Origin of the sequence: Glutamicibacter sp. NPDC087583 (assembly GCF_044743685.1) — a bacterium.
In the GTDB taxonomy this organism is placed as follows: Bacteria; Actinomycetota; Actinomycetes; order Actinomycetales; family Micrococcaceae; genus Glutamicibacter.
In genome coordinates, this window is record NZ_JBIUWY010000001.1 from 1,077,641 (window position 1) to 1,303,922 (window position 226,282).

The window sequence follows — 226,282 nt, forward strand, 5'->3', positions numbered from 1 at the left end:
TGAGCTGCGAGCCGTGGCCGGCCATGCCCTTGGATTCCAGCTTCAGCCAGGCGATGCCCTTTTCCGCAGTCTGCAGCATGTAGGCCCGGCGGCCGTTGATTTCGACCGAGAACCCGCCGACTTCGCTAATGGCCTCGGCCGCCCCGGCGAAGAGTTCGGGATGGTTCTGCACCATCCAGCCGGAACCATAGTCCCCGCCAGCTTCCTCATCGGCGAAGAAGGCGATGACCAGATCGCGCCGCGGGGTGATGTTCTCGCGTTGCAGGTGGCGGATGGCGGCGATAATCATCGCGTCCATGTTCTTCATGTCCACCGCTCCGCGTCCCCAGATCATCCCATCGATGATCTGGGCCCCGAAAGGATCCACGCTCCAGTCTTCGGCGATGGCCGGCACGACATCCAGGTGGCCGTGCACGACCAGGGCCGGCAATGACGGATCGGCCCCCGGGATGCGGGTGACCACGTTGGCCCGCCCGGGAGCGGATTCATAGATCGTGGCTTCCAGGCCGACGTCCTCGAGCAGCCCAGCGACATAGCGGGCGGCGTCAAGCTCCCCCGCGCCCTTGTTGCCTCCATAGTTCGTCGTGTCGATCTGAATCAGTTTCCTGCAGATCTCTACGGCTTCATTTTCCATGAGTGGAATGTCGCCAGCAGTGGACATCGCCAATGATCCTCTCGTAGCAGTGCTTTGCAATACACACTAGTGGGCAAAGCCCTCACCGTCGTGTGCGCACGTGCGCAATTTCTAGCCGTGAAGTTCCTGGTAGGCCTTCCTCGCGCCCGGGTGCAGGGGCTGGCCTCCGGTGCTGACCAAGGTTTCGGGGGTCAAGAACTGGATGCCGGCGCTGGATTCTGGCACCAGCCGATCAGCGTGGGCGACCAGGAGCTTGACGACGGCTCCGGCCAGCTCCTCGGGCATGTCCGCGCGCGCCATCAACAGGTTGCCAACCCCGATCGTCTCCACGGCCTTGATTCCGCGGTAGGTTCCCTCCGGGATGACTACCCCGTCGTAGAGATCCGGGTACCGCTCGCGCAGCTGCGGCAGCACCGCTGATACATCGAGCAGGCCCAAGTCCATGGTTGAAGCGAGCCGGCTCAGCGAAGCAACAGGCAGGCCGCCGAAAAGGAATAGCGCGTCAATGCTTCCCTTGCCCAGCGCCTCCAGCCCTGCCGCGTACCCGTACTGCAGCTCCTTGGGCGCGATCCCGCGATTCTTCAGCTTCGCTGCCCGCAATATGCGCTGGCCGGTCACCCACGTACCTGACCCTGGCGCACCGGTGCCGATGGTGCGTCCTGCCAGATCCTGCAGCGAGCTAATCCCGGCTGCTGTGCGGATGATGCAATGGAAATAGTTCTGGTACACGCGGCCCAGGGCCAGCGGCTGCGCTTGTGGAGCGCTGTCCTTCCGGTACTGGTCCACCGTATCGGCCAGGGCAAGAGCCAGCCCGGCCTTGTTTTCTGCGAGCATCGCCAGATTCTGGGCGCTGGCCTGGGTATTGAGGGCTGCTGAATGCTCGGCGACGCCGTGGTCCACCAAGGCGTTGGAGAGCAAGGAGGCAAATTGGAAGTACATGCCCCCGTCTTCACCGGAGGCGATATCCAATCGATGCGCAGTGGGCAACGAGCTGCAGGAATTCAGTGCTGGCAGTCCGGCGGCGACTGGGGCTGCCAGGAGATATCGAAGCAAGTTCCGCCGGGACGGCATGGGCTCAGGATTCATCGGGCACCTCGGGCTTGCTGCCATGCAGGGGCAGGCTGATCGTTGCTTTGAGCCCTTCGCCCGGAGCCGATTCAAGCGTGAGCTCACCGGCATTCGCGCGCGCCAAGCGATCCACGATAGCCAGTCCCAAACCTGTTCCCGGACTGTGCCGCACACGTTCTGCACGCCAGAACCGCTCGCCTGCATTCGCGAGTTCAGCAGCGTTCATGCCGGCTCCGTGATCCTGTATTTGGATGCTGGCAGTTCCCGGGTTGAGCCGCAGGCCCAGGACGATCTTGCTGCCAGGGGCGTACTTGAAGGCGTTTTCCAGTAGTTCCGCGAGCATCTGCTGCAAATCGAATCCGTTGCACCACACCATGGCGGTCTGCCCCGAGGTGGCGCTGCCATCGAGCACCAGCTGGTTTCCCCGTTGCCGGGCAACCTCGGATTGGCGTTCGACTTCCTCGGCGAGCATCTGCCCGACGTCGACTTGTTGGCCGTGCACGGCTGTCTCGGGCAAGGACTCCCCCGCATTTTGCTCGGCTAGCCGATGCTCGGCGCTGGCCAAGCGCATGACGCCGTCCAGCAGGGTTTCCACCCGATGCAGTTCGTTTTCCACCGCGTGCACTCCGACGGGATCCGCTTGGTCGCCCATGCGCATCTTCAAAAGATCCACGCGCAACCGCAAGGCGGCAACGGGGTTCCGAAGCTGATGGGATGTTTCAGCAATGAGCTCCTGCTGCTGCTTCAGGCTCTCGGCCATAGTTCGGGCCATGCTGCCCAGCGACCGCGATAGTCGGCGCAGTTCCGGTGGGCCTTGCTCTTCGAGGAGAACTGGTGCCTGATGCCGCGCAATGTCATTGACGGCATCATTGAGCCGGTGCACCGGACGGAGCACCCAGAAGGTCAGGCGGTCGGCCAAGAGCAGGAGTCCAGCGCCAATGGAAATGACAACAAGCCACAGCAGGCTGGACTTTTCCAGCACCTTGGCGCGTGCAGTTTCCAAGTTCACTTGCATCGTGACAGAGCCGAGCACTTGAGCAGAATTGCCGAACGGCTGCGAGAGGAAGGCGGTGGCATCCGAGAGAGGATCGATCGGCGGGATCTGGACCAGTCCCAGATTCAGCTCTGAATTGCGCACGGTGCCAGCGACCTCGGGATCCGCAGGATCGATACTGCCCGAGACCAGTTGCCGCTGGCCCAGATTGATCAGCAGCCCTTCGCCATAGAGGTCGCTATAGGTGTCCATCTCCAGCTGGAGCAGCGACATGTCATTTGCCAGATCAGCATGGGCGGCAAGCTGGACAAAGCGGTTCAATGCCGATAACCGGTTCAACTGGACTTCAGCGGTGGCATCACGGCTGACGCTCTGCAACAGCATCGCGCTGACGATGGCGACGATTGCAAGCAGCAGCGTGCCCAGGATCCCCAGTACGCGCAGCCTCACGGGCTTGGCGTCTCTAGCCGGTAGCCGACTCCGCGAACGTTCACGATCATCCCGGGCGCAGCAAGCTTGGAGCGCAAACCGGTGAGGTGCACATCCAAGGAGCGCGACACCGCCACGAACGCGTCGCCCCACAAGCGATCAAGAATCTGCTCCCGGGTTACCACCGCTCCGTCATGCTGGGCCAGCAATGCCAGCAGCTCGAATTCCTTGGCGGTCAGTTGGAGGTGCCGTCCATTCAGAATTGCTTCGTGCTTCCCGGTGTCCACACGCAGTCCGCCGGCGATGAGCACACCGCCATTGTCATTGGATTGGACCTTGGCGCGGCGGGCCACCGCATCGATGCGGGCCAGAAGGACCGCCAGCCCGATGGGCTTGACCAGGAAATCGTCGGCGCCCTGGCGCAGTCCCCGGACAACGCTCCGCTCGTCATTGCGCGCCGAGAGGATGACCACGGGGACTTCACTGATTTGGCGCAGTTTGCGCAGGACTTCCAGTCCATCCATATCCGGCAGGCCCAGATCCAGCAGGATCATCTGTGCATTGTGGTGCTTCAATAGCGCGTCAGCACCGCGGCTGACATGCTCGGCCTGATGGCCTGCGGCGCTCACGGCATCGATCAGGGCGCGGGCGACGGCGTGGTCGTCTTCGGCGATCAACAGCTGCACGGCATCATCCTCGACGTTCAGATCCGGGCTCGGCGCCCATGGGTAACTGATCAATTCTAGCAATTCGGAACACGCAGTGTTCTCCACGTCACTGCATTCCTAAGAAAGTGTTAGTACTTGACTGAGAGTTTGCCAGTAAGAAAGATCACTACCAAGATTGAATACGATCTCACACCCCCGTGGTCCGCGTCACTGCCGATGCGACTCTGCGGCGGCATCGCACTGTGTCAAAAGGAAAATCAAATGAGCGAGAACATCCAGGCGCAACGCGCCGACCTAGACGGTGGCGGCCCGCCGCGCTGGAAAGTCATTGGCCCGGGACTGGTCGTTGCGGCGACCGGCGTTGGCGCAGCTGACATGGTTGCCACACTAGTAGCAGGCAGCCAGTACGGCTATGCGCTGCTCTGGGCAGTGATTGTCGGCGTGATCCTGAAGATTGTTCTGGTTGAAGGCGCCGGCCGCTACACCCTGGCAACTGGCAAAACCATTTTCGAGGGCTGGAAGACCCTGGGCAAGTGGACCACCTGGTACTTCGGTCCCTACATCATCATCTGGGGCTTCGTTTACGGCGCTACGGCGATGAGTTCCGCTGCATTGCCGCTGGCCGCCTTGATGCCGGCAGTGGATCTGAAGATCTGGGCAGTGCTCATGGGCCTGCTGGGCTTCGTGATGGTCTGGTTCGGAAAGTACAGCTTCTTCGAGAAGATCACCGCTGTACTGGTGGGCATCATGTTCGTGACCGTGGTGGGCTTGGCTTTCATCGCTGTGCCAAATATTCCGGAAATGCTCAAGGGCCTGATCCCGATGATCCCGGAAGGCGGCGTGGTCTACACCCTGGCGTTGGCTGGCGGCGTCGGCGGTACCATCACCTTGGCCGCTTACGGCTACTGGCTGCGCGAGAAAGGCTGGTACACCCCTAAGTGGATGCGGGTCATGCGCATCGACAACTCCATGGCTTACGTCATGACCGGCATCTTCGTGTTGGCCATGCTGATCGTTGGCGCGGAAGTTGTTCGCGCCGCCGGCGTGACCATCTCCGGTGGCGACAAGGGCCTGCTGGAACTGGGCGACGTGCTGAAAGCCGAATACGGCGATGTCGTAGGCAACGGCTTCCTCATTGGCTTCTGGGCCGCGTCCTTCTCGTCGATCATCGGCGTATGGAATGGCGTTTCGCTGATGTTCGCCGACTTCTGGGGCCATATGCGCAAGAAGCCGGCAAACCACCCGGATACGCTGACCGGTGGCAAGTACTTCAAGTTCTATGTGCTGTGGCTGACCTTCCCGCCAATGGTGCTCTTCTTGCTGGACAAGCCAATTGCCCTGATCCTGGCCTATGGCGTCCTCGGTGCGCTGTTCATGCCATTCCTGGCGGTCACCCTCCTGGGCCTGCTCAATGGCAAGCGCATCCCCAAGGAATGGGCCAACCGCTGGCATACCAACACCGCGTTGGCGATTACCGCAGTACTGTTCATCATCTTGGGTGTACAGCAGCTGTACAAGTCCCTGGCTCCGCTCTGGAGCTGATGGCCTTTCACTAGGTCCAGAAGCCATGGTGGCATGCAATGAATTGCATGCCACCATGGCTTTCGCGTTTAGGCTGGAGGTTATGAGCATCAAGCGGATTGGAATCCTCGGAGCGGGACGAGCCGGTACAGCCCTCGCCCGCGCAGCAGCATCGGCCAGAATCGACGTACGCATCGCAGGTTCCAGGCCGCCACGGATGATGAAGTACCACCTGGCACAGTACGCATCGCATGCCACCGCCGTACTGGCCGAAGACATTGCCGAGGATGCCGATTTGGTGGTGCTCATGGTGCCCCAAGAGGAACTCGACGACATTGATGTCCCATCCCTGGCTGGCATCTTGCTGGTGGATGCGACCAATCGCTGGGAAGACGAGCCGCTTCCCGACTGGCTGGAAACATCACTTGACGCTGGCTTGTCCAGCTCCGAAGGCATTGCAACCCATTTCAAGAGCTCTCGCGTGGTCAAAGCCCTCAATCACATCAGCCATTGGGACATGGACGCGGATCAGGCAACCAAGCAATCCGCGCAACGCGCCTTGGGCGTCGCCTCGGATAACAAGCAGGATGCCCAGACGGTTTCGGAACTTACCGTCGCCCTGGGTTTCTCTCCGGTCCTCCTGCCCAACTTGGCCGCGGGCCGCGGCTTGGAACCCGGTGGCGCGATCTTCAACGAAGTTCTCGATGCGGCAACGCTGTCCGCCAGGCTCGGCCCATCTTCGCAGTAGAGCCGCTAAACCCGCGTTTCACTAGGCAAATCGCATCATATTCCTGTGACGCTCGACACTGATTTTCTGATTTTTTGCCTTAAACCTCTACTCAATCCCGGTTTTCCCGCGGAATTCCGGGGTTTTCACCCTCCAGTTGCGAGGAGTTTCCCGATTGGAAATCCCCTGCTGGGGGTGGTAAAGTTTTACTTCGTTGCCAGCGATAACAACGCGAACAACAGACAACCTGCGCGGGTGGCGGAATAGGTAGACGCGCTAGCTTGAGGTGCTAGTCCTCGCAAGAGGGTAGGGGTTCAAGTCCCCTTTCGCGCACAGGTAGAATCCCCGGTTGACTTCGGTCAACCGGGGATTTCTTTATTTAATCCGAACGACTCCCCGCCCTCGATTGAGGATGCGGCGCATGCCTCCGCCGCGCTTGCACGTGCGCTGTCGTAAAGTGCTTATATGACTGATTCTTCCCCGGGCAACGTCCCCGCCCAGCAGGGGCTCATGCCAACTGATGACGGCCACCAGCTGTACTGGGAAGAGTTCGGCAGTCCCGGGGGAATCCCGGCACTGCACCTGCACGGTGGACCAGGAGGAACACTCGGCGCGAGCGGCTACCGGAACCGCTGGGATCTGTCCCGTACTCGCCTCATTGGTTTTGAACAGCGCGGTTGCGGACGTTCTCTCCCCTCGGCAGCCGCTGCGGATACGGACATCGGAGAATTCACTACCCAGCGGCTGATAGCCGATATCGAAACGCTGCGTGTCGGGCTGGGTATCGAGAAATGGATTATCAATGGCGTGTCCTGGGGCTCGACCTTGGCTCTCGCCTACGCACAGGCCCATCCCGAACGCGTCGTCGGCATGGTGCTTTTCGCCGTCACGACAACGAGCCGTGAAGAAGTCCAATGGATCACCGAAACTGTTGGAGCGCTCTTCCCGGAAGCATGGGACCGCTTCTCGCGATTCGCCAGCAGCCACATTCCGGCCTACGCGGCGGGTGAACTGCGACTGGTCGAGGCCTACGCGCAACTGCTCGGCTCCACCGATCTGGAACTTCGCGATGCGGCGTCCCGCGAATGGGCGCTATGGGAGGATACCCACATTTCCCTCGGATCGGAGCAGGTAATCCGCGATCCGCGCTGGCATGACCGCCGCTTCCGGCATTCGATGGCACGGCTGACCACTCATTTCTGGGCCCATGATGGTTTCTGCCAGCCGCCGATCATCGAGAATATGGCTGGGATCCGGCACCTGCCGGCCGTTTTGATCCACGGACGAGCCGATGTTTCCGGACCGTCAATGACGGCATGGAAACTTCACCAGCTCTGGCCAGCTTCCTCACTGGTTATCTGCGAGACCGATGGCCACGGCGGAGCGGAGATGGTCGATCACTGGACGTCGGCGAACGCGAACATGCTGGACCTGGCTTCTTGATAGCATCAGAGGCGGAGTTTTGAACGAAAAATTCCGTCACTAGCACAGCACTACTGGAGTACTGAACATGCGCATAGCCATGCTTTCCCTGCATACCTCACCGATGCAGCAGCCGGGCTCCGGCGATGCAGGTGGCATGAACGTGTACATCCAGAACCTTTCCTATGCGCTGGGCGCCCTGGGCCACGAAGTCCACATGCTCACGCGCACCGCCAACGAATCCGAGTCGCTCCAGGTCAGCGAGGGCGTGTGGATGCATCAGGTGCAGATCGCTGCCCATCGGAACCTTGCCAAGGAACAGCTCCCGGCGATCATCGACGAGGCCGCGGAGGAAATCGCAACGCACTTGCACGGCATGAAGTTCGATGTCGTCCACGGGCACTATTGGCTCTCCGGAATGGTGGGGCTGCAACTGGCGCAGCGCTGGTCCGCTCCCTTGCTGGTCTCGATGCACACCTCGGCCGCGGCCAAGGAACACGAATCAGGTCTCCCCGAGCCTGGGAAGCGAAAGGAAGCAGAGAAGCAGCTGCTCGCCGACTGCGCGCGCATCATCGCGAACACGCCCGTCGAGGCGAAACAGCTGCAGCGCTTCTACGCCGTGGACTCGAACAAGCTCGACATCGTCCTGCCGGGCGTCAACCACCGCATCTTCCACCCGGATCAGGACAAGCTGCGCCGGCCTCTGGGAGACGATGACTTGCACCTGGTCTACGCCGGGCGCATGCAACCGCTGAAGGGAGCCCATCTTCTGCTCGAAGCCATGGGCATCGCGCGTCGCGAGGATCCAGCCCTGCGCATTACCGCATCGCTGTTCGGTGCGCTGTCCGGGGCAACGGACTACGACCTGCCAGCGCAAGTCCAACACCACGGCTTGGAGGACGTCGTCCGGTTCTTCGATCCGCTCTCCCCCGAGAAGCTGGCGCTCGTCTTCGCCAATGCCGATGTCGTCGCGGTGCCCTCGCTCTCCGAGACTTTCGGATTGGTGGCCGCCGAAGCGCAGGCCTGTGGCACGCCGGTGTTGGCCAATGCGGTGGGAGGGTTGGCCTACGCCGTCAATGACGGCGAATCCGGTTGGCTCATGACCGAGCCTGATGCCCAGCTTTGGGCCGCCAAGCTGCTTGAACTGGCCCGGGATCCTGAACAGATTACCGCTGCCGGACATGGGGCGCTGGAACATTCGGCCCTCTTCACCTGGGAACGCGCGGCCGTGGCCACCCTGGCCAGCTACCGTGTCGCCCAGTCCGAGCGCCAAGTACGTTGAACGCAATAGTGCCTTGGCCTTCAAGGCAATTCCATTGAAGGCCAAGGCACTAGCGGTGGAGCCTAGCTGCGCACCAGATCCAGCTCGAAGTGGGGCTTGGACTTGCGTGCATTCCACGCGTGGACCTTGTACCCATCGGCTTGCGGCTGGAAGGCCAGGTCAACCGATGCCGGAAGCACTACCGGGGACTTGAACTCGATGCTCCAGTGGTACGTTCCGTTGGCTGGTTCGATCCCCGCCAATGCCCGGGCTGCCAGGTAGATGCCGTGGGCAATAGCCGCTGGCATGCCCAACGCCTTGGCGCTGAGCGCGGACAGGTGAATCGGGTTGTAGTCGCCGGCTACTGCGGCCCAACGACGTCCCGTTCCCTGATCCAGTTTCCAGCTCGCGGTACGCTGCGGTGCAGCAAAGGCCGGATGCGCGCTCTTCTCCGGTGTACGGCCCTCGAGCCGCACGCCTTTGGCCAAGAACGTGCTGCGCAGCAGCACCCGGTCCTGCCCGTCCACGACGAGGCGCATCACCAAGTCGGAGGTCGCCCCATGGGGATGGGCCGATAGGTTCTCGCTGTGCACCTCGATGTCAAAAGCCTCATCCTCAGCCAGCGGCGCAACCACATCGACCTGGTTGGACAGGTGGATCATGCCCAGCAGCGGCAAGGGGAAATCATCTTGCACCATCAAGGACATAGCCAGCGGGAAAGCCAGCGAGTGCAAGTAGAGGCTGGGCAGCACGCCGTTCATCGGCGCGCCTACGGCCTGGCGGAACTCGGCGAGTTTCACCGGATCGGCCTTGGCACCCTGGAAGACCAGGACGGTTTCTGGCAGCACCGGGTTCTTCGGCTTCCGCTTCAGGGTCTTCACGGCCTTGGCATAGACCGAGGCCATCGAGGGAATCGAGGTGACGATCTGCGCACCCATCTAGGCACCTACCAGCGATTGGCCGCAGACCCGCAGCACCTGGCCGTTCAACCCGGCTGCGGCATCGGACCCGAGGAAGCTAATCGCCTCGGCAACGTCTACCGGCAGACCGCCTTGCATCAGCGAAGGCAGAACCATGCGGGCAACGGTGCGGGTACCCAGCGGGATCTTCGCGGTCATCTCGGTCTCGATGAACCCCGGAGCCACAGCGGCGATGGAGCCGCCATTTTCTGCAAACAGCTTGGCGCTGGCGTGCACCATGCCGATCACCCCGCCCTTGGAGGCTGCATAGTTGGTCTGGCCGCGGTTCCCGGCAATGCCGGAGGTGGAAGCCAGCGAAACGATGCGCAAACCGGGCAGCTTGGCTGCCAGGAAGGCCTCATTCATGCGCAGCTGCGAAGCGATGTTCACGGCAATCACCGAGTCCCAGCGGCCGGCATCCATATTGGCCAGCAGCTTGTCCCGGGTGATACCGGCATTGTGGATCACCAGATCCAGCGAGCCATGGCGGCCGATCGCATGGTCCATGATCTGCTGGGCGGCATCCTGGGCGGTGACATCCAGCTGCAAGGCGGTGGCGCCGATGGAGTTGGCGACCTTGGCTAGCGATTCGCCGGCAGCAGGCATATCCACCACAACCACCTGCGCGCCGTCGCGGGACAGCGTCTTGGCGATGGCCGCGCCGATGCCGCGAGCGGCACCGGTCACCACCGCGACCTTGCCGGCCAGCGGCTTGGCGAAGTCGGCAGGCAGCACGCCATCATTGGTGCGCACAGAAAGGAACTGGCCGTCCACGTAGGCGCTGCGCCCGGAGAAGAAGAAGCGCAGCGCGGCCAGCGCACTAGGGCTGGCAACGCTGGTGCCTTGGGCAAGCACGATGCCGTTGGCGGTGGCTCCACCGCGCATTTCGCGGCCCATCGAGCGCACGATGCCGTCGATGCCCTGGCACACGGCGGAAAGCTCCGGCGCATCGTCATCGCTGGCGGGACGGGAGAAGGCCACCACGCGGCCACCTGGCAGCAGCTTGCGCAACGCCTGGCCGGCCGCCAGCATCAGCGGCGACAGCTCGGTGGGGTGCTCGAGTTCATCGAGCAGCAGCACCAGGCCGCCGAGCTTGGCATCGCCGGCGTCGTGCCGGCGCACATCCAGCCCCCAGGCGACCAGGGTGTCGCTCAGGTCCTGGGCCTTGGACGAGGCACCGAGCACCAGCACCGGGCCGGGCAGCAGTGGCGCATCGGGGCTGTAGCGGCGCAAGCGCGGAGGACGCGGCAAGCCCAGCAGGGTGGCCAGCTTCTTGGTGATCCCGGAATTAACCAGTTCCATGTACTTGTCCGCCATTAGCTGCGAGCCTCCAGAATTGCGACGACGCCCTGGCCACCTGCGGCGCAGACCGAAATCAGCGCGCGACCCGAGCCCTTTTCATGCAGCATTTTCGCGGTACTGGCGATGATGCGCCCGCCGGTGGCGGCGAAGGGGTGCCCTGCGGCCAGCGAGGAGCCGTTCACGTTCAGCTTCGACCGGTCGATGGCGCCCAGCGGGGCATCCAGCCCCAGCTTCTCGCGGCAGAATTCCTCGTCCTCCCACGCCTTGAGCGTCGAGAGCACGGTGCCTGCGAAGGCCTCGTGGATCTCGTAGAAATCGAAGTCCTGCAAGGTGAGGTTGTTGCGCTCCAGCATCCGGGCGGTGGCGTAGGCCGGAGCCATCAGCAGGCCCTCGGCACCGTGCACGAAGTCCACTGCTGCCGCTTCGAAGTCCACGAAATTGGCCAGCATCGGCAGGTCGTTGGCTTGCGCGTACTCTTCGCTGCCCAGCAGCACGGCCGAGGCGCCGTCGGTCAGCGGGGTGGAGTTTCCGGCGGTCATGGTCGCCGCATCGCCCAGGTTCTTGCCGAAGGCGGGCTTGAGCTTGCCCAGCTTTTCCATGGTGGAGTCGGCGCGCAGGTTGTTGTCCTTGGACAGGCCGTTGAACGGGGTGACCAGGTCGTTGAAGAAGCCGCGGTCGTAGGCGGCGGCCAGGTTCTGGTGGCTGGCCAGGGCCAGTTCATCCTGGGCCTCGCGAGTGATGCCCCACTTCTTGGTGGTGATTGCCTGGTGGTCGCCCATGGACAGGCCGGTGCGCGGTTCGCCGGTGCCGGGGGCTGCGGGGGCCAGATGGCCTGGGCGCAGCTTGGCCAGCGCGGCGAGCTTGGCCTTGGTGCTGCGGGCGCGGGAAAGCTCCATCAGGATGCCGCGCAGCGCATCCGAGACGGCGATCGGCGCGTCGGAGGTGGTGTCCACGCCGCCGCCGATGGCGGAATCTAGCTGGCCCAGCTTGATCTTGTTGGCCAGCGAGCCGATGGCTTCCATGCCGGTGGCGCAAGCCATCTGCACGTCATAGGCCGGGGTGGCGTGATCCAGCGAGGAGCCGAGCACCGATTCGCGGATCAGGTTGAAGTTCTTGGAATGCTTGAGCACCGCGCCGCCGGCGACGGCCCCGATGCGCTGTCCCTGCAGGCCGAAGCGGGCGACCAGGCCCTCGAGTGCTGCAGTGAACATGTCCTGGTTGGACGCATTGACGTAGGCGGTATTGGAACGGGCGAAGGGAATGCGGTTGCCACCGATGATCACGGCATTGCGCACAGCGGGCTGGCTCATGTTCGTTGAACTCCTACAAATATTCTGGTGTGACAAGTATTACTGTAACCAAGAGTACATGATACTGTGAGTTACGTGAACAAGATCACTGGGGAAATCGACCGCGAGACCGACGGCCGGGCAGCTCGCTGGCAAGCGCATCGCACCGCGCGCCACGAAGAACTGCTCAAGCTGGCGCGCAAGGCCGTGCACAAGCTCGGCCCGCAGGTCTCCATGGAAGACATCGCCAATCACGCGAAAACTTCCAAACCGGTGTACTACCGGTACTTCGGCGACAAGGAGGGCCTGCGCCAGGCACTGAGCGCCATGGTCATCAACGACTTCCGCGAACGCGTCATCGCCGCAGGCCTGGCCAAGGAAGACGAAATCAGCGCCCTGCACGCCATGGTTTCCTCCTACCTGGAGCTGGCAGCCAACAGCCCGAACCTGTACTTCTTCGTGACATCGGCCCCGCGCTCGGCCGATGATGAATCGGCCGGCGCCCTGAGCACCTTCTTCGAAGAGGCATCCAGCTTGATGAGCGAACGCCTGCTCAAGCTCTATGACCAGCGCGCCACTTCCGCGACCCTGGAGTTGTGGCCGCGCGCGGCGCTGGGCATGGTCCGCGCGGCCGGCGAACAGTGGCTGCGCCAACCGGATTCCGCCAACAAGCCGGCATTGCCGTCGCTGGCCACGGAACTGACCAATTGGCTGGCCTATGGCATCGCCTCCACCCGGACCCCGAAAACCAACTGAAGCACCCAGGTGCACTCCCAACCCGACTCACCACCGAATAGAAAGACACGTCATGAGCGAGAACCGCATCAACGTCAACGCCCTGTCCGAACAGCTCTTCGGCCCCTATGCCGAAATCCGCAAGGCCTCGCGCGCCCGCGCCGCCGATCCGCAGCTGCAGCGCGACCCGCTGCTGGGCATGGACGAGCACCGCGAACGCGTACTGGGCCAGCTGGGCATCCTCGTTGAGCAAGAAGCCGTCCAGCGTGCCTTCCCCAAGGAATTCGGTGGCGCCGGTGACCATGGCGGCTCCATCGCGGCCTTCGAGGAACTGGTGGCCGCGGACCCTTCGCTGCAGATCAAGGCCGGGGTGCAGTGGGGCTTGTTCGCAGGAGCCATCTTGCACCTGGGCACCGAGGAGCACCACCGCGCCTGGCTGCCAGGGGCCATGAACCTCGATACCCCCGGCGCCTTCGCCATGACCGAGATCGGCCACGGTTCGGACGTGGCCGCGGTGGCCACCACCGCCACCTTCGACGAGGCCGCCGGCGAGTTCGTCATCCACACCCCGTTCAAGGCAGCCTGGAAGGAATTCCTGGGCAACGCGGCCCTGCACGGCAAGGCCGCCACCGTCTTCGCCCAGCTGATCACCAAGGGCGTCAACCATGGCGTGCACTGCTTCTACGTCCCGATCCGAGACGAAGCCGGCAACTACCTTGATGGCATCGGCGGCGAGGACGACGGGCTGAAAGGAGGGCTGAATGGCATCGACAACGGCCGGCTGCACTTCACCAACGTGCGCGTTCCGCGTACCAACCTGCTCAACCGCTATGGCAACGTGGACGCTGATGGAACCTATTCCTCGCCGATCCCTTCGCCGGGCCGCCGCTTCTTCACCATGCTCGGCACCCTCGTCCAGGGCCGCGTCTCGCTCGATGGCGCCGCCACCAACGCCTCGAAGATCGCCTTGCAGATCGCCGTGACCTACGGCAACCAGCGCCGCCAGTTCAACTCCACTTCCGACACCGAGGAAACCACGCTGCTGGACTACCAGCGCCACCAGCGCCGCCTGATCACCCGGCTGGCCCGCACCTACGCTTCCTCCTTCGCGCACGACGGCCTGCTGGACAAGTTCGACGCGGTGTTCTCGGGCCGAGCCGATAGCGACGACGACCGCCAGGATCTGGAAACCCTTGCCGCCGCGCTGAAGCCGCTGAGCACCTGGGACGCCCTGGACACCTTGCAGGAGTGCCGCGAGGCCTGCGGCGGTGCCGGTTTCATCGCCAAGAACCGCTTCACCCAGCTCTATGCGGACCTTGATGTCTACGTGACCTTCGAAGGCGATAACAATGTGCTGCTGCAGCTGGTGGGCAAGCGGCTGCTCACCGACTACGCGGCCGAGTTCCGCAAGCTCGACACCGGCGCGATGGCCCTGTACGTAGCCAAGCAGGTCGGTGCCACCGCCCTGCACCGCTCCGGTCTGCGCGGCGTGGGCCAGGCCTTCGCGGATATCTCCGATGAGCGCAAGAGCGCCAATTTCTTCAAGGACCCGGAGAACCAGCGCGCTCTGTTCACCGACCGCATCAACGCCAAGGTCGCCGAGGTGGCCAACGCCCTGCGCGGTGCCGGGAAGAACAAGGCCAAGGCTGCCGCCGCATTCAACGAGAACCAGGACCTGCTGATCTCCGCGGCACGCGACCACGGCCAGCTGCTGCGCTGGGAAGCATTCACCGCGGCATTGGAGAAGACCGGGGATCCGACCACCAAGGAGGTGCTGACCTGGTTGCGCGATGTCTTCGCCCTGAGCCTGGTCGAAGACGACCTGGGCTGGTACCTGGCCAACGGCCTGCTCTCGATGCAGCGTGCCCGCACCCTGTCCGGCTACATCAACCGCCTGCTTGCCCGCCTGCGCCCGCATGCCCAGGACTTGGTGGAAGCCTTCGGCTACACCCAGGACCACCTGCGTGCCGATATCTCCTCGGGCGGCGAAGCCGAGCGCCAGGATGAGGCCATGGAGTACTTCCGCAAGCTGCGCGCCAGCGACAATGCGCCAATCAGCGAGAAGTCCTTGCAGAAGGCCAAGCGCTAGAGCCAACGAGCAGGTGCCCGGACCAGGGGGATTTCCCCCGGGCCCGGGCACCTGCTGGTTAACGACTGCTTCGCCTAGTTTCCCAGCCGCTGGGCCAGGGCTACCGTCAGCCCTTCGGGGCCCCGCACATAAGCCATTTTCCAGGCGCCTTCGTATTCCCCGACGCCGCCGATCAGTCCATAGCCCTGGGTTTCAAGGCCGGCGACCATCCCCTGGAGGTCATCTACCTCGAAGGCGATCGAGCGCAGTCCCAGTTCGTTGGCCATGGCGTGCGGGTTGCCCGGTTCATGGGCAGGCTTCTCGAAGCTGGCCAGCTCGATGCCGACCTCCGAATCCGCGGACTTGAGCATGACGACATTCGTGCGCGAGCCCTTGACCCCGCACACGGTTTCCAGGAACTCCCCTTCCATCCCGTCGACCCTGCCCTCGACACTCAAGCCCAAGCCGATGAAGAAGCCAGTCACCAGCTCAAGGTCTGCAACGGTGACGCCGATATGGTCAAAACGGATGATTCGCGGCATGGTGGTAGGCACCCTTTCGCTCCTAGATGGCCAGGCAAAGATGGCCAAGTTCGCTGGTTAGCCACAGGGTACGCCCACCGCGCGCCCGGAACCAGCCCGCGAAGAAGACTCCATGGAACTTGGAATCCGGCCAGCAGTGCGATCCCTAGTGGTGCCAATGCCAGTACTTCAAGGATGAAGAATGGAACCTCGGGGCGGAATCCGCCTGGGTGCTGATTTGTCTCGTGATCCGCCCCGCATTCCGCGGGCGGATCATTTCAGGGCAGTTGCCTGCTGCCGCGGTCGAGCATGCCCGCCCCACCGATACCGGAATCACCTACAAGGGCAGAGAGGGCCTATTTTCCGGCATCTTGGCCAGTTTCGAATCTGCCGGCTTCACGATCATGAATCGAAATCGAAGCCTCGCACTGGCCGAACAGGGCCGCTGGCCACCCAGCTAGAGACTTGCCTGCCCCAGTCCATCGAGCACCAGCGCCACCCTTGCCCGCTGCTCCCGGTTAAGTCCCTGGACCGGCAAGGGCAGGCAATTGGGTGCTGCCAGGCCCAGGTGCTCGGCAATGGCGGCACTGACGCGCAAGCTGCCGCCGCATTGCGCCATCAGGTCCCACAACGGCCGCAGATCCTCGGAAACCGCTAGCGCCTTCTGATGGTCTCCGGCCTGCACCGCACGCGTAATTCCAAGCATCGGGGCCGGGATCGTTCCGCCCACCGCGGTAAACCACGCGTCGCATCCTGCGATGAGTCCGGCTACCCCGAACGCATCGCCCGATACCCCGATGCCTACGTGATCGGGAAGCACCGCCCGAATCGCCGCGACATGCGCCAGCGCATCCACCGGATCGGCCGGAACCCCCGGAATCTTGATGGAAATGATCCCCGGCAACTGCGCGATGCGCGCATAAAGCCCGGTGCTGAAGGTGAAATGCGTTGTCCCAGGGTTGTCATAGACAACGACCGGCAAGTCGCTGCGTTCGGTCGCCGCCCTGAACAGTGCGAAGACTTCATCATCGTCCAGCCGCTGGTAGCCCACCGGGGCGAGCAGAACGCCGGCCGCACCGGCGGCCTTGGCGTCGTCAATATGCGCCAGGACGTGGGCCGTGCGCATGGCGCCGACTCCAGCCAGCACCGGGATCCCCGTTGCATGCTGCACCGCCAACCCGATGACGCGTTCGCGCTCCGCGCGGTCCAGGTACATGTACGAACCGGTCGAGCCCAGGACGGTAATTGAATCCACCCCGGCCGCAACCAGTCGCTGCACCAATCCGATGAATGCAGGTTCATCGAGTTGGTCATCATTCATTGGGGTCAGCGGGAAGGCGCTGAGCCCGGTCAAAGCGGTGACTGGCAGTGCGCCAGTTTTCGTTGATGATTTCATGATGCGCCATCCTGTCTCATGTGCTGGTTCCTCGATCTTACGGCCAGCAGGGCACAGGCGATGACCGCGCAGCCGCCAACCACGGTGGGCCAACCGATTTGTTCGTGCAGCAGCATCCCGGCCCAGCAGATCGTCATCACCGGCTGCGCCAGCTGCACCTGGCTCACTTGCGCCATCGGGCCGATGGCCAATCCGCGATACCACGCAATGAAGCCGAGGAACATGCTCACGACGCCAAGATAGGCGAATGCCGCCCACTCGCTGAATGTTGCCGTGGGCGGATGCTGGAGCGCCGAGACGGTCGTGAGGGTGATCATTACCGGTGAGGCCAGGACCAGCGCCCATGAGATCGTTTGCCATGAACCAAGCTCCCGCGAGAGCAGGCCGCCTTCGGCATAGCCGATAGCGCAAGCGAGCACCGCCCCGAAGAGCAACCAGTCGGCCCCGTGCAAGCTGCCCAGCCCGCCTCCTTGCAAAGCGGCAAACGCCAAGGCTGCCAATGCCCCAGAACCAGCCGCGATCCAGAATCTGGCACTGGGGCGTTCCCTGGTTCGCAGCACAGCGGCTGCGGCCGTCACTGCAGGCAGGATGGCGATCACTACCGCGCCATGGCTGGCCGGAGCCGTGGTCATCGCAAAGGATGTCAGCAGGGGGAAACCTGCGATAACTCCCCCGGCGACGACCAGCAGCCGCCACCATTGCGACCGTGTCGGAAGTTTCTGGCCGGTGCTCCAGAGCACGGCAACAGCCAGCATTGCGGCGATAACGGATCGCCCCGCGCCGACGAACAGCGGTTGCAGATGGCCGCTTTCCACGGCGATGCGGGTGAAGGGCACGGTGAAGGAGAAGGCGAGCACGCCCAGCAATCCCCAGATCAGCCCGGTAACGCCCGAGGATAGCGGTTGCCGCGAAATGAGAGTAGCGGTACTATCTAGTTTCATGTTTAACAGTAGCAGTGAGCGCCTGGTTGCGGTACTGCGCGAATGGATTGCGACAGCCCCCGCCGGGAGCCAGCTGCCCTCCACCCGTACTCTGGTGGCGGATTATGAAGTCAGCCCGGTCACCGTGCAGAAAGCGCTGCGGATCCTCACCGGCCAGGGCATCATTGAATCGCGTCCGGGTATCGGCACCTTCGTTCGCAGCCACCCGGTGGCCCGGGCGCACGACCATGCCTGGCAAACCGCGGCCTTGGGCGTTGTGCAACGGCCCCTGCCTGAACTCGCCTCCGCCCAGCGCGCTACGCCCAATGACGTCATATCCCTGCAGTCGGGCTATCCGGATCGAGACTTGCTGCCAGAACGACTGGTGCGCAGCGCCTTCTCGCGGGTCGCGCGCAGCGACGCGGTGCTCCAGCGCACCCCGGCCGCGGGGCTGCCTGATCTGCAGAGCTGGTTCGCATCCGAGCTCGGCGCCATCACCGCCCCTGGGCTGAGCGCGCCGGCGGCCAGCGACGTCGTCGTCCTGCCCGGCAGCCAAAGCGGGCTGGGCTCGATCTTCCGCTCACTGGTTGGGGCCGGCAAGCCGATGCTCATCGAATCGCCCACCTACTGGGGTGCTATCCTCGCGGCCGCGCAAGTCGGCGTGCAGCTCGTCCCCGTTCCCGCCGGTCCCCACGGCCCGGACACCGGGCAGTTGGATCGCGCTTTCGAGCAAACCGGGGCCCGCGCCTTCTACGCCCACCCGAATTTTGCCAACCCTTCCGGGGCCCAGTGGTCGCCCGAAGTTTCCCAGCGGGTGCTGGAAATCCTGAAGAATCGTGGCGCTTTCCTGGTGGAAGATGACTGGGCGAAGGATTTGGGGATCAATGCCGAGTCTTCACCGATGGCCGCCAGAGATGACAGCGGCCATGTGGTGTATCTGCGCTCCCTGACCAAAAGCGTGTCCCCGGCGGTCCGTGTTGCCGGCGTCATTGCCAGAGGGCCAGCACGGGAACGGATCTTGGCCGATAACCAGGCCCAATCCATGTATGTCAGTGGTGCGCTGCAATCCGTCGCGCTTGACGTGGTCACCCAGCCCGGGTGGCGCACCCACTTGCGCTCGGTGCGCCAGCAGCTGGCAACGCGCAGGGATCTGGTGCTCGACGCCCTGGCGCAGCATCTGCCCGAAGCACATGTCGAGCAGGTCCCGCTGGGCGGGCTGAACCTCTGGGCAAGGTTGCCGGATGCCACTAATCTGGTGCAGCTGGTCCGCGACTGCGAAATGCGCGGCGTGGCCATCTCGGCCGGAGACAGCTGGTTCCCCGCGGAACCGACCGGACGCTTTCTGCGGTTGAACTTTGCCGGCCCGAACCCTGGAGCCTTCAACCAGGGCGTCGAGATCATCGGCCAGGTGCTGCGCGCCTAGGTCCAATGCGAAGGGCTAACCAACATACCTGGTCTTCGTAGGGCTGTGCGAGGGCCGTGGGGTGCCTATAGGGCTCCAGCGATCATCAAAGCGACAAGTCCTGCAAGGCATTCGCCACCGTTGCAGCATTCAGATTGATACATAAGTGTTGCATTTCTGGTTATATATGAATATTCCAGCCGTCAATTAGCTTGAAAATAACACAATATGAACTGAAAGCATTTGTTTCGATGCAAGAAGACAAATTCTCTGACAAAAAATAAGCCCAGAGAAGAGACTCGACCGCGAGAAATCAGATACGTAAATCTCAAATAAACCAATCTAGTGGTATGCATCGGAATAATGCCGTGATGTTTTAGGAATTTATTAATCAGAATATTTCTTTAGCCTAGGATTATCGATTAGAATCGACACTAGACTCCAACTACTTTCTTACCTGTGATAACTACCTGCCTGGCGCAACGTTGAGCTACTCGTTCACTATGGGTTGCAATAACGAGCAAACTTCCACGAGCGCGAAGAATGTCGAATAGATCCAACACTTCATTTTCCGTCTGCTCGTCGAGCGCCCCGGTTGGCTCATCCGCAATTAGAATTGCTGGAGATTTAACGATTGCGCGGGCAATCGCCACACGCTGAGCTTCGCCACCTGAGAGTCTGCCGACTCTATGATTTTCGTACTTACTAAGACCTACATGACCGAGTGCGTCTGCTGCCGGGTCGCGGAAGGCGTTCTTATTCCCGCCTAGTCCCAACATGACATTTTGCAAGGCGGTCCGCTCAGGTAGCAGATCATAGCGTTGCGTAATTACGCCGACATTCGCCTTGCGAAAGGCCGCCATCCTCGATTCCTTATGCTGGAGAATTTCTTCGTTAAAGCGAAATTCCCCCATATAATGAGTATCAAGACCGGCCAAAATTTTAAGTAAGGTACTTTTTCCCGAACCACTGCGTCCGAGGACGGCAATTGAAGCATCGTTCTCATCTGCTTCAAAGTTCGTGTTCTGGAACAGTGTATGGGGTGTGCCGTTAGCCTCACGAAACCCTTTGGATAGGCCTCGAAGTTCGATTCTTGTCATGTCTCTATGCAATCTTTCTTTGAAAGTACAGTTTGGTCGACCTGGTAGCAGCAGCAATATCAACACAAGCAGCAACGGCAAAAATCAGAATAATCCAGCCGACGGCTGATGAACCCTCATTGGGTAAAACTTGATAAACAGTGAGGAACAACAGTCCGATTGCGGCCCATTCGATGAGCACAATCATCCCCATCCACTTCTGCAACTCCAAACAAGAAGTTCCAATTATCCACCGTAAATTGAGGACAGTACGCCGACGACGGAAATTGAATGCACTCAGCGCGCACAACACGAGTCCGCCAACTATTCCTAAAGCAACTTGAAGGAAGGCGACTAGCCATACATTATCAAATAGCATTGTTCGCATCAGGGAATATTGAGTTAAATATTGAGGCACACCTATAAGTGCATAGTTCGTGAATCCAGTTTCCCGCCCGATCTGGTCAAGATGCTTGAGGATATCGTTACCGGACATGTCTTTCGAGGCAGTAAAATCGCTGTTGATCATTGCGAAGGACAATATCCCACCAAAATCTAGATTCGTCTTCGCTATCCCACGTAGTGTTTTTGGATACGGGATGACAATGGTGTCATCAAGGAAGTGGTCTATATCGTCTTGGTAGAACATCGAAGAGTGCGGCTCAAGGAATCCAACAACTTTGAGTGAGAACGGTTCCATGTAGAACATGCCGTCAAGTGTGTCATTGACACTGTAAATACCCCTGTAGTCCGCACCAAGCAACACTGGGATCTGGCCAGAACTGTAGTCAATATTCTCCCAATCAGGAAGTTGCCCCTCGTCGACCGTCAAATGCGAAAATTCAAACGCTTCCTTACTCATCTGCATTGACCGAACCTCCAGTGTCTCGCGCCCTGTCAGCTGATCGACGTAAACGCCGCCATTAACATAGTCTCCCCCAGCCCAAGCATCGAAAGACTCACTGCCTTTAAAATCAGCAATCGGTATAGGTTGATTGAAAGACGACAATAAGTTCACGAGCTTGCTCTCATTGAGTTTCTCGTAAAACTCTCCAATTTGATCTAGTTTTTCTGGGCTTTGACGAACTTCTGTGAACTCATTGGCATCGATAAAAGTATCTGTCACACGGTAGAGATCTTGATTGTTTCCATCACTAAAGCTTTTGATAATCGCGTTCTGCGTTGACGCTGAGAAACTGATAGTGCTGTATAAACCCGTTAAAAACAGCACTACGATAACAGCTTTTGTTGCAATAGCAAGCCAGTTTCGACGTAGATCAAAAATGAACTCGTTCATTTCATTCCTCCGTTCCTAACCACAAACGACGTCGTGAAAGAGAGAATGAACATAGATGTCAGAAGCACATGCGAGTAGAGAAAATCTTGAAACAATAAGCTAGCTCGACCCGCACTAAATAGAATTAGCGTCGGTACTATTGCCGCCACGATCCAGACTCTCGTGTACGAGAGAATATGTCGTGACAACAAAAATGCGCGGGTGCGTCCCCACAACCGATCTACCGAATCACGCGCTGCACCCCAGGTATGCGTTAGATACCCTAAAATACCTGTCCCAGTGATTAGCAAAACCACAGTAAGCATATTCATGATGGGAGAAATGAAATCAATATTAGTTCGCCTGGAGAGACCTGATTCAATCGCACGCGTATTCTCGAAACGTTCAGTAATCCGATCGGCGTCTGGTCCGTCAACGACGAATCGACGCTCACCTGGCTCCTCAAACAACTGTGGATCGTAAATAACGATTTCGTCGGCTAACAGGCTCTTGTCCCGTGCCCCTAATAAACCAGCAACTTCATATTCTTTTCCCAGTATTACGATCTCGGCGCCCACAGCTTGGAGGTTGGCCCCTACTAATGCCCCCGGACGACTATCGGATACATTCCAACGGAGATCGTGCAGTGGTAAAGATCCAGACACGTCCGTTGTCGAAAATACGGCACGAATATGATCATCGTCAGCGAGCGGTTGGAAGATGGTTACATCCAACCCATCGCCCCGAGCGTAATCGATTGCTGTCGATGGATCACCGCTCAACTCGATAGCTCTGTTCGTATATAGTGAGTTTGCCTCCTGTAGGGTGGTAGCCTGTATGGCGCGATAAGACAGCATCGCTAGATCCAACAACAGCAACAATCCGGCAAACGCGAGCACCAGAATTATGGGTTTTGATCGCAAGGTACACTTTCACATTTGGCAGGTGGGGAGATGTACTCATATCTCAACCCACCTGTGTCGCTTATATCTTCCGGAAGATGTTATCTACCATAGTAAGTTCTAGCGGTGCCTGGGTCTATAAGAATCCCGCTTGAGACGGCATACCGCCGCCAAGGCAAATTGACCCCATTACCATGGGAGCCACAGATACGACCTGAAACACCATCGATAGTGCTGCCCTTCTCCTAGTCGTGCACGCGTGGAGTGATAAATGCCGGACCAAGTCGTACAAGGCGGGTTCTGACGGTCGTTGCAACTCCTGTTTGATCAAGGTGTTGCAACGACCGTGAGAACCCGCCTCCTTTCCGGAAGTAGAAAGAAGGCCCCGGTGAATGAAAAATAATCTCATCCACCGGGGCCTGTTGAACTCTTTGCTGGCTACAGTCCGTCTACCTCGATCAGGCCGCGGCGCGTAGGCACCGGGGCAACGTGCGTGCCGTTGGCCGCCACGCGCTGAACCGACAGCAACCGCGGCGGCGCGCCGTCGGCGGTTTGCAGGATCCACGGACCGACCATCAGGTAGCCGCGATCATTTTCGGCCTCGGTGACCACGCCGGTAATCACGAAATCACCGTAGGGTTCCTGGCTGAAGGATGCGGCAACCAAATCGCCGTGGGACAGCTCGGAAACTTCAACGTCTTCCGGGGCGAACTCGCCTTCGAAGACTGCGGGGAAGGCGCGCACGTCCTTATCAGGCTGGCGGGCCATGGTTTCGCCGCCGTCGGCGTCTTTGGCTTTCTTCTTGGCAGCGGCCGCGTTCAGCCCGCCAACCATGACGTCGTCGAGCACCGTGGCGTGCGCGGCGCCGGTGATCAGGAAGTTGCCGAAGCGGGCGGTCTTGTAGAGCACCGAGATCACGTCTCCGGCTTCCACCTCGCCGAAGGCCGCTTTCATGCCGGCTACATCGCGCTTGGAAGGGCCCTTGATAAAGACGTCCACGGGGTGATTCTCCGATTCTGCAGGAATTAGGTTCTGCGCTTAAGCGTAGGCCAGTTACCAGCCACGAAGAAAACGCCTAGCCTCGCAGGGCGGCGTCGAACCATCCGGTAATGCTCGCCGGATGGGTGATCGCGGTGCCCACCACCACGGCGAACGCGCCGGCATCCAGCGCGGCTTTGGCCTGCGCCGGGGTGTGGATCCGGCCCTCGGCAATCAGTGGCGGCTCCAGGCCCGCTGCTGCGATCTGTTCCAGCAGCTCAAGGTCCGGCCCCTCGGTCTTGTCCCGTTCCCCGGTGTAGCCGGCCAGCGTGGTGCCGATCAGATCGGCCCCGGCCTGCGCGGCAGCCAGCGCGTCGTCCAGCGACCCGCAGTCGGCCATTACCAAGGCGGCAGACCGTTCGTGGACCGCGCTAATGGTTTGTTCCAGGCTCTTGCCGTCGGGCCGTTCGCGGCGGGTGCCGTCCAGGGCCACGATGTGCGCCCCGGCGTTGGCCACCGCCAAGGCGTGGTGGATGGTGGGGGTGATGAACACGCCCTCATGGCCGTCCTTGAACAGCCCGATGACCGGCACCTCGACGGCCGAACGAGTGAATTGGATATCCGCGATGCCCTGCACGCGCACCGCGCCGGCGCCTCCGATCACCGCCGAGGCCGCCACCTGCGCCATGGTCTGCGGGTGGCGCATCGGCTCCCCCGGATAGGCTTGCGCCGAAACGATCAGCCGTCCGCGCAGGGCTTGCAGTGCTGCTGCCGAAAGCAACATGTCTTTCTCCTCTTAGTCTTGTGGCCAGAATAGGCTGGCCGCCCCGATCAGGGCGGCATCGGTTCCCAAACGGGCAGGTTCCAGCGCGGTGCCCCGCACCAGGTCGATGGCGCTGGCGGCGAAGCCCTCGCGCAGACCCTCCCACCAGATCTTCCCCGCCCCGGCCATCCCGCCGGCAATGACGATTTTCTGCGGGTCCAGCACGTTGGCCAGCGATCCGGCGGCGGCGCCTGCGGCCAGGCCTCCGGTATGCAATGCCCGATAGGCCAAGGCGTCGCCGGCTTCGGCCAGCGCGGTCACCGCCTGGGTGTCGCGCACTTGCGGGTTGCCGGCCAAGCGCTGGTAGTGCCGGTGGATCGCGGGCCCGGCGGCGATCGCCTCCACATGCCCGGTGCGTCCGCAGGAGCATTCCAGCCCGGTGGCGTAGGCCGAATCGATGTGCCCCATATGCCCGGCCACGTGGTGGAAGCCGGTGACCAGCTGGCCGCCGTGCAGGTAGGCTCCGCCGATTCCGGTGCCGATGGCCAACAGCATCACCTGGCCGGTTCCCCGGCCCGCGCCGAAGCGGGCCTCGCCCAAACCGTGGGCGTGCACGTCATTGACCGCGCGCACCGCTAAACCGGTGAGCCGTCCCAGTTCGGCCGCCATGTCGGTGCCGGCCCAGCCCGCCAAGGTATCAGTGGCCGATACCACCTTCGCGGTTTCCGGGTCGATGACCCCGGCGGCGCCGATACCCAATCCGGCCGGCTGCGCCGAGCATGCACCGCGCAGCTGCTGCACCACGCCGGCCATGGCCGCGATGATTGCGGCGGCGCCTTCGCGGGCCGGTGTGGGTGCTTGGCTGCGCGCGGTGATGGTGCCATCGCGGCGCACTACGGCGCCGGCGATCTTGGTGCCGCCCAGATCCAGGGCGAGCACCTCGCCGGCGCCTGCTAGTTGTTCTTGCACTGGGCCAGGGCCTACTTGGCGGCCACCGGCAGCAGGCCGGTTTCGGCCAGGATCCCGCGGATCGAGGCGGCCTCGGAGGCATCCAGCGACGCCATCGGGGCGCTCATGGCGTTATTGGAGATGATGCCCAGTTCCACCAGGGCGGTCTTGAAGGCGCCCAGGCCCGCAGCCCCTGGCGACACCCGGGAAGCATCGGGGGTGTAGACGATGTCGAAGACGCGGGCCAGGCGGTCCTGCTCGGCCGCGGCGCCGGCCCAGTCGCCGGCCACTGCCTTCTCGAACAGGCGGCGGTAGCCGGCTGGGTCCACGTTGCCCAGGCCCGGGACCACGCCGTGGGCTCCGCCCAGCAGTGCCCCGTCGACGACGACCTCATGGCCGGTGAACACCGAGAAGCCCTCGATGTCCTTGGTGGCCAGCAGCAGCTGGCGGAAGGACACGTCGTCGCCCGAGGAGTCCTTCACGCCCACGATGGCGCCGGACTGCGCCAGCCGGACGGCCACATCCAGCGGCAGCTTGTGGTGGGTGCGCACCGGCACGTCGTAGGCGAAGATGTCGATCTGCAGGGCGTCGTGGATGGCGGTGAAGTGCGCTTCGATCTCCGGGCCGTTGGAGATGGCATAGAACGGGGTGGTGACCACCAGCGCGTCGGCGCCCAGGGCGATCAGGCGCTGGCCCTCGTCGATGACGCGGGCGGTGGTCTGCTCGCTGGCACCGACCAGCACCGGCACGCGGCCAGCGTTGGCGGCCACGATCCGGGCGAGTACCGCGTCGCGTTCGGCATTGGCCAGGTAAGGCACCTCGCCGGAGGAACCGAGCACGAACAGGCCGGCCACTCCCCCGTCGATCAGGTGTTCCACCACGGCATCCATGCCGGCGGCGTCAATGGCGCCATCGGCGGTGCGCGGGGTGATGACCGGCGGGATGACGCCGGAGTACTTCGGGTTGTTCGTGTAAGCCACGGGGATTCGGTCTTTCTCTAGGTGCCGCAATTGCGGCGATTGGTTAGTGCTCCAGCAGTGCCGGGGCAGCACCCAACAGGGTGCGGGTGTAGTCATTGGTGGGCGCGTCGAATACCTGTGCGGCATCGCCTCGCTCGACGATTTGCCCGGAGTTCATCACGCAGATGGTGTCCGAAACATAGCGCACGGTCTGGATATCGTGGGAGATGAACACCATGCCCAGGTTCAGCTCGGATTTCAGGTCGGTGAGCAGGTTCAGCACCTGCGCCCGCACCGAGACATCCAGCGCGCTGGTGGGCTCATCGGCCACGATCACCGCAGGTTCCAGGGCCAGCGCCCTGGCGATGGCCACGCGCTGGCGCTGGCCGCCGGAGACCTGGCTGGGCAGGGCCGAGGCCGCCGAAGCCGGCAGGCCCACCACCTCAAGCAGTTCCAGCGCCTTGGCCTTGCGCGAAGCATCGCTGCCGATGCCATGCACGCGCAGCGGGTCGGTGAGCGTGTCCATGATCGACATGCGCGGATTCAGCGCGGTGGCCGGGTCCTGGAAGACCACGCCCACGCTGCGCCCGAACTCCTTGCGGCCTGCGGCGTTGCGCTTGCCCACCGGCTTGCCGTTGAACAGCACCTGCCCGCTGGTGGGTTCCTGCAGTCCCACCAGCACCGAGGCCAGGGTGGACTTGCCGCAACCGGATTCGCCCACGATGCCCACGGTCTGCCCGCGGCGCACCGCGAAGTCCACCCCGTTGACGGCCTTGATCAGGCGCGGGGAGAACAGCTTGCCGCCGCGGATCTTGTGGTGCACGTGGATATCCTGCAGCTCGATGATCGCGTTGCTCATTTGCTGGCTCCTTGAAGGTGGCTGCCATTGCCCTGGTGGCTGGCCCAGCGGTGCTCGCTGCCGGCGTCCACCGGGACGAAGGACAGGTGCTGGTCCGGGTCGGCGCCGGCACGCTGCGAACGCTCGGCGAAGCGGTCGCCGGCGGCGAAATCGTACGGGCTGGGGACGGTGCCCGGGATCTGGTGCAGGCGTTCAGCCTTCGACTCGATGGAGAGCACCGCGCCGAGCAGGCCCTGGGTGTATTCGTGATGCGGGTCAGTGAGCACCTCGCTGATCGGACCGGACTCCACCACCTGGCCGGCGTACATCACGGTGACCCGGTGGGCCAGCGAGGCCACCAGTGCCAGGTCGTGGGAGACGAAGACCATCGCGAAGCCCAGCTGCTCGCGCAGCTCGTTGAGCAGGTCGACCACCTGCTTCTGCACGGTGACATCCAGCGCGGTGGTCGGCTCGTCGCAGACCACCAGCTTGGGGCTGCGCGAGAGGGCCATGGCGATCAGCACGCGCTGGCGCTGGCCGCCGGAGAGCTCATGCGGGTAGGAGCGCAGGGTGCGCTTGGCGTCCAGCTTGACCAGGGCGAGCAATTCCTCGGGGGTCTTGCGTCCGCCGCGGCGGGTGAGCTGGCGCAACTGGTCGCCGATGAGCATCGAGGGGTTCAGGCTGGAGAGCGCGTCCTGGTAGACCATCGCGATCTGCTGGCCGCGCAGTCCCTTGTAGACCTTGTCGTCCCCGGCCCGGGTGCCGCCATCGGAGGTGGCCGGCAGCAGTTCCCTGCCCTCGAAGGTGATGGAACCGGAGAGCCGGGCGCTGCCCGGCAGCAGCCCCATGATGGCCAGCGAGGTGATGGACTTGCCGCAGCCGGATTCGCCCACCAGCGCCATGGTTTCGCCCTCGCGCACCGCGAAGGAGACATCCTGCACGATCGGGGTGTCCCCGTAGCGCTCCGGGAAGCGGATGGACAGGTTCTTGACCTCCAGGATAGTGCGCGGCGCGCCCCGGGAGGTATCGAGCACCAGGCGGTCGGTGCGCTGGGCCTCGGCCGCTGCCAGCAGGTCCAGTTCCCCGCGCAGCCGCTCGGCGGCCTGCGGGTCCGCGGCCGCCTTGGCCTTGGCCAGCGCAGGCTCGCCGTTCTTCTTCGCCTGCTTCCTGGCCGAGCCCTTGGTGTTCACCAGCGCATCGGTCATGCCTTCGGCCAGCATGTTCAGCGCCAGCACGGTCAGCAGGATCACCAGGCCGGCGAAGGTGGTCGCCCACCACGCGCCGTTGAGCACCAGGGTGCGGCCGTAGGAGATCACGTTGCCCCAGCTCGGGGCCGGATCCTGGATGCCTGCACCGAGGAAGGACAGGGATGCTTCGAGGATGATGGCGTCGGCCACCATCACGGTGGCGAAGACCATCACCGGGGCCGCGCAGTTGCGCAGCACGTGGGTGCCCAGGATGTAGAAGCGCCCGGCGCCGATCACGCGTTCGGCGCGCACATAGTCCTCGCCCCATTGGGCCAGCACGTTGGCACGGACCACCCGGGCGATCTGCGGGGTGTAGATGATCGCGATGGACAAGATGATCACCGGCAAGGTGTTGCCCAGCGAAGCCAGCAGCGCGGCGGCCAGGGCGATGCCCGGGAAGGCCATCACCATGTCCATGATGCGCATGATCGTCTCATTGGCCCATTTGGCGCTGGTGGCGGCCAACGCACCGAGCAGCCCGCCCATGACCAGTGCCAGCGCCACCGACCCCAGGCCGACCAGCAGCGAGGCTTGGGCGCCGAAGAGCAGGCGCGAGTAGATGTCGCGGCCCAGCCGGTCGGTGCCGAAGAAGTGCTCGGCGCTCGGCTTCTGCGCCGGGATTCCGGTGGCCAGCGGGTCGTGCGGGGCAATCAGCGGGGCGAAGAGGGCCACCGCGGCGATGGCCAGCAGGAAGGCCAAGGCGATTTTGGAGCCTGCCGGCAGCGCCTTGAAGCGGGCGCCGGACTCGGAAAGGCGGTTCACGAGGTTGTTGCGTGGGGCCATGATGCTCATCCCTACACCGTCCTAATTCGCGGGTTGATCAGCAGGTAGAGCAAGTCGACGATGATGTTCACGAGCACGAAGGTGATCGCGATGGTCAGCGTGACGCCCTGGACCAGGTTGGTGTCCTTGTTGGTAATGCCGTTCATGATCAGCTGTCCCATGCCGGGCAGGGAGAAGATCATCTCGATGACCACTGCACCGCCCAGCAGGTAGCCGATGCGCAGCCCGAGCACGGTCACCGGGGTGACCAGGGCGTTGCGCAGCACGTTCTTGGAGATCACTTCGCCGCGCGGCACGCCGTTGCCGATGGCGGTGCGCACGTAGTCGCGGTCCAGTTCCTCGACCATCGAGGTGCGCACCACGCGGGTGAGCGAGGCGGAGACCGGGATGGCCAGGGCCAGGGCCGGCAGCGCCATATGCAGCAGCCAGGTGCCCGGGCCCGATCCTTCGGGGGCCGCTCCCCCGGAGGGGAACAGCGGGCTGGAACCCAGGGCGAACCACTGGATGAGCAGGATGCCCAGCCAGAAGGACGGGGTGGCGATCGCCGCGATGGAGAAGATGCGGACCAGCTGGTCCGGCCAGCCATCGCGGTACAGCGCACCGAGCAGGCCGAAGGCCAGCGAGATGACCACGGCGATGACCACGCCCAGGAAGGTCAGCTGCAAGGTCAGCGGGAACGCGCCGGCGATCATCTGGGAGACCGATTGGGCCGGCGGGGTGGTCAGGCCGAAGTCCAGGCGGATGAGCCGGCCGATGAAGCTGATGTACTGGACCACCAGCGCGTCGTTCAGGCCGCGTTCCTCGCGGTAGGCCTCTTTGGCGGCCTCGGAGGCGCCCTCGCCCAGCGCGGAGGTGGCTTCATCGCCCGGGGCCAGCTTCATGATGATGAAGACCATGGCGGAGATGCCAAGGACCATCACCGGCAGCGCGGCCAGGCGGCGTAAGAGCAGGTTGAGGAAATTCCCCATGGAGTAGCTCCGTCGAGTATCGAAGTGTGCAGGTCATTGCGCTGTGCGGGCCGGGCGGCACGGCGTGGGTGCCGTGCCTCCCGGCCTGCTGCGCGGGGCCGGGGCCAGCTAGGCCTTGCGGTTCACGCCGACAAAGGAGATGCCGGTGGTTGGCAGCGGTTCGAAGCCTTCCAGCGCGTTTTCGTCCCAGGCCGATGGCAGCTGGCGGTGCAGCACCGGGTAGAGCGGGGCCTGGTCGGCGACGATGTTGATCGCCTTGCCCCACGCCGCCATGGCCTTGTTCGAATCATCGGTCTGGATGGCCGCGTCCAGCTGCTTCTGCAGCTCCTTGTATTCGGGTGCATCGTTCCAGCGGAAGCGGTTCTTCGGCCAGACATCGCCTCGGTAGAACCAGCTCATCAGCAGGTCCAGGTCGTTGCCGAAGACCGATGGGTCGCCCGGGGCGGCCACCACCGAGAAGGTGCCACTGTCCACGTTGTCGGTGTACAGCGCGCCGGACTGCAGGTTCTTCATGGTGACCTTCACGCCCGGGATCTTGTTCCAGGATTCGAGGATCAGCGGGGCGATGTCCTTGACCCACGAGGTGTCGGTGGTCAGCAGCTCGAATTCCAGCTTGTCCACGCCGGCTTCGGCCAGCAGCGCCGCGGCCTTCGCCTCGTCGTAGCCGTAGACCGTATCCGCCTTGATGTACTGCGGGTGGCTTTCTTGCACATAGGAGCTGGCAGCCTTGGCGTTGCCCAGCAACGCGGTGCTGATGATCGACTCGGTGTCCAGGCCGTAGTGCAGTGCCTGGCGGACCAGCGCGTTGTCGAATGGCTTCTTGGCGCAGTTGAACATCAGGAACAGCAGGCCGAAGGAATCGGCGCTCTTCACCGTGGCCTTCGAAGCCAGGCGGTCCATATCCAGGTACGGAACGTCCTCGATGGCCTGCACGCGGCCCGATTCCATGGCGGTCACGCGGGCCGCCGCATCGGAGAGCAGGAACCAGGTCATGCCGCTGGCGGTCGCCGGGTACTTGCCGTTGTAGTCCTCGAACTTCTCGAAGACGATCTTGTCGTCCTTGGTGGCCGAGACCAGCTTGTACGGGCCGGTGCCGATCGGTGCGGCGTCGAAGGCGGCCTGGTCCTTGGAAGCCACGGCCTTCGGCACGATCTTGACCACCGAGATGCGGGTCGGGAACAGCGGGAAGGCGTAGTTCAGCGTGAACGCCACGGTCTTCTCGTCCTTGGCCTTCACCGACTTGATGAAGGGGATGAACTGGGCGAACAACGAGGCGTTGCCGGTGTCCAGCACCCGCTCGAAGGAGTAGACGACGTCCTGGATGGTGACCGCTTCCCCGTTGTGGAAGGTGGCCCCGTCGCGCAGGGTGATTTCCCAGCTGGTGTCGTCAATCTGCTTCGGCTCCGCCGCTGCCAGCGCCAGGTACGGTTCACGGGTGGCCGGGTGCAGGTCCACCAGGCCTTCGAAGATGTGCATGTTGGCCGCGAACGGGGTCGCGCCGGAGGAGGTCATCGGGTCGAAACCGGTGGACAGGGCGTAGGAAATGCCTGCCTCGATGGTGCCCGTGCCGGCAGCTGCGGTGCTGCCCGCGCCACCGCTGGCTCCTGGGGAGCAGGCGGCCAGGCTGGCCGAGAATGCCGCAGCAGCGCCAACCATGCCGGTGATCTTCAGGAAATCTCGTCGTGCAAAGGGCTTGTTGGCTACTTCGTTCAAAGCCATTCTTGCCACCTCCAGGAAAATGAGTGAGTGTTGTAGGACGTAGGATGTCCGATCTATGGTCTAGACTGTAGTGGACGTCACGCCGCATGGTCAACTGCGTCACATGAACTTCTCCGCCCGCCGAGGAAAGCAGGATCCGTTGAGCACGATGCCAGCCCGCCGATCAGATGCCCGTGCCCGCCTGCGCGCGCTGACCAATGACATCACCGCGCTGATCCTGGAACGCGGATTGCTGCCCGGGGACCCGCTGCCCACCGAGCAGGAACTCATGGCCGAGCTGGGTGTGGGGCGCAACTCCCTGCGCGAGGCGATCAAGGTGCTCCAGGCCCTGGGCATCATCGACACCCGCCACGGTTTCGGTATGTTCGTGGCCCAGGAAAACCTCAACGCCCTGCATGACTCCCTCGCCTTCCGCGGGCAGATGTCGCTGCGCCACCATGGTCATGAGGCCAGTGAGCTGGTCGATGTCCGCCAGGCACTGGAAACCGGCCTGATCGGCCTGGCCATCCGCGCGGTCACCGACGAGCACCTGGAGGCCTTGGAGCAGTGCGTAAGCCAGATGGAGCAGCACGCGGCGCGCGAGGAGACCTTCGTCGAGCAGGACAAGGCCTTCCACCGCATCCTCTTCGAGCCGCTGGGCAACCAGCTGCTGACCAACCTGCTCGGAGTGTTCTGGGATGTCTACCGCACCATCTACGATGCGATCGACTCCGATCTGGAAATCACCCAGCCGGCCAAGACCGCCCAGGACCACCGCGATATCCTCGACGCGGTACGCGCCAAGGACGTGGAAACCGCCCGGCAGCTGATCTCCGAGCACTTCCACGGCATTCGCGCCCTGCTGGCGAGCCGGGAAGTTTAGCAAAAAGAACCCTAAAGCATTCCTTTCACAGCTAAGCTGGGGTGGTGGACACACTTCAACGCTATGCACCCAATGAAAACCTCAGGCGCGACGAAGCGGCCTGGCGCGCACGGAATATCGAATGGCACTTCGCCGAGGTCCAGCTCGATCTTTCCAATGCCACCGATCGCACAGCCACCAGCTTCAGCTCGATCACCACGCTGAACTTCAGCTCCAAGGATCCGGCAGCCTTCATCGACTTCATCCACGAATCCGTGGACGAGGTACTGGTCAACGGCACCGCGATCGACCTGGAATCCGCAGTGCTCGATGCACGCATCTACCTCGATCAGCTGCGCACCGACGTGCCGAACACCGTGAAGATCACCGGACGGGCGATCTACTCGCGCTCCGGCGAGGGCCTGCACCGCTTCGTGGATCCGCAGGATGGCCAAACCTACCTCTACACCCAGTTCGAGCCTTCCGAGGCGCGCCGGGTCTTCGCCTGCTTCGAGCAGCCCGACCTGAAGACCAGCTACCGCTTCACCCTCACCGGCCCGGCAGCCTGGCATCTGGCCAGCAACCAGCCGATCGTCGATGAGGTACTGCACGATGACGGCACCAAGACCGTGGCCTGCGCCCCGACTCCCCCGATCTCCAGCTACATCACCGCGGTGCTGGCCGGACCGTACCACGTGGTGCGCGGCGAGCATCTCCAGCGGCTGGATGACGGCGAAGAGCTGAGCATCGAGATGGCCGCCACCTGCCGTGCCTCGCTGGCCGGGCACTTCGACGGCGACGAGATCATCAAGCTGACCAGCCAGGGCCTGGACTACTACCACCAGCTGTTCGACTACCCCTACCCGTGGGGCAAGTACGACTCGGCGTTCGTGCCGGAGTACAACCTCGGCGCCATGGAAAACCCGGGCCTGGTCACCTTCACCGAACGCTACGTCTTCACCTCGCACGCCACCGAAGGCCAGTACGAGCAGCGCGGCAACACCCTGATGCACGAAATGGCGCACATGTGGTTCGGCGACCTGGTCACCATGAAGTGGTGGGATGACCTGTGGCTCAAGGAATCCTTCGCCGACTACATCGGCACCCTGGCCAACGACGAAGCCACCGATTTCACCACCGCGTGGACCACCTTCGCGGCGCGCCGCAAGGCCTGGGCCTACGTGGCCGACCAGATGCCCACCACCCACCCCATCGTGGCCGACATCCCGGACCTGCTGGCCGCGGACCAGAATTTCGATGGCATCACCTATGCCAAGGGCGCCAGCGTGCTCAAGCAGCTGGCCGCCTTTGTCGGCGCCGAGGCCTTCCGCGACGCCGCCCGCGCCTACTTCCGCAAGCACGCCTACGGCAATACCTCGCTGGATGACTTCCTCGAAGCGCTCGAAGCGGCCAGCGGCCGCGATATGGGCCAGTGGGCGGATGCCTGGCTGAAGACCAGCGGCGTGCCGAAGCTGCACGTCGAGTACACCACCGATGCCGGCGGCACCATCACCGCGGCATCGCTGATCCAGTCGGGCACCGATCCGGTCACCGGGCAGAAGATCGCCCGCCCGCATGTGCTTTCGGTCGGCGCCTACCAGCTGGACGGGAGCCAGCTGGTGCGCACCGACTCGGTGGACGTGGAGCTCTCCGGCGAATCGGCGGCCCTGGACTTCCTGGTCGGACGCCGGATCCCGGATCTGCTGCTGCCCAACGACGGCGATGAGACCTATGCGCTGATCGAATTCGACCCGGTTTCGCGTGCCACCTTGCTCGGCCACCTCTCGGGCCTGGGCGACTCGCTGCCCCGCGCCACCTGCTGGGCGTCGCTGTGGGATGCGGTGCGTTCGGCCACCTTGGATGCGCAAAGCTACGTGCAGGCGATCCTCGATCACGCGCACGCCGTCACCGACGCGGGCGTCTTCGGGGTGCTTACCGACCAGTTGGCCACCTCGATTTCCAAGTACGTTGCCCCCGAGCTGCGCGCGGAGCTGCGCCAGAAGGCCGCCGCAACCCTCACCGGGTGGCTCACCCGGTTCGAGGCCGGCGGAGACCAGCAGACCACCACCGCGCGCACCCTGGTTCGCCTGGCCCGTGCCGGCGTGGCTCCGGAGGTGCTCGACGCCTTCCTGGGCGAGCAGCCCAATGCCTACCAGGTCACCGTCGATGAGCAGCTGCTGTGGGGTTCCTACATCGCGCTGGCCGCTTCCGGCCGGCTCGACGAGGCCGCCGAGGCGTCCATGCACGAAGCGGCCAAGGCCAACCCCACCAGCGTGGCGCAGAATTCGGTTCGCACCGCGCTGGCGGCGCGCCCGGACCCGCAGGCCAAGGACACCGCTTTCGACACCGTGCTGATGGCGCGCGATGAACACGGGGAGCTGTCCAACGATGCCCTCTCGGCCACCGCGCTGGGCTTCACCATGGGTTCCTCCGCCCTGCTGGCACCGTTCGAGCAACGCTACTGGGCCGCGATCCTGCCGGTCTTCGAGACCATGGGCATGGAATTCGCCACGCGCGTGATCGAGGGGCTGTATCCAGGGCACCAGGATCTCCAGGGCGCCATCGAGCAGAACCATGCACTGGCTACCGCGACCAGCTGGCTGGAACGCCATGAGAGCGCACCGGCCGCCCTCAAGCGCATCCTGCTTGAGGAACGCGCAGAACTGGAACGCTCGCTGAAGGCCCAGGCCTACAGCCGCACCAGCCGCTAGGCGCTGGCCCTCCGAAGCCGGCCCGCTGCTTATCCACGCAGCGGGCCGGCCAAGAGCCGCAGGCCGTTGCCGGTGGCGCAACTGGTTCCAGTGCGGGTCTGCCCTGCGGCCGAACCCGGCCGGCCCAGCGGAGATGGCAGGGCCACAGCAACCATGGCCTCAAGCAAAACAAGGGCCTGGCCTCGAACTTGATCGAGAACAGGCCCTTGGATCTTGGCTCGCTACGGAACCCGCGCGGTCCATTGCGCGGTAGCGAATTTGGCCTCGGCCAATTCCTTCGCCGCCAGACGGGATTCGGCATCCAGCTGTGCCGGCTTGGCCCCGGTGCGCTTGGCGAAGGTGTCCATCATGACGTTGATGATCTCCATGCGATCCAGCTTTGTCTGCGACTTCAGCGGATCCACACGCTTGACCGCTGAGGTGATCCCCTTGTCGGAGATCTTCTCCCGGCCAATGCGCAGCACCTGGGTCATCTTCTCCGCGTCGATGTCGTAGCTCATCGTGACGTGGTGCAGCATCGCACCGTTGGCCAGGCGCTTTTGCGCTGCGCCGCCGATCTTGCCGGCAGGGGTCGCGATGTCGTTCAGCGGCTTGTAGTACGCTTCCAGGCCGATGCTTTCCAGCGCTTCCATCACCCAGGCGTCCAGGTACGGGTAGGAATCGGCAAAGCTCATGCCGTCCACCAGGGATTCAGGAGCGTAGAGCGAGTAGGTAATGCAGTTGCCAGCTTCCATGAACATCGCGCCGCCTCCGGAAATGCGGCGAACCACCTGGATGCCGTGCTTTTCGGCTTGCTCCATGTCCACTTCGTTCTTCAGCGACTGGAAGGAGCCGATCACGACGGCGCCTTCGCTCCAGTCCCAGAAGCGGATGGTCGGCTTGCGGGTCCCCTTGGCGATTTGCCGGGTCAGCACCTCATCCAGCGCCACTTGCTCGGTGATTGGAATGATCTCCGGGCCCAGGACTTCCCACTCGTGGTCTTCCCACTTGGTGGCGTGTCCCAGCGCGCGGCGGACGACGCGCGCGATGGCGTCTTCGTCAAAACCGAACATCACTGCGCCTTCACGCAGATTGTCGGTTACCGCATTGCGTATGGTGCTGTGGCTGGCGTCCGCTGGCAAACCGCGTAGCGCATCATTCAAGTCATCGAGTGCATCATCTGGTTCCAGGAAGAAGTCGCCATTCAATGACACTTCGGTGATCACGCCATCGGAAGTATCCAGATCTACAACGACTAATTTGCCACCGACTACCTTGTATTCACCATGATGCTTCATGGTTTCATTCTATCCCCGGCCACCCACTAGTCGAATCCACGCGCCCCCGGATTCGGTGGTTCGCAGTGGCAACATTCGACGCCGGATAACAATCGAATAAATATTCGAGAATACTTCCACATTCCGCGGATTTCCGGGCCAAACTGTCTGTTGCCGGCAGGATAATTAACTATGGCTATACCCGATTTCATCCATGACGACGATGATGAACATCGTCTACCGTTGCCCCCAGCTGGCACTCGCACAGAATCCCACAAGGATTCGTTATTCAGCGACCATCTCGAACATCACCTGTTCCATGGTCCGCTGAAGCAATTGGCAGATGAGCTCTACGACGCGGGCCCGCTCAATGGCCCCGACGACGCCCTCGAACGGCTGAAGAAAATCCAGCGCATTCAGAGCACCCTCGATGCAATGACATCTGTGCTGCTGGCCGATTCAGTAGAACAAGTCAGTGAATCATTTGCCGATATGATCGCCACCGCGGGGACCACTACCGAGGAGGAGGAACGCGAGGCTCGGAAAAGTGCTCAATACTATGGCGTTGACCGCGGCAGTGACCAGGTCATCAACTCCAACTTCATCGCAGAAGCGGCTGTCGCGCTGCGTGAGACCCCTCGCATGGTAGGCAAGCGGATGTTCTATGCCAAGGGTCTTCGCTACGCCTGCAAGGAAACCCTCACGGCTCTGGCTGCAGGAGAGATCACGCCCAAGGCAGCGCATGACATCGTGAAGTATTCGCAGGACTTGCTCCCCGAACAAATCATGCAGATGCAACGCGTGCTGTTGCCCATGGCGAAGACTGCGTCTGATGACGCGATATACCAACGCGCACGCCGGTTCCATGACAGGATGTGCCCGGAGGCCGCCGAACAAAGGCACAAGAAGTCTGAAAAGAATCGCAAGCTCACGCTATGGGATAACGAAAATGGCATGTCCACCCTCAAGTACTACAACAGTGCCGCAGTGATTCATTCCATCAAGAACTCCGTGAAGTGGCTAGCTGATCAGCATAACGATCCGCAGGATCCCCGCACCCGGGAGCAAATAGAAGCGGACGCCTTTGCAGACATCATCCTCAACGGCTGGCCGGACCGGGAAGGCACGCCCCTCAAGCCACGGGTATCCATCACGATTCCCGCGGTGGAAATGCTGGCGGATCCTACAAGGACCGTGGCTGACCTGGAAGGCTACGGCCCCATCCCACTGGGGGTCGCATTGGTGTTGGCAAAGGATGCGCCTTCGTTCCAGCGCGTGCTGACCGACCCATGGACTGGCGCCGCGATAGATGTCGAGCGAAGGCGCTACCGGCCCTCGCAGAGCCTCAAGGATCTGTTACGGCACCGCGATGAGCATTGCTGCTTCCCCGGCTGTCGCCGTCCAGCTGACCGCTCCGAGATTGACCATATAAATGGCTGGGCTCACGGAGGGCATACGACCAGGGACAATACGCATCTGCTGTGCAAGCAGCATCAAATGTTCAAGCATGCATTGGGTTGGAAAGTCGTTCCGCGTCCTGACGGATCCAAGATGTGGGTGACTCCACACGGGCTGAGCGCACTCGTTATTCCGGAAAGCGTCAAGCGTGTGGACCAATTCGATCATGTAAATGATCATTGCCCAGAGCGCCCTAAGGTCATTCCTTTGCCGCATATTCGACTCACGGCAGAAGTACGCAGGGTACTTGGGCTCAAGCCTCGCGTCGACATTCCAGACGAGGATCCCGGTCCTGAATCGCCGCCAGATGACGGCCAGAAGGAAACAGGCTGAGGACGCTATCCCGATTGACCGGTTTTTGGGTGACAGAATTTTTCAGTCACCAGCACCTCCACACCACCAATAACACCATTCACGCAACGGCGATGGAGCCAGTTGCTCGGAGCAGTGCGGCCAAGACGTCTGCTTCGACGAGTCAGCGAATCCTTATTCAGCCGCCACTGGAAACCCCGACGGCTATAGCACCGAAAAGCTCTGGGCAAACGCTCCTGACAATATTTTTCAGTCAATGGCGCCTCCAGGCAACTGCCAAAATGCCCGATGCGCACCGCTGTGCCAAAAACGGGACCTCTACGACAGTTCCGTGAAAACATTTTTCAGTCATCCCCGGCTGCCCCGACGGCTATTGCGCCGAACGACCCTGGGGCGAACGCTGCTGACAATATTTTTCAGTCACTGGCGCATCGAGACGACTACCAAAATGCCACTAGCGCATCGCGGCGCGAAAAAGGAATCCTCCTAGTCAGTTAAGTGAGAGCATTTTTCAGTCATCTCCTGCCGCCCCGACGGCTATTGAGCCGGAAGACGCTGGGGCGGACGCTGCTGACAATATTTTTCAGTCACTGGCGCATCCAGTAAACTGCCAAGATGCCGCGATGCGTATCGTGGCGCGAAAAACGAATCCTCTTAGACGGTTCCGTGAAAACATTTTTCAGTCACTGATGGACAGGTGTGCTGTTAAAGCAGCAGCGGCGTGTTTCCAAATACTGGAAACACGCCGCGAAAGCTTGCTAGGGGCGAAGTATTACTTCTTGCCGCCGAAGCCCTTGAAGCGGGCGTTGAAGCGCTCGACACGACCAGCGGTGTCCATGATGCGCTGCTTGCCGGTGTAGAACGGGTGCGAAGCTGCCGAGATTTCGACGTCGATTACTGGGTAGGTGTTGCCATCTTCCCATTCGATGGTCTTGTCCGACTTAGCGGTCGAACGGGTCAGGATCTTCTCGCCGGATGCCAGGTCGTTGAAGACAACTGGGCCGTACTGTGGATGGATATCAGCCTTCATAGCTATACACCTTTTTTGTTTATGGCCACTGGATTTTGCCAGTAGCTACTTACTCGGAAATTGTGTCCCGCATTCAGGGCTCCATGAAGAGACCTCAATGCACAGACAGTCCATCCTATCGCAAAAGCGGCGGCGGCAGAAACCTTCTTAGCGTGGCGCGGAGCACAAATGCCAGAATGCAATTGCGCTAGCGGCACCAACATTCAGGGAATCCACTTCGCGGTACATAGGGATGATCACGGTCCGGTCAACGGCGGCCAGAGCTTCATCGGTAACTCCCCTGCCTTCGTTGCCCAAGATCATGGCGACCTTCTGGCCAGACTTGATCTCTACTTCGTTTAGCGGGATCGCGTCCTCGGTCAGTTCCATGGCGAGCATCTCGTAGCCATGCCTCTTCAAGGTCTGGATGTCCTCTGGCCACGACAGCATGCGTACCCAAGGAAGGTCGAAGACCGTCCCCATTGAGACGCGGGCGCTGCGACGGTACCAGGGGTCCACGCATTTGGGGGTGAGCAGCACGGCGTCAACGCCGAGCCCTGAAGCCGAACGGATAATTGCGCCGAGGTTAGTATGGTCGGCGATGTCTTCCAAGATGGCAACGCGCGAACTGGCTTCAAGCACTTCGTCCAGATCCAGCGGTTCGGGACGATTCATCGCTGCCATGGCGCCGCGGTGCAAGTGGAAGCCGACCAGATCCTGGAGCTGCCGATCATCCCCAATGAAAATCGGCGCGTCTGGGAAACGGTTGAACTCCTCGGTTAGCTGGTCCAGATGCTTTTCGGCGAGCAAGAAGCTGCGCGGCACGTGGCCGGCGTTGATCGCACGCTGCACCACTTTGGTGCTCTCGGCAATGTAGAGCCCGTTTTCCACGTCAGTGCGCATACGCAGGTTCGCTTCGGAGAGCCGGAGGTACTCGTCGAGGCGGGAATCGGCCAGATCCGCGACCGGCAGGATCCGTTCAGGGTTGAGAATTTCAGCCACGAAGCTACACCAACTTGTAGAGCATGTTGCCCAGGGCGACCAGGCCCAGGATGACGATGACCAGGCGCAGCAGCCCAGGCGAGAGCTTGCGGCCAATCTTGGCGCCGGCAAATCCGCCGATCAGCGAGCCGACAGCGATAAGCAGGACGACGAGCCAATTGATGCGTTCCGGCGCAATGATCAGGTACATCGCGGCCGCCACGAGATTCACGATCAGGGAGAGGATGACCTTGATTGCATTGGACTGCTGCAGGGATGCTTGCAAGAACACGCCGAATACCGCCATCAGCAGGACTCCCTGCGCGGCGGTGAAGTAGCCGCCGTAGACACCGATGATGAACACCAGGATGTAGAGGACCATTGGAATCTGGGCGCGATCGGCATCATCCGGGTCGGTGCCGCCGGAAGCGGCCTGCCGGGTCTTCGCCCACTTGGCAAGACGGGGCTGGAAGATCACCAGCACCAGCGCGCAAACCAGCAGCACCGGCGCAACGATGCCGAAGACGGACTCCGGCAGGTTCAGGAGGAGCAAGGAACCGATCAACCCGCCGACCAGTGAAACCGGCACGAGTTTGAGCAGCGTCTTCTTGACGCTGGCAGCTTCTCGACGGTACCCCCAGGCACCGGAGAAGCCACCAGCAACCAGACCCATGGCGTTGGAGACGACGGCATTCACCGGAGCCATGCCCAACGCCACGAGAATGGGGAAAGTGACCAACGTGCCCGAACCGACGACGGTGTTGATAGTTCCGGCCCACAGTCCGCCAATGAAGACCAGGGCTTCGCGCCAAAATTCGATCACGTGGAATTTTCCCCTTTAGTTATTGCTGTTAGCTGCGTGCAAAAGCAGAGTAGCGTCCACCTTCACGGCGCAGGCTCAGCGGCATGCCGTAGGTTGCTTCCAGGTTCGCTTCGTTCAGCGTGGATTCGATCTCGCCGGCAGCGACAACTTCGCCGTCGCGCATCATCAGGATGTGGGTGAATCCCGCTGGCACCTCTTCAAGGTGGTGGGTTACCAGAACCAGCGCCGGGGCATCCTCGTCGGCTGCCAGTTCCGCCAGCTTGCCAACCAGGTCTTCGCGCCCGGCAAGGTCCAAGCCTGCTGCAGGCTCATCGAGGATCAGCAGTTCGGGATCGGTCATCAAGGCACGGGCGATCAGCACGCGCTTGCGCTCGCCTTCGGAAAGCTTGCCGAAAGGCTGGTTCATGAAGGTGGACATGCCCCAGTTGTGGAGCAGATGGAAAGCACGGCGCTCATCGAGCTTCTCGTACTTCTCGCGCCAGCGACCGGTCATGCCGTAAGCCGCGGTGAGTACTACGTTCAGCGCGGTTTCGTTGGCTGGAATGGAGTTGGCAACCAGGGCTGAGCTCAGGCCGATCAACGGACGCAGATCGAAGACCGACACCTTGCCCAAACGTTCGCCAAGGATATCCGCGGTACCGCGGGTTGGGTGCAGCCGGGTGGCCGCAATGTTCATCAAGGTCGACTTGCCGGCGCCATTGGGGCCGATCACAATCCACCGCTGTCCTTCTTTGACTTCCCAGGACACGTCCTTGAGCAGGTCTTTTCGCCCGCGTACAACGCTGACATCTTTGAAAGTTAGCACTTCGCTCATGGTATTCAAGATTAGACTTTTCGCCCCTGTTTCACTAATTGGAAATGCCGAACGGGGCCTGAGATCGCCGGATTGACCTGTATTGCGTCCAACGGCAATACTAGTTCGCTCCCCCAGGCCTGGTCAGCGACTTTGCGCCAACACGTCATGTTTGGTCGTAAACACCGAAGCAATGAAAAATGGTTGCATGGCTTCATCATTGGTTTTCGCATCCCGCCCCGCTTTCTCCCGCACAGACTTCAACGCTGTATTGCAGCAAGCGGCCGCCGCCGGGCTCATTCCCGCCGCGGACGAGAGCCAGATCAAAGCCAGCGAAGAGCGGCTGGTCGCCAAGTTCCGCCTTGAACAGGCCGATCAGGCGAAGCTGCAGCAGGCCGCTGCTGCATTCGTCGATGCGCAGGTCGCCGACGGCGCACTGGAATACGCGGACATGTGCGTAGCGGTGGTACCGGCCGAACTCGTCGATGCTCCGCAGCTGCTCTTGCTGATGGATGTCGATTCCACCTTGATCAAGCAGGAAGTCATCGAACTGCTCGCCGCTCACGCTGGACGGGAAGAAGAAGTGGCTGCGGTGACCGAAGCCGCGATGCGCGGTGAGCTGGATTTCGCCCAGTCCTTGATCCAGCGCGTAGCTACCTTGAAGGATCTGCCAGATACTGTCCTTGCCGAGGTAGGCCAGCGCATTGTCCTCTCGGACGGCGCCGAAGCCCTGGTCAAGCGGTTCCACGCTGCTGGGCACAAGGTCGGCGTAGTTTCCGGCGGGTTCCAGCAGATCCTGGATCCGTTGGCTGCCCATCTGGGCCTGGACCATGCGCTGGCTAACACCTTGGGCATTTCCGAGGGAATTCTTGACGGAACCGTTCACGGCCAGATCGTCGATCGCGGCATGAAGGAAACGATGCTGCGCGCCTGGGCCGAGGAACATCAGATCCCGATGACGGCAACCGTCGCCGCCGGTGATGGCGCCAATGACCTGGCCATGGTTGCTGCCGCGGGTTTGGGCGTCGCTTTCAATGCGAAGCCTGCCCTGCGCGATGAGGCGGACGTGCGCCTGGACTTCTCGCGCCTGGACGTCATCGCCGACCTAGTACTCAATGATTTGGCTTAGCGGAATCCAACAACTGCATAACAATTCTGCCGATAGCGGCTTTCGGTAACTTGATCGGTTGTTCCAGCGGTTAGTATTTCTATTGACGCGTTTAACGGCTGGCGGCATAAGTCCTAGCCGCGCGCGTAGCCCCTATCGCTTTCGAAAGAGCTACCAGACCAGTGCAGACCCCCTCCCCGGACAGTTCCTCAACTACGCCTACGCACTCCGCACAAGACAAGAAGAAGCCGAAGAGCAAGGCCAAGCCTTGGATCATTACCGGTTCTTGTGTTGCAGCCGTAGCCGCAGCATATTTCGGCGGAGCCGCCTATGTCAGTTCCCAGGTTCCAGCCAACGCGTCAATTGCGGGCGTGAACATCGGATCCATGAACAAGGACCAGGCTCGCGCCGAATTGGAACGCGAGGTACTCCCCCTGGCTGAAAAGCCAATGGATGTCACCGTCAACGGTGAAAAGTACACCCTGGATCCGGCCAAGGCCGGCCTGGAACTGAACGTTGATGAAACCATCAACGAACTGACTTCCTACGAAATCAACCCCGCCAAGCTCTACGAGCGGCTCACCGGCGAATTCCACGTCACCCCAGCGGTCGACGTGGATCAGGAAAAACTGGGCGCGCAGCTTGAAGCGCTGGCCAAGAAGGCCAATGCCGAGGTCGCCGAAGGAACCATCGATTTCAAGGATGGCACCTCGAAGCTGACCAAGCCCGTTGACGGCGTAGCGCTGAAGACCGAAGAAGCCGCCACACTGATCAGCGAGGAATGGGAAATTGCCGGCGCGGCGATCGACCTTCCTGCCGAAGTCAGCAAGCCGGCGATCTCTGCCGACGCCCTGCAGGCGTTCTACGACAAGGACGTCAAGGCGCTGCTGAAGGACGAGGTCATCCTGGCATCGGATGACAAGAAGGCGTCCATCTCGGCCGCGTCTATTGCCGCGGCGGCAAAGTACGCGCCCAAGGATGGCGCCCCAGCGATCGCATTGGATGACGAGAAGCTCTACAAGGCTGCGACGAAGAATTCAGATCTTTCCAGCACTGCCAAGGATGCGCAGATCGTCTTGAAGGACGGCAAGCCGTCCATCATCAAGTCCTCCAAGGGCATCTCGCTGGAGACCAAGGGCCTGGGCGCCAAGGTCCTGGCCGCCACCGCTGCCAAGAACCGCACTGCCGAAGTTGAGATGACCGAGAAGGAAGCCGACTTCACCACCGCAGATGCGAAGAAGCTCGGCATCAAGGAACCGATCGTCACCTTCTCCACTCCCTACCCGGCTTCCGATACCGTACGCACCAAGAACCTGCATGCCGGTTCGGCGCGCGTCAATGGCGATATCATCAAGCCCGGCGAACGCTTCTCGCTGCTGCAGGCCTTGGGCCCGATCACCGTGGCCAACGGCTATTACAGCTCCGGGGTCGTGGAAAGCGGCTTCAGCACCGAAGCCGTAGGCGGCGGACTCTCGCAGATCTCCACCCAGATGTACAACGTCGGCTTCCTGGCCGGATACGACGACATCACCCACAAGCCGCATTCGCGCTGGTTCGAGCGCTACCCCGCGGGACGCGAAGCCACCTTGTGGGAAGGCCAGATCGACATGATCTGGGAGAACAACACCCCCTACGGCGTGATGATCCAGGCCTGGGTTTCGGGCGACAAGGTCAATACCCGCCTGTGGTCCACCAAGTACTGGGATGTCTCGCAGAAGAGCTCGGGCAAGTACAACCAGACCAACCCCGAAACCAAGTACAACCCGGCCGAAAAGTGCGTCTCGGAATCTGGTGGCAAGAAGGGCTTCAGCATCGATATCACCCGCTACCGGGAAGCCTTCGATGGATCCAAGAAGCTGCCAGCTGAAACCAAGAGCTGGACCTACAGCCCATGGCACAAGATCGTCTGCGGCGACAAGCCCAAGGACTGATCCAAGCGAAATCGCCGGGCGCCTCCCTTTCGGAGGTGCCCGGCGATTTCGCTTAACCCTGCGCATTTTGCCCCAGGCACGGAAAAGCTGGCGGTCGGAACCCCTGCACGGGGTAACTGCCGCCAGCTGATGCGCGCTGCTGCGGGGCTTACTTGCCCGACTGCTCCAGGAAGTCGCCTGCGCCGCCAACCAGCTCGGTGTGGCCGGTCTCGACGTCGGCGAAGACCATCTTGGCTACCTCGGCGCCGAACTCCTCGACGGAGTACAGCTTGCCGGCAGCTTCGCGGCGGGCGTCGATAGCACCTGGCTCCATGCGGTTGAGCAGGGTTGCGGTGATGGTGCCTTCGATCATGTCACCGGAGACCACCACGAAGGTGATGTTCTTCTCGGCCAGCTTCGGGATCATTTCACGCAGTGCATCTTCGCCGGCGCGCTTGGACTTGGCCACAGCGTCGTAGGCATCCATGGTGGTTACTTCGTTGATGAAGTGCGCCTGGTGGCTGGTAACGAAGACCACGCGGCCGCCCTCGCTCAGCTGGGGCAGCGCGGCTTCCAGCATGGCCACCTGCGCGTCACGGTTCAGGCGCAGCGCATAGTTTTCGCCCATGGAGGTTTCCATGCCGCCCGAAGCGTTGAGCACGACGACATCCAGCGAGCCGAAGTTCTCAACAGCCGCGTCAACCAGAGCCTGCGGACCCTCAACGGTGGTCAGGTCGGCGCCCACGGCAACGGCCTTGCCGCCCTTTTCTTCAATAGCGGCAACAATCTTGTTGGCGCGCGGGGCCTTGGCGCGGTAGTTGACCACTACGCCAACGCCCTGCTCGGCCAGCAGCTGCGCGGTCACCGCACCGATGCCGCGCGAGGAACCGGTTACAACGGCACCTTTGAATTCACTCATGGTGGTACTCCTTTGGATTTCTTGCTTAAATCTTCTAGTGGCCCATGCCCAGGCCGCCATCAACCGGGATCACGGCACCGGAGATGTAGCCTGCTTCGTCGCTGGCGATCCAGCGGACCACGTTGGCAACCTCTTCAGGCTCAGCAAAGCGGTTGGCCGGGATGCTGGAGAGGTATTCCTTCTGGGTGTCCTCTGGCAGAACAGCGGTCATCTCGGTGTTGATGAAGCCCGGAGCCACAACGTTGGCGGTGATGCCGCGTGAGCCCAGTTCACGGGTCAGCGAGCGGGCGATGCCCACCAGGCCGGCCTTGGACGCCGCGTAGTTGATCTGCCCTGGCGAGCCGTAAAGGCCGACGACCGAGGAAATCAGCACGACACGGCCGCGCTTGAGCCGGATCATGCCCTTGGACGCGCGCTTGATCACGCGGAAGGCGCCGGTGAGGTTGGTGTCGATCACCGAGGTGAAGTCGTCTTCGCTCATGCGCAGCAGCAGGGTGTCCTTGGTGACCCCCGCATTGGCGACGAGGACTTCTACCGGACCGTGGGCCGCTTCAACTTCCTTGAAGGCCGCGTCGATCGATTCGCCGTCGGTGACATCGGCCTTGACGCCGAGCAGTCCGGCGGGAACCTCGCCGCTGCGGTAGGTAATGGCCACTTTGTCGCCGTTGGCTTCGAATGCGCGCGCAATAGCAAGTCCGATGCCGCGGTTGCCGCCGGTCACGAGGACACTGCGGCCAGTGGTTGGTTCCGTAGTCAATGTATTTCTCCGTTCATGCGCTCGCTGTCCTGGCATGGTAAATCTCTCCAAGGGCCAGCCGAAAAGCGCACTTTGCCTAGTTAAGTAGCTACTCCGTGAACAATCCTATTAGTTACTACCCAGTTTTACCGCTTCGACAGCGCGTAGAAATTACACTCTTCGTGCCGCAGGTGAGACAATGGGAGCAGATCCCGTACTGCGAAGCGAAGTCTTTTACATGTCCCCACAGCCCACGAATCACGGTTCCAGCCAACCGGAAGTTCACCGCATTACCGAAGCGCGCGAGTCCCATACCACCGAGCGCGATTCACGTGTGCGCAAATACACGATTTCCATGACCGTGCGCCTGATCTGCTTCGTTCTCGCTTTCTTCTTCGATGGCTGGCTGCGCTGGGTCTTGCTCGCGGGAGCAATTATCCTTCCCTATATCGCAGTGGTGATCGCCAACGGCGGTGCGGATCTGACCAAACGCGAACCGCCCGCCGAGTTCTACAAGGCTCCCGGCGCCGAGGCTATCGCCGCACCGGACGAAACCGCGCCGGCCGCGCAGCAGGCACCGGAACCAGAAGTGATCGACGGAAGCTTCGCCGAAGAAGCTGAACCGGTGCAACAGCCAACAACTGCTCCCAAGGAGGACTAGTGGATCTGCTAGGTTCGCTCGGCGGCTCCCCTGCCGCCGCCGAAATCCAGTGCTCGCGAAAGGGCTGCCGCAACGCCGCCAGCCACCAGCTGCTGTGGAATAATCCGAAGATCCACACCCCGGACCGGCGCAAAATCTGGCTGGCCTGCGAAGAGCACCGCGACTGGCTCGAAACGTATCTGAAGGAACGCCTGCTCTACAAGGAAACGCTGCCGATGCCGGGCAATGAAGGAGAAAGCAAGTAGATGTATCGTTTTCTGGCCAGTACCCGGTGGGTCGGCTGGCTCATTCTGGTGGCGATCTTCGCCGCCGCCTGCATTGGCTTGGGCAATTGGCAAGCCGACCGCCGTGCCGAAGTCCTCGAGGGCATCGAACGGGTCAACCGCAACTACTTCGCAGAGCCGGTCACCGGCACGCAGGCCCTGGAGAATTTCCAGGACCTGGACGAGGACAAGACCTGGATGACCGCGCAGCTCACCGGCCAATATCTGCCCGCGGATACCATAATCGTGCGCAACCGCATCAAGGCCGGCAGCCCCGGCTACGAGGTGCTGGTGCCGTTCAGGACCAACGAGGGCGGAACTGTCGTCGTGAACCGCGGCTACCTGCCGATCGGCAACCAGGAAGACGGCCACCCGGATGCTGTTCCAGCGCCACCTGCCGGAGAAGTCACTGTGGATGTGCGCTTGAAACCATCGGAAATCCGCTTGGACCGCGGCGCCCCGGAGGGCCAATTGGCTTCGATCCAGCTCGAAGACTACGCCAAGCTCCTGGACTACGAGATCGCCCAGGGCGCCTACGGCCTGATGTATGAAGAGGATCCGGCCCCGGCCACTGCGCCACTGCAGCTGGACGCTCCGGATATGGATGAAGGTCCGCATCTTTCCTACGAGATCCAGTGGTACATCTTTGGCGTGCTGGCCTTCATCGGCTTCTGGTATGCCGCTCGCCAGCAGAAGAAGCTGAACGCCGAGGATGCCGCCGAGCAAGCCGAAGCCGAGGCGCTGGGCCTGGACGAGCCGCTGCACAAGGTGCGCAAGATTCGCGCCAAGCCGGATAAGAAGTTCCGCCGTGACGGCACGCCGACCGATGAAGCCATCGAGGATGCGTTGCTCGACCAGGCCGACCACACGCCAGGGGGCCTCCCGAAGTAGCTGCGGGAAACAAGGGAACCGCGCGGCAGCTGGAATATTCCAGTTGCCGCGCGGTTCTCTGCTTAATGCAGTTTTCTTTCAGCTGCCGTTGGCCGGCGGCGTCCAGCGGATCCCGCTGTCGCTGCACCCAGGAGTCTTGTGCCACTCGCCTTCGAGGCAGGAGGCATCGATGAGGGTGCGGTCCCCCACCGGCTCCTGCAGTTCCAGCGTGTAGGGCGCGGTCTCGTTGCCCTGGCAGGCATGCGCTTCGCCTTCCAGCGGTTCAACCACGATCCCGATGGCGATCTGGTCATTGGACAGCTCCACCTGGGTGGCGGTCACCTCGCCGGTCACCCCGGAGGAACAGGCAAGCCGCATGACCCCGAGGTCGAGGCTGGTGCTCGACGCATTCACCCCGGCAGGGTCCAGCAGCGTCCACTGGGCGTTGACCTCATCGGAAACCTGTGCGGCGCAGCCGGCCAGCGCGCTGGCAAGCAGCAGCCCAGCGCCTGCGATCCGCGGTAATTTGCGTCCAAAAACACTCATGGCTTGGCAGCTCCCTTTGAAGATGGTGATCTGCCAAGCCTACGAGAGCTATTGCGCGTTGTCAGGATTTAAGTCAGCGAAACCAATTCCAGGTAATCCTCGTTGAAGAGGTCCTCATCGCCATCAGGCAGGATGACCACGCGCTCAGGCTGCAACGACATCACTGCGCCCTCATCGTGGGACACCATGACCACGGCACCCGGGAAGGTGGACAGCGCGCCCAGCACCTCGGCGCGCGAGGCAGGGTCGAGGTTGTTGGTCGGCTCATCAAGCAGCAGCACATTGGCGCTGGAAGCCACGATGGTGGCCAGGGCCAGACGGGTCTTCTCGCCGCCGGAGAGCACGCCGGCCGGCTTGGTCACGTCGTCGCCGACGAACAGGAACGAGCCGAGGATCGAGCGGACGTCGGCATCGTTCAGGTGGTCAGGCGCGTTGCGGCGCATGTTCTCCAGCACGCTGGCTTCCGGATCCAAGGTGTCATGCTCCTGGGCGAAGTAGCCGATCTTCAGGCCGTGGCCCGGAATGATCTTTCCGGTATCGGGTTCGGAGACACCGGCGAGCATGCGCAGCAAGGTGGTCTTGCCGGCACCGTTCAGGCCCAGGATGACAACCTTCGAGCCGCGGTCGATGGCCAGCGAGACATCGTTGAAGATCTCCAGCGAGCCATAGGCCTTGGACAGGCCTTCGGCCATGAGCGGGGTCTTGCCGCAGGGAGCCGGATCCGGGAAGCGCAGGGCTGCAACCTTGTCGGAGGAACGCTCTTCCTGCAGCCCGGAAAGCATGCGATCCACGCGCTTGAGCATGGACTGCGCCGCCGAGGCGCCGGAGGCGCGGGCCTTCATCTTGTTCGCCTGGGTCAGCAGGACCGAAGCCTTCTTCTCGATGTTGGCGCGCTCGCGCTTGCGGGCACGCTCATCGGTTTCGCGCTGGATCTTGTAGCGCTTCCAGTTCATGTTGTAGACATCCACCACGCCGCGGTTCGCGTCGAGGTTCAGCACCTTGTTCACGGTGGATTCCATCAGGCCGGTATCGTGGCTGATCATCAGCACGCCGCCGGGGTAGTTCTTGATGAAGTCGCGCAGCCACATGATCGAATCGACGTCCAGGTGGTTGGTCGGCTCATCGAGCAGCAGGGTCTCGGCGTCCGAGTAGAGGATGCGGGCCAGCTCGACGCGGCGGCGCTGTCCACCGGACAGGGTGCGCAGCGGCTGGTCCAGGATGCGGTCCGGCAAATCCAGGTTGGCGCAGATGGCGGCCGCTTCGGATTCGGCAGCGTAGCCACCGGCAGCGATGAATTCTGCTTCCAACCGGTCGTACTGGCGCATGGCCTTGGCGGAGACGGCAGCGTCCTCGCTGGCCATGTCCTCGCGGTTCTGGGCCAGCTTGGTGACCACCACGTCCAGGCCGCGGGCGCCAAGGATGCGATTGCGCGCCAGCTGCTCCATGTCAGGGGTCTTGGGGTCCTGCGGCAGGTAGCCGATGGAGCCCTTGAAGGTGACCTCACCCGAGGCTGGCTGGGTCTCGCCGGCGAGGACCTTGGTCATCGTCGTCTTGCCGGCACCGTTGCGTCCCACCAGTCCGATCTTGTCGCCCTTGTCGATGCGGAAGTTCACTTCGTCCATCAGCAAGCGGGCGCCGACGCGTAGCTCAAGGTTGGCTACGGAAATCATATGGTGTGGCCCTTTCATGCGGGTACAAGAATTGTGCGGCCCACAAATTGGGCAACTTGACTATTCTACCGGCCAACCACGCCGTGGCCTGCGGAACGTGCACAAACTAACAGTTTGGGGTTGAGCTGGCTAAAGAATCGAAGCCCGCACTTCCACCGCAGTGGAAATCCGGGCTTCGAATCGAAATTATTCCTTGTCGCTGGGTTGCGATCGGTAATCCATCATCTGGATCAGGCGGCGGCGCAAGGAGGCTTCGCGGCGCAGGTCCCCGCCGCTGGTCTTGTCGATGTGGTCCTTGCCGAAGCGCCAGAGCAGCACGTCGTCCAGCAAGCGGTCCGGACCCGGCGAGTACCGGTGGTCCAGCGCCGCACGCACATCGGTGACCACATTCGCATCCAGCAGCTGCGCCAGCTGCCAGGTCTGGTCGATGCCGTGGGAGCCGAGCAGCTCGGCGGCCCAGGACCAATCGTCATCGCGCTTGCGGTCGACGTGCGGCAACAGCGTCTGCCATATTTCGCCGATCTTCTCGCCGGTCAACGGCTCGGATCCGGCGCCCTGCTGGTCGTGGTAGCCGTTCAGGCGGTGGTACAGCTCGTCGATGTCCGTGAAGTAGTCCTCCACGGTTTCCAGCATCGCCGCGGTGGCGGTGAAGTGGCGGTCGATCTGCGGATTCCAGGCGGCCTCGCCGGGATGCTTGAAGCGGATGTCGTGCTCCATTTCGGACCAGGCATGCTGCAGCACGGTGCGGATCTGCACTTCGAAAACGAAGTTGCCGCTGGCTACCACCGGCTTGCCCAAAGCCTCCTGGAATTTGCGCACGATCGGCTCGCTGCGGGTCTTGAGCAGCAGGTGGCGCGAGGAGTAGCCGTAGGTGCCGGACTCCACCGAGCCGATGTCCTTCTCCCGGTCGCTGCGGCAGTCGAAGGAGTCGCGGTGCGACTTGATCAGGCTGGCCACCTGCTGGATTTCATGGGGCAGCATCACGATGATGCGGATGCCCACCATGTCGTGGATTTCGCGCAGCGGGTTGGGGAATTCCAGCACCGGGGCGGTCTCGGAACTTTCCTGCAGCCGGCGCGAGGCCTTGGCCGCGAAGGACTGCGGCGATTTCACCCGGCCGGTAATGAACAGCGGTTGCACCTCGGAATTCGCGAACAACCGGCGGATCTTCGCCTTCATGGCCGACATGACGGTATTGAGTTCGCCGGTCACAGACTTGTACTGCTCAACGGCGGCCGCAATCTGTTCGGAGAACTCGTCGTTCGCCTGGCCCTGCGCCGGATCCATCATTGATGCCTCCTGGATGCTAAAGCGTTCCTGAAAATGCTGTCCTCATGCTCATGCCCTGGCGCCAGCCGGGTGCGGCGACGGCCCTTATGGGCGGGAAAGGCGCTTAGCCATGTCGTCGAACAATGGCGCCTTGTCCTCGGTCTTCTTCTGCGCGGCAGGCTTGGTTTCCTTGGCTGGCTGCGCGTTCTGCTTGATCGGGGTGACCTTCGAGTCCGATCGGCCGGCCGCGATGCCTTCGGCGCGGGCTCGGGCCAGCGCGTCCTGGTGATCCTGTTCCAGGACCGATAGGCGTTCTTCCTCGGCGGTCTTGGTGTCGGTCAGCGCAGCGTTGTAGCCATCATCATAAGCGACGCCGTACTTCTCGGCGTTTTCCCGCTCTTCGTTGTATTCCAGCTCAGCGCGCAGCTTCGCGGCCTCGGACTTCTTCTGGTACATGTGCACGGTCAGGTGGGTGATGGCCAGCAAGACGATTGGCGGCATGGCGGCAACCAGCGCGGAAACCAGCGGCGGGACTCCGTTTTCGATCGAGTCCACGGTCAAGATTGCGTGGGTGGAGTTCGCCGCGGTGGAAACGATCGCACCGAAGAACAGCAGCGACCACGGGTAGATCATGGCCTTGCGATGGAAGCCGTTCAGGGCCACGATGGCCACGGTGGCGGCCACGATCATGCCGTCAATGATGATTGGCCAGATCCAGGCCAGGCGCGGGCTGATGCCCGAGCGCTCGGCCAGGTCGGTCAATGCAGCGAACGAGAGCACGAATGCGCCGATGGCAATGAGGACCGTCGCGCCTACGGCCGTGCCTAGGACGGCGCGGTGCGGTTCGGCCGGGACCTCTGGTTTGTTATCTTCCATGCTGCTGAGCAGACCTAACTTTTTGGGAATTATCGGTATGTCTTCAAACGCGAGTTTGCTGGACCGCACCCGAGGCGCAGACCACCGCGTTCCATTTTAGCGTGCGCCTTGCGGTGCTGGGGTGCCTTGGCTCAAAGGGCGCGACGGTCGATGAAACCGGTACCGCTGATTTTTCCGGCCAGCCCCCGGTGATTCGCCTCGAAGATGAAGTAGAAGGCGCTGATCGCGATATAGATCACAACGAGCATGTTCAGCAGCGGGTAGGGCGTGAAGTCGACCATGCTGGTGGAAATCTGGAAGAGGAAGTTAATCCCGCCGAATCCGAGCAGGCTGCGCAGCAAGGCCCGGCCGGCCGGAGCCGGTTGCCCCTGCCCGTCGGTGAGCATCAGCCAGGCACAGCGCTGGCCGAGGGTAGCCCGTCCCGGCGCCAGGCTCGGCAGCCAGAAGACGCAGAAGACCACGATCAGCGGAAGCCAGAAGTTCATCCACTGTTGGCCGAACTCCGGGGCACCCAAGCGCTCCAGCAGTTCAAGGGCAGCACCGATGACAAGGAGCGCTCCGGCGGTGAAGCCTGCATCGAAGATGTTGGCCAGTGCACGGCGGGCGCGGGTCACCGGCCGCGCCGGCGCATTGGCCGCGTCCGCTTCCACCGGGCCGGACAGGAAGCGGAACATCGGCAGGTAGGCGATCATCGCGCCCAGCAGCGCGCCGGCAGTGTTAGTGATCAGGTCATCGACGTCGGCCACGCGGTAGGCGCAGGTGTACAACCCCCAAATAGCGGTGTACTGGGTCAGCTCGATGGCCAGCGAGGCCGCGAAGCCGAGCAGGACACCGGTGAAAATGTTGCCGCGCAGCCAGCGCACGGCCAAGATGCCCAGGGGCATGAACAAGATGATGTTGAACAGCACCTGCCACAGGGTGAAGCTGGTGGCGAATCCGCTCAGTCCGCGTTCCACGATGGCCAGCCTGAAGTCATCGACGAAACGGCCGGGCACCAGTTGCGGGATGGCCACCCCGGGACGGCAGAATTCGTCGCGCGTGGACGGCAGCGGAAGCATGGTGTAGCTGAACAGGCCGAATCCGTAGACGGCTGCGGTTGTGGTGGTGATGGTGCGGCGCCAGGACAACCGTCCATGCCGGCGGTATTGCACGGCCAGCAGGAAAACGCCGGCGGACGCCAAGAAGAGGGCGCCGCCGAGAATGGCGATTGCCGCTGGCCAGAACATTGTTTGCATATTTCTATCTAAGCGGAATTTTCCGGGAGAAAGCTGGGCTGCAGAATGTGACCTTGGCTATGCTTTCGGCCCGCGCAGCACTTGCCTGGTTCTGGCATCGGCAGTGAAGAGGCCGATGAACAAGCCCGCTACGAGCACGCCAGCCAGGGTCTTCATCAGCCAGGCCGAGTGCCACTGCTCGATGGAGAGCTGGTCGACGAAAACCGCCACCAGGATCAGGCTGGATGCATAGATCATCAGCTTTTCCGATCCCCAGGACACCTTGTGCGAAATGGCGAACAGCGCCATCAGCCACAGGATGTACCACGGCTGGATAATCGGAGCCAGTAGCACCACCGCCGAGAGCGCCCACGCCGCTAGGCGCACCGGGCTGGAGGTGTCCTTGGCCAGCGCCAGGCGCGCCACAATGGCCAGCGCGATGACCTGGAAGACGCCCACCACGATGGCATTCACCAAGGAGATATCGGCGCCGAATATGCCAACGAGATTGCTCAGGGACCAGCCGATCAGTCCCACGGGAGCGTACGGGAACGCCGCATCGCCCGCGGTGAACATGGCAAGCAGCCAGCCGAACCAGAGGTTGGTGACCGCACCGATCAAAAGCAGCCAGGTCAGGGAGAGGGCCGCGACCTTGGCCCAGATTTTCCACCTCTCGCGCATCGACGGGCTCCTGCCCAGCAGGACCAAGCCGATAAAAGGCAGCGCCAGCAGCACGATCGGCTTGACCGACACGGCTATGGCCAGCGCCATCGTGGCGGCCATGGGACGGCGGTCGTAGGCATAGGCGAAGGCGCTGAAGACACCGGCGATCATCAACGCGTCGTTGTGGACGCCGCCGATCATGGTCAGCAGGAACAGCGGATTGCCCACGATGGCCCAGTTGGCCCAGTTGGCGCTCTGCCCCATTTTCTGCGCCAGCTTCGCAGTGAAGTGATAGCAGCCCCAGACACCGAGCACGGCAATGACGCGCAGCAGGCCCACGCCGATTTCGGGAATGCCGTTGGAGGCGAAGTAGATGATGCGGGCGAGCACGAGGAAGAACGGACCATAGGGCGAGGGCGATTGCGCCCACAGGCTGTCGGATCCGCCATCGAACCAGCCCGGAAGCGCGGACACGCCTTCGGCATACGGGGATTTGCCGGCGTGCAGCATGCGGCCCTGGGCCAGGTAGGAGTAGACGTCGCGACTGAGGATCGGGAAGCTGAGCATCAGCGGAGCAGACCACATGGCCAGCACGCGGGCCAGTCCCCGCCCGGTGATCTCACCGGCAGCCTGGACCCATGGCCGGGCCAGGATCCAGGTTCGGGTCAACCAGACAATTCCCACGGCCATCAGCACGATGCAGCTGATGACACCTGGCACTTCGGTTCGGAATTCTATGAAGAAGCCGCTGCGTGCCAGCGGGGACAGCTGGTTGCGCGGGAACCAGCCGATGCCCCAGGAGGCGACGGTGATCATGGCCGAGGCGGTGAACCCTTGCCATGATAGTGACCGCAGGCTTGCGCGCTGCGGTGCCAGCTTCGGCTGCTCCACTGCCACTAGGCTTTCTTGCTCTTCTTCAGCCAGTTGGTCGAGCTGAGCAGATCAGCGCAGATGTTCTTGGTCTTCGGATCGAAGAAGACAAGGTACAAGGCGCAGGCGATGGAGATGCCCCAGGAAATCAATTGGACGCGTGGCACCAGGGAGTCCTGCAGGAACTGCCAGACGAAGATCTGGTCAGCGGCCTGGTAGGCCAGGAAGAAGATGGTGGTCAGGTGCAGCCAGAGCATCTGCCAGTCATCGCGCAGGCCGGTCGCGGCGAAGAACGGCAGCAGCCACAGGAGGTACCACGGCTGGATCACCGGGGAGAGCACGACAATCGCCGCGAAGGCGATGGCCAAGCGCTGCACCAGGTGCGAGTGCTTTCCGCGGAAGATCAAGACAAAGGCGATGGCTACGCCGACCAGGCGGCCGAAGAGCTTGGCCGCGGGCAGGATCCACTCGGTGGACAGCCCGATGGCGGAGACCAGCCCGCTCAGCGCGATGACCGCAATGCCTACCGGGGAGAAGATGGAGTATCCGGTACCGGTGAAGAGCATGACCTTCAGCCAACCGAACCAGTAGCCATTGAGCCACCCAACCACGGTCATCAGGGCCAGGAAGATCATGCCGGTGTAGAACCAGTAGAGGATGCGGCGCGGCCAGGCAGCGTTAGGCCCTGCCCAGAGCAGGCCGATAAACGGCAGCAGTACCAGGGTAATCGGTTTGACCCCCACCGAGGCCGCCAGCACCACGATGGCCCAGAAGCCGTAGCGCTTGCATGCCAGGTAGACAGCCCAGACCGACAGGCCGGTCATCAGGGCATCGTTGTGCGCACTGGCCACGAAGTTCACCAGGAACAGCGGGTTCGCCACGGTCATCCAGGCGGCTTTGGCCCCGGGGACACCGTGCAGTTCGGCAAGCTTGGGCACGTAGCGCAGGCAGAGCAGCACGCCGATGAATGCAATGGCGCGGAAGGCCAGGACCGCCGCGTCGGTCGAAGGGCCAGTCAGCTTGACCACGAGGAATTCGATGCTCAGGTAGAGCGGGCCGTAAGGGGTGCCGTCCTGCGCCCACATGGTGTCGGCACCGAGCTGGAACCAGTTATTCAGCGAGGATATTCCGTCAACATAAGGATCCTGCCCGGCATCCACCAGCCGGCCTTGGCCGATGTAGGCGAACACGTCCCGGCTCATGATCGGCAACGTGACGAACATCGGGATGCTCCACAGCCAGACCGCACGGCGGACCACCTTCAGCGAACCCTCGCCCCAGCCCTTGAGCTTCTGGCCCAGGCGCCACCAGGAACGGAAGAGGACCCAGCAACCCAGGGCCAGCAGGATCACGCAGGTGATCACGCCGGCGGGTTCGGTGCGCAGCATGATGAAGAACGGGTCGCGGTTCAGCGGGGATACGCTGGCCAGCCACCCGGTACCGAAGGATCCGAAAAGGATCAGGGAGGAACCGATGACGCCGCTGAGAAGGGTCCTATTCACTCCAGCGTAGGGCGGGGAGCTCACTGCTGCTGGCTTGCTGGCTGACACACTGACACCTCGGGCTGTAACGGACATGAGTTCGAGAGTAATTAAGCCAGCGTCGCATGTGCCGCGCCCTTGCAAGCAGGCAATTCAACAGCCGGAAATCTCAGACGATTTTAGCATCGAGCACGCGTCCAGGCCGGTTGAAACACTGTCCTTCCGCCGTGCGACGAGGGTGCGCTCCCCCACAGCGCTGCTTGAAGTGTAGATTGGTTACGTGGCTAGTAACTCAGAAAAAATTGTATGGATCGATTGCGAAATGACCGGCTTGGATCTGGTTAACGACGCATTGATCGAAGTAGCAGTGCTCATTACCGACTCCGATCTGGAGATCGTCGACGAGGGCATCCAGGTAGTCATCAAGCCCGAGCCGGCAGCTCTGGCGCAGATGGATGATTTCGTTCGCAATATGCATGTGGTTAGCGGCCTGCTGCCCGAGCTGGAGAACGGCATTTCCATGGAGGAAGCCCAGCGCCTGGTGGTCGACTACATCAAGAAGCACGTTCCGGAGCCGAACAAGGCGTTGCTGGGCGGCAACTCGGTGGGCACCGACAAGAACTTCTTGGCACGCGATATGCCCGAGGTCATTGAGCACCTGCACTACCGCATTATCGACGTGTCGACCTTGAAGGAGCTGAGCCGCCGCTGGTTCCCGAAGGCGCACTACGGCGCTCCAGCCAAGACCGGCAACCATCGCGCACTGGGCGACATCCAGGATTCGATCAACGAGCTTCGCTACTACCGCGACGCCATCATGGTGCCGGCGCCGGGACCAACCTCCGATGAGGCCAGGAAGATCGCCGCCGGGATCACCGAAAGCGCCGGCTAACCGCTAAACGAAGGCCCCGGCGCATTGGTGATGCACTGCACAGTGCCCCAGGGGCCTTCCGATTGGCATCAAGCGCGGAATTGTGTGTATAGTATTTCTCGTTGCCAGATACGGAATCGGTTCGCAAAAGCGTTCTGACTAGTAACGAAGCAAACATGGTGGGTATAGCTCAGTCGGTAGAGCGTCTGGTTGTGGTCCAGAAGGTCGCGGGTTCAAACCCCGTTACTCACCCCAGAGACAAAGACTCGATCCAGAACGAAAGTTACGGATCGAGTCTTTTGCTTTACCCGCACGCCTGGCAACGCCGCCGCTCAGCTGACGAGCCGCAGAATTAGACCGTGCGCACCACCCTGGCTGGCGAGCCAACCACAACAGCGCCGGCAGGTACGTCTTTCGTTACGACCGCGGCGGCAGCGACAACTGCGTTCTCGCCGATCGTGACACCGGAAAGTATGGTCGCGTTCGCGCCAATCCAGACGTTGCGCCCAATGATCACTGGAGCCGGAATCATATCCGCCCGCCGAGCAGGTTCAAGATCGTGATTAAGTGTTGCCACAACGACGTTGTGCCCAATCAAGCACTCATCCCCGATACTGATGCCGCCTTGGTCCTGGAATTTGCAGCCAGCATTGATGAAGACGTTTTTCCCCAGTTCGATATTGCGGCCAAACTCCGAGTTGAACGGCGGGAATAGCACCACCGAGTCGTCAACGTTCGTTCCGGTCAGCTGCCGCAGCAAATCCCGCACTTGCCCTGGGCTGCGGTAGCCGTCGTTCAGCTCCGCGCAAATGCGCAGCGCGTCCTGGCTTGTGCTATGCATGAGCGCATGCAGCGGCGAACCGGCGGTAATTCTCTGGCCAGCATTCAAGGCTTCCAGAAGATCGTCAATGCCCAAGAATCCCCCCCCATCATCAATTCTTCACGGTGGCTCGAACTATATCGGCTTCCACCGTCGATGCCTAGCGCAGCTGTGCCCCGGACCCGCGGCAAAGCCATTCCCTAAGGTACTGCAAGCAAAGGGATGATCACGGCACGGGGATTCATCTCATGAGGCAGTTCAGCGGCGAGCAACAGCCCCACGGCCATGAATAATGAGCATCCCGTCACAATCCCGGAAATGGCTCCATGCGAATTGGTATTTCCGGCCTGGATACGTGTATAGTATTTCTCGTTGCCCGGTACGAAATCATGAGCACTACAGCTTCTGACTAGTAACGAAGTAGACATGGTGGGTATAGCTCAGTCGGTAGAGCGTCTGGTTGTGGTCCAGAAGGTCGCGGGTTCAAACCCCGTTACTCACCCCAGATCGAAAGACCTGGTTCGGAATGGAAATTCCGAACCAGGTCTTTTCTCGTTTCCGACGCCTTGAAGCGCAATCAGCAAGGCACCGGGCCTCGTTGATTCCAGACCGAACATCTGGAATCCAGAGGCACTCGCCACCAGTCCCCGCCAGCGAATCCGACACGGCGTTCAGCATCGCGCCGCTAGCCGCCAACCCGCCTTCACCGCCGGCAATGGCCACCGAATGGAACCACCAGATGCCCAGGCACCCTGCCGACGCCGAAAAGATCGCTTCCATGGCACAGGTCGGGCGCCTCGACGCGATCGCACGCAACCCTGCCAGCAGTCTCGAAACAAGCGGATTCCATCAAGCGGCAACCGGGTCGATTTCGCGTGGAGTGATCCGCAACCCGCGGGACAGTCCAGGGTTGCATCATTGGCACTGCCCGCCCCTGCACAACGGACCACTAGTCTTCCCCAGGGCACGATCCGAAGTATCACTGGCTCCGGTGAAGCCAACGCCATCGTGCGCGGATGCGAGCTGCAGATTCGTCGCCGACAGGACCGATTGAACAGGCAGTTCGAACCTGCCGGCGAGCGCAGTGCTGCCCGGATGCGGTGTTAAGTCATATTTCGGTGGCTAGGAACACGGATTCGAAACTATGTTCGAATGCGTTGTGCTTTGGGGTCTATCCCCGTGTTTTTCGAGACTTTTTGCGTTATCTAGTGACTTGAATCGTTGTTTGCCCTGGCGAGTAGGCACGAATTGGCTTGAGCAACCATAATGGATGATGTACTTCGGCAAGCCAGTGAGCTTTATGCCTTCGTTCCATCCACCGAAAGGTACTCCCCCTGTGAAACGCGCGCTCTTTGAAGAGGACCACGAGCAGTTCCGTGAACTGGCTACGGAATTCAACGCCCGGGAGATTTCCGGTAAATACGCTCAGTGGGAAAAGGATCATCAGATCCCCCGCGAGGTGTGGCAGTCTGCCGGTGAAAACGGCCTGCTGGGTCTTGCAGTGCCTGAGCAGTTCGGCGGCATGGGCATCGATGATTACCGCTTCCGTGTAGTGCTTGATGAGCAGCTCGTGCGTTCGGGGCATCTGTCCGTAGCCTTGGCCTTCCACCTGCACGACGACCTGGTGCTGCCGTACCTGCTCTCCTACGGCTCTGCCGAGCTCAAGGCCAAGTGGCTTCCACGCATGGTCGATGGCTCCACCATTACCTCCTGCGCGTTTACCGAGCCTGGAGCGGGGTCCGACCTGCGTGCGGTGCGCACCAAGGCGGTCCGCGATGGGGATGACTGGCTGATTAGCGGCCAGAAGACTTTCATCGGCAATGCTGCGTTTGGCGATGCCGCTCTGGTGCTTGCGCGCACCGATGGCGAAAGCGGACGGGCGGGCGAGCAGTCATTCTCGCTGTTCATGGTCGAGCGTTCCGAGGGGTACACCAACGGCAGCCCCTTCGACAAGATTGGGCTGCGGGCTTCTGATACCGCTGAGCTGTTCTTCGACGATGTCCGCGTCTCAGCTGCAGATCTTGTTGGCGAGGCTGGACAGGGCCTGGCCCATGTCAAGGCGCAGCTTCCCCAGGCCCGTCTGGCTATTGCCGTGGCTGCCTCGGCGATCTGCACCGCGTCCTTCGAGCAGGCGCTGGAACATGCGAAGAACCGCTCGACCTTTGGCCAGGCGCTGACCGAGTACCAGAACACCCGTTTCGAACTGGCTAACCTGAAGACTGAGGCGCATGTCACCCAAAGCTTCGTGGACCGGGCCGTCCTGGCATTCAACGACGGCGAGCTGGATCCTTCCGAGGCTGCCGAGGTCAAGCTTTGGGCTAGTGAGAGCGCTAAAAAGCTTTCCGATCAGGCATTGCAGCTGCATGGCGGCTATGGCTACATCATGGAGTACCCGATTGCCCAGTCCTTCACTGCCTCCCGCTTGCTGACCATCTTCGGTGGCACAAGCGAGATCATGCGTGAAACTATTGGACGAGCACTCTAAGCACTTTTGAAAGGAACCGATCACGTGCCTATTCGGCAGATCACTGTTTACGGAGAACCTGTACTTCACAAGCGTGCGGTGGAGGTCACCGAGTTTGATGGCGCCTTGCGCGAGCTCGTTGCCGATATGCACCTGACCATGGATGAAGCGCATGGCGTGGGCCTGGCGGCTCCGCAGATCGGTTTGGGCCTGCGCATGTTCACCTACGTCTTCGCGGACCAGGACGATGCTCCCGAGCGGGGCGTAGTGATCAACCCCAAGCTGACGCTTTCAAAGGTGTCGCAGGCTCCTGCGGATGCTGATGACGACTCCGAGGGCTGCTTGTCCGTGCCCGGGCTGAACTACCCGCTGCAGCGTGCCGACTATGCGAAGGTGGAGGGTTTCGACGAGTTCGGCAATCCGATCTCTTTCGAAGCGCACGGCTGGTTCGCGCGCATCATGCAGCACGAGTACGACCACCTTGACGGCTACCTCTACGTGGACAAGTTGCAGCCACGCTGGGAGAAGAAGTGGAAGAAGGCCAAGAAGGCTCTGGGTTGGGGCGTGCCTGGCAACACCTGGTTGCCGGGTACCGATGAGGATCCATTCGGCCACTAGGCCTCCCGCCGCCTACCGGGCAGTCTTGAAGTCCAGATACCGCTGATGCAGCGCCGCACCGATTTTGCCGGTGGGCGCTGTTTCTGCGTTCCAGAGCTTCGAAGCCCTGCCTTGTTCTAGCCAGAAGGGCAGGAACATGCCGTTCTTGCCGGGCAGGATCTGCGCGGCCATCTGCTCGTCGGCTACCAGCGTGCGATTCGCGTAACCCAGGTAGTACTCGTCAAAGGGACCGAGCAGGCGCAGTGGCAGCCCGGTGGGCTCCATCGCTTCAAGCTCCCGGTGGGCGCGGCTGCCGGCGATGACCCAGTAGCCCTCCCCGCGCTCATCGCTTCCTGCGCTGGACAGCAAGCCACCGAGTGCTTCTGCGGCGGTTCTCATGGTGGTCAGCGTCTGTCCCGTGTACCAGGCTGCGTCGCGAAGGGTAGCTGGCCCATGCGAGTGCAGGTACCGGCGCAAGAGTTGCGCCAACGGATCTCCTGGTTCCCGGTGACTTGCAATCCATTCATCCACGAGCACGAAGTCCTGCGCGATGAGCTTCGCGTCTTGTGGAATGGGCCCCTGGCAGATCAACCCGTCCAGGACGAGGACCTGCAGGATAACCAGTCCCCGCTGCTGGCCGGTCTCCATTCCATTCTGGTTCAGTGCCTTGAAGAGCGCGGAGCGGCTGGCTTGCCCGTGCTCCTGCAGATGCGCGCTGATGATGCCAGCTGCCTGGTCAATGTCCTGGGTGCCGATCTGCAGTCCCCGCATCCGTGTGGCCGAGGAGCGCAAGGTGCGTTCACGTGTTGCGCGAGTCATCCAGCGCGCATCTTCGGCCAAGCAGATATGCAGCGTGCCCCGCATGGTCCATGACCGCACGAGCCGGCCTTCGCTGAAGAGCGCATCGACTTGCTGGCGGGATTCTTGCGCTGCGGAGCGCTGAGCCAGCGCGTAGCGTCCTGCAGCGAAGTCCTGGGACTGGAACGCGAGCATGTGTTCTGCGGCCTGCAGTACGGATTCTGCCGGCTCCAGTAGCAGCTGGCTCGCCATGCGCGCCGCCAGCGTCCGGGTACTGTCCATTAACCAACCTCGATCCAATGCTTGATGGCCTAAAGCCTAGCAGTGCGGGGGTCCAGAGATGCCCGCGAAGCGGCGCACCTGCAGCCGCCGTTGACGCAGGGACGGCGCAGGCTCAAGCGGACCTCCACGCCCGGATGCGCGCAAAGGTCGAGACCTGCCTGGACTTTGCTGGAGAGGTGCTGGCCAGGTACTGGTTCTCGTTGGCCCCCTGGACCCGGAAGGTCCTTTGGAGGGCTTCGTGCCACCCGGATGGAATAGCAAAAGGGACCATCCCAGCGCGCAATGCGTTGGGATGGTCCCTTCAGCTGCAAGCAGCGAGGTCCTAGGCGGTGACGGCTTCAGCCTTCACTGCAGGCACTGCAGCCGGGTGGGTGCCGGCCATCGATTCGATGACGCGCACAACCTGGCAGGAGTAGCCGAACTCGTTGTCGTACCAAACGTAGACGACAGCGTTCTTGCCGGACACGATAGTGGCCAGGCCGTCAACGATGCCGGCGCGGCGCGAGCCGACGAAGTCGGTGGAGACAACCTCAGGCGAATCGATGTAGTCGATCTGCTTGTGCAGGCTGGAGGTCAGCGAGGTTTCACGCAGGTAGGCATTGAGCTCTTCCTTGGTGGTCCCGTTCTCCAGGTTCAAGTTCAAGATCGCCATGGAGACATCCGGGGTCGGTACACGGATCGCGTTGCCGGTCAGCTTGCCTTCGAACTCCGGCAGGGCCTTGGCCACTGCCTTGGCGGCACCGGTTTCGGTAATCACCATGTTCAGCGCTGCCGAACGGCCGCGGCGCTCGCCCTTGTGGAAGTTGTCGATCAGGTTCTGGTCGTTGGTGAACGAGTGAACGGTCTCGACGTGCCCGTGGGTGACACCGAACTTGTCGTTCAGGGCCTTGAGCACTGGGGTGATGGCATTGGTGGTGCACGAGGCAGCGGTGACGATCTTGTCTTCTGCGGTGATCCACGAATCGTTGATGCCGTGGACGATGTTCTTCAGATCGCCCTTGCCCGGTGCGGTCAGCAGCACGCGGGAAACGCCCTTGGCGGCCAGGTGCTGGGACAGTCCGGCCTCATCGCGCCAGCGGCCGGTGTTGTCCACCACGATGGCGTTGTCGATGCCGTGTTCGGTGTAGTCGACGGTGGTCGGGTCATTCGAGTAGATGACCTTGATCAGGGTGCCGTTGGCGAGGATCGTGCTGTTTTCCTCGTCGACCGTGATCGAGCCTTCGAAGCGGCCGTGCACCGAGTCGCGGCGCAGCAGCGAAGCGCGCTTGACGATGTCGTCATCCGAGCCCTTGCGGACCACGATGGCGCGCAGGCGCAGGCCGTAGCCGCCACGCTCGATCAGGATGCGGGCCAGCAGGCGTCCGATGCGGCCGAAGCCGTAGAGGACAACGTCCTGGGGTTCAGCGTCGGTTGCGCCGGCCTGGCCAACCTTCTCGCCCAATTCATCAGCCAGGAAAGCGTTCAAATCAGCGGAACCGGATTCCTTGAACTTCTTGTTCACGCGGCCGAGGTCAACTGCTACCGAACCGACGTTCAGGGCCTCGATGGCATCCAGGATGGCCTTGGTGTCGTTCAGGTCGAGCTCTTCGCCATCGATGCGGCGCACTACGCGGTGGGCCTTGATGATGTCGATGGCGGACTGGTTGATCAGCTTGCGGCCGTAGACGGAGGTCACCACATTGTTCTTGCGGTACAGACGTCCGATCAGTGGGATCATGGCCTCGGCGAGCTCTTCGCGCCCGCTCCATTCTTGCTGGGCAACGACAGACTGCTGGGTCACAGAAAATCCTTCCAATTCAGCCGACTCGCAGATCCATAAAGTCGGTTGGCACCGTGGGAAGCACCATTGCTTTTGCGGTGGCACGAGGTAACAGGATCATCCTCGTAAGTACATGATCCATTCTAGACCGTGCGCAGAAAAACTGAGGATCGGGGACTGTGAATCATCTCACCAGCGCACTAAAGGCTGATGCCGGCGCAATCGCAGGGAGGAAGAGTGTGAATGGGATGGCCGATACGCCGGGTTTTGTCGCGCCGAAGCGGGACGGTCATCTATCTACGACTGCCGTTGCCGGCAGCCTCTAGCGGTCCACCCGACTGCATGGGGCGAACAGCCCTCATAACGCAGTCTGTCTGACCTTGCTCCGAGTGGGGTTTACCTAGCCACCCCAATCGCTTGGGGTGCTGGTGGTCTCTTACACCACCGTTTCACCCTTACCAGGAAAACCTGGCGGTCTATTTTCTGTGGCACTAGCCTGCGGGTTACCCCGAGTGGGCGTTACCCACCACCCTGTTCTGCGGAGCCCGGACGTTCCTCGGGGCAATTGCTTGCCACGCGACCGTCTGGCCATCCCATTCACTACCAGTCTAATGCGTTGGGCGCGGCCTGCAGACCACTTCCGAACGCTGATTCGGTCACAGCCAGGTTCACCCGAACCGCAGCGCCTCAAGCAACCGCAACCAGATTTCGCTGATCGTCGGATAGGCGGGGACCGCATGCCACAGCCGGTCCAGGCTGACCTCGCCGACGATCGCAATGGTGGCCGCATGCAGCAGTTCCGCGGCATCCTGGCCAGCGAAAGTGGCGCCGACGATCACCGAACGCGCCTGGTCTATCACCAGCTTGGCCCGCCCGGAATACCCGTCGGCGTGCAGGCTCGCCCCGGCCACCGCACCCAGATCGTGCTCGATAACCGAAATCTGCAGACCGGCGTCGCGGGCCTGGCGTTCGGTGAGTCCGACCGCGGCGATCTGCGGATCGCTGAAGACCACGCGCGGCACCGCATGGTGGTCCGCCGTGGCCGCATGCCTGCCCCAGGGCGCATCGAGAACCCCGGTTCCATTGATCCTCGCGGCAATGGCCTCGCCCGCGGCCCGGGCCTGGTACTTGCCCTGGTGGGTCAGCGGGCTGCGCCCGCTGGCATCTCCCACGGCGTAGAGCCAGTCGGTGCCCGCCACGAGCATCGTGTCATCGACCTGCAACCGCCGGGACGGGTCCACCCCGAGTGCTTCGAGTCCCAGGTTCCCGATGTCCGGCCGCCGCCCGGTGGAGACGAGCACTTCCTCGGCTTCCACGAGGGATCCTCCGGGCAGCTGGAGGCCGGCTATCCCGTGCTCATCGCGGTGGACCTGCAACGGAGTGGTGTCCTGGTGCACCACTACCCCGGCCTCGGCCAGCGACTGGGCCACCAGCTCGCCGGCGAACGGCTCTTCGCGGCCCAGCAGCGACCCGCGGGCAAGGATGGTGACCTTGGACCCGAGGGTGGCGAAGGCGAAGGCCAGCTCCACCCCGGCAACTCCGCCACCGATGATGGCCAGCCTTGGCGGGATCGCCTTGGCCGCAGTGGCCTCCCGGGTGCCCCACGGCTTGGCTTCAGCCAATCCCTCGATCCCCGGCAGAACCGGAGTGGATCCGGTGGCCAGGACTACGGCCCGGGCCGAGTACTCGCGATCCGCCACCTGCACCAGGCCGCGCCCGGAAAGCTGCGCCCGGCCGCGGATCAACTCGATGCCGGCCGAACGCAGCCACCGTTCCTGCCCGGCATCATCCCAGTTGCTGGTGAAGGCGTCCCTCCGCGCGAGCACCGCCTCGGGATCCAGCGCACCAGTCACCGCTTCGCGGGCCCCGGGAACCCGGCGTGCCGCGCGCAGCGCATCGCCGCTGCGCAACAGGGCCTTGGAAGGCATGCATGCCCAGTACGAGCATTCCCCGCCCACCAGCTCGGATTCGACGATGGCCGCTTTCAGGCCCTGCCGGGTGGCATAGTCGGCGGCGTTCTCCCCGGCCGGCCCGGCGCCGATCACGATCACGTCGAAGTCGCAGTGCTGCCCGGAGGCAGTTTGGCTAGCTCTTGAGTTCTGCTGGGGCATGCTCTGTCCTTGCTCTGCGTGAAGCGCTGCTGGGTCGTGGGTTCAGCCTAGCCAGATCTGCGCTGCGGGTACATGCCCTGGGCAGAAGATCAGGTGAACTCCGATAAGCTGGAACGCGTGCTTATTTTGTTGCCGCCTTCCGAAGGCAAAACCGCCCACGCCGAAGGTTCTCCGTTCGAAATCGAGGATCTGTCTTTTCCGGAGCTTTCCGGGGAACGCCGGCTGGTGCTTGACGCCCTTGCTGAAGTCTCAGCCCGCGAAGATGCCATGGACCTGCTGGGAGTCGGAGCCTCGCTGGCCAAGGAAGTAGCGCGGAATATCAATCTGCACACCGAGCCCGCAGCCAAGGCGCACGATATCTACTCGGGGGTGCTCTTCGAGGCCCTGGACTACGCAAGCCTGGATGAAGCAGCGCAGCGTCGCGCCGATGAATCCATCATCGTGGTCTCCGCCCTGTGGGGTGCCGTGCGTTTTGGCGATCGCATTCCGCCCTACCGCTTGTCGATGTCGGTCAAGCTCGAGCCGCTGGGCAAGCTGGCCACCTGGTGGAAGAAGCGTCTGGCTCCGGTGCTGGATGCGGTCTCCGGCGACCAGCTGATCGTGGACGCGCGATCGAGCACCTATGCGGCCGCCTACAAGCCGGCCAATGGCAACACCGTTGCGGTCAACGTCTTCCAGATGCGCAATGGGGTCCCGAAGGTGGTCTCGCACTTTGCCAAGCACACCCGTGGCGAGGTCGCCGGTTTCCTGGTCCAGCAACCGGTCGCACCGAAAAACCCTGGAGAATTGCTCGAACTGGTCCAGACCAAGTGGGAAGCGTCCCTCATCGAAGACAAGAAGGGCTTGGCGCTGAACATCCTGTTGCCGGAAGACCACCAGTTCACCACCGTGAATTAACGTCCTTGGGCAAGTCGCCAAAGGCGGCTGGTGCTCTGCCGATGAAGGGTGCTGGCATGGCTAATGCGGCTTCGTCAAAGCGCTGCGACTAGTTCAATCTCGAATCCGGCAGCATCTTCCAAATACGCCGCGTAGTGCTTTGGTCCCCCGGCGTACGGGTGCAGCTCCGGGAACATCAGGGTGAATCCGTGATCCAGCGCCTGGGAAGCCAACGTTTCCACCGCCTGCCTGGTGCCAGCATGGAAAGCCAAATGATTCAGCCCGGGACCCAGGCGGTCATGCCGTTGCTTTTTGGCATCCGGTCCGGATTCCAGGACTATATAGAATCCGTCGCGGGCATAGCTGATGCCGTCAGCCCATTGGGAATCCACCACATAGCCAAGGCGAGTGAGCAGCCAGCCCAGGGAAGCTGTGCTGGCTGCCAAATCCTCAACCCATATTTCCAGATGATGCAGCATGGAATTCACTGACTAAGGAGTCAGCACGAAGTCCCATGGATCGGAATTCACTTGGGAAACCTCGATCTCCACGGTGTGCCCAAGATCGTTGAGCACGTTGCCCAAGGCGCGGGCACCAGCCGACAGCCAGACCCATTCCGAAGCGAAGTGGGAAACATCGATCAGGTAAGGGAACCCGCCGTTGGCAGCTTCGCGTGCTTCGCTTGCCGGGTGGTGGCGCAGATCAGCAGTCACGTAGACATCGGCCTGGTGCGAGCGCACCGCGTCAAACAGGGAATCGCCGGCACCGCCGCAGAGGGCGACCTTCCGGATGATGCCCGTTCGGTCTCCGGCGACACGTACACCGCCAGCCACCGCTGGGAGCACGGTGTAAACGCGTTCAGCGAAATCCTCGAGCTTCATCGGCTTCTCCAAGAAGCCAACTCGTCCCAAGCCTTCTTCTGGCAGTCCGTCCTTGGACTCGATCAACGGCACGCAGTCCTTCAGCCCGAAGGCATCGGCGAGAGCATCGTTGACTCCCCCGATGGCGCTGTCGGCATTGGTGTGCGCCGTAAGCAATGCGGTTCCGGATTCGATCAGGCGGTGAATGGCTTCGCCCTTGAAATTGGTGCCGGCAACCTGGGTGACTCCGCGCAGGAGCAACGGGTGGTGAGTGATCAGCAGATCGGCCCCACGCTCGATTGCATCCTCGATCACCTCCAGCGTTGGATCAACAGCCATCACGATCTTGGAAATCTGCTGGCTGGTACGTCCGGTCACCATGCCAACGGCATCCCAATCTTCGGCCAATGATTTTGGCCAAAGTTCCTCAGCTGCTTCAAGGACGTTACCCAAGGTGGTCTGCGGAACCGAGGTGTCTTCCACCGGTTGCTCTGGTGTTTCTCCGGTAACGGGCTTGAGCGTCGAGGCGTCCAGGGAATCACTGCTCTTCCCCAGGTCTTGCGAGTTATCTGCCTTGCTCTGCATACCCACCACCCTACGCGGTGAGTATGGGGATGGAACAGAATGCAACGCCGCAACGTTGTGAACTGTGTGAGTATTCCCAGCCTTCAGTCCCCTCATCAATTCAGCCCGTTCCTGGAAGTCCAGGACACCAAGCTGAGCACCTTCATACTAGCCGGCGGCTGCTTCTGGTGCTTGGATGCCGTGTACCAGCGAACCCGTGGCGTCCACGCCGTGATTTCCGGATACATCGGCGGCCACACCAAGGATCCGGCCTACCGCGAAGTCTGCAGCGGCACCACTGGCCATGCCGAAGGTGTCGCCGTGATCTTTGACCCGCAAGTGGTTCCGGCCGAAGTCATCTTGGACATGTTCTTTACCGTGCACGACCCCACCACGCTGAACCGCCAAGGCTACGATGTGGGCACGCAGTACCGCTCGGCGATGTTCCCGCTCGATGACCAGCAGCGCGGCCTCTTCCAGGACGCCATCGAGAAGTTCTCGCGCGTATACCCCAATCCGATCGTCACTACGCTGGAAGAGTCCAAAGATTTCTATCCTGCCGAGCAAATCCATCAGGATTATTACTCCGAAAACCAGGAAGTCGGCTATTGCCGCGTGATTATCGATCCAAAGATCGCGAAAGTCAGGAAATATTACGCTCAATGGCTAAACGAAGCCTAGTCGCGCTTTTGGCCTACTAGGGTTAGTTGTGAACCTCATAGGTCTCCGGCGGTTACGCCAGATTCCGGCAATTATTTCGCCGCAACTAAACTGCGGCCGCATAGAGTCACGTAAGGATTGCATACAAGATGGGCAAGATCTACAACAACGTCACCGAAGTCGTCGGCAACACCCCGCTGGTGAAGCTGAACCGCGTCGGCGAGGGCCTGCCAGGGAACATCGCTGTGAAGCTGGAATTCTACAACCCGGCGAACTCCGTCAAGGACCGCATCGGCGTGGCCATCGTTGATGCAGCCGAGGCCTCTGGTGCGTTGAAGCCAGGCGGCACCATCGTTGAGGGCACTTCGGGCAACACCGGCATCGCGCTGGCGATGGTCGGTGCAGCCCGCGGCTACAAGGTCATCTTGACCATGCCTGAAACCATGTCCACCGAGCGCCGTGTGATGCTGCGCGCTTTCGGCGCCGAGATCGTACTGACCCCGGGCGCCGACGGCATGCGCGGTGCTGTGGAGAAGGCCAAGGAAATTGTTGCGACTTCCGAGAACGCTATCTGGGCGCAGCAGTTCGCCAACACCGCCAACCCGCAGGTCCACGCAGAGACCACCGGTCCGGAGATCTGGTCTGATACCGAAGGCAAGATCGATATCCTGGTTGCCGGCATCGGTACCGGTGGCACTATCACCGGTGCAGGCCGCTACCTGAAGGAAAAGAATCCAAACCTGAAGATCGTGGCCGTTGAGCCCAAGGATTCCCCGATCCTCAATGGCGGAAAGCCCGGCCCGCACAAGATCCAGGGACTGGGAGCGAACTTCATCCCCGAGGTGCTCGACACCGAGCTGTACGACGAAGTCCTTGATGCCAGCATCGAGGATTCGGTATCGACCGCTCGCGCGCTGGGCGTCAAGGAAGGCATCCTCGGCGGCATCTCCGCTGGCGCAGCCGTTTGGGGTGCGGTACAGATCGCCGCGCGTGAAGAGAACGCCGGCAAGCAGATCGTTGCGATCATCCCGGACTTCGGTGAACGCTACATCTCCACCCTGCTCTTCGACGACATCCGCGGCTAAGTAAATTTGCAGAAACAGAATAAATCGGCGCGAGCCACTGTTGGGTCTATAGAGAGACCTGTATCGGTGCAGCTCGCGCCGATTTGCTGTGTGACATCTGCGGATTGTCCCCGAGCGAACCGCAACCCCTAAGGTAGTATTCATGAGTTTTTTCTCCCGCCTGCGTGAGGATTTGGCCAACGCACGCCAGCACGATCCGGCAGCGCGAAGCGATCCGGAAAACTTCTTCGTGTATTCCGGACTGCACGCGATCTGGCTGCACCGGTTGGCCCACAAGATGTGGCAGAACCCCTCGCTGAAGTGGCCAGCGCGTTTGCTATCCCAGGCGAACCGCGCCCTGACCGGGATCGAGATCCATCCCGGCGCCACCATTGGGCGCCGCTTCTTCATCGACCACGGCATGGGCATCGTCATTGGCGAGACTGCCGAAATCGGCGATGACGTCATGCTGTACCACGGGGTGACCCTCGGCGGCCGTTCACTGGCCAAGGTCAAGCGCCACCCGACCATCGGTGACCGCGTGGTCATCGGTGCCGGAGCCAAGGTGCTCGGCCCGATCGTCATCGGCGCCGATTCCGCCATCGGTGCGAACGCCGTGGTCGTCAAGGATGCTCCGGAAGGCTCGATTGTCACCGGAATCCCCGCACAGAACCGTCCGCGCAGGCCTGAAGAACGCAAGCCTGCTGTAGACCCGGCCGAGTACATCGACCCGGCCATGTGGATCTAGTTCTATTCCTCCTGCCACTGCGGCAGAGCAAACCCGCCCAGCGCACGGACCGGCCAAGGTCCGCCAGCTGGGCGGGTTTTCACTTTGGCCCCGATCCTTGCGGGCGAAGCAAAACATCGATGCCCGGTACCATTGCGAGTCTGGTACCGGGCATCGATGCCTATGCGAGTGATGAAAGCCGCTTAGGCCAGCTTGTGCTCACCTGATTCGCTGCCATCGGCCAACTCAACGATCTCAGCCTCGGGATCCTGGGGCTGGGCGCCGAGCTTTCCTCGGGTCAGCTTGTGCATGATCATGGCCAGCGCGCCGTCACCGGTCACGTTGGTTGCGGTGCCGAAGCTATCCAGCGCAATGTAGGCTGCGAACATCAGGCCGACTTCGACCTCGCCGAAGCCCAGCATCTGTGCGAGCAGTCCGGCAGCGGCGGCGATAGCGCCACCTGGCACGCCTGGTGCTGCAATCATCATGACGCCGAGCATCAGGATGAATGGGAAGTAGGTGCCGAAGGAAACGTCGCCACCGGTCAGCAGAAGTACTGCGATGGAGAAGCAGGTGATCTTGACCATCGAGCCTGAGAGGTGGATGGTGGCGCACAGCGGGACGACGAAGCCGGCTACCGTATCGGAAACACCATTCTTCTTGGCTGATTCCAGCGTCACCGGAATGGTTGCAGCCGAGGAGGAAGTACCCAATGCGGTGAAGTAGGCATTGCGCATCCCCCACAGTGCGGCCAGCGGGTTGCGCTTGTTCATCGCCCCAGCGATGGAGTACTGCACCAGCAGGACAACCAGGGTCAGTGCGAAGGAGACCACGGCGACGAAGAGGAACTTCTGCACTACGGTGACGGCGTCCCCGGCAGCGGACAGATCCAGGAAGATTCCGAAGATGAACAGCGGCAACGCGGGAACAATCACACGGCGGATCACCATCTCGATAATGCTGCGGAACTCCACTGTCCCACGGAAGATCACGGTGGATCGGAAGGCCGTCAGGCCCAGGCCCAGCATGAATGCCAGAACCAGTGCAGTCATGACGCCCATCAGCGGAGTCAGCACGATTTCGGTTGCCGCTTCGCCCGCACTGCCGACCAGGGAAATATACGGTTCGAAACCTGATCCTTCGCCTGCGCCAACTTCCTCGACGCCTCCGCCGGAAAGCGACTTGGTGAATAGCCAACGGCTCACGAAGTACGCGAGCAGTCCCGCGCACAGGGTGGAGGTGTAGGCGATAACCGCGGTGATGCCCAACCACTTTCCTGCGCCCTTGCCGAGTTCAGCGATAGCCGGTGCCACCAAGCCGAAGATGATCAACGGCACGATGAACCCAAGGAATCCGGAGAAGATCGAGTTGTAGGTCAGGAATACGCTTCCTAGCCACACCGGCATAACCGGGCCAAGCAGAATACCCAGCAGGATGGCAACGAGCACCCAGCCAAGCAGTGGGATAGATTTCAGCAGCTTCATGAATGTCCTTTAAACGGTTAGGGATCGGAGCGCACTGTTGGACGGGCCACAAGTGTGTCGTGGCGCACGCCTCAATCATGATAGACGTAATTTTTGTTACACCGAAATCCTGTGAATGGATTGAGTGTTACGAGAATACGCCCTTCTGCCGAATATTCTCTACCGTAAATCGCAACACGCTCAATCAGGTTCGATCCCTGGTGCAGCAGGGGTTCGTGAGTTGAATATTCGGCGATTTTAACGGCAGCAAGGCGGGTCTGCCCCATTAAGCAGTCTCGCCCTGGCTTGGATTCATTGACTATTCGAAGTTCGCTTCGACTACGCCTTGCTCCTGGCCCTGGCCCTGGCCCACCATCTGGCTTTGCACGCGGAGGTTGAGCACGGATCCGCCATCGGCATTTTCATAGCTCACGAAGACCGACCCGGCTCCGGCATCGCTGCCCGTTTGCGACCAGTTCGGTCCGCCCGCCGCCGAATGGCCAGTGAGCAAGTCGACCACCTGAACGGTGGCCAGCTGCTTCATCTGGGCTTCATTTCCGTTGCCCCAAGCAACGACCAGGGCATCTGCATACTCCGTAGCACTCGATGGGAGCTTGCCCAGCTCTTGGCCCCCGATGGTTTCGGATTGCTCCGACTCCCCGGCATCCCCCGAAGTGGATGCCGTTGGCGACGCGGACTGCGTCGGGCTGGCTTCAGGAGTTGACGGCTCCTGGCTTGCGGTGCCACCTGCAGTGCTGCCGCAACCGGCGAGCGCAAGGCAGCCGGCCAGTGCCGCCACCGAGCTGAACTTGAGTAGTTTCGTAGTTCTGTCCGGCATGGATTTCTCCGCTCTCGCAGGGGGTCGCTGATTCCTTGTGGGTTCGATACTCCACCGGAATCGGCAGCGTTTGCAAGTCCGCTATCCTACGGCAGGTGTCGGTTGGAGCATTTCTCAGTAGGCTTGGGGCATGAGCCAGCACCCTGCCGATAGCCATGACACCATTCGAGTACGCCAAGCCCGGGAAAACAACTTGCGAGGTGTTGACGTCGATATTCCAAAACGGCGCATTACCGCGTTTACCGGTGTTTCCGGTTCGGGCAAGTCCTCCCTGGTGTTCGGCACGATTGCTGCAGAGTCCCAGCGCCTGATCAATGAAACGTATACGACCTTCATCCAGAGCTTCATGCCCTCGATGCCCCGGCCTGATGTAGAAGTGCTGGAAAATCTCTCCACGGCCATCGTGGTCGACCAGGAACGCATGGGCGCTAATTCGCGTTCTACCGTGGGCACGGCGACCGACGCCTACTCGCTCTTGCGCGTTCTGTTTTCGCGTTATTCCACTCCGAGCGCCGGCGGCGCTGGCGCGTACTCGTTTAATCTCGGCCAGGGCGCGTGCCCTGTCTGCGAGGGTTTCGGCACCGAGGCGAGCATCGACCTTGATGAGCTGCTGGATTGGGACAAGACGCTGAACGAGGGAGCCATCAAGGCACCGAACTTTGCCCCGGATTCCTGGCTGTGGCAGACACTGACTGCCGGCACGCAGGCAGATCTGGACATGAAGCTCAGTGACATGCCCAGTGCCATGCTGGACCGCTTGCTCCACGAGGAAGCAGGCAAGGTCAAGCTCAATGGGGCAAACATGAGCTACTCCGGTTTGGTCACGCGCATCAAGTCCAATTACATCCATTCGGGCAGGGAGATCAAGCAAGCCCATATTCGTGCCTGGATCGAACGCATCTCCACGACCGCACCGTGCTCTGCCTGCACCGGATCACGACTCGGCCAGGCCGCTCGCGCTTCGAAGATCAATTCCTTGGGAATCGCGGACATGACTGCCCTGCAGGTTTCCGAGCTGCTCGAAACCCTGGAGAAGATCCAGATTCCGGATGCCGCGCCGCTGATAGCCAATTTGAAGGCCGTGCTCAAATCCATGGTGGATTTGGGGTTGGGCTACCTGTCCCTTGACCGTCCGGCGGGGACCCTTTCGGGCGGCGAAGCCCAGCGCGTGAAGATGATCCGGCATCTTGGATCAGCGCTCAGTGATGTCACGTATGTCTTCGACGAGCCCACCGTTGGATTGCATCCCCATGACATCCAGCGGATGAACGGGTTGTTGGCTGGCCTTCGGGACAAGGGCAATACCGTGCTGGTGGTGGAGCACAAGCCCGAGGTCATCGGCATCGCGGACCACGTGATCGACTTGGGCCCGGGCGCTGGTACCCATGGCGGCACCATTTGCTACAGCGGTCCAGTGGACGGCCTGCTGTCCAGCGATACGCTGACCGGAAAGCACTTCACCACGCGTGCTGCGCTCAATGCGAACCCGCGCGAGGCACAGGGGTCCATGCAAGTGCGCGGTGCCTCCTTGCACAACCTGAAGAATGTTTCCGTGGATATCCCTACCGGCGTGATGTGCGCAATCACCGGTGTCGCCGGTTCCGGCAAATCCACGCTGATCCATTCGACAATCGCCAAACGTGATGACGTGGCGGTGGTGGACCAAACCGCCATCCGAGGCTCCCGGCGTTCGAACCCGGCCACCTATACCGGGATCATGGATCCGATCCGTGCGGCGTTTGCGAAAGCCAACGGCGTGAAGCCTGCCCTGTTCAGCGCCAATTCGGCCGGAGCGTGCCCGGGGTGCAGCGGTGTCGGGTACACCTATACGGATTTGGCTTCCATGGCCGGAGTGGCCTTGCCTTGCGAGCAGTGCGGCGGCAAGCGATTCACCGCTGATGTGCTGGAATACACCCTGGATGGGTTGAACATTGCCGAAGTCCTGGACTTGAGCATGGAAGAAGCATTGGAGCAGCTCAAAGTGCCCAAGGCGAAGGCCGTGCTTGCGCGGCTGAACCAGGTGGGGCTGGGATACCTGAAACTGGGACAACGGCTGAACACGCTTTCTGGGGGCGAACGGCAGCGAATCAAGCTGGCTATCCATCTGGGCCAGGGCGCCGGTACCTACATCCTTGACGAGCCAACCACAGGATTGCACATGGCTGACGTGCAGAACCTGCTGCGCCTGCTGGACGAGATGGTCGATGAAGGCAATACCGTCGTGGTCATCGAGCATCATCTGGCGGTGGTTGCCCACTGCGATTGGGTCATTGATTTGGGTCCCGGGGCAGGGCACGAGGGAGGAAGCATTGTCTTCGAAGGGACCCCGGCTGACCTTGCCGCCTCCGGCACGCTGACCGGAGTTCATCTCTCCGACTACATCAAGGGATAGGAATGGCCCAGAAGCTCAGGAAACCGCTGCCTGCCGACGCGCAGGAGCTTGCCAAGCTGCATGTCGAATGCTGGAAAGAAACCTACACGCAGCTGCTGCCGGATGGATTCTTCGACCCTGCCCACAGTGAGCAGCGGCTGGGCATGTGGACTCGGGTCCTGGATGACCCGAATCCGCTCTTCAGGATTTCGGTGGCGGAAGATGAGCACGGGAAGCTTGTCGGCTTCGCCCTCAGCGCACCTCCCACCGGCAATACCGACGGGATACCGGAGAACGTCTCTCGCCAGCTGTACAACCTGTATGTGCTGGAAGACTTCCATGGCGACGGAACAGGGCAGGCGCTGCTGGATGCAGTCCTTGGCGATGAGCCGGCCGTGCTGTGGGTGGCGGCCCAGAATCCGCGTGCCATCCGATTCTACGAACGCAACGGATTCGCCTTCGACGGCGTGAGCCAGGACGACCCGACTGCTCCGAAAATTACCGACGCAAGAATGATCCGGTAGCTAGCAAGCGGAGAGATCCCGACGATGTCCGGATCGCTCCCAAAGCCCAGTTCCGCGTCGATCTGCAGCACCAGCTGCGCCTGGCGAATCAGCGCGCCGTATTCGGGGCCAGGGGTTGGGCGAATTCCTGAGTTTGCGCGATTTGTCCATGGCTTCGGGCAGCTCGCCGAGGCCTTGCAGCCGGTCGAGCATCGAAGTACCGACGTTCTGCTCGATGATGCCAAGGGACACCTGCCGGGCAATGGGGTACTGCACGCGCAGCGACCATTGCCCGGCGGGTATCCAGCTTCGAGCGAGAGCAGGGTTCCCAGCCCCGCGCCCCAGCCACCACCTTAACCGTTCCTGCTCCGGTCCTAGCCCCTGAATCGGGGGTCGGGCCGGAGCAGTGACAGGATAATGAGTCGGAAAGACTAATAGCACTTGCCTATCCATTAGGATCGGCATTCGTCGTTATGCCACGTCGTTCGGATCTATCTAAAAGAAGTTGCTACTGGTTCCAATAAGAACAAACACGATTCCTCTTCGAATTCTTGGACTTCAGCAGTAATGGTCAGTTCATCCCCTACACCAATCGAGTCCGGAACATCCTCGGCTCCAAAATGAAGATCAAGAGTAGGCGATACATCGCGGAACTGAAAGTTAGGACCCGAAATACCTTCCTCAGTGAAATCACCATAGGAAACCAAAATATCGTAACGGGTGTGGTAATCGTCATGTTTATTCAATGCCCAAACAGCAGCGTCAAATTTGATTATCTTCCCTCGATAATCTTTAGCGAACTGGGCCACTAAAGGTCCACAGCCTTGAGTAGTTGCCATCAGCTCTGCAACTCTCTTATCACTATCAACAGTTAACGCTCTAACGCTCGTCTCAGCTTCTTTCATTTCGCTTAACGATCGGTCAGGTGCTTTCTCTTCTGCGCGTTGCTCAACCAGAGAGGGTACCGAGGCACTAGGTGCCTCTGTACCGCTTAAAGATTCACCAGCAGGTTCATCGTCAGTAGAATCTTCAAGAACAGCTCCCACTCCGATAATCAATGCAAGGCATCCAAGGACACTACCGGCGATGATCATAGACTTCTTGGAAATCCTCTGTTTCTTTTTACGGAATCTCAGTTCCACTCTGCCCATTGACGCCGGCGTTTGAGACACCAGCTCCCAGCCAAGGGACTCTTTTTTGAAACCGTTCGCGATTCAAACCCTCGAACGACTTTAACGGATTCATAAATAAAGTCCTGGCCGTCGACCAATGCGCACCCCATTGCAATAGTGGTATTCAAATTAACGTGCGGATCTATACCAGTAACTATTCAACTACCGATCGCACACTGGCCACTATATACATTGGTCAAAAGGAAAAGAATTTAAACCTGAAATACTTCAGAGCCACCAAATCTGTCGTTGGCGTCAAATCAACTTCGCTCCCTAGATGCGCACCAGCATCTTGCCGGTGTTCGCACCGCGCATCATGCCAAGGAAGGCATCCACGGTATTCTCGATGCCATCCACGATCGTCTCGTCGTAGGCGATTTTGCCTTCGGAGAACCACTTGCCCATGCGCTCGCCGAACTCCGGGGCGAGGTCAAGGTAGCTGGAGAGGGTGAATCCCTGCAGTTTCAGGCCGCGGGTGATCAAGTTGGCCATGTTCTGCGGGCCAGGAGTCGACTCGGTGGTGTTGTAGCTGGCGATAGCGCCACACAGGGCAGCACGACCGCCATCGTTGAACGCTGCCAGGGCGGCTTCAAGGTGGTCTCCGCCCACGTTGTCGAAGAAGACATCGATGCCTTCCGGGGCTGCGGCGGCCAGCTGCCCGCGGACATCGCCATCCTTGTAGTTGAAGGCGGCATCGTAGCCATACTTGCTGGTCAGCAGTTCAACCTTCTCTGCACTGCCGGCCGAGCCGATGACGCGCTTGGCACCCATGAGCTTGGCGATCTGCCCGGCAGCCGTACCCACGGCACCTGCAGCGCCGGAGACGAAGACGGTCTCGCCCTCGGCAAGATTGGCGACTGCGCTCAGGCCTACATAGGCGGTCAAGCCGGTCATTCCCAAGATGTGCAGGCGCAGCGACGAGGAAACGCCGGGCAGATCAGGTGCGGACTTGAAATTGGCAGAGTCAGCCTGCACGGTGTCAGACCAGCCCAGCTGATGCTGGACCAGGGTACCTGCCGGGAACGCTTCGTCCGCGGTCTCGATGACACGGCCGATTGCGCCTCCGAGGATCTGCTCGCCAATCTTGAATGGCGGGATGTAGGAACGGGTGTCATTCATGCGTCCGCGCATGTACGGGTCCACGGAAATGAACTCGTTGCGCACCCGGATTTCACCGGTCTTCAGCTCCGGCAGCTCAACGGTCTGGACGGTGAAGTTCTCCTGCGTTGGCCAACCGGACGGACGGGAGGCGAGCAGGATCTGCGTGCTGGTTGCTTCAGTCATGGTTACCAGTTCTTTCAATTCTCGGTGATATTGGAAACTCTCGGTGTCGTTCTAGTTGCCCAGCGCCAGGCCGAGGACCAGCAGCGCAACTGACAGCAGCGGGAACATCCCCTGCTTGACGGCCAGCTTGGCTTTGCCCGGGCTTCCCAGTGCCAGCACCAACGCAGCGGCCAGCATGGAGCCGGCTCCGGCGAAGACCAACGTGGCACCCGCAGCCAAGTGGCCCATACCCAAGGCAATCACCCCGGCAAGTGCGGCAACTGCCAAGAAGAGGTTGTAGAACCCCTGATTGAAGGCCATTTCGCGCGTTGCTTCTGCTTCAGCCTCGCTGGTCTTGAACAAAGCGCGGGTTTTTCCAGTGGTCCAGGTGATGGACTCCATCGAGAAGATGTAGATGTGGAGCAGGGCAGCGGCGGTTGCGAAGATCTGCGCGGCGATGATCATGGCTTGTCCTTGGTGTTGGGAAGGCAACTATTCTGTAACGTCCATTTCAATATATACTGGAATGGTCGTTACGAAAAGAGGAGGTGGGTGTGATGGCGCGTACATCTGCATTCGACAAGGAAACGGCTATCCAGAACGCCCGCTCGGTGTTCTGGTCCAAAGGCTTCGAGGCCACGTCCATTCCCGAACTTGAAAATGCCACGGGCCTGAGCCGTTCAAGCATCTACAACTCCTTCGGCTCCAAGCGCGGACTGTTCGACGCCGCAGTGAACAGCTACCTCAATGAAATTGTCCGCCCGCGGTTGCGTCCGCTGCTCCAGGACCCAGTACCTTCACAGGCGTTGGGAGACTATCTGCGTGGGCTTGCTTCCGTTTTCGCGAAGCCGGAGTCCCTGCCTGCAGCCCATGGGTGCCTGCTGATCAACACCGCCAGCGCACCGATTGCAGCAGAGAACGAAATCGCCGCCATCATTTCCGCGTACCGGGAAGAACTTGATGAAGCCATGGGCCGTGGCTTGCATGCCCTTCGTCCGGATCTTTCAGTAGAACGCCATGCCCTGCTGAGCGACACCATTACCGGCCTGGTGGTAGCGGCCTTCGCACTGGTGCGCATCTCCCCCAGTGAAGCTGTTCGCTTGTTGCAATGCGCCGAGAACTTGCTGGAAGACTAGTACCGGCCTTCTGCACCTATTCCTTTCCGGGATTAAGGCGCAAGCCCTGGGGCACCTGTTGTCCGGATTGCTTCTAGCCAGGCGCTGATCCACGGATCCATTCAGTGAATGCATCGCGGAGGGCTGCCGGCTCGATGCGCGGGGGCTCCGCCGACTGCCGCCAGCTGCAGATCGTTCTGCAATCACCGGCGCATGCTTGGCAGATGAGTTCGCACGCAGGGGGCCTTATTCGTCGCGCTTGCCGCAGAAAACCCAACTGGCTTTGGCTGCCGCACCGATTTTCCGCGCCGCTAGGATCCGTTCTCCCCTGAGCGCATGGCGCTGGCCGGGACCTGCGCCTATCCCACCCAGCATTCTGCTGAGCACGCCCCACGGCTGCCAGTTCCAGCTAAGCGGGACAGCGCGCAGAAGGGCCCAAATGGCAAAAGCCCACCAGTTCAATCGAATTGAACTGGTGGGCTTCGGATCAGCCAGCTGCTGCTAGCGTCAAATCACTCCGCTTAGTGGGTGTCCTCGGCAGCGATTTCGGTACGGTCACCGCTCCACTGCGTGTGGAAGGTGCCTTCCTTGTCGGTGCGACGGTAGGTGTGCGCACCGAAGTAGTCGCGCAGGCCCTGGGTCAGGGCTGCTGGCAGACGGTCGCGGCGCAGGCCATCGTAGTAAGCCAGCGACGAGGAGAACACTGGTGCAGGGATGCCCAGCTGGACAGCAACGGAAACCACGCGGCGCCATGCTGGAACTGCCTTGTTGATGGCTTCAGCGAATGCCGGAGCGAACAGCAAGTTCGAAGGCTTCTCGCCTGCCGAGTAGGCAGCGGTGATGTCCTTGAGCAGGGCTGCGCGGATGATGCAGCCTTCACGCCACAGGCCAGCGATCTCGTCGAGCTTCAGGTCCCAGTTGTATTCGCCGGCAGCCGAAGTGAGCATGTCGAGGCCCTGCGCGTAGGAGACGAGCTTCGAAGCGAACAGCGCCTGGCGCACATCCTCGACGAAGTTCTCCGGCAAGGTGACCTCGGCAGTTTCGCCGGTCAGCACCTTCTGGCCCACGGCGCGGATATCGCGCTGCGAGGAAAGGGAACGGGCGAAGACCGACTCGGCGATGGCCGAAACAGGCGAGCCCATATCCAGGCCGGACTGCACGGTCCAGCGGCCGGTGCCCTTCTGGCCTGCGGAGTCCTGGATGACGTCGACCAGCGGCTTGCCGGTGGAAGCATCGACGTGGCCGAGCACTTCAGCGGTGATCTCGATCAGGAAGCTGGACAGTTCGCCCTGGTTCCATTCGTTGAAGATCTCCGACTGCTTGGCTGGCTCGATGCCGGCGGCGCTGCGCATCAGATCGTAGGCTTCGCCAATGACCTGCATGTCGGCATATTCGATGCCGTTGTGCACCATCTTCACGAAGTGGCCTGCACCGTCGGTGGAGATCCAAGCGCAGCACGGTGCGCCGTCGTCGGCCTTGGCGGAGATCTTTTCCAGCATCGGGCCCAGCGACTTGTAGGATTCAGCGGAACCGCCGGGCATGATCGATGGGCCGAGCAGTGCGCCCTCTTCGCCACCGGAGACGCCGATGCCCACGAAGTGCAGGCCCTTTTCAGCCAGGGCAGCTTCGCGGCGGCGGGTGTCGGTGTAGTGCGAGTTGCCGGCGTCGATGACCACGTCGCCCTCTTCGAGCAGCGGCACCAGCTGGTCGATGACCGAGTCCACTGGACCGCCGGCCTTGACCATGATCAGCACGCGGCGCGGGGTTTCGAGGTTCGCTACCAGCTCTTCCAGGCTTTCGGTGCGAATGAAATCGCCCTCATCGCCATGTGCTTCAAGCAGCGCATCGGTCTTGCCGACCGAGCGGTTGTGCAGGGCGACGGTGTATCCGTTGCGAGCGAAGTTACGGGCAAGGTTTGCGCCCATGACGGCCAGACCTGTGACACCAATCTGTGCAGGCATAAAAATAAGTCTCCATCGATTACGGGGAGTTGAACCGCCAAGCAGAGACCGGATGAGTCACGATCCCTGTTCACGGCCACGTGACCTTTCCATCCTACAAGGGCGACGCCCGTGTTTTACAGAGGATCGCGTAAATTAAAGCATATTTATTTCGCGGATCGACTCGCCATAGTCCGATTTGGCGCAAGTCATTGGCTAAACTGACCCCATGGCAACTAGTCTGCACGCTCATGTGGTTGAGCACCTCGGCTCTCGCATTATCAGCGGGCAAATTCCGCGCGGCTCCATTATCCTCGCCGCCGACCTCGAGCAGAAGCTCCAGGTCTCGCGTTCGGTGATCCGTGAAGCCATCCGCGTTCTGGCCCAATGCGGCCTAGTCACCAGCACCAAGCGCGTGGGCATCCGCGTGCTGGGAGCGGAGCGCTGGAACCCCTACGACGATCATGTCATCCGCTGGCGGCTGGCCAGCGACCAGAAGGGCGCACAGCTGCGCTCGCTGACCGAGCTGCGCATTTCCGTAGAGCCGATGGCCGCGGAACTGGCGGCCGAGTTCGCCCCCGAAGCGATGCGCAAGGAGCTGATGATGCTCTCGGCGCAGATGAACCATTACGGGCGCCAAGGCGATTTGCGACGTTTCCTGGAACTGGATGTCCGATTCCACGCTGTGGTGCTGGCCGCCTCCGGCAATGAGATGTTTGCGAACCTCTCCACCCCGATCGGTGCGATTTTGCGCGGTCGTACCGAATTGGGCCTGATGCCTGAACGCCCGCACGAGGAAGCGTTGCTCTGGCACCAGTCGGTCGCCGATGCCATCTCCAATTCGGACTCCGCCAGCGCGCGGAAGAACATGGAAAGCATCATGCGCCGGACGCACAACGAGATCTGCAGCCTCTGGGACGGCGCGCCGCGCTTGTTCGTGGACCCGGCCAAGAGCTCCCAGTAACCCGGCGTTCCCTTCTTAAATGCGAATCCGCCGGGGCAGCGATCTGCTGGACTGCTCCCCAGAAGTTGGACTGAGAAATCAGAACTACTTCCGGGGAGCATTTTCATGCGCGCACGCAGCACATTAACCGAGAACCAACGAGAACGGCTCGTTGAACTCTTCGAAGCAGGCCTGGGGGCGACCGCCGCATCCAACCGACTAAACGTTGGCTACGACGCCACCGAGAGGCTTTACAATCGATGGCGATTACATGGCAGGCTTTGTCTCATGGAAAAGCCAACCAAGACTGCGCATTCCTTTGAGACCAAGAAGGAAGTCGTCCAGCGGCACCTCGCCGGTGAAACTGGCATGGATCTCGCAGCCGAATTCCACCTCAGCTCAAAGGACCTGGTGAAGGTATGGGTACGAGCATGGCGCCAAGGCGGAGACGAAGCACTCATGCCCAAGCCCAAAGGACGACCCAAAGGCACCGCCAAACCCAAACCATTAAGCGAAGAAGAGAAGCTCCGCCGGGAGAACAAACGCCTGCTCGCCGAGGTGGCCTACCTGAAAAAATTGCGGGACTTAAGGGAGCAGGGACGCGCCTGAAAACCCAGGCGATCGTCACCCTCAAGTCAAAGCACGACCTCGATGACCTGCTCAGCGTAGCCGGCCTAGCCAGATCAACCTACTACTACCAGCTCAAGTGCCTGGACAAGCCGGATAAGCATGCTGATCTCAAATCGAACATCGCCGATTCCTTCAAGGAAAGTAAAGCCTGCTACGGATACCGGAAGGTCAGGCTGGACCTGCAAGCCCAGGGATGGACGGTCAGCAAGAAACTGGTCCTCAAGCTCATGAAGGAACTGGGGTTGAAGTCCAAGGTGCGGCGCCGGAAGAAATACAGTTCCTACCAGGGCGATACTGGAAGGACAGCACCGAACCTGCTGGACCGCCAGTTCGACGTTGCTCAGCCGGATACGGTGTACGTCAGTGACGTGACCGAGTTCGCCGTGGCAGGATGCAAACTCTATCTCTCGCCAGTGATGGACTTATTAGACCGCAGCATCCTCAGCTATACGTTTTCAACCTCGCCAACCACAGCATTCACTGCTCGGAGCTTGGAGACGGCGTTGGGCAATCGCCAGTTCAACAAGAAGCTGCTGGTGCACACCGATCAGGGACTGCATTATCAGCATTCCTCGTGGAGGAAGCTGCTTGCAGAGCATGGTGCGGTGCAGTCCATGTCTCGCAAGGGCAACTGCTATGACAACGCGGTCATGGAGAACTTCTTCGGCCAGCTGAAGACTGAGGCGTTCTATGGTGAGCGCTTTGAGAGTGTTGACGAACTGGCTGCAGTGCTTGAAGCGCATATCGGCTGGTACAACTTGAAACGACGCCAAGAACGGCTGAAGGGCATGGCACCGATGGAATATCGGCGCTATGCCCTTGCAGCCTGAGGCTGGCTTACTATTTAGTTAGTCCAACTTCCGGGGACCAGTCCACTGCATCGCTGCCCCGGCGGATTTTTTGTCCTGCTCGCTGCCCCTTTTTAGGCCAGCGCGCTCGCCAAACCGTAGAGCACCATGACGCAGGCGAAGCCGACCACCGATACCAGCGCCTGGCCAACGGTCCATACCTTCAAGGTGGTTGGCACATCGATGTCCAGGAAGCGCGAGATCAGCCAGAAGCCCGAGTCGTTGACGTGGCCGGCGAAGACCGAGCCTGCTGCCAGCGCGAGCACCATGGCGGCGACCTGGAATGCGGTCAGCGAGGCATCCGCCAGCACCGCCGGCTGGACAATGGCCGCCGCAGTGGTCAGCGCCACTGTTGCCGAGCCCTGGGCCAGTCGGACGATGGCCGCGATCAGGAAGCCGGCGACGATCAGCGGCATGCCCACCGATTCAAGCGAGGTGGCAATGGCGTTGCCGATGCCGCTGGCACGCAGCACTCCGCCGAACATGCCACCAGCGCCGGTGATCAGGATGATCGAGCAGACCGGGCCCAGCGCGGAGTCCACGATGGTCTCGGTCAAGGTCTTATCCTTGCCCTTGCGGAAGCCCAGAAGGAACATTCCCAGCAGCACAGTGATCAGCAGGGCCACCGGAGTTTCACCCAGCAGGCGCAGCCAGCGCACCCAGGAGGTTTCCGGGTCCACGACGCCGGCTGAGCCGAGCATATTCAGCCCCGTGTTCATGAAGATCAGCAACAGCGGGAGCAGCAGCAGGCTGAACACCGTGCCCACGGAAGGAGAGGACTTGAACTCGTCCTTAGATGCGCCGTTGCCCAGTGCCGCATCCAGGATATTCGGTACCGGGATGTTGAACTTCTTGCCGACAAACTTTCCAAAGAGATGGCCTGCAACGAACCAGGTTGGAATCGCGACGACCAGGCCGAGCACCAGCACGAGCCCGACGTTGGCTTCCAGCAGGCCGGAGGCGGCCACAGGGCCCGGGTGCGGCGGAACGAAGACGTGCATCACCGAGAATGCGGTGGCCGATGGGATGGCGTAGAGCAGCAGCGAGCCGCCCAAGCGGCGGGCCACGGTGAAGATGATCGGCAGCATGACTACCAGCCCGGCATCGAAGAAGATCGGGAAGCCGAAGAGCAGCGAGGCAACTGACAGTGCCAGCGGCGCGCGCTTCTCGCCGAACTTGGAGATCAGCCAGTTGGTCATCACATCGGCGCCGCCACTGGTTTCCAGCATGCGTCCGAGCATTGCGCCAAGGCCGACCAGCAGGGCCACACTGGCCAAGGTGGATCCGAAGCCTCCGGTCAGCGTCGTGATGACCGATTCAGCCGGGATGCCGGAAGCGACCGCGGTCAGCAAGCTGGTGAGCACCAGTGCGAGGAACGCGTGGACGCGGAAGCGGATAATCAGCACCAGCAGCAGCGCTACCGCCGCGACCGCCAGCGTCAGGAGCCCGGGCGTACTTAACGTCCAGTTCAGTTCAAGCTCAGTTGTCATTGTCATCCTTGATCAATGGGAGGCTTATGCCATAGGTGGTCTGTGGATTGCTGTCGGCGCACTGCACTAGGACAGTTTGGCGATCAGCTGTCGAACGATGTCCTCGGGGCTATCGGCAATATCGGCGCTGAGCACCGGCTCGTCCGCATCGGGAGCCTCAAGCGTGGCCAGCTGGCTGTCAAGCAGGCTGGTGGGCATGTACTCATGCGAACGCGCGTTCATCCGGTCCCGTATCAGCGTCGGGACACCGGTGAGGTGGATGAAAATCGTTGCTGGCTCCAAGCTGAGGATGAGATCCCGGTAGCTTCGCTTGAGTGCAGAACAGGCAATAACCAGCGGCGCTTGGTGCCGATTGCTTTCGGCCAGTTTGGCGCCGATCAGCTGCAGCCACGGCTCGCGGTCAGCGTCATCCAGAGACTGTCCGCCGGCCATTTTTTCCTTGTTGGCCTTGGGGTGCAGGTTGTCGCCATCAATGAATTCATGATGCAGCTGATCAGCCAGCATCTTTCCGATGGTGGTCTTGCCGCTGCCCGAGACACCCATTACAACAAGGGGCGGGACCTGTTCACTCATCCATTTACTCCGTCGTACGTGAACCTAATATATGACTTATGTTGTAGCCAAAGTCATAAAGTATGATTTAACTAGAGTAGGAGCGGCGGCGGACGCTGTCAACAGGTTGCACCTGGTTCACCAGGAAGATTCTGCAAAACATGTGGCCAGATGGGGAATTCCCGGATCAATTGGCCCGAGGTTCAAGCATGGCTTGAACCTAGCCTTTGAAAATGCTGAATTTCTTCGAGGTCGTTGTAGAACCCCAGCTCAATGCCATGTACTCTCGGTTTTTAAGTGGATCGAACCCGACCACTGCACAGTCTGACCATTGGAGCGAATCATGGGATTCATTGGATGGATAGTTTTGGGCTTGATTGCCGGAGCGATCGCAAAGGCCATTCTGCCCGGCAAGCAAGGTGGCGGCTGGATCGCTACCCTGATTCTCGGCGTCGTAGGCGCCCTACTCGGAGGCTGGATCGGAAGTGCTATCTTCGGTGAGGGCGTGGATGAGTTCTTCTCGATCTCAAGTTGGCTTCTTGCCATCGGTGGCGCCCTGATCGTCTTGGTCATTTGGGGCTTCATCACCAAACGACGGGCCTAAGGCACCTCCCGAGGGACCATTGTCCTGCGGATCTTGAATTCCCGCCGAGCAGCAGTACCAACTGCTGCTCGGCGGGTTTTTCTCTTGTCTTGGCTACTTCACCCGCAGCAGCTCAGAGCCCACGGATTCCCTGCGCAATTCGAAAAGCAGAAGGCTCCCGTCCGTGTCCGAGGCTTCCCCAAGCGCGGTATGGAACACCTTGAAGCTGAGTACCGAGGGGCAGTTGCGTGCGAACATCTGGGCCACGGCGGCTGGCCGGGACCGCTGGCCCGGGGCGTCGAAGACCATATCGGTAAATCCTTCGGGAACCCAGCGTGCACCAAGGTTGTCGTCGCCATCCAGGGAAGCTTCCTGCTGCTTTTCCCAGCGTTCAACGATCCGTTCTTCCGAGACATCCTGCGGCGCGTACGCCTCCACGATCTGAATCTCGTATCCGGCCTCCTGCAGCTGAGCTGCCAGCTTCTGCGCTGAATCCTCGGACGCAAGGACCTTGTCAATGACGACATTCAGTCCTTGCTCGAAGCATGCGGCACGCAGGTTCTCGCTGAGCATGGAAGATTCCTCATGCACCAGGCTCGCCATGTCCATCGGGAAGAACTGCTCACCGCGCTGCTCGCGCTCTTTGACTTCCCGAGGCTTGAAGAATCCTTCGTAGGTTCCGTCGTCTTGCGCTTCGCGCATCAGATTCGCCTTGAATTCATCGGCATCGATCACCACATAGTCATCTTCATGACCGCCAAGCAGTTCGCGCAGCAGGCTGCTCTTGCCGGCTCCCGGAGCTCCGGCAAGCACAACAGCCTGGCGCTGCGCTTGGGCGCCGCCCGCTGCCCGCAGTTCCTGGTCGATCAACCGCCGATGCAACTGGTCGCGTTCCCCGATCGCCTTCCACGAGCCCGGGGCCACTTCTTCGAACCAGTCAGGGTTGCGCACGGAGATGAACGGTGAATCATTGGCCAGCACTTCTCCGGGCTCATTGAGTTGAGCAATAGTCTTCAGGTGGTCGGTAATTTCTTGGTCATCTGCCATATTCGAATCCTAATCGGGATTAATCGCGATGACCCCACAGCACGCTGACAGCCGATTATCGTATAGTTCGATGATGGGCCCAGTGCCCGCGCACGACGTTAAGGAGACCCATGGCTACCGCACCGCTACCATCTGCAGGCAAAGGCCGAGCCGGGCGAACCTTCGCGCACATCGGCACCGAGCGTACTCGCTGGCGCGGGCTGATCCATGCCTGGTCCACCCCGGGCATTATCATCATGAGCCTGGTGCTGGTCGTACTGGCCAACGGACGCTTGGCGGAATGGACCACCGCGGTCTTCGCGCTCTGCTCGATCCTGCTCTTTGGCACCTCGGCGCTTTACCATCGTGGCAACTGGACCGACAAGGTCATGGGGCTCTTCCGCCGGGCCGACCATGCGAACATCTTCCTGCTCATTGCCGGCACCTACACTCCGGTAGCAGCATTGACCTTGCCCGGTCCGCAGGCGATCATCGTGCTGTCCGTCATCTGGGCCGGTGCACTGGCCGGCATTGCCATCAAGTCATTCTGGCCCGCGGCACCCCGCTGGGTTGGAGTCAGCCTCTACATCCTGCTCGGGTGGGGCGCATTGATGCAGTTGCCAGCGTTCTGGGCCGCGAACCCCGCGGTGATGATCCTGATTCTCGCTGGCGGCTTGGCCTACACGATCGGCGCGGTTTTCTACGCCACGAAGCGGCCAAATCCGCTGCCGAGCATTTTCGGATTCCACGAGCTCTTCCATGCCTGCACCGTCATGGCCTTCCTGTGCCACTGGACGGCTGTGCTTCTGGTGGCTCTGTAAGGGCGCACCCGCTGGAAAAAGCGATCGCCGCAAGCTCCACGAGGAAGCTTGCGGCGATCTTTGGCTGAATCCCAGGCTGGACTAGCGCTGGCCGTAGCGCTTTCGCACGACCACAAGGCCGATCAGCGAAATCACGGCGATTGCCATGTAGTACAGGCTCGGTGCATCCAGCGACCCGGTCAGGTCCAGCAACCAAGTCAGTACCAGCGGGGCAATTCCGCCCAAAAGGGTCACGCCCACGTTGTAGGCCACCGACAGGCCCGAACCACGGATGGCAGCCGGGAAGAGGTTGGAGAGCAACGCCGGCAGCGGACCGAAGTAGAAGGACATGATCACGCCGAGAACCGCGATCACGATCACCATCACGATCACGCTCGGGTTCGACGTCATCAGCTTGAACAGCGGATAGGCCAGCACGAACGCCGCGACCGCGGCGTAGGTCATCACCCGGGCCGGGCCAATGCGGTCGGCCAGATGGCCCACCAGCGGGACGCCGCACAACGTGATGATGCCCGCCGAGATGCCGCCCAGGAAGGCCGCGTCGGCAGGGATCTTCAGGTTCGTGACGGCGAAGGTCGGCATGTACAGGATCATGTACACCGAAATCGTGGCCACGCCAATGGTAGCCGCCGCGGCCAGCAGGCGGCCGTAGTGCTGGGTGAACAGCGTGCCCAGTGGCGATTTCTCCTTGGCGGCGGAAACGAACTCGTCGGTTTCATCCAGCTTGGCGCGGATGTACAGGCCTACCGGCCCGATCAGCAGGCCAACGAAGAACGGCACGCGCCAGCCCCAGCTCTCCAGGGCTTCCGGGCTCAGGCCGGTGGTCAGGAAGTAGCCGAAGGCAGAAGCCAGCAGCATGGATGCACCCTGGCTGGCGACCTGCCACGAAGAGTAGAACGCCTTCTTGTGCGGTGCGGTTTCGATCAGGAATGCAGTGGCCGTGCCGAACTCGCCACCGGCAGAGAAGCCCTGGATCATGCGCGAGAGCAGGATGATCAAGGCACCGGCTACGCCCGCCACCTCATAGGGCGGCGCCACGGCCATGATCAGCGTACCGAGCATCATCAGGCCCAGCGTGAGCGTCAGCGCGTTCTTGCGTCCCTTGCGGTCGGCGTAGCTGCCCAGCACCATGCCGCCCAGGGGGCGTATCAGGTAGGAAATCGCGAAGGTGGCGAAGGTGAGAATCAGCGCGAACGTGCCGTCCGATTCCGGATAGAACACCTTTGCAATGGTGGTCGCGAAGGTGGCATAGACAATGATGTCGAACCATTCCAGCGCCGCGCCAATGGAACTGGAAATGACCGCCTTGCGGGCTTTGACGATCTGCTCGGGTGTCGCCTTCACCTCTGCGCTCACGAGCTGACCTGCGCAATCAGCGAATCGATGAAGTTCTCGCACGCCACGATCTGCTCCAGCTCGATGTATTCGTCCGGAGCGTGGGCCTGGGCGATATCGCCAGGACCGCACACCACGGTGGGGATGCCGGCCGCGGCGAACAGCCCGGCCTCCGTGCCATAGGTGACCTTTTCATCGGTGGCAATGGCGCCGCAGGCGGCCGCGAAGGACACAATCCCTTCCTCCGCAGCGGTATCCAGTCCCGGAGCGCCCGCCTGCTGGGAGAACTCCACGGAGCAGCTCGGGTTCTGCTCGCGCATCTGGGCTTCCAGCTTGGCCGCTTCTTCGCGCAAGCGCGCGGTCAGCGCCTCGCGGTCCACCACCGCGAGCGAGCGGTACTCGAAGAACACCACCGCCTGCGAGGGAATGGTGTTCACCGCGATGCCGCCGTCGAACTTGTTCACGTTCATGGTGGTGGTCGGTTCGATGAATGCTTCATCGCGCGGGCCATGGTTGCGCAGCTCGGTCGAAACCTCCTCGACGAAATTCGCGAAGCGCAGCGCATAGGAAATTGCGTTGACCCCCTCGGAAGGCAGCGAGGAGTGCGCTGCGACGCCGTTGAATTCGGCGCGGAAAACGTTCATCGACTTGTGGCCGCGGATCGCCCGCATGCTCGATGGCTCCCCCACGAAGCATCCGCGAGGCGCCAGCTTCTCGTCAACAATTCTCTGCACCAGCGACACCGCGCCGACGCAGCCGACTTCTTCGTCATAGGACAGCGCCAGATGGATTGGTTCGGCAAGTTCTGCGCCGGTGAACTGGTCCAGCTTGGCCAGGATCACCCCGAGGAAGCCCTTCATGTCGCAGGTGCCGCGGCCATAGAGCTTGTCTGCGCGCACCTGGGCGTCGAATGGATCGCTGCTCCATTTCTGCCCGTCCACTGGCACCACGTCGGTGTGCCCGGAAAGCACAATGCCGCCGGTGCGGGTTCCATCGGCGGCGGGGATGGTGGCCAGCAGGTTGGCCTTGGTGCCCTCTTCGTTGTGGATCAGCTGGGAGCTGATGCCATAGGCGTCCAGCTTCTTCACGACATTCCCGATCAGCGCAAGGTTGCTGTCGCGGCTAGTGGTGTCCACGGCGATGAGCTCGTGGATTTCTTTCATGCTTGCTTCGCTGGGCGCGGGCATTTCAGCTCCTGGTTCTAGGCGATGATGCTATGGATTCATGTTTCCATATTGCTCCCGCACCACCTAGAAGATGTCAAAGAATGGCCACTGGCTAGTTGGGAATAACACCGGCACCACGCAGATAGTGCATGATCGCGTTCACGAAGGCCTCTTGCTGGTCCACGGGCCTTGCCGCTTGGCCCAGCGCGGCCGACAGGTGGGGGTAGCGGCCTGTTTCCAGCTGGGCGAACAGCGCCGCCGGGTCTTCGGGCCGCTGCTGGCTTTGCTCATTGAGCGCGAATGCTGCGGTGATGGCGTTGAGCATCGCCAGGCAATGCAGCTTGGCCCCTGCCTCCAGCCCGCTGCCTTCCAGGGCCGCTAATCCACGTTCCAGGTAGGCCAAGGCGTTCGGCCCCATGGACGCCTTGCCCATGGCCAGCGAGGGCACCCAGGGATGCCTGCGCATGATCTGCAGGCCCTGGGTGGCCAGGCCGAGCAGCTGCTGGGCAGCCGAACCGGCCAGCGATTCCAGTTCATATTCGGCGCTGATCTGCTCAACCATAAGGCCGGTGAGCTCCTCATGGGACTCAACGTAACGGTACAGGGAGGCGGCTCCTGCTCCGATCTTTGCAGCTACGGCTCTGATGGATACCGCTCCCATGCCTTCTTCATCGGCCAGCGCGATCGCCGCCTGGGCGATCTTGGCCCGGGAGTGCCGGGGCCTGGGCCCGGTGCGAGGCTGGTTGCCGGTCATCGCCCGTCCTTTCCCGCAGGGCGCGTCACGCGCCGTGCTCTGGCTGTATAGTTAACCGCGAACACTGTTCGCATTTAACTCTACAGGAGGAACCATGCGCTTGCTGATGATCGCACCGGGAACACGAGGCGATGTCGCGCCGATGGCCGGCCTCGGCCAGAAGCTGGCGCTCCATGGTTTCGATGTATCCATTGCGGCAAACCCGGCATACAAGGACCTTGCGGTTTCCGCAGGCTGCCGATTCCGGGAGCTCCCCGGCGACATGGGCGCCTTGGTCAAGCCGGCAGCTCCGGGCGCTAAGGCCAGCCCCAAGGATCTGCGCCGGTACCTCCGGGAGCTCCGGGACTATTTCGAACTGGCAGCTACCGGAACGATGGCCGCAGCCGAGCGAGGTGCCGATATCATCATGACCAATGCGGTAGCACCCTATGCCTACGACGTGGCCGAGGCCATGGGCATCCCCGCGATCGGCGCGCACCTGCAACCCATTGAACCCAGTGCAGCGTACTCGCCCATGGCTTTGGGTGCATCGCGCAGCTTCGGGCCACTGGGCAACAAGCTGCTCGGCCAGCTCTTCGCCGCTTCCAAGGCGCCCTACGACCTCCCAGCAAAGCGGGTACGCGAATCCCTGGGATTGCCCGCGCGCAGCCGTATTGCCTCCGAACGCCTTCGCCGCCAGCACCGGAGCCCCATTCTCCACGGCTTCAGTTCAGTTATCGTTCCACGGTCCGCTGATTGGCATGAGGGGATCGTCAATTGCGGGTACTGGTGGCCGCCAGCCGATCCGGCATGGACACCGTCGCAGCGGCTGCTCGACTTCATCGACGAGGGGCCGGCTCCAATCTTCATTGGCTTCGGCAGCACGCAGGCGCTGGAACCGGACTTCATCACGGATGTTGCCCGGCGCACCGGAAGACGGACTATCGTGCAAGGGGAACCGGAAATCGACGAACCTGGCATCCTGGGCATCGGCGCGGTACCGCACCACTGGCTGTTTCCGCAGATGGCAGCCGTCGTGCACCATGCCGGGGCCGGCACCACGGCCGCTGGCCTGCGGGCAGGCGTCCCCGCAGTTCCGGTTCCGGTCTTCACCGACCAGCCGTTCTGGGCCCAGCGCATCCACCGGCTCGGCGCGGCTGCCGAGCCCATTGCCTACAAGCACTTGACTGCGCAGCGGCTCGCGTCCTCAATTACCGGAGTCCTGGCCAATGAGGACCTGGCCGATGGCGCCCGGCGAATTGCCCGGCAGCTGGCAGCCGAAACGGACAGCTCGATTCCAGTGATAAGGATCCTCGAACAGCTGGTCGCCAGGCACCGGCCCAGCTAGCCTGGCCGGGACCGGTAGAATTGGAACTCCAGCCCCTCGCAACAGAACAGCTCATGCGCGGTTGCCATGCGCTTGAGCAACGCTGATCGACAGGGCCATCCCATCGCTTCCCATTCCGCCACCGCCCCTGTGACCGTTTCCTGGGACCACGAAGGAACCAGCACCACAGCCATCTGGCTGTCCGCCAATTCCCGCCGGGCACCAGCACACATCGTGGTGGCCGATGACCGCTTGAGCGCGGATGCGGCCATGCGCCACGCGGCCCGCGGCACGGCCATGCTGTGGACCGGCGACTTCCACAACGCCAAGCAGCTGCTTGCCGCCATGGACCGGCGCATGGCGGCCGCCAACGCGGCCAAGGCCAGCAGCGCGAAGGCCAAGAAAAAGGTCCTGGATGATGCGCAGAAGTTCTACGCCATCCGGCAGGCCCGGGCCCAGCGTTCGCGGATGCTGTCGCTGATCCTGGTTCCCTTGGATTTCCAGGCCGAGGACGGCCTGGCCGTCCTGGACTTGCCCCGGGCGCCGATCGTCGGTCCGGCGGTGGCATTCGGCTACGAGCAGGCCGCGGACCTGGCAGGTCACCGGGCTGTGGCCAGCCTGCAGGAACTAGCTGGCATGCTCAGTGCCCACCAGTGGTTCCTGAAGGGTGTGGACGTTCCGGCCCTGGGAGCGAAAATCCACCCGGCCTACGGGACGTTCATGCCCACCCGCCAGGAATATGTGGATTTGGTGGCGGTGGCTCCGCTGGAGGACCTCTCGCTGGCTTTCGACATCGGCACCGGAACCGGAGTGCTCTCGGCCGTGCTGGCCCGCCGCGGAGTCAAGCAGGTCATCGGCACCGATATCCACCAGCGTGCGGTGGACTGCGCCAACGACAACTTCGCGCGCTTGGGCATTTCCGGTGCCGCCCGTGCGCAACTGACCAGCATGTTCCCCGAAGGCCGGGCCCCGCTGGTCGTGTGCAATCCCCCGTGGCTTCCGGGCAGCGCGCCGAGCACCCTGGACGCGGCTATTTACGATCCCGAGAGCAAGATGCTGATGCAGTTCCTGCGCGGATTGCCCGGTCACCTGACCGAGAACGGCGAAGGATGGCTGATCATCTCGGATCTCGCCGAGCTGCTGGGCTTGCGTACCCGCGCGCTGCTGCTGGAGGCCATCGAGGCGGCAGGCCTTGAAGTCATCGACAAGATCGACACCGCGCCAAGGCACCACCGCGCACAGGATGCCCAGGACGTGCTGCATGCGGCCCGTTCGAAGGAAGTCACTTCATTGTGGAGGCTCAAGGCCAAGTAGCCCCGAGTGCGTTCCATGCAGAAACGGCAAAGGTGCCCGCGGAATTCGCGGGCACCTTTGCCGTTTAAGCTCCTGCGTGCCTGTTGCTACTTGTCCAGGCCGTCGCGTACGTCCTTGGCCGCATCCTTGACTGACTCGCCGGCCTGTTTGGCTTTCGCAGCGGCTTGGTCCTTAACGCCTTCAGCCTGCAGGCGTTCATTGCCGGTCGCATCGCCTACGGATTTCTTGGCCTTGCCCGAAACTTCTTGCGCCTTATTCTGGATCTTATCGCCTAGGCCCATTGGAAAATCTCCTTCTGCAGTTGATTCGATAGCGTACCTTCTCCAGCCTAATGGGCCGCGCAGATGATTCACCTGTCCCGGGCCTCTGCATTAGCTGGCAGATTTTCCCGGTTCCTCCCCGGCTGCGCAATTGCGTGTATCCTTGCACGTTCGTCCGGCGATCACACCGCATCCAGCAGTGCGCGAAGCTGTTCCTTGTACTCTTCGAAGGCGGTTCGCCCAGCGCGGGTCAAGGCAATGTAGGTCACTGGGCAGCGCCCCTCCAGGATCTTGTCCACCTTCACGTAGTCACCGTCTTCCAGCTTGCGCAAATGCGTTGCCAGATTACCCGAGGTCATCGACAGCAGGCCCTGCAGCTTGGGAAACGAGATGCTGTCCCCGGCCCGCAAGGTGTCCAGGACCGTGACGGTCCTCAGCCGTGCCTGGGCGTGGATCAGCGGGTCAAGCTCCTGCATGCCCACCCCGGATCAAGGCTCCTGAGACCAGTTCCGGCTTGCTGCCGTGCAGCAGGCCCAGCACGATGAATCCCAGCCCGCCAACTGCACCGGCCAAGAGGTTATGCGGTGCCGGCGCGGCCAGTGAGAGCAGGGCAATAGCCAGGATCCAGGACCCGAAGACCAGCTGGGCCCGGTCGTTGAAGAGCACCGAGCCGGCAACCACGAGCACGCCGATCACCAGGCACAGGCCGGTGAGGGCAAAAGTCGCCATGCCCATTGAGCTCAGCCCGTCGGCATGCAGCCGCCAACCGAGCAAGGCGGTGATGATCATGCCCAGACTGAAAGTGTTGCCGTAGATCGCCCCTTGCGCCATCGACGGACCTTTGGTCCCCGAACCGCGCTTGGCCGAATGCACGCCGGAAGTCACGATCGCGATGAGGAATGAGGCAACTGCGGTGCCGATGCCAACCGCCGGCGGCAGCAGCGGCGAGCCCTGCGGCGCGAGTGCCAAGTAGAGCCCGAGGAAGGCAATGATCCAGGCACCGCCCCAGATGGAGAACAGCAGTTGCTGGTTCGGGCTCATGCCCTCGCGGGCTTGCTGTGCATCCGATTCGATTCCACGCAGAATGCGAGCCGGGTCGATGTCATTGCTGTTCGTGTTGTCCATGGCGCACTGCCTCCTTCGGCGATCACCGCCTCCGAGCCGCAAAGCAGTACGTGATGAAAACCACTTTGCATTACAAAGTTCAAGATAGCGCTAACGACGGCTTACCGCAAGAGGCGCATTCTGGCAGCTGCGCCTAATCGCACCCCGCCGTTTTCGACCCACGGCAGAAGCCGCAGGCCAGAGGCCTTTCAAGAGCAATTGCACGTCGCATGGAAGCGAAGTGGATTTTTCCTGCAGCGCTCGGTTTGCGCTTGGCGCTATTTGCGCCCGAGCACGGCCACCAGGAAATCGGCGGCAGGCAAATGGAAGTTCCAGGTCGAATAGCGTTGCTGCAGTGCCAGCCCCGCCTCCAAAGCGTCGGCCTCGAAGTCATCGAACCCGTAGCCGCGTCCCGAGCCGAAGCCGATGATCATGCGCCCGTCTGCCGCCAGATGCCCGCGCAGTTGCTGCAGCGCCGGGCGGCGTTCGGACTCGGAGAGGAAGGTGACGACATTGCCGGCAGAAACTATCAGGTCGAATTCCTGGTTCTCCCCCGCTGCGTCAGCGATGGTGAAGTCAGCCAGATTGCCGACCTGCCATTGGGCTTTGGGGTAATCTGCCCGGGCAACATCGATTAAATGCGGGTCGAGGTCCACGCCAACCACTTGGTGCCCTTGCTCGGAAAGCCAGCCGCCGATCCGCCCGGTCCCGCATCCGGCATCCAGAATTCTGCTGCCCCGGGCAACCATCGCGTCAACGGCGCGAGCTTCCCCGAAAATATCCTGGCCTTCGGCGGCAAGCGTGCGCCAGCGCTGGGCAAAATTCTGCGAGTGGTCCGGGTTCTTGCGAACGGTGGCGAGCCAAAGGTTTTCTTCTGGTGCAGTCATGCATCCAGTTTCGCACTTTCGCTGGCATTCGGCGATTGGCTGGCGCCGGCCGGGAATACGAAGAAGACCGCTTCAATCACTCTTTCCAGAGTGATTGAAGCGGTCTTCGTTTTGGTGGGCCCTACCGGGATCGAACCGATGACATTCACGGTGTAAACGTGACGCTCTACCAGCTGAGCTAAAGGCCCTCCTGCAGTGTGTGAAATCGGGAAGTTTCTTTCCTTCAGTCCTTCGCTGCAACAAGTAATAATCTAATGCATCCCGAACTGACTTGGCAAATTGAAATGGAGGTTTTCATAAAAGAGTGCCGAGCGTCACCACATCGCCTGATCTTGGAACATACTCTCCACTGGCGTTGCCGGCAAGTTCGAGGCTGTTCGCATGCACGGGTAATCCGCAATCGCCAGCATCGCCCCCACACCTGCTTATTCCACGCTGCACCACTGGGACCAGCGCCACCGAGGCGCGAGCTCAGTCCAGCGCGGAAGAACACGAGGCGCCTGGATCTGCGGACTTGCCCCGCAGGTGGAAGCGAAGCAGCTCGATGAGCGATAGCACGTACCAAGAAGCGGTGATCGAAGACGACGCCGCCACCCTCCACGGGGCATTGGAAAACAGCGATACCAGATCGCTGTACCGGGTTCGCAGATTCGAAGCACCCTCCGGTGCCGCGCAAGGGCCACCGGCTCAGCCACGCTGGCTTCGGACGACAATGCCAGGAGTCCAGCGTCATCGAGGATCAAATATTCCATGAAGCCGGCACTATGGGCACCGCAGGACTTGCCCGAGTGGAAAAATCGCCTCAAGGAGACAAAAAATCCCCGATCCGAATGGATCGAGGATTCTTATTTGGTGGGCCCTACCGGGATCGAACCGATGACATTCACGGTGTAAACGTGACGCTCTACCAGCTGAGCTAAAGGCCCTTACCATGTTCGCTTTTGCAAGCCAACGAGGAATAACTCTACACAGGTTTCTGCGTCCGGGCAAATCGGTGAGCCGAATTTTTTCGTGAACTGGAGCACAGCCCATATCGGCACGCTAAACGGCGCGTTCCACTGCCGCCTTGTAATCATCAATGCTTCTTGGCTGCGTCATCTCGCTGCGGAAAATATCGCGCACTTCACCGTCAACCAGGTACAGCGTCAATCTGGCCGCGACCCCACGCTCAGGGTCAAAGGCGTCGGCCTGTTGCGCCACCGCCCCATGAGGCCAAAAATCGGCCAGCAGCTCGAAGTCCAAGCCAAGCGACTGCGCATAGTTGCGCAGGGTGAATTTATGGTCCACCGAAATGGCCACGATGCGCACCTGGTGCTGCGTGAAGAATTCGTAGTGATCTTGGAGTGTTGCCAGTTCCGACCCGCATACCCGCGAAAATGCCCAGGGATAAAAGACAACCAGCACCCGGCCGCTAGACAGCCCGGTACTGGTTATCGTTTCGCCGTACTGATTTTCCAGCGAGAAGTCGAACAGGCGTGAACCTGTTTGAATCATTAGTTCTTCTTACGCGGGGCGAGGCGGATTGCGGACCAATCCTCCGAAACGCCTTCACTAGTAGTTACATGCAGGCCAGCGGTTGGCGCCTCCTGCTGGATAAGTGCTGGGGATACATGTCCCTCGCGGCCCTGCTTAGGAGTAAGCAGCCAAACGATGCCACTCTCGTCCAAGCAGTTCAGCGCGTCCATCAATGCGTCAACTAGATCTCCATCGCCGTCGCGCCACCAGAAAATGACTGCGTCGACAACGTCATGGTCCTCTTCGGTGAGCAGCTCTGAACCAATCAGGTCCTCGATCGATTCGCGCAGATCGTAGTCCACGTCATCGTCGTAACCCAGTTCCTGAATAAGGTCTTCATTAGCGAAGCCCAATTTTTTGGCGGGCTCCAAGTTTGCCGATACGGCGTCGCTCACTTCATTCCTCCTGCTGGTGCAAAGCGTTACTACCAACGAAACACGGTTTTGCCGCTCCGTTCAAGCGCTACAGCGATAACACGCCGAACAAATATAACCCACATTCCAGTGACCCGCACCATATTGACATGGCCATCGGGAAGTTAGCTCCCGTACCAAGTTGCGCAAGTCACTTCAAATATCTGATTTAAACCGGTTTTTGCTGGAAAACGCGCCACAAAACTGGATCGTTTAACACTAGAGTTGCATATGAACCGGCAGTGCACATCATTCCAGTGCTACTGCACCCGTTGTCCCAATACCGATGCACCGCAGCGCAAAACTGCACAGCGTCGGAGCCGCAATTCAATCAAGGAGCTTCCGTGGCTGTAGAGGAACACATCTCCCAGATCCGTAGCGGGTTGACTTACCAGCTGTCCGATCGGGATCCTGAGGAAACTCAGGAATGGATGGACTCGTTTGACTCCCTCGTAGAGACCCAGGGCACCGAGCGTGCCCAGTTCATTATCCGCTCGCTGCTGCAGCGTGCAGGTGCCCAGTCCGTGGGCGTGCCGCACGTGACCACCACCGACTACGTGAACACCATTCCTGTGGACCAGGAACCAGAATTCCCGGGCGACGAGGCCATCGAGCGCCGCTACCGCGCCTTCATGCGCTGGAATGCCGCCATCATGGTGCACCGCGCCCAGAACCCTCATATCGGCGTTGGCGGGCACATCTCCACCTATGCCGGTGCAGCGACCCTGTATGAAGTAGGTTTCAACCACTTCTTCCGCGGCAAGAACCACCCAGGCGGCGGCGACCAGGTCTTCTTCCAGGGCCACGCCTCGCCAGGCATGTACGCCCGCGCATTCCTCGAAGGCCGCCTGTCCGAAGAGGACATGGACGGGTTCCGCCAGGAAAAGTCGAAGGAAGGCCACGCGCTTCCTTCCTACCCTCACCCGCGTTCCCTGCCTGACTTCTGGGAATTCCCAACCGTCTCGATGGGCATCGGCCCAGCTAACGCCATCTACCAGGCGCAGCTGAACCGCTACCTGCAGAACCGCGGCATCAAGGACACCTCGGACCAGCAGGTCTGGGCCTTCCTGGGCGACGGCGAAATGGACGAGCCGGAGTCGCGCGGCTTCCTGCAGCTGGCCGCCAACGAAAAGCTGGACAATCTGAACTTCGTCATCAACTGCAACCTGCAGCGCCTTGACGGCCCGGTTCGCGGCAATGGCAAGATCATGCAGGAACTGGAAGCCTTCTTCCGCGGTGCCGGCTGGAATGTCATCAAGGTTGCTTGGGGCCGCGAGTGGGATGCCCTGCTCGAAGCAGACAAGACCAACGCGCTGGTTGACATCATGAACCAGACCCCGGATGGCGACTACCAGACCTACAAGGCTGAGTCCGGCGCATTCGTTCGCGAGCACTTCTTCGGCCAGCGTCCGGAAACCAAGGAATTGGTTGCCGACATGAGCGACGACGAGATCTGGAACCTGAAGCGTGGCGGCCACGATTACCACAAGGTCTACGCCGCCTACAAGGCTGCTGCGGAGTTCAAGGGCAAGCCGACCGTCATCTTGGCCAAGACCGTCAAGGGCTACGGCCTGGGTTCGCACTTCGAGGCTCGCAACGCGACCCACCAGATGAAGAAGCTGACCATGGAGGACTTGAAGAAGTTCCGTGATCACCTGCGCATCCCTATCACCGACGAGCAGCTCGAAGCGGACCTCTACACTCCTCCGTACTACCGCCCAACCGAGGATTCGGCTGAGTACAAGTACATGATGGAGCGCCGCGAGGCCCTGGGCGGTTCGGTGCCTACCCGCCGCCAGGAAGCTTCGAAGAAGCTGGCCCTGCCAGGCGAGAAGACCTACGCGATCGCCAAGCGCGGTTCGGGCAAGCAGCAGGCGGCCACCACCATGGCCTTCGTGCGCCTGCTCAAGGACCTGATGCGCGACAAGGAATTCGGCCACCGCATCGTGCCGATCGTGCCAGATGAGTCCCGTACCTTCGGCATGGACTCGTTCTTCCCGACCGCGAAGATCTACAACCCGGGCGGCCAGAACTACCTGTCCGTGGACCGCGATCTGGTCCTGGCCTACAAGGAATCTCCTCAGGGCCAGCTGATCCACCCGGGCATCAACGAGGCCGGCGCCGTCGCAGCCTTCACCGCTGCCGGCACCAGCTACTCGACCCACGATGAACCGCTGATCCCGATCTACGTGTTCTACTCGATGTTCGGCTTCCAGCGCACCGGCGACCAGTTCTGGGCAGCCGGGGACCAGATGACCCGTGGCTTCATCATCGGCGCTACCGCCGGCCGCACCACCCTGACCGGTGAAGGCCTGCAGCACGCAGATGGCCACTCGCCAATCCTGGCCTCGACCAACCCTGCTGTGATCACCTACGATCCGGCCTACGGCTACGAAATCGGCCACATCATGCGCTCCGGCCTGGAACGCATGTACGGCGGAACCCACGCCGATCCGAACGTGATGTACTACCTGACCGTGTACAACGAGCCGATCAGCCAGCCAGCTGAGCCGGAGAACGTTGACATCGAAGGCATCATCAAGGGCATCCACCTGCTCAAGGAAGCTACCACCGACGGCCCGCGCGCACAGCTGCTGGCCTCGGGCGTGGCCGTGCCATGGGCGCTGGAAGCCCAGGCCATCCTGGCCGAGGAGTGGGGCGTTTCGGCTGATGTCTGGTCGGTCACCTCGTGGAACGAACTGGCCCGCGACGGCCAGCGCGCCGACGCCGACGTGCTCGTGGATCCATCGAAGCCGCGCCGCACCCCGTACGTGACCTCGAAGCTGGAGTCCACCCCGGGCCCAGTCATCGCGACCACCGACTACATGCGCGCCGTGCCCGAGCAGCTGCGCCCGTACGTGCCAGGTGAATTCCACACCCTGGGCGCGGACGGGTTCGGCTTCTCGGACACCCGTGCCGCGGCCCGCCGCTTCTTCAAGATCGATGCGCACTCGCTGGTCGTGCAGACCTTGCAGTCGCTGGTTGAGCGTGGCGAAATCCCTGCGGACACCGCAGTGAAGGCGCACGCCAAGTACGACCTGAACAACGCCAACGCCGGCCAGTCCGGCAACGCTGGCGGCGACGCCTAGGCCCCAGGGTCCAGGTGCCCGGAGCTTGCTCCGGCGCCGCATTGAGCAGCTGCCCGATGACGAGGTTTTCCTCGTTGCCGGGCAGCTGGCTCATTTAATCTCACCTTTACCTGCTGTGCCGGGCGCGGGGGAAGAAAAGAAACTAAGCTGGAACCCATGAGTCCTGAAATGGATGCCGCCGCAGCTCCGAAGAACCGTCCCAGCCGATCCCAGGCACCCAGCAGTGAAACGCTCAAGCGACTCAAAAGCCATATTGGCGTCCTGTCCACCACCGCGCTGAAGTACCTGGACCAGCAACTGCCCTGGTACCGATCGCTGGCGCCCAATGAGCGCGCCGCCTTGGGACTGATCGCCCAGAAGGGCATCTCCACCTTCGTTACCTGGTACGAGGATCCCTCCTCCACCCCGTCCTGGGTGGTGACCGACGTCTTCGGCGCCGCTCCCACGGAGCTGACCCGATCCATCTCCCTGCAGAAGGCCTTGGGCCTGTTGCGCACCATCGTGGAAGTGGTCGAATCCCAGGTGCCCGACATCGCCGCCGAGCATGAGCAGGCAGCCCTGCGCGAAGCGGTGCTGCGCTATTCGCGCGAGGTCGCTTTCGCCGCCGCCGATGTCTATGCCCGCGCCGCCGAAACCCGCGGCGCCTGGGACTCGCGCTTGGAGGCCCACGTGGTCGACGCGGTGCTGCACGGCGAGGCCCACGACTCGCTCTCCTCGCGCATTGCGGCCATTGGCTGGAAGTCGCAGAAGAATATCCGCATCCTGGTGGGCACCACCCCTTCGTCCAACCCGGCCACCTTCGTCTCGGCCCTGCGCCGTATTGCCATCCGCTACTCGCGCGATTCGCTGGTGGGCGTGCTCGGCGACCGCTCGGTGCTGATGCTTTCGGACACCAAATTCGAAGAAGCGGATCTGAGCCGGCTGACCCGGTTCTTCGGGCCCGGCCCGCTGGTCTACTCCCCCATGGCTCCGACGGTGAAGGAAATGCACCACGCCGCGGTGGCAGCCGTGGCGGGATTCAGCGCTGCCAAGGCCTGGCCGCAAGCGCCGAATCCGGTCGGTGCCGATGACCTGTGGCCAGAACGCGCCTGCAACGGCGATGAATTGGCCCGCACGGCGCTGGTGGACCAGGTCTACATTCCGCTGCAGCAGGCCTCCAATGGCCTGGCTGAAACGCTCTCCAGCTACTTGGCGCTCGGCCACTCGCTCGAAGGCACCGCCCGGGAACTGTTTGTCCATGCAAACACGGTGCGCTACCGGCTCAAGCGGGTCAGCGAAGTGACCGGTTGGGATCCACTGGTTCCCCGGGATGCCTTCGTCCTGCAAACCGCGCTGCTTTTCGGACGGCTCCACGAATCGAACTTGTAGGCTTCAACCAAAGAGCGTCGAGCTCCCGACACCGATAATTCCGAGTTGATCGCGCATTACAGCGGAATTCAGCTTCTGGATACGCTAGGCTTTTGTAGAGATCCTACAAACAGTCACCACGAGCTTGGTACTCAAATGAAGCGCCAAAAGCTCCCAACATTTGGAAAGCTGTAAGAGTGTTAGCAATCGTTTGCCCCGGACAGGGCTCCCAGACCCCAGGTTTCCTCACCGAATGGCTCGACGTCGATGGCGTGCCCGAGCATTTGCAGGCGCTCAGCTCGATCACCGAGCGCGACCTCACCGCCCACGGCACCACCTCCGATGAAGAGACCATCAAGGACACCGCCGTCGCCCAGCCGCTGATCGTCGCTGCCGGCCTGGTCACCGCCCGTGCGCTCTTTGGCAGCTCGCTGCCGGCAGGCGCCGTTGTGGCCGGCCACTCGGTTGGCGAGATCACCGCGTCGGCCCTGGCCGGCGCGCTGGACGAAGCTGACGCCATGAATTTCGTGAAGGTCCGCGCCAACGCCATGGCCGAAGCCGCTGCGGCGACTCCGACCGGCATGGCAGCAGTGCTCGGCGGCGACCCGGATGAGGTCCTGGCCATGCTCGACGAACTGGGCCTGACCCCGGCCAACGCCAATGGCGGCGGCCAGATTGTGGCCGCAGGAACCATGGAGCAGCTCGCGGCCCTGGGCGAGAACCCGCCGGCCAAGGCTCGCGTGATCCCCCTGAAGGTTGCCGGCGCATTCCATACCGCGCACATGCAGCCCGCAGTTGGCATCCTGGAGGAACTGGCCGGAACCATCACCCCGAAGGAACCAGCGGAAACCCTGCTCTCGAACTTCGACGGCAAGGCCGTAGCCGATGGCCAGGCGAACCTCGATTCGCTGGTCGCCCAGGTATCGCGTCCGGTCCGCTGGGACCTGTGCATGCAGACGCTGGCCGAAGCTGGCGTGACCGGTGTGCTGGAACTGGCACCGGCCGGAACCCTGGTGGGATTGGCCCGCCGCGGGCTCAAGGGCGTGAAGACCCTGGCGGTGAAGAGTCCAGCGGATCTGGAAGCTGCCAAGGCGTTCATCGCCGAGCACACCGCCAACTAGGCTTTTGCGCCGTTCACAGATTGTGCACGCCGGGAACGTCATGTTGCGTCCGCCGAGCGCGTCTCTGGCCTAAGCTTTAAACCGACGAAACGTGCCGCGCATTCTTGATGCGCCACCAAAGTTTCATTAAGCCGGCTGGAACCGGTTCCTGGAAACAGGATCTGCGCCCAGCCACAAAAATGACCGGAGTCCTCCGGCTAAGAAGAAAAGGAGCCATCCATGGCTAGCAACGAAGAAATCCTGGCGGGCCTCGCCGAAATCGTCAACTCCGAGACCGGCCTGGACGAAGCAGACGTGCAGATGGACAAGTCCTTCACCGAGGACCTGGACATCGACTCGATCTCGATGATGACCATCGTCGTTGAGGCTGAGGAAAAGTTCGAGGTCAAGATCCCTGACGAAGAGGTCAAGAACCTGAAGACCGTCGGCGACGCCGTCAACTTCATCGCTGCGGCACAGGCCTAAGCTTCCCGGCGTTTTTTCGCCACACCGTTGTGCGGGCAAGCCGCGCACACCGGCCGGTACGTCAAGCCGGCCCCCTGAATTTCCAAGCACAGTTCTTATTCGCACAGTAGAGAGTTTGATGATGGCGCGCAAAGTAGTGATCACCGGTCTCGGAGCCACCACCCCAATCGGCGGGGATGTCCCCACCCTATGGGCAAACGCCCTCAAGGGCGTCTCCGGCGCCGTAACCCTGGAAGATGACTGGGTTAAGGAATACGACCTGCCGGTCACCTTCGCCGCCCGCGCTGCTGTGCAGCCGACCGAGGTACTCTCCCGCCCGGAGACCAAGCGCATGGACCCATCGACCCAGTTCGCTGTGGTTGCGGCCCGTGAAGCCTGGGCCGACTCAGGCCTGGTCAAGGAAGAGATGGACCAGAACAAGCTGGCCGTTGCCTTCGCTACCGGCATCGGCGGCGTCTGGACCCTGCTCAACGCCTGGGACACCCTGCGTGAAAAGGGCCCACGCCGCGTCCTGCCCATGACCGTGCCAATGCTGATGCCTAACGGCCCAGCAGCTGCCGTGTCGCTGGACCTGGGTGCCGCCGGTGGCGCGCATACCCCGGTTTCGGCTTGCGCTTCGGGTACCGAAGCGATGCACGTTGGCCTGGAACTGATCCGTTCGGGCAAGGCCGATGTGGTCATGGTCGGTGGCGCAGAAGCCGCGATCCACCCCATGCCGATGGCCGCCTTCGCGTCCATGCATGCACTCTCCCGCCGCAACGATGATCCGACCAAGGCTTCGCGTCCCTACGACACCGACCGTGATGGCTTTGTCATGGGCGAGGGCGCTGGCGCGCTGGTACTGGAAGCCGAAGAGCATGCAATCGCCCGCGGCGCACGCATCTACGCCGAGCTGGCAGGCTCCTCGGTCACCTCCGATGCGCACCACATCACCGCACCGGATCCAGAAGGCATGGGTGCAACCCGTGCGCTGAAGGCTGCCATGTTCGATGGCCGCATCCAGCCAGAGGACGTGGTCCATGTGAACGCCCACGCAACCTCCACCCCAGTTGGCGACAAGCCGGAATACGCTGCGCTGAAGAACGCCCTGGGCGATCACCTCGAGAACGTGTGGGTATCCGCGACCAAGTCACAGATGGGCCACCTGCTGGGCGCTTCCGGTGCCGTGGAGTCCGTGCTGTGCGCACTGGCCATCTACAACCGCAAGGCCCCGGTGACCATTAACCTGGACAACCAGGATCCAGAGATCCCGTTGAAGGTCGTCACCGGCCAGCCTGCGCAGCTGCCTGCAGAGGGCTCCATCGTTGCGCTGAATAACTCCTTCGGCTTCGGCGGCCATAACGCCGTGGTCGCCATCCGCAGCGTCTAGCCGTTCCGGCAGCTGCAGGCGAGCGCGCCACTGGGCTAGTTGAAGATTACTCTTCAACCAGCCCGGTGGTCTTTAACCCCGAAAGAATTGGCTCAGAGCCATTGCTTCGGTCCTGACATGTTCGTTAAGCTCAAGTACCGCCTCATGTCGGAGGCAACTGACGGTACTTGCCACGAGCAAAGGATCCCTTCCCATGCGCACCCTGATCGCCACTTCCTTCGTCTCCTTGGACGGTGTCGTCCAAGCCCCGGGCGGCGAACCCGGCTACCGCAATTCAGGCTGGACGATGAACTCGGTCGAGTTCGACCCCGCCGCCTACGAACTGAAGGGCGCCGAGCAAGAAGAAGCCAGCGCCATGCTCTTGGGCCGGCACAGCTACGAGGCCTTCTGCGCGGTGTGGCCCTCGATGACCGAGCAGTTCCCGCAGTACAACGCGATGCCCAAGTACGTGCTCTCCACTACCTTGCGGGAGAAGGACTTGGCCGGGAACTGGGGCGAGACTGCGATCTTGCGCTCGGTCGCCGATGTGGCGCGGCTTCGAGCCGGCGACGGCGGCCCGATCAGTATCCATGGATCGGCAACGATGGTCCACTCGCTGCAAGAACATCAGCTCATCGACCAGTACAACCTGCTGGTCTTCCCGGTTTTGCTTGGTGCAGGCAAGCGCCTTTTCAGCGACGCGAGCCTGGACGCGCAGAAGCTGGCCCTCATTGATTCGCAGGTCTACTCCAACGGTATCCAGAAGAACGTGTTCAAGGTTCAGCGCTAGCTGGTCCTAGCTGGCTGCGGGCAGGTAAGGCCGGGTGATCAATTCCAGGTAGTGCCCGGAAGGATCAAGCAGATAGACTCCCCGGCCGCCGTGTTCATGATTAATCTGCCCTGGCAGCTGCCGTTGGGGATCGGCCCAATGCTCCATTTTCCCCTCGCGGATAGTCGCGTAGGCGCGGTCGAAATGCTCGTCATCGAGCAGGTAGGCATAGTGCTGCGCTGGGAAGTCCATCAGTGGTGCAGCGAATTGAAGCAGCACCCCGTGGGCCAGGCTGATGTTGGTAAATGGTCCCCAGCTTGATTCCGCGCGGGCTTCGAGCAGCTCAAGATAGAACTTTGCCATGCGTTGCGGGTCGAGTGAAGCGATGATGGTGTGGTTGAACTGTGCGGTCATGTCTCCCTTTCGTGGTTCAGATGTGCTGTTCTTTGGTGGAATGCATCTGGCACGGGAGGGCCGCGGATCAGGGAACGACCAGTTTGCCGTTCCGGGAGTGGCCGCATGCGGCCTGACTGGTCTTCATCGCCATCGAGCATAGCACTGCGCTTCGGCACTTCTCCACAACCGCAGTTTTTAAAGCAAGAAGTGGGATCCCCGGCATGGGATCCCACTTCTTTTGGGTAACAACCCCGCACCATCGGGGTTGTATCTGAGTGTTTGTTGATAAGTCACTCAGGGACTAGATAACCAGTTGCTAAACCACCTGGTTGAGCCATCGAACAGGCGCGTCTTCGCCTGCGTGACGGAAGGGTTCAAGTTCTTCATCCCAAGGCTCGCCGAGAGCGATGGACATCTCCTGGTAGAAGACCGAGGGATTGCCGTCGCCTTTTTCATAGGCCCACCGGATGCGTTCTTCGCTGACCATGACGTTGCCAGCGCAATCAACGGTGGCGTGGAAGATGCCAAGATCAGGGGTCACGGACCAACGGCTGCCGTCGGCACCCGGGCTTGGGTCTTCGGTGATTTCGAAACGAAGGTGCTGCCAACCATGCATCTCACTGGTCAGCAAAGCGCCGGTACCTTGCGTACCTACCCACTCGATTTCGGCGCGACAAAATCCGGGTGCGACGTGCTGTTCGGTCCACTCCATTTTTACTGGAGTACCGAGCACGGACCCGATTGCCCATTCCAGATGTGGGCATAGCGCTGCAGGGGCGGAATGAATATAAATCACGCCTCTGGACATCGGTGCAGACATGCCATCCTCCGTTGCGGTGTTGATCGTCTTCCCCTACGTCAACATCGTTCCGGTGCCATCGCCGCCGATACTTCCATTTTGCCCGATGAAGAGGCCTTTCGCCACCCAGAAAGGCTATTTTTGCAGATTGGTACCAAATAGTCAGGCTCGCGGATGGGCTTGGCGGTAGCTTTGCCTCAATCGGTCAACCGAAACGTGAGTATATAGCTGGGTTGTTGCCAGCGAAGCATGCCCGAGGAATTCCTGGACGGCACGCAAATCTGCGCCGCCATCCAGCAGATGCGTGGCTACGGTGTGCCTTAACGCGTGCGGGCCGCTGGCAGCGGTATCCCCCAGCGATTGCAAGGCCTTGGAAATGACCTCGCGTGCCTGGCGTACATTCAAACGCGCACCGCGCACCCCTACGAGCAAAGCGCCTTGAGCTTCCTGGCGGGCCAGGACCTTGCGATGCGACCGAATCCACCCGATGATCACGCGCTCTGCGGGCTTGCCAAACGGAACAACCCGTTCCTTGTTGCCCTTGCCGAGAACCTTGACGGTGCGTCGTTCGAAGTCGATGTCGTCAACGTCCAAGGCCACGAGCTCGCTGATACGCAGGCCGGATGCGTACAGCAACTCGGCGATGACTTTATCGCGTGCCGCTACGGCCTGGCTCTTGGCATCGGGGGCAGGTTCCGGCTTGCTCTCGCTGACTTCTTTTCCAGCAGGCGGCTGGGCTGTTTCGGAGAGCAAGCGGTCGATCTGGCTTGGTTGCAAAACATGCGGAAGACGCCGTTCCTTCCTGGGCGCGGCCAGCCGCAGGGCAGGGTCCGCGTCGATCAGCTGATGCTTCAGCGCCCACGCGAAGAAGCTCTTCACCGCAGAGATCCTGCGGGCCAAGGTGGTGCGGGAAATCTGCGATTCATGAAGCTGTGCCAACCAATCGCGGAGCGTATCAACTGAAATCTGCTTGAGGCTCGGATCCTGCGCATGGTGGAGCAAGAACTGGCCGAGGTTCCGCAAATCCACTTCGTAGGCTCGCAGGGTATTAGTGCTGCGGCCGCGTTCGCGTTGCAGGTACTCCAGGTAGTCTGCCACCGGCTCAGCGAATTTTGCTGACATCGCATTGCTGGCGTGCGTCGTTGATTCTTGCTTCATCACTATTGAGGATACCCTCAGCTGCGTCACCGGTCAGTTTTGGCGCACCAACTTCCATGCCAGGCCATCGGTGGCAGCCATTTGCAGTGTCTCCAATCGGTTGATGGCGCGTAGCGTCTGGATCAGCGGCACCCCGCTGCGGGCAGAGATCTCATCGACCAGCAATCCTTTGGTGAAGGACATGATGTCGTACACCATTGCTTCGTCCCTACCCAGGATGTCCGTCGGTCGTTGCTGAACTTTGGCACTCCGCGGCTCTGCTTGGCAGTGGTGGCCAACCAGGCCCAGCGCATCTTGCGGGCTGGCGAGCAAGGCCGCACTGCCTTCTGCAATCAATCGGTGGCACCCTGCGGAGTTGGGCGCGAAAACGCTTCCGGGAACGGCCGCTACATCGCGTCCCAACTCGACTGCATGGCTGGCGGTGTTCAGCGCTCCTGAGCGGTGGCGCGCTTCGCTGACGATAACCAGCCTGCTCAATGCCGCGATCAGCCGGTTGCGGTTCAGGAAGCGGAAGCGTGCTGATGTGGTTCCGGGAGGCACCTCTGAGATCAGCACGCCGCGAGCAACAATCTGGTTGAGCAGGTTGCTGTTGCCCGAAGGGTAGAGCCGATCGATGCCGCCAGCCATAACCGTGATCGTTGGCGGGTTCGGATGCTGCCAATCGTCCACGCTCAGAGCGGCCCGGTGCGCGCTGGCGTCAATGCCGTAAGCGCCACCCGAGACAATGGTGTACCCGTTCAAGGCCAGGGTCCGGCCAAGATCGAAGGTGACTTGATCACCGTAGTCACTGGCATCGCGGGAGCCGACGATGGACACGCTGCGCGCCAGCTCTTGGCCGTCGAGCAATTGCGGGTTCGCTGAACGCCACCACAGGCACAGGGGACGTCCCAGTTCCAGGTCGGCTAGCTGTCGCGGCCACGAAGCATCGTCCGGGATCAGCAATCCGCCACCCGCGCGCGCAGCGGCATCCAAGGCTCCCGCCGGGTTGCTCAGCGACAGGCGCTTTCTCCATCGGGCCAAGGCTACCCTCAAGTCTTGTGCGCCATCCCCGGGCGGGTGGAATCCGAGGATTCCGTCGACCGGCGCTTTGAGCGCGGCCGGATAGAAATCCTCCCGCTGGATCAGGCGCAGCAGTTCCTGTGGGCTCATCAATTCCAGCAAGGCCGTGGCCACATAGTCGTTGGGCTCGATAAGTTGGTTCAGATGGGCGTAGACCCGGCGCTCCTGGCTGGTTGGAGCCGAAGCTTTTCCGGCAGTGTTCACATCGTTGAAAGTCATGGCCTTACCTAGCTATTTTCCAAGTTCTGGCGAAGGTGAGCGGCGATGGCCAGATCATCCTCGGTCGGTGCTGCATGCCCTTGCTGGTCTGCAACCGTCCACGCGACCCGCAGGAGGCGGTGGATGGCACGCGCAGAGAGCCCGCGTCGTGTGGCGAGTTGTTCAAGCGCCGCCCGGGTCTTGGCCGAGTATTCCAGTTCATTCCTGAGGATCTGAGTTGGTATTTGCGCGTTGCAAGCAATAGAGAACTTTCCCAGCCGCTCCTTGCTGCGTGCCCGGGTGGCCAAGACGCGTTCACGCACCTGTGCACTGGATTCATTTGGTACTCCGCTAAGAAGCTGTGCCTGCGCTACCGGATTGACTCTGACTTGCAGATCCACACGGTCGAGGATGGGTCCTGAAAGCCGGGCGAAATAGCGCCGGCGGGCCATGGGCGTACAGGTGCACCCGGTACCGGTGCCGAAGTTTTTTCCGCAGGGACACGGATTGGCGGCCATGATGAGTTGGAAACGGGCCGGTAGCCGCTGGTGGCCGCGTATCCGCGCGAGGTTGATATAGCCTTCCTCGATCGGTTGGCGAAGCGCATCAAGTACACCGGTTTGGAATTGCGCTGCTTCATCGAGGAATAGAATGCCCTGGTGCGCGCGGGTAATGGCCCCGGGAATGAGTTGTGCGGTTCCGCCGCCAATCAGGGCTGAGCGGGACGCGGTGTGGTGCGGCGCCACGAAAGGCGGGGTGCGTTGCAGCTGGTCCAATTCCCCGGATCCGCCCCGAGTAATGGAATGGACCGCGGTGGCTTCAAGTGCTTGCAAGTCATCAAGTGGCGGCAGAATCGATGGCAGGCACTTGGCCAGCATGGTTTTGCCGGCGCCGGCCGGTCCGACCATGATCAGGTGGTGCCCGCCGGCTGCGGCCAGTTCCAAGGCGAGCCGAGCTTCCTGCTGCCCGTTGACCAGGCCCAGGTCCGCATCGCCCGAGGCAGCAGTTCCTTCGGAAGGGCCGGCAGATTCGGTGGGCGCCTGCGGCTGCCGGTGGCGCAGGTAAGTGGTGACCTGTTCGGCTGGGGCTCCGCAGCAGGTGAGGACCTGTCCCAGATGGCGTAGCGCCATGACCTCGATTCCATGCACCAGCCTCGCTTCTGCCCCGTTAGCCTCGGCCACGATCACCCGGTCAAGACCATGGACCTTGGCCAGCTGCACCGCTGGCAGCACCCCGGGTACTGGCCGCAAGGTGCCATCCAAGCCGAGTTCCGCCATGTACAGCGTGCTCGGTGACGCGAACAGCTGTTGATCAGCGGCCAAGGCGGCGATGACGATGGCCAGATCGAAAGCTGATCCATACTTGGGCAGTGTGGCTGGCGAAAGATTGACCGTCAGTTTCCGGTTTGCCAGAGGAATCCCTGAGTTCCTAGCCGCGGCTTTGATTCGTTCGCGGGCCTCGCTCAAAGATGCATCGGGCAAGCCCAGCAGGACGAATCCGGGAATGCCGTTGCCGAGGTCGGCCTCGACTTCCACCAGTGAGGCGCTGACCCCGTGCAGGGCCACTGCGCTGGTCCGGGCGGTGCTCATGAGCGCACGTTCTCATGCAGCCGGCATTCGAACCCTGTTGCTGTCAGATAGACCTCGACGATGTCCACGCGAAGTTCGGCGAGAAACATGCGATGGCATTGGGCCCAGGAAATCAGCAGCCTGTTGAGCCGGCAGAATTTTGCCGCGCTGATCGCCTCGAAGCCCGATCCATAGCGTTGCGAGGACCTCGTTTTGACTTCGACGGCGGTGATCTGGCCGTTGCCGGCTCTTGCCACCAGGTCCAGCTCCCCTGCTGGGCATCTCCAATTGCGATCGAGAATTTCGTAGTGCTGCCCGGTGAGAAATGCGGCGGCAGCTTGTTCGCCATCGGTCCCTAGGCGTTGCTTCGCGGTCTGCATGTTTGCTCCTCGATGTCTGCGATCCGTAATGGAAACATCGTCGGAGAATTATGGTCCACAGCGGCGGCGCCCGCCGCGGAATGTGGACAATTCGCTTTAAGCGAGATCGCCGGCTCTGTTCCACGAACAGAGCCGGCGATCGAATGCCGCAGTGCCTCGCGCTAGGAGCCCAGCCCATCCTTCGGGATCTGGAACTCGTCAGGGTTCAGTTCTTCGACGTTGACGTCCTTGAAGGTCAGCACTTTGACGGACTTCACGAAGCGCCCTTGCCGGTAGATGTCCCAGACCCACGCGTCGGTGAGGTTCAACTCGAAGTACACTTCCCCGGCGTTGGACAGGGTCTTCACGTCCACTTGGTTGGCCAGGTAGAAGCGGCGCTCGGTCTCGACCACGTAATTGAACAGCCCCACCACGGTCTTGTACTCGCGGTATAGCTGCAGTTCCATGTCGGACTCGTAGTTTTCCAGGTCGTCGGCAGCCATCACTTTGCTTTCCTTGTCGTGGCTTCACCTTGGGCCTGATCAGCACCCGAAGTCAAGTTCCAGCTCTTGCGGTGGTAGTCGCAGGGACCCTGCGCAACGATCGCGGCACGATGCGCAGCGGTGGCATACCCCTTGTTGATCTCCCAGCCGAAGGCCGGATGCTCGGTGGCCAGATCAACCATGATTCCATCGCGTTCGACCTTGGCCAGGATGGAAGCTCCAGCGATCGCCTGGCAGGTCATGTCGCCTTTGATGATGGTCGTCACCGGGATGTGCAGGCCCACGGGTTCGCGGTCATCGGCCAGGATGTCGAAGAGATCCGGTTCCGGTGCGGTCAGCCAGTCGTAGCTGCCATCCAGAAGCGCCGCCTCGGGCTGTACCGCGCACAGCTCCATGGCCCGCGATCCGGCCAGGCGCAGGGCGCCAGTAACTCCCAGCTCATCGATTTCAGCCGCAGAGGCATGCCCGACGCCATAGCCCACGGCCCACTGGCGAACGGGATCGACCAGTTCCGTACGGGTTTCCGGGCTCAGCAGCTTGGAGTCGCGCAGCGCTGGGAACTCCGTGACCTGCTCAATATCTATTACCGTCATGCCGACGGTAATCGGACCAGCCAAGGCGCCGCGTCCCACCTCATCGACCGCTGCGATATAGCGGAACCCATGCTTGGTTGCCAAGGCGCGCTCATGTTCTAGCGTGGTTGCCTTGCTCTTCAAAACGGCCATGGGCGGTGCCCCTACTTCGCCACTGCGTGCGGGACGTTGGCGAAGACTTCTTCGTGCGAGTCGACGATGCCCCAGCGCGAGGTTGGCCAAGAGATCACCGAAGCGCGGCCCTGGACGGATTCGAGGTCGACGAAACCGCCCTGGCGATCGGCGTGGAAGCGGGAATCCGCGCTGGCACCTCGGTGATCACCCATCACCCAGATTTTTCCTTCTGGGACGGTCGCCTTGAATTCCATGTCTGACGGGCTGTCGCCGTCAAAGATGTACGGCTCGTCAATGGGCTCGCCGTTGATCGTGATGGCACCTTCCGCGGTGCAGCACTCCACGGTGTCACCGGGCATGCCGATGATGCGCTTGACCAGGTACTGCTCATCAGCCGCTGGCAGCACGCCGACAAAGGAGAGCGCATTCTGGAACGCGGTGGGGTACTCGGTCAGCGGTGGCAGCCATTCCTGGTCATCGCGGAAGACGACGACGTCGCCACGTTCCAACTCGAACGGCCCGGGAACCATGAGGTTGGCGAAAATCCGGTCGTTGACCTCGAGGGTATGCTCCATGGAGCCTGATGGGATGTAGTAGGCACGGAAGAAGAAGGTCTTGATCACGAACGAGAGCAACAGCGCGATCGCGATGATGATGACAATCTCGCGGACGAAGCGCCATATTTTGTATAGGGGTCCCCTGCTTGGAGGAGTCTCTGCTGATGCTGCGCTCACGATTCGATTAGTACCTTCCATTGTCGCGTGTAATCCCCATCTTACGTGTCTTGCCAGGCGCAGCGGATCATTGCATAGCCACGGCCAGTTGCCCAGAAACGCACCAATGGCCAGGTCCGTCGCCGGGCCTGGCCATTGGTGCGTCCGTTCAAGCGGACTGCGGGCTACTGGGTGGCAGCAGGCGACATGATGCCACCGCTCTGCTTGTAGTCCACGGGGATTTCGCCGATGGGCTTCTCAGCTTCAATCAGCTTTTGGACTTCGTCCAGCTGGCTCTTATCCACCGACAGGGTGATGCCGCCCGTTTCAGGATTCAGCGTGTATGCATGGATGGCAGTGCGCACGGGGTTTTCCTGCTTGCCCTGCCACTTCATGATTTCGGAAATCGCCGAACGAAGCTCCTCGCTGCTGAATTGGACTAGGTGCCCGATAGCCCCGGCTTCTTCAATAACGGATAGCTGCTCTTCGCTGGTCGTCGAAACGTTCAGCTGCCCGTCCTTGATCCAACCCTGGACGTATTCATCGCCCAAGGCTTCGGAGAGCTGGTCATTAGTCTGGAGCAATGCGTCTTGGTCCACGGTGTTCCCGCTCGAGTTTTCTGTTTGCTGCGAGGGTTCCGATGCCGTGGCGCTGGCCGTAGCCTGCGCACCTGGATCAGTTCCCTGACCACAGCCGGTTAGCAATAGGGCAGCCATGGCGGCAGTAGAGGCCAGCATGATTGGCGTGCGTGAAGTTCTAGCGTTGAAATTCATAATTTACACCTCGGTGATATTCACGTTGCCGCAACGATCTTAGCTTTGAGACTAGTGCCGAAATCGTAGAGCAACCAAGGAACTACATGTGTGCCAAGTAAAAATGCCCCGCTACTTGTTCTCAAGTAGCGGGGCATTTTCAGCAGGACCCAGTCCCGCCGGATCAGAATCCCTTAGCCGTGGCGACGTGCGTTGCGGCGGAACAGCAGGAATGCCGCACCGGCCAGGGCCATTGCGCCACCGGCGGCGATCAGCGGAACGCTGTTCGAACCGGTATCCGCCAAAGGATCGTCCTTCTTAGGAGTTTCCTTTGGAGTTGCAGACTTGCTTGGCTCGTCGTCCTTCTGGTCCTTCGGAGCTTCCGACTTATCGTCCTCCGAAGCGGAAGGAGAGGTGCTCTCCGATGGCTTGTCGCTTTCGTCCTCGGAAGGCGATGGCGAGGTGCTCTCGGAAGGCTTGTCGCTTTCGTCCTCGGAAGGCGATGGCGAGGTGCTCTCGGAAGGCTCAGTAGTTGGTTCCTCGGAAGGCTCAGTAGTTGGTTCCTCGGAAGGCTCCGTAGTTGGTTCCTCAGTAGGTTCCTCGGTTGGCTCCTCAGTGGGTTCCTCGGTAGGCTCCTCAGTCGGTTCCTCGGTAGGCTCCTCAGTCGGTTCCTCGGTTGGTTCCTCGGTTGGAGTTGGAGTCGGCGCAGCAACGATCACGACGTTGGCGTTGACCCGCTCAGAGGTGTTGAAGCCGTTCTTGGCCACAACGCTGAACGCAAACTTTCCTGGTTCTTCCGGGGCTGGGAACGAGAAGTTTCCTTTAGCGTCCAGCTCAACCTTCTTGTAGAGCTTGCCGTCAACGACCACACGGATGATGGTGCCAGCCGGAGCATTGGCAAGGGTACCGGTGATTGCTTCACCAGGTTCAACTTCAGTACCGTTTTCCACCGTGATGGCAGGGGTATTGATATGGAATTTCAGCGTGTAGCCATCAATGTAGCCCTTGTCGAAGACATCATCGAGCGAGGTGTACATGGCGATGTCATCAGCGGTGTTTTCCTTCAGGTCTTCACCTGCGGCGTTGGCCGAGTTGATGCCTGCCGCCTTGCTGCCTACGAGCATTGGGCCACCGGAGTCACCCTGGTCAAGCACGCTCTGGCCAGGATTTTCAGCGACATAGCCAGCAACTGAACGGTAGGTCTTATCCGAGCCACCAACGAAGAAGACGCCTTCACCGATAATCGGGGAGCAGCTCCAACCGGTCGTACGACCCGAAGAGCAAGCTTCCGACCCAACTAGTGCCTTCGTCGTGCCAGTCACGTTGATAACTTCGTCGCGAGGTTCCTTGCCGTCAGCCCATTCGGACACAGCAGCGTGCAAGTTCAGCGCAGGATTGATGTTATCGATCACCGAGATGTCCGTGCCTGGTTCCAGGTTATTGAACTCTTCCTCGGTCATGGAGTCCAGTTCTTCGGCGGATAGGCCCGAATTACCCGGACCACCGAACTGGTTGAATCCAAAAGTACCCAGCTCGGCACCCAGAGTTGGCGATTGGCCTGGAACCGACTGTTCGGCAAGGCCCAAAATCCTGGTGGCGCCATCTTCCGAGCAGTGCCCAGCCGAGATGATGGCATCTTCGCCCTCTGCGGTCCACGCGGTGAATCCGAGCGAGCAGACGGTCGACTTACTAGTAGGTGCGCCGGACTTGTCCATTGCGTAACCCAAGGCGCCGTAAATATCCTCTGCGGCGGTGGTCTTGGCAACACCCGAGCTTTCTACACCGTCAACGTGCGTAGCTTCGCTGACGAACTGCTCAACGGTCAGCTTCTCAGGCAGGGAGCCAGCGGACTTGGACTTCAGGTCGTCCGCAGCTTCCTTCTCGTCGAAGCCCTTTGCATAGATCTTCAAGCCATCGTTGGTCTGAAGGATAGCGGTGATGCGCTTCAGTTCCTTCGGCTCGATGTTGGCCAAGAGCTCGGTGTAGACCTTGTCTACGGTCTTGACCTGCGAGTCAACTTCGGTCACCACGATAGGAGCCGGAGCTGCACTGGCCTGGACGATCTCCTTGGCCTTGGCAGCGTCCTTCTTGCTTACGGTGATCTCGGCTTTGCCGTCCTTCACCGAGGCAGTGGCGTCAATGCCTTTCGCATTCAGTTCGTCGCGGACTTTGGAAGCAGCGTCGCTGGTCTCCCCGTCCTTGACGTACTCTTCAACGGACTTATTGAGGTCCTTCTCAATAGCCTTGTCGAGCCCCTCGGTGTCCAGAGCGGTTTCGCTGGCCAAAGGCTTCTCGCTTGCCGTAGCGGACGCAGACGGCGATTCGGAGGCCGTTGGCGCCGCTGCGGCAGGCATGAAGCTAGAGCCGACCACCAAGGCGGTCGCGGCTGCTGCAACGATGCCGCGTTGCGCAGTCTTCTTTTTTGGATGTGGCATTAATGCTTCTCCCAGATTTATGGTGCGAGTGCCCGCGCGTCCCCTTACCTAAGGGCGCGCGCGTAAGCACAGGTGTTGTTACCAAAATGAAACAATACTTGGTTCCGACACAGCTTTTCAACCATCGAATCCAACAAAAATATAAATTCCAGAACCCGTTTCACCTAGTCAAATAGCTCTACCCTCATCGAGCTTGGTTACAACTTACGTGCCAGTAGTATTGGTTTAAGATTGGACTTCTCTTTCTAATCCCTAGTCAGCTTGGTGGATCCTGAGTGTTGTCGCGAAATTTACACACGAATTGCACAGCAAATCGGGTGGGATGGAAATCCATCCGAATTAATTCCATTAACCTAGAAAAATAGCGCCAGATGGGTAGTTCTACCCATCTGGCGCTATCAAAATCGCCGGTTGCTACGGCGTGTCACCTGATTACTGAACGCTGATCGAGCGGCCAAATCACCTCGGTCGCTTTGCCGGTGACGCGCTCGACGCTGATCATTCCGCCGCCGCTTGCGCCCAGCAATGCCCGCGAATCCTTGGAAGTGGAGCGGTGATCGCCCATGACCCACAAGCGGCCAACTGGCACTTCTACGGAAAATTTCTGGTCGCTCGGAGCATCCCCGGCGAAGATATACTGCTCGTCTGCAGGCTCGCCGTTGACGAGCAGTCGCCCATCAGCGCTGCAGCATTCCACGGTGTCTCCCCCAACGCCAATGACGCGCTTGACGTACTTATTGCTGCTCCCGGTGAGGCTGAACGCCCCCAGCAGATCATCAGCGAAGCTGGCCTTGGCGTAGGGCAGGAACGAGCCGCGGCCATCGAAGACGATGATGTCTCCGCGTTGCGGTTCGGCATCCGAGTAAGCGCGGCGATCTACGGCGATGCTCTGGCCAGGATTGAGCGTGGATTCCATGGAGTTGGACTCGATATGGAAGACGTCGATCAGGGTGGCGCGAATGACGATGGTGGCCAGCAGACCAAGAATGATGGCGAGTACAGCGAAGCGCCAGACCCATGAAAAGGCCCGGCGCTTCATTGTTGCCCGCTCAGTGCGTGCAATCCGGTTCATTGAAGAACGCAGATTACTTCTTTGCGCTGAAGTCGCGCTTCTCGCGGATGCGAGCAGCCTTGCCGTGACGATCGCGCATGTAGTACAGCTTTGCACGACGAACGTCACCCTTGGTCACAACCTCAATCTTTTCGATGATTGGGGAGTGAACTGGGAAGGTACGCTCAACACCGGTGCCGAAGGAAACCTTGCGAACGGTGAAGGTCTCGCCAACACCCTGGCCCTGGCGACCAAGGACGTAGCCCTGGAAGACCTGAACACGGGAGTTCTTGCCTTCGATGATGTTGACGTGAACCTTCAGGGTGTCGCCTGGGCCGAAGGCTGGAACGTCGGAGCGCAGCGAGGCTGCGTTAACAGAGTCAAGAATATGCATAGTGCATCTCCTAGGATCAATGCCGCAGGTCACCGAATCCTCGTAGCGGGGCCCGACACCGGTCGAAACCAGTGAAATCCCCGGAACGTTGTACCACCGATTGCCTCTAGCAAACGGTGCGGTGGTCTTCTGTGGCTCGAACTTCCCCCTGCGGCAGGAGTCGAACAAAAACACACCAAGAAACAATTATGCCGTATCCGCGAAGCCGATGCGAGTTTGCCCGAAATGGCTTTCGAGTGATTTTGGACTCTTAGTCGCTCTCGGTGCCAGCGCCGGTAGCCCAGTCCAATTCGGACTTGGGGGTTATGGCACCGTCAACGAGCGCGAATCCGCTGTGCCATAGGGCATCGCGGTCCCTGCGGTTCAGGCTCTCGGCATCCAGCTGCGTGATCAGGTCGGGGCGACGCTCTGCGGTGCGCTTGATCTGCTCATCGCGGCGGAACCGTCCCACCCGCTGGTGATTGCCACCGAGCAGCACCTCGGGGACATCGCGGCCGCGCCAGGAGGCCGGCTTGGTGTACACCGGGTATTCCAGCAGAACATCCGAGTGGGATTCTTCTACCAGCGATTCCGGGTTGCCGATGACTCCTGGGATCAGCCGGGCGATGGCTTCCACCATCACCATCACGGCCACTTCTCCCCCGTTGAGCACGTAATCGCCGATGGATACGGGGATGACGTTGAAGTTCTCGTGCGCGTATTCGATGACGCGCTCATCGATGCCTTCATAGCGGCCGCAGGCGAAGACCAGATGCTCTTCCTCGGCAAGGTCGTAGGCCATCTGCTGGTTGAAGACGGCGCCTGCAGGCGAAGGGACAATCAGGGTTGGCTTGGGGCCGCCAGCATCGGCTGGGCGCACCGCGTCCAGTGCCTGTCCCCATGGTTCCGGCATCATCACCATGCCGGCGCCGCCACCGTACGGGGTGTCGTCGACCTTGCGATGCTTGTCGGCAGTGAAGTCGCGCAGGTTGGTGACGTTCAGATCCAAGATGCCGTCTTCGGCGGCGCGGCCGATCAGCGAAAGCGAGAGTGGCTGGAGGTACTCAGGGAAAATCGAGATGACGTCAAGACGCATGGCTTACTTTTGTCCCTCTTCGTCGCTGCCGTCTTCATCGCTGTTCAAGGTCAGCAGGCCTGCCGGCGGGGTAATGACTACGATGCCGGCTTCCGGATCGATCTCCGGGACGAATTCGTCGACGAACGGGAGGTAGATCTCCTGGCCGTCAGCGTCTTCGAAGACCAGCAGGTCCTGGGCGGGATTGGTGCGCAGTGCGGTGATGGTACCGACCTGCTCGCCATCGAGCATGACCTTCAGGTCCAGCAGTTCATGCTCGTACCATTCGTCCGAGTCGTCTTCCGGCTGATCGGAAACTTCAATCTCAAGGCGCGCGCCGCGCAGGGTTTCAGCCTGGTTGCGGTCGGCGATTTCCTTGAAGGAGAGCAGCAGGATGGTCTTGTTCCAGCGCGCATTGGCGATGGTCAGCGTCTTGACCGGGCCGTCGACGACGATGAGTTCTTCGCCAGCGGTGAAGCGCTCTTCCGGGGTGTCGGTCATGACCTGGGCGGTGACTTCGCCACGGATGCCGTGGGGCTTGCCGATGCGGGCAACCTGCAATCGCATAGTCTGCTGCTCTTTCTGCACTGTGTTCCGTGGCGTGTGCCGGGAGACTGGAATGGAAATTCTAGGGGTAAACACGAAAGGAGTTTCCGTCACTAGTTAGGACGGAAACTCCTTTCGTTTCGAAGCCAACTTAAAAGCCAGACCTCTAAGTTGCTTAGCCTCGGCGACGGTCGGTGTCGATTACATCGACACGTACCGGCTCCTTGGCCAACGCTGCCATTACGGTGCGCAGTGCTCGTGCGGTGCGTCCCTGGCGTCCGATCACACGACCTAGATCCTCAGGGTTCACACGTACTTCGAGCAGGTCGCCGCGGCGGGTGGACTTCAAGGCGACCTTGACGTCTTCCGGTTCCTCGACAACCCCGCGTACCAGGTGGTCTAGCGCGTCAACGAGCACTGTTACTCAGCCTCGGTAGCTTCGGCCTCTGCCTCTTCAGCAGCTGGCTTTTCAGCCTTCTTGGTGATTGCCTCTGGGAGGATCACCGAACCCTTGTCAGGAGCAACGAATGCTGGCTTAGGCTCGGCAACCTTGTAGGTGCCTTCCTGGCCATCGATGCCCTTGAACTTCTGCCAGTCACCGGTGATCTTCAGCAGTGCGTGTACCTGCTCGGTTGGCTGAGCGCCAACGGACAGCCAGTACTGTGCACGATCCGAATCGATCTCGATAACCGATGGGTTCTCGGTTGGGTGGTACTTGCCGATCTCCTCGATGGCACGGCCATCGCGCTTAGCGCGCGAGTCCATGACGACAACGCGGTAGAAAGGTGCGCGCATCTTACCGAAGCGCTTCAGACGAATCTTTACGGCCACTTTTGTGGTCTCCTGTTTCTCAACATGGTCGAATCCAATTTTTAGCACCTGTGGGGCAGGCCTTACTGGTCGGATTCTAAAAGGACAGGACTCATAGCGGAGAGAGGGGCCACTGCGAATCGAGTACCCTGCAATTATGCCAGAGAGCGTGCGCGGTGGCCAACTCTAATTGGCCCCGCGCGTCGGGCGAAGATCATGAGCTTGCTCACCCTGGGGCCTGCGCCCAGCTGCAGCTTCTAGCATTGAGTGCATGACCGTTGCTTCCGCCTTGCTGGGTTTCAGTATAGTTGCCGCCCTGATGACGTTGATTCCGGGTGTCGATACCGCGCTGATCCTGCGATCGGCCATTGCCCGGGGACGCGGTGAAGCGCTGCTGGCGGCGCTGGGGATCTGCACGGGAGTATTCGTTTGGGGTGTGGCCGCGGCCGCGGGAGCTTCGGCAATTCTGGCCGCCTCATCCCTGGCCTACCAGGTGCTGGCCTATGCCGGCGCAGCCTATCTGGTGTTCCTGGGCGGGCAGATGATCCATCGGAGCCTGCGGGGCAAGCAGTTGGCCACGATCCATGTCCCGGTATCGCACAGCAGGTATCGAACCTACCTGACCGGGCTGGTGACCAACGTGCTGAACCCGAAGATCGGCGTCTTCTATATCGCCGCGATCCCGCAGTTCACCCCGGCGGGCACCAACGCCCTATTCATGGGCATGGGGCTATCGGCGGTGCATGTTGCACTGACCCTGGTGTGGGCAGTGGCCTTGGTATACGGGGTTCGGATCGCTGGCCGCTGGCTGGGCTCCGCGAAGTCGGTGTCCTGGATGGACCGGATCACCGGGACAGTGCTGATCGGGTTCGGACTGAAAGTTGCGCTCTCGCGCCCATAGCATCTTGGCCACGCCGGCAGGTGCAGCAGTTCGCGGCTCCGGGTGCTCAGGCGGCCACCGGAACACTGTTTCTTCGCGGTACCTGCATCGGGTCCAGGTGCTTGGGCAGCAGGATGTGAGCCAGTCCCCCAACGGTAACCAGGGTCAGCAATCCTGCATGAATGGCATGGTGGTGCCTCCGACACAGGCAGCTGCCATTGCGCGATGAAGTGCACCCGCCACGTTCCCACCAGTTGTCGTGATGGTATTCGAGCATTTCAGGCGGTGCGGTGCATCCCGGGACGATGCATCCGCGGTCGCGGGCGAAAATTGCGCGCTTCATTGCATCCGTGAAGAAGCGTTCCTTGCGTCCTACATCCAGCGGTTGCCCATCGGGTCCGAAGACCACCCGGTAGATCTCGCCTTGGCAGATCAGCTGTGCGGTGTCCGCGGAATCGAGTTTCACCCCGTGGTCGGAGGTGGCGCGAAGCTTGGCCGGATCGCCAAGATCCTGCGGATCGCGCAACTGGATATGGATGCCGATCCTTGGAATGATTCCATTGGGCGCGGCACCTGCCGTGCGCGCTCTCAGCGCGGCCAATAGTGCGTTGAGCCGGCGCTGGGCCACCGGAACCTCCCCATAGCCAAGCAGCAGGGACGTTTGGAGGCCTTCACCTGCTCGGCCTGCGCCGCGCGTTTCCTGCTCATCAACAAGCTTGTCAGGTTGTTGCTGCGCTCCGGACAAGGATTCTTCCTCCCCGTGCCCGTCCTGGGCCCATGGCGGTGGTGGTTCCTTGCTGCTGAACAGGTCGTCGGTGGCTGATTGCCCGGCATTTGCCCCGGGATCCGCTTCCTGCTGGTCCTCTGAGGCGTTCTGGCCATCATCAGGGGCAGCGCCTGAACCGGATTTGGCGGCACGGGCGGCTTTGCCTGCCTTGGTACGCGGGTTATCGGCCTGGGCCAGGGTGGAGCGGAATTCCTCGCGCTGGGTCCCGGCGATGTAGAGCTCGTACTTGTCGCAGTCGCCCACGGTGCCTCGCGGATAGATGCCGGGTGCCGGGTTCCTGGTTTGCTTGCGGGCCTTGCGCTCAGCGGAAAGCATTGCCGCGAGCTGGGTCTCGCGGGTGGCACGGTCAGGTTCCTGCAGCAGGGCCGCGGCTTGGTGATCGAGCAGCTGGCCCTGTTCATTGCGGGCGGACGATTCCAGCGGCCGGCCTTGGAAGCTCGTGTCAGCCGGCTCGAATTTGTCCAGTGCGCGGGCCGTGCGGGCAATCAGCCGCGGGTCCAGGTCCGGCGCTTCGGCGTAGAGCCTGGCCAGCTGGGACAAGCGCGGCGCGGCGGTGCTGCCATCCATGAGGCGCCGGGCGATGAGCAGGTGCGCGTCATTCACCCGGTGCTGCCCCTCATGGGCGTTGATCCCCAGCCAGCTGGCCAGGAAGTCGCCGGTGTTCTGGTAGTGGGCGCGGCCTGAATGCTGGCGGGCGGGGCGGTCGTAGCTGGTCCGCGATGCGGAAATGGCCGCCAGCTCATCGTCTTCCAGCAGGTGGGCGCCGGTTGATTCGAGATGGATAGCGCAGTGCAATTGCTCCCGCAGGGTGTAGCGGTAGAGCGTTTCAATCAGCCGTGCATGCCCCGCCGCCACCCGCGGGTCATCGGACTCGCGCAGGGTGCAGGAGAGCTTGGCCAGCAGCGCGCAGCAGGAAGCCATCAGCTCAAGGAGCACTTGGATCGCTCCGCGCGGGAGCGACCCGGTGATGGATTCGCGCAGGATCTGGATCGCTGCGGCTAGCTGGTGGATGCCCATGGACCCATCATGGGCGCGGCCAGAGGCCCGAGCTGGCAGCCATCGCCAACTGTGGATAAACCGCTAGCCGCGTTGGCGGACCTTGGATTGGCGGATGACCAGGAAGATCAGGTACGGGGCGCCAATCACCGCGGTGGCCACCCCGGCGGGCAGGATCACCGGGAAAGCCCGGGCCGCAACCAGGTCGGCCAGCAGCACGAAGATCGCCCCGATCAGCGCGGCATGGGGCACCGGCGGGATGGTGCCGCGGGCCACCAGCCGCGCGGCATGCCCGCTGGCCAGCGCAACGAAGGCCAGCGGCCCGGCGATCACGGTCGCGGCGATGGCCAGCAGCGAGGCGAGGCCGAGCATCAGGACCCGGTCGCGCCCCAGGTTCATGCCCAGCGCGCGGGAGGTATCCGAATCCAGCGCCAGCACCTCGCGCTGGTTGCGCAGCAGCGCGGCCGCGGCCAGTCCCAGCGCGATGACCGCCGGCGCGAAGGCCAGGTCGGCCCAGGAGATCGCGTTGATGGTCCCGGCCAGCCAGGTCAGCGCCTGCTGGGCGTTGTAGATTTCTCCCAGGGTCAGCATCCAGGAGGTCAGTGCGGCGCACAGCCCGGAAAAGCCCAGGCCCACCAGCACCAGCCGGTTGCTTTCCAGGGAACTGTGCCAGACCAGCGCGAAGACCAGGGCGGAGACCAGCAAGCCGCCCAAGGTGGCGGCAATGGGCAGCCCGTAGTGCACCAGCAGTTCCGAACGCCCGCCGGCGTGCACGCTCAGGGCCAGCACGGCCACTGCGCCCAGGGCCGCGCCGTTGGTCACCCCGAGGATGTCGGGGCTGGCCAGCGGGTTGCGCGCCACGTTCTGGGTCAGCGCCCCGGCCACTCCGAAGCCGGCCCCGGCCAGCACCGCAGCCACGCTGCGCGGCAGCCGGAACTCGATGATCGACAGCTCGGTGCGCGGATCCGGGGCCGCGCCGAAGAGCGTGGCCACCACATCGCCCAGCGCGATCGGGGTGCCCCCGATGGCCAGGTGCAGGCAGAAGGCCGCGAGGGCCACGGCCAGCAGGATCAGGCCGGTAGCCACAGCGCGCCGGGCGCGCACCGCGGAAGCGGGGGTGCGGATCGCCGGGGCGCTCATACGGTGACCGCCTTGCGGCGCCGGGCCACGTAGATGAAGAAGGGCGCGCCGAGCAGCGCGATGACCACGCCCACGGGCAGTTCCCCGGGGCGGGCCAGCATGCGGCCGAGCACATCGGCCACGCACAGCAGCAGCGCGCCGCACAGGGCCGAGCCGGGAATCACCCAGCGGTAGTCGGCGCCGAAGATGCGCCGCGAAATATGCGGTACCAGCAGGCCCAGGAAGGCGATCGGCCCGGCCAGGGTGACCGCCAGCCCGGACAGTGCCACGATCGCCGCCAGCCCCAGCCCGCGGGCATGCAGGGCGGTGACCCCGAGGCTGCGGGCGGAATCCTCGCCCAGGGTCAGCGCGTTCAGCCCGCGGGCATTGGCCAGCGCCAGCACGGTACCGGCCACCAGCAGCGGCCACAGCGACAAGAAGGATTCGTAGCCTTGGACCACGGAGCCGACCTGCCAGAAGCGCAGGGTTTCCAGGGCGGCCTCGCTGAGCAGCACGATGGCCGACACCACTCCGGCGCAGAGCGCGGTGACCGCGGCGCCCACCAGCAGCAAGGTGATGGGCGATCCCCCGCGCCCGTCGATGCGCCCGATGCCGAAGACCACCAGGGCCGCCAGCAGCGCTCCGCCCAGGGCCAGCAGCGCCTGGGTCCACGCCGGCAGCGGGCCGGTGAAAGCGGCGACCGAGACGATGGCCAGGGCCGCGCCCTGGTTGATGCCCAGCAGGCCGGGTTCGGCTATCGGGTTGCGGGTGTGGCCCTGGATCAGCGTGCCGGCCATGCCCAAAGCGGCGCCGGCGGCCAGCGCGGTAACGGTGCGCGGCCAGCGGATCTCGCGAATGGCGATGTCGCTGACCTGGCCGTCGGGGGCCAGCAGCGCGTGGCGCAGCTCGGCGAAGCTGGAGGTGGTGCTGCCGATCCACAGGCTGAGCCCGATGGCGGCGCCCACGCCGGCGGCCAGGGCCAGCAGCGAGCTGATGCGCGAAGTGGTGCGGTCGATGGTCGGTGGCCTTTCTCGGGCCGCGGAGTGCGCGGCGGGTGCGTGCAGGATATGCGAAGCAATGATGTCGCAGGACCTTGACCAGGACGGCCGGATCCATGCTACTGTTCTTCTCGCGCGCTAAGCTTACCCTTGCCTAAGTGGGGCAAGCAAAAATACATCATGCGCTAATTAGTCAATCACCTTCATGGAAAGCACTCGCATGCACACTCCCCGCATTCTCGCCCTGAGCGCCGCCCTGGCCGCGGCCGCCCTGGCCCTGTCCTCCTGCGCCAGCTCCTCCCCGAGCACCGAGCCGGCAGAAACCGCCGCCACCGCGGAAGCCGATTCCAGCTTCCCGGCGGCCATCAAGCACTTCCGCGGCACCACCGAGCTGGCCGAACGCCCGCTGCGCGTCGCCGCACTGGACCCTTCCTACGTGGATGCCGCCATGCTGCTGGGAGCCGAGCTGGTGGCCTACACCGAATACCGCAAGGGCAACAATCCCTTCCCCGAGTACCTCGGGGACATCACCGAGCTGACCGACGAAGCCGTGAACGTCGGCACCATCACCGAACCGGATCTGGAAAAGCTGCTGGCCACCGAGCCGGACGTGATCATCTCCGCCGACGTGCGCCAGGGCGCCATGTACGACCAGCTGAACAAGATCGCCCCGACCATCTTCTCCGAGTCCACCGGACCAACCTGGAAGGAAAACGTGGTGCTGCTGGGCGAGGCCTTGGGCAAGAAGGAGCAGGCGGAAACGGCCGTGGCTGATTACGAGGCCCGCGCCGCCGCGGTGGGCAAGGAAATCCTGGCAAAGAAGCCCGAGACCACTTACTCGCTGGTGCGTTTCGCCGGCGAGGACACCGCGCGCCTGTACGCCACCGATTCGTTCATCGGCGAGATCATGGTGGACATGGGCATTCCGCGCCCGGAGGATGCCCCGGATACCACCGAGTCGATCTTCGTTCCGCTGTCGCCGGAGGAAATCCTGAAGGCCGACGCCGAAGTGATCTTCCAGTCCACCTGGGCCCCGGAAGGCGCCGAGGGCGACGCGTCGCGCGCCCAGGAAGACAAGTTCACCTCCAACCCGTTGTGGGAGAAGCTGGAAGGCGAGGTCATGCAGGTCGACGACTCGGTCTTCCTCTCCTCGGTGTCGCTGCAGGGCGCCCACGAGGTCATCACCCAGGTCGCCGAGCACTTCGAGGTCGACCCGCAGCTGCCCTAAGCGGCACCCGGAAAACCGGCAATTAAAATACTCGAGTCCCTGCCCGGCGTCGTTCGCCGTAGGCAGGGACTCGATTCATTTACCGGCTCCGCGCGCGGGAACCGGTGCCAATCAGTGGTTATCTGGCAGCTTTGCGCACCGGATCGACAGCGACCTCCGCGTGCTTCAGCCGCTTCTCAGCGCGCTTTTCCTTGATGCTCTTGCCTGGTTTTTTCGCTTCGCCCTTGCGTGGGGATTTGCTCGACATGACGTGCCGTCCTTTACCGGAGACGCGCTGCGCCTCCAACAAGTGTGGGGAGAGTACCCCATAACCTGAACCATAGGAAGTTTCGCACCGAAGAGCAAGGGCTGGAGCCTTCCCGGCGATTCTCCCACGGCGTTCGGCGAGCGCCATGGCGTTTTCGAAGATACATTCGAATCCGCGTTGGCCGCCTCTGCGGCCACTGGGCCATCCCTGCGGTGCAGGCCAGGGAAATCGAGGACGACACGACTGCGTCTTCCCAGCGCCCGCCTAGCTTCACCGCGTAGTCTGGAATGTGGCGCGAGGAACTGCATATCCTCGCGCGAAATTAACTTTGCCGTGGTCAAACTAAGGATCATTCTCCGTGGATATCAGGGAACAGCAGTTGGACGCCTACATGGTCACGTGGAAGCTTGAGCGCGAATTCGGCGGGATGACCACCGTCTGCACCCAGCGCGCGGCCGCTTTCGCCCAGCGGCACGGTTCTGCCGCGGTGGTGACCTTCGGCCCCAACGAACAGCTCCCGCAGATCGTCGAGGAACTCGTCGCGCGCGGCAAGCTTTCGCCCAAGGTCCGGGTGCTCAATCCCTACCTCCACCTGGCGGACCATGACCTGCAGCCGCAGACCAGCATCCCCGAGCGGAAGGCCGAACCGGGCTGCCTGGACTTCACGGTACGCAAGTCCGTCCACCACCCTGGCCAGGACGCCGCCTTGTTCTGCGAGCACAGCGTTGCCGGCCCCGAAGGCGGGATCAAGAAGACCACGTACTACCGGGCCGATGGCACCGCCTTCTTGTCCGATATGAAGTTCCACGACGGGAAGGCCCGCCGCATCGTTGAGGCTTTTGACCGCAGCGGAACCCTGGTGGCCCGCTTCCCCAGCGCGGCGTCGTTCTACCGCCATTGGCTGTCGCAGATCGTCGACCACCCGAACTCCTTGGTGGTCATCGACAGCAAGTACACCGCGGCCATGCTCGCTTCCTGGAAACCGGTGCACGTGCCCAAGGTGTTCGCGTTCCACAGCATCCATGTGGCCAAGGGGCAGGACCTTGCCAGCGGCCAGCTCTCCAAGGGCCACGGGCCCATCATCGAAGAACGCTCCAACTGGGATGCCTTCGTCTTCCTGACCCACGCCCAGCGCCAGGCCTATGTCGACCGCTTCGGCGAAGCCGACTCGGCATTCGTCATTCCCAACCCGCTGAACCCGTCCACCGTGCAACCGCCGGTACCGGCACGCAGCTCGACCAGCCTGATCGTGGCCGGCTCGCTGACCCCCAACAAGAACGTAGCCGCCGCCCTGGATGTCCTCCACGAGCTGGCTCTTCGCGGCAAGCGGCCAACCCTGCACATTGTCGGCCAGGGCAGCGAATGCGACGCGCTAGCGGAACGGGCCGCCGAGCTGGGCCTGCGCGAGTCGGTGATCTTCCACGGCTACTCCGACCAGCTCCCCCGGCACTTCGCTTCCTGCACGGCGCAATTATTCACCTCGACCAACGAGGGCCAAGCCCTGGTCATCCTTGAAGCCCAGGCCCAGGGATGCATCCCGGTCTCCTTCGACATCAACTTCGGGCCAGCCGACAGCATCACCGATGGGCATAACGGCTTCCTGGTCCGCCATGGCGATTTCCAGGCCATGGCCGACCGGGTGCAGCAGCTCATGGACGATCCCGCCCTGGCCGCCCGGATGTCGCAGCAGGCCCGCACATTTGCCAGCGAGTACCAAGCTCGCGATCTAGTCTCACTTTGGGAGGACACCATGTCCATAGCGAAGATGCTCAAGAAGCTCGGCGCGAAGAACCGCGTCCCGCATTTCGAAGCAAAACTGCGGGGCGTCGACTTCCCCGACGGCCAGGGATTGCAGGTGCGGGTGGAGCATCGGGCCCACGTCGAAGACCTGCCCGAACCGGCAACCTTCGAGCTGGTCTTCGTCAATCGGGACAGCAAGGAAGAAATCGCGGCCGTGGCCAGCAGCAGTGTGGACGAGCAGCTGGCGGTCTTCGATGTGGAGCCGCAGCTCTTGGGCGAGACCCAGGAACAGGATGCGGCGGTGGACGTGAACCTGCGCCTGCGCGTGGGCAAGGCCATGGAAATGAAGCGCCTGGGTCTGCCCGAAACAATGATCCTGCCGTACTTCACCACGCACAAGAACCTCTCCTTCCGCCCCAAGCAGTAGCCGGGCAGCAGCTCGCATCCAGCGCGCGTTCGGGACTTGCTGACAATTCTCCAAGTCCGGTCCCATAAAGTCGATCGCATGCGAATTCAGATGTCCCAACTGCGACCGCTGCTCAAAAGCCACCGGATCCTGATGACGGTTCCGGGCATGAAGGATTTCCAGGACACCGGAAGCACCTGCAATCCCGAGGCGTGGATCAGCTACCAGGAAGACCTCGCGCTGGATCCCTACACCACCTTCTGGGGAACCAGCGGAACAGCCCTTCCGCGCATGGGCGCGTTCTCCTACACCCATTCAAAGCTCAACAAGGCCATCAGCGTCGGACGGTTCACCTCGATCGCCAAGGGCATGACTGTCATGGGAGCCAAGCACCCCCTGGAGTGGGCATCGACCAGCCCGGTGTTCTACAACCAGCGGCTGCTGATGCGCACCTACGCGGCCGATCACGGCGCGGAACTGGGGACGACGAAGTACGGCTACACGCCGGGGAAGATCTCCATCGGCAACGATGTATGGATCGGCGAAAAGGTCACGCTGGGCCATGGGGTCGCCATCGGCGACGGCGCGGTCATCGCCTCGAATTCCGTAGTCACCAGCGACGTCGAGCCGTACACCGTGGTCGGCGGCCTGCCGGCCAAGAAGATCCGCGACCGCTTCGATGCGCCGACCGTCCAGGCCCTCCAGGCATCGCAGTGGTGGCAGTACGCCCCGGAGAACCTGACCCACCTGGACGTGGCCAACCCGGCCGCCTTCGCCCAGCAGGTGCTCGAGCAGGCCGGGGCAGGGAATGTGCGGCCATTCCGGACGCGTCCATTGACCGCCAAGACCATTGCCGAGCACCTGGAGGCCCTGGGCACCGGAACCGGGTGAAGACAGGAAGTGCCCCCGGGCGCTCGCCGATTCGGCGAGCGCCCGGGGGCACTAAAGCCTCTGGGCGTTGGATCCGCGTTAGCCTACGGCGACGCGCAGTTCGTTGTTCCACGGGTCCCGGAAGCGAAGTTCGGCTCCGGTGTGGTGGTTTGCCACCTTGGCGTAGGCCAGCCGCTCGGCCAGCTTGCCCACTTCTTCTTCGGTCGGGACGTTGATCAGCACTTCACCCAGCCCCAGCGTGTCCTTGCGCGGGCCGGCTCCGCGCGAGTTCCAGACGTTCATGGCCATATGGTGGTGGTACCCGCCAGCCGAGACGAACAGTGCCTGCTCGCCCAGGGTGGTGGTTTCGTCAAAGCCCAGGGTGCTGACGTAGAACTGGCGGGCGGTTGCGACATCGCCCACCTGCAGGTGCACGTGGCCTACATCCGCGGCGGCCTTGCGCTGTCCGGCAATGGACTGCTCGGTCAGGTGCTCATTGAGGAACTTGTTCGGATCCAGGTAGATGGTGTCCATGGCCACCTCGCCGCCGCTCCAGCTCCAGGTATCGCGCGGGCGGTCCCAGTACAGCTCGATGCCGTTGCCCTCCGGGTCGGTGAAGTAGAACGCTTCGGATACCAGGTGATCGGAGCTGCCCACGAAGCGGCTCTGGTCGAACTGGGCTGCCGACAGGACGGTCGCAGCCAGATCAGCCTTGGTGTCGAAGAGCAGCGCGGTATGGAACAGGCCCGCTTCGTTGCGCGACGGGAGCTGCAGTCCTGGCGCGTTCTGCAGGTTGACCAGTTCCTGGGTACCGCGGCCCAGGCGGGTGCCTTCGGCTGATTCGGCCAGCACTTCAAGGCCCAGGGCCTTCTGGTAGTACTCGCTCATGGTTTTCATGTCGCCGACCTTGAGCTGGACTGCGTTCATGTGGGTGGTGGCCGCTAGTTTGTCTTGCTGGAGTACTGACATGGCAAGCTCCTTTTCCAAGTGCATCGATTCCCTATTGATTAACAGCCTATCGCAAATTACTTGATGCTTCAATGAAATTGGGATGTTCAGCCGATCACAGCGAATTCGGTTCCGGGATGGCATTAGCCTCCCCTGCTCGCACACCAAGAACCCCGCTGCCAAAACTACGAAGGCCATCCGGATTTCCTTGCGGCAGCAAGGTCGCTGCTTGCCTGCGCCATGGCGCTTACCAGCGGTGGCGGATCAGAGAATCACGGTACGGCTCCGGGTTGCCGATGGCGACACCATGGATGCCAGGGCGGCGGGCGCAGAAACTCGAGTCCAGCTGCTGAACATCGACATCCCCGAAGCCATTCACCCGGGCAATGGGGTCAAATGCCTCGGGCCAGCGGCTGCCGAATATCTTGAGCACGCCCTGCCGGCAGGACAAAGAGTCAGCTTGGGATTACAACGTGCCCTGCACGGACCATGCGTGCCGGACCCTTGCAGCCGTCCATGGAAGCGATCTGCCCATCAATAGAGATATCGCCCGCACGTTCCCCTCGAAGCGCCGCGATAACGCGCGCTTGCCAGGCGGCCGTGTGATTAAAACCGATCAGTAATGATATCTGGCCTGCAGGATTGCCACCGCGCGATCATCGGCAATATAGACCAGTCAATTAGCTTCATCAATGCGGCGCAACCACGCGCCAGCCAGGGTACGCCTCAACAGTTCAGGCTTGCCAATACCCTCAAATGGGTCACAGCGCAGCACAGCCTCAATCAACGCATGGACACGCCTGAGCGTTTTGCGATCTTGGGTCTGCCAGTGGAAATAGTCTTCACAGCCGGCAGCCGTCCAGGTCAGCAGTCTTTCACTCAGGGATCAATAGGTCCACGCTCGGACACTTGGCTACCGCGTACTGCTTCCAGCGAAGCAAGCAGGCGGAGCGCATTCCTCGGCGAGCGCAGAAGGTAGCTCGTTTCCACCAGAGAGTCATACTCATCTTTTGACATGAGGACTGCAGATCCGCGCTTTGACAAGATCTCCACTTCGGCATGGTCAAGATTGACTCGTTCGATCAAGCCGAAAAGATCGCGGCGCGCCTCACTCGCTGTGATTGCCATGCCCCTCCTTGGTCAGTACTGGATATGGTACAACTTCTAGCCGTCTTCGAGAGACTCTATCCCCCAGTGCAACCCGATCCCTGTTTCCATGGGGCATCGCAGTTGATACTCAGATTTCACGGAAAATGGGCTGCCCGGACAAAGCCGCTTGGCTTTAACCATGGGTCACCCAGTCCCATTTCTTGGTCGGCACTTAATAGAGGATAGGTCTGGACTGCTCGTGGATCCAGATCAATCAACAGCACGTTTCTACCCGCTTCAACTACTCCGGTCGCAAGCGAAACCGCTGATGCGACAACAATGGAACAGGCAGACGAGCTCGCCGATCAGGCAGATTCCACAGCGGCCCCGGGCCACACTGCAGCCACTGCACTCCATGCCAGTTCCCCGGCGTACGGGTTGCATCCGCGAGGATCGGTAAAACCACTGCCCTGGAAATGCAGCATTAACAGCCCTGGTCGAAGACCTCAAGGCCAGAAACGACGAAGCCTGCGTCCGGGCAGTCGGACCCCAGAAATAATGCAAGGCCACACGCCGCCGCTGCAGACGGGATATCGGGAATAAACTGCTAGCTGGGCTCTGGTCACCGCGCAACCAGGGACCGGGAGTCAGTCCGACTTTGCACAGTCATCATGGGGTGGCCCGGTTTTATATCGGTGGCGATCTTCCACTCGCTAGGACTTCCAAGTATATTGGCTGGTGATCCACCTCACCTTGGGTTTTGGTGGTTTACCCAGAGCTACGGAAGGTTAGTTGTGAGCGTTACCGAAGAATTCAGAGCAGCCCGTGACCGTCTCCTGGAGCTAAGGGAGGATTACCACCAGGCTCGCGCCGAGTTCGCATGGCCGGAATTCACCCATTTCAATTTCGGCTTCGACTGGTTCGACCACGTTGCCCGGGATCCGCAGCGCTCCGAGCGCCCAGCACTGGTCATCGCCGAATCCGACGGCAGCTGCACCCAGCGGACCTGGGCCGAACTATCAACCCGGTCCACCCAACTTGCGCGCTGGCTCAGCGACCAGGGCATCAAGCGCGGGGATTCAATCGCCATCATGCTGGGCAACCAGGTCGAGCTTTGGGAGTCGATGCTGGCAGGCATCAAGCTGGGTGCGGTCATGGTCCCGTGCACCACGCAGCTGATGCCCACCGATCTGGCCGACCGCATTGCCCGCGGCCATATCCAATGGGTCATCACCAACGAGGGCGAAATCCCCAAGTTCGAATCGGTGCCGGGCGATTACACGCTGATCCAGATCGGCGGGCAGCCGCCGGCTGGCATCCTCGACTACTCCCAGTCGTCCGCGGCAGAAGTGGCCTTCGCACTGGAGCATCCGACCCGCGCCGATGAAACGCTGCTGCGCTATTTCACCTCCGGCACCACCTCGAAGGCCAAGCTGGTCGAGCATACGCATACCTCGTATCCGGTCGGGCACTTGAGCACGATGTTCTGGATCGGCCTCGAACCAGGCGATGTCCACCTGAACGTCGCCTCGCCTGGCTGGGCAAAGCACGCGTGGTCCAACTTCTTCACCCCGTGGATCGCCGAAGCGACGGTCTTCATCTACAACTACGACCGCTTCGACCCAGTGGCCCTGATGAACCAGATGGACGCCCGGCAGGTCACCAGCTTCTGCGCGCCACCGACGGTCTGGCGCCTGCTCATCCAGGCCGACCTCGGTGCGCTGGAGCATCCCCCGCAGAAACTGGTCTCGGCCGGCGAGCCGCTGAACGCAGAGGTCATCGACCAGGTCCACAAGGCCTGGGGGCAGGTGATCCGCGACGGGTTCGGGCAGACCGAAACCACGGTGCAGATCGCCAATCCCCCGGCGGAGCCCATCACCATCGGCGCCATGGGACGCCCGATGCCCGGCTACGAGATCGTGCTGCGCGATCCAGCCACCGGGGAAGAAGGCGATGTGGGCGAGATCTGCCTGATCACCGCCCAGCGCCCGCTGGGGCTGATGAAAGGCTATTTCGAGAACGAGGAAAAGACCAATGAGGTCTTCCGGGACGGGGTCTACCACACCGGGGATATCGCCGAGCGGGACGAACGCGGCGTCCTGACCTATGTGGGGCGCGCCGATGACGTCTTCAAATCCAGCGACTACAAGATCAGCCCTTTCGAGCTCGAATCGGTTCTGATTGAGCATCCGGGCGTGGCCGAAGCGGCCGTCGTTCCAGCACCGGATGAGCTGCGGCTGACGGTGCCCAAGGCCTACATCGTCGCTTCCGGCGGGCATGAGCCCGGACCGGAATTGGCCGAATCGATCCTGGCGTACTGCCGCGAGCACCTTTCGGCTTTCAAGCGCATCCGCCGGCTGGAATTCGCGGACCTGCCCAAGACGATCTCGGGCAAGATCCGACGGGTGGAGCTGCGCCAGACTGAAGAGGACCGGCACCGCGCCGGCGCCCCGGCGGGCACCGAATACAGGGACACCGACTTCCCGAATCTCAAGGGGTAGAGACCTCGAGCATCCAGGGCGCGTTCCGGACATGGCTTCGGCAGGCGCCCTGGATTTTTCTCTTCCCTCGAAACTTTCGCCAGCCCATCGCTACTCCCCTTCCTCGCGTCAAGCCGCCAGGGTTCGCCGCGGGTTTATTTCCAGAGGTTTCCCGCTTAAGAAGCCAATAGTTTACATCGTGAGCTGACACTCATACTATGAGTTCTTATGCCGTGGCTTATGTCACACTGCTCCCCGATTCCTCTAGAACGGATCCAACATGTCCGATATCGCGATTCTGATAAATACCGCGGTGGCCGTGCTTGCCGCCGTGGTGCTTATCGTGAGATTCAAGGTCAACCCAGTCATCGCCTTGGTCATTGGCTCGCTCTACCTGGGCCTATCCACCGGCTTGGGAGTCACCAAGACCATCGAGACCATCACCCAGGGTTTCGGCGACATCATGGTGGAAGTCGGACTCCTGGTGGCTTTCGGCGTGCTGATGGGTTCCATCCTCAATGAGACCGGCGCCATCCGCCGCCTGGTCGAGCACCTGCTGAACACCTTCGGCCCCAAACGACTGCCATACACCATGGCGTTGGCTGTCAGCACCGCGTTGCAGACCATTTTCCTCGATGTGCTGCTGGTCATCGCGGCCCCCTTGGCCCGGCGCATGGCGCCGAAAATCGGCAAGCACGGAACCGCGCGCATTGCCACGGCCATGGCCATCGCCGGCGAGGTCGGCATCGTCCTCATGGTCCCTGGCGTCGGCGCGGTCGCCTTGGCCGGCATGCTTGAAGTTCCCCTGGGCAAGATGCTGATCTTCGGCCTGCTGGTCGTCGTGCCCACGGTCTTGATTTCCGTAGCCATCATGTCCTTCTTCTTCGACCGGGGCTTCTGGAAAGCCGAGAGCGATGAGCAACTGCTGGCGCAAGACGAGCCGACACCGGGTACCCGCAAGCTGGAGCGCGGCGAAGGAACCGGCCAGGATGCGGCACGCTCCGGCAACGCCGGAACAGCCACCGCGGCCACCGCGGTTCAGACCGCGCAGCGCCGCGAGGCGCCCCTGTTCCTGCTCTTCCTGCCGCTGCTCGCATCCTTGCTGCTCATCGCCAGCGGCGCGCTGGCCGAAATCCTCGGCTATGAGGCCAGCTGGATCCAGCTGGTCGGCAATCCGGTAGTTGCCCTGCTCATCGGCCTGGTCGGAACGATCGCCGTGGCACGCTACACCATCGGCCAGAAGGCGATTGACCGCGGCGTGGCCAGCGGGTTCAGGGAAAGCGGGCAGATCCTGCTGCTGACCGGTGTCGGGGGCTCCTTGGCAGCCACGGTTTCCACGGCTGGATTGGGCGACATCATGGGCCAGTTCTTCTCGGCCAGCACCGTTGCACCACTGGTAGTGGTCTGGGGCATCGCGGCCCTGCTTCACATTGCCGTTGGCTCGGTGACCCTTTCCGGGATTACTGCGGCAAGCCTCTTGGCACCGATCGCCCCGAGCCTGGGCATCGACCCGGTGCTCATCGCGTTGGCGGCAGGTTCCGGAGCGCTGTTCATGGTCCATGTCACCTCGAACACCTTCTGGCTCCTGCAGTCGTTGTTCGGGCAGACCGTGCGCGGTGCGCTGAAGACCGTCAGCGTAGGCGTCTCGGTCGCATCCATCGTGGCCCTTGGAATGGTCATGATCCTCAACATCTTCATTTAGCGCGACAGCAAAGGAACGGCAGAACATGTCAGAGCACATCGCCCCATTGAAGGGTGTCCGCGTTCTCGAATTGGGCAACTACATTGCCGCCCCCACTGCAGGCCGGCTCCTGGCGGACTTCGGCGCCGAGGTCATCAAGGTGGAACGCCCGGGAACCGGGGACGAGCTGCGAAATTGGCGGCTCAAGAAGGGCAGCGTCTCGATGCTGTACCGGACGATCAACCGCAACAAGAAGTCCATCGTCTTGGACCTGCGCAGCGACGCCGGCCGGGAGGCCGTGCTGGAACTGGCCAAGTACTGCGATGTGCTGCTGGAAAACTTCCGTCCGGGCACCTTGGAGAAGTGGGGCCTGGGTCCAGAGGAACTCAGCGCCGTGAATCCGGACCTGGTGATCACCCGCATCTCGGCCTTCGGCCAGACCGGGCCGCTCTCCGAGCGCCCGGGCTTTGCCGCCGTGGCCGAAGCCTTCAGCGGCTTCCGCAATCTGGTGGGCGATCCAGATCGCGCGCCGGTTCGTGTCGGCGTATCGATTGGCGATTCCATTGCCGGACTGTATGCCGCGTTCGGCGCGGTGATGGCGCTCTACCAGCGGGAGATGGCGCGCGGGGAAAAGGCCTCCCTCGGGCTGGACCATCGCGTGATCGATGTGGCGCTGCACGAGGCGATGTTCTCCATGATGGAATCTTTGCTCCCGGACCACGGCGCCTACGGCGAAACCCGGACCCGCACCGGTGGACGCATGGAAGGCATTGCGCCATCCAATGCCTATGTCTGCGCCGATGGGGCCAGCATTGTGGTCGCCGGAAACGGTGACGGGATCTACCGCCGCTACATGGAAGCCATCGGCAGGCCGGAGCTCGGGGCCGATCCGCGGCTGCAGGGCAATGCCCAGCGTTGGGAGGCCAGGGAAATGCTGGATGCCGCCATTGGCCAGTGGGCCGCAAGCGTGGATTCGAGCACGGCCCTGGCCATCCTCGATGCGGCAGGAGTTCCTGCCGGCCCGATCTACACCGCCAAGGACATTGCCAACGAGCCGCAATACATCTGCCGGAACATGATCCAGCATCTGGATGTCTCCACCGGCGAGGAAACCCTGCACGGTGTCGGCTTCCCCGGCATCGTCCCCGTCATGGGAGGGACCTCGCTGCCCATTCGGAACCTCGGCCCCGACCTCGGGGAGCATACCGAACAGGTACTGGGCGGATTGCTGGGAATGACCGATGCGCAAATTGCGCAAGCCTCGGCTGGCGAAAGGAATATCGCGTGAGCTACTCATTCACCCCCGCAGCCGCGTTGCGCGACGTCACGCTGCGTGACGGGCTGCAGCTGACCGGGAAGCTGCTGAGCACCCCGGAGAAAATCAGGACCGTGCGCGAGTTGATCCGGCTCGGAGTCCAGGAAATCGAGCTCGGCTCCATGGCGCGTGGCGACCTGGTGCCGCCCATGGCCAACACCCTCGATGTTGCCCGGGGGCTGCGCCCCGACGAGCTGGAACGCTGCTGGATCTGGGTGGCGACCCCGGGGCATGTGGCCAAGGCGGCCAAGGCGGGCATCCGGAACTTCCAGTATTGCCTCTCTGTTTCCGATGCGCACAACCAGGCGAATATCGGGCGCAGCACGGAGGCAAGCCTTGCCGCCCTGCCAGAAGCCGTGCGCTATGCCCAGGAAGCCGGCGGGCGCATCCAGCTGTGCCTGGCCACCTCGTTCACCTGCCCTTTCGAGGGGCAGGTCCCCGCCGAGCGCGTGCTGGACATCGCCAATGATCCACGGGCCGAGGGCACCTGCGACATCGTCATCTGCGACACCCTGGGCCAAGCAGTTCCGGCACAGGTCGCCTCGCTCATTTCCAGGGTGCGCGGCGAAACCCCGCAACGGCGCATCGTGTTCCACGGCCACGATACCTGGGGGCTGGGTGTTGCCAATACGCTGGCAGCCATTTCGGCAGGAGCCACCCTGGTTGATGGAGCGCTCGGCGGCTTGGGAGGCTGTCCCTTCGCCCCCGGGGCCAGCGGGAACACTTCCAGCGAGGACATCCTGTTCGCCACCCAGCCGCCATGGCTCACGCCGCAGCGCTTTGCCGGGCTCGTCGGGCTCTCCGAATCCTTGCTGCAGGAGCTGGGCGAGCCGAACCGTTCCAAGTCGGCCCAGGGGGCGCGTTCCAAGGCAGAAGCCTTTGCCTGGGTGATCCCCTCTGATGCCACCCCGGATTGCGGCACCAGCCTCTAGTGCCGCTGCTGCCTGGTGCCGCCGCGGCCCTCGGACCGGGCGGGCGGTGCTAGGCGGAAGGCCGGTGGGTTTCGCCCGGGAAGCGTCCGCCGATCAGCCGGGTCATCCGTTCAGCGGTGTCCAGCAACGGCTCGATCCAGCTCTGGCAGACCTCCCGCGGCATGCGCAGGGTGGGTCCGCTGATGGTCACCGCCGCCACCAGGCCCGCCGCGGAATCGAACACCGGTGCGGACAGTCCCGAGGCCCCGCTTTCACGCTCCCCCGTGGTGATCGCGAAGCCATCGGCGCGGGTCTGCTGAACCGCTTTTTCCAGGTTGGCCACGCCGGTAATTGTGGCATCGGTCAACGGCTGCAGCTGTGATTCCTGCAACCGCTGCATGAGCTCGGGCTTCCAGGCCAGCAGCACGCGGCCGGCAGATCCGGCATGCAATGGGGCGAGCTCGCCCAGGTGCATTTCCCTGCGCAGCGCGTGGCGTGTTTCGGCAATGCCCACGCACACGCGGAATTGCTGCTCGGCACGGAAAAGGCAGGCTGTTTCCCCGGTGAAGTCGCGCAGTTCGCGCAACGATGGGCTGATGACGTCCAGCACTTCCCGCCCCCGGGTCGCCGGCGCGGCCCAGTAGGCCATCTTCATCCCGATGCGGAAGCCGTCATCCTCGCGGTCCAAGAAACCCTGTCCCACCAAATTCGCGACAAGCCGCTGCACCGTGGAGGCAGGCAAATCCGTTGCTTCACGGATATCGGCCAAGTTCATCACCGGCTGGCGCAGTGAAAAGGAATCGAGGATGGAACTGATTTTTCCCAAGACCAACAAGGGGTTGTGCTTCTTGGCGGGGGTCTCTTCCTTTGGCATATTCCAGACGCTAGACCATCGGCATCTGCGAGTCCAGTTGCCTGCCCGGCACTGCTCTCCGGCGACACTGCCAGCCCGCCACCGGCAGCGTCCCCGCCAGCGGGTTCAGCCGGATCGGGCATTCGGTCACTATGCATGCCCGCACAGGAAGCTACTGGACAAAATTCGTGAAGTTCAGCACCTGCACCACGCATGGTGACGCAACAATTCGCCAGAACTGTGCACTGAAGTATATTGAATCCTGAAGACCGAAGAATTCTGTCGGGCGCAGGCGCCCATCACGCAAAGGACCCCCATGGGCAATACCGAGAAGTTCCGGGCAGCACGCGATCTGCTGCTGGCAGCACGCGATGACTACGACCGGGCTCGGGCAGAGTTCACGTGGCCGGAATTCACCGATTTCAACTTCGCCTACGACTGGTTCGACGAGGTAGCCAAGGACCCGGCGCGAGCCAATGAGCCGGCACTGATCCTGACCGAACCCGATGGCAGCTCGGCACGCTACAGCTGGGCCGAACTTTCACGCCGCTCCACCCAGGTGGCCCGCTGGCTTTCCGACGAAGGCCTGCAGCGCGGCGATACCATCATCGTCATGCTGGGCAACGAGGTGGCCCTCTGGGAAGTGATGCTCGCCGGCATGAAGCTCGGCGCAGTCATCATCCCGACCACCACGCAGCTGGTCAGCGCGGACCTCGCCGACCGCATCGAGCGCGGCAACGCGAACTGGGTGATCACCAGCCATGACCAGGTCGCCAAATTCGAAGCAGTCCCCGGGGACTACCGGATCGTGCAGGTCCGCGGGCAGGCCGCCGAAGGGACCTTGCACTATGCCCAGTCCCACGACGCGCCGGCCGAATTCCGCCTGGACTCCCCGACCCTGGCCGATGAGAACATGCTGCTCTACTTCACCTCGGGCACCACCTCGTTGGCGAAGCTGGTCCAGCACACCCATACCTCGTACACCATCGGCCACCTGGCGACCATGTTCTGGATCGGCCTGGAACCAGGCGATGTCCATCTGAATGTGGCGTCCCCCGGGTGGGGCAAGCACGCCTGGTCGAATTTCTTCGGCCCGTGGATCGCCGAAGCGACGGTCTTCGTCTACAACTACGAGCGCTTTGATCCGCTGGCGCTGATGAACCAGATGGATACGGAGAAGGTCACCAGCTTCTGCGCACCGCCCACCGTCTGGCGCTACCTGATCCAGGCGGACTTAGGCAGCTTGCAGACTCCCCCGCGCAAGCTGGTCTCTGCCGGCGAGCCGTTGAACGCCGAAGTCATCGACCAGGTGCGCACCGCGTGGGGGCAGGTGATCCGTGATGGCTACGGGCAGACCGAGACCACCGTGCAGATTGCCAATTCGCCGGGTACCGAGGTGAAGGTCGGCGCGATGGGCCGCCCGATGCCGGGCTATGCGGTGGAGCTGCGCAATCCGACCACCGGGCAGCTGGCCGAAATCGGGGAAATCTGCCTGCGACTGGATCCCCGGCCTGCCGGGTTGATGAAGGGCTATTTCGCCGATCCGGAGAAAACCGCCGAGGCGCTGCGTGGCGGCGTGTACCACACGGGAGATATCGCCGAACGCGATGATGAAGGCGTCTTGACCTATGTGGGGCGTGCCGACGACATCTTCAAATCCAGCGACTACAAGCTCAGCCCCTTCGAGCTGGAGTCAGTGGTCCTGGAGCATCCCGCGGTGGCCGAGGTGGCGGTGGTGCCTTCGCCGGATCCGCTGAAGCTCTCGGTGCCCAAGGCCTTTGTGGTGCTGGCATCGCACGTCGAGCCCGGCGCGGAGGTCGCCAAGGACATCCTCGGCTTCTGCCGCGAGCACCTGGCTCCGTACAAGCGGATCCGGCGGCTCGAATTCTCCGCGCTGCCCAAAACCATTTCAGGCAAGATCCGCCGCGTGGAGCTGCGCCTGGCCGAGGAAGAGCAGCATGCGGCCGGCACGACCCCGAGCGGCGAGTACCGCGATACCGACTTCCCTGAGCTGAAGGAACGCGGCTAGGAACGAAAAGCAGAAGACAGCCCGGCGGGAAGCGGATCCAGCTTCCCGCCGGGCTGTCCTTTGCCTGCGGTGAGCGCCTAGCTCTTGTTCTTGGCCTTCAGCGCATCGACGATGCCCTTGCCCAGATAGAAGGCGCCATCGGCGTACCAGGCCAGCATCAGCAGCTGGCGCGCCGGCTTGGGGAACCAGGCGAACTTGCCGCTCTTGGCCAGGACCAGGTGCGCTGCCGCGCCGGAGGCCAGTACGGCGGCACCCGAACCCATCAGCGCTTTCGGATTCCAGTTGTGCCGGTACAGCAGCCGTTCCAGGCCCTTGGCCTCGCGTTCCTGCTCAGCCAATGCGGACTTCAACGTCTTGAACGGGCCGCCGGTGGCAATGACCCTTCGGTCTTCGGGCAACGGACGGCCGGTGAGGTAATCGATGCTGCGCGGGTCGAAGCCGAAGAGCGAAACCAGGCGCTTCATGTCCTTCAAATCCCCGCTGCTGCACAGCAGCTGCTGCGCTTCGGAGCGGTCGGCAGGATCTGGAATCAGCTGCTCGATGACCTGGATTTCTTCTTCTTCCCAGCCAAAGAGCAAGCTGTTGAGCTCATCCAGGCGAACCGCTGCAGGCGAGCCGGCTTCCGGTTCCAGGATTGCCGCGCGTTCCAGGTCCACCACCATGGACACCGACGAACCGAACATGGTCCGGCGCGAGCCCTTGGCCTCGATGGTTGCGGTAATGACATTGCCGGTACGGTCCAAGCACAGGTACGGGCGGTTCGAGCGCGAGATGCTCGGGGCATAGACCGGTTCCTTGGGGATGGCCATCAGGCCGGATGCGTTCTCCCAAACCGTGATCTCGTTCTCGGCAAAGCCCGCTGCCAGCACCAGCTCGGACCCCTTGAGCTTTGGCCCGTGCAGCAGCTCGTTGGTGCCGCCGTACTCGCCGAGCTGCTCGTCATCCGGGTTGGGGCCGTCAATTTCGTCCCCGTCCACCAGTACGTAGTCGGCCCCGGTGGAGTTCTTCAGTTCGTGGACCAGTTTGGTCACGCGCGAGCCTTCGCGCAGCTTGCCCTTGGCATCGATGCGGTAGAGCACCGCATCGCGGGCTTCGCTCACCGTGGCCACCTCGGCGGCTACTTCAGTGGAGTTCTCGCGCTCAACAGCTCCGCCGATGAAACCCAGCAGGCGGCGATCGGCCAGCGCGGTGCGTACCAGTTGTGCAGATTCAGGCTTGTCGCCCATGAAAATGAACTCTAGGTTGAGGTAGTTGAACCCGGTTGAATCCACGAAAAGTAACCCCTTTGGTTATTTGGATATGGCGATAAGTCAATCATAGGCGGTAACCCGTGCCGTCCTGGCCGGCAGCGCCCGGGTGGTTGCCTGGCGCTAGCGCCGGGCGCGGAACCAGCGGACCGCGCCGAGGACGGTATTCCCGGTGGCATCAACATAGCCGAGCACCAGCAGCAGCACGATCACCCAGGGTGGCGCCCAGGGCTGCTGCCAATGGGTGGCCGCAAGCACCAGCGAGAATACCAGGGCCTCGATGAGCCCCAGCGCCAGCTGCGCGGCGGGTTTCCACGACAACGAGTTGTACCATCGCCGCCGGGCACCGGAGGTGCGGGATTCGGCGATCAGTGCACGGCCCACTGCCCTGGCCATTGACACCGGTTCGATCCGCCGCGCGTCCTCCGGAAGATCGGCGTCTTCCAGATAGCGGGCCAGGACCGGTGGATGCCCGAAGGTCTCCAGCACCCGCTGGGCCGACTGCAGGCTGCCGGTGCCCACCAGCGCCAGCTTGAGCCGCTCGATGTTCTCGGCATCGACCACAAGCCCGGCCAGCTCGTCGAGTTCCTGGCCATCCACGCTGTCCTGGTTGGCGAGCAGCCAGTCCAGTTCGCGCCGGGCGGGTGTTGAGGCCTGAGGCCAGAAGGCGGGGCTGGCCGCGACCGGCCAGATGTGCACCCAGGCCGGGTGCCCGCCGAGCTTGGCAGGCTGCTTGTCGAACCAGAAGCTCGCGGTGAAGCGCGCGCCGGTGCGGCTGAGCATGATCGCCGGATGCTGGCTGGCAGCCAGCACGCCGCCCACCAGGAAGCCTTCGTGCACGGCGACGGCAGCGCCGGCGGATTCCGGCGGCAAGAGCTGCCAGCTGGTTTTGCTCGCGGCGGCCCACACCCCCATGTCCGGCTCGTTCAGCGCGCCGATGGCCACGGTCCGCCCCGGCGGCATGGCATCGAGCCGCGGATCCTCGATGGGCTCCCCGGTTTGCACCTCGGCGTCGTCCTGGTCGATGTACAGCGCACCGGTGCCCCGCTTCAGCGCCAGCGCGAAGTCCTCGACCTGCTGTCCCAGCCTGATGGCACCCGCGGCGCCAGCGAGCAGCAAGAGCCCCTCGTGGTTCACCGCCAGGCTGGCCTCGATCATCGCCAGCCCGTTCCAGGGCACCGGCACGGAGACCAGCGAGATCACTTCGCGGGTGGCCAGCAGCTCGCGGACCTTGGCTTCGGCCTGCTGCGCCTGGGGTTCTTCGAAGAAAAGAGTCAGGGCGGCGACCATGGTGTGCTCCTGGTCGCCGCCCTGCAAGGACTGGTTGCTACTTGTTGCCAAGGTACTTTTCGAAGCCCGCCGGCAGGTTCAGGCTCGAAGGATCGAAGTCCTGGTTGGCGCCCTGCCCGAAGGCGGCACCGCTCGGGGCGGCGGCCTTCTTGTTCTTGGCCTCCAGCTCGGCCTGCGCGGCCTTGGCCGGGTTGCCGAACTTCTGCTGCTTCTTGCCCTTGCCCTTGGCCTTCGCCTTGCGGGCAGCGCCCTTGCCGGCCCCCGGCATGCCCGGGATGCCGCCGCCGGCAGCCATCTTCTTCATCATCTTCTGCGCTTCGGCGAAACGCTCCAGCATCTGGTTCACCTCGGAGACCGAAACGCCCGAACCCTTGGCGATACGCGCGCGGCGCGAGCCGTTGATGATCTTCGGAGCCACGCGCTCGTGCTGGGTCATCGAACGGACGATGGCCTCAACGCGGTCGATCTGGCGTTCGTCGAACTGCTCGAGCTGCTGGCGGGAGATCTGCGCGCCGGGCATCATGCCCAGCAGCTTCTTCATCGAGCCCATCTTCTTGATCTGGGCCATCTGGGCCAGGAAGTCGTCCAGGGTGAAGTCTTCCTGGTCGGCGAATTTCTTCGCCATGCGCTCGGCTTCGGTCTTGTCCCAGTTCTTCTCGGCCTGCTCGATGAGCGTCATCACGTCGCCCATGTCCAGGATGCGCGAAGCCATGCGGTCCGGGTGGAAGATCTCGAAGTCGTCCAGGTTCTCGCCGGTGGAGGCGAACATGACCGGCTTGCCGGTGACCGAGGCGACCGACAGGGCGGCGCCGCCGCGGGCATCGCCATCGAGCTTGGAGAGCACGACACCGGTGAAGTCGACGCCCTCGTGGAAGGCCTGGGCAGTGTTGACCGCGTCCTGGCCGATCATCGCGTCGATGACGAAGAGGACTTCATCCGGGTTGATGGCGGCGCGGATGTTCGCGGCCTGGGCCATCATCTCGGTGTCCACGCCCAAGCGGCCGGCGGTATCGACAATCACGATGTCGTGCAGCTTGGCCTTGGCCTCGGCGACGCCGTCGCGGGCTACCGCTACCGGGTCGCCGGTGGCGGTGTCGAATTCCGAGGAGACGCCCGGGTGCGGTGCGTAGACCGGCACGCCGGCACGCTCGCCGTTGATCTGCAGCTGCTTGACGGCGTTGGGGCGCTGGAGGTCGCAGGCCACCAGCAACGGGGTGTGGCCCTCGGACTTCAGGTGCTTGGCCAGCTTGCCGGCCAGGGTGGTCTTGCCGGCACCCTGCAGGCCGGCGAGCATGATCACCGTCGGCGGGTTCTTGGCCAGGTTCAGGCGGCGGGTTTCCCCGCCCAGGATGCCAACGAGTTCCTCGTTGACGATCTTGACGACCTGCTGGCCCGGGTTCAGCGACTCGGAGACCTCGGCACCCAGAGCGCGTTCCTTCACCTGGGCCACGAAGCCGCGGACCACCGGTACGGCAACGTCGGCGTCAAGCAGGGCGCGGCGGATCTCGCGTGCGGTACCGTCGATATCCGCTTCAGTCAGGCGGCCCTTGCCGCGCAGGTTCTTGAAGGTTGCTGTCAGGCGATCGGAAAGTGAATTAAACACGTGCCGGGCACTTCTTTCGATAGGTCTTGTGGTGCGCATTGGAAAATCGCACAGGACTCAACTCCCAAGAATATCAATAATCGGGCGCTGGACTAACCAGCTGTGCAGCGTTTCACCCGTTGTCTCTTCCCCAGCACCACGCTGCTCCCGCCCAAAGGGACGGGAGCAGCGCCACGGAACCGGGCAGCCACGGACTACGGCTTGGCCTCGCTGGCAGGTGCTGCGGCTGCAGCCGGCGCCTGCGGGAGCTTCGCCGGGACCGCCGCCTTGGACTTCACCGCGGCTGTCGCCTGAGGCTTCGGCTTGGCCGGTGCCGGGACAGTTTTCTGCACAGCCGGCGCTGCGATAGCAGGCTTGGGCTTGGGCAGGGTTGCAACCGGCGCCTTGGCTACCTGCTTCACGGGCGCTGCAACTTTAGGCTTGGCCGGGGCCGGGGCCTTGGGCTTCACTGGCGGCTTGGCCTGCTTTTTGGCAGCCGGCACCGCGACCTCGGGCTTGGACTTTTCAGCCGGTACTTCCTTCGCGGCCGGCTTTTTCGCAGTTGTGGACTTGGCCGGTGGCAGGGCCTTGGCCACTGGCGGTTTCTTCTCCGGCTCTTGTGCTTGCAAGTCCACGGTCTTGGGTTGGGCTGCACCTATTTGGCGCTCGACACGAGCTGCAGGGTCGGTGGGTTCCTCGCTGGCTGGAGCATCCTTACCGCCTGGGCCCTGGTCCTCCCGGGGCTCGACGCCAGTTTCCTCGCTGGGTCCAGGCACTTGGGTTGGTTCAGAGGTTGGCGTGGAGTTGGTCGATTCCGTTGCCTCCGGAACGCTATCCGGAGCTGATGGCGACACGCTGGAAGGTAGTGCCGAAGGACTTGGCGAGGCGGTCGGCGCCGTCGACGGGCTCGGCTCAGCAACTGGTGCAGTGCTGGGCGTCGGCGCTGCGCTCGGCGCGCTCGGCTTGGCCGAAACGGGTGCTGGTGACGCTGATGGAGATGGCGTGGCCTTCGGGCTTCCGGTATTCAACTTTTGTGGTGGCTCGGGTGTCTCGCTCGGCTTAGGCGTCTTGCTCGGCTCTGGTGCCGGGTGCGCGGGACGCGGGGTCGGGCGGAGCTTGCCGGATTCCTTTTTCGGCTGGGCCTTCGGCTTGGCTGGCGCGGCTTGTTTCTTCTTGCTCGCCGCTGGCGGCTGGAGCGGATCCGCGTGGGAGTGCCTCGTGGTCTTCGGCGGCGCTGGATGCTCCGTTCGGGTCGATCCGTGATGCCTGGCCGCCCCGGCGTACTGCCCGCTTCTTCCTGTTGCCGGTTGATGGCGGATCGCGCTGCCGGCATCGACTGCAAATTGCGTCGAAGCGAACAATGCCTGGCGCTGCCCTCCGCCTGAAGGCAGGTAGTTGCGCGGATTATGCCATTGGCCATTGACGATGACCTCGAAGTGCACATGGCACCCCGTGGAGTTGCCGGTGGTCCCGGCCAGGGCGATGATCTGGCCTTGGACGACAAGCTCGCCCACTCTGACGAGCAAGAGCGAGTTGTGGCTGTATCCGGTCTGCACCTCATGCCCGTGGTCAATGGTGACGCGCTGGCCCGAATGCCCGGCCCAGCCCGCGACGACCACCCGGCCCGACTCGCTAGCGCGCACGGGCGAACCGCAGGAAATTGGATAGTCCTGGCCGATATGGATTTGGCGGCCGAACCCGGTCGGGTTGAACCTCCAACCGTACGGGCTGGAAATCCGGCGGGTGGCCACTGGATGCTCCAATAGCAGACCAGGGCTCAGCATTGCCGGACGGATGCCCTGGTCGGCAGCTAGCGGCGCGGGCTGTGCCAGCGCTCCAGGACTTGTCTTTGCTGTCATCGCCGCCCGATTGGCGGCCACGTGGGCCAGCGGGTCGGGCGCGGACCCTCCGGTCCTTCCGCCAAGTGAACTCAGTCCGAGGACTTGGATAGCGGATGTTCCGCCCAGATCCGGTGCGGTGACAGGCTCGCTCCCGAGCGCCGGCGCTGGCGCGGCGGGAAAGGCCAGTGTGCTCGATTGGGCTCTGGCTGGCACTGCACCGGCCGCCCCGGGCCAAGCAAATGCACTGCTTAAAGCGAAGGCCGCTGCAATGGCCAGCGCCCCATACGGAAGCCGCCGGCCATTCCCCAAAACGCCGCGCGGCACAGAGCTGCTTAAACCATGATGTTGTCGTTTCATAACTTGCCAGTCCCCCAAAAACTGCAACTACTCAACAGAACCTCAGAATAGCCCCGGCACGATGATTAATCCATGGCTAGTTGAAGCCTTCTTCAGCAGCGTGAGGATTCCATGCGCCGCCTCTTTCCCCTCTGCGCCATCGCGGCCACGCCACGCGCGTGGAAATCCAGTACCAGCTCGATGCGGTTTCGGCACCTGCGCGAGGCCCGAAGAGCCCTGGAATGCACCAAAGCACCATCCATCGCCAGGCCAGCCAGCACCCGCTGTAACCGAATTCGGGCTGAACTTTTCAAAGCCCCACATGGCACGTGGGCTGGCACGGGCTATGAAGAGGGCTTCGGCTCGCCGCAGCAGCAGAATGGCCGGCGGCCCCGCGCCCGGAATTTCCCGGCCGGGCAATGTCGCTGCCGGACTCAGCCCTACTCATGTGGTGATAATGCTTTTGGGACCGCGCCGCGGCGCAACCGGTCCCACAGCGCGACACGCAGCAAAGGAGCACCGGTGGAGATCAGCACCCTGTCCAGCAGGCTATCGCGGTGGGCGGTATTGTCCCGCGCCTGGCTGCAGGATTATCTCTATGCCGGTGCCTGGCAGCTGCGTTCGCTGCTGCCAAGTGCAGAGGCCGGGCGCCTGCGCTCCGGCAGCCATCCGGCAGCCGAACCGGTGGTGCTGATCCCGGGAATCTGGGAATCCTGGAAATTCCTGCTCCCGCTGGCCAACGCGCTGCACCAGGCCGGCCACCCGGTGCACGTGATCCCGCAGCTCGGCTTCAACCGCGGCACGGTGCCGGAGATGTCCCAGGTGGTCTCCAGCTACCTGGACCGGGAGCAGCTCGACGATGCGGTGCTGGTGGCGCACAGCAAGGGCGGACTGATCGGCAAGTACCTGATGTCCGCCTCGCCGCAGGGCTACCGGATCAATCGGATGATCGCCATTGGCACCCCCTTCTCCGGTTCGCGCTATGCGCGCTATGCGCCGGTCCGCTCCCTGCGTTCGCTGTCCCCCAACGACCAGGGTCTGCTCAAGCTCTCGGCCAACCTGAGCGTGAATTCCCGGATCATCTCCATCTACAGCAGCTTCGACCCGCACATCCCCGGTGGCTGCGACCTGGCCGGAGCCACCAATATCAAGCTGCCCACGTTGGGGCATTTCCGCTTGCTGGCCGATGCGCGCCTGCACGCCGCCGTGCTCAAGCACCTGGCACCTGGATTGCCTCCGGCCAGCTGAATTCCGGCAGGCAGCGCACCGCAATCCGTGCGTTCCGTGTGAATCGCCCGGTGCTGTTGAGCCCGCCGGGGCCCTGGCCTAGCGTGAGCGGACAAGGGCTGGATCCCCAGCCCGCAGCCCAGAAGCAGACAGGAGCAGCCAATGGACCCGCAGGAATCCTCCGCGTCGCAGCCCGACGCACAGCAGGATGAAGCCCAAGAGGCCAACCGCGAAGCCGCAGCCACCTCCAACCCCGACCCGGAGCAGCAGCTGATTACCGGACTGGAACCGGGCGGTTCGGTGCCGCCGGGCGAAACCCCGCCCGGCGAAGGCTCGATGAGCCAAGACCAGGGGCATGGCGAATAGCGGCCCGCAGCGTCCGATCAGCGAGGCGCGCATAGGACGCTGGCTTGAAGAACTGGCCGAATCGGACGGGAACCCGGGCGGCGGAGCCGCGGCGGCACTGATGCTCGGTGCTGCCGCCGCGCTGATGTCCATGTCCGCCGGCTACGTCTCGGCCTCCGGACCCGCCCACGCAGAGCTCGCCGGCCTGCAGGCCCGGGCCAAGCAGCTGCGGATCGACGCGCTGGGCCTGGCCGACCGGGATGCCAAGGCCTCCGCGGATTTCGGGGAAGCCTCCGCGCAACCGCCCTCGGAGCAGCGCGACCGCCAGCTCGCCGAGGCCTGCTTGCAGGCCGCGAAATCCTCGGCCGCACTCGGCGCGCTGGCCATGACCGCAGTGAATGACCTGCGCTGGCTTGACCAGCATGCGAAACCGCAATTGGTGGCCGATGTCGCCGCAGCACTGGGCATGGTCCGCGCAGTGCTGCAGGCCGCCAGCAGCAACCTGCGCTACGACCTGTCCCAGCTGCCCTTCGGCCCGGCGCACGCGCAGCACTCCGGATTATGGGATACCGCAGCATCGCTGGAGCGGGCGATGCAGACCGCCACGCAGCTGGCCGCACGCGTTGATGCACGCATCAAGCGCTGATCCGGCTGCCCGGGAGCACCCTCGATGACAAGGAATGATAGCCATGGCCCAGACACCGATCAATGCACTGATCCTGGTCTGCACCCTTTCCCCTTAGCCCAAAGCCTCCAGCAGCGATCTGCTGGCCCGGCAGGTGGCGGCGGAATTCACGGGGCACCAGGTCCACTCCGAGATCCTGCGCATTGCCGATTTCGACGTGAGGCCCGGAGTGCTCAAGGACATGGGAGGCGGCGACCAGTGGCCGGGGATCCGGCAGAAGCTGCTGGCCGCGGACATCCTGGGGCTGGCCACCCCCGATCTGGCTGGGCCACCCCTCGAGTCTGGCCCAGCGAGTGCTGGAGCGGCTGGATGCCGAGTTGTCCCAGACCGACGAGCAGGGCCGCCCGATCCTCTTCGGCAAGGTGGGCGTGGTGGCCGTGGTGGGCAATGAGGACGGCGCGCACCACGTGATTGCGGATCTGGGCCAGGGCCTGGCCGATGTCGGGTTCACCCTGCCGGCCCAGGGCTCCACCTATTGGGTGGGGCAGGCCATGCACACCATCGACTACCAGGATCTGGACCAGACCCCGCAGGTCACGGCCAACGCCACGCAGATCGCCACGCGCAACGCGGCGCATCTGGCGCGGCTGCTCAAAGCCCGGCCTTTCCCGGCCCGATAGCCGCCGGATGCTGGGTGCTGCCTGCGGATCAGCGTCCGGCCATTGGCCAGCGGCGGCCGGTGCCCTAGCGTTTCAGCCAGCAGAAGACTGCGACCCCAGGCGAGAACTAAGGACGGGCCCATGCCGCACAACACCATCGACCAGACGACCTTGCACCGGTACCTGAGCGAGCACCTGCTGGGTTCCGAATCGGGGCTGAACCACTTCAAGGCCGCCCACGGCACCTGGGCGGACACCGCCTATGCCCAGCGTTTCGAATCGCTGCACCAGCAGGTCAAAGCGGATCAGGATGACCTGAAACGGATCATGGACCGGCTGGGCTGCACCAAGCGGCCGATGGCCCGCCTGCTCGCTCCGGCGGCCAAGCTCGCCGGGCACGTCAACCCGTTCAATCCGCTGCGCATGCGCAAGCTGGCCGCCGCGCAGGTGCAGCTCGATGTGCTCACCGGGCTGCTCAATGCCAAGCTGCGCATGTGGCAGACGCTGCTGCTGATGCTGCCCCATGATCCGCGCCTGGACCAGGCGCTGCTGCAGGACCTGTCGCACCGCGCAGAGTCGCAGATCAGCCAGCTCAAGGCGCTCAGCGACGAAACCTGGCCCGAGCGCTTCGCCCCGCCAGTGAACGATGGACAGGGGGAACACCGCCCATGACCGGCAGGAAAGCGAACATTGTTGGCGCCGGCCCCAATGGGCTGGTCGCCGCGGCGGTTTTGGCCGAGCAGGGATTCGATGTCCAGGTCTTCGAGCGCAATGCCCGTCCCGGCGGTGCCGCGGCCTCCGGCAGCACGCTGGGCGAAGGCACCATTGTGGACCTGGGAGCTGCCGCCCACCCCTTCGCCTATGGCAGCCGCGCCTTCGCGCATTTCAATCTGGCCGGACATGGTTTGCAGTGGGATTTCCACGGCTATCCGCTGGCCCACCCGCTGGACGACGCCGAGTCGGTCTTCCTGCACCAGGACCTCGAAGCCACCATGGCGCAGTTCCCCGCAGACCGGAAGATCTGGCAGCTGCTGCATGGCCCGCTGGTGCGCCATCCGCAGGAGATCCTGGACAACGCCACCAGCCCGCTGCTGGGCATCCCGCCGCATCCGGTGCTCATGGCACGCTTCGGGCTGCGCGCGCTGCCGCCGGCGAAGCTGCTGGCTTCCGCCGCGTTCCGGACCCGGCAGGCCGCGGCGCTCTTCGCCGGATCCAGCGCGCATTCCATGCTGCCGCTCTCCCACCCGTTCACCTCGGGATTCGGCGCGCTCTTCGGGGCCTTGGGCCAATCCTGGGGCTGGCCGGTGGCGCACGGCGGCACCGGCAGCATCATCGACGCGCTGCTGCGGGTGCTCGACGCGCTGGGGGTGCAGATCCACACCGGGCACCAGATCACTGACCTCGCGCAACTTCCCGACGCGGACCTCACCTTCCTGGATGCCACGCCCCGCCAGGTAGTGCAGCTCGCCGGCGACCAGCTCCCGGCACGACTGCGCCGGCGGTTCGAGCGCTGGCGCTATGGCACCGCGGCCTACAAGGTGGACTACCTGCTCGATGGACCGATCCCCTGGAAGGATGCGCGCACCGCGCAGGCCGGCACCGTGCATGTGATCGGCGATGCCGCCGAGCTGGCCCGGGCCGAGCGCCAGGTCGCCGCCGGGTCAATGCCCGAACGCCCGTTCGTGATGGTGGTCCAGCCTTCGAGCGCCGATGCCTCGCGCGCCCCGGCCGGCCGCCAGGTCATCTGGTCCTACGCCCACGTGCCCCAAGGCTATGACGGGGATGCCGGGGCGCTCATCGATGCGCAGATCCAGCGGTTCGCGCCGGACTTCAAGGACCGGATCGTGCAGCGGGTAGTCACCGGCCCGGCGCAGCTGCAGGCCTGGAATCCGAATCTGGTCGGCGGGGATATCGGCGGCGGATCACTGGCCGGCACCCAGCAGTTCTTCCGCCCCTCGCCCTCGCTGAATCCCTATTCGCTGGGCGTGCCGGGACTGTACCTGTGCTCCTCCTCCACCCCTCCGGGCGGCGGGGTGCATGGCATGGCCGGCTGGCATGCGGCGCACCGGGCGCTGCGTGATCTTGGGCGGCACTGAGCCTCGCAACCACGGTAGCTGAATAGGGATACTGACTAGTAGAGAATAAAGTCTGGGAATTTCCTCAGAATCGCGGCCTGTTCGCAACAACTTGGTGGGCCAATGATAATTTCTTATCGAGTCCCCACCGCTGGCCGCAGGGTCCACAGCGTATTTCAAGGGCCACGCTGCCCAGTCCGGAGGGACGGATAACTGCATTGTTGAAGTGAGAAGTATCGTCTAGAAGTGGAGGGTAGTTCACATGCCAGGAAGGCTAGTCAGGTCCCAGACCGCGTTGCGCGTAGCAGAGCTGCTGGGATCACGCGAGGGAAGAAGGCATCTGAGCAGCTATGGCTGGACCCAAGGAATGCCAGTGGTCATGACACAGCCTTTGGAAGCGCTCGATGATGTGATGGGCCTGGTCTCGGTGCACAAGCGGCCGGTGCTGGTCGCGATGGTTGAACCGCAGAGCGAGGAACTGAAGTTCTTGCACATTTCCGAGCCTTCTCCAGTCTTGGAAGTGGTTCAGGCCAGCGCGCCGCGCAGCAAGATCAAGGATCTGTTCGGCCAGGCCGAGCACAGCGGAATGGCTGCATTCCGTGTGAAGTACTGGCAATACACTGCGCTCGCCCACGCGGTTCCACCTTTCGACGCCAGCATGCTGGGACACAGGTACGCCACGCAGGAGTCCGGCAGCAGCGTGTAACAGCAAGCACCGCCGCAACGGGCACAGCCCCCAGGGAAACCGCGCATCCGCGCAGATTCCCCGGGGGCCGTTCCTATGCCAGGGACCGGGACCGCTTACTTGGGCGCTACCGGGCGTGGAGCATCCGGTGATCCAGCGCGGCAAGATAGTCTGCGAAGCCCTCGCGCAACCGCCCGCGCAAGCGCCCCGAGGTGATCGCCTGCAGCCGGGCCGTGGCCTGAACCCGGTAGCCGGCGCGGCGCAGCGCTTCGACCAAGGCCACATCCTCCCGGGCCGCCAAGGGCTCGAAGCCTCCAACATCCAGGTAGGCAGCAGCGCACACTCCGAAGTTCGCGCCGTGGATGTGGCCATGCCCCTCAATCGGCTGGTAGGCCTGCTCCCATAAGGCGAAGATGTGCTCATCGAGTTCGCCGCGGTCCGGTTCCACGGTTCCGGCCACCGCATCGGCCCCGCTGGCGTGCAGGGTGGCAAAGCCCTCCAGCCAATGCTCGGCGACGCAGGTATCCGCGTCGGTGCTGGCCAGCCAGATGGCGCTCGGGTCCGCGTCCGCGCCGAAGCTGGCCAGGGCGTGGCGCGCCCCGGCAGCCCGGCTGGCTCCGACATTGCCGAAGCTGGCCTGCAGCAAGCTGATCCGCTGATCTGAGCTGATCTGCCGCTGGGCAACCTGTACCGTGCGGTCGGTGCAGCTGTCGGCAACCACGATGGCCCGGACCTGCAGCTGCGGGCGGGCACGCGCCAACCGGTCCATGGCCGCGCGCACCGAATCCAGGCAGCGGCCCAGGCGTTCTTCCTCGTCATGGGCCGGGATGATGACCGCCATGGCCGCCAGCTGCCTACCCATGGGCACCAGCGGGCTTGCGCAGTATTTCAAGCAGGAAATCGGCCTCGCGATGCTCCACGATGCGCTCCCACCCCAGGTCTCCCGCCATCCGGTGCACGTCCTCCCCGTCCAGCGGCCAGCCTTCAATGGGATGCAGCCAATGGCAGAGCACCAGCTCTCCGCCGGCTTCCAGTGCGGCGGCACTGGCGGCGAGCACCTGCTCCAATTCGTCGGCGGCCAGGAAATAGCAGATCTCGCTGAGCACTACCAGCTGCACGCTTCCCGGCTCCAGCTGAGGAAATTGCCGGGGCACCGTGGCCTGCAGCAAGCTGACATGCTCCATTCCGGCCACGGCACGCCGGGCCTGGGCTAGCGCGGTAGCGCTGGCATCCACCGCCAGCAGGCTGGTGCTGCGGCGGGCCAGTTCGGCGCTCTGCACCCCGATGGAGCATCCCAGCTCCAGAACCGCCGCATACTGTTCCCGGGGCAGGGAGGCGAGCAGGATCTGCTGCTTGCGCTGCTCGTAGCGGCTGCTGCGGTATTCCCACGGATCTTCGCGTTGCCCGTAGAGCTCCTCGAAGACCACCGGAGCCGACGCGGCGTCCTTGTGGCCAGGCCAGGTGGCGCGGAAGATCTCGGCGCCGTGGGAAAAATGCTGCAGGAAGCCTTCGCTAAGGAGGACTTCGTCTCCTGGCAGGGCGGACAGCGGCCTGGTTTGGGAACGGTGGGCCTCCAGGGCGCGGGCCTTGGCCTGGGCGCTGGAAGCATCCAGGGCCAGCCGGCGCCAATGCCTGAAGCTGGGCTGCCGGCCCGGTTGCGCCCAATGCCAGAACCAGATGGGGAATTCCAGATGGCAGGCATTGTGCGCCAGGGCCCAGTCCGCGGCGAGCAGGCCCAGGATTTCGTGGTCCGGGTGCCCGTCGCCGCGGTAGGTGCTGGCGATCAGGCAGCGCTCGCCGGCGTGCTGCTCAAGAGCTGCGCGGATCGGCTCCTGCTGCGCTTCGAGTTTCCCGTCACCCAGGCCCAAGCAGTGCAGATGCAGCGTTCCGCTGCGCGGTCCCTGAGCGCGCAGCGTGTCCATGGCCTCGGCCAGTTCGGCCTGGCGCAGCGCGGCCAACTGGGCGGCGGAGTGTGTTGTGGAGTCCGGGTGCGAGGCTTCCCCGAAGCTGCAGACGATCACGTGGACATCGATCCCCCGGCCAAGCGCCATGCGGATCAGCCCTCCGGCTCCCAGCGTCTCGTCATCCGGGTGGGCGGCCAGAACAATCACCGATGCGATTGCGTGGAAGAGCTTCTCCGGATCCAGTGCGGCGATCCGCTCTAGCCCAGCCTGCTGCCAGCAGCTTGCAGATGTTCCCTGGTCCTGATGCGTGAAGTTCACCATGCGCTGCCGCCTTCTGTGCCGGCGCGGTCCGCGATCAACTGGCCCAGCGCCGCGTCGTCGCGGGCCGCGTGGTGCTGGCGCAGATAGATGCCCAGGTCTGCTGCGCGCCGCGCATGCTCCTCATCGGCGGTCAGCGGGCCCGGGCCGGTGGCTTGGCCGCTGAGCTGCAACACCCGCTCGCACGCCCCGGCCACCTGGCCGCGGACCCGATGTGCCGAAATGGCATCCAGCGCTCCGGCATCGGCCAGCCCGGCGGCCTGTTCCAGCAGCGCGGCACAGCCGGCCAGCAAGCGGTCTGCTTCGCCGAGCCAGGCTAGGGCCAGCTGATCCGGGGTGCGCGCTTGGGCGCTTCGCAGCAGATGGCGGTAGATTCCCACCGCTGCCCCGAACCAGCAGGCGGCGACGCCAACGCCCCCGACAGCGAACCCGGGACGGGACAGGTACCAGCCGGCGTCCTGCACCGGTTGGGCCGGCACGCTGGTGAAGTTCACGCTGCCGCTGGGCAGCTGCGCCATGCCGCGGCTGACCCAGGCATCCGGTGCCGGTTCAACGCCCGGATGCCGCAAGGAAACCATGAACAGCCGGACACCCTCGGGCGTAGGGGCGGTGACCAGGGCATGGGTCAGCTGCGCGGCCAACGAGCACCAGGGCTTGACGCCATTCAGCTCCCATCCCCCGCCGGACTGGCGAACCGCTTCCAGGGTGGCGTTGGGCGGCTGCGCGGCGAAAACGCCCCATGCAGTGCCGGCCGGCCACGACATGCCCGACTGGCTCAGGATTCCCGCGGCATCCAAATGCGGTTCGAGCGTCCTGGCCGCAACCAGGTCGGTGGCGGCCACGGAGGCCAGCAGCTCCCACAGGCGCTGGGTCTGTCCGGCCGCTGGCACCGGAGGGTCCTCCCCCGAGCTTTCCAGCGTACGCAGCATCGCTTCCGGGTTGCCCTCGCAGCGCACGGCGGCCGCACGCACCGCTTCTTCGGCGCCCCACCATGACTCGCTGTTGCGGGGGCGGGATCCTGGTTCGGCTGCTCTAAACGACACCGGCCGCTGGTCCATCGGCTCTCCTTCTCTGCGCGGAACTTTTGGCCAGTCTAGGTCACGGCCCATTCGTGCCCGGCCCAGCTGAATGACTCCTGATAACCGCAAAGGACCACGCAACTCAGCGAGGCAGCTTATGGGATTTTCCGCCGCGACGGCGGCGCTTTGATGATCTGCAAAGTTGGCCGCAAGCAAACTTTCAGCTTCGGGACCCCGATTTGCAATCTGCCCTATAGTTCAAATTGTCAGTAACCAGATCCACACAGGAGGTAAGAATCATGGGAATTGGAGACAAGATCCAGAACAAGGCCCAGGAAGCATCTGGCAAGGCCAAGGAGGCCTACGGCGATGCCACTGATAATGAGCGCCTGCAAGCCGAAGGCGTGAAGGACCAGGCCGCCGCCAAGGCAAAGCAAGCAGGAGAACACGTCAAGGACGCCGCCAAGGATGTCAAGGACGACCTGTCCTAAACCGCACCACCAGCTATGCCCCATGGATGCGTATCCATGGGGCATAGCTCTGCGCCAGGCAATGGGCACAGCAATACGGCCGCTGCTCCAGGAATTCGGGGCAGCGGCCGTTGCCGGCTTTCGGCGCCCTAGAGTTCGACGCTATTCGAGTCCCCGGGTTCGGCAGGTTTTCCGGTGAGCTTCTGCTTGACCCAGCCGGCCACCAGGCTCGCCGCCCCGCCGGGATTCTCCCAGTATTCGGCGGAGTCGGCATCGATGCGCAGCAGCACCGTCTGCGCAGATTCCGGGCCTTCGCTGGCGAAGGTCTCCACCGCGGCGTTCCACAGTTCCTTCTTCTTGGCGACATCGAGCACCACCTCGGCGTGGCCGCTGACCGACACCCACGCCTTGGATCCGCTGAACGCGGCATTGACCAGCCCCTGGGCCCGGATTTCCTGGACAATCCCGGCGTCGGCGGTGGAGAAGAACCAGAGTTCTCCTTCGTCGGTGGCTTCAATCAGCGTCAGGGGGCGGCTGGCCAGCCGTCCAGCGCTGTGGGTTGTGACCATGGCGATCCGCAGGTCCTGGATGATGCTGATGACTTTGCTTGCCTCGTCGTTGGCCATGATGAGCTCCTTTGTCTTGGAATGATCTGGTCGTTTCACACGCTACCGAGGTGCTGGCCCGCGCCAAGGGGCGCCCAGGCGATTGCCAGCTTCGGCTCCTGCTCAGCTTTCCGGGTTCCGCCTGGATTCCGGATCCGCTTGCTCTTCGGCGTCCAGCTCGCTGGCGAAACGCAGCTGCCGCCCGTCGCTGATGTCCTGCTCTTCTTTTTCCTCCTGCTTCATGCTGGCCTTGGTATCCCGCGGCGGAAGCTGGACCGAGCGCTCGGCGGCAATCCCCGCCTGCAGCTGGCGCCCGCGCTCGGCTTCCGCGTCGAAGACCGCGCCGAACAGCAGCGACAGGTTGGCGATCCACAGCCACAGCAGCAGCACGATGACCCCGCCGATGGCGCCGTAGGTCTTGTTGTAGTTGCCGAAGTTCGAAACGTAGAAGAAGAAGCCGACGGTCGCCACCGCCAGCACGAGCAGCGCGATGGCCGAGCCGAGGCTGATCCAGCGGAACTTCGGTTGCTTCACATTGGGAGCCCCATAGTAGAGCACTGCTACCAGCACAATCGCGCACAGCACGATCACCGGCCATTTGGCGATGTTCCAGATCGCCACCGCGCCCTCGCCCAGCCCCATGGCGTTGCCCAGCGCCTGGGCCAGCGGACCGGAGACGATCAGCAGCATCCCCAGCACGGACACGGCCACAAGAAGCACCAGTGTCAGCAGCAGCATCAGCGGGCGCAGCTTGTAGAACGGGCGGCCTTCGGCCACCTCGTAGATCTGGTTCATGGCCCGTCCGAACGCCCCGACGTACCCCGAGGCACTCCATAGCGCACCGACCAGACCGGCAATCAGGGCCAGGCCTGCCGACGGGGCCGAGGCCAGCTGCTCGATGGGCTGGCGCAGGGTTTCGACCACTTCCTTGCTGGCCAGTTCCTGGATCAGCGAGAGGATGTTGCGGGTCATGTTCTCCGCCTGGCCGGCAACTCCGAGCAGGGAGACTACCGCCAGCAGGGCCGGGAAGATGGAGAGCATCGCGAAATAGGTCAGCGAGGCCGCCATATCCGTGCATTTCTTCCGGGAGAATTCCCTGATGGAGCGCTTGGCCGCGTATTTCCATGACCTGGAGTGCATATCCGGCGGGGAATCGGGTTTGGATTCGGCATCGGGTCCAGGAGCGTGCCGGGCTTTGGCAGCGGTTTCGGCCGCGTTCCCGGCATGGCTTTCGGTTCCTGAAGGCATTTTGCACCTCTTTTCATCAGCGATCTGTGCCAGTTGATTGCCGCCGGCCCTGCTGCTGGGCCAGGCTGGCGCGGCAGGCGCATCGAGTCATGCACCTGCCGCGCCACCTGCTAGGCCAGCTGGGCCGCGCTGCTACTCGGCGACCGGGAAACGCTCCCACGCGCGGTGGGTGGACAGCAGCTGCTCGGCGCTTTCGGCCACCGCCGACAGCTCCACCAGTGCGATGCCCGGCGCGTCATTCTCCAGGCCCACCGCTTGCAGCAGGCCATCGGAGAGCCCGTCCAGGGTGATGATGGCCTTGTTGTGCCGGTAGGCCTCCGCGACCAGCAACGCCACGCGCGGGTCGATGGGGACCCCGCCTGCCCCCAGGGCGCCGGCCTTGGCATCCAGCGCAACCGCGGCGTCCGGTGCCGGAGGCAGCGGGCCGATGAGCACCAGCGCATCGAATTCAATGGAGCGCGCCGTCAGGTAGGTGCGGTCAATGGGCAGGTCCGGGGCCACCTCGCCGCCGGAGGCCGAAACGAGCAGCGGGGACATGCCCCGTTCGGCCAGCGCCTGGGCTATTGCCGGCACATGCTGGTGGTTTCCGCTGTTGAACACCACCCCGACCTTGCGCCCGTCCACCGGCCAGGATTTCCCGATCTGGGACAGCGCGGGGCTGGCCACCGGATCATCCAGCTGCACTGCGGCCGGCGCCGGCAGGCCCAGTGCCTGGGCGACCCCGGCGGCCAGCTGCGTATCGATCTTCGCCAGGCATTCCACCTGCCGCTGGCGGATCGCCGTGTCGGTGCACTTGCCCAGCTCAAAGGAGTAGGCCTGCTGCACATGGGCGCGCTCCACGGCCGAGAGGCTGATGTAGAACAGGCGGGCCTGGCTGTAGTGGTCCGAGAAGCTGGCCGGCTCGGAACGCACCTTCTTCCCGGAGGCCACAGGCTGCGGGAAGTCCAGCGGAGGCTGCTGGCCGGAAAGAACCTCCGACATGTAGGGGCAGCCGCCATCCAGCGAGTTCGGCTTGTACGGCGCGATGCCCTTGGGCACCCGGTGCTGGTGGAAGCCGTCGCGGAACATGTCGTTGACCGGCGAGTCCGGCGAGTTGATCGGGATCTGCGCGAAGTTCGGCCCGCCCAAGCGGGTCAGCTGGGTGTCCAGGTAGGAGAAGAGCCGCGCCTGCAGCAGCGGGTCGTCGCTGATATCGATGCCCGGAACCAGATGCCCGGGGTGGAAGGCGACCTGCTCGGTCTGCGCGAAGTAGTTCTCCGGGTTGCGGTCCAGCACCATCTTGCCCAGCGGCTGGACCGGGGCCAGCTCTTCTGGGACGAATTTCGTCGGATCCAGCAGGTCGATGCCTTCGAAGACCGCCGAGCCGTCGTCGGGGAAGATCTGCACGCCCAGTTCCCATTCGGGGTAGGCGCCGGCGTCAATGGCTTCAGCCAGATCGCGGCGGTGGAAGTCCGGATCCGCGCCGGCGGCCAGCTGGGACTCTTCCCAGGCCAGCGAGTGCACGCCGAGCTTGGGCTTCCAATGGAACTTCACCAGTGACGCTTTGCCCGCCTCGTTGACCATGCGGAAGGTGTGCACGCCGAAGCCTTCCATCATGCGCAGCGAGCGGGGTATCGCACGGTCGCTCATCTGCCACATCACGTGGGCCTGGGCAGGGGTATGCAGGGAGACGAAATCCCAGAAGGTATCGTGGGCCGATTGCGCCTGCGGGATCTCGGTATCCGGGTGCGGCTTCGCGGCATGGACCAGATCCGGGAACTTGATGCCGTCCTGGATGAAGAACACCGGGATGTTGTTGCCCACCAGGTCGAAAATGCCCTCTTCGGTATAGAACTTCGTGGCAAAGCCGCGGGTATCGCGGGCCGTGTCCATCGAGCCGCGGGAACCGACCACGGTGGAGAACCGCACGAAGACCCGGGTCTGCTTTCCGGGCTTGAGGAAATCGGCCCGGCACAGCTCGGAGGCGTTGCCGTAGCTGATGAAGGAGCCATGGGCGCCAGCCCCGCGGGCATGGACCACGCGCTCCGGAATCCGCTCGTGGTCGAAATGCATGATCTTCTCGCGCAGGTGGTGATCCTGCAGCAACGTGGGCCCGCGCTCTCCGGCTTTCAGCGAGTGGTCGGTATCGCTGACGGGAGCTCCCTGGTTGGTGGTCAGGAATTCGCTGTCCTGGCCGGGGCCGGACAAGACCGGTTCCCCTCCCGGGCTTGCTTGCTGTTGTGGTTCGCTGGCCATGGCACTCTCCTAGCTGCTTGGGAATAATCGGCTGGTGAATGCCACGCTAGGGGCCGGTGCACCGCTGATGCCAGCGCACTAGGCGATTCCCATGATTTACACATGTGCCCGCCACCGGGCGTGAACACGCCAGGACCGCCGGTGGCTGCATGGCCCACCGGCGGTCCTGGTAGGACGTTTCAGAAACGCCCTGCCCCTCGTGCTTGTGTTGCGTTATTTTCCAGATTCCGCTCCTTACTTGGAAACCAGCTGGTATCCATTTTCGTTGTGCTCCGCCTCGTCGATCCCGGCAATTTCGATATCTGCCGCGACACGCCATGGGCTGAACTTTCCGATGACCGTGGCGATGACCCAGGTCATCACCGCGGAGAAGACCATGACCACAATCAGGGTGGCTGCCTGGGCGATCAGCTGGGCGACGCCTCCGCCGTAGAACAGTCCGCCAGCGCTCTCCTCGGTTGGCAGGGCGAAGAAGCCCAGGAACAGGGTTCCGATCAAGCCGGCGACCAGGTGCACGCCGACAACATCCAGCGAGTCGTCGTAGCCCAGCTTCCATTTCAGGTTCACTGCCCAGGCTGCCCCGGCGCCAGCCAGGACGCCCAGCAGCATCGCGGCCCACGGGGCGACGTCTGCGCAGGAAGGAGTGATGGCGACCAGGCCGGCCACCAGGCCGGAGGCGACACCCAGCGAGCTGGGGCGGGAACCGCGAAGCTTCTCTACCAGGATCCAGCCAAGGACGGCCGCACCCGGAGCTGCCAGGGTGTTGACCCAGATGAGTCCAGCCTGCTCGACGGTGGTCGCCGCACCTGCATTGAAACCGAACCAGCCGAACCACAGCAGGCCGGCACCGAGCATGACCAGCGGGGTGTTGTGCGGCTGCGGACGGTCGTGGAAGTTGTGGCGCTGGCCCAGCTTCAGGGCCAGGACCAGGGCTGCGATACCTGCGTTGGTGTGGACCACTGCGCCGCCGGCGAAGTCAATGGCTTCGCCGAAGATGCTGCCCAGGAATCCGTCTGCGGAGAGCAAGCCTCCACCCCAGACCCAGAAGGCCACCGGTGCGTACACCAGGGTGACCCACAGCGGGACGAAGAACAGCCATGGCGCAAAGCGGGCACGGTCGGCGATGGCTCCGGAGATGATGGCTACCGAGATCATGGCGAAGGTACCGGCGAATCCGGCGGCGAGCAGCTCTGACTGCTCGGTGTTGTGCATGGCGAAGTCGCTGATTGGATTGCCGACGATTCCGGCGATGGCTGGTTCCCCGGCGGAGAACGAGTAGCCCCAGAGCACCCAGACGACGGCGGTGATCGCCGCGGCGGAGAAACTCATCAGCATCATGTTCACCACGCCGGTGGCGCGAGTCATGCCGCCGTAGAAAAGTCCCAGTGCCGGTGTCATCAGCAATACGAGTGCGGCAGCTATCAGGATCCATAAGCTGGCTACATCCAACTCCATCTGGATCACTTCCCCTCAAGGTATTCGGTGTATCGGTGGTGTTATGACTATCTAACGCGCCCGATGTTTCCGAACACTCGCTGCTTCGTTTCCGCTGTGTATCAAGTTCCTGCCGGGGGTAACGTTTGCTTCTCGGCAATGTTTCGCCGCCGTTTCGAACAGTTCACGGTACTGCTGGCCGACGGTCAAAAGAACAGCCCGGCATCAGCAGAAAGTGCTTTCTGCTGATGCCGGGCTGGCAAGGCGGACTCCGGCAGCGGCTACAGCCGCTTGATCTTCACGACCTGGAACTTCGGCACCGTAGTGGATCCGCCGATGGTCGTGTCGTAGCTCAGGGATCCGGTCACCGTGGCGGTGATTTGGACAATGTCCTCGGCCACGATGTCATCCAGCGCATCACAGTGCGCCAAGCCATCACCGGCAGTGAACATCGAATTGTGCTCGTAGTCGTATTTGCCCACCTGCGCGTGGCTCAGCTCGGCACGGAAGGTGCAGGGACCGGTCGCGGAGTCGAACTGGGTGACCAGGCCGTAGAGAATCACATTCTCATCGATGTGCGAGTCCGGTTGCTTCACGATTTGCGCCAGAGCGCGCTTGGTGACTTTCTTGGCCTTGTTGGCCATGGCTTTTTCCGCCGCGGCCGCAGCTTCCCTGTCTTCCTTTTCCTTCGCCTTGCGTGCCTTCTGGGCTTCTGCGGCCGCTGGGCGTTCTTCCTCGGCTGCGCGAAGCTCTGCTGCTTCTTCCTCGGCCAGGGCCAATTGCGTTTCGGTTTCTGCCAGCTGGGCTTGCAGTGCGTCCTTTTCAGCAGCTATGGCTGCGCTCGAGGCTTGCGCAGCCTCGAACTCTTCTGCCGATACCCCGCAGGCAGCCAGCGATAGCATTCCGGCCAGTGCAGTTGCAGTTACTGAGAACCTTTCCATGCTCATTCCCCATTTCACGAGTGCGAGTTGCTTGAACCCCCAAGTTTCAAGTACCCATGATCCTTACAGGGGCGGGGGACAATTTAGCTGGAGCAGGCACACTGGAAGCATGGACCGATCTTTCTTCTTGCCCGATGCCCTGGACGTTGCGCCCCGGTTGCTCGGGGCCACGCTCACCGTGGATTCCATTGACGGACCGGTCAGCGTGCGCATCACCGAAACCGAAGCGTACATGGGCCTGGGAACCGCAGGGCCCTATGACCCGGGCAGCCACTCGAAGGACAGGAAAACCGAACGCAACGCGTCCATGTTCCTGGAACCCGGGCACGCGTACGTGTACTTCACCTATGGAATGCACTACGCCCTGAATTTCGTCTGCTCACCGCCAGGAGCTGCGTCCGGGGTGCTGATACGTTCTGGCGAAATTATTTCCGGCACCGATCTGGCCCACGCACGAAGACTGGAGAAGCGGCCCATCCGCTACGCCCGCAGCCCCATCCCGGAAATCCATCTGGCCCGTGGACCGGGGAACTTGGCCACAGCATTGGGACTCACGAGATTGGAACATGACGGGCTGGATCTGTTCGCTGCCCCCTTTACCCTCCATGCTGCCCCTGGTCTCCCGGAGGCTTTGCGCACTGGACCCCGCGTTGGCGTCGCGGGAATAGCCGGCGGTCCGCAGTTCCCCTGGCGATTCTGGCTGCCCGATGAGCCAAGCGTTTCCGCTTTTCGCCCGGGCCGCGATGCTCCCGGGGCAGTCACTGGCATCAGGAAACGAAAATAGGCTCTGGCTTCAACGCCATTAATGCGTTGAAGCCAGAGCCTATCGAGCAAGGTGCCGCAAAGCCCTATGCTGCCGGGAACAGTTCCTTGGAATCCAGTTCCTTCTTCAGCCGGGATTCCAAGGTCTGGAACAAGGATTCGGCAAAGGTTTCGGTCAGGTGCGAGTGGTCCCAATAGGCCACGATGCCACCGACTACCGCAAAGCAGCGTCCGTCCTCGCACAGCTGGTCATTCATGTCGACATCAATAATATTCGGCTTATCCAGGGCCTTCACGGCGTCGACCTGCGGATCCATCGGAATCCATTGCTTCGCCTCGCCACTGCATTCGCTGAATTCGCCATCGCTGGAGGCCACGCAGTCAGGCACATTCTCCACGGTCTCCCCCGGGAAGGACGTATCCCGGATGACCGCTACAGCGGCGCCGGTGCCGGCCCAGTCCTGGAGAATCTTCTCGTAGGCCTGCTGGGCAGGTTCAGCGGTGTTTTCCATTTCGTATCCGGAAACCGGAAGGGACTGGCGGTTGGAGCTGATCACCAGATCGTAGTCTTCCTTTTCGATCTGCTTGGTCACCCAGCTGCCATAGTCAGCGCAGCCCTTTTCCCGTGCCTCGGAATCAAAGACCTGGGGTTCACCCATGACGGCGCAACGGCTGGCCAGATAGGTATCAATACTCCAGCCATTCTTCTTCGCCATCGGTTCCAAAGCAGGAATCCACTGGCCTGCATGCGAGTTTCCAACCAGTGCCACCTTGATCTTGCCATCACCGTAGTTGCATACCGGGCGGTCCTTGTAGTCGGCGTCCTGGCTGGCGAAGCAATCATCCTTGTAGACAACCGGCTTGTCGGTCTTCGCAACTACCGGGGCGGGAGCCACCGGCTGGTAGGCCGTCTCGATATTCACTGCTTCACCGCATGATTCACTGAGCGACGCGGCACCGAAGCAGTCTTCGCCCAGCTCCTTTTCGACCTGGGCCAAGGCCTTGTCGACGTCTTGGGCGTCATTGATAATGCGTTCGGTGTTGAGGTAGAAAGCTCCGGCAACCAAAGCCAAGACGAGGCTGCCCGTGGCAAGGAAGCGTGGCGCCGTGAGCAGTACCGAGGCGTCAATGAACTTACGGAATCGAACCTCGACAAGCTTCTGCGTCAAAACAGCCAAAACCAGCGTCAAGGCCAGGGCAATGATCTTCTGGGGCCATTTGAAGTCATCGACCATGAACGGCATCAGGATCAATAGCGGCCAATGCCAGAGGTAGATGGCATAGGAATTGTCACCGAAGAACTGGAACGGCTTGCTGCTCAAGAACATGTTCGGCGAGTACTTGTGCGTGGAATGGCAGAGCAGGATCAGTGCGGTGCCGAATACTGGAATCGCTGCAATGTATCCGGGGAATGGCATCTGCCCGGTGAAGGCCACCGCGCTGAATGCGATGGCAAGGACTCCGCCCCACGACCCGATCAAGCTCATCGCATCCTTCTTGGCCGCATGCGCACGCGTTCCCAAGGCCGCCACCAGGGCGCCTGCCGAGAATTCCCAGACTCGGGTAAAGGTCGAGAAGTATGCGCTGCCCGGTTCAGTCGCGGTTGCGTATAGCGAGTATCCGAAGGAAATCAAGAAGACGGCGCTGATCCCGGCCAACGCGGCGGTTGCCGGCTTGATTCCGGACTTGATGGCGGCAAAGATCAGCAGGCCGATCAGAATTGGCCATACGAAATAGAACTGCTCTTCTGCAGACAGGGACCAGAAATGCTGGAAGGGGCTTGGAGCTTCGCCTTCGGCAAGGTAATCGACCTTGGTCAGTGCCAGGTACCAGTTCTGGAAGTAGAACGTCGCGGCCATCGCTTGCAGTCCCCAGTCCTGCCACACCGTGGACGGTGCGAAGAACCAGATACCCAAGACGCTGGCCAGGATCACCAAGAAGGAGGCAGGGATGAGCCGCTTGACTCGCCTCATCCAGAAATTGACGACATCGCCAATGTTCTTCGGCGGCTTGGCGAGCAGATGCGAAGTGATCAGGAATCCCGAGATCACGAAGAACACGTCGACTCCGACGAAGCCGCCGGGCAGATAGTGCCCCCAGAAGTGGTACAGCACAACAACACCTACGGCGATGGCGCGCAGGCCCTGGATGTCCATGCGGAAAGCTCTGGGCTGAGGGTCCTGCTTGACTGGTATGGGCAGGTCTTGGTTCGACGACACTTCTGGATGGATCCTTTACCGGCTGGTCTGGCCGCACGGGGGCATCCAGAATCAACCGGAGTATCCCTCATGCAGTGCGTACAGATTGAAGGGACACACTTCCCCAGAAAACATCTTTACCCAAGTAATCTGGACGTTTTCTGTAGCGCTGGTCACTGCTTCCTTGGGTGACCTGCGGCCAGAAGGCGCCGGAAAAGTTCCATTCACTCACTGACTAGATCTTTTCCGTGGAGGCCCCAAGGAGAGTTTCGGACCCGGGATCGAGTGGTGTGACTGACCTCACTGCAAGATTTCCTTGATTCCAACCCCTGTGTGCGCCCCATGGCCCAACAGGAACAAAACCGCTCTGTGCAGGAATTGCAGATGCGCAGCGCCCGCTTAAACAAGATCTCCCCGCCATTTCAAATGGCGGGGAGATCAAGAAAATATGGAATTATCGATTAGCCTTCGAGCAGTGCGTCCACGAAGTCTTCCGGGTTGAATGGCGCTAGATCATCCGGACCCTCGCCCAATCCCACCAGCTTCACCGGAACACCGAGCTGACGCTGGATAGCCACGACGATGCCGCCCTTGGCAGTGCCATCGAGCTTGGTCAGCACGATGCCCGAAACGTTGACAACCTCGGAGAAGACCTTGGCCTGCTGCAGGCCGTTCTGCCCGGTGGTCGCATCGAGGACCAGCAGGACTTCGTCAATGGTGGCCTTCTTCTCGACCACGCGCTTGATCTTGCCCAGCTCGTCCATCAGGCCGACCTTATTCTGCAGGCGGCCAGCGGTGTCGATCATGACGATGTCGACTTCCTGCTCGATGCCCGCGGAAACGGCTTCAAAGGCAACGGATGCCGGGTCGGCGCCGTCGATCTCGGAACGAACGGTAGGCACGCCCACGCGGTCGCCCCAGGTAGCCAGCTGCTCGGCGGCGGCGGCACGGAAGGTATCGGCGGCGCCCAGCAGGACGTCCTTGTCTTCAGCAACGAGTACTCGCGCCAGCTTGCCGATGGTGGTGGTCTTGCCAACACCGTTGACCCCGACCACCATGATGATGCTTGGGCGGTCCGGATGCGGTTCAGGCAGGTAGCTGCGGTCCAGGCTCGGATCCACCAGCTTGAGCAGTTCCTCGCGGAGCATTGCCTTGACGCGAGCCGGGTCCTTGCTGCCTTCAATCTTCACTCGTTCACGCAGTGCGTCAACAAGCTCAAGCGCAGGCTCGGTACCCAGGTCTGCCATCAGCAGATTTTCTTCAATCTCTTCCCAGACATCCTCGTCAATCGAGTCTTGGCTGAGCAGGGCCAGCAGGCCCTTGGAGAACATGCTGTTGGATTTGGTCAGTCGCGCACGCAGCCGGGCCAGACGGCCCTGCACTGGTTCTGGAACATCGAGCTGTGGCGCAGCAGGTGCGGCAGGCTCTTGGACCGCGACAGGCGCATCGCTTGCACCGGCAGTGTCCGCTGCGGCATCAGTATCGCCCTCAGCGCTCTGGCCAGCTGGCAAGTCGTCTGCATCGCGCTCTGACGTATACGGAGTCTTGGGCTTGCGGCCCTTGGTGACGAAGGCAATGACGCCAATGGCCACCACGGCAACAACCGCGACAATGATGATGGTTAATATAAGCGAATCAGACACGCTCTAAATCGTCTCATATCTCCAACGATTTAGGGATCATATGGCAGGCAGCACCAGCATCAGCACATTTTGCATTCAAGGCTAGACTGGCAGGTGGGTTGCTTAGCCCCGTTCGTCGTTCCAGAAAGGCTGAGGGTTACTGCTCGCTGAGCGGCAGAACCATCTGTTCAATTGATATGGCATTGAAAACCACCCGTGCTGCCAAGGCGCCCATCCCCCAAGAGATCAGCGTATTGCTGGTAGCGGCATTCATCATCGCATTGGGTTTCGGGCTCATCGCCCCCATCTTGCCCCAGTATGCAGTGAGCTTTGATGTCGGCAATGCGGCCGCCACTATTATCGTCAGCATTTTCGCCTTCACCCGATTGATTTTCGCACCGGTAGCAGGCGTCCTGGTAGGCAAGCTCGGCGAGCCCAAGATCTACGTCACCGGCGTTCTGCTAGTTGCGGTATCGACTTTGCTTTGCGCTGTGGTCCAGGACTATACGCAGCTATTGATTGCTCGTGGACTGGGCGGGTTCGGGTCGACCATGTTCACCATTTCAGCCATGGCATTAATTGCGCGCCTGGCTCCGGAGAAATCCCGTGGACGCATCTCGGGCTTGTATGCCGGCTCGTTCCTCTTGGGCAACGTCTTCGGCCCGGTTCTTGGAACCTTGCTTGCCCCGCTGGGCATGCGTATTCCGTTCTTGATTTACGGCACCGCCCTGGTCATTGCCGCAGGCGTGGTCTACATGGCCTTGGGCCGTCGCCGCGATCTGGATGCAGATGCGGCAAACCCGCGATCAAGGCATTCCGATATCGAAGTGGTGACCACCCGCGAGGCGCTGGTCTCCCCCGCCTACCGGGCGGCATTGTTCTCCGGGTTCAGCTACGGCTGGCTGGCGTTCGGCGTGCGCAACAGCATGATCCCGCTTTTCGCCTTGGCCGTGTTCGGCCAAACCATGGGTGCCACGGCCGCCGGAATCTCCATGACGGTGTTTGCCATCGGCAACGGTTGCGCGCTGGTGTTCTCCGGCCGCCTGACAGACAGCATTGGACGCAAGATCCCTGTGGTCCTTGGCATGAGTGTCCTGCTCGTGTCCATTGGCGCGATGGGGTATTCGACGTCCCTGGCTGGCTTCATCGTCTTCTCGGTCCTGGCCGGCATTGGCGGCGGGCTGCTGGGCCCAGCTCAGCAAGCGTCCGTGGCTGACGTAATTGGTTCCGGCCGCAACGGCGGCAAGGCGCTGGCCGGATTCCAGATGTGCACCGATCTAGGCTCCATTATCGGCCCACTGCTGGCCGGGGCCATGGCCGACATGATCAGCTTCCAATTGGCCTTCAACATTTCGGCTGTCGTGGGCTTAGTCGGTGTGATTGCCTGGCTGTTGGTTCCGAAGACCATAAAACCGGTGGAATTGGCCGATTAAGCAATTCCGCAGTTTTAGATTTCCCTTGGCATCGGCGGCGATATTAATTCCCGGAATCTTGCCGGGAAACATCGGGTAGATATACTAGCAAAGGCTTTCGCCATTTCACTTGCACTCGATTATTCAGGGGAATCCATGCCGGCTATCCGGACGCGACGATCCAAAGCTCTATCAATTGCGGTTATAGCCGCACTTTCCATCCCGCTTTCTGCTGGTCCGGGGTTCGCCTCGCCAACAGAAGAGCCCTCCGCCCAACCTGTTCAGTCTCCCTCGCCCACTGCTACCGTGGCTGATGCGCCGGAACCAACTTCTACGCCATCGCCCGCGGCCGAGGCCACCGGGACCAGCACCAGCGAAGTTGAGACCAAGGCGCCATCACCAAGTGCGCCGACTGCTATTGCCACCCCAGCAGCTGAAGAAATTTCCAAGGCACTGTCCAAAGACGATGATCTTTCCACGAAAGAACGCGTACAGCTAGCCGACAAGGCGCTGGCCGAAATGGAGCTCGAGCACCTCGATGCCCAGCTGGGCCAGGGTGCCAAGCGAATTGCCGAAACCGGTGACGCGACGATCCCTACCATGGACGAGCTAGCGGATCTCGCGAAGCTGTCTTCAAATGATTCTGCGACTTCCGTTCCATTCCAGGTGGGCGCGCCAGCTTCCCTTGACGAGTTGCGGACCTGGCGTCCACCGGGCACCCTTGGGATCGATGTTTCCCGCCATCAGGGCGACGTGAACTGGTCCACTGCCAAGGCAAACGGGGCACGTTTCGCCTACATCAAGGCCACCCAGTCGTGGCCTTCTTCCTTGTACAAGGACCCGAAGTTCAGCCAGAACTACACCAAGTCGCGCAGTGCCGGCCTGATTCGCGGTGCGTACCATTTCGCCATGCCTGCCCATTCTTCCGGTGCCGTTCAGGCCAGGGAATTCATGACCAACGGTGGCGGTTGGACCAATGACGGGTACACCATGCCGCCACTGCTGGATATCGAGTGGAACCCGTACAACAAGACCGCATATCCGCAGGGCAAGGGTGATATGTGCTACGGCATGACGCCTTCCCAATTGGTTACCTGGATCAAGGACTTCGGCAATACTGTCAAGGCCAAGACCGGTCGCCTGCCGATGATCTACACGGCCCAGTCGTGGTGGGATGAGTGCACGGGTGATTCTGAAGCGTTCAAGTCCTGGCCACTGCATGTCTCGATCTTCCCCACCGCTGACGTTGCGAAGAATCCCCGCGAACTTCCTGAAGGCTGGACCACGTTCAATGTCTGGCAGTATTCTTCCAACTCCAATATGTTGGGGTCAACGAAGAATGTGGATGCCAACGTGTGGAACGGCGATCTGACGTCGCTGCGCGACTTTGCGAAGAACCGCCGCAGCACGCAGTACAAGCTGACTACCAGCTACTTTGGCAATATGGATGTCTGGCCGACTCGCTTGGGCCCATCGCGCATGTCTGGCGCCAACCGCTATGGAACGCCTGTTGCGATCTCCAAGCGCACCTTCCCCTACGGGGCCAAAACTGTTGTCGTGGCTTCCGGCGAGCACTTCGCTGACGCACTATCAGTTACCTCGCTGGCCAACCGCCACAATGCACCGCTGTTGCTGACCAAGCAGGCCTATCTGCCGAGCGCAGTGGGTGCGGAAATCAAGCGGCTCAATCCGTCCCGCATCATCATTGCAGGTGGCCCAACCGCAGTCAGCAGCAAGACGTTCACGCAGCTGAAGAAGTATGCACCGGTATCCCGAGAAGCAGGAAACACGCGCTATGGAACCAGCGCAGAGATTGCTACGAATTGGTCTTCTGCCAAGAACGTGTTTGTGGCATCTGGACGCTCGTTCCCTGATGCCCTGTCCATGGCAGCTGTCGCGGCAGACCGCAAGGCTCCATTGCTGCTGAGCAGTAAGAAATACGTGCCAAGCACCATCTTGAAGCAGCTCAAGCGCCTGAATCCCTCCACCGTGTACTTGGCTGGTGGGCCACTGGCAATATCCAGAAATGCGGAAAACGAGATCCGAAAAGCGCTTCCGAATGCCAGGATCGCTCGTTACGGCGGAGAAACACGTTATGACACCAGCGCTGTCATCGCGAAGGCCTTCTGGCCAAATGGTGCGCAGCGCCAGTTCATTGCCAACGGCAAGAGCTTCCCCGACGGACTGAGCGGTGCCGTTGCTGCAGGCTACAATGGCGCGCCCATGCTGCTGGCTAAAAAATCCTGCCTGCCCAAGTCCATAGGTTCAGCGCTGACCGGCATGGAAGGTTGGACTAATGTGCTGATTGGCGGTCCACTGGTTCTCGACGAGACTGTGGCCTACCGAAATGACGGCTCCCTAAATACGTGTTCGTAGGCGTTGCGAGTTAGGGTTCGCCTAGCTGCACAGAGGCTCGTAGTTGCTGTTTGGGGCAACTACGAGCCTCTCTGTGTTCTGCAGGAGGGTGCCTGTCCCGGGGAAGGCGGACAGCCCGGCTCCCTATAGCTCCGTGCTACTTAGCTTGGCGAGCATCTATGCTCATATATCCATTGGCCGTTGCGTAGACCAGCAAGCCCGAGAATTCCTGGCTCGCAGCGCTTTTCCCCATCTTGATCCGCTTTGCAGGAACGCCCTGATACTCGATGAAGATGTTGCCCAAGCGAGAAATCGATTCAAGCACGGTGGCACGCGGGAAAGATGCAGTGAGCCGCGATCCGCTTTCGTCAACTGCAAGCTCTCCCCTTGCCACGGTTTCGGTGTCCCGATCCCTTATATGAATGCCGATTGGCGACGGTCCCGAGGCTGGAAAATCGACAACCAAAGAAATGCGTTCAGCAGTATTTTCGACCGAAACAACTGCAGGCGCTTTCTCGGAATCCATTTTATTCTGGGCAAGCTGCTCCAGGTATTCCAAGTCGCCGGCGAGGATGGCGTCGACCAGCTTTGCCTCTTGCGGCTTGAAGAGCGCTGCAGAATTATCCAGTTGGAAGGTTTCCAAGAAACTCTTGTGGCTCGACACCCATGCTGCGCGCTGTTCTGCGGTATAACGCAGGAAACGTTGTCCGTCATAGAAACGCAAACCCTTGCGAACGAACAATCCGGCAATGCGCTTCCTTGCCACTTCCAGATCCGGCCCCGTGTACGTCGCGATAGTCTGCGCGATCTTGGTCAAGGAACCTACATAACCGGCAGGATCGATTTGCTGCGTACTAATATTCTGGCCGTCCGACCTTAGCCGGATCTCGTAGTAGTTGTAGTCGCCCAGGATGCTGATTCGCCGAGCAGCGGAATATGCTTCGACCATGGCGATGCCATCTTCAAGCCTGACTTTTTCTTCGACAAAGCGGATGCCATGCGAATTGAGAAGCCGTCGCCGGATCATCTTTTGCGGCGAAAGGGTCCGCAGAATAAAGTCGTAGTCCACATCGAGAATTGTTTTTTCAAACAGCTTCGCTTGAACTCTCCGGCCGTCCAAACCGACCATTTTCGGAACGAGGACATCCACGTCATGCTCCAGCGCAAATGAAGTCATGCGCCTGAGCGCTTGGGGACCGAGCCGGTCATCACTGTCGATGAAGAAAACATATTCTCCACGCGCATTTTCAATGCCTACATTGCGCGGCTTGCCCGGCCAACCACTGTTCTCTTGATGCAAGGCGATGAAGTTCGAATTTCGCTTCGCATAGACATCCAAAATCTCTCCACCAAAATCCGTCGAGCCATCATCCACTGCAATGACTTCAAATTCTTCTGGCTTCAGGTCCTGGGCTTCCAGAGAATTAAGCAGTTCCGTAAGGAACGGCATGGCGTTATAAACGGGAATAACCACACTCACCAATGGAGAAGATCCCTGGAGCATCGACCCGCTCGGGAGGACATCCTCCTCCCCTGTTTCCCGATGTGCAGGACTCTTCAAAACAGCAGGGTTATCATTGATACGTTTACGGAAAAATGCCATGTCATCCTCAGTAGAGACAGTGAATTACGGAGCATGCAAGTTCGCCCCTGCAAATCCCTACTTTACCGCAATAGCTACGTCGTCACAGCTCGTTCCATTTTCTGGCTAATCACTGTAGAAACCCCGTCTCCGCGCATAGTGACGCCGTACAGGGCATCAGCTACTTCCATGGTCTTCTTCTGGTGGGTAATCACAATCAGCTGCGAAGACTCGCGCAACTCTTCGAAGATCGTGATCAGGCGTCCCAAATTCATATCGTCCAAGGCCGCCTCCACCTCGTCCATCACGTAGAACGGCGACGGGCGAGCCTTGAAGATGGCGACCAGCAACGCGACAGCAGTCAGCGAACGCTCGCCACCGGAGAGCAGCGAGAGCCGCTTGATCTTCTTGCCGGCCGGACGCGCTTCCACCTCGATGCCTGTGGTGAGCATATTCTCGGGATCGGTGAGCACCAGCTGGCCCTCGCCGCCTGGGAAGAGGCGATCGAAGATCCGCCTGAACTGCACGGCGGTGTCGTTGTAGGCTTCGGTGAACACCCGCTCGACGTGGGAATCAACGTCGGCAATGATCTGCTGCAAATCCCCTCTGGACTTCTTCAAATCCTCGAGCTGGCCGGAGAGGAACTTATGGCGTTCCTCCAAGGCAGCGAACTCTTCAAGTGCCAACGGATTGACTTTGCCCAAGGCCGCCAGGTCGCGTTCGGACTTCTTCAGCCGCTTTTCCTGCTCGACGCGATCATATGCCCGGGTGCCGACAGGATTGCCTTCTTCATCAACGTTTTGCCGCAGCGCGCCCCACTTGTCATCTTCGTCGAGGGCCTCCGGAATCAGCTGGTCTGGACCGTAGTTGGCGATGAGGTGATCAGGGGTGTATCCGAGTTCTTCCAGGGCCTTGGTCTCAAGATTCTCAATGCGCATCCGCAGTTCCGCACGGGCCATCTCATCACGATGCACAGCATCAGCAAGACGGGCCAGCTCGGCGGAGAGCTGCTCCGCTTCCTTGCGTTGGCTGCCCAGCATGGATTCCAGTTCGGATTTCTTTCCAGCCAGCTCTTCGCGTTCTTGGCCAGCCATCGATACCGATACTTCAATGAAACGCAGGACGCGCTCAGCAGCTTGCTCAATACGGATCGCATTGGCTGCTTGCGCCTTGCGCTGCTCCGCTCGACGAGCTGCAACTTCACGGTGATTGCGCTCAGCTGCCGCAGTGCGGCGCAGACCCTCAACGCGCGAACGCAACGCAGAAACGCGCTCTTCACTACTGCGCAAGGCAAGCCGGGCTTCTAATTCCTGCTGTCGTGCCGCGGCTGCAGCATCTGCAAGAGCCGCTCGTGCCGCGTCATCAACGGTTTCTTCATCTTGATCCGTTGAAGCTAGCTCCATGCGCTCGGTAATCTCTTCCAGAGATTCCTGCTCGATTTCCAGCTTCTCCAGCGTTGCTTCGAGCTTTTCTTCCAGCTTGGCTTTGTCCGATCGCGCGCTGCGAAGTTTCTGTCCAAGACGTGCCAAATACGAGGATAATTCATCAATGGCGGCATCAGATTCAGCCAGCGCCGACAGGGCCTCATCGCGTTGTTGCTGAGCGATGGAAAGCTCTGGTCCCCGCTGAGCCAATCTGTGCTCGACTGTGGAAAGTTCTTCCTGGCACTGGGAGAGTTCAGTTTCCGTCTGTTCCACTAAGGCCTGCTGCGCGATCAGGGAAGCGCCTGCTGAGTCCCCCACGGAACTGCGAACTGCCGAAACAGTGATGCCATCCAAGGTGGTGAGCAACGCAGATGGGTTCTGCACCAAGGCCGCAGGAGCTTGGCTCATTTCCTCAATGATGTAATGGCCAACAAGAAGCTGATCAAGCAAGCTATCCAGTGGGCCATCGGCAGCTACAACTTCACGAGCACTGACGGCATTAGGCATTGCAGTAGCCTTTGCACCACTTGGCAGAACTTCGGCGTGCAGGAATACTTGGCTGGCCTGCTGCTGTTGCAGGGCTTCGATGAGCTCCAACGCATCACCAAGGTTCTTGGCTACCAAAGCTTCTGCACTGTCACGCAAAATCGCGGCGATGGCCTGTTCATATCCCGGATTAACCGTAATCAGCTCCCCCAAACGGCCGAGGAGCAGTCCGGATGTTGATCCAAGAAGCTGTGATGACTGATCATCTGGTTTGGAGTTCAACTTCAGGGCTTCAAGGCGAGCACGCAATCCGGAAACACGCACCGATAGCTCGCGTTCACGCTGACTATCGGCATTGTGCTCTTCTGACAATGCTGCGTGTTCCCGATCAGCACTCTCAAAATCGATATTCAGTTGGGCTTCGCCCGCCAATTGTTTTTCAAGATCACTGGCAACTTCTGCGTGAGAGCGCAAATCCAGTTCAAGGTCCGAGTCGAAGGACTGGACGCTTTCCTGGAGGCGGGATATTTCGGCCCGGGTCACGTCGACACGGCTGCGTGCGGAAGCCACCTGCGAGGCGAGCCGTGACATGCCTTCTCGACGGTCCGCCGCGGCACGGAGCATGGCAGCCATCCGCTGCTGTTCGGCGCGTGATGCTTCCTCGGCCTGCTCTTTAGCCTCTACAGCTTCAGCAAGAATCTCGTGGCGGTCTTCAAGAGCTTCTTCAAGTTCCTCAAGTTCTTCGCTCATTCGCTCAGCTTGAGCTTCCAAACGCTCAGGATCACGGCTGGAATCGAAATGGGTTTCATTGCTTTCCAGCAATTTCCCGCGTTCACGAGCCAACGCGGCCAGCGATCGATAACGCTCTGCCTGCGTGCTCAACGAAACCCACGTTTCCTGGATCTGAACCAGTCGCGGGGTAATGGTTTCCATCTGGGCAGTCAGTTCAGCGATGTGCTTCTTGATGCGTTCCAGGCGTGCCGCAGCGTCTTCTTGCTGAGCTTGGATTTTGGATTCGTCATCAATATCCTGGGCCAGCTTGTTGTTCAGTGTGACCAAATCATCTGCCAGCAGACGGGACTTTGCATCCCTGACATCAAGCTGCACCGTCTGCGCACGGCGAGCGATTTTCGCTTGCCGTCCCAACGGAGCCAATTGGCGGCGAACCTCGGCGCTCAAATCCTCAAGACGATCCAGATTTCCCTGCATCGCTTGCAGCTTGCGCAGGGTTTTCTCCTTGCGCCGTCGGTGCTTGAGCACGCCGGCCGCTTCCTCGATGAAACCACGCCGATCTTCAGCGGTAGCGTGCAAGATGCGGTCCAGCTGTCCCTGACCGACAATCACATGCATTTCTCGACCCAGACCGGAATCCGAAAGCAGCTCTTGAATGTCCAGAAGACGGCAAGAACTTCCATTAATGGCGTATTCGGATCCACCAGTACGGAACAGCGTGCGGGAGATAGTGACTTCTGCATAGTCGATAGGCAGCTGGCCATCAGAGTTATCGATTGTCAGGGACACATGGGCACGGCCCAGTGGTGGGCGGCCAGAAGTGCCAGCAAAGATCACGTCTTCCATCTTGCCGCCGCGAAGCGTCTTGGCACCCTGTTCACCCATGACCCAGGACAGCGCGTCAACCACGTTGGACTTGCCGGAACCGTTAGGTCCTACAACAGCCGTGACGCCCGGTTCAAACTCAAAAGTGGTCGCCGATGCGAAAGACTTGAATCCGCGAACGGTGAGAGTCTTGAGATGCACGGCGTGAAGTTCCTATGTTTGGGCGAAATCGCTAAAGTTGGGTTGGGCAATCAAACCCAATCCTTGTCGCAATTCTAGCGAAGCGCACTGGGGATTATCTGGTTGTGCTCGCAAAATCCGAGGAAGAAAATCGAGGGATAGATCATTCTATGAGCATTCTGACGCAGATTGACCAGTGGCCAAGTGACAACGCGGTATCCGTGGTGGTGAACGGCAATGGTGCAATCGTTGACCAGCACGGTGATACTGCCCGTGTTTACCCCTTGGCTTCGGTGACCAAGTTGCTCAGTGCCTACACGTTCTTGGTTGCTCTGGAAGAAGAAGCCATCACCCTCGAAGACCCTGCAGGGCCAGAGGGTTCAACCGTGCACCACCTATTGGCGCACACAGCCGGGTATGACTTTGATTCCGGAACCATCCGCTTTGCCGTAGGGACTAAACGCGGATACTCGAATTACGGCTTTGAAAAGCTCGCAGAGCATCTGGAACAACAGACCAGAATCAGCATGGCCCAGTATGCCCAGGAAGCGGTCTTCGCTCCCCTGGGGATGGCTGATACAGAAATTGCCGGCAGCTGCGCAAAGGATGGCCGATCCACCGCTGCCGACCTGGCAAAATTCGCTGCCGAACTTTTGACCCCAACTATCGTGGCGCAAGAAACATTGAGCGAGGCAACGCGTGTGCATTTCGAGAACCTCGCTGGAATTCTGCCCGGCTATGGCCGGCAGAACCCGAATGACTGGGGACTCGGGTTTGAGATCCGATCGTCCAAAGCGCCGCACTGGACAGGCGCAAGCCATCCAGCGTCCACTTATGGACACTTTGGGCAGTCTGGTACGTTCCTCTGGGTGGACCCTAAACATCGTCTGGCCTGTGTGACGCTCACCGATAAAAGCTTTGGCCAGTGGGCTGTTGACACTTGGGCCCCGTTCAATGACCAAGTTCTAGTCGCCACGAAAATTACTCGGAATAACTAGTTATTCCGAGTCAGTCTGCCTACGATCCTTTAGTTTGATCTTCGATCAAAACAGCTAGACTGATCAACAGATATAGAAACAGTGTGAATCACAGCTATTCTAAGCATAATCACTATTACAGCTCACTCCTTTCAACACCTATCATCCAGAACTAACGAGGATTTCAATGACTGATAAAAACTACAGGCAGTGGCAAGTTCTGCACTACGTATGGGACAACTTGTCAGATTTTAAAAATCGCTGGATTATGCTACCGGGGATCCACACCATTCAATTTGGTAAAGATGAATCCCCAATTGACATTTATGTAAATGAATATATTAATGCGTCAGATTTTAAAGCACAACCAGTGTTCTTCACAGGTGCCATCTCTTCACGAGGAGATAAGAAAGGGCCATTCTTTTCCGGACTGGGACTGACGAACAATAAAAAACTTCCACTAATCGCCGTCGCGGACCCAAGCCTCGATGATGACGCTTCCTTAAGCCTAGCTTGGTACACAGGTGGTCCAACCGACAACTTCACAGCTAATCTACTCGCGACTTTAACTGTCCTTCAGGAGAGCCTTAAACGCGAGTTGATTTTCATAGGTGGATCAGGAGGTGGATTTGCTGCGCTAAATATCGCTTCAAGGTTCAAAGGAGACTCGACCGCGCTGGTTTGGAATCCACAAACGGATATATATGAATACGCAGAACGCTTCGTAAAAGCATACTTGAGAAGTCGGTTTAATTTCGCCTTTGCGACTTTAGGCTCACCCGATTGGAAACAATTTTGTAAGAGCAGAACCGATTCCAAAGTACACACCCACGTTTTGCGAAGCCAGACTCTTACCGCGCCCCGACGTGTTATTTACCTTCAGAACAGTGCTGATTGGCATCGGAGCAAACACCTCAAGCCCCTCTGGTCAATGACGACGCAAAAAGAACTACAAGAAGGGATCAATTCGCTGGACGATAATCACATCGTCTTCGTCAGGGAATTCGCCGAAGGGCACGCACCACCACCGTCCACCCTAATCGGTAGCCTCTTGGAACAATTAATGGACCTCTCGATGAATGCCAAAGATTTAAAATTCTAAGAAGCAAACTCAAATTGACTTCATCAAAAAACGGAAGCCAGTGAGACTGACAATGCTTCCCGCTAAGCAGCTCGCACTGTCCGACCTAGGTTCATCCCTCGAAAATTGCCCATGTTTTCGATATGAAGAAGAGCGGGACACTCCTACCCTAAAGCCGGAGTCACGAAACAAAATGCGCGCTCCTCGTTTACCCGCAATGGGTCAAATGAGATTTCGTTGCGATAACACGAAGCCATCGACCGTCAAAATAACTATCCAGCCCCAGATAAGGTCCTCGATATGCTGAATCGTACCAGGAACATTAAGAAGCACTCTTCCCGCGGTAGACGCATATTTGACGACTTTGATAGCGCACTTCGTGCAGGTCTTTCTGAAGGGCTTACCATTATCAAATCCAACGGACGATATTTCGATTTCTATTTCGAAGACCGAAATTCTCCGGTGACCCTTGTCACATTCCATGCGGCAACTGGACCTAAAACCGTTGAGTATCCTATTTTTACCGGATCGCGTTTCGCTGAGAAGCTCGGTGTCAACTTACTCGCCTTCGCCGACTCCGCTTGTGGCGGAGCAGAAAAACTACTCACTTTTTGGCACCAAAGCACCAAACGAGTTCCGTCTGGTAAGTTCATCCCGTCAATCATCGCCCTGACACAACGTCCCGGGCAAGAAAAACATCTTATTTTTTTTGGTTCCTCCGCTGGCGGATATGCGGCTCTTCATTACAGTACCTACTTTCCAGAGTCAGTTGCATTAGTGATGAATCCTCGCATTGAACTTCTCGGAAAACCTGATCGCTTTGACGACTACTCCCGAAAAGCGTATCCGGGATGGAACCCACAAATGATTGCCGCAAAAATTCCAACAAGCATGTCAAAGTGGTACGCCAAAGGAAGAGAAAATACCGTGGCATACATACAAAATACTGGTGACAGACTGTATTACGAGAATCATTTCTCGCGCTTTGAGGCTGCTACGCGTGAGCAATCAAATATTCATTTTAAGATCCAGAATTGGGGAAAGGGGCACATAGTCCCTCCTGCGAACGAATACATGGAACCTCTTAAGTCACTCGTTAACCATGCTCCGAATTGGAACGCAGGGCTATCAAATTTTGCCAGTTGAGGCACCCGTACTTCCAGTTCTAGTCACCGTTCATTCGTGATTATCATCTTGGGTTCAGGTTGCTCGTAGTCACGGGGACTGCCCACCGAGACTTGAACAAACATCACATAGTAAGGTTAGACGTATGGCTTCTACTAAGACCTATGCTCCGGTGATTACGGGGTTACCGCATACCTCAATCAGTTCGGCGCCAATAAACACAGTTGTGAAACGGAATGAAGATCCCGTTATTCGTGGTTCACGACGATTCTGGCTCGATGGAAGCGTAATTCTAAACGGAACATGCATTCAGCGAACTGCGGATCTCGATTCGTCACTACCACAAGCAGCGGAACGGTGGAGTATTGAAGAACTTGCTGATTGGTGGTCGAAAGGTGCACGAAACCCTGGTGCACTATTCATTGAAGATTCAGTAGATTCATGGAGCGCTTGTCTGCCTGACCCACTGGGCGGTGCACTTGCGTTCTCTCTCAATAAGCAGGGCAAAGCATTCGTTTCTACCAGCATCGTAGAACTTGTACATGCAGCCGAGACACATGGAATCATCTTGGAAAAGGATCCATTGTTTCAGGTAGAGCGTCTCATGCTTGGCAACGGAGGGCTCACACCTGCAAGTTACAAGGGTGTACATTCACTTGAGCCTTTTCAGTATTTCGTATTGTACGGAAATCAAATCTTTACAAAGAATTACAAGATTCGCGAGAGCCTTGACTCTGCATCGCTCTATGATTTGTTTACAATTCTTCGATCTGACGTCCAAGGCGCTGTCCAAGCAATAGCAGAGACGAATTCTCAGCAAATCACCGCACACTTGACAGGCGGTTTTGACTCACGCCTAGTTCTCTCCGCAGTATTGAACCTAGAACTGCGAGATCGAGTCAATATATTCTGTTCCGGCCCTGAAGGTTCCACCGATCGAATAATCGCCGATGGCCTGACGAGACAATACGGCCTACAACGAGTAGACGGGGCAGGGCTCACGACTGCACCAACGACGAACATGTCAGAACGACTAATGGGCGCACTCTTTGCGAGTGGTGGAATAACTAATACGGGCCCGTTCGGTCGAGAAATCTCTGTACCAGTTAGCGCAATGGGCGGCGGCTACGGAGAAGTGCTTCGAACATTCTTTGGAAACAGAAAAATTACCGACTCACTTGGTCGACTTGATAGCAGCCTCCTTATATCAAGCTATCTGCCCACAGCAAATACCAAGAGCACCTATTTTTCGCCAGAAGCAATCGCGAACGTTTCATCATTACTAACAAAAAAATTCGATCACTTGTCCCATCTTTATCAGGATGCCAGTTTCATAGGCGATGCGTTTTATACGCATAATCGGAATCGCTACCATATCGGTCAGACGTCTTTATTATGGAGTCGTGTTGGCTCTAGGTTTGACCCGTTGTATTCTGTTGCTGGTTTCGAATTAGCCAGAAGATCTACGCAACATGTCAGATCGGCAAATCTCATTGGCCATGATTTACTAGACTCGCTGAAACCTGATCTATTATCATGGCCCTTCGATTACGACAGGTTCAGCCAAGACCTATTACAACTAAGAAATCGACGAGAATTACGTTCATGGCCAAAGAATAACGAGAAAATTAATTTTGTAAAAGGGCTCACACCTGAATGTGAAGCTGATAGCACTTTCCTATCCGTTCTTCGACGCCTAAATGCCACCGAACCCAAACTTAATGCCGCGCAACGCAAAGCTAAGGTGGAGGAAGCCAACGGATTGGGAGTTAATTTTTGGCAGGTAGTTTACAAGGAGACTGGACAAGAACTGTTATCTAGCGCTCTCGAACAAACGAATGGTACTGCTTTACAGGGAACTGTCGATATCGAATACATTCGTAAATTATCAACTGCAAGTTCACTAAACAAGAAGCAACTCCGTGATCTTTACAGTTTGGGTGGGATCATGTCTTGGCTCAGTTTCGGGTAATTAAGAATAGTCTTACTAGGTTAAGATCTTCAGTATCCGATAATCTTTTCTCTCATAACTACTAATATTTATTTCGCAGGAACAATGGTAAATTTCTTCATATACGGTGGCTGCGTTTCTAGGGATGCCTATGAACTGGTCAAGGATGAACATTATTTAACGGGTTACATCGCTCGCCAGTCGCTTATTAGCGCCAACTCGCTACCCGAGACACGAATTAACACAGCAAATTCATCGACAAACTTTAATTCCCGGATGGTAGTCGGAGACATTAAGTCCTCGCTCTTCTCTACTTTGCGTGAAAAATCGAATGAAGTCGAAGTATTCCTATTTGACATCTTAAGTGAACGACTAGGAGTTTATCGACTCCAGGGCGGGCGATACATCACGAACTCCGCGGAACTATCCAAATCAAGTCTTTTAGATGATTTTCCGTATGCCAAGGCTAAGATTCATTTTGGCACCAGCCAACACTTTGAGCTTTGGAAACAAGGAGTACTTACCCTCAAAGATATTCTCGTAGAATGTGGTCTATTCAGCAATAGCATATACATTGAGACCATTTGGACTGATCATTCTTGTCAAGGCAGTAACGTTCCTAAATTCAGAAACTGGTCCGCTCATTACGCGAATAAGTTATACGAACCATATTTTTCGTACCTTCGAGAATTGGGTTTTAGATCAATAAAACCGTCTCTGGATATCAGCCTATCCGATGAAAATCATAAATGGGGTAGTTCACCGTATCATTATCAGCCGGAGTACTATCAGGAAATCCTTGTGCAAGTATTCGACCAAATTTCAGAAAAGTAGCTTATCTCGGTGCACGGCGTGGTCGCGGCTGGCACACTGGGCAGCTATAGGAAGAACGGCCCATGAAGGGATCACGACGAATCAGAGACTCACGGCCGTTTTCTCTGCAACGCAAACAGGCTTTGCCTTCGCGCCCGTAGGCGTTCAAGGACCTGGAGAAATAACCGCTAGCGCCGTTAACATTCACGTATAGAGAATCAAAGCTCGTACCACCAGCGGCGAGGGCGCGTGTCATCACATCAACCAAAGCATCATTGAGGCGTTGCACTTCTGGACGCCTGATAGTGCCAGTATTGCGCAAACCTGAAAGGCCTGCTTGCCAAAGTGCTTCATCCGCATAGATGTTGCCGACTCCGGAAATGATCCCCTGGTCCAGAATGGCTCTCTTGAGTTCTGTCGTCTTTTTGCGAAGCGCGACGTACAGGTCTTCGGTCTTGCGGTGAGGATCCATCACGTCTCGGGCAATGTGAGCAGCCGCCTGTGGGATCGATGCTTTTAGCGACCCGGCTCCGGCAGGCAACCCATCGGTTGTTGCAACCAGTGGGGAGATAAACATTCCCCCAAAGATTCGCTGGTCTACGAAACGCAGTTCGCTGGGGAAATCGGATCTCTCGCTGAGTGAGAGCCTGACTTTTAGATGTTTCTCATCGTGAGCATCAGGTTCTTCGACAAGAAGTTGGCCGCTCATGCCGAGGTGGGCAACCAATGCTGCCGGAGTTGAAAGGCCTTCGAGGTCCATCCAGAGGAACTTGCCCCGGCGAACCACGGAAGCGATAGAGCAACCGCTCAATGTCTGTTCAAAATCTTCAACGCCGTCGGTATGACGGCGGACGGACCGCGGGTCCAGCACTTGAGCGGTTAGTACCGTTCGAGTGCGAACCCACTTATCCAGTCCTTCTCGGACCACTTCAACTTCTGGCAGTTCTGGCATGAACTAAACGCTATCCCTTAGGTAGCTGCTCACCTGGATGCAGCAACAGCCAAGTCTTGTGTGCCGCTTCCTGCTCAGCTTCCTTCTTGGATGGCCCATGCCCCTGGCCGTATCCCTCGTTTCCGATGCGGAGTTCGGCAAGGTAAGTGCGTGCGTGGTCAGGACCGGAACCAGTGACCTGGTAGTGCATCTCGCCTAGCTTTTGGGAGGCTACTTCTTCCTGGATTACAGTTTTCCAGTCAGTCGTCGCGCCCAGCAGCCGATGATCTTCCAGCAGTGGAGTGACGAAGCGAAGCACAAACGAGCGCGCAGCTTCCATGCCTTGAACCAAGTAGGTGGCCCCAAGAATTGCTTCCATGGTGTCTGCCAGAATGGAGGATTTATTGGCTCCGTTGGACTGGGCTTCCCCACGTCCTAGGAGCAGGTGCTCCCCCACTTCCAAATCACGGGCAATGATCGCCAAGGCGCGGGTACTGACGATAGCCGCTCGCCGCTTCGCGAGATCGCCTTCTGGCAAATTCGGGAAAGTTGCGTATAGGTATTCTGCAACGCAGAAGCCAAGAATTGAATCACCTAAGAATTCAAGGCGTTCATTCGTTGGAATGCCACCGTTCTCATAGGAATATGAGCGGTGGGTAAATGCAAGACGAAACGTCTCGGAATCAATATTGATTCCGAGACGCTTCATAAGTTCTTCTTTTGAAGACATGTCTTAGACGTCTGCGACCTTGCGACCCTTGTACTCAAGGAACAATTCGGTACCAGCCGAGTCGGTGACAACCTTAGCCTGGTGAGGCAGGCTGTAGGTTACGCGACCGTTTTCAACGGTCTTCACCAGGTTCGGTGCGGTAGCCTTCCACTGAGAACGGCGGGCACGAGTATTCGCACGGGACATCTTCCGCTTTGGAACAGCCACGACTACTTCTCTTCTCTCTTGTCTGACGTTTTATCATTTGTCGCATCCTCTGCGACAATATCGGACAGCTGCGCTAGCGCTGCCCAACGTGGATCCAGGATCTCATGATCATGCTGAGGGTCATCGTTGAGACTGATTCCGCATTCACTGCAGAGCCCCAAGCAATCTTCCCGGCAAACCGGCTGGAACGGCAGGGCGGTAACCACTGCGCTCCGTACTACCGGATCGATGTCAATCAAGTCACCGACCACCCAATACTGATCCACATCATCATCGTCTTCGAATTCTTCGCTCTCTTCATAATAGAAGAGCTCTTGAATATCAGCCTCGAAGTCGTACTCGATGGGCTCCAAGCATCGTCCACATTCCCCAGCGATTTGCGCTGTAGCGGTACCCGATACCAGAATTCCTTCATGCACGGCTTCAAAGCGAAGATCTAAGTCAAGCTCAGATCCTCCACGAATACCGATAAGTGCATTTCCCACATCTGCGGGTGCCGAAACCTGCTCATTGAGAGTTTTCATTGAGCCAGGCGAACGGCCGAGCTCCCTGGTTGAAAAAACCAGAGGCGAGTTGCGATCGAGTTCGCCGTGTGACGATCGATCAGAACGCTTTTCGCTAATGATGACTCCTATAGAAACATAGTCCGACATTTCATCTTAGCTTGCCGTAGGCCAAGTTCCCAAACTGAAACCAGTTTTCAGAGCTCGATGCCGGTGTTGCACTCACCACAGCATATCGTAGACGACCTGCCAATCCCTACTTGCACGCGTTGCTAATCCAACATTCCCGACCTTGCAATCCGCGCCGCGGACTTCGAAGAAGAATCGGAATAACGCCAGGGACGAGCGCGACGCAAAACGGCTTATAGCAAACATCCCGAAGAAAGCTTGCCCAGCGAATTATGCTTGGTCATGCTTCGAATTAAGTGGTGAGGGATTCTCCGTGAAAGTGTTACGAACCGTCAATAGCGTCGTCAAGAAAGTGCAATCGCGCTTTGAGACACGGCGACACCTGAAGTTCATTCAGAACCACGCCACAGAACTACGCCACCTGCCCGTGGACGCTGACCGGTACAAGGTAGCGCTGCACTTTCCCGATGAGATGGCCAACGCCTACCAGATCAGGCAATGGTACGAACCGCTTTTAGCCTTGGCAGAGTTCGTGCCGGTGGTAATCATCGCACGAAGTCCAGATACTGCGCTGTCGCTGCGCAAGGAATGCCCGCTACCGATTCACTTCGCCCCCGCCGTGGTAGATGTTGAGCGATTCATGCAATCCCAGGATCTACGTGTGGTGTTCTACGTGAATCAAAATATCCGGAACTTTCAAATCATGCGGTTCAATGCGCCTAATCATGTCTTCATCTGCCATGGCGAAAGCGAAAAAGCCTACATGTGGTCCAACCAGCTCAAGGCCTACGATTATGTATTTTCAGCCGGTGAAGCAGCTAGAGATCGCCTGGTAAATCACTTGCGCAATTTCGACGCTTCGTTGCGATGCCGGTTAATTGGGCGTCCGCAAATAGATGTGGATTATGCGTCGCCTGTCGACCTGAATAAGGAACTACCGACGCTTCTCTATGCCCCAACCTGGGAAGGCGACCGGCCTTCCATGAATTATGGCTCCGTACTATCCCATGGTGAACAATTAATTGACGCCTTGATCAAGGACGGCGGATTCAACGTTATTTTTCGCCCCCATCCACGTTCTGGACTGGGTGCGAAACCCTATGGGCAAGGCGTAGAAAGAATCCGAAAACAGCTGAGGGCGCACAGCGAAACTTCGAAAGCCCAATTCATTTTCGATGACTCGGCCCACTGGGGCTGGCAGTGGTCAGCTGCCGACCTTTGCGTGACTGACATTTCCGCAGTTGCTTATGACTTTTTAGCTACAGGAAAACCAATGTTCGTGACGCAACCGGTGTCGACCGAGGCTACCGTTGATGAATCTCCAGCGCTGCAACAGGTGCCTGCCCTTACAGCTGCGGCGGCAACGGAAATCAGCCGGCTGGCGCGAGAAGCCTTGGCCGGCAACAACCCGCAGCTACGAGGTCTGGTCAATTACTACTTTGGCGACGTTTCCCCCGGTGCCAGCATGCAACGTTTCATTGCAGAAACGCTGGCGCTAGTGCAAGAAGACAGCGTCACTGATCACTAGCCAGCTTCAGCAGCATAGTGGTGCCGGGCCTGCAGGAGGCCCGGCACCGCAATTTCAATAAGCTGCGGTGTCTTCCTTATTTGAAGAAGCGCTCAACAACGCGCCGCGCGGCATGCCCGTCATCATTTGGGGCAAACTTTTGAATGAATTCGTCTCGATTCACCCCTGGCAGATCAGCCCCCGCCAAAGCTGACGATAGTGCATCCCAAAGGTCGTTCTCTTCTTCAACAATTGGGCCAGGCAACGCACTCTCGTAGTCCAAATAGAAACCACGCAGATTATCCCGGTAGTTCTCCAGATCGTATGCATAGAAGATAATTGGTCGTCGCAACAGCGAGTAGTCGAAGAATACCGACGAATAATCAGTAATCAATACATCAGAAGCAAGGTATAGTTCCTGAATATCTGGATGACTCGAGACATCGATAATGCGGTGCCGCAGGCTCTCCGGAATCGACACGGCATTTGATACCAGCACATGCATGCGCAACATCAAGATGGTGTCTTCGCCAAAACGACGGTCGAACTCCTCCAGATCCATTGGCAAGTCGAATCTGAATTTACCGCGGCTTGAAGCCGCATCGTCACGGAATGTCGGCGCGTAAAGTACGGTCTTGATTCCTGGGGGTATCGCAAGCTCATCGCGAACACGCTTTTCTTGCTCAGCAACGTCGGTACCGGTCAAGATGTCGTTTCGGGGATAGCCAAGCTCCACGGCTTCGCCTGAGAATGCATAGGCGGATCGCATGATCTCGCTCGTGTAGCGAGAAGGCGAAATGAGGTGCGTCCATTGGCGCGTTGCTCGTGTAACACGCTCAAGATACCCCTCATCGCGGCCTTGAACTTCGCGAACATCGAGTGCCATCTGCTTGAGTGGTGTTCCGTGCCAGGTCTGCAGGAACACTCCCTTCGCGCGACGCTTCACATAGTGCGGGAAGCTCTGGTTATTCACCCAGTATTTTGCCCGTGCGAGATGCCAGAAATATTCTGGGGACAATCGCTTAACGGTAGTCGTCAAAGGATCGGAGAAGCGGTGCTTTCCCGAGTAAACCCATACCTTGCGACGTGTGTCACCTTGTCGCAGCAATTCCTCGTAAATATACCGAGGAGAGTCGCCGTACTGATTCCCGAGACCCGATTCGAAGACGATGAGGTCTTCTTCCATGGGAGCAAGCTTGTACAACTTGTATAGCTTGCGCATGACGTCAAAGTACCGCTTGTTCCTTCGGAACTTGTTCTTCAACTTAACCGGCAATTCGGCACGCCAGCCAACGTTGGGTTTGCCACGCAACTCGGCTCGCTCTATTTCTCCCGTTATGCGTTGCGAATTGTTTTGGTCCCGGTGGGTCATGAACACGTCAGCACGTTGACGGTACTTGTCTTCCATGGCTTTACCTCGTTGCAGGGTACGCGAAAGATCATACAGCAATGTTTCTGCATCAAAGGCAATGCGGCCTGGCAATTCGTCGTCCAAGTTCAAATGCGATCCGCTCGGTCCCAAGAAGCGAGAGCGATCGAACTGGTAGTAGTGAACAGGCTTGTGCAGGAAGCTGAAGTCAAAGTTCACTGAAGAGTAATCCGTGACCATGATTGCCGCGGTCTTGATTAGTTCCTGGACGTCAATTTCACCTTGGACAATTAGTCGAGCGGGCGCGCCAGCGAAATGATCCCTGAATTGCATCATGTTGGGATGGAGGCAGAAAACAACTTCCAGGCCATGCCTCTGGACTAATTCTGCAAGTTCCGCCGAATTAAGCAGGTTTTTCCATTGCTCGAGGTAGTCCGATTCAAGGAAAACTTCCTCATTCTGCAACCAATCACGCCACGTTGGGATGATCAGGAGCATGTTCTCGTTAACACTCAAATCCGTCGCTAGCAAGGAATCGAACCGGGATAGCCCGGTGACCTTGACTTCTACAGGCGAATAAAGGAAGTCCTTAACGATGTACTGCTTCTCGCGCTCAGAGGAAACCATGAAAAGGTCCGTCGCAAAGCCAGGTGAATTCTTGCCGTAGTTGGGAACCATCCATTTGGTTCCCATGACGCCGTGCTGCAAGAACACCCGAGTAGCGCGGCAACGCGACGAGAAGCTATGGTGCCTTGTTGGGTATAAGTAATCGGCATGGTGCGTGCCGATGACTCGTTGCGCACGAATGGCCAATTCAAAGTGTTCTTTGCTGCCATGGAAAACGACGTGATCCATGGAATCGAAATTCCGTAAATCGGGAGCTTTCTCATCGATGACATAGTATGCATCAATATCTGGGCGTTCTTTACGCAGGTATTTGAACAGATGCAGCCCGTTGTCCTGAGCCTTGTAGGATAGTTCGCCGACGATCCAAATCGGCTTCGAATCCGATGGCTGGCTGATTGGGAAACTGCGCTGTTTAGCGTTAGCAAGTACGGCAAAGGCTTCTTTGTCGAACACTTCCAAAATCACCGATGTTGATTTTGCTTTGAAAGTGAAATATGGAGAAATCGCTAGAGTCTTTTCACCGATTGTCACCGCATCTGCACGCGTCGTGCTGCGCACGGCAAACGGGGTACGAGTCACTCGAATGCGTGCAAGCTCACCGCTGGAATTCGAAGTCGCCAGCAGATAGAGATCGTAGTTATCGCCACGATCGATCGCCTCCCAGTCAGCAGATTTGAAATCCAGGGTTGCTGACCAGCTGTAGATAGCACGTCCAAAGCGCTTTGCTGCATGCTTTTCGTCGAAAACCAGCTCCGCTGGAACTTCAACTGCAAATTCCGATTTACGTCCAACCAGTTGCAAAGTGACTGAGGACAACCGGTCGCTCTGCGTTTCCAGAACTCCGCCCAACGACAGCATGCCGTCGTGGATCCGGGTGATGTCAGTACGAATTCGATATTTGAAGCGTAGAGGACGGTTCAGGGCCAAAGCCACTTCGGCCTTCTTATTGATATAAAGTCCTACGCTGCGTTCGCCTGAATTATAGACCGTGTCATGGCTAAAAGTAGTCGACGAAAACCGCCCCAGAATACGGTGGGCGATAACAGGGCCGTTGAGGATTAGTTCCCCGGCGTCGATCCGTTCCCGGACCTCTTTGCGCCTGAGCAGTTCACCGTCTTCAGTTAGCTGCAACCATGCGATTCCCGGAGGCAATTGATCGAATTCGGAGCTGAAGGTCAGTGCAAGACGAACCGTACCGGCGTACAGGTCATTTTCCAGAGTCACTTGGTTGTCATCTGCGTCATCCGAATCAGGAACGCTGGATTCCGGCTCTTCGTTGCTGGAAGCGAGTTCGCGATAGTCTTGCCACCGATCAAGAAGGGGATCCAGAGAGATCTCAGCATAGATTCGATGGGATTCATCGTGACCGATTTTGACTAGATCAGACGTAAGTGGCGCAACAGAAAGAACGATGTGGCTACCGTGTAATACCGAAACGGATTGCACGGGATGGGCAACGCTAGCGTCCAGATGCAGAACTTCATCACGAATTGCAAGGTTCAGCTCTTGGTAGCCGCTGTAGTAGCGATACTTTTTGCGCTTTAACCGCTGGGTACGCAAAGTCTGCATCGCTGACTGCGCCAAGTCTTGCATAGCTCGAATTTCAACTGCCACGAATAGTGTCCTTCAATGTTTTAGCTGCTATCCCCCGCTTAAGTCGTTCAGCGGAACAGCCTGGAAATCGCGCGTGTACAACATGAATAGGCCGCTAGCACCACACGGCAGTGGCCGTCATTTCATGTGATCCACAGTCTAAGATTACCGCCCATGGGCGATCAAATCAGTTTGAAACCGCCACGGACACCTGCAAATGGCCATAGAGTCTGCTTCGACTGGAGCGTTGTCATTATCTGGCGCTTAAAGCAATTGGTCCCAATTCGTATGGTACGAATTGGGACCAAGGAGTCAGCGGACCTCTAGCTGTGCCAACCCCGGAAGTTCTCCAGCTTTCCTTGACGTTCAACAATCAGCTTCTGAATGACGTTCTGGAATCGCTTAGTTGAATCCCCTCGGTTCAGGTCGCCAAAGTAGAACTGGCGCATTTCAATGCGCTGATCCTTGTGTCCGTCACGAGTCAGTGCATCGGCGAGCAGGTCTCCAACGTTCTTCACGCTATCTTGGTCTACTACGTGGCAGGCCTGCGCAACTGGTGCATCGCGGTGAAGAATTTCGCGGTTGGTACGTCGGTCGGAAATGACTAACGGATTACCCGGGTGGAGGTACAGGTAGTCCAGGCCTACGCTGGAAACATCGGTAATCAGCGCATCGGTCGACTCGAACATGGCCAAGATATTGCCCTGTTCGGATATCACGTGCTCTGCGCCGGCTTCATTGGCAGCTTCGATCATTTCCAGAATGCGTGCGTGTGCCTGAGCAACGCCAGGAGTATTGCTTTCCTGAATTCGTGGGTGCGGCTTATAGACGACGCGCCAAGAAGGGTTCTCCAACAATGACTCGACAATGGCAACACCATATTTGTCCAACGAGGTGTAGTTGTTGTCTTCGTTTTCCCCTTCCCACGTCGGCGCATACATGACATCGAACTTCTCGCTTGGTTCCAATTCGAGTTCGAAGTTGATATCCAGCTGCGGACGACCGGTGACTTCCAATTTGTTGAACTCGAAGTCAATCAACATTGCCTCGTGGCGCTTGATGGCTGCAGGGCCTGCGACAAAAACCTTGTCGTAGGCCTTGGCCTTATTCGAAACCATCGAGAGTTTGTCGCTCTCACCATGGTTTACATGCACGTGAACAAGCCTTGGGTGATCCAGGGACTGGAAATTCGTGCGCGAATTGTTGGTGTATATGACCAGCTTCAGGTCATTGTCATCATACAGATCCATGAGATCAGTCAATCGGCGTACATAGATCCTTGGCAGGTCTGTAAATTTCTCCGCCGCTTTGAAAGCACTCAAAGTACGGAAGACCAGCAGTACTTCTTCTTTCACATGCAGTTCTTCAAGCACCGGAAGCCACTGAGTCACCTGATAGATCTTGTCAGCGCCATCTCCGAAGTAAACCGCTACAGATCCTGGTACCGGAATATTGGATACACCAACATTCACATTGGCCGACGGACGACCGGTTAGCCCCATCAGACGGGATATCCGTTTTGCTTCCGGACGTCGCCCCACTTTTTGCAGGGCGCCCTTTACGCTGGACTTGATGGAGTCTGTGATGTGCTCGCTAGCCATGAGTACTTTCAAATCTCGAAAACAACAACTTACAACTAAACGAGTTTACTAGCTCAGTTCCTTCACGATCTGGCTCAAAGTGTCCAATGTGTTCTTTAACGACGTGACATGTCGCTCATCGAACTCGCTCAGGACACGTTTCATTTCGGTTGTCGAGATACCTGAGGTACGTGGAAGGTAGACAACTTCGACTTCATCACCGAGGTCGTCAAACTTGCCCTTCCAGTCTTCGCCGATGCCGAAGACCTTTGCATCGTACTTCTTGATGTCAGTACGTTTCTGTTCCCAGTTCTCTTCGGGAATGGCGAGGTCTACGTATTTGATGGCTTGGACGATCTCAAGACGCTGTTCGAAAGGAACTACAGGCTTCTTGCCCTTGATGGCGTTGAACTCATCAGTGGATACGCCAACAACCAGGCGGTCGCCCTTCTCCTTGAGACGCTTCAGGATATTCAGGTGGCCGATATGGAACAGGTCAAAAGTTCCGTACGTCAAAACAGTTTTAGTCATGGGTCCCTTTCGAAGTAAGGTAATAGCTTCGCTTGCTTAGCTAGTGGCGCTCACTTGTGTTCGTCGTTAGATAATAGGCAGACGACCCGCGAGGGTCATGCGAACTATTGTTTTCCATCTAAGTTTAGGCCGTGGTTCACGGTACCAGGGGCTGCCGGTCCAACCTGCCCGCCATCCGGCTATGTACTGGGACACAGCGCTTTTGTTGTGTCGCAGCCGCAAGCACTCAATGAGCATCCAGGTTGTTGGATAGATCCAACGCAGCGGCACGGGCAAGTTACGGCGAGCCAGCCACACCCGGTTTCGGGCATTCAAACGATAGAACTCGTCGTGGCGTCGTGGATCCACGATCGGATGGCCAATCTGCATGTCGCCGGCATACCAGACGTAAGTGCCTGTGTCCCATACGCGCCAGGCAAGTTCGATGCCTTCATGCGCGTACCAGAATCCCCCCGCCCAGCCACCCGTGGAATCAAAAATTCTACGGGTAGTAACTAGGCAAGTTTCCCCCACGTGGAAAACTTTGCTTGGTTCCACTGCCGTTCGTTTTTTCAAGCGCGGGATCCAACGTCGTGGATTCTGTTCTTCGTTTTCAGGATCAGTGATGCGCGGCTGCAACAGCCCCATGCGAGGGTAATGCTTGAACCGTTCGACAGCCGTAATCAAGAAGTCATCATCGATGAACCATGAATCGTCATCGAGGAAGCACAAGTATTCGCCATTTATCTGGTTCACTCCAGCATTGCGGCCGGCCGGAATGCCCAAATTCTCTGGAAGAAAATGAGTCTTGATCCCTTCAGGGATATCCGTTGGATCCCATCCGTTGCCTACGACTACAGCGTCAATCTGCACTGAACGTTGGGCCAGCAAAGATTCCAGGGCGCGTCGGAGCTCAACCGGGCGGTTACCCATGGTCAACACAACTACGCCGATGGTCGGTTTGATCTCTGCAGGCATTTGTCCTCTAAGGCGGTGGGCTATACGGAATTAGGTCAAACTATGCTTTGAGCCGGGACGAGGCCATATTGGAAAGGAAATGCCCAAAGTTCACTAGGACGCATGCCGGCAATAGGATCCAGACCATCCACTTTTCGGCGGCTCCTGGAATACCCACGATTGCGGAGATAACCGAGCATCCAAGAATGATCAGCGATAGTTCAACTGCGTGCAGGAGCTTATGGAATGGCAAGAAGCGAGCCAGGGAACGCAGCTTTCCAACGAGTGAAGTTGTTGGAACTGATCTGGCGGCTGCAGTATCCGGCAATTTTCCGAGGCCAGCCATGCCTCTGGCTGCATGAACCATGAGTGACTGCGAACGGTTCAGGACCAGAAGAACCGACAGGCAAGCGGCCATGAACAGTGTAGGCCAGGCCTGCTCAACTGAGGAATCATCCGCAGACAGTTCTATGAAGACCCGGTAGCCCAAAGCAATTGGGATCAGCGCCTCTGTTGTGTGGTGCCCAACCATGTCAATGAAAATACCGCGGGGAGATTGAGTTCCCCTCCAACGTGCGACTTCTCCGTCAGAACAGTCAAAATACAGCTGGAGCTGCGACAAGATTACTGCCAGCAACGGTCCCCAGATGCCAGGAATCAACAGCGCTAGAGACATGAACCAACCCGCAAGAATCATCAAGCCGGTAACGCCATTGGCACTGATACGCGTGCGCACCAGTATTGCGGTGAGGTAAATGGAGATATGGCGCAGGTACAGCTCAGCTGTCCAGTGCTCGGCATTCTTACGCGCACGGACTTCCGGAGGTTGGCAGACCGCACGCAGCTGTTCGAGCGTTGGATTCTTTGGACGTTCAACCATGATTACCTAACGCGCCCTTTGTCGACAGTGCCGGCTGCCCCGCAAAAACGACCCTTGATGTATCCAAAAGCCCAAGGCAAATGGATTGCGGGGAAAGCACATGCTGCCAGCAACTTGTCTTTCAATCCTTTTGCGTTGCTAGTCAGCCCCGCAGCCAACGCGATCGCCGCATAGACCGCAGGTACGGCCTTGGCCAAGTTCAAAACTACGCTCACACCGGTTGGGGCTGCTTCGCGAACTAGCGGCTCAATTACAGTTGCCGCTAGTCCCGTTGCAACCCCCAAAAGCAATAGTGGTGGAACATCGTGGCGCAACGACTTACCTTCAGGGAAGCGCCGCGCAATTTCTGCTCGCCAAGTCCCCGAGGCCTTGGACTGGCTAATCAAGGATTTGAAGCTATCACGCGGATAGTAGCCGACCTTTAGTTCTGGATCGAACCAAACGGTGTGGCCCGCCTGGCGAATACGCAAGCAGAGTTCCCAATCCTGGGCTCGCCATAGTTCCTCGTTGTAGTAACCGACTTCTTCAAATACTTCGCGACGAAAGATACCGAGGTACGCAGATTCAGCAGGGCCTTCTGGGGCACCCGAATGATATGCCGGTCCGCCAAAACCAAACTTCGAATGATAAGCCGCTGCGATTCCTCGCTGGACAGGTGTACGCCCTTTTGCGTCCATCAGTCCCCCAACGTCGTGCGCATTCACGCGAAAAAGAGTTTCGATTCCACGTTGTGTGTAGTGCGACGGCAGCTCGCTATGGGCGTCGACGCGAATAACTATCGGCAAAGTAGACGCCCGAATAGCCAAGTTGAGACCAATGGGTGTTTTGCCAAGAGGATTATGGACTAATACGATTCTTGCGTCGGCATCAGCCAGGCGTCGGGCAACGTTGTTTGTTGTATCAGTACTGGGCCCTAATGCCAGTACAAGTTCCTTCTCGCCAGAATAGTCCTGCCCCAAGATCGAACTTACCGCTTCTTCAAGGTAGTCCGCTTCGTTCAGCACGGGCATGACATAGGAAACGCCAGGAAGTTGAGTCATGCGGGCCTTACTTCTTCGCTTTCAAGAATTTCTGATATTCCTTTATCACTGAAGCAGTGTCACCATCCATCATTTGCACACCCTTTTCAATCCAGATGCAACGATCACAGGTTTCCTTGATGGAATTCATAGAGTGGGAAACATTGAAAATGGTACCCGCGCTATCCCGGATTTCGCGGATTTTGGCCTCACTGCGCTTTCGGAATTTCGCATCGCCTACAGCAAGAGCCTCATCAACAATGAGGATGTCATGTTTTTTAGAAGCTGCAATCGCGAACTTTAGCCTTGCGCCCATGCCCGAAGAATATGTACGCATTGGGAGGTCGATAAACTCTTCGAGCTCGGCAAATTTCGTAATCTCTTCCCGCATCTTCTCGACTTCAGCGCGGCTATATCCAAGCGCCAACCCGCCTAGGGTAATGTTCTTGTCGCCTGAAAGATCGGGGATTAAAGCTGCGCCTACGCCAAGTAGGCTGGGGCGTGAACGAGCGAATACTGCGCCATCCGATGGCGGAGTCAGTCCAGTGATGGCCCTAAGCAACGTGGATTTGCCCGAGCCGTTCGAACCAATTACACCGATTGATTCATTTTCATAGGCGACAAAGGAAATTCCCTTGAGCGCATGAACTGTTCGAACACCTCTGAGCTTTGGTTGGAGAAGGCGGCGGGCGCCTGCGTTTCCAATTGCCTTGCCACTTGCAAACACCTCATACTTCACATGCAGATTATCGACGATGACGACAGGCTGCCTTGACGAATCCACAGTAATCGACTGCGACTCGACTTGGTCAGGCATCACAACATCGATGAAGGAGGTGTCATCTGAGAATATAGGCGCTGGCTCGTACTCCGGATGCAGCTGCGGGTTAATCAGATCATCGAAACTAATTCGCACGTCCGTACCTTTCTTCGGCCTTCCAGAAGAAGATCAACCCAGCGATAAGCATGAAAATTGCCCAAACAGATATAACCCACCATGCCTGCGGGTCATACTCAGCATGATCCATGATGAATCCACGAGCCAATTGCAGGGTCTGATATATCGGATGTATGTCGAAGATTGCAATCATCCAGGGCCAATGATTCAGAAGTCGTTCTGCGCTGAAAAGCACTCCTGAGGTGTAAAACAGAACGCGGCCAATCATGGGTAACACGTTCGAGAAGTCACGGACGTGCACAGTGATGCGAGCACAAATTAACGCGACTCCGAGGTTGAAAACAGTAAAGATCGCAAGGATCGGTATAATCCCAAACCAAGTCCACTTAGGGCTGGTACCAAGAATCAGAGCGTAAATGAACATCACTGCGATCATTGGCATGAGAGTCAGCAAGTTCTGGGTAACCTGAGCGACAGGCAGAGATAATCGTGGGAAGGCAAGAGATTGCACCAAAGCCGCATTTCCCGTGATCGACTTGGCTCCGCCGTTCATCGAGGTTGAAAAGAACTCGAAAAGGAAAACGCCGATCACGACATAAACGGGGAAATCGACACCTCGTGCGCCGCCCTGCAAGATGCCGAAGACAAATCCGTACACCAAAGCATTGAATGTCGGCTTGATTACGATCCATACCATCCCCAGGCGATTTCGCTGGTTCTGCGATTGGACGCGTGCTTTAGCCAGCTCATAAATGAACTCGCGGCGTTGCCATGTCTGCTTCAGATAGTTGACCAATGTTGGTCTTGCACCAACACGGTGCAAGCCGTATTTTTCGGCCTCATCTGCAACTGTCATGCGAATTATGTCCTCTTGTTCGAATGCTTCTTGATGCATTATCGGCTAAGCATAGATGTACAAAGTCTAGTAGATGGAGAGCTGTTCTTCTGGCTTTCGCTCTTCAGCTTGGTGTAGTACATCCCACATCTACTACTTACGGTGTTTCAGGCGGGTTTTCGCGAAGGTAGTCAGCCATGGCATCGCCTTGCAAAGCTTCGCTAATTTGAGCAATAGCGAGTTCGCTTGCCAATTCTATTGATTGCCCGTCTGCACTAGTCGATGTTCCAGCAGTTGGCATGGTGAACATCTCCATATTCTCCGTGTCCACGTTTTTGAGTTGCAAACCCAGTCCGACCAAGGTTGCGGCATCAAAGTTGTCGTCAAAGGTGAGATAGGGAGAAACCTTGTCGACGATTTCGTACAGCTTGACAGGGTTAGTTAATGTGCCTGATGAGAGCACCTGATTTGCTGCTGCAGCGATGAACTTGCGTTGATTCGCGACGCGTTGGTAATCACCATTGGTAAACGACTTTCGCTCGCGCACAAACCGAAGTGCGCGGTCGCCTTCCAGCGTGATGTCGCCGGCTGGGTAGAAGTAGTCCGTGTCGTTTGCCGTGAATGGGATCTCATTATTTACAGTCACACCACCGAGAGCAGTCGATAATTCACGGAACCCTTCGAAATCAACCATGGCTACATGATCAAGCTTGGTGCTGAAGAGTCCTTCAATCGTTTGCATCAACAGAGGAACCCCGCCAAGCGAGATCGCGGCATTGAGCTTGTTCATTCCATGCCCCGGAATCTCCACATACATGTCTCGAACCATCGACATAACGTAGACCTGTGAGCGGTCTTCCGGGATATGAACAAGCATCATTGAATCGCTACGTTGTGAAACTGCCCCATCAAGAGCTTGAGCATCGGCGGTACCTTCATCTGCATGATCGACGCCCAGTAATAAGACATTCATGGACTTATCTTCAGGATCTTTGATCGGACGAGCTTGCTCCTCGGCGTCTGAAAATCCTAAATCCACGGTATTAGATTTCGTGTTGAACTGGCGCTGCAAATCGAAAAGAACATAGCCGGTGCTGAGCACTGCCACCAGGAGCACTACAACTACAGACACGACGATGCCTTGTGTTCTCTTCTTTTTCCGACGTTCAGATCGAGTCCGCGCGCTCCGCGACAAAAAGACTGAATCTTGGTCTTGCACTATTCTCATTCCTACTCCACCGGGCAACGATCCCCCAAGGTCAACGGCAACCTGGGTGACTTCGCGCAATGAAAAAGACTACCCAAGATAAATGTGATTATCCTGAGTAGCCTAGGTCAAGAACTAGTCTTCTAGAGTTCTAACGAAATTCTTCAGCCAAGTCTTCAAGTTGGCCCCGAGTTCTTCGTTCTCCACAGCAAGGGCAATGTTCGCTTGCAGATAACTTAGTTTGTCGCCTGTGTCGTAACGCCGACCTCGGAAAACTACAGCGTGGACACCAGCTCCCTCCCCGTCGGCAGTCGCCAACTCTTGTAGAGCATCCGTTAACTGAATTTCATTGCCCCTACCGGGAGCCGTGTGCTTCAGAATCTCGAATACACGGGGATGCAGTAAATAACGTCCAATGACAGCTAGATTACTCGGTGCTTCTTCAACGCTCGGTTTCTCAACCAATCCATTAACTTTGACGTAGTCGGCATCCGCTACCGGGGACACATCTGCACATCCATAAGCACTGATTTGTTTCGGATCAACTTCCATCAGAGCAATAACTGAACCGCCAGTCGACTTTTGAATGTCAATCATGGAAGAAAGCAAGTCATCATCTTCATGGATCAAGTCATCACCGAGAAGAACCGCAAATGGTTCATCCCCTACATGTTGCTTGGCACATAAGACTGCATGACCCAGCCCGCGAGGATCGCGTTGCCGTACATAATGGATATCCCCCAACGCTGTGGCATCTTGCACCAACGCGAGCTTCTTCGTATCACCCTTCGCTTCCAAAGACGCTTCCAGTGACGGAACACGATCAAAATGGTCTTCAAGAGCGCGCTTGTTTCGTCCGGTAATCATCAGGACATCATTAAGCCCAGCACGAGCAGCTTCGGCGACAACGTATTGAATCGCTGGCTTGTCGACGACTGGGAGCATTTCCTTTGGCATTGCCTTCGTTGCAGGAAGGAAACGTGTGCCTAAACCGGCTGCCGGAATGACCGCTTTGGTAATAGCGCGAGGTGCAGACATAGTGTTGAATCCCCTATCTTCGGATTAGTTAATGGCGACAGTATTGCGCAACTACCTACGGATGAGTAAGCCTCTTGATTACAGCGCGCGGGAAGTACTCATCAACGTCCCCGCCAAGAGCCTGTACTTCCTTGAGCAGAGATGAGGAAAGATGCGTGTATCGCGTATCAGCCTGAAGGAAGACCGTTTCAACACCTGTCAGATGCCGATTCATCGTGGCCATGGGAATCTCATAGGCGTAGTCAACAGTGCTACGCAATCCCTTGACGATTGCTTCCGCTCCCTGCTCCTTGCAGAAATCAGCTAGCAGCCCCTGGCCCATCGGCACAGCGGAAACCCCACGCAGTCCACCGACAGTTTCTTCTACCATGGCGACTCGTTCGTCTTCGCTGAAGCGATACTTCTTGGAGTAATTCGTGGACACTGCCACGATCACCTCATCAAAAAGGCTCGCCGCACGCGCAATGATTTCGACGTGTCCATTATGAATTGGGTCAAAAGAACCCGGGCATACCGCTCTTCGCATGAACTGAATCTATCAAGAACTCATGTCAAATTAGCGATCTGGTGTGAATGTCTCGTAAAGATTCCATGACTTAATACCCTCGTTCCTCTGTACGAGACGATAATGGACTTATGAGCATTGAATTCACTCCATGGCAGCGAACCGCATATGGTGCCAACCTACTAGATTCCAATGGACAGCCCGGAGTGACGATCTTTGAAGAAATCACCGCATTAGCGAATCACCACAAGGCCATCAATCTAGGCCAGGGGTTTCCCGATTCCGAGGGTCCACCAGAAATCAAGCAAATTGCCATCGACGCAATTCAAAATGGCGCTAACCAATACGCACCAGGTTCAGGGACCCTGAACCTCCGCGAAGCTATCGCTGCGCATCAGGAACGGTTCTATTCGTTGAAGCTTGACCCGGAGACTGAGATTGTCGTTTCCACAGGCGCAACTGAAGCCATCGCCGCTTCTCTGCTGGCATTCCTGGAACCTGGCGATGAAGTTGTGACCTTTGAGCCTTACTACGACTCCTATGCAGCCATGATTGGGTTGACCAACGCTGTGCATAAGGTCGTTCAGCTCAAGGCTCCGAATTTCGAACCAGATTTGGATGACCTTCGGCGTACGGTCACTGACCAGACGCGGGTAATCCTCGTGAATAATCCCCATAATCCAACTGGCACCGTATTAGATGTTTCAGTGCTCCAAGAAATCATTGCCCTGGCGCATCAGCACAACTGCATCATCATCGCCGATGAGGTCTATGAACATCTGACTTTCGGTGTGCGACATGTTCCCATCGCGAGCTTGCCCGGTGGACCAGAGCGAACCATCACCATTTCTTCAGCGGGCAAGTCTTTCTCCTTTACTGGCTGGAAAGTAGGCTGGGCAACCGGTCCTCGCCAACTGATCACTGCTGTCCGTACAGTGAAACAGTTCCTGACCTACTCCTCGGGCCCAGCGTTCCAACCGGCAGTAGCGAAAGCCCTGCAACTTCCAGACGCCTTCTTCGAGCGCTTCGCCGCCGATCTCGGACAGTCGGGAGAAATTCTCGCATCCGGCCTGGAAACAGCTGGCATCCCGGTAATTCGCCCGAAGGGTACCTACTTCTTGGTTGCTGATGTACGTGGCTTTGAATTGAATGATGCTGCTGAAGTAGCCCGAATGATGCCCGAGTGCCTCGGCGTTGCGGCGATACCGATGTCGACCTTTGTCCATCCCGAAAACCGAAGTGACTACCAGGGCCTGCTGCGCTTCGCCTTCTGCAAAAAGCCTGACGTGATTTCCGATGCGGTTCAGCGATTGCAGCGCCTGCCAGAGGTGCTGTCCAATTGACACGAAAGCCGGCTAAACGGTGGCTTGGTTTCGTACAGGAACACGCCACGATTTACGACGATGACTTGGTCCCCGGGTCAAAAATACTCGCCATAGGCGACGCGCCCCAGTCGCATGTCAATCTTTCGCATCCGGAAGAAGTCTTCTACGAATATCTCGCGCGCATTGCCAATCATCTGAAGGTCCTGCGCCCAGAGGAGCGTCCAATGAAGATGCTGCATCTCGGCGCAGGCGCTTTGACTCTGGCTCGCTGGGCGAGTGTGGTTTATCCGTCGAGTACTCACGTAGCTGTAGACATTGAGCGGGAACTTCTTGATTTCGTTCTCACGCATCTGCCTTTGCCTCAAGGCTGCGATCTATCCCCAATTGTTGCCGATGCAAGGAGCGTGCTTGCCGAACAACTGGTCGATGAAAAGTTTGACGTCATCGTACTGGATATCTTCTCTGGGCCGGACGCACCAGAACACCTCACCACCGACGGCTACTACGCAGAACTCAAGAATTCATTGGCCAACGACGGATTGCTGTTTGTGAACATTGGCGATGATCCTCCCTTGGATTTCACTTGTTCTCAAGTTGAGGCAGCAGGTTCCAGCTTTGAATTCGTGATGCTGAGTTCAAGTCCGGAAATGTTTACCAAGCGCTTCCCCGGGAACTTGATATTGACAGCGTCCCGCCAACGATTCCGGGACGATCTAATACTCCAATGCCAGGCAGCGGGACCACACCCGTCAGAGGTTCGCCATTCGATGGATCTAGATGGGTTCTGCAAACCATAGGTGCGTTTCGCCGTATTTCTTGTCGGCGAACTTCTCCATGGCGCTCGGCCATGTTGGTTCTGGTGAACGACCGGAACGCTCGACGATCACGGTGGCATCTTCAGCTAGGATTCTGGATATCTTCTCGAGCGTGGAAGCTAGTTCTTCTTCAGTCAGCGGGTAAGGAGGATCCAGCAAGACCACGTCAAAGGTCTTGCTGGGCACTCCCGAAACCGCGTTGTAATACCCATCGAGGACGCTATCAACACTCCCGCGCTGAACCGTAACGGTATCGGTCTTCAGAACCTTATTCACCAGTGCTGCATTTTGCTGGCAAGCAGAGACCGCTTTGGGCGCCTTTTCTACCAGAACAACCTGCCGCGCCCCGCGGCTGGCTGTCTCGACGCCTAGCGACCCTGATCCTGCAAAGAGATCCAGTACTCGTGCGCCAGAGAGGATATCCCAGCTTTCCAAACGGGAGAAGAGAGCCTCTTTGACCCGGTCCGTTGTAGGGCGTGTTGCATCACCAGGTACGGACTTCAGTGGACGCCCGCCAGCGGCTCCAGCGATTATTCGGCTCATTGCCTAGATCTACCTTCAATCAGTTCTTATTCAAATATTCTTTGGTGGATTCATCAAGCCAATTCCCGGCAACCGCCAGGAGTCCGGGGTGTTGACGTCCCCAGTTGCCATCGGCAAGGAGGAGACCCGCATCGGTTCTAGCCCGCTCAATAAGCGTGCGATCCTTGATGATGCTCAGTTCCCGCAACGACGATCGGCTACCCGATTGCTGAACGCCAAGGATATTTCCTTCTTTGCGTTCCGCCAAGTCTGCTTCAGCTAGCTCAAAGCCATCGATTGTTGACTCGATCGTCTTCAATCGTCCTACCGACGGATGGTCCGCGTCCAACCATGTGGTCATGAGGCACGTCCCGGGAAATCCGCCACGGCCTACGCGGCCACGCAGCTGGTGGAGCTGCGAGATGCCAAAGCGCTCAGCGTCCATGATCACCATCAACGTCGCATTATGAACGTCAACACCAACTTCAATGACAGTCGTAGAAATCAGCACGTCAATTTCGCCACGTGCAAAGGAATCCATGGTTTCTTGCTTGTCTGCTGCATCCAGTTGCGAGTGCAGCGCTTCGGTACGTATCCCAACAAATTCAGGCATCCCACCCAGCAACTCCTGCATGGCTTCGACGCTCATGGTTTGTCCGGCAGAATCTTCATAGGTCGCTAGGAGAACGCCTTGTTCCGCTGTCGTGTCCGAAATTCTTGGACACACCACATAGACTTGGTGGCCCTTCCCGACTTCCTCAATGATCCTTGAGAACAACCTGTCCCGGAAACCGGTCAGCTGCATGGGCACAATATGCGTTTGGATCGGTGCGCGCCCGGCGGGCAGGCGCTTGATTGTCGACGTGTCCAAATCGCCGAACACGGTCATAGCGACGGTTCTCGGGATCGGCGTAGCAGTCATGACCAGGGTATGCGGGACTGAGCCGGCCGCCTTAGCCCGCAAGGCATCGCGCTGTTCAACGCCAAAACGATGTTGCTCATCCACGACGACTAGGCCAAGTTCAGCGAATTGCACCTGATCGCCCAGCAGGGCATGCGTACCAATAACCAGTCCTGTTTCGCCGCTGGCAATACCTAATAGAGCTTCACGACGCTGTGCAGTTTTTGCAGAACCTGTCAGGAGCGCGACTCCAGTTCCTTCGCCTTCGCCAAACAATCCGGGTTCTGCGAGGTTGCCAAGCATCTTCTTGATAGACGCATAGTGCTGCGCGGCCAGGACTTCTGTCGGCGCTAGGAGCGCCGCTTGTCCTCCGGCATCGATCACCTGCAAGATGGCGCGAAGCGCGACAATGGTCTTGCCGGAACCTACCTCTCCTTGCAGTAAGCGATGCATCGGATGTGGCTGTGCCAGATCGGCAGAGATTTGTTCTCCGACAAGGAGCTGGTCTTCGGTCAGGGTAAACGGCAGGATGGCATCAAATTTATCGGCCAGTCGTCCTGGCACCTGTGGACGCGCGATAGCTTTCTGCGCTCCCAGCTGGCGACCGCGTTCCCCTAATGCCAGCTGCAGCATGAAGGCTTCTTCAAAGGCAAAGCGCTGTCGAGCCACGTAAGCCTGCTTGATTTCTTTGGGAAAATGTCGATCCAAGAACGCTTGATGGCGTACTGGGTAATGATGGGTGCGTAGCAGTTCTGCTGGAAGAAATTCAGGAAGATTCTGATCTGTGAATTGTTCCATCAACAACGCCATCAAATCCCTGATGCGCTTATTCGGCATCTTCGCCGAAGCCGGATAGATCGGGATAGGGCGCGGATCCGCCTGTGATGCCTCATCCAGGATCGCGTATTCGGGCTGGCTCAGCTGCAGATGGTCTTGGTACCAGCCAACCTTGCCGCTGAACATTGCAATAGTTCCAATATCCAAGTCCGTTCGGGCTTGGTAACCATTGAAGAAGGTCATCTTCAGCTCTTGGCCGCCTGCACTGAGCTCATCGCTAACGGTCACTTCAAAAATGAAACCGCGACGCGAGTGCATCTGCCGCTGGCTAACGTTGACCACCTGGGCTACAACGGTGACGTGCTCGTCAAAGGGAAGCTCTGAAATTGGCGTAAGTTCGCCTACTTCGACATAGCGCCGAGGAAAATGCCAGAGGAACTCCCCCACTGTGCTGTAGCCGAATGCCTTTTCCAGCGCGGTGGCGTTCTTATTACCGAGGAATGTTGAGAGTTCTGCATTCTCAAACGTGGTCAGCGTTGTTTCAGCCATCGTGGGTGCACAGATCGGTGACGCTGATATTCACTGGGTCACCGTATTTCTTGATCAGGTCCAAGGCTTTTTCAGACTCCGGGACATGCACATGTACGCGCCAACGGTAGGTGTCTTCTTCAAGCTGGTTTACCGGGGACATGATCACGGAATTGCCCATGGCATCTAGCTGACCGCGCAGAGTAGCGGCGCCTAATGCATCCAGAGAGACAGTGCACATGACTTCGACGCCGGTTTCAGTGTCATTGTTCAGATGGACATGCGGATCCTGGACCTGATAGCCATGGAATTTCTCGTAGGACTCAAAATCAGTGGCGTCGCTTCGAATAGCAGCGCAAAGTTCATCGATGATGATCAGCATGCCCACCGCGCCCGCATCTACTACACCGGCTTCAATGAGGGACGGGAGCTCTGTTTCAGTTCCCTTCACTGCCAATCGAGCCGCTTGGCTCATCTGGGTCAATACCGTGTCCAACGCTGCACGGCTCTCTAAATCGCACTTCAAGTGAGCAAGGGTCGATCCTGCGGCCAACGCGATGGCGTTGATCACGGAGAGCATGGTGCCTTCGACTGGTTCACTCAGTGCTGACCAGGAGCGCACCTTGGCACGTTCAAGCCCAAGGGCTAGCAGCGGCGCGGTAAGCCGCTCGTAACCGACCCACGGTTCACTCAGGCCGCTGAGGAATACAGCCAACAGGGTTCCAGAGTTGCCGCGCGCCGATTCCATTGACGCGCGCGCGGCAACTTCTAAGAAGCCACCGATGTCGTCGCTTTCCAGTTTACTCACTGCATCGTGACCTGCCCGTGCAGTCAGATACAGGTTACTGCCCGTATCTCCGTCTGCTACCGGGAAAACGTTGATGGCATTGAGCCGGTCAGAATGGTTCCCGAGACTCTTGACACTCCGTGCGAGCCATTCTCTGATGGCACGCACCGAGGTATCGAGTTTTTGGGGAGTCATGGAAAGTTGGTCCTTCAGTGGAGTTATCGTGACAGGTCAGTAGTTTCTACGAACTCTGCCATCTTGTCTTCTTGCAGTGCCTTGCCAAACTTCTCAATCACTTCCATATCCGGAATGACAATTGACTGTCCGTCGGCCGAACGTCCCGGGCCCTTGTTTGGAAGGGTGAAGAATTCCATATCGTTCGAACGCAGGTTCAGCATGGAGGAAGCGTAAGAGGCAACCTTGCCAGAATCCAGAGTTTCATCAACTGCAATGAACGGTGCAATTTGAGAAACAACTTCAGAGACCTTACCCGGGTTGGTCAGGGTTTCCTTGGACATCAACTGACCAAGCAAAGCCTTGACGAAAAGCTGCTGGTTCTTGACGCGCTCGTAGTCGCTGCCTGGGAAGGACTTGCGTTCACGGACAAATGCCAGTGCCTGTTCACCGTCCAGGGTTTGAACACCCTCTGGGAAGTACATGCCATTAACAATTGACTGCTTGAAGCCTCGCGGGTTATTGACGGTAACTCCGCCCACTGCGTCGGTTAGACCCTTGAATCCTTCGAAATCGACGGACGCGACGTGGTTAATGCGAACGCCAAAGAGCCCCTCAAGGGTTTCGACTGCTTTGGGCACTCCACCGCTGGCAAAAGCGCGGTTGATCTTGGCAGTGCCTACGCCCGGAATATCAAGCCAGGTGTCGCGCATGACGGAGGTGACAAACACATTCTCGCGGTCTGCAGGAATATGAACCAGCATCATGGTGTCTGAGCGGCCACCGTTAGGCAGGGTACCAAAGTCTTCGCTGTCCTCATCCGCCTCACGAGTTGCGCGAGTATCGCTTCCGAGCAGCAGGATGTTGACGGCGTCCTTGGACTCGTCATTGACTTCAGGACGAGTTTCTTCCGCGGGGAAGGCATCCGTAATCGTCTGGCTTTCAGAGTCGAAAGTTCTGCCAAGGTTCCAAAGGTAACCGGCGGCAACAAGCGCCGCGACCATGACGAGGGCAAGCACGCTTAAGACGATGGCTCGCCCGGTGCGCTTTTTCTTTTTGCGCGGTCGCGCTGGGTGCTCTTCAAAGGACATTTGCTACCTTTCACAGTTTCAACTCTGTACATCCTATCTTTCAGAGTGCCGATGTAGTCTTATAACGTGTCTAAAATCAGCTTGAAAGCCCGACTGTCACCAAAACTTAACCGAAAACTTGCTCAAACTTCGGCATTGGTGATGAGCGGTACTTTATTACTACCAGTACTTGCAGGCTGCGCATCAGTCGCTTCCGTGGATGCTGCCCCGGACGCAGCCAACCCGCTTTGTGCGGAAATGATGGTTGTCCTGCCCGAAGCCATCGATGATGCCGAGCGTCGTTCAACGACCTCGCAGGCAACCTCGGCCTGGGGCGACCCGTCAAAAGTTGTCTTGCGTTGCGGTGTCGAAGTTCCCGGACCCACTACTGACCCCTGCGTATCCGTGAATGACGTCGACTGGGTAGCGAATGAGGATGAAGAATCAGGTATCTGGACCTTGACTACTTACGGCCGGACGCCGGCGACCGAAGTCGTCTTGGATCCTAACGTCATCCCGTCAAGTACCGTGCTGGCCACGCTGTCGGATGCAGCCCAGAAGATCCCGGCTTCCAAAAAGTGCGTTAGTGTTGACAAGTCAGTGAGCTTGTAAGCGGATCGCCTACAAGCAAAACGTGAGGGTGTGTTGATTCTTCAACACACCCTCAAGCTTTAACGGCTATTCCCGGATTAGCGCAAACCGATATTCCGGTCGGTAGCCAGCCCAATCAGCTCATCAATAAGTTCACGGTACTCAATTCCCGTTTTGGCCCACATTTGCGGGTACATGCTTGAAGGCGTGAAGCCGGGCATGGTGTTGATTTCATTGATGATCCACTCCCCCTCGGGAGTATAGAAGAAATCAACTCGAGATAGGCCTTCTGCATCAATAGCGTCGAAGGCCTTCACTGCAAGTTCGCGGATCTCGCGAGTGGCTTCTTCGCTCAGATCTGCTGGGCAGCTGAGCTCGGCGGCGGCGCCATCAACATATTTCGCTTCAAAATCATAGAACGTGTGCTCATTATCTGCCACCGCGATTTCGCCTGGCAATGAGGCCCGCGAAGGTTCGCAGCCGCGGCCTTCAAGAACACCGCATTCGATTTCACGGCCGACAATCCCCTGCTCGATGATCACCTTGGGATCTTCAGCACGGGCAATCTCAATAGCGGCACGAAGCCCCGAAGGCTCGTCTACCTTGGTGATGCCTACCGAGGATCCTGCACGTGCCGGCTTGACGAACAACGGGTACTGCAGGTCTTCGCAACGCTTCATGGCAGCTTCGCTGTTGCGCAGCCACTGCTTGTTGGTGATGACTTCGTACGGGCCTACCTTGAAGCCTGCCCCTTCGAAGACAACCTTCATGAAATGCTTGTCCATGCCCATCGCACTGGCTGCAATACCGGAGCCAACGTAAGAAACGCCAGCCATTTCCAGCATGCCCTGAATTGATCCATCCTCGCCGAACGGACCATGAAGCAACGGGAAGACCACGTCGATCTCGCCCAGATCTGCCACCGTGGAGTCCGAGTAGGACAGCAATGATGTCTTCTGCGCGTCGGTGGAAAGATGCACCGGATGATCCACCGAGGAAATTTCTGGCAGCTTGCCAGTATTCAGTGCCCAGCCTTCTGGATCCTCGTCCAGCAGGGTCCAACCGCCGTCGCGGGTGATGCCCACCGGAACAATTTCGAAACGCTCGCGGTCGATGGCGTGCATGACGCCGGCCGCAGTAACGCAGGAAACGGAGTGCTCTGAGGAACGGCCACCGAAGAGCAAGAGGACGCGGAGCTTGCGTTCAGTCATTAGTGACGTTCTCCTTCAGATTTCAATTCACGCGACAACAGGCGTGCAGCCATATTTTCAACGCTCAAGGTGCTCTCCAGGACCATGACCACTGCTTCGGTGATTGGCATTTCCACGTGATGGGCCTGGGACAAGTCGAATACGGCACGTGCTGACTTGATGCCTTCCGCAGTCTGCGACATGCGGTCATTGACCTCTTCCAAGAAGAGCCCCTGGCCAAGCAGGCGTCCTGCAGTGTTGTTGCGGGAGAGCGAGGAAGAACAGGTAGCCACAAGGTCGCCTAGGCCAGAAAGACCTGCCAAGGTGTCCAAACGGCCGCCCAAGGCGAGGACCAAGCGAGTGGTTTCAGCCAAGCCGCGCGTGATGACGGTGGACTTGGTGTTATCGCCCATTCCCATGCCATCGCACATGCCAACGGCAAGGGCGATGATGTTCTTGACGATTCCGCCAAGCTCAACACCCAAGACATCGTCATTCGTGTAGGGACGGAAGTATGCAGCGGAGCACAGTTCAGCAATCCACTGCGCAATATCAGAATCGGTGCAGGCCACGACCGAAGCCGTTGGCTGCTCGCGTGCGATTTCCATTGCCAGGTTTGGTCCGGAAAGCACAGCGATCTGCTCTGCAGGCAGCCCGGTGACTTCGGCGATGACCTGGCTCATGCGCAGATCGGTCCCGCGTTCAAGACCCTTCATCAGTGAAAGCAAGACCGCACCGGGTTCAAAGAATTCTTTGAACTTCGCCAATTCCTGGCGCAACGACTGAGCCGGAATCGCCAAGACGACAAGGTCAGCGTCGTTGAGAACGGTCTTCGGATCCGATGATGCCGTGATGTTGGCCGGAAGCTTGGTTTCGCGCAGGTAGCGTGAATTGGTGTGGCGTTCATTGATTTCATTGGCGGCGTCTTCGCGACGGGCCCAAATCTGAACGTCGATGCCCTTGTCTGCAACGGAATCAGCAAGCACCTTGGCGAAGGTTGTCCCCCAGCTGCCAGCGCCCATGACGGCGATTTTGCGTGGTAGCGGCTTAGTCAATGTCAGTCCTCTGGAAGGTGTTGATCAAGGTAATTAGTTATCCGGGGTATCGAAATTGCGGCCAGTCTTCGACTGGCCATGCTTGCTGGGATCCCACCGCGCAGCTGGTGCTTCTTCTTGGCGCAGTTCTGCGGTCAGTGCGGTGATCGCGTCCATGATGCGATCAGTGGCTTCTTGCAGCACTGCACGAGTCCGCGGGCCACCACGCAAGTCATCAAGATCCACGGGCTGGCCAACTGACACGGTGACGTGCTTTCGCGGGAACGGATACATTTTCTTGGAATAGCGCGGCAGCAGTTCCTGGTCGCCCCAGTGAGCCATCGGTACCACTGGTGCGCCAGTCTGCAGGGCCAAACGTGCGGCACCGGTTCGCCCTACCATTGGCCACAGATCAGGGTCGCGGGTCAGCGTCCCTTCCGGGTAGATGACTATGACCCCGCCTGCGTCCAGGACTTTTCGGGCCGCGGCCAGCGATTCGCCAGCATTGGATGCGCTGCGTGACACCGGAACCTGGCCGGTCTCGCGCAGCATCCATCCGAGCACTGGGATCTTGAACAAGGATTCCTTGGCCAGCCAGCGTGGCAGCCGGCCATTGCTGTAAATAGCATGGCCGACAACCAGCGGATCAATCTCGGTCAGGTGATTGGGGCAGAGGATGTACCCGCCCGGAGGGAGGGTTTCAAAGCCCTTCCACGTTTTGCCCATCAAACCGTTCATGGCAGAACGGACAATGCCCGCCAATAGCGAGAAAACCCGTTTAGTCTTAGCAGATTCGCCAGGGGCCAGAATCTTTACCACGATTCGGATCCCCTTTAGTTGCTCAGCTCGACATTTGCGCCCAGGGCCTGCAGCTTCTCCATGAAGTGCTCGTAGCCTCGGTTGATGATCTCAATGCCGGTGACCTTGCTGGTGCCTTCGGCAGCCAGAGCAGCGATCAAATGGGAGAAACCGCCACGAAGATCAGGAACATCGATGTCGGCACCGGTCAGCTGCGCTGGGCCTACGACAACAGCAGAATGCTTGAAGTTGCGCTGTCCGAAGCGGCAAGGGGTGGAGCCGAGGCAGTCGGTGTGAACCTGGACGGTGGAACCCATGCGAACCAGCGCATCGGTGAATCCGAAGCGGTTCTCATACACAGTCTCGTGAATGACCGATACGCCCTTGGCCTGGGTCAGGGCCACTACCAGCGGCTGCTGCCAGTCAGTCATGAAGCCCGGGTGAACGTCGGTTTCCAGGATCAGTGGGTTAAGGTCTCCACCTGGATGATAGAAGCGAATACCGTCGGACTTGACGTCGAATTCACCACCGATCTGTCGGTAGACGTGCAGGAAAGCAGTCAAATCACGCTGGGTCGCGTCCTGGACGAAAATGTCGCCCTTGGTGACCAGCGCGGCAGACGCCCATGATGCGGCTTCGTTGCGATCAGGCAAAGCGGAGTGGTCGAAGCCCGTAAGCTTCTCGACACCCTGGATGCGGATCACGCGGTCGCGGTGCACGGAGATGATGGCGCCCATCTTCTGCAGCAGCGAGATCAGGTCAAGGATTTCTGGCTCAATGGCCGCGTTGCTGACTTCGGTGACACCCTTGGCTCGAACGGCCGAGAGCAGGACCTGTTCGGTGGTGCCAACACTTGGGTATTGCAGTTCAACCTTGGCGCCGGTTAGCCCATTAGGGGCCGAGATGCGGATGCCATCGGCAGCCTTGTCAACGATCGCTCCAAAGTCGCGCAGCACTTCCAGGTGGAAGTCAATTGGGCGGTCGCCGATGCGGCAGCCACCCAGATCCGGGATGAACGCTTCGCCCAGGGCGTGGATCAATGGTCCGCAGAAAAGAATAGGGATACGCGAGTCACCGGCATGGGCATCGATCGCCTGGTTCGAGGCGGTCTTGACCTGGGTAGGGTCCATGGTCAGATCGCCGGTTTCAGGGTCCTGGTCAACCTTGACACCGTGGATTTCAAGGAGGCTGCGCACGACAGCTACATCTTTGATCTCCGGTACGTTGCGCAATACCGAAGGGGTATCGCCAAGCAGAGCCGCGACCATGGCTTTTGGCACTAGGTTCTTTGCTCCGCCGACTCGTACGGTGCCCTTGAGCGGGACACCACCATGGATCGTCAGGATCTTACCCATGTATGAATTACCTCATCGCGTAGTCGTTATCGCCCGCCGAAGCTTCTAGGCTTTCGAACTGGCAGGACTAAGTAAGCATACCGCCTCTGTACCTGCCAGTATGCCCAGATCATCTCGTGGCGCACACTTTGTGAGCATGCTTTCAGACAGACCTATTATGCTCTGCCGAAAATCATTCCATTAGGAATGCAATAATCCGCTCACCCCTAACAACGTCAGGGAGGAGCGGACCATTCCATTTATTTTGAACTCGGTGCTTAGCCTGCGGTTCGTGCCGGCAAAGTCTGCGGCTTATGCGCAGGACGCTTGGCCTCGTATGCGGTGATATCTTCCTCATGCTGCAAGGTCAGGCCGATATCGTCCAGGCCTTCCATCAGGCGCCAGCGGGTGTAGTCGTCAATCTGGAACGGTGCCGAGATGGAACCGCACTGGACCGTACGCGATTCCAGGTCAACGGTGACCGTGGTGCCTGGATTGTTCTCCAGTTCCTTCCAGATCAATTCAATATCGCTCTGGGCAACTTCAGCAGCAACCAGTCCCTGCTTGCCCGAATTGCCACGGAAAATATCGGCAAAACGAGCGGAGATCACAGCCTTGAATCCGTAGTCCTTCAACGCCCAGACAGCGTGCTCGCGCGAAGAACCGGTGCCGAATTCGGGACCTGCCACCAGCACGGAGCCCGTATTGAAAGGTTCCTGGTTCAAGATGAAGTTCTCATCCCGTCGCCAACCCGCGAACAACGCATCCTCGAATCCGGTGCGGGTGATGCGCTTGAGGTAAACGGCAGGAATAATCTGGTCCGTGTCCACATTGCTCTGGCGCAGTGGAACACCAATACCGGTGTGGCTGACAATCTTTTCCATGACGGTGATCCTTCCTAGACCGAAGCCGGTGCGTTGACGAGGTCGCTAGGCGACGAGAGGGTTCCACGGATTGCGGTAGCCGCGGCCACCAGTGGCGACACCAGGTGGGTACGTCCGCCCTTGCCCTGGCGTCCTTCGAAGTTGCGGTTGGAGGTGGACGCGCAGCGCTCCCCCTCGGCCAACTGATCCGGGTTCATGCCCAGGCACATGGAGCAACCTGCAAAACGCCATTCAGCACCGAAATCCTTGAAAATCTGATCCAGGCCTTCTGCTTCGGCTTCCAGCCGAACACGCGCCGAGCCGGGTACCACGATCATGCGGACATCAGGATCCTTTTCCTTGCCCTTGATGACCTGGGCAGCTGCACGCAGGTCCTCCATGCGGGAGTTGGTGCAGGACCCCAGGAAGACGGTATCCACGCGGATGTCCTTCAGCGGAGTGCCACCGGTCAGACCCATGTAGTTCAAGGCACGCTCGCAAGCCTTGCGGTCATTCTCGTCTTCGAAGTCTTCCGGAGAAGGCACATTCTCAGACAGCGAGACACCCTGGCCGGGGTTGGTACCCCAGGTGACAAATGGTTCGAGTTCATCTGCATTCAAGAAGACTTCAGCGTCGAAGCGCGCGCCTTCATCGGTGTGCAGCTGCTTCCAGTCCTCGACGGCGGCGTCCCAGTCTTCACCGGCTGGTGCGTGCGGGCGCCCCTTGACGTATTCGAAGGTGGTCTCGTCCGGAGCGATCATGCCGGCACGGGCGCCAGCCTCGATGGACATGTTGCAGATGGTCATGCGGGCATCCATGGACAGCGAGCGAATCGCAGAACCACGGTACTCCAGCACGTATCCCTGGCCGCCACCGGTACCGATCTTGGCGATGACCGCCAAGATGATGTCCTTGGAGGTAACACCAGGTTTCAAGGTGCCTTCGACGTTAATGGCCATGGTCTTGAACGGCTTCAGGCTCAGCGACTGGGTGGCCATGACATGCTCGACTTCCGAGGTGCCGATACCCAAAGCCAGGGCTCCGAAGGCGCCATGGGTCGAGGTATGCGAATCACCGCAGACAACAGTCATGCCTGGCTGGGTCAGCCCCAGCTGCGGACCTACCACGTGAACGATGCCCTGCTCCTTGTCGCCCAAGGAGTGCAGGCGGACACCGAATTCCTTGCAGTTATCCCGCAGGGTGTGGATCTGGGTGCGGCTGGTCAGGTCGGCAATGGGCTTGTCAATATCCAGCGTTGGGGTGTTGTGGTCTTCGGTAGCAATCGTCAGGTCCGGACGACGCAGCGGACGGCCAGCCAGGCGCAGGCCCTCGAAGGCCTGCGGCGAGGTCACCTCGTGCAGCAGGTGGAGATCAATGTAGATCAAATCCGGCTGGCGGGCTTCACCTTCGCCTTCTCCTCGGCGCACAACATGTGCATTCCAGACTTTTTCTGCCAATGTCTGGGGCGACTGCATGGCGGACATGCGACACACTCCTCAAGCTACGAACATTTGATACTCCAACTTTGACACTTCATAGATCGACTTCTCCAGTATGCGGACTTGAATCTCAAATACTGAGACGTGATACTGGAACCATGACAACAGGCAGCGGCGTAGGCGTACTGGACAAGGCAGCAGCCATTCTCAACGCATTGGAGAATGGACCCACTTCCCTGTCACAGTTGGTGGAACTCACCGAAATCTCGCGTCCTACGGTGCACCGCATTGCCCAATCGCTAGTTCACCATGGATTGGTGGGACGCGACATGCACGGCCGCTTTGAGTTGGGGAACCGTCTGGTGGAACTCGCCAGCGCCGCTGGCGAAGACCGATTGGTCAGCGCAGCGGGCCCCGTGCTCATCAAGCTTCGCGACCTCACCGGTGAAAGCACGCAGATTTTCCGCAAGCAGGGCGATTATCGAGTGTGCATCGCCAGTGCTGAGCGTCCAATTGGCCTGCGTGACACCATCCCTGTTGGAACCCAGCTATCCATGAAAGCCGGCTCGGCAGCCCAGATTCTGCTCGCCTGGGAAGACAATGAACGCATGGTCGACGGATTGCATCACGCGCGCTTCACGCCGACAATTCTGGCTGGGGTCCGTCGGCGTGGTTGGGCCCAGTCGCTGGGCGAACGCGAGCCAGGTGTAGCTTCCGTATCAGCACCAGTTCGCGGGCAGTCCGGACGAGTCATTGCGGCCCTGTCCTTGTCCGGCCCGATTGAACGGCTCACGCGCCAGCCAGGGAAGATTCACCACGAAGCTGTGACTAGCGCCGCCCACGAGCTTTCCGAACTGCTGCGCATCCAGAATGACCGCGCGTAGCCAGCTCATGAAGCACGTTCGGAGCAGCTAGCCGAAGTGGTCAAAGCCTGACTCAGGCTTTGCTACCTTGCCATCAAGTTTCACCACTGCGCGGCGACCATTAGCCGGCTTGGCAGCACCAATTACGGTGAATTCCTCTGGGATTTCAATTCCCTCTGGGAAGGCAGCAAGGAGTCCAAAATCTTCGCCGCCGTACAATACCCACGACATCGGATCGGTGCCGGTCAGTTCTGACGCGGCTTCCAATCGAACAGCATAATCCTGCAGCGCGGAAGACTCTAACTCGAGATTCACATGGCTGGCTTTGGCCAAGCGACCAGCGTCACGGATCAGCCCATCAGATATGTCCATCATGGCTGTAGCACCCGATTCCGCGGCACGCGGGCCGGATTCCAACGGTGGCACGGGACGGCACTGCGCCTGGACCAGCCGGCGCACCGCCCGGCTCCAGCCTTGTTCGTTGCGATCATGTTCCAGGACGGAAAGCCCTGCCCCAGCAGCACCGACACGTCCCGCCAAGGCAATGCGGTCGCCAACTTGGACTCCGCTCCTCAGGACCTTGCCATGCTCGCATTCGCCCAGAACGGTAGTGGTAACGGAAATTTCTTGGGACTTCCCGAGGTCTCCCCCGAGAATGGTAAGTTCCTGTGCGCCAAGTCCCTGTATAGCCTCGGCAACGCCGCGGCTGAAGTCCCTGACCCATTCCAAGGAAGTGTCCTTCGGCAGGGACAAAGAAATCACGGCGCCAGTAGCGTGACCGCCCATTGCATTAATGTCCGAAACATTCTGTGCAATGGATTTCCACCCGATGTCATAGGCTCTATGCTCTAGCCCGCTGGGCCAGATCAACCGAAAATCTTGATTCTCAACCAGGGTATCCACGGAGACGAGAACTTCCGTTCCGCGCACGCGCAGCGCACCTGCGTCGTCGCCGGGCCCGAGACTTGCTTGTTCTGAATCAAGCAGCGGCAACATCGCGTCCAGGATGCCTTGTTCCCCAAGGTCACCTACCGTTGCATCGACGTTTGGTTGGTTTGTAGTCACAGAGTTCTAATCGGCTTTCTTGGCTGCTGAGGTGATCAATGCTGAATAACTATTGAAGGTGTCCAAATGCTGGTCAACAGGATCAATCACGGCCTGCCTGACCAAGTGGGATACCGAGCGTTCAATGTTCTTCAACGCTTTCCTACGCTTAACTTTAGCGACTATTCGGTTGACAAACGAGCAAGCCAAGCCAAGGACAATACCCAGCAGTATTCCTATGAAAACCAGCAGCGTCGGGACAGCGATTCCTTCAACCCGGGGAGCCTGCGGCAGGTCGAATTGGAAGTATCCAGCCACCGGATAGCCCGCGAGCCACAAGGCGCCGCCCAAGGCCGCAAGAAGTGCCACCCATTGGATGACTTTAACTACCGGCCACCACCAGGATGACCGTTCAACACCCAGCGGTGTCCCGGCTATAGCCGCATCGATGCCGTCATGTAGTACCTCCGTATTCGCGTGCACCTTTTCACGCAGTGGCTCTTTCCAGCTTTCCGGAAGATCATTGGAAGCCTCGGAAACATACTGGTCGATGCCATGTTCGATAGCCGCAGTCTCCGCTACAGAAAGCTCTGGCCGCGAAGTCAAGGACAATTCAGGGTCTTCATGCCGGCGCCCAAGATTCATCCGCTTCAGCGGATCGTTGCGCAGCTTCACCAGCCACGTGGTCAAAGGCCATCCTGTTCGCGAAGCACCCCGAAGCAGGTAGGAGGTCTCCACTGCATCAGCAATGTACTGGGCGCCGTGCGCTTTTGCGATCACACGCTCCAGCTCCGCTTGGTGCAGCTGGCTAGGCAGGCGCACCTTCTCCACCTGGAGTTCCTCACTCAGGCGGTGGATGACTTGATCAACATCTGCGCGGAGCCGACGCGTGGAAAGTGCCTTGTTTTTCGCCGCGGCCGCAATCTTGGCCTGCACATCTGCGACCCCTTGACCCGTGGCAGCAGAGGCGCAAACGATGGGAAGGTTCTCCAAGCCGGACGTTGCCAAGATGCCGCGCAAGGAATCGACAACTTGCTTGCGTTCTTGTTCTGCAATCTTGTCAATCTGGTTCAGGACGATCAGCAGGTTCCCCTGCTGGCTGCGCAAGGAATTGAGATATCCATGGTGGATTGACGCGTCGGCGTATTTCTGCGGATCAAGCACCCATACCAGATAATCCACCTGGCCCACCAAACGAGCAGCAATCTTGTGGTGATCCACTGCCGTGGAATCCATGTCGGGTAGGTCCAACAGCAAGAGACCGGAGTCGAACTTCTTTTTCTTTCCAGGTTGTGCCCGTCTGTCCTGATCGCCCATGACGTGACGAGTGGTCACTTCCAGCCAGTCCAGTAACTCGCTTGATCCTTCTGGTTCCCAGATTGCAGCGACAGTATCAGTAGTAGTCGGGCGGATGACACCCGTGGCCGCCAACTCATGCCCTACCAAAGCGTTGAACATCGTTGATTTTCCGCTGCCCGTGGCACCGAAAAGTCCTACAACCACATGTTCGGATGAAAGCTGGCGCCGAGATTCAGCACGCGTGATAACGTCCGCGGCTAGATCGATGGTTTCTGGTTCCAGATATGGTTCTGCAAGCTGCATCGCTTCCACGATGCTGTTGATTTGAGAGTTGAGACCGCTGAGTGCTCTGAGAATCTTGCGCTCGGACATTAGTGAGCCCCTTTGCTACTCAAGGCTGAGGTAATCCTGCCCAAACGATCGGCAAGCTCCGGCTGCGATTTTGCGGCTAGCTCGTCCAGGTAGATCGACGAGGTCCTATCCAGTAGATCCCGTGCCCGGGTGTCAAGCATCTTGCGGGCTTTGGTGGCCATGCGACGTACCGCATCCTCGCCAAAAATTGCTTCCAGCAGTTTCTGCCCTACCAATGCGGAGCCGCCGGCAATACCGATTTCCAGACCGGTGAGGCCCGCTGTTGACGCAAAGACCACAACCATCAGGATGACCGCCACCCCGTTGACTCCAAATGCCGCCATGCGGGCCGTCTTGCGCTTCCCGGCGCCCTCCTGCCGAATCATGTCCAAGACATCTTTTTGCCAAAGCCGGATGCTTTCCGAAGCTTGCTCATTGAGATCCTGTGGCGGGCGCGGCGATTGCAGATTAGAGCGTAGCGCTTGGCCAAATGGCGTGTTCTTCCACGATCTGTCAACGTCATGGCAGGCCTTGGTTGCCTCGGCAATGAAGACCATGTGCAGGCCTGATTCGATGGCTTGTTCAACACGATGGGTCGCTGGCGGTTTTCCAGTCAGGAATGCGCCAACACGATCCCTCATCCGTCCAATGGCGCCTTCGATTCCGCGCAGCAGCTCGCCCGCTCCTACGAAGTCCTGCCACCGGGCCAGGATTTCGCCACGCAGCAATGAGCCGTCATTGAGGGAATCGCTAATTCTGGCCAACGATTGCTCAAAGCGCTCATTGGTAAGGGCGCGCAATTCACCGAGCTGTTTCTCCTGCTCTTGCAGTTCAGCGATAAGCTCACTGACATCTGCGGTGGCGCGCCGCAACGCGCCGTCAAGTGTTTGGGCCGCAATCTGCTGCCGTTTAGCGGAATCTGCTGCCAATGAGTTCAGCCATGCGAGCAAGGGTTCCACGTGCTCACTTGGAATCAATTTCTGGTCATCCAGTTGCGTCTCGTTCAGGACATGCAGCAACGACGGATCCAGGTCCTTCTCGCTTAACAGGCGTTTCAAATCCGGAACAATATCGTCTTCGGCTCCCGGTGGCACCCTGTTCAAGACGACGCAGACGGTAATTTTCCGTGCGCCGGCTTCGGTGAGCATATCCCAAGGAAGAGCATCGGCGTATCTATTGGCTGTGGTGACAAAAATCCACAGATCTGCTGCGTTCAGAAGCTGGCCCGCCAATTCCCTGTTCTCGTCGGAAACCGAGTCGATATCCGGGGCATCGAGGATGGCCAAACCTCGTGGAACCTGCTCACGAGGCGTCATCAACAGCGCATGGTTACTGGCTGCTCCGGCATGTGCATTGAAGCCACGGCCGGCTACGCGTTTAAGTTCGGGAAGAATCCGTTCAGATTCAAAGAAGGATTGGTCAACAGGGTTGAAAGCCAAGACCGGAGTCCGCGTGGTCGGACGCACAGCGCCGGAGAGACTGACGGGTTCCCCCAGGAGGGAATTGACCAGAGTCGATTTGCCCGAGCCCGTGGAGCCACCGACGACCAGCAGCAGCGGTGCGCCGAGATTCGAAACTCGTGGAATCAGGTAGTCCGAGATTTGATGCAATGCCTTGTTGCGCAGTTCTTCGAAGGCAGAGGCTTCTCGTGGCTGGCCATTTACAAAGGAAAGCTCTTCGAGCAGCTCCTGGAGCTCGCTCAAACGCGCCGCGGAATCACTGCCAATTTCGGTTTGCGAGGCAGTTTCCTGCCCTGAGCTCTTAGCCAGATCTGAATTCGACTCCATGAGAACTATCTTGCCTCATGCCAACAGGGAAACCCGCGAGCCTGATGCAGATTTTGTCCGGGAAACGCAAAAACCGCGGAATTCTCCGCGGTTTTACTGTGGTGACCCCAACGGGATTCGAACCCGTGTTGCCGCCGTGAGAGGGCGGAGTACTAGGCCGCTATACGATGGGGCCGTATGCTGAAGATAAATCTTCAGCTCACCAAATCTCTTTGGTGAAGCGCTGGGATACCAGGACTCGAACCTAGAATGACGGAACCAGAAACCGTTGTGTTGCCAATTACACCATATCCCACTGTGACTTGGCCTTTCCGGAATTCAGCTGAGCATCATTCCGGCCACTGCCGTAGCACGAGATAAAACTATACCGGCCTAATGTTCAGTACACAAATCGAGCCCCGCGACCGGTACCCCAGGCAGAATCCGCGGAAAATCAGCAAAGAACAGTTGCCAGTCATCCCAAATCCGCCACTAGCCAGCCAGGGAAATTCTTGTGAAGTGAGGCACTGTCCGTGAGAAAATACTGGAGTCCCGCGCCAACGGCACATTGATAGCCGCCAACAGGGTCATCCCCTATGCAAAGCGCCTGTGCCGACAGGCCCTCTAGTTCATCGCACCGGCCAAGGAACGGGGCACAAATGGGGTTTAGGCTTATTCGCTGGACGCGGTTAATCCTGCCGAACTGTACGCACGCGGCATCCGCACTGCTCGCTGTTCCATCAACGCGAGCCCGCCTGCCATGTACCTCTCCCGGGCATAAGCCCCGTCATCCGCAAAACCTGCCGCAATTCCGGTCAGTCATTCAGGATACAGATGCGCCAGATCCGGCTCGGACATGAACGAGCAACCGCGCATTGCGGCCGTTCGCACATCTACGAGTGTGTCAACAATCGCAAAGAAAACGCCTCGGACAGGACCAGTCATAGGACTGGAACCATCCGAGGCGTTAAAAGTGCTTTTCACCGGGCTTTCGGCGAATAGCTAGCGGGACTCACCAAATGCGCGCAAACGCTTGAGGCTCGACTCGCGTCCAAGAATTTCCATGGACTCGAAGAGCGGTGGAGATACGCGGTTTCCGGAGATAGCAACGCGGGCTGGTCCGAATGCCTGACGAGGCTTCAGTTCCAGTTCGTCCACGAGCTTCGTGCGCAGTGCTGCCTGGATGGTTTCGGCGTTCCATTCGGTAAGGGTTTCGAGGCCCTGGACAGTAGCATCGACAACCTCAACCAGGTTTGCCGGCATTCCCTTGAGCGCTTTCTCGTCGATGACAATTTCGTCATCAGACTTGAAGAGGAATTCAAGCATGTCGGTCGCTTCACCCAACAGGGCAATACGTTCCTGTACCAGTGGCGCAGCCTGGTCCAGGATGTCGTTTTCACGTTCAGTCAGTTCTTCGCCCACCAGGCCAGCGGCCTGCAGGTAAGGAACCAAACGATCACGGAAATCCTGTGCTTCGAGCATGCGCACGTGGGTTCCGTTGATTGCTTCTGCCTTCTTCACATCGAAGCGGGCAGGATTGGACAACACATCTGCTACATCGAAGGCTTCTACCAGCTGCTCACGCGAGAAGATATCTTCATCAGCACTTAGCGACCAGCCAAGAAGCGCGAGATAGTTCAGCAGGCCTTCCGGGATGAATCCATTGTCGCGGTGCAAGAATACGCTGGATTCTGGATCACGCTTGGAGAGCTTCTTGTTGCCCTGTCCCATAACGTATGGCAGGTGGCCAAAACGCGGCATGTACTGGGCAACGCCGATATCGTGCAGCAACGCATACAAGACGACCTGGCGTGGGGTCGAGGACAACAGGTCTTCGCCACGAAGTACGTGGGTAATGCCCATCAGCGCATCATCGATTGGGTTGACCAGGGTGTACAGCGGCTTGCCGTTGGCGCGCACCACCACATAGTCGGGAACGGATCCAGCCTTGAAGGTGATCTCGCCACGTACCAGGTCGTTGAAGGTGATGTCGTGATCCGGCATGCGTACACGCAATACCGGTTCACGGCCTTCGGCCTTGAACGCAGCCTTCTGCTCATCGGTCAGTTCGCGGTCGAAGTTGTCGTAGCCCAGCTTCGGGTCACGGCCGGCTGCCTTGTGGCGTGCTTCGACTTCTTCTGGGGTCGAGTAGGACTCGTAAACATGGCCTGCAGCGCGAAGCTTGGCAATGACGTCCTCGTAGATCTCACCACGCTGCGACTGGCGGTATGGCTCATGCGGACCGCCCGCGTTAACGCCCTCGTCCCAATCGATACCCAACCAAGCCAGAGCATCCAAAAGCTGGTTGTAGCTTTCCTCGGAGTCACGCTTGGCATCAGTGTCTTCGATGCGGAAGACCATTTTGCCGCCGGTGTGACGCGCGTAGGCCCAGTTGAAGAGGGCAGTACGGATCAAACCTACGTGAGGGGTACCAGTTGGGGATGGGCAAAAACGAACGCGTACCGGGGTATCTTCGGTAACAACGGGAATCAACGAAAGATCAGTCATGATGTTTTCATTCTATGCCTTCTGCAAAGAAACTTGCAGTTAAAGCGCGAGGCTCCCGATCACATTAGCGATCGAAAGCCTCACAACATCAGTGATGGTTCCTAGCGACGGAAGACGGTTCGCAATGAACCGATACCTTCGACTTCCACTTCTACAACGTCGCCTGTATTGACTAGGCCGACGCCTGCCGGGGTGCCGGTCATGATGACATCGCCTGGCAGCAAGGTGAAAGCTTCGGAAGCACGAGCAACCAATTCGTTGACTGGCCAGATCATGTCGTTGGTAGTTCCATCTTGGCGAACCTCTCCATTGACGCGGCTGATAATTCCCAGATCATCCGGGTCGGCAATCTCAGTCTCAATCCACGGGCCCAGCGGGCAAGAACCGTCAAAGCCCTTGGCACGAGCCCACTGCGGATCGGTGCGCTGAGCATCGCGGGCGGTCAGGTCGTTTGCTACGGTGTAGCCGAAGATCACGTCCTGCGCCTTGTCGGCTGGAACGTCCTTGCAGATACGGCCGATCACCACGGCAAGTTCACCTTCGAAGGAAACTTCATTTGAAAACGCCGGCAGGGTGACGGGGTCTCCATGGCCGACTACGGAAGTATTCGGCTTCAAGAACATCAGCGGCTCAGCAGGAACTTCATTTCCAAGTTCCTTGGCGTGCTCGCGGTACGTGCGGCCAAAGCCCACGACCTTTGAGCGAGGGATAATCGGCGCTACCAACCGAACATCATCCAAAGAGTGCGTAGCACCAGTGGTCTTGATCCCCTGGAAAAATGGATCTCCAGCCAAAACATGAATATCGTTACCGTCGACTACGCCGTACAGCGGGTCGCTATCTACTACAAATCGTGCAATGCGCATGAATACAAGCCTAAACTATGACGTCTCGGCTTTTCCTTCACTGCAGGAACTGCGACTGCGAAATACGGCTAATGAAGGGAAGGAAATCCTCGGACGGCAATCCACCTCGGCTCGTCGCCGCGAACTTGGCTAGGTCAATTCCGGCGCCAGGGCAAGCTGCACCAGTGTGGTTTGATTTAGAATCCCGTACACGTGGCCGTCGGCACCAACGGTCAATCTGGTGCCGTGCCGGTCATGGCTTCGTGTGGACACGACGGAATGAGTAGTTCCTGCAACATAATCCATCACTGTTATTCCACCCCCTGCAGCATGAACCATCTTCTGCCCATCCGGCGTTGCCCTTACGTCTGCAGCTAGCCATCCAGGACGATAGGAAGTGTTTTTAACGTTGTTGACGATATGCCGTTTCTTCAACTGTCCGCTGTCCAAGTCCAGCAAGGCTACACCTTGCAGATCGGCTACGGCCAGCCAACCGCCGATGATCACAGGTGAATACAACGCGCCAGCGGATTCCACAGGACTTGTTTCCCAGAGGATCTTGCGGGACGCTATGTGCATCTTGAAGACCTTGGCAGGACTTGTCGTATCTTCAACGCCATATCCGTTGCGTACCGAAGTGGTGCCATAGAGATACGATTCATCGGCGGCTAGCCCGATGATGGAATGGCCTGAAACGAATCCTTTGCCGTCCCCGTCAAGAACCCAAGAGACCGTATCAGTAGCAGGATCAATCTTCCCCAGAACACCGCCTGAGACTCCATATTCCGGAACAGTTCCGACAAACACGCTGGATGAATTCGCTGCCCAGCCGAAGGGCCTCGATTGCGAGTACTCTGTGATCAGACGTGCAATGCGATCGTATTTTCTGTCGGCATTGTTTTGAGGTGTTTCCATGAGGACCAGGTCAGCGCTACCGTAGGAACCGATGTAGGTCTTGTTCTGGTTGTATTCGACCATTCCTTCGATCTGGTTGATCACCTGCTCGTCATCGCCGGAGTTCCAACGAACGCCAGTTTCCGGATTCAATGCGGCGACACCGTTCGCCTTGTATCCTCCGATATAGATGTTTCCGTCACTGTGTCCGAGCAGCGATTGGATCTTGATGGCGCTCGGGGTCAATCTGATTTCGCGGGTAGCGCGTACGCGATTCAAACCCAGATCGAATGTTTCGCAGAGAATCCCATCGGTTGTCGTACTGATGATGAGGATGCGCCCATTCTGCGGAATGATGCACAAGATGCCGCGCGCCTCGACTTTTCCGAGTTGCTTGTCGTCCATTCCCTGGAATGCAGTTGAATGCAGATGGCCGGAAGTGATGCTGAAGAATCTCCCCGCACTGGACTTGGAAATCTCGCGCGATGCCCATACCCGGGTCACTGGCTCGTGCCATTTCATCGTCCGGGTATCGAGTATGAATTGTTCGGAAACGGAGCTAACGGTAACAGCGAGGTAGTGCCCGATAGGGTCAAGCGACCCAATGAATCCATGGGCCACATGCACTGGAAGGTTTATTTCACGTACTGCGTCCGGCTTCCCCGCTTCGAAGGTGAATAGCCTAGGATTCCGAGACCCCGTTCCCATCCATACTCTGCCCCGGCCATCCAATGCCAGCCGGCGGATATAGTCGGTGTCTTCGGCTACACGATCAAATACTCGAAGATTCTTGCTTTCGACGTTGTAGTTGAAGCTTGCGCCGAGTGGATAGGTTCCTCCCCACAAATTGCCGCTCGAATCAAGCCGAAGCTCATATGCAACCGAGGCGCCTTCAACGTCCACCAAGGTATTGAACTGCTCAGGAATTGCTGGATTCCATGCGAGAACACTCCCGTCCACACTGACATAAAGTCTTTGCCGGGGTTCATCCCAAACCATCGAATCAATTCCGTGCCCGCTGTCATCGGGCAAATTCAACGTGTGAATAGTGTTGCCGACGGAGGGATCGATTATTTGCAGTTCATTGATATGCCCGACAACAGACACCGCCAACCGAAGCTTCGAAGAATTGCGATAGTTGGTTAGAGGTACCGCCTCTAGAATCTTCAGCGTCGAATATGCTCTGCCGAAGACCTTTTCATGGCCACTAATTTCTTTCCCACTCTTCAGATTCGCTAAATACCGCATATCGGGAGTCGGTTTCGGCGTGGGGCTCGGAGACGGGGTCACTGAAGGAGCGCTAATCTCAGAGGCCCGACGGTCCGGGAAGAGGAAAGAAAGCCCTGCGGCGGTTCCACCAACAACAGCCAGACCGAGCAAGCTTCGTCTTGCAATGCTTCTAGTTTCCCTGCGCTCTTCTCCAGACAAACATTACTCCGTTCGATCGGCCCCAGAACTTCTTGCAGTGGAGCAGCGTCTGCTACGTACTGACGCTAGCAACTGCGTTTGCACATGACCAATTCGGTTTAAAAACCTGTGAGTATCGAGGTGGTTGGTCTGGGACTAGCTGGCAGGATAAGAACCAGCCGTCCCACCCTTGGATGTGACTCATTAAAAGCCTGACCCGAA

At 60.2% G+C, this 226,282-nt stretch carries 199 protein-coding genes, 7 tRNA genes, 1 other RNA gene and 2 pseudogenes (1 of these 209 only partly in view); 71 read left to right on the forward strand and 138 right to left on the reverse strand.

The window, feature by feature from the left end:
- The 4 genes from ACIOU9_RS05125 to ACIOU9_RS05140 all read right to left on the reverse strand — a co-directional run.
- On the reverse strand, window positions 1-661 hold the 5' portion of the coding sequence (locus ACIOU9_RS05125) for a M20/M25/M40 family metallo-hydrolase (RefSeq protein WP_402696184.1). 656 nt of this gene lie to the left of the window's left edge; 661 of the gene's 1,317 nt are visible here — the first part of the coding sequence; it begins with the start codon at window positions 659-661; the stop codon falls past the left edge of the window.
- A gap of 84 nt (window positions 662-745) precedes the next feature.
- Window positions 746-1,705 carry a TAXI family TRAP transporter solute-binding subunit gene (locus tag ACIOU9_RS05130; protein WP_219844343.1) on the reverse strand — a complete coding sequence of 320 codons (960 nt, stop codon included), beginning with the start codon at window positions 1,703-1,705 and terminating at the stop codon, window positions 746-748.
- Window positions 1,706-1,709: 4 nt separating this feature from the next.
- Entirely contained in the window at window positions 1,710-3,146 is a 1,437-nt protein-coding gene (locus ACIOU9_RS05135; protein WP_402696185.1) for an ATP-binding protein, read from the reverse strand.
- On the reverse strand, window positions 3,143-3,811 hold the full coding sequence (locus ACIOU9_RS05140; protein WP_105661563.1) for a response regulator transcription factor: 669 nt from the start codon (window positions 3,809-3,811) through the stop codon (window positions 3,143-3,145). The genes ACIOU9_RS05135 and ACIOU9_RS05140 overlap by 4 nt, the downstream gene beginning before the upstream one ends.
- Window positions 3,812-4,054: 243 nt before the next feature.
- On the opposite strand from ACIOU9_RS05140, the gene ACIOU9_RS05145 reads away from it, so the two are divergent.
- From ACIOU9_RS05145 to ACIOU9_RS05165, 5 genes are all read left to right on the forward strand, one after another.
- Complete coding sequence (locus tag ACIOU9_RS05145; protein WP_105661266.1) at window positions 4,055-5,335, forward strand: Nramp family divalent metal transporter; 1,281 nt, start codon at window positions 4,055-4,057, stop codon at window positions 5,333-5,335.
- 82 nt (window positions 5,336-5,417) lie between these two features.
- A complete protein-coding gene (locus ACIOU9_RS05150) occupies window positions 5,418-6,062 on the forward strand; it encodes an NADPH-dependent F420 reductase (RefSeq protein ID WP_105661562.1) in 645 nt (214 codons plus the stop codon).
- A 228-nt stretch (window positions 6,063-6,290) separates the two neighbouring features.
- Window positions 6,291-6,374 (forward strand) — tRNA-Leu (locus ACIOU9_RS05155).
- Window positions 6,375-6,506: 132 nt separating this feature from the next.
- Entirely contained in the window at window positions 6,507-7,484 is a 978-nt protein-coding gene (locus ACIOU9_RS05160; RefSeq protein WP_105661265.1) for an alpha/beta fold hydrolase, read from the forward strand.
- A 67-nt stretch (window positions 7,485-7,551) separates the two neighbouring features.
- On the forward strand, window positions 7,552-8,745 hold the full coding sequence (locus ACIOU9_RS05165) for a glycosyltransferase (RefSeq protein WP_105661264.1): 1,194 nt from the start codon (window positions 7,552-7,554) through the stop codon (window positions 8,743-8,745).
- Window positions 8,746-8,807: 62 nt separating this feature from the next.
- Here the strand turns inward: ACIOU9_RS05165 and ACIOU9_RS05170 are convergent, their stop codons facing one another.
- The 3 genes from ACIOU9_RS05170 to ACIOU9_RS05180 are packed head-to-tail and all read right to left on the reverse strand — an operon-like array spanning window position 8,808 to window position 12,295.
- On the reverse strand, window positions 8,808-9,662 hold the full coding sequence (locus ACIOU9_RS05170) for a MaoC/PaaZ C-terminal domain-containing protein (protein ID WP_105661263.1): 855 nt from the start codon (window positions 9,660-9,662) through the stop codon (window positions 8,808-8,810).
- Window positions 9,663-11,000, reverse strand: coding sequence for a 3-oxoacyl-ACP reductase (locus ACIOU9_RS05175; protein WP_105661262.1), 1,338 nt, complete (start codon window positions 10,998-11,000; stop codon window positions 9,663-9,665).
- The gene (locus ACIOU9_RS05180; RefSeq protein WP_402696187.1) at window positions 11,000-12,295 is read right to left on the reverse strand and encodes an acetyl-CoA C-acetyltransferase; all 1,296 of its coding nucleotides are present in this window, start codon (window positions 12,293-12,295) and stop codon (window positions 11,000-11,002) included. The genes ACIOU9_RS05175 and ACIOU9_RS05180 overlap by 1 nt, the downstream gene beginning before the upstream one ends.
- Before the next feature lie 75 nt (window positions 12,296-12,370).
- On the opposite strand from ACIOU9_RS05180, the gene ACIOU9_RS05185 reads away from it, so the two are divergent.
- Both ACIOU9_RS05185 and ACIOU9_RS05190 read left to right on the forward strand, forming a co-directional pair.
- Window positions 12,371-13,030 (forward strand): TetR/AcrR family transcriptional regulator, encoded by a 660-nt coding sequence (locus tag ACIOU9_RS05185; protein ID WP_105657819.1) that lies wholly within the window; start codon window positions 12,371-12,373, stop codon window positions 13,028-13,030.
- A gap of 52 nt (window positions 13,031-13,082) precedes the next feature.
- The gene (locus ACIOU9_RS05190; RefSeq protein WP_402696189.1) at window positions 13,083-15,098 is read left to right on the forward strand and encodes an acyl-CoA dehydrogenase; all 2,016 of its coding nucleotides are present in this window, start codon (window positions 13,083-13,085) and stop codon (window positions 15,096-15,098) included.
- 74 nt (window positions 15,099-15,172) lie between these two features.
- Here the strand turns inward: ACIOU9_RS05190 and ACIOU9_RS05195 are convergent, their stop codons facing one another.
- The gene (locus ACIOU9_RS05195; protein ID WP_353616138.1) at window positions 15,173-15,631 is read right to left on the reverse strand and encodes a VOC family protein; all 459 of its coding nucleotides are present in this window, start codon (window positions 15,629-15,631) and stop codon (window positions 15,173-15,175) included.
- 212 nt (window positions 15,632-15,843) lie between these two features.
- Between ACIOU9_RS05195 and ACIOU9_RS05200 the strand changes: the two genes are divergently transcribed.
- Entirely contained in the window at window positions 15,844-16,059 is a 216-nt protein-coding gene (locus ACIOU9_RS05200; protein ID WP_105661258.1) for a hypothetical protein, read from the forward strand.
- Here the strand turns inward: ACIOU9_RS05200 and ACIOU9_RS05205 are convergent.
- On the reverse strand, window positions 16,056-16,994 hold the full coding sequence (locus ACIOU9_RS05205; RefSeq protein WP_402696190.1) for a dihydrodipicolinate synthase family protein: 939 nt from the start codon (window positions 16,992-16,994) through the stop codon (window positions 16,056-16,058). The genes ACIOU9_RS05200 and ACIOU9_RS05205 overlap by 4 nt on opposite strands.
- Window positions 16,991-17,935, reverse strand: a complete 945-nt coding sequence (locus ACIOU9_RS05210; RefSeq protein ID WP_105661256.1) for a DMT family transporter — start codon at window positions 17,933-17,935, stop codon at window positions 16,991-16,993. Before ACIOU9_RS05210 ends, ACIOU9_RS05205 begins: the two co-directional genes overlap by 4 nt.
- Between ACIOU9_RS05210 and ACIOU9_RS05215 the strand changes: the two genes are divergently transcribed.
- Complete coding sequence (locus ACIOU9_RS05215; RefSeq protein WP_133833392.1) at window positions 17,934-19,337, forward strand: PLP-dependent aminotransferase family protein; 1,404 nt, start codon at window positions 17,934-17,936, stop codon at window positions 19,335-19,337. The two genes, ACIOU9_RS05210 and ACIOU9_RS05215, sit on opposite strands and share 2 nt — an antisense overlap.
- 413 nt (window positions 19,338-19,750) lie before the next feature.
- Here the strand turns inward: ACIOU9_RS05215 and ACIOU9_RS05220 are convergent, their stop codons facing one another.
- The 11 genes from ACIOU9_RS05220 to ACIOU9_RS05270 all read right to left on the reverse strand — a co-directional run bounded on the left by ACIOU9_RS05220 (window position 19,751) and on the right by ACIOU9_RS05270 (window position 31,776).
- Complete coding sequence (locus ACIOU9_RS05220) at window positions 19,751-20,416, reverse strand: ABC transporter ATP-binding protein (RefSeq protein ID WP_402696192.1); 666 nt, start codon at window positions 20,414-20,416, stop codon at window positions 19,751-19,753.
- 4 nt (window positions 20,417-20,420) lie between these two features.
- The gene (locus tag ACIOU9_RS05225) at window positions 20,421-21,692 is read right to left on the reverse strand and encodes a hypothetical protein (RefSeq protein ID WP_105661253.1); all 1,272 of its coding nucleotides are present in this window, start codon (window positions 21,690-21,692) and stop codon (window positions 20,421-20,423) included.
- Window positions 21,689-22,570: a hypothetical protein gene (locus tag ACIOU9_RS05230; protein ID WP_402696193.1), complete on the reverse strand. Its 882-nt coding sequence runs from the start codon at window positions 22,568-22,570 to the stop codon at window positions 21,689-21,691. The genes ACIOU9_RS05225 and ACIOU9_RS05230 overlap by 4 nt, the downstream gene beginning before the upstream one ends.
- Before the next feature lie 441 nt (window positions 22,571-23,011).
- Window positions 23,012-23,572, reverse strand: a complete 561-nt coding sequence (locus tag ACIOU9_RS05235; protein ID WP_402696195.1) for a hypothetical protein — start codon at window positions 23,570-23,572, stop codon at window positions 23,012-23,014.
- Between the two features lie 76 nt (window positions 23,573-23,648).
- Window positions 23,649-24,335: an N-acetylmannosamine-6-phosphate 2-epimerase gene (locus ACIOU9_RS05240; protein ID WP_332498801.1), complete on the reverse strand. Its 687-nt coding sequence runs from the start codon at window positions 24,333-24,335 to the stop codon at window positions 23,649-23,651.
- Window positions 24,336-24,347: 12 nt separating this feature from the next.
- A complete protein-coding gene (locus ACIOU9_RS05245) occupies window positions 24,348-25,283 on the reverse strand; it encodes an ROK family protein (RefSeq protein ID WP_402696196.1) in 936 nt (311 codons plus the stop codon).
- Between the two features lie 11 nt (window positions 25,284-25,294).
- Entirely contained in the window at window positions 25,295-26,242 is a 948-nt protein-coding gene (locus tag ACIOU9_RS05250) for a dihydrodipicolinate synthase family protein (protein ID WP_402696198.1), read from the reverse strand.
- A gap of 43 nt (window positions 26,243-26,285) precedes the next feature.
- Window positions 26,286-27,080, reverse strand: coding sequence for an ABC transporter ATP-binding protein (locus ACIOU9_RS05255; RefSeq protein WP_105657809.1), 795 nt, complete (start codon window positions 27,078-27,080; stop codon window positions 26,286-26,288).
- Window positions 27,077-29,098, reverse strand: coding sequence for a dipeptide/oligopeptide/nickel ABC transporter permease/ATP-binding protein (locus ACIOU9_RS05260; RefSeq protein WP_402696200.1), 2,022 nt, complete (start codon window positions 29,096-29,098; stop codon window positions 27,077-27,079). Before ACIOU9_RS05260 ends, ACIOU9_RS05255 begins: the two co-directional genes overlap by 4 nt.
- Before the next feature lie 2 nt (window positions 29,099-29,100).
- Window positions 29,101-30,057 (reverse strand): ABC transporter permease, encoded by a 957-nt coding sequence (locus ACIOU9_RS05265; protein ID WP_332488901.1) that lies wholly within the window; start codon window positions 30,055-30,057, stop codon window positions 29,101-29,103.
- Between the two features lie 108 nt (window positions 30,058-30,165).
- On the reverse strand, window positions 30,166-31,776 hold the full coding sequence (locus tag ACIOU9_RS05270) for an ABC transporter substrate-binding protein (protein WP_402696202.1): 1,611 nt from the start codon (window positions 31,774-31,776) through the stop codon (window positions 30,166-30,168).
- Window positions 31,777-31,879: 103 nt separating this feature from the next.
- On the opposite strand from ACIOU9_RS05270, the gene ACIOU9_RS05275 reads away from it, so the two are divergent.
- Both ACIOU9_RS05275 and pepN read left to right on the forward strand, forming a co-directional pair.
- A complete protein-coding gene (locus ACIOU9_RS05275; RefSeq protein WP_286172099.1) occupies window positions 31,880-32,638 on the forward strand; it encodes a FadR/GntR family transcriptional regulator in 759 nt (252 codons plus the stop codon).
- Between the two features lie 44 nt (window positions 32,639-32,682).
- The gene (gene pepN / locus ACIOU9_RS05280; RefSeq protein WP_402696204.1) at window positions 32,683-35,328 is read left to right on the forward strand and encodes an aminopeptidase N; all 2,646 of its coding nucleotides are present in this window, start codon (window positions 32,683-32,685) and stop codon (window positions 35,326-35,328) included.
- Between the two features lie 29 nt (window positions 35,329-35,357).
- Here pepN and ACIOU9_RS05285 read toward each other — a convergent pair whose 3' ends face one another.
- Together ACIOU9_RS05285 and ACIOU9_RS05290 are read right to left on the reverse strand one after the other, a co-directional pair.
- Window positions 35,358-35,483 (reverse strand): hypothetical protein, encoded by a 126-nt coding sequence (locus tag ACIOU9_RS05285; RefSeq protein ID WP_286172100.1) that lies wholly within the window; start codon window positions 35,481-35,483, stop codon window positions 35,358-35,360.
- A 66-nt stretch (window positions 35,484-35,549) separates the two neighbouring features.
- On the reverse strand, window positions 35,550-36,605 hold the full coding sequence (locus tag ACIOU9_RS05290) for a biotin/lipoate A/B protein ligase family protein (protein ID WP_400342360.1): 1,056 nt from the start codon (window positions 36,603-36,605) through the stop codon (window positions 35,550-35,552).
- A 171-nt stretch (window positions 36,606-36,776) separates the two neighbouring features.
- On the opposite strand from ACIOU9_RS05290, the gene ACIOU9_RS05295 reads away from it, so the two are divergent.
- Window positions 36,777-38,375, forward strand: a complete 1,599-nt coding sequence (locus ACIOU9_RS05295) for a DUF222 domain-containing protein (protein WP_332595113.1) — start codon at window positions 36,777-36,779, stop codon at window positions 38,373-38,375.
- Window positions 38,376-39,126: 751 nt separating this feature from the next.
- Here the strand turns inward: ACIOU9_RS05295 and ACIOU9_RS05300 are convergent.
- The 4 genes from ACIOU9_RS05300 to ACIOU9_RS05315 form a co-directional block, all read right to left on the reverse strand.
- On the reverse strand, window positions 39,127-39,384 hold the full coding sequence (locus tag ACIOU9_RS05300) for a type B 50S ribosomal protein L31 (RefSeq protein ID WP_013348950.1): 258 nt from the start codon (window positions 39,382-39,384) through the stop codon (window positions 39,127-39,129).
- Between the two features lie 147 nt (window positions 39,385-39,531).
- Complete coding sequence (locus tag ACIOU9_RS05305; protein WP_105657801.1) at window positions 39,532-40,365, reverse strand: RNA methyltransferase; 834 nt, start codon at window positions 40,363-40,365, stop codon at window positions 39,532-39,534.
- A 4-nt stretch (window positions 40,366-40,369) separates the two neighbouring features.
- A complete protein-coding gene (locus tag ACIOU9_RS05310) occupies window positions 40,370-41,167 on the reverse strand; it encodes a sulfite exporter TauE/SafE family protein (RefSeq protein WP_133833401.1) in 798 nt (265 codons plus the stop codon).
- 28 nt (window positions 41,168-41,195) lie between these two features.
- Window positions 41,196-41,981, reverse strand: a complete 786-nt coding sequence (locus ACIOU9_RS05315) for an ABC transporter ATP-binding protein (protein ID WP_105657799.1) — start codon at window positions 41,979-41,981, stop codon at window positions 41,196-41,198.
- 187 nt (window positions 41,982-42,168) lie between these two features.
- Here ACIOU9_RS05315 and serB point away from each other — a divergent pair, with 187 nt between their 5' ends.
- Together serB and ACIOU9_RS05325 are read left to right on the forward strand one after the other, a co-directional pair.
- Window positions 42,169-43,089, forward strand: coding sequence for a phosphoserine phosphatase SerB (gene serB / locus ACIOU9_RS05320; protein WP_332488915.1), 921 nt, complete (start codon window positions 42,169-42,171; stop codon window positions 43,087-43,089).
- Between the two features lie 161 nt (window positions 43,090-43,250).
- Window positions 43,251-44,999, forward strand: coding sequence for a VanW family protein (locus ACIOU9_RS05325; protein WP_105657797.1), 1,749 nt, complete (start codon window positions 43,251-43,253; stop codon window positions 44,997-44,999).
- Window positions 45,000-45,147: 148 nt separating this feature from the next.
- Here the strand turns inward: ACIOU9_RS05325 and ACIOU9_RS05330 are convergent, their stop codons facing one another.
- Both ACIOU9_RS05330 and ACIOU9_RS05335 read right to left on the reverse strand, forming a co-directional pair.
- Entirely contained in the window at window positions 45,148-45,897 is a 750-nt protein-coding gene (locus tag ACIOU9_RS05330; protein ID WP_105661240.1) for an SDR family oxidoreductase, read from the reverse strand.
- A gap of 34 nt (window positions 45,898-45,931) precedes the next feature.
- Window positions 45,932-46,654, reverse strand: coding sequence for a beta-ketoacyl-ACP reductase (locus ACIOU9_RS05335; protein ID WP_105657795.1), 723 nt, complete (start codon window positions 46,652-46,654; stop codon window positions 45,932-45,934).
- A gap of 217 nt (window positions 46,655-46,871) precedes the next feature.
- Between ACIOU9_RS05335 and ACIOU9_RS05340 the strand changes: the two genes are divergently transcribed.
- Genes ACIOU9_RS05340 through ACIOU9_RS05350 form a run of 3 tightly spaced genes read left to right on the forward strand, consistent with a single transcriptional unit; the run spans window position 46,872 to window position 48,448 of the window.
- Window positions 46,872-47,294, forward strand: a complete 423-nt coding sequence (locus ACIOU9_RS05340; RefSeq protein WP_105657862.1) for a DUF3099 domain-containing protein — start codon at window positions 46,872-46,874, stop codon at window positions 47,292-47,294.
- Window positions 47,294-47,539: an acetone carboxylase gene (locus ACIOU9_RS05345; RefSeq protein WP_105657794.1), complete on the forward strand. Its 246-nt coding sequence runs from the start codon at window positions 47,294-47,296 to the stop codon at window positions 47,537-47,539. Before ACIOU9_RS05340 ends, ACIOU9_RS05345 begins: the two co-directional genes overlap by 1 nt.
- Window positions 47,540-48,448, forward strand: a complete 909-nt coding sequence (locus ACIOU9_RS05350) for an SURF1 family protein (RefSeq protein WP_400342356.1) — start codon at window positions 47,540-47,542, stop codon at window positions 48,446-48,448.
- Window positions 48,449-48,526: 78 nt separating this feature from the next.
- On the opposite strand, the gene ACIOU9_RS05355 is transcribed toward ACIOU9_RS05350, so the two are convergent.
- From ACIOU9_RS05355 to mptB (ACIOU9_RS05385), 7 genes are all read right to left on the reverse strand, one after another.
- Entirely contained in the window at window positions 48,527-48,973 is a 447-nt protein-coding gene (locus ACIOU9_RS05355) for a hypothetical protein (protein ID WP_133833405.1), read from the reverse strand.
- A 68-nt stretch (window positions 48,974-49,041) separates the two neighbouring features.
- Window positions 49,042-50,643 (reverse strand): ABC-F family ATP-binding cassette domain-containing protein, encoded by a 1,602-nt coding sequence (locus tag ACIOU9_RS05360; RefSeq protein WP_400342354.1) that lies wholly within the window; start codon window positions 50,641-50,643, stop codon window positions 49,042-49,044.
- A 186-nt stretch (window positions 50,644-50,829) separates the two neighbouring features.
- Window positions 50,830-51,933 carry a GTP pyrophosphokinase family protein gene (locus tag ACIOU9_RS05365; protein ID WP_105657790.1) on the reverse strand — a complete coding sequence of 368 codons (1,104 nt, stop codon included), beginning with the start codon at window positions 51,931-51,933 and terminating at the stop codon, window positions 50,830-50,832.
- An 84-nt stretch (window positions 51,934-52,017) separates the two neighbouring features.
- The gene (locus ACIOU9_RS05370; protein WP_133833406.1) at window positions 52,018-52,788 is read right to left on the reverse strand and encodes a DUF2637 domain-containing protein; all 771 of its coding nucleotides are present in this window, start codon (window positions 52,786-52,788) and stop codon (window positions 52,018-52,020) included.
- Between the two features lie 131 nt (window positions 52,789-52,919).
- Window positions 52,920-54,023, reverse strand: coding sequence for a VanZ family protein (locus tag ACIOU9_RS05375; RefSeq protein ID WP_332488926.1), 1,104 nt, complete (start codon window positions 54,021-54,023; stop codon window positions 52,920-52,922).
- 57 nt (window positions 54,024-54,080) lie between these two features.
- Window positions 54,081-55,556: a polyprenol phosphomannose-dependent alpha 1,6 mannosyltransferase MptB gene (gene mptB, locus ACIOU9_RS05380; RefSeq protein WP_402696206.1), complete on the reverse strand. Its 1,476-nt coding sequence runs from the start codon at window positions 55,554-55,556 to the stop codon at window positions 54,081-54,083.
- 5 nt (window positions 55,557-55,561) lie between these two features.
- On the reverse strand, window positions 55,562-57,061 hold the full coding sequence (gene mptB, locus ACIOU9_RS05385) for a polyprenol phosphomannose-dependent alpha 1,6 mannosyltransferase MptB (protein ID WP_402696207.1): 1,500 nt from the start codon (window positions 57,059-57,061) through the stop codon (window positions 55,562-55,564).
- Window positions 57,062-57,296: 235 nt separating this feature from the next.
- On the opposite strand from mptB (ACIOU9_RS05385), the gene orn reads away from it, so the two are divergent.
- Entirely contained in the window at window positions 57,297-57,908 is a 612-nt protein-coding gene (orn, locus tag ACIOU9_RS05390) for an oligoribonuclease (RefSeq protein WP_332488932.1), read from the forward strand.
- A 158-nt stretch (window positions 57,909-58,066) separates the two neighbouring features.
- Window positions 58,067-58,142 (forward strand) — tRNA-His (locus ACIOU9_RS05395).
- Window positions 58,143-58,239: 97 nt separating this feature from the next.
- Here the strand turns inward: ACIOU9_RS05395 and ACIOU9_RS05400 are convergent.
- A complete protein-coding gene (locus ACIOU9_RS05400) occupies window positions 58,240-58,803 on the reverse strand; it encodes a DapH/DapD/GlmU-related protein (RefSeq protein WP_105657784.1) in 564 nt (187 codons plus the stop codon).
- 333 nt (window positions 58,804-59,136) lie between these two features.
- On the opposite strand from ACIOU9_RS05400, the gene ACIOU9_RS05405 reads away from it, so the two are divergent.
- From ACIOU9_RS05405 to def, 3 genes are all read left to right on the forward strand, one after another.
- Window positions 59,137-59,212 (forward strand) — tRNA-His (locus ACIOU9_RS05405).
- Window positions 59,213-60,043: 831 nt separating this feature from the next.
- Complete coding sequence (locus ACIOU9_RS05410) at window positions 60,044-61,192, forward strand: acyl-CoA dehydrogenase family protein (RefSeq protein WP_332489259.1); 1,149 nt, start codon at window positions 60,044-60,046, stop codon at window positions 61,190-61,192.
- Window positions 61,193-61,216: 24 nt separating this feature from the next.
- Window positions 61,217-61,789: a peptide deformylase gene (gene def, locus ACIOU9_RS05415; protein ID WP_105657783.1), complete on the forward strand. Its 573-nt coding sequence runs from the start codon at window positions 61,217-61,219 to the stop codon at window positions 61,787-61,789.
- A 12-nt stretch (window positions 61,790-61,801) separates the two neighbouring features.
- Here the strand turns inward: def and ACIOU9_RS05420 are convergent, their stop codons facing one another.
- From ACIOU9_RS05420 to ACIOU9_RS05435, 4 genes are all read right to left on the reverse strand, one after another.
- Window positions 61,802-62,848, reverse strand: a complete 1,047-nt coding sequence (locus ACIOU9_RS05420) for a winged helix DNA-binding domain-containing protein (protein ID WP_388021954.1) — start codon at window positions 62,846-62,848, stop codon at window positions 61,802-61,804.
- A gap of 322 nt (window positions 62,849-63,170) precedes the next feature.
- Entirely contained in the window at window positions 63,171-64,628 is a 1,458-nt protein-coding gene (locus ACIOU9_RS05425) for a glyceraldehyde-3-phosphate dehydrogenase (protein WP_105657779.1), read from the reverse strand.
- Window positions 64,629-64,847: 219 nt separating this feature from the next.
- An RNA gene (rnpB, locus tag ACIOU9_RS05430) (RNase P RNA component class A) lies at window positions 64,848-65,203 on the reverse strand.
- A 72-nt stretch (window positions 65,204-65,275) separates the two neighbouring features.
- Window positions 65,276-66,718: a dihydrolipoyl dehydrogenase family protein gene (locus ACIOU9_RS05435; protein ID WP_402696209.1), complete on the reverse strand. Its 1,443-nt coding sequence runs from the start codon at window positions 66,716-66,718 to the stop codon at window positions 65,276-65,278.
- A gap of 117 nt (window positions 66,719-66,835) precedes the next feature.
- On the opposite strand from ACIOU9_RS05435, the gene ACIOU9_RS05440 reads away from it, so the two are divergent.
- Window positions 66,836-67,615, forward strand: coding sequence for a YaaA family protein (locus ACIOU9_RS05440; protein WP_402696324.1), 780 nt, complete (start codon window positions 66,836-66,838; stop codon window positions 67,613-67,615).
- Window positions 67,616-67,689: 74 nt separating this feature from the next.
- Here the strand turns inward: ACIOU9_RS05440 and ACIOU9_RS05445 are convergent, their stop codons facing one another.
- On the reverse strand, window positions 67,690-68,073 hold the full coding sequence (locus ACIOU9_RS05445; RefSeq protein ID WP_332489260.1) for a VOC family protein: 384 nt from the start codon (window positions 68,071-68,073) through the stop codon (window positions 67,690-67,692).
- A 12-nt stretch (window positions 68,074-68,085) separates the two neighbouring features.
- Complete coding sequence (locus ACIOU9_RS05450; RefSeq protein ID WP_332499298.1) at window positions 68,086-69,039, reverse strand: Nif3-like dinuclear metal center hexameric protein; 954 nt, start codon at window positions 69,037-69,039, stop codon at window positions 68,086-68,088.
- A gap of 132 nt (window positions 69,040-69,171) precedes the next feature.
- Here ACIOU9_RS05450 and msrA point away from each other — a divergent pair, with 132 nt between their 5' ends.
- The 3 genes from msrA to epsC all read left to right on the forward strand — a co-directional run bounded on the left by msrA (window position 69,172) and on the right by epsC (window position 71,490).
- Window positions 69,172-69,699, forward strand: a complete 528-nt coding sequence (gene msrA / locus ACIOU9_RS05455) for a peptide-methionine (S)-S-oxide reductase MsrA (protein WP_332499300.1) — start codon at window positions 69,172-69,174, stop codon at window positions 69,697-69,699.
- Between the two features lie 128 nt (window positions 69,700-69,827).
- Window positions 69,828-70,763: a cysteine synthase A gene (gene cysK, locus ACIOU9_RS05460; RefSeq protein ID WP_332489254.1), complete on the forward strand. Its 936-nt coding sequence runs from the start codon at window positions 69,828-69,830 to the stop codon at window positions 70,761-70,763.
- A 142-nt stretch (window positions 70,764-70,905) separates the two neighbouring features.
- Window positions 70,906-71,490, forward strand: coding sequence for a serine O-acetyltransferase EpsC (gene epsC / locus ACIOU9_RS05465; RefSeq protein ID WP_105657773.1), 585 nt, complete (start codon window positions 70,906-70,908; stop codon window positions 71,488-71,490).
- 182 nt (window positions 71,491-71,672) lie between these two features.
- On the opposite strand, the gene ACIOU9_RS05470 is transcribed toward epsC, so the two are convergent.
- Together ACIOU9_RS05470 and ACIOU9_RS05475 are read right to left on the reverse strand one after the other, a co-directional pair.
- On the reverse strand, window positions 71,673-72,953 hold the full coding sequence (locus tag ACIOU9_RS05470) for a dicarboxylate/amino acid:cation symporter (RefSeq protein ID WP_133833413.1): 1,281 nt from the start codon (window positions 72,951-72,953) through the stop codon (window positions 71,673-71,675).
- A 298-nt stretch (window positions 72,954-73,251) separates the two neighbouring features.
- Entirely contained in the window at window positions 73,252-73,770 is a 519-nt protein-coding gene (locus ACIOU9_RS05475; protein ID WP_332489252.1) for a hypothetical protein, read from the reverse strand.
- A gap of 130 nt (window positions 73,771-73,900) precedes the next feature.
- On the opposite strand from ACIOU9_RS05475, the gene ACIOU9_RS05480 reads away from it, so the two are divergent.
- Window positions 73,901-76,162 (forward strand): ATP-binding cassette domain-containing protein, encoded by a 2,262-nt coding sequence (locus ACIOU9_RS05480; protein WP_402696211.1) that lies wholly within the window; start codon window positions 73,901-73,903, stop codon window positions 76,160-76,162.
- Between the two features lie 2 nt (window positions 76,163-76,164).
- A complete protein-coding gene (locus ACIOU9_RS05485) occupies window positions 76,165-76,665 on the forward strand; it encodes a GNAT family N-acetyltransferase (protein ID WP_402696213.1) in 501 nt (166 codons plus the stop codon).
- A 470-nt stretch (window positions 76,666-77,135) separates the two neighbouring features.
- On the opposite strand, the gene ACIOU9_RS05490 is transcribed toward ACIOU9_RS05485, so the two are convergent.
- From ACIOU9_RS05490 to ACIOU9_RS05500, 3 genes are all read right to left on the reverse strand, one after another.
- Entirely contained in the window at window positions 77,136-77,816 is a 681-nt protein-coding gene (locus tag ACIOU9_RS05490) for a DUF4839 domain-containing protein (RefSeq protein ID WP_402696215.1), read from the reverse strand.
- Between the two features lie 273 nt (window positions 77,817-78,089).
- Complete coding sequence (locus ACIOU9_RS05495; RefSeq protein WP_400342343.1) at window positions 78,090-79,100, reverse strand: NADP-dependent oxidoreductase; 1,011 nt, start codon at window positions 79,098-79,100, stop codon at window positions 78,090-78,092.
- 51 nt (window positions 79,101-79,151) lie between these two features.
- Entirely contained in the window at window positions 79,152-79,544 is a 393-nt protein-coding gene (locus ACIOU9_RS05500; protein WP_332498661.1) for a DUF1304 domain-containing protein, read from the reverse strand.
- 92 nt (window positions 79,545-79,636) lie between these two features.
- Between ACIOU9_RS05500 and ACIOU9_RS05505 the strand changes: the two genes are divergently transcribed.
- Entirely contained in the window at window positions 79,637-80,215 is a 579-nt protein-coding gene (locus ACIOU9_RS05505) for a TetR/AcrR family transcriptional regulator (protein WP_332727893.1), read from the forward strand.
- A gap of 500 nt (window positions 80,216-80,715) precedes the next feature.
- On the opposite strand, the gene gndA is transcribed toward ACIOU9_RS05505, so the two are convergent.
- Window positions 80,716-82,155, reverse strand: coding sequence for an NADP-dependent phosphogluconate dehydrogenase (gndA, locus tag ACIOU9_RS05510; RefSeq protein ID WP_105657765.1), 1,440 nt, complete (start codon window positions 82,153-82,155; stop codon window positions 80,716-80,718).
- 208 nt (window positions 82,156-82,363) lie between these two features.
- Between gndA and ACIOU9_RS05515 the strand changes: the two genes are divergently transcribed.
- The gene (locus ACIOU9_RS05515; RefSeq protein ID WP_133833421.1) at window positions 82,364-83,098 is read left to right on the forward strand and encodes a FadR/GntR family transcriptional regulator; all 735 of its coding nucleotides are present in this window, start codon (window positions 82,364-82,366) and stop codon (window positions 83,096-83,098) included.
- 205 nt (window positions 83,099-83,303) lie between these two features.
- Window positions 83,304-84,537: pseudogene (locus ACIOU9_RS05520) on the forward strand (IS3 family transposase).
- 92 nt (window positions 84,538-84,629) lie between these two features.
- Here ACIOU9_RS05520 and ACIOU9_RS05525 read toward each other — a convergent pair.
- Window positions 84,630-86,045: a GntP family permease gene (locus ACIOU9_RS05525; protein ID WP_402696217.1), complete on the reverse strand. Its 1,416-nt coding sequence runs from the start codon at window positions 86,043-86,045 to the stop codon at window positions 84,630-84,632.
- 66 nt (window positions 86,046-86,111) lie between these two features.
- A complete protein-coding gene (locus tag ACIOU9_RS05530) occupies window positions 86,112-86,618 on the reverse strand; it encodes a gluconokinase (protein WP_105661221.1) in 507 nt (168 codons plus the stop codon).
- Window positions 86,619-86,940: 322 nt separating this feature from the next.
- On the opposite strand from ACIOU9_RS05530, the gene ACIOU9_RS05535 reads away from it, so the two are divergent.
- Window positions 86,941-87,201: a GlsB/YeaQ/YmgE family stress response membrane protein gene (locus ACIOU9_RS05535; protein ID WP_105657761.1), complete on the forward strand. Its 261-nt coding sequence runs from the start codon at window positions 86,941-86,943 to the stop codon at window positions 87,199-87,201.
- Window positions 87,202-87,294: 93 nt separating this feature from the next.
- Here ACIOU9_RS05535 and ACIOU9_RS05540 read toward each other — a convergent pair whose 3' ends face one another.
- On the reverse strand, window positions 87,295-88,227 hold the full coding sequence (locus ACIOU9_RS05540; protein ID WP_133833423.1) for a zeta toxin family protein: 933 nt from the start codon (window positions 88,225-88,227) through the stop codon (window positions 87,295-87,297).
- A 110-nt stretch (window positions 88,228-88,337) separates the two neighbouring features.
- On the opposite strand from ACIOU9_RS05540, the gene ACIOU9_RS05545 reads away from it, so the two are divergent.
- Window positions 88,338-89,027 carry a hemolysin III family protein gene (locus ACIOU9_RS05545; protein ID WP_181148856.1) on the forward strand — a complete coding sequence of 230 codons (690 nt, stop codon included), beginning with the start codon at window positions 88,338-88,340 and terminating at the stop codon, window positions 89,025-89,027.
- An 81-nt stretch (window positions 89,028-89,108) separates the two neighbouring features.
- Here the strand turns inward: ACIOU9_RS05545 and ACIOU9_RS05550 are convergent, their stop codons facing one another.
- The 3 genes from ACIOU9_RS05550 to ACIOU9_RS05560 form a co-directional block, all read right to left on the reverse strand.
- Window positions 89,109-90,383, reverse strand: coding sequence for an MFS transporter (locus ACIOU9_RS05550; protein WP_133833424.1), 1,275 nt, complete (start codon window positions 90,381-90,383; stop codon window positions 89,109-89,111).
- A complete protein-coding gene (argE, locus tag ACIOU9_RS05555; protein ID WP_286172104.1) occupies window positions 90,380-91,549 on the reverse strand; it encodes an acetylornithine deacetylase in 1,170 nt (389 codons plus the stop codon). Before argE ends, ACIOU9_RS05550 begins: the two co-directional genes overlap by 4 nt.
- A 91-nt stretch (window positions 91,550-91,640) precedes the next feature.
- Window positions 91,641-92,282 (reverse strand): TetR/AcrR family transcriptional regulator, encoded by a 642-nt coding sequence (locus ACIOU9_RS05560; RefSeq protein WP_133833425.1) that lies wholly within the window; start codon window positions 92,280-92,282, stop codon window positions 91,641-91,643.
- A gap of 94 nt (window positions 92,283-92,376) precedes the next feature.
- On the opposite strand from ACIOU9_RS05560, the gene ACIOU9_RS05565 reads away from it, so the two are divergent.
- Both ACIOU9_RS05565 and ACIOU9_RS05570 read left to right on the forward strand, forming a co-directional pair.
- Window positions 92,377-93,609, forward strand: a complete 1,233-nt coding sequence (locus ACIOU9_RS05565) for a glycosyltransferase (protein ID WP_133833426.1) — start codon at window positions 92,377-92,379, stop codon at window positions 93,607-93,609.
- Window positions 93,610-93,675: 66 nt separating this feature from the next.
- Window positions 93,676-94,902: a methyltransferase gene (locus tag ACIOU9_RS05570; RefSeq protein WP_402696221.1), complete on the forward strand. Its 1,227-nt coding sequence runs from the start codon at window positions 93,676-93,678 to the stop codon at window positions 94,900-94,902.
- An 86-nt stretch (window positions 94,903-94,988) separates the two neighbouring features.
- Here the strand turns inward: ACIOU9_RS05570 and ACIOU9_RS05575 are convergent, their stop codons facing one another.
- From ACIOU9_RS05575 to ACIOU9_RS05610, 8 genes are all read right to left on the reverse strand, one after another.
- The gene (locus tag ACIOU9_RS05575) at window positions 94,989-95,183 is read right to left on the reverse strand and encodes a CsbD family protein (protein WP_105657755.1); all 195 of its coding nucleotides are present in this window, start codon (window positions 95,181-95,183) and stop codon (window positions 94,989-94,991) included.
- A 161-nt stretch (window positions 95,184-95,344) separates the two neighbouring features.
- Window positions 95,345-95,638, reverse strand: coding sequence for a transcriptional regulator (locus tag ACIOU9_RS05580; RefSeq protein WP_133833428.1), 294 nt, complete (start codon window positions 95,636-95,638; stop codon window positions 95,345-95,347).
- Window positions 95,625-96,287: a hypothetical protein gene (locus ACIOU9_RS05585; RefSeq protein ID WP_133833429.1), complete on the reverse strand. Its 663-nt coding sequence runs from the start codon at window positions 96,285-96,287 to the stop codon at window positions 95,625-95,627. The genes ACIOU9_RS05580 and ACIOU9_RS05585 overlap by 14 nt, the downstream gene beginning before the upstream one ends.
- A gap of 257 nt (window positions 96,288-96,544) precedes the next feature.
- On the reverse strand, window positions 96,545-97,153 hold the full coding sequence (locus tag ACIOU9_RS05590; RefSeq protein ID WP_105657752.1) for a bifunctional 2-polyprenyl-6-hydroxyphenol methylase/3-demethylubiquinol 3-O-methyltransferase UbiG: 609 nt from the start codon (window positions 97,151-97,153) through the stop codon (window positions 96,545-96,547).
- Window positions 97,154-97,265: 112 nt separating this feature from the next.
- Window positions 97,266-97,341: transfer RNA gene (locus tag ACIOU9_RS05595), tRNA-Val, on the reverse strand.
- 662 nt (window positions 97,342-98,003) lie between these two features.
- Window positions 98,004-98,079, reverse strand: a tRNA-Val gene (locus ACIOU9_RS05600).
- A gap of 115 nt (window positions 98,080-98,194) precedes the next feature.
- The gene (locus ACIOU9_RS05605) at window positions 98,195-98,647 is read right to left on the reverse strand and encodes a redoxin domain-containing protein (RefSeq protein WP_402696224.1); all 453 of its coding nucleotides are present in this window, start codon (window positions 98,645-98,647) and stop codon (window positions 98,195-98,197) included.
- Window positions 98,647-99,063: a DUF3052 domain-containing protein gene (locus tag ACIOU9_RS05610; RefSeq protein ID WP_105657750.1), complete on the reverse strand. Its 417-nt coding sequence runs from the start codon at window positions 99,061-99,063 to the stop codon at window positions 98,647-98,649. The genes ACIOU9_RS05605 and ACIOU9_RS05610 overlap by 1 nt, the downstream gene beginning before the upstream one ends.
- Before the next feature lie 362 nt (window positions 99,064-99,425).
- Here ACIOU9_RS05610 and aceE point away from each other — a divergent pair, with 362 nt between their 5' ends.
- The 6 genes from aceE (at window position 99,426) to ACIOU9_RS05640 (ending at window position 107,241) form a co-directional block, all read left to right on the forward strand.
- Entirely contained in the window at window positions 99,426-102,170 is a 2,745-nt protein-coding gene (gene aceE / locus ACIOU9_RS05615) for a pyruvate dehydrogenase (acetyl-transferring), homodimeric type (RefSeq protein WP_402696226.1), read from the forward strand.
- 156 nt (window positions 102,171-102,326) lie between these two features.
- Window positions 102,327-103,538 (forward strand): CdaR family transcriptional regulator, encoded by a 1,212-nt coding sequence (locus tag ACIOU9_RS05620; RefSeq protein WP_105657748.1) that lies wholly within the window; start codon window positions 102,327-102,329, stop codon window positions 103,536-103,538.
- A gap of 176 nt (window positions 103,539-103,714) precedes the next feature.
- Complete coding sequence (locus tag ACIOU9_RS05625) at window positions 103,715-104,638, forward strand: ACP S-malonyltransferase (RefSeq protein WP_133833431.1); 924 nt, start codon at window positions 103,715-103,717, stop codon at window positions 104,636-104,638.
- 219 nt (window positions 104,639-104,857) lie between these two features.
- Window positions 104,858-105,103 carry an acyl carrier protein gene (locus ACIOU9_RS05630; RefSeq protein WP_105657746.1) on the forward strand — a complete coding sequence of 82 codons (246 nt, stop codon included), beginning with the start codon at window positions 104,858-104,860 and terminating at the stop codon, window positions 105,101-105,103.
- Window positions 105,104-105,224: 121 nt separating this feature from the next.
- Window positions 105,225-106,472 carry a beta-ketoacyl-ACP synthase II gene (gene fabF, locus ACIOU9_RS05635; RefSeq protein ID WP_105657745.1) on the forward strand — a complete coding sequence of 416 codons (1,248 nt, stop codon included), beginning with the start codon at window positions 105,225-105,227 and terminating at the stop codon, window positions 106,470-106,472.
- 193 nt (window positions 106,473-106,665) lie between these two features.
- Entirely contained in the window at window positions 106,666-107,241 is a 576-nt protein-coding gene (locus ACIOU9_RS05640) for a dihydrofolate reductase family protein (RefSeq protein ID WP_105657744.1), read from the forward strand.
- Window positions 107,242-107,247: 6 nt separating this feature from the next.
- Here the strand turns inward: ACIOU9_RS05640 and ACIOU9_RS05645 are convergent, their stop codons facing one another.
- From ACIOU9_RS05645 to rpsP, 17 genes are all read right to left on the reverse strand, one after another.
- Complete coding sequence (locus ACIOU9_RS05645; protein WP_402696229.1) at window positions 107,248-107,634, reverse strand: VOC family protein; 387 nt, start codon at window positions 107,632-107,634, stop codon at window positions 107,248-107,250.
- Between the two features lie 298 nt (window positions 107,635-107,932).
- Complete coding sequence (locus ACIOU9_RS05650) at window positions 107,933-108,436, reverse strand: DUF3145 domain-containing protein (protein WP_105657742.1); 504 nt, start codon at window positions 108,434-108,436, stop codon at window positions 107,933-107,935.
- 141 nt (window positions 108,437-108,577) lie between these two features.
- The gene (locus ACIOU9_RS05655) at window positions 108,578-109,573 is read right to left on the reverse strand and encodes a tyrosine recombinase XerC (protein WP_133833433.1); all 996 of its coding nucleotides are present in this window, start codon (window positions 109,571-109,573) and stop codon (window positions 108,578-108,580) included.
- Between the two features lie 33 nt (window positions 109,574-109,606).
- Window positions 109,607-110,851 (reverse strand): DNA-processing protein DprA, encoded by a 1,245-nt coding sequence (gene dprA, locus ACIOU9_RS05660; RefSeq protein ID WP_332728401.1) that lies wholly within the window; start codon window positions 110,849-110,851, stop codon window positions 109,607-109,609.
- A gap of 8 nt (window positions 110,852-110,859) precedes the next feature.
- The gene (locus tag ACIOU9_RS05665; protein WP_133833434.1) at window positions 110,860-112,419 is read right to left on the reverse strand and encodes a YifB family Mg chelatase-like AAA ATPase; all 1,560 of its coding nucleotides are present in this window, start codon (window positions 112,417-112,419) and stop codon (window positions 110,860-110,862) included.
- The gene (locus ACIOU9_RS05670) at window positions 112,416-112,778 is read right to left on the reverse strand and encodes a YraN family protein (RefSeq protein ID WP_133833435.1); all 363 of its coding nucleotides are present in this window, start codon (window positions 112,776-112,778) and stop codon (window positions 112,416-112,418) included. Before ACIOU9_RS05670 ends, ACIOU9_RS05665 begins: the two co-directional genes overlap by 4 nt.
- Before the next feature lie 161 nt (window positions 112,779-112,939).
- A complete protein-coding gene (locus tag ACIOU9_RS05675) occupies window positions 112,940-113,260 on the reverse strand; it encodes a DUF2469 domain-containing protein (protein WP_105657739.1) in 321 nt (106 codons plus the stop codon).
- Entirely contained in the window at window positions 113,260-113,985 is a 726-nt protein-coding gene (locus ACIOU9_RS05680; RefSeq protein ID WP_133833436.1) for a ribonuclease HII, read from the reverse strand. Before ACIOU9_RS05680 ends, ACIOU9_RS05675 begins: the two co-directional genes overlap by 1 nt.
- A gap of 11 nt (window positions 113,986-113,996) precedes the next feature.
- Window positions 113,997-114,701 carry a signal peptidase I gene (gene lepB, locus ACIOU9_RS05685; RefSeq protein ID WP_286134539.1) on the reverse strand — a complete coding sequence of 235 codons (705 nt, stop codon included), beginning with the start codon at window positions 114,699-114,701 and terminating at the stop codon, window positions 113,997-113,999.
- 164 nt (window positions 114,702-114,865) lie between these two features.
- Window positions 114,866-115,453 carry a hypothetical protein gene (locus tag ACIOU9_RS05690; protein ID WP_133833437.1) on the reverse strand — a complete coding sequence of 196 codons (588 nt, stop codon included), beginning with the start codon at window positions 115,451-115,453 and terminating at the stop codon, window positions 114,866-114,868.
- A 173-nt stretch (window positions 115,454-115,626) separates the two neighbouring features.
- Entirely contained in the window at window positions 115,627-117,867 is a 2,241-nt protein-coding gene (locus tag ACIOU9_RS05695; protein ID WP_402696233.1) for a S1 family peptidase, read from the reverse strand.
- 424 nt (window positions 117,868-118,291) lie between these two features.
- Window positions 118,292-118,939: a signal peptidase I gene (gene lepB, locus ACIOU9_RS05700; protein ID WP_133833439.1), complete on the reverse strand. Its 648-nt coding sequence runs from the start codon at window positions 118,937-118,939 to the stop codon at window positions 118,292-118,294.
- 13 nt (window positions 118,940-118,952) lie between these two features.
- Window positions 118,953-119,312 carry a 50S ribosomal protein L19 gene (gene rplS / locus ACIOU9_RS05705; RefSeq protein WP_133833440.1) on the reverse strand — a complete coding sequence of 120 codons (360 nt, stop codon included), beginning with the start codon at window positions 119,310-119,312 and terminating at the stop codon, window positions 118,953-118,955.
- Between the two features lie 250 nt (window positions 119,313-119,562).
- Window positions 119,563-120,387 (reverse strand): tRNA (guanosine(37)-N1)-methyltransferase TrmD, encoded by an 825-nt coding sequence (gene trmD, locus ACIOU9_RS05710; RefSeq protein WP_105657732.1) that lies wholly within the window; start codon window positions 120,385-120,387, stop codon window positions 119,563-119,565.
- A gap of 3 nt (window positions 120,388-120,390) precedes the next feature.
- Window positions 120,391-120,933 carry a ribosome maturation factor RimM gene (gene rimM, locus ACIOU9_RS05715; protein WP_133833441.1) on the reverse strand — a complete coding sequence of 181 codons (543 nt, stop codon included), beginning with the start codon at window positions 120,931-120,933 and terminating at the stop codon, window positions 120,391-120,393.
- A 154-nt stretch (window positions 120,934-121,087) separates the two neighbouring features.
- Window positions 121,088-121,330 carry an RNA-binding protein gene (locus tag ACIOU9_RS05720; RefSeq protein ID WP_038991490.1) on the reverse strand — a complete coding sequence of 81 codons (243 nt, stop codon included), beginning with the start codon at window positions 121,328-121,330 and terminating at the stop codon, window positions 121,088-121,090.
- Between the two features lie 2 nt (window positions 121,331-121,332).
- Window positions 121,333-121,743 (reverse strand): 30S ribosomal protein S16, encoded by a 411-nt coding sequence (gene rpsP, locus ACIOU9_RS05725; protein WP_105657730.1) that lies wholly within the window; start codon window positions 121,741-121,743, stop codon window positions 121,333-121,335.
- Between the two features lie 250 nt (window positions 121,744-121,993).
- Between rpsP and ACIOU9_RS05730 the strand changes: the two genes are divergently transcribed.
- Window positions 121,994-122,623, forward strand: a complete 630-nt coding sequence (locus ACIOU9_RS05730; protein ID WP_105661208.1) for a LysE family translocator — start codon at window positions 121,994-121,996, stop codon at window positions 122,621-122,623.
- Between the two features lie 46 nt (window positions 122,624-122,669).
- On the opposite strand, the gene ACIOU9_RS05735 is transcribed toward ACIOU9_RS05730, so the two are convergent.
- From ACIOU9_RS05735 to ACIOU9_RS05745, 3 genes are all read right to left on the reverse strand, one after another.
- Window positions 122,670-124,406, reverse strand: a complete 1,737-nt coding sequence (locus ACIOU9_RS05735) for an HNH endonuclease signature motif containing protein (protein ID WP_402696236.1) — start codon at window positions 124,404-124,406, stop codon at window positions 122,670-122,672.
- A gap of 63 nt (window positions 124,407-124,469) precedes the next feature.
- Window positions 124,470-125,525, reverse strand: a complete 1,056-nt coding sequence (locus ACIOU9_RS05740; RefSeq protein ID WP_105657727.1) for an iron chelate uptake ABC transporter family permease subunit — start codon at window positions 125,523-125,525, stop codon at window positions 124,470-124,472.
- Window positions 125,522-126,469 carry an iron ABC transporter permease gene (locus ACIOU9_RS05745; protein WP_286134219.1) on the reverse strand — a complete coding sequence of 316 codons (948 nt, stop codon included), beginning with the start codon at window positions 126,467-126,469 and terminating at the stop codon, window positions 125,522-125,524. Before ACIOU9_RS05745 ends, ACIOU9_RS05740 begins: the two co-directional genes overlap by 4 nt.
- Before the next feature lie 253 nt (window positions 126,470-126,722).
- Here ACIOU9_RS05745 and ACIOU9_RS05750 point away from each other — a divergent pair, with 253 nt between their 5' ends.
- Window positions 126,723-127,730, forward strand: a complete 1,008-nt coding sequence (locus ACIOU9_RS05750; protein ID WP_402696237.1) for an ABC transporter substrate-binding protein — start codon at window positions 126,723-126,725, stop codon at window positions 127,728-127,730.
- A gap of 118 nt (window positions 127,731-127,848) precedes the next feature.
- Here ACIOU9_RS05750 and ACIOU9_RS05755 read toward each other — a convergent pair whose 3' ends face one another.
- A complete protein-coding gene (locus ACIOU9_RS05755; protein WP_286134218.1) occupies window positions 127,849-127,977 on the reverse strand; it encodes a hypothetical protein in 129 nt (42 codons plus the stop codon).
- Between the two features lie 358 nt (window positions 127,978-128,335).
- Here ACIOU9_RS05755 and ACIOU9_RS05760 point away from each other — a divergent pair, with 358 nt between their 5' ends.
- Entirely contained in the window at window positions 128,336-130,144 is a 1,809-nt protein-coding gene (locus ACIOU9_RS05760) for a glycosyltransferase (RefSeq protein ID WP_402696238.1), read from the forward strand.
- Between the two features lie 78 nt (window positions 130,145-130,222).
- Window positions 130,223-131,014, forward strand: coding sequence for a CatB-related O-acetyltransferase (locus ACIOU9_RS05765; RefSeq protein WP_402696239.1), 792 nt, complete (start codon window positions 130,223-130,225; stop codon window positions 131,012-131,014).
- A gap of 78 nt (window positions 131,015-131,092) precedes the next feature.
- On the opposite strand, the gene ACIOU9_RS05770 is transcribed toward ACIOU9_RS05765, so the two are convergent.
- The 4 genes from ACIOU9_RS05770 to ACIOU9_RS05785 all read right to left on the reverse strand — a co-directional run bounded on the left by ACIOU9_RS05770 (window position 131,093) and on the right by ACIOU9_RS05785 (window position 133,069).
- A complete protein-coding gene (locus ACIOU9_RS05770; RefSeq protein WP_332727939.1) occupies window positions 131,093-131,962 on the reverse strand; it encodes a VOC family protein in 870 nt (289 codons plus the stop codon).
- 226 nt (window positions 131,963-132,188) lie between these two features.
- Window positions 132,189-132,374 (reverse strand): hypothetical protein, encoded by a 186-nt coding sequence (locus ACIOU9_RS05775; protein ID WP_402696241.1) that lies wholly within the window; start codon window positions 132,372-132,374, stop codon window positions 132,189-132,191.
- A gap of 243 nt (window positions 132,375-132,617) precedes the next feature.
- A complete protein-coding gene (locus tag ACIOU9_RS05780; RefSeq protein ID WP_402696326.1) occupies window positions 132,618-132,824 on the reverse strand; it encodes a Txe/YoeB family addiction module toxin in 207 nt (68 codons plus the stop codon).
- The gene (locus tag ACIOU9_RS05785) at window positions 132,821-133,069 is read right to left on the reverse strand and encodes a type II toxin-antitoxin system Phd/YefM family antitoxin (RefSeq protein ID WP_133833449.1); all 249 of its coding nucleotides are present in this window, start codon (window positions 133,067-133,069) and stop codon (window positions 132,821-132,823) included. The genes ACIOU9_RS05780 and ACIOU9_RS05785 overlap by 4 nt, the downstream gene beginning before the upstream one ends.
- Window positions 133,070-133,824: 755 nt before the next feature.
- Here ACIOU9_RS05785 and ACIOU9_RS05790 point away from each other — a divergent pair.
- The 4 genes from ACIOU9_RS05790 to ACIOU9_RS05805 all read left to right on the forward strand — a co-directional run bounded on the left by ACIOU9_RS05790 (window position 133,825) and on the right by ACIOU9_RS05805 (window position 139,438).
- On the forward strand, window positions 133,825-135,531 hold the full coding sequence (locus tag ACIOU9_RS05790) for an AMP-binding protein (RefSeq protein WP_402696243.1): 1,707 nt from the start codon (window positions 133,825-133,827) through the stop codon (window positions 135,529-135,531).
- 259 nt (window positions 135,532-135,790) lie between these two features.
- Entirely contained in the window at window positions 135,791-137,212 is a 1,422-nt protein-coding gene (locus ACIOU9_RS05795; RefSeq protein WP_402696244.1) for a GntP family permease, read from the forward strand.
- A gap of 25 nt (window positions 137,213-137,237) precedes the next feature.
- Window positions 137,238-138,479, forward strand: a complete 1,242-nt coding sequence (locus ACIOU9_RS05800; RefSeq protein ID WP_402696246.1) for a CaiB/BaiF CoA transferase family protein — start codon at window positions 137,238-137,240, stop codon at window positions 138,477-138,479.
- A complete protein-coding gene (locus ACIOU9_RS05805) occupies window positions 138,476-139,438 on the forward strand; it encodes a hydroxymethylglutaryl-CoA lyase (RefSeq protein ID WP_402696248.1) in 963 nt (320 codons plus the stop codon). The genes ACIOU9_RS05800 and ACIOU9_RS05805 overlap by 4 nt, the downstream gene beginning before the upstream one ends.
- A gap of 49 nt (window positions 139,439-139,487) precedes the next feature.
- Here ACIOU9_RS05805 and ACIOU9_RS05810 read toward each other — a convergent pair whose 3' ends face one another.
- The gene (locus ACIOU9_RS05810; RefSeq protein WP_402696250.1) at window positions 139,488-140,291 is read right to left on the reverse strand and encodes an IclR family transcriptional regulator; all 804 of its coding nucleotides are present in this window, start codon (window positions 140,289-140,291) and stop codon (window positions 139,488-139,490) included.
- A gap of 295 nt (window positions 140,292-140,586) precedes the next feature.
- Here ACIOU9_RS05810 and ACIOU9_RS05815 point away from each other — a divergent pair, with 295 nt between their 5' ends.
- Complete coding sequence (locus tag ACIOU9_RS05815) at window positions 140,587-142,299, forward strand: AMP-binding protein (protein ID WP_402696252.1); 1,713 nt, start codon at window positions 140,587-140,589, stop codon at window positions 142,297-142,299.
- A gap of 77 nt (window positions 142,300-142,376) precedes the next feature.
- Here ACIOU9_RS05815 and ACIOU9_RS05820 read toward each other — a convergent pair whose 3' ends face one another.
- The 4 genes from ACIOU9_RS05820 to ACIOU9_RS05835 all read right to left on the reverse strand — a co-directional run bounded on the left by ACIOU9_RS05820 (window position 142,377) and on the right by ACIOU9_RS05835 (window position 148,277).
- On the reverse strand, window positions 142,377-143,570 hold the full coding sequence (locus ACIOU9_RS05820) for a hypothetical protein (RefSeq protein WP_402696253.1): 1,194 nt from the start codon (window positions 143,568-143,570) through the stop codon (window positions 142,377-142,379).
- A 99-nt stretch (window positions 143,571-143,669) separates the two neighbouring features.
- Window positions 143,670-144,887 (reverse strand): hypothetical protein, encoded by a 1,218-nt coding sequence (locus tag ACIOU9_RS05825; protein WP_402696255.1) that lies wholly within the window; start codon window positions 144,885-144,887, stop codon window positions 143,670-143,672.
- Window positions 144,874-146,439: a signal recognition particle protein gene (gene ffh / locus ACIOU9_RS05830; RefSeq protein WP_105661194.1), complete on the reverse strand. Its 1,566-nt coding sequence runs from the start codon at window positions 146,437-146,439 to the stop codon at window positions 144,874-144,876. Before ffh ends, ACIOU9_RS05825 begins: the two co-directional genes overlap by 14 nt.
- Window positions 146,440-146,633: 194 nt before the next feature.
- On the reverse strand, window positions 146,634-148,277 hold the full coding sequence (locus ACIOU9_RS05835) for a peptidoglycan DD-metalloendopeptidase family protein (protein ID WP_402696257.1): 1,644 nt from the start codon (window positions 148,275-148,277) through the stop codon (window positions 146,634-146,636).
- An 840-nt stretch (window positions 148,278-149,117) separates the two neighbouring features.
- Here ACIOU9_RS05835 and ACIOU9_RS05840 point away from each other — a divergent pair.
- The 7 genes and pseudogenes from ACIOU9_RS05840 to ACIOU9_RS05870 all read left to right on the forward strand — a co-directional run bounded on the left by ACIOU9_RS05840 (window position 149,118) and on the right by ACIOU9_RS05870 (window position 154,232).
- The gene (locus ACIOU9_RS05840) at window positions 149,118-149,843 is read left to right on the forward strand and encodes an alpha/beta hydrolase (protein WP_402696258.1); all 726 of its coding nucleotides are present in this window, start codon (window positions 149,118-149,120) and stop codon (window positions 149,841-149,843) included.
- A gap of 141 nt (window positions 149,844-149,984) precedes the next feature.
- A complete protein-coding gene (locus ACIOU9_RS05845) occupies window positions 149,985-150,188 on the forward strand; it encodes a DUF6480 family protein (protein ID WP_402696260.1) in 204 nt (67 codons plus the stop codon).
- On the forward strand, window positions 150,178-150,813 hold the full coding sequence (locus ACIOU9_RS05850) for a cyclodeaminase/cyclohydrolase family protein (protein ID WP_105657708.1): 636 nt from the start codon (window positions 150,178-150,180) through the stop codon (window positions 150,811-150,813). The genes ACIOU9_RS05845 and ACIOU9_RS05850 overlap by 11 nt, the downstream gene beginning before the upstream one ends.
- A 118-nt stretch (window positions 150,814-150,931) precedes the next feature.
- A pseudogene (locus ACIOU9_RS05855) lies at window positions 150,932-151,472 on the forward strand (flavodoxin family protein).
- Window positions 151,473-151,592: 120 nt separating this feature from the next.
- Entirely contained in the window at window positions 151,593-152,123 is a 531-nt protein-coding gene (locus tag ACIOU9_RS05860) for a hypothetical protein (protein ID WP_105661190.1), read from the forward strand.
- Window positions 152,120-153,547 (forward strand): phytoene desaturase family protein, encoded by a 1,428-nt coding sequence (locus ACIOU9_RS05865; protein ID WP_402696262.1) that lies wholly within the window; start codon window positions 152,120-152,122, stop codon window positions 153,545-153,547. The genes ACIOU9_RS05860 and ACIOU9_RS05865 overlap by 4 nt, the downstream gene beginning before the upstream one ends.
- A gap of 358 nt (window positions 153,548-153,905) precedes the next feature.
- Window positions 153,906-154,232, forward strand: a complete 327-nt coding sequence (locus ACIOU9_RS05870; protein WP_402696263.1) for a hypothetical protein — start codon at window positions 153,906-153,908, stop codon at window positions 154,230-154,232.
- A 106-nt stretch (window positions 154,233-154,338) separates the two neighbouring features.
- On the opposite strand, the gene ACIOU9_RS05875 is transcribed toward ACIOU9_RS05870, so the two are convergent.
- From ACIOU9_RS05875 to ACIOU9_RS05885, 3 genes are read right to left on the reverse strand one after another with little or no spacing between them, the layout of a single operon-like run.
- Window positions 154,339-155,073, reverse strand: a complete 735-nt coding sequence (locus tag ACIOU9_RS05875; RefSeq protein ID WP_105657704.1) for a glycosyltransferase family 2 protein — start codon at window positions 155,071-155,073, stop codon at window positions 154,339-154,341.
- Entirely contained in the window at window positions 155,066-156,436 is a 1,371-nt protein-coding gene (locus ACIOU9_RS05880; RefSeq protein WP_402696265.1) for a PIG-L family deacetylase, read from the reverse strand. Before ACIOU9_RS05880 ends, ACIOU9_RS05875 begins: the two co-directional genes overlap by 8 nt.
- Window positions 156,430-157,476 carry an acyl-CoA dehydrogenase family protein gene (locus tag ACIOU9_RS05885; RefSeq protein WP_402696267.1) on the reverse strand — a complete coding sequence of 349 codons (1,047 nt, stop codon included), beginning with the start codon at window positions 157,474-157,476 and terminating at the stop codon, window positions 156,430-156,432. The genes ACIOU9_RS05880 and ACIOU9_RS05885 overlap by 7 nt, the downstream gene beginning before the upstream one ends.
- A gap of 275 nt (window positions 157,477-157,751) precedes the next feature.
- Here ACIOU9_RS05885 and ACIOU9_RS05890 point away from each other — a divergent pair, with 275 nt between their 5' ends.
- Window positions 157,752-157,943 (forward strand): CsbD family protein, encoded by a 192-nt coding sequence (locus ACIOU9_RS05890; RefSeq protein ID WP_105657701.1) that lies wholly within the window; start codon window positions 157,752-157,754, stop codon window positions 157,941-157,943.
- 128 nt (window positions 157,944-158,071) lie between these two features.
- On the opposite strand, the gene ACIOU9_RS05895 is transcribed toward ACIOU9_RS05890, so the two are convergent.
- From ACIOU9_RS05895 to ACIOU9_RS05915, 5 genes are all read right to left on the reverse strand, one after another.
- Entirely contained in the window at window positions 158,072-158,548 is a 477-nt protein-coding gene (locus tag ACIOU9_RS05895) for a pyridoxamine 5'-phosphate oxidase family protein (RefSeq protein ID WP_332498903.1), read from the reverse strand.
- A 102-nt stretch (window positions 158,549-158,650) separates the two neighbouring features.
- On the reverse strand, window positions 158,651-159,775 hold the full coding sequence (locus ACIOU9_RS05900) for a YihY/virulence factor BrkB family protein (protein ID WP_402696269.1): 1,125 nt from the start codon (window positions 159,773-159,775) through the stop codon (window positions 158,651-158,653).
- 132 nt (window positions 159,776-159,907) lie between these two features.
- Window positions 159,908-162,010, reverse strand: coding sequence for a catalase (locus ACIOU9_RS05905; RefSeq protein ID WP_402696271.1), 2,103 nt, complete (start codon window positions 162,008-162,010; stop codon window positions 159,908-159,910).
- 234 nt (window positions 162,011-162,244) lie between these two features.
- Window positions 162,245-163,465 (reverse strand): ammonium transporter, encoded by a 1,221-nt coding sequence (locus tag ACIOU9_RS05910; RefSeq protein WP_105657853.1) that lies wholly within the window; start codon window positions 163,463-163,465, stop codon window positions 162,245-162,247.
- A 260-nt stretch (window positions 163,466-163,725) separates the two neighbouring features.
- A complete protein-coding gene (locus ACIOU9_RS05915; protein WP_402696272.1) occupies window positions 163,726-164,385 on the reverse strand; it encodes a hypothetical protein in 660 nt (219 codons plus the stop codon).
- A gap of 109 nt (window positions 164,386-164,494) precedes the next feature.
- Between ACIOU9_RS05915 and ACIOU9_RS05920 the strand changes: the two genes are divergently transcribed.
- Window positions 164,495-165,169 (forward strand): DNA-3-methyladenine glycosylase, encoded by a 675-nt coding sequence (locus ACIOU9_RS05920; protein ID WP_402696274.1) that lies wholly within the window; start codon window positions 164,495-164,497, stop codon window positions 165,167-165,169.
- Window positions 165,170-165,233: 64 nt separating this feature from the next.
- On the opposite strand, the gene ACIOU9_RS05925 is transcribed toward ACIOU9_RS05920, so the two are convergent.
- Both ACIOU9_RS05925 and ftsY read right to left on the reverse strand, forming a co-directional pair.
- Entirely contained in the window at window positions 165,234-167,366 is a 2,133-nt protein-coding gene (locus tag ACIOU9_RS05925; RefSeq protein WP_402696276.1) for an acyltransferase family protein, read from the reverse strand.
- A 440-nt stretch (window positions 167,367-167,806) separates the two neighbouring features.
- Window positions 167,807-168,988, reverse strand: a complete 1,182-nt coding sequence (ftsY, locus tag ACIOU9_RS05930; RefSeq protein WP_105657694.1) for a signal recognition particle-docking protein FtsY — start codon at window positions 168,986-168,988, stop codon at window positions 167,807-167,809.
- A gap of 176 nt (window positions 168,989-169,164) precedes the next feature.
- Between ftsY and ACIOU9_RS05935 the strand changes: the two genes are divergently transcribed.
- A complete protein-coding gene (locus ACIOU9_RS05935; protein WP_332727421.1) occupies window positions 169,165-170,400 on the forward strand; it encodes an MFS transporter in 1,236 nt (411 codons plus the stop codon).
- 285 nt (window positions 170,401-170,685) lie between these two features.
- The gene (locus tag ACIOU9_RS05940; protein ID WP_402696277.1) at window positions 170,686-172,755 is read left to right on the forward strand and encodes a cell wall-binding repeat-containing protein; all 2,070 of its coding nucleotides are present in this window, start codon (window positions 170,686-170,688) and stop codon (window positions 172,753-172,755) included.
- A gap of 136 nt (window positions 172,756-172,891) precedes the next feature.
- Here ACIOU9_RS05940 and ACIOU9_RS05945 read toward each other — a convergent pair whose 3' ends face one another.
- The gene (locus ACIOU9_RS05945) at window positions 172,892-174,337 is read right to left on the reverse strand and encodes a glycosyltransferase family 2 protein (protein WP_402696279.1); all 1,446 of its coding nucleotides are present in this window, start codon (window positions 174,335-174,337) and stop codon (window positions 172,892-172,894) included.
- 74 nt (window positions 174,338-174,411) lie between these two features.
- Window positions 174,412-177,984: a chromosome segregation protein SMC gene (gene smc / locus ACIOU9_RS05950; RefSeq protein WP_133833476.1), complete on the reverse strand. Its 3,573-nt coding sequence runs from the start codon at window positions 177,982-177,984 to the stop codon at window positions 174,412-174,414.
- Window positions 177,985-178,088: 104 nt separating this feature from the next.
- Between smc and ACIOU9_RS05955 the strand changes: the two genes are divergently transcribed.
- The 5 genes from ACIOU9_RS05955 to ACIOU9_RS05975 all read left to right on the forward strand — a co-directional run bounded on the left by ACIOU9_RS05955 (window position 178,089) and on the right by ACIOU9_RS05975 (window position 183,931).
- Window positions 178,089-178,961 carry a serine hydrolase gene (locus tag ACIOU9_RS05955; RefSeq protein ID WP_286172112.1) on the forward strand — a complete coding sequence of 291 codons (873 nt, stop codon included), beginning with the start codon at window positions 178,089-178,091 and terminating at the stop codon, window positions 178,959-178,961.
- Window positions 178,962-179,127: 166 nt separating this feature from the next.
- Entirely contained in the window at window positions 179,128-180,042 is a 915-nt protein-coding gene (locus ACIOU9_RS05960; RefSeq protein ID WP_133833477.1) for a hypothetical protein, read from the forward strand.
- Window positions 180,043-180,321: 279 nt separating this feature from the next.
- Complete coding sequence (locus tag ACIOU9_RS05965; RefSeq protein ID WP_133833478.1) at window positions 180,322-181,167, forward strand: hypothetical protein; 846 nt, start codon at window positions 180,322-180,324, stop codon at window positions 181,165-181,167.
- Window positions 181,168-181,291: 124 nt separating this feature from the next.
- On the forward strand, window positions 181,292-183,118 hold the full coding sequence (locus tag ACIOU9_RS05970; RefSeq protein WP_402696282.1) for a hypothetical protein: 1,827 nt from the start codon (window positions 181,292-181,294) through the stop codon (window positions 183,116-183,118).
- A gap of 84 nt (window positions 183,119-183,202) precedes the next feature.
- Window positions 183,203-183,931 carry a DUF6270 domain-containing protein gene (locus ACIOU9_RS05975; protein WP_133833480.1) on the forward strand — a complete coding sequence of 243 codons (729 nt, stop codon included), beginning with the start codon at window positions 183,203-183,205 and terminating at the stop codon, window positions 183,929-183,931.
- Between the two features lies 1 nt (window position 183,932).
- Here ACIOU9_RS05975 and mutM read toward each other — a convergent pair whose 3' ends face one another.
- The 4 genes from mutM to ACIOU9_RS05995 are packed head-to-tail and all read right to left on the reverse strand — an operon-like array spanning window position 183,933 to window position 186,302.
- Window positions 183,933-184,862 (reverse strand): bifunctional DNA-formamidopyrimidine glycosylase/DNA-(apurinic or apyrimidinic site) lyase, encoded by a 930-nt coding sequence (gene mutM, locus ACIOU9_RS05980; protein ID WP_133833481.1) that lies wholly within the window; start codon window positions 184,860-184,862, stop codon window positions 183,933-183,935.
- 10 nt (window positions 184,863-184,872) lie between these two features.
- The gene (rnc, locus tag ACIOU9_RS05985; protein WP_105659217.1) at window positions 184,873-185,571 is read right to left on the reverse strand and encodes a ribonuclease III; all 699 of its coding nucleotides are present in this window, start codon (window positions 185,569-185,571) and stop codon (window positions 184,873-184,875) included.
- Between the two features lie 3 nt (window positions 185,572-185,574).
- A complete protein-coding gene (gene rpmF / locus ACIOU9_RS05990; RefSeq protein ID WP_013348816.1) occupies window positions 185,575-185,778 on the reverse strand; it encodes a 50S ribosomal protein L32 in 204 nt (67 codons plus the stop codon).
- Window positions 185,779-185,780: 2 nt separating this feature from the next.
- Window positions 185,781-186,302: a DUF177 domain-containing protein gene (locus ACIOU9_RS05995; RefSeq protein ID WP_181148963.1), complete on the reverse strand. Its 522-nt coding sequence runs from the start codon at window positions 186,300-186,302 to the stop codon at window positions 185,781-185,783.
- Between the two features lie 421 nt (window positions 186,303-186,723).
- Between ACIOU9_RS05995 and ACIOU9_RS06000 the strand changes: the two genes are divergently transcribed.
- A complete protein-coding gene (locus ACIOU9_RS06000; RefSeq protein ID WP_133833482.1) occupies window positions 186,724-187,938 on the forward strand; it encodes a CDP-glycerol glycerophosphotransferase family protein in 1,215 nt (404 codons plus the stop codon).
- 76 nt (window positions 187,939-188,014) lie between these two features.
- Here the strand turns inward: ACIOU9_RS06000 and ACIOU9_RS06005 are convergent, their stop codons facing one another.
- The 11 genes from ACIOU9_RS06005 to coaD form a co-directional block, all read right to left on the reverse strand.
- On the reverse strand, window positions 188,015-191,527 hold the full coding sequence (locus ACIOU9_RS06005) for a CDP-glycerol glycerophosphotransferase family protein (RefSeq protein WP_402696283.1): 3,513 nt from the start codon (window positions 191,525-191,527) through the stop codon (window positions 188,015-188,017).
- 302 nt (window positions 191,528-191,829) lie between these two features.
- Window positions 191,830-193,107, reverse strand: a complete 1,278-nt coding sequence (locus ACIOU9_RS06010; protein WP_133833484.1) for a CDP-glycerol glycerophosphotransferase family protein — start codon at window positions 193,105-193,107, stop codon at window positions 191,830-191,832.
- 48 nt (window positions 193,108-193,155) lie between these two features.
- Window positions 193,156-193,617: an adenylyltransferase/cytidyltransferase family protein gene (locus ACIOU9_RS06015; RefSeq protein WP_105659212.1), complete on the reverse strand. Its 462-nt coding sequence runs from the start codon at window positions 193,615-193,617 to the stop codon at window positions 193,156-193,158.
- A 66-nt stretch (window positions 193,618-193,683) separates the two neighbouring features.
- Window positions 193,684-194,574, reverse strand: a complete 891-nt coding sequence (locus ACIOU9_RS06020; protein WP_133833485.1) for a glycosyltransferase family 2 protein — start codon at window positions 194,572-194,574, stop codon at window positions 193,684-193,686.
- Window positions 194,575-194,614: 40 nt separating this feature from the next.
- The gene (locus ACIOU9_RS06025) at window positions 194,615-195,433 is read right to left on the reverse strand and encodes a CDP-alcohol phosphatidyltransferase family protein (RefSeq protein ID WP_402696284.1); all 819 of its coding nucleotides are present in this window, start codon (window positions 195,431-195,433) and stop codon (window positions 194,615-194,617) included.
- 2 nt (window positions 195,434-195,435) lie between these two features.
- On the reverse strand, window positions 195,436-196,473 hold the full coding sequence (locus ACIOU9_RS06030; RefSeq protein ID WP_402696286.1) for a glycosyltransferase family 2 protein: 1,038 nt from the start codon (window positions 196,471-196,473) through the stop codon (window positions 195,436-195,438).
- Window positions 196,474-196,480: 7 nt separating this feature from the next.
- Window positions 196,481-197,269 carry an ABC transporter ATP-binding protein gene (locus ACIOU9_RS06035; RefSeq protein WP_402696327.1) on the reverse strand — a complete coding sequence of 263 codons (789 nt, stop codon included), beginning with the start codon at window positions 197,267-197,269 and terminating at the stop codon, window positions 196,481-196,483.
- An 88-nt stretch (window positions 197,270-197,357) separates the two neighbouring features.
- Complete coding sequence (locus tag ACIOU9_RS06040; protein WP_133833488.1) at window positions 197,358-198,206, reverse strand: ABC transporter permease; 849 nt, start codon at window positions 198,204-198,206, stop codon at window positions 197,358-197,360.
- A 136-nt stretch (window positions 198,207-198,342) separates the two neighbouring features.
- Window positions 198,343-199,317: an LCP family protein gene (locus tag ACIOU9_RS06045; protein WP_400288821.1), complete on the reverse strand. Its 975-nt coding sequence runs from the start codon at window positions 199,315-199,317 to the stop codon at window positions 198,343-198,345.
- A gap of 210 nt (window positions 199,318-199,527) precedes the next feature.
- Window positions 199,528-200,430 carry a UTP--glucose-1-phosphate uridylyltransferase GalU gene (galU, locus tag ACIOU9_RS06050; RefSeq protein ID WP_402696288.1) on the reverse strand — a complete coding sequence of 301 codons (903 nt, stop codon included), beginning with the start codon at window positions 200,428-200,430 and terminating at the stop codon, window positions 199,528-199,530.
- A 55-nt stretch (window positions 200,431-200,485) separates the two neighbouring features.
- Window positions 200,486-200,956 carry a pantetheine-phosphate adenylyltransferase gene (gene coaD, locus ACIOU9_RS06055; RefSeq protein WP_105661166.1) on the reverse strand — a complete coding sequence of 157 codons (471 nt, stop codon included), beginning with the start codon at window positions 200,954-200,956 and terminating at the stop codon, window positions 200,486-200,488.
- Between the two features lie 110 nt (window positions 200,957-201,066).
- On the opposite strand from coaD, the gene ACIOU9_RS06060 reads away from it, so the two are divergent.
- Together ACIOU9_RS06060 and ACIOU9_RS06065 are read left to right on the forward strand one after the other, a co-directional pair.
- Window positions 201,067-202,278: an aminotransferase class I/II-fold pyridoxal phosphate-dependent enzyme gene (locus ACIOU9_RS06060; protein ID WP_402696290.1), complete on the forward strand. Its 1,212-nt coding sequence runs from the start codon at window positions 201,067-201,069 to the stop codon at window positions 202,276-202,278.
- The gene (locus ACIOU9_RS06065) at window positions 202,275-203,057 is read left to right on the forward strand and encodes a spermidine synthase (protein WP_402696292.1); all 783 of its coding nucleotides are present in this window, start codon (window positions 202,275-202,277) and stop codon (window positions 203,055-203,057) included. The genes ACIOU9_RS06060 and ACIOU9_RS06065 overlap by 4 nt, the downstream gene beginning before the upstream one ends.
- On the opposite strand, the gene rsmD is transcribed toward ACIOU9_RS06065, so the two are convergent.
- From rsmD to ACIOU9_RS06085, 4 genes are read right to left on the reverse strand one after another with little or no spacing between them, the layout of a single operon-like run.
- A complete protein-coding gene (gene rsmD, locus ACIOU9_RS06070) occupies window positions 203,034-203,618 on the reverse strand; it encodes a 16S rRNA (guanine(966)-N(2))-methyltransferase RsmD (protein WP_402696294.1) in 585 nt (194 codons plus the stop codon). The two genes, ACIOU9_RS06065 and rsmD, sit on opposite strands and share 24 nt — an antisense overlap.
- Before the next feature lie 19 nt (window positions 203,619-203,637).
- Window positions 203,638-205,824 carry an ATP-dependent DNA helicase RecG gene (locus ACIOU9_RS06075; protein WP_402696296.1) on the reverse strand — a complete coding sequence of 729 codons (2,187 nt, stop codon included), beginning with the start codon at window positions 205,822-205,824 and terminating at the stop codon, window positions 203,638-203,640.
- Entirely contained in the window at window positions 205,817-206,785 is a 969-nt protein-coding gene (locus ACIOU9_RS06080) for a DAK2 domain-containing protein (RefSeq protein ID WP_402696297.1), read from the reverse strand. The genes ACIOU9_RS06075 and ACIOU9_RS06080 overlap by 8 nt, the downstream gene beginning before the upstream one ends.
- A gap of 23 nt (window positions 206,786-206,808) precedes the next feature.
- Window positions 206,809-207,855 carry an LCP family protein gene (locus ACIOU9_RS06085; RefSeq protein WP_105661161.1) on the reverse strand — a complete coding sequence of 349 codons (1,047 nt, stop codon included), beginning with the start codon at window positions 207,853-207,855 and terminating at the stop codon, window positions 206,809-206,811.
- 141 nt (window positions 207,856-207,996) lie between these two features.
- On the opposite strand from ACIOU9_RS06085, the gene ACIOU9_RS06090 reads away from it, so the two are divergent.
- Window positions 207,997-208,446, forward strand: a complete 450-nt coding sequence (locus ACIOU9_RS06090; RefSeq protein WP_105659156.1) for a DUF3515 domain-containing protein — start codon at window positions 207,997-207,999, stop codon at window positions 208,444-208,446.
- A gap of 77 nt (window positions 208,447-208,523) precedes the next feature.
- Here ACIOU9_RS06090 and ACIOU9_RS06095 read toward each other — a convergent pair whose 3' ends face one another.
- The 6 genes from ACIOU9_RS06095 to leuC form a co-directional block, all read right to left on the reverse strand.
- Window positions 208,524-209,636 (reverse strand): D-alanine--D-alanine ligase family protein, encoded by a 1,113-nt coding sequence (locus ACIOU9_RS06095; protein WP_105659155.1) that lies wholly within the window; start codon window positions 209,634-209,636, stop codon window positions 208,524-208,526.
- On the reverse strand, window positions 209,636-210,670 hold the full coding sequence (locus ACIOU9_RS06100) for an NAD(P)H-dependent glycerol-3-phosphate dehydrogenase (protein ID WP_286134429.1): 1,035 nt from the start codon (window positions 210,668-210,670) through the stop codon (window positions 209,636-209,638). The genes ACIOU9_RS06095 and ACIOU9_RS06100 overlap by 1 nt, the downstream gene beginning before the upstream one ends.
- A 33-nt stretch (window positions 210,671-210,703) precedes the next feature.
- Window positions 210,704-211,387, reverse strand: a complete 684-nt coding sequence (locus tag ACIOU9_RS06105) for a 1-acyl-sn-glycerol-3-phosphate acyltransferase (RefSeq protein ID WP_105659153.1) — start codon at window positions 211,385-211,387, stop codon at window positions 210,704-210,706.
- A gap of 95 nt (window positions 211,388-211,482) precedes the next feature.
- Window positions 211,483-212,802: a UDP-N-acetylglucosamine 1-carboxyvinyltransferase gene (murA, locus tag ACIOU9_RS06110; RefSeq protein ID WP_105659152.1), complete on the reverse strand. Its 1,320-nt coding sequence runs from the start codon at window positions 212,800-212,802 to the stop codon at window positions 211,483-211,485.
- A gap of 257 nt (window positions 212,803-213,059) precedes the next feature.
- Entirely contained in the window at window positions 213,060-213,665 is a 606-nt protein-coding gene (gene leuD, locus ACIOU9_RS06115; protein WP_105659151.1) for a 3-isopropylmalate dehydratase small subunit, read from the reverse strand.
- Between the two features lie 14 nt (window positions 213,666-213,679).
- The gene (leuC, locus tag ACIOU9_RS06120) at window positions 213,680-215,119 is read right to left on the reverse strand and encodes a 3-isopropylmalate dehydratase large subunit (protein ID WP_041649644.1); all 1,440 of its coding nucleotides are present in this window, start codon (window positions 215,117-215,119) and stop codon (window positions 213,680-213,682) included.
- Window positions 215,120-215,241: 122 nt separating this feature from the next.
- Between leuC and ACIOU9_RS06125 the strand changes: the two genes are divergently transcribed.
- Window positions 215,242-215,967, forward strand: a complete 726-nt coding sequence (locus tag ACIOU9_RS06125; RefSeq protein WP_105659150.1) for an IclR family transcriptional regulator — start codon at window positions 215,242-215,244, stop codon at window positions 215,965-215,967.
- Between the two features lie 27 nt (window positions 215,968-215,994).
- Here ACIOU9_RS06125 and thiL read toward each other — a convergent pair whose 3' ends face one another.
- From thiL to ACIOU9_RS06165, 8 genes are all read right to left on the reverse strand, one after another.
- The gene (gene thiL, locus ACIOU9_RS06130) at window positions 215,995-216,942 is read right to left on the reverse strand and encodes a thiamine-phosphate kinase (RefSeq protein WP_105659149.1); all 948 of its coding nucleotides are present in this window, start codon (window positions 216,940-216,942) and stop codon (window positions 215,995-215,997) included.
- A 75-nt stretch (window positions 216,943-217,017) separates the two neighbouring features.
- Window positions 217,018-218,661: a GTPase gene (locus tag ACIOU9_RS06135; protein WP_402696300.1), complete on the reverse strand. Its 1,644-nt coding sequence runs from the start codon at window positions 218,659-218,661 to the stop codon at window positions 217,018-217,020.
- The gene (locus tag ACIOU9_RS06140) at window positions 218,661-220,427 is read right to left on the reverse strand and encodes a dynamin family protein (protein WP_402696302.1); all 1,767 of its coding nucleotides are present in this window, start codon (window positions 220,425-220,427) and stop codon (window positions 218,661-218,663) included. Before ACIOU9_RS06140 ends, ACIOU9_RS06135 begins: the two co-directional genes overlap by 1 nt.
- 99 nt (window positions 220,428-220,526) lie before the next feature.
- Window positions 220,527-220,602 (reverse strand) — tRNA-Glu (locus ACIOU9_RS06145).
- Window positions 220,603-220,650: 48 nt separating this feature from the next.
- Window positions 220,651-220,722 (reverse strand) — tRNA-Gln (locus ACIOU9_RS06150).
- Between the two features lie 686 nt (window positions 220,723-221,408).
- Complete coding sequence (gene gltX, locus ACIOU9_RS06155) at window positions 221,409-222,914, reverse strand: glutamate--tRNA ligase (protein ID WP_402696304.1); 1,506 nt, start codon at window positions 222,912-222,914, stop codon at window positions 221,409-221,411.
- 101 nt (window positions 222,915-223,015) lie between these two features.
- Window positions 223,016-223,780, reverse strand: coding sequence for a fumarylacetoacetate hydrolase family protein (locus ACIOU9_RS06160; protein ID WP_402696305.1), 765 nt, complete (start codon window positions 223,778-223,780; stop codon window positions 223,016-223,018).
- A gap of 129 nt (window positions 223,781-223,909) precedes the next feature.
- Window positions 223,910-226,081 (reverse strand): hypothetical protein, encoded by a 2,172-nt coding sequence (locus ACIOU9_RS06165; RefSeq protein WP_402696306.1) that lies wholly within the window; start codon window positions 226,079-226,081, stop codon window positions 223,910-223,912.
- Window positions 226,082-226,282: the final 201 nt, after the last annotated feature.

What these genes read in the sequence shown, in the direction of transcription:
- rsmD (WP_402696294.1), bottom strand. Translation starts at nt 203,618, where the DNA reads ATGAGCCGAATAATCGCTGGAGCCGCTGGCGGGCGTCCACTGAAGTCC.
- ACIOU9_RS05915 (WP_402696272.1), bottom strand. Translation starts at nt 164,385, where the DNA reads ATGGAAAGGTTCTCAGTAACTGCAACTGCACTGGCCGGAATGCTATCG.
- ACIOU9_RS05890 (WP_105657701.1), top strand. Translation starts at nt 157,752, where the DNA reads ATGGGAATTGGAGACAAGATCCAGAACAAGGCCCAGGAAGCATCTGGC.
- ACIOU9_RS05150 (WP_105661562.1), top strand. Translation starts at nt 5,418, where the DNA reads ATGAGCATCAAGCGGATTGGAATCCTCGGAGCGGGACGAGCCGGTACA.
- ACIOU9_RS05445 (WP_332489260.1), bottom strand. Translation starts at nt 68,073, where the DNA reads ATGCTGCATCATCTGGAAATATGGGTTGAGGATTTGGCAGCCAGCACA.
- ACIOU9_RS05900 (WP_402696269.1), bottom strand. Translation starts at nt 159,775, where the DNA reads ATGCCTTCAGGAACCGAAAGCCATGCCGGGAACGCGGCCGAAACCGCT.
- murA (WP_105659152.1), bottom strand. Translation starts at nt 212,802, where the DNA reads ATGGGTAAGATCCTGACGATCCATGGTGGTGTCCCGCTCAAGGGCACC.
- ACIOU9_RS06135 (WP_402696300.1), bottom strand. Translation starts at nt 218,661, where the DNA reads ATGTCCGAGCGCAAGATTCTCAGAGCACTCAGCGGTCTCAACTCTCAA.
- ACIOU9_RS05565 (WP_133833426.1), top strand. Translation starts at nt 92,377, where the DNA reads ATGCGCTTGCTGATGATCGCACCGGGAACACGAGGCGATGTCGCGCCG.
- ACIOU9_RS05375 (WP_332488926.1), bottom strand. Translation starts at nt 54,023, where the DNA reads ATGCAAACAATGTTCTGGCCAGCGGCAATCGCCATTCTCGGCGGCGCC.
- ACIOU9_RS05920 (WP_402696274.1), top strand. Translation starts at nt 164,495, where the DNA reads ATGGACCGATCTTTCTTCTTGCCCGATGCCCTGGACGTTGCGCCCCGG.
- dprA (WP_332728401.1), bottom strand. Translation starts at nt 110,851, where the DNA reads ATGACTTTCAACGATGTGAACACTGCCGGAAAAGCTTCGGCTCCAACC.
- ACIOU9_RS05370 (WP_133833406.1), bottom strand. Translation starts at nt 52,788, where the DNA reads ATGGAAGATAACAAACCAGAGGTCCCGGCCGAACCGCACCGCGCCGTC.
- ACIOU9_RS05675 (WP_105657739.1), bottom strand. Translation starts at nt 113,260, where the DNA reads ATGGCTGCCGACGACCTGGAAAACTACGAGTCCGACATGGAACTGCAG.
- ACIOU9_RS05605 (WP_402696224.1), bottom strand. Translation starts at nt 98,647, where the DNA reads ATGATTCAAACAGGTTCACGCCTGTTCGACTTCTCGCTGGAAAATCAG.
- ACIOU9_RS05895 (WP_332498903.1), bottom strand. Translation starts at nt 158,548, where the DNA reads ATGGCCAACGACGAGGCAAGCAAAGTCATCAGCATCATCCAGGACCTG.
- ACIOU9_RS05730 (WP_105661208.1), top strand. Translation starts at nt 121,994, where the DNA reads ATGACCGTTGCTTCCGCCTTGCTGGGTTTCAGTATAGTTGCCGCCCTG.
- lepB (WP_133833439.1), bottom strand. Translation starts at nt 118,939, where the DNA reads ATGAACCGGATTGCACGCACTGAGCGGGCAACAATGAAGCGCCGGGCC.
- trmD (WP_105657732.1), bottom strand. Translation starts at nt 120,387, where the DNA reads ATGCGTCTTGACGTCATCTCGATTTTCCCTGAGTACCTCCAGCCACTC.
- ACIOU9_RS05285 (WP_286172100.1), bottom strand. Translation starts at nt 35,483, where the DNA reads ATGGTTGCTGTGGCCCTGCCATCTCCGCTGGGCCGGCCGGGTTCGGCC.
- ACIOU9_RS06105 (WP_105659153.1), bottom strand. Translation starts at nt 211,387, where the DNA reads ATGAACGGTTTGATGGGCAAAACGTGGAAGGGCTTTGAAACCCTCCCT.
- ACIOU9_RS05530 (WP_105661221.1), bottom strand. Translation starts at nt 86,618, where the DNA reads ATGAGTGAACAGGTCCCGCCCCTTGTTGTAATGGGTGTCTCGGGCAGC.
- ACIOU9_RS06030 (WP_402696286.1), bottom strand. Translation starts at nt 196,473, where the DNA reads ATGACTCAACTTCCTGGCGTTTCCTATGTCATGCCCGTGCTGAACGAA.
- ACIOU9_RS05435 (WP_402696209.1), bottom strand. Translation starts at nt 66,718, where the DNA reads ATGCCCCAGCAGAACTCAAGAGCTAGCCAAACTGCCTCCGGGCAGCAC.
- ACIOU9_RS05880 (WP_402696265.1), bottom strand. Translation starts at nt 156,436, where the DNA reads ATGGTGAACTTCACGCATCAGGACCAGGGAACATCTGCAAGCTGCTGG.
- ACIOU9_RS05525 (WP_402696217.1), bottom strand. Translation starts at nt 86,045, where the DNA reads ATGACAACTGAGCTTGAACTGAACTGGACGTTAAGTACGCCCGGGCTC.
- argE (WP_286172104.1), bottom strand. Translation starts at nt 91,549, where the DNA reads ATGCCCGCGCCCAGCGAAGCAAGCATGAAAGAAATCCACGAGCTCATC.
- ACIOU9_RS05680 (WP_133833436.1), bottom strand. Translation starts at nt 113,985, where the DNA reads ATGGCCGTTTTGAAGAGCAAGGCAACCACGCTAGAACATGAGCGCGCC.
- ACIOU9_RS06085 (WP_105661161.1), bottom strand. Translation starts at nt 207,855, where the DNA reads ATGTCCTTTGAAGAGCACCCAGCGCGACCGCGCAAAAAGAAAAAGCGC.
- ACIOU9_RS05670 (WP_133833435.1), bottom strand. Translation starts at nt 112,778, where the DNA reads ATGCAGACCGCGAAGCAACGCCTAGGGACCGATGGCGAACAAGCTGCC.
- ACIOU9_RS05935 (WP_332727421.1), top strand. Translation starts at nt 169,165, where the DNA reads ATGGCATTGAAAACCACCCGTGCTGCCAAGGCGCCCATCCCCCAAGAG.
- ACIOU9_RS05655 (WP_133833433.1), bottom strand. Translation starts at nt 109,573, where the DNA reads ATGAAGCAAGAATCAACGACGCACGCCAGCAATGCGATGTCAGCAAAA.
- mutM (WP_133833481.1), bottom strand. Translation starts at nt 184,862, where the DNA reads ATGCCAGAACTGCCAGAAGTTGAAGTGGTCCGAGAAGGACTGGATAAG.
- rplS (WP_133833440.1), bottom strand. Translation starts at nt 119,312, where the DNA reads ATGCATATTCTTGACTCTGTTAACGCAGCCTCGCTGCGCTCCGACGTT.
- ACIOU9_RS05640 (WP_105657744.1), top strand. Translation starts at nt 106,666, where the DNA reads ATGCGCACCCTGATCGCCACTTCCTTCGTCTCCTTGGACGGTGTCGTC.
- ACIOU9_RS05750 (WP_402696237.1), top strand. Translation starts at nt 126,723, where the DNA reads ATGCACACTCCCCGCATTCTCGCCCTGAGCGCCGCCCTGGCCGCGGCC.
- ACIOU9_RS05810 (WP_402696250.1), bottom strand. Translation starts at nt 140,291, where the DNA reads ATGCCAAAGGAAGAGACCCCCGCCAAGAAGCACAACCCCTTGTTGGTC.
- ACIOU9_RS05580 (WP_133833428.1), bottom strand. Translation starts at nt 95,638, where the DNA reads ATGCAGGAGCTTGACCCGCTGATCCACGCCCAGGCACGGCTGAGGACC.
- ACIOU9_RS06040 (WP_133833488.1), bottom strand. Translation starts at nt 198,206, where the DNA reads ATGACAGTTGCAGATGAGGCCGAAAAATACGGCTTGCACCGTGTTGGT.
- ACIOU9_RS05495 (WP_400342343.1), bottom strand. Translation starts at nt 79,100, where the DNA reads ATGACTGAAGCAACCAGCACGCAGATCCTGCTCGCCTCCCGTCCGTCC.
- ACIOU9_RS05420 (WP_388021954.1), bottom strand. Translation starts at nt 62,848, where the DNA reads ATGGACAGTACCCGGACGCTGGCGGCGCGCATGGCGAGCCAGCTGCTA.
- ACIOU9_RS05815 (WP_402696252.1), top strand. Translation starts at nt 140,587, where the DNA reads ATGGGCAATACCGAGAAGTTCCGGGCAGCACGCGATCTGCTGCTGGCA.
- ACIOU9_RS05975 (WP_133833480.1), top strand. Translation starts at nt 183,203, where the DNA reads ATGGTAAATTTCTTCATATACGGTGGCTGCGTTTCTAGGGATGCCTAT.
- leuD (WP_105659151.1), bottom strand. Translation starts at nt 213,665, where the DNA reads ATGGAAAAGATTGTCAGCCACACCGGTATTGGTGTTCCACTGCGCCAG.
- ACIOU9_RS06015 (WP_105659212.1), bottom strand. Translation starts at nt 193,617, where the DNA reads ATGACTAAAACTGTTTTGACGTACGGAACTTTTGACCTGTTCCATATC.
- ACIOU9_RS05835 (WP_402696257.1), bottom strand. Translation starts at nt 148,277, where the DNA reads ATGACAGCAAAGACAAGTCCTGGAGCGCTGGCACAGCCCGCGCCGCTA.
- ACIOU9_RS05315 (WP_105657799.1), bottom strand. Translation starts at nt 41,981, where the DNA reads ATGAGCGAAGTGCTAACTTTCAAAGATGTCAGCGTTGTACGCGGGCGA.
- ACIOU9_RS05515 (WP_133833421.1), top strand. Translation starts at nt 82,364, where the DNA reads ATGGCAACTAGTCTGCACGCTCATGTGGTTGAGCACCTCGGCTCTCGC.
- ACIOU9_RS05295 (WP_332595113.1), top strand. Translation starts at nt 36,777, where the DNA reads ATGGCTATACCCGATTTCATCCATGACGACGATGATGAACATCGTCTA.
- ACIOU9_RS05965 (WP_133833478.1), top strand. Translation starts at nt 180,322, where the DNA reads ATGCTGAATCGTACCAGGAACATTAAGAAGCACTCTTCCCGCGGTAGA.
- ACIOU9_RS06035 (WP_402696327.1), bottom strand. Translation starts at nt 197,269, where the DNA reads ATGCCTGACCAAGTCGAGTCGCAGTCGATTACTGTGGATTCGTCAAGG.
- ACIOU9_RS05960 (WP_133833477.1), top strand. Translation starts at nt 179,128, where the DNA reads ATGACTGATAAAAACTACAGGCAGTGGCAAGTTCTGCACTACGTATGG.
- ACIOU9_RS05970 (WP_402696282.1), top strand. Translation starts at nt 181,292, where the DNA reads ATGGCTTCTACTAAGACCTATGCTCCGGTGATTACGGGGTTACCGCAT.
- ACIOU9_RS05145 (WP_105661266.1), top strand. Translation starts at nt 4,055, where the DNA reads ATGAGCGAGAACATCCAGGCGCAACGCGCCGACCTAGACGGTGGCGGC.
- ACIOU9_RS05290 (WP_400342360.1), bottom strand. Translation starts at nt 36,605, where the DNA reads ATGAAGCATCATGGTGAATACAAGGTAGTCGGTGGCAAATTAGTCGTT.
- ACIOU9_RS05365 (WP_105657790.1), bottom strand. Translation starts at nt 51,933, where the DNA reads ATGATGGATCCGGCGCAGGGCCAGGCGAACGACGAGTTCTCCGAACAG.
- rimM (WP_133833441.1), bottom strand. Translation starts at nt 120,933, where the DNA reads ATGCGATTGCAGGTTGCCCGCATCGGCAAGCCCCACGGCATCCGTGGC.
- ACIOU9_RS05360 (WP_400342354.1), bottom strand. Translation starts at nt 50,643, where the DNA reads ATGATTTCCGTAGCCAACCTTGAGCTACGCGTCGGCGCCCGCTTGCTG.
- ACIOU9_RS05275 (WP_286172099.1), top strand. Translation starts at nt 31,880, where the DNA reads ATGAACTTCTCCGCCCGCCGAGGAAAGCAGGATCCGTTGAGCACGATG.
- ACIOU9_RS06095 (WP_105659155.1), bottom strand. Translation starts at nt 209,636, where the DNA reads ATGACTGAACGCAAGCTCCGCGTCCTCTTGCTCTTCGGTGGCCGTTCC.
- ACIOU9_RS05535 (WP_105657761.1), top strand. Translation starts at nt 86,941, where the DNA reads ATGGGATTCATTGGATGGATAGTTTTGGGCTTGATTGCCGGAGCGATC.
- coaD (WP_105661166.1), bottom strand. Translation starts at nt 200,956, where the DNA reads ATGCGAAGAGCGGTATGCCCGGGTTCTTTTGACCCAATTCATAATGGA.
- ACIOU9_RS05130 (WP_219844343.1), bottom strand. Translation starts at nt 1,705, where the DNA reads ATGCCGTCCCGGCGGAACTTGCTTCGATATCTCCTGGCAGCCCCAGTC.
- ACIOU9_RS05905 (WP_402696271.1), bottom strand. Translation starts at nt 162,010, where the DNA reads ATGGCCAGCGAACCACAACAGCAAGCAAGCCCGGGAGGGGAACCGGTC.
- ACIOU9_RS05585 (WP_133833429.1), bottom strand. Translation starts at nt 96,287, where the DNA reads ATGGACAACACGAACAGCAATGACATCGACCCGGCTCGCATTCTGCGT.
- ACIOU9_RS06160 (WP_402696305.1), bottom strand. Translation starts at nt 223,780, where the DNA reads ATGCGCATTGCACGATTTGTAGTAGATAGCGACCCGCTGTACGGCGTA.
- ACIOU9_RS05560 (WP_133833425.1), bottom strand. Translation starts at nt 92,282, where the DNA reads ATGACCGGCAACCAGCCTCGCACCGGGCCCAGGCCCCGGCACTCCCGG.
- ACIOU9_RS06140 (WP_402696302.1), bottom strand. Translation starts at nt 220,427, where the DNA reads ATGGAGTCGAATTCAGATCTGGCTAAGAGCTCAGGGCAGGAAACTGCC.
- ACIOU9_RS05570 (WP_402696221.1), top strand. Translation starts at nt 93,676, where the DNA reads ATGCGCTTGAGCAACGCTGATCGACAGGGCCATCCCATCGCTTCCCAT.
- ACIOU9_RS05875 (WP_105657704.1), bottom strand. Translation starts at nt 155,073, where the DNA reads ATGGGTAGGCAGCTGGCGGCCATGGCGGTCATCATCCCGGCCCATGAC.
- ACIOU9_RS05220 (WP_402696192.1), bottom strand. Translation starts at nt 20,416, where the DNA reads ATGACAAGAATCGAACTTCGAGGCCTATCCAAAGGGTTTCGTGAGGCT.
- ACIOU9_RS05650 (WP_105657742.1), bottom strand. Translation starts at nt 108,436, where the DNA reads ATGTCTGCACCGATGTCCAGAGGCGTGATTTATATTCATTCCGCCCCT.
- rnc (WP_105659217.1), bottom strand. Translation starts at nt 185,571, where the DNA reads ATGTCTTCAAAAGAAGAACTTATGAAGCGTCTCGGAATCAATATTGAT.
- ACIOU9_RS05165 (WP_105661264.1), top strand. Translation starts at nt 7,552, where the DNA reads ATGCGCATAGCCATGCTTTCCCTGCATACCTCACCGATGCAGCAGCCG.
- ACIOU9_RS06090 (WP_105659156.1), top strand. Translation starts at nt 207,997, where the DNA reads ATGAGCGGTACTTTATTACTACCAGTACTTGCAGGCTGCGCATCAGTC.
- ACIOU9_RS05330 (WP_105661240.1), bottom strand. Translation starts at nt 45,897, where the DNA reads ATGAGTGAATTCAAAGGTGCCGTTGTAACCGGTTCCTCGCGCGGCATC.
- ACIOU9_RS05785 (WP_133833449.1), bottom strand. Translation starts at nt 133,069, where the DNA reads ATGGCAATCACAGCGAGTGAGGCGCGCCGCGATCTTTTCGGCTTGATC.
- ACIOU9_RS06075 (WP_402696296.1), bottom strand. Translation starts at nt 205,824, where the DNA reads ATGGCTGAAACAACGCTGACCACGTTTGAGAATGCAGAACTCTCAACA.
- ACIOU9_RS05945 (WP_402696279.1), bottom strand. Translation starts at nt 174,337, where the DNA reads ATGGCATTTTTCCGTAAACGTATCAATGATAACCCTGCTGTTTTGAAG.
- ACIOU9_RS05225 (WP_105661253.1), bottom strand. Translation starts at nt 21,692, where the DNA reads ATGAACGAGTTCATTTTTGATCTACGTCGAAACTGGCTTGCTATTGCA.
- serB (WP_332488915.1), top strand. Translation starts at nt 42,169, where the DNA reads ATGGCTTCATCATTGGTTTTCGCATCCCGCCCCGCTTTCTCCCGCACA.
- ACIOU9_RS05850 (WP_105657708.1), top strand. Translation starts at nt 150,178, where the DNA reads ATGGCGAATAGCGGCCCGCAGCGTCCGATCAGCGAGGCGCGCATAGGA.
- ACIOU9_RS05270 (WP_402696202.1), bottom strand. Translation starts at nt 31,776, where the DNA reads ATGGCTTTGAACGAAGTAGCCAACAAGCCCTTTGCACGACGAGATTTC.
- ACIOU9_RS05350 (WP_400342356.1), top strand. Translation starts at nt 47,540, where the DNA reads ATGTATCGTTTTCTGGCCAGTACCCGGTGGGTCGGCTGGCTCATTCTG.
- ACIOU9_RS05500 (WP_332498661.1), bottom strand. Translation starts at nt 79,544, where the DNA reads ATGATCATCGCCGCGCAGATCTTCGCAACCGCCGCTGCCCTGCTCCAC.
- ACIOU9_RS05630 (WP_105657746.1), top strand. Translation starts at nt 104,858, where the DNA reads ATGGCTAGCAACGAAGAAATCCTGGCGGGCCTCGCCGAAATCGTCAAC.
- galU (WP_402696288.1), bottom strand. Translation starts at nt 200,430, where the DNA reads ATGTCTGCACCTCGCGCTATTACCAAAGCGGTCATTCCGGCAGCCGGT.
- ACIOU9_RS05695 (WP_402696233.1), bottom strand. Translation starts at nt 117,867, where the DNA reads ATGCCACATCCAAAAAAGAAGACTGCGCAACGCGGCATCGTTGCAGCA.
- ACIOU9_RS05240 (WP_332498801.1), bottom strand. Translation starts at nt 24,335, where the DNA reads ATGTTGCTTTCGGCAGCAGCACTGCAAGCCCTGCGCGGACGGCTGATC.
- ACIOU9_RS05180 (WP_402696187.1), bottom strand. Translation starts at nt 12,295, where the DNA reads ATGAGCCAGCCCGCTGTGCGCAATGCCGTGATCATCGGTGGCAACCGC.
- ACIOU9_RS05170 (WP_105661263.1), bottom strand. Translation starts at nt 9,662, where the DNA reads ATGGGTGCGCAGATCGTCACCTCGATTCCCTCGATGGCCTCGGTCTAT.
- ACIOU9_RS06020 (WP_133833485.1), bottom strand. Translation starts at nt 194,574, where the DNA reads ATGCCTGCAGAGATCAAACCGACCATCGGCGTAGTTGTGTTGACCATG.
- ACIOU9_RS05480 (WP_402696211.1), top strand. Translation starts at nt 73,901, where the DNA reads ATGAGCCAGCACCCTGCCGATAGCCATGACACCATTCGAGTACGCCAA.
- ACIOU9_RS05995 (WP_181148963.1), bottom strand. Translation starts at nt 186,302, where the DNA reads ATGAAAACTCTCAATGAGCAGGTTTCGGCACCCGCAGATGTGGGAAAT.
- ACIOU9_RS06080 (WP_402696297.1), bottom strand. Translation starts at nt 206,785, where the DNA reads ATGACTCCCCAAAAACTCGATACCTCGGTGCGTGCCATCAGAGAATGG.
- ACIOU9_RS05860 (WP_105661190.1), top strand. Translation starts at nt 151,593, where the DNA reads ATGCCGCACAACACCATCGACCAGACGACCTTGCACCGGTACCTGAGC.
- ACIOU9_RS05215 (WP_133833392.1), top strand. Translation starts at nt 17,934, where the DNA reads ATGTTTAACAGTAGCAGTGAGCGCCTGGTTGCGGTACTGCGCGAATGG.
- ACIOU9_RS05505 (WP_332727893.1), top strand. Translation starts at nt 79,637, where the DNA reads ATGGCGCGTACATCTGCATTCGACAAGGAAACGGCTATCCAGAACGCC.
- cysK (WP_332489254.1), top strand. Translation starts at nt 69,828, where the DNA reads ATGGGCAAGATCTACAACAACGTCACCGAAGTCGTCGGCAACACCCCG.
- gltX (WP_402696304.1), bottom strand. Translation starts at nt 222,914, where the DNA reads ATGACTGATCTTTCGTTGATTCCCGTTGTTACCGAAGATACCCCGGTA.
- ACIOU9_RS06025 (WP_402696284.1), bottom strand. Translation starts at nt 195,433, where the DNA reads ATGGTTGAACGTCCAAAGAATCCAACGCTCGAACAGCTGCGTGCGGTC.
- fabF (WP_105657745.1), top strand. Translation starts at nt 105,225, where the DNA reads ATGGCGCGCAAAGTAGTGATCACCGGTCTCGGAGCCACCACCCCAATC.
- ACIOU9_RS05475 (WP_332489252.1), bottom strand. Translation starts at nt 73,770, where the DNA reads ATGCCGGACAGAACTACGAAACTACTCAAGTTCAGCTCGGTGGCGGCA.
- ACIOU9_RS05800 (WP_402696246.1), top strand. Translation starts at nt 137,238, where the DNA reads ATGTCAGAGCACATCGCCCCATTGAAGGGTGTCCGCGTTCTCGAATTG.
- ACIOU9_RS05175 (WP_105661262.1), bottom strand. Translation starts at nt 11,000, where the DNA reads ATGGCGGACAAGTACATGGAACTGGTTAATTCCGGGATCACCAAGAAG.
- ACIOU9_RS05265 (WP_332488901.1), bottom strand. Translation starts at nt 30,057, where the DNA reads ATGGGGAATTTCCTCAACCTGCTCTTACGCCGCCTGGCCGCGCTGCCG.
- ACIOU9_RS05870 (WP_402696263.1), top strand. Translation starts at nt 153,906, where the DNA reads ATGACACAGCCTTTGGAAGCGCTCGATGATGTGATGGGCCTGGTCTCG.
- ACIOU9_RS05910 (WP_105657853.1), bottom strand. Translation starts at nt 163,465, where the DNA reads ATGGAGTTGGATGTAGCCAGCTTATGGATCCTGATAGCTGCCGCACTC.
- ACIOU9_RS06010 (WP_133833484.1), bottom strand. Translation starts at nt 193,107, where the DNA reads ATGGCTAGCGAGCACATCACAGACTCCATCAAGTCCAGCGTAAAGGGC.
- ACIOU9_RS05205 (WP_402696190.1), bottom strand. Translation starts at nt 16,994, where the DNA reads ATGAAATCATCAACGAAAACTGGCGCACTGCCAGTCACCGCTTTGACC.
- ACIOU9_RS05770 (WP_332727939.1), bottom strand. Translation starts at nt 131,962, where the DNA reads ATGTCAGTACTCCAGCAAGACAAACTAGCGGCCACCACCCACATGAAC.
- ACIOU9_RS05620 (WP_105657748.1), top strand. Translation starts at nt 102,327, where the DNA reads ATGAGTCCTGAAATGGATGCCGCCGCAGCTCCGAAGAACCGTCCCAGC.
- ACIOU9_RS05300 (WP_013348950.1), bottom strand. Translation starts at nt 39,384, where the DNA reads ATGAAGGCTGATATCCATCCACAGTACGGCCCAGTTGTCTTCAACGAC.
- ACIOU9_RS05665 (WP_133833434.1), bottom strand. Translation starts at nt 112,419, where the DNA reads ATGAGCACCGCCCGGACCAGCGCAGTGGCCCTGCACGGGGTCAGCGCC.
- ACIOU9_RS05485 (WP_402696213.1), top strand. Translation starts at nt 76,165, where the DNA reads ATGGCCCAGAAGCTCAGGAAACCGCTGCCTGCCGACGCGCAGGAGCTT.
- ACIOU9_RS05865 (WP_402696262.1), top strand. Translation starts at nt 152,120, where the DNA reads ATGACCGGCAGGAAAGCGAACATTGTTGGCGCCGGCCCCAATGGGCTG.
- ACIOU9_RS05645 (WP_402696229.1), bottom strand. Translation starts at nt 107,634, where the DNA reads ATGACCGCACAGTTCAACCACACCATCATCGCTTCACTCGACCCGCAA.
- ACIOU9_RS06060 (WP_402696290.1), top strand. Translation starts at nt 201,067, where the DNA reads ATGAGCATTGAATTCACTCCATGGCAGCGAACCGCATATGGTGCCAAC.
- ACIOU9_RS05355 (WP_133833405.1), bottom strand. Translation starts at nt 48,973, where the DNA reads ATGAGTGTTTTTGGACGCAAATTACCGCGGATCGCAGGCGCTGGGCTG.
- leuC (WP_041649644.1), bottom strand. Translation starts at nt 215,119, where the DNA reads ATGCAGTCGCCCCAGACATTGGCAGAAAAAGTCTGGAATGCACATGTT.
- ACIOU9_RS05575 (WP_105657755.1), bottom strand. Translation starts at nt 95,183, where the DNA reads ATGGGCCTAGGCGATAAGATCCAGAATAAGGCGCAAGAAGTTTCGGGC.
- ACIOU9_RS05845 (WP_402696260.1), top strand. Translation starts at nt 149,985, where the DNA reads ATGGACCCGCAGGAATCCTCCGCGTCGCAGCCCGACGCACAGCAGGAT.
- thiL (WP_105659149.1), bottom strand. Translation starts at nt 216,942, where the DNA reads ATGTTGCCGCTGCTTGATTCAGAACAAGCAAGTCTCGGGCCCGGCGAC.
- ACIOU9_RS05255 (WP_105657809.1), bottom strand. Translation starts at nt 27,080, where the DNA reads ATGAGCAACGCGATCATCGAGCTGCAGGATATCCACGTGCACCACAAG.
- gndA (WP_105657765.1), bottom strand. Translation starts at nt 82,155, where the DNA reads ATGCCTGCACAGATTGGTGTCACAGGTCTGGCCGTCATGGGCGCAAAC.
- ACIOU9_RS05740 (WP_105657727.1), bottom strand. Translation starts at nt 125,525, where the DNA reads ATGAGCGCCCCGGCGATCCGCACCCCCGCTTCCGCGGTGCGCGCCCGG.
- ACIOU9_RS05540 (WP_133833423.1), bottom strand. Translation starts at nt 88,227, where the DNA reads ATGGCAGATGACCAAGAAATTACCGACCACCTGAAGACTATTGCTCAA.
- ACIOU9_RS05590 (WP_105657752.1), bottom strand. Translation starts at nt 97,153, where the DNA reads ATGACTGCACCAGAAGAAAACCTTTGGCTCGCCACCGTTCGCAAGAAC.
- ACIOU9_RS06125 (WP_105659150.1), top strand. Translation starts at nt 215,242, where the DNA reads ATGACAACAGGCAGCGGCGTAGGCGTACTGGACAAGGCAGCAGCCATT.
- ACIOU9_RS05795 (WP_402696244.1), top strand. Translation starts at nt 135,791, where the DNA reads ATGTCCGATATCGCGATTCTGATAAATACCGCGGTGGCCGTGCTTGCC.
- ACIOU9_RS05160 (WP_105661265.1), top strand. Translation starts at nt 6,507, where the DNA reads ATGACTGATTCTTCCCCGGGCAACGTCCCCGCCCAGCAGGGGCTCATG.
- ACIOU9_RS05210 (WP_105661256.1), bottom strand. Translation starts at nt 17,935, where the DNA reads ATGAAACTAGATAGTACCGCTACTCTCATTTCGCGGCAACCGCTATCC.
- ACIOU9_RS05690 (WP_133833437.1), bottom strand. Translation starts at nt 115,453, where the DNA reads ATGAATTTCAACGCTAGAACTTCACGCACGCCAATCATGCTGGCCTCT.
- ACIOU9_RS05765 (WP_402696239.1), top strand. Translation starts at nt 130,223, where the DNA reads ATGCGAATTCAGATGTCCCAACTGCGACCGCTGCTCAAAAGCCACCGG.
- ACIOU9_RS05340 (WP_105657862.1), top strand. Translation starts at nt 46,872, where the DNA reads ATGTCCCCACAGCCCACGAATCACGGTTCCAGCCAACCGGAAGTTCAC.
- ACIOU9_RS05735 (WP_402696236.1), bottom strand. Translation starts at nt 124,406, where the DNA reads ATGGGCATCCACCAGCTAGCCGCAGCGATCCAGATCCTGCGCGAATCC.
- ACIOU9_RS05470 (WP_133833413.1), bottom strand. Translation starts at nt 72,953, where the DNA reads ATGAAGCTGCTGAAATCTATCCCACTGCTTGGCTGGGTGCTCGTTGCC.
- ACIOU9_RS05450 (WP_332499298.1), bottom strand. Translation starts at nt 69,039, where the DNA reads ATGCAGAGCAAGGCAGATAACTCGCAAGACCTGGGGAAGAGCAGTGAT.
- ACIOU9_RS05190 (WP_402696189.1), top strand. Translation starts at nt 13,083, where the DNA reads ATGAGCGAGAACCGCATCAACGTCAACGCCCTGTCCGAACAGCTCTTC.
- epsC (WP_105657773.1), top strand. Translation starts at nt 70,906, where the DNA reads ATGAGTTTTTTCTCCCGCCTGCGTGAGGATTTGGCCAACGCACGCCAG.
- ACIOU9_RS05545 (WP_181148856.1), top strand. Translation starts at nt 88,338, where the DNA reads ATGGCTACCGCACCGCTACCATCTGCAGGCAAAGGCCGAGCCGGGCGA.
- ACIOU9_RS05755 (WP_286134218.1), bottom strand. Translation starts at nt 127,977, where the DNA reads ATGTCGAGCAAATCCCCACGCAAGGGCGAAGCGAAAAAACCAGGCAAG.
- ACIOU9_RS05260 (WP_402696200.1), bottom strand. Translation starts at nt 29,098, where the DNA reads ATGAGCATCATGGCCCCACGCAACAACCTCGTGAACCGCCTTTCCGAG.